This window comes from Streptomyces sp. NPDC058697, from assembly GCF_042715345.1.
GTDB lineage: Bacteria > Actinomycetota > Actinomycetes > Streptomycetales > Streptomycetaceae > Streptomyces > Streptomyces liliifuscus.
On sequence record NZ_JBHXSU010000005.1, the window covers coordinates 335,459 to 561,761 of the forward strand.

General features: G+C 69.0%; 183 protein-coding genes, 2 pseudogenes and 1 riboswitch. Of the genes and pseudogenes, 118 read left to right on the forward strand and 67 right to left on the reverse strand.

Annotated elements, in window-relative coordinates; translation table 11 throughout:
• Positions 1-2 precede the first annotated feature (2 nt).
• The 13 genes from ACFWXQ_RS15145 to ACFWXQ_RS15205 all read left to right on the forward strand — a co-directional run bounded on the left by ACFWXQ_RS15145 (position 3) and on the right by ACFWXQ_RS15205 (position 16,297).
• Entirely contained in the window at positions 3-980 is a 978-nt protein-coding gene (locus ACFWXQ_RS15145) for an aspartate carbamoyltransferase catalytic subunit (RefSeq protein WP_361058219.1), read from the forward strand.
• 5 nt (positions 981-985) lie between these two features.
• Entirely contained in the window at positions 986-2,272 is a 1,287-nt protein-coding gene (locus tag ACFWXQ_RS15150; protein ID WP_383936915.1) for a dihydroorotase, read from the forward strand.
• Positions 2,269-2,862 (forward strand): hypothetical protein, encoded by a 594-nt coding sequence (locus ACFWXQ_RS15155; protein WP_383936913.1) that lies wholly within the window; start codon positions 2,269-2,271, stop codon positions 2,860-2,862. The genes ACFWXQ_RS15150 and ACFWXQ_RS15155 overlap by 4 nt, the downstream gene beginning before the upstream one ends.
• Positions 2,859-4,043, forward strand: a complete 1,185-nt coding sequence (gene carA, locus ACFWXQ_RS15160; RefSeq protein WP_383936911.1) for a glutamine-hydrolyzing carbamoyl-phosphate synthase small subunit — start codon at positions 2,859-2,861, stop codon at positions 4,041-4,043. Before ACFWXQ_RS15155 ends, carA begins: the two co-directional genes overlap by 4 nt.
• Positions 4,036-7,344 (forward strand): carbamoyl-phosphate synthase large subunit, encoded by a 3,309-nt coding sequence (carB, locus tag ACFWXQ_RS15165; RefSeq protein ID WP_383936910.1) that lies wholly within the window; start codon positions 4,036-4,038, stop codon positions 7,342-7,344. Before carA ends, carB begins: the two co-directional genes overlap by 8 nt.
• A 117-nt stretch (positions 7,345-7,461) precedes the next feature.
• On the forward strand, positions 7,462-8,571 hold the full coding sequence (locus ACFWXQ_RS15170; protein ID WP_383936908.1) for a quinone-dependent dihydroorotate dehydrogenase: 1,110 nt from the start codon (positions 7,462-7,464) through the stop codon (positions 8,569-8,571).
• Positions 8,568-9,416, forward strand: a complete 849-nt coding sequence (pyrF, locus tag ACFWXQ_RS15175) for an orotidine-5'-phosphate decarboxylase (RefSeq protein WP_383936905.1) — start codon at positions 8,568-8,570, stop codon at positions 9,414-9,416. The genes ACFWXQ_RS15170 and pyrF overlap by 4 nt, the downstream gene beginning before the upstream one ends.
• A gap of 256 nt (positions 9,417-9,672) precedes the next feature.
• A complete protein-coding gene (locus ACFWXQ_RS15180) occupies positions 9,673-9,996 on the forward strand; it encodes an integration host factor (RefSeq protein ID WP_005319887.1) in 324 nt (107 codons plus the stop codon).
• A gap of 38 nt (positions 9,997-10,034) precedes the next feature.
• A complete protein-coding gene (gmk, locus tag ACFWXQ_RS15185; RefSeq protein ID WP_383936904.1) occupies positions 10,035-10,628 on the forward strand; it encodes a guanylate kinase in 594 nt (197 codons plus the stop codon).
• 38 nt (positions 10,629-10,666) lie between these two features.
• A complete protein-coding gene (rpoZ, locus tag ACFWXQ_RS15190; RefSeq protein ID WP_006382157.1) occupies positions 10,667-10,939 on the forward strand; it encodes a DNA-directed RNA polymerase subunit omega in 273 nt (90 codons plus the stop codon).
• A 102-nt stretch (positions 10,940-11,041) separates the two neighbouring features.
• A complete protein-coding gene (gene coaBC / locus ACFWXQ_RS15195) occupies positions 11,042-12,244 on the forward strand; it encodes a bifunctional phosphopantothenoylcysteine decarboxylase/phosphopantothenate--cysteine ligase CoaBC (RefSeq protein WP_384082653.1) in 1,203 nt (400 codons plus the stop codon).
• Positions 12,245-12,481: 237 nt separating this feature from the next.
• Positions 12,482-13,690, forward strand: coding sequence for a methionine adenosyltransferase (gene metK, locus ACFWXQ_RS15200; RefSeq protein WP_307526658.1), 1,209 nt, complete (start codon positions 12,482-12,484; stop codon positions 13,688-13,690).
• Positions 13,691-14,137: 447 nt separating this feature from the next.
• A complete protein-coding gene (locus ACFWXQ_RS15205) occupies positions 14,138-16,297 on the forward strand; it encodes a primosomal protein N' (protein WP_383936899.1) in 2,160 nt (719 codons plus the stop codon).
• Positions 16,298-16,459: 162 nt separating this feature from the next.
• Here the strand turns inward: ACFWXQ_RS15205 and ACFWXQ_RS15210 are convergent, their stop codons facing one another.
• Entirely contained in the window at positions 16,460-17,011 is a 552-nt protein-coding gene (locus ACFWXQ_RS15210) for a hypothetical protein (RefSeq protein ID WP_200399535.1), read from the reverse strand.
• 300 nt (positions 17,012-17,311) lie between these two features.
• Between ACFWXQ_RS15210 and fmt the strand changes: the two genes are divergently transcribed.
• From fmt to ACFWXQ_RS15235, 5 genes are all read left to right on the forward strand, one after another.
• Complete coding sequence (gene fmt, locus ACFWXQ_RS15215) at positions 17,312-18,244, forward strand: methionyl-tRNA formyltransferase (protein ID WP_383936897.1); 933 nt, start codon at positions 17,312-17,314, stop codon at positions 18,242-18,244.
• A gap of 338 nt (positions 18,245-18,582) precedes the next feature.
• On the forward strand, positions 18,583-20,013 hold the full coding sequence (locus ACFWXQ_RS15220; protein WP_383936895.1) for an RsmB/NOP family class I SAM-dependent RNA methyltransferase: 1,431 nt from the start codon (positions 18,583-18,585) through the stop codon (positions 20,011-20,013).
• Between the two features lie 230 nt (positions 20,014-20,243).
• Complete coding sequence (locus ACFWXQ_RS15225; protein ID WP_383936893.1) at positions 20,244-23,318, forward strand: TnsA-like heteromeric transposase endonuclease subunit; 3,075 nt, start codon at positions 20,244-20,246, stop codon at positions 23,316-23,318.
• On the forward strand, positions 23,315-24,463 hold the full coding sequence (locus ACFWXQ_RS15230) for a TniB family NTP-binding protein (RefSeq protein WP_383936892.1): 1,149 nt from the start codon (positions 23,315-23,317) through the stop codon (positions 24,461-24,463). The genes ACFWXQ_RS15225 and ACFWXQ_RS15230 overlap by 4 nt, the downstream gene beginning before the upstream one ends.
• On the forward strand, positions 24,460-26,778 hold the full coding sequence (locus tag ACFWXQ_RS15235; RefSeq protein WP_383936890.1) for a TniQ family protein: 2,319 nt from the start codon (positions 24,460-24,462) through the stop codon (positions 26,776-26,778). The genes ACFWXQ_RS15230 and ACFWXQ_RS15235 overlap by 4 nt, the downstream gene beginning before the upstream one ends.
• A 190-nt stretch (positions 26,779-26,968) precedes the next feature.
• Here the strand turns inward: ACFWXQ_RS15235 and ACFWXQ_RS15240 are convergent, their stop codons facing one another.
• The 10 genes and pseudogenes from ACFWXQ_RS15240 to ACFWXQ_RS15285 all read right to left on the reverse strand — a co-directional run bounded on the left by ACFWXQ_RS15240 (position 26,969) and on the right by ACFWXQ_RS15285 (position 35,616).
• Positions 26,969-28,438, reverse strand: coding sequence for a UvrD-helicase domain-containing protein (locus ACFWXQ_RS15240; RefSeq protein WP_383936922.1), 1,470 nt, complete (start codon positions 28,436-28,438; stop codon positions 26,969-26,971).
• 73 nt (positions 28,439-28,511) lie between these two features.
• Positions 28,512-29,000: a hypothetical protein gene (locus ACFWXQ_RS15245; protein ID WP_383936888.1), complete on the reverse strand. Its 489-nt coding sequence runs from the start codon at positions 28,998-29,000 to the stop codon at positions 28,512-28,514.
• Positions 28,997-29,884 carry a DUF6083 domain-containing protein gene (locus ACFWXQ_RS15250; RefSeq protein ID WP_383936886.1) on the reverse strand — a complete coding sequence of 296 codons (888 nt, stop codon included), beginning with the start codon at positions 29,882-29,884 and terminating at the stop codon, positions 28,997-28,999. The genes ACFWXQ_RS15245 and ACFWXQ_RS15250 overlap by 4 nt, the downstream gene beginning before the upstream one ends.
• Before the next feature lie 160 nt (positions 29,885-30,044).
• A complete protein-coding gene (locus tag ACFWXQ_RS15255) occupies positions 30,045-30,308 on the reverse strand; it encodes a helix-turn-helix transcriptional regulator (protein ID WP_383936885.1) in 264 nt (87 codons plus the stop codon).
• Positions 30,309-31,545: 1,237 nt separating this feature from the next.
• Positions 31,546-31,899, reverse strand: coding sequence for a hypothetical protein (locus ACFWXQ_RS15260; RefSeq protein ID WP_383936883.1), 354 nt, complete (start codon positions 31,897-31,899; stop codon positions 31,546-31,548).
• A gap of 516 nt (positions 31,900-32,415) precedes the next feature.
• Positions 32,416-32,757, reverse strand: coding sequence for a hypothetical protein (locus tag ACFWXQ_RS15265; RefSeq protein ID WP_383936881.1), 342 nt, complete (start codon positions 32,755-32,757; stop codon positions 32,416-32,418).
• 399 nt (positions 32,758-33,156) lie between these two features.
• Positions 33,157-33,309, reverse strand: a pseudogene (locus ACFWXQ_RS15270) (XdhC family protein); the annotation flags it as partial.
• An 18-nt stretch (positions 33,310-33,327) separates the two neighbouring features.
• Positions 33,328-33,711 carry a nuclear transport factor 2 family protein gene (locus ACFWXQ_RS15275; RefSeq protein ID WP_383936879.1) on the reverse strand — a complete coding sequence of 128 codons (384 nt, stop codon included), beginning with the start codon at positions 33,709-33,711 and terminating at the stop codon, positions 33,328-33,330.
• Between the two features lie 38 nt (positions 33,712-33,749).
• The gene (locus ACFWXQ_RS15280; protein ID WP_383936877.1) at positions 33,750-34,694 is read right to left on the reverse strand and encodes a helix-turn-helix domain-containing protein; all 945 of its coding nucleotides are present in this window, start codon (positions 34,692-34,694) and stop codon (positions 33,750-33,752) included.
• 4 nt (positions 34,695-34,698) lie between these two features.
• Positions 34,699-35,616, reverse strand: coding sequence for a helix-turn-helix transcriptional regulator (locus ACFWXQ_RS15285; protein WP_386268309.1), 918 nt, complete (start codon positions 35,614-35,616; stop codon positions 34,699-34,701).
• Positions 35,617-35,848: 232 nt separating this feature from the next.
• On the opposite strand from ACFWXQ_RS15285, the gene ACFWXQ_RS15290 reads away from it, so the two are divergent.
• The 5 genes from ACFWXQ_RS15290 (at position 35,849) to ACFWXQ_RS15310 (ending at position 41,511) form a co-directional block, all read left to right on the forward strand.
• A complete protein-coding gene (locus ACFWXQ_RS15290; protein ID WP_383936875.1) occupies positions 35,849-37,363 on the forward strand; it encodes an MFS transporter in 1,515 nt (504 codons plus the stop codon).
• 126 nt (positions 37,364-37,489) lie between these two features.
• The gene (locus ACFWXQ_RS15295; protein WP_383936873.1) at positions 37,490-38,533 is read left to right on the forward strand and encodes an aldo/keto reductase; all 1,044 of its coding nucleotides are present in this window, start codon (positions 37,490-37,492) and stop codon (positions 38,531-38,533) included.
• Positions 38,534-38,678: 145 nt separating this feature from the next.
• Positions 38,679-39,623, forward strand: coding sequence for an FAD:protein FMN transferase (locus ACFWXQ_RS15300; protein WP_383936871.1), 945 nt, complete (start codon positions 38,679-38,681; stop codon positions 39,621-39,623).
• Positions 39,624-39,667: 44 nt separating this feature from the next.
• Entirely contained in the window at positions 39,668-40,096 is a 429-nt protein-coding gene (locus ACFWXQ_RS15305) for a hypothetical protein (RefSeq protein ID WP_383936869.1), read from the forward strand.
• A 47-nt stretch (positions 40,097-40,143) separates the two neighbouring features.
• Positions 40,144-41,511 carry a metallophosphoesterase gene (locus tag ACFWXQ_RS15310; protein WP_383936867.1) on the forward strand — a complete coding sequence of 456 codons (1,368 nt, stop codon included), beginning with the start codon at positions 40,144-40,146 and terminating at the stop codon, positions 41,509-41,511.
• A gap of 103 nt (positions 41,512-41,614) precedes the next feature.
• Here the strand turns inward: ACFWXQ_RS15310 and ACFWXQ_RS15315 are convergent, their stop codons facing one another.
• The 3 genes from ACFWXQ_RS15315 to ACFWXQ_RS15325 form a co-directional block, all read right to left on the reverse strand.
• Positions 41,615-42,679, reverse strand: coding sequence for a dihydrodipicolinate reductase (locus ACFWXQ_RS15315; protein ID WP_383936865.1), 1,065 nt, complete (start codon positions 42,677-42,679; stop codon positions 41,615-41,617).
• A 187-nt stretch (positions 42,680-42,866) separates the two neighbouring features.
• Complete coding sequence (locus tag ACFWXQ_RS15320) at positions 42,867-43,622, reverse strand: NADPH-dependent F420 reductase (protein WP_383936863.1); 756 nt, start codon at positions 43,620-43,622, stop codon at positions 42,867-42,869.
• 56 nt (positions 43,623-43,678) lie between these two features.
• Positions 43,679-44,449: an SDR family NAD(P)-dependent oxidoreductase gene (locus tag ACFWXQ_RS15325; protein WP_383936861.1), complete on the reverse strand. Its 771-nt coding sequence runs from the start codon at positions 44,447-44,449 to the stop codon at positions 43,679-43,681.
• A gap of 130 nt (positions 44,450-44,579) precedes the next feature.
• On the opposite strand from ACFWXQ_RS15325, the gene ACFWXQ_RS15330 reads away from it, so the two are divergent.
• Complete coding sequence (locus ACFWXQ_RS15330) at positions 44,580-45,173, forward strand: TetR/AcrR family transcriptional regulator (protein ID WP_383936859.1); 594 nt, start codon at positions 44,580-44,582, stop codon at positions 45,171-45,173.
• A gap of 159 nt (positions 45,174-45,332) precedes the next feature.
• Here ACFWXQ_RS15330 and ACFWXQ_RS15335 read toward each other — a convergent pair whose 3' ends face one another.
• From ACFWXQ_RS15335 to ACFWXQ_RS15345, 3 genes are all read right to left on the reverse strand, one after another.
• Positions 45,333-46,370 carry a hypothetical protein gene (locus ACFWXQ_RS15335; RefSeq protein WP_383936857.1) on the reverse strand — a complete coding sequence of 346 codons (1,038 nt, stop codon included), beginning with the start codon at positions 46,368-46,370 and terminating at the stop codon, positions 45,333-45,335.
• An 82-nt stretch (positions 46,371-46,452) separates the two neighbouring features.
• Positions 46,453-48,033: a Na+/H+ antiporter gene (locus ACFWXQ_RS15340; protein WP_383936855.1), complete on the reverse strand. Its 1,581-nt coding sequence runs from the start codon at positions 48,031-48,033 to the stop codon at positions 46,453-46,455.
• Positions 48,034-48,150: 117 nt separating this feature from the next.
• Complete coding sequence (locus ACFWXQ_RS15345; RefSeq protein ID WP_383936853.1) at positions 48,151-48,528, reverse strand: DUF2255 family protein; 378 nt, start codon at positions 48,526-48,528, stop codon at positions 48,151-48,153.
• A gap of 318 nt (positions 48,529-48,846) precedes the next feature.
• Here ACFWXQ_RS15345 and ACFWXQ_RS15350 point away from each other — a divergent pair, with 318 nt between their 5' ends.
• From ACFWXQ_RS15350 to ACFWXQ_RS15380, 7 genes are all read left to right on the forward strand, one after another.
• On the forward strand, positions 48,847-49,743 hold the full coding sequence (locus tag ACFWXQ_RS15350; RefSeq protein WP_383936851.1) for a helix-turn-helix transcriptional regulator: 897 nt from the start codon (positions 48,847-48,849) through the stop codon (positions 49,741-49,743).
• Between the two features lie 378 nt (positions 49,744-50,121).
• Complete coding sequence (locus ACFWXQ_RS15355) at positions 50,122-50,757, forward strand: (2Fe-2S)-binding protein (RefSeq protein WP_383936850.1); 636 nt, start codon at positions 50,122-50,124, stop codon at positions 50,755-50,757.
• A 12-nt stretch (positions 50,758-50,769) separates the two neighbouring features.
• Entirely contained in the window at positions 50,770-51,753 is a 984-nt protein-coding gene (locus tag ACFWXQ_RS15360) for an FAD binding domain-containing protein (RefSeq protein ID WP_383936848.1), read from the forward strand.
• Complete coding sequence (locus ACFWXQ_RS15365; RefSeq protein ID WP_383936846.1) at positions 51,750-53,948, forward strand: xanthine dehydrogenase family protein molybdopterin-binding subunit; 2,199 nt, start codon at positions 51,750-51,752, stop codon at positions 53,946-53,948. The genes ACFWXQ_RS15360 and ACFWXQ_RS15365 overlap by 4 nt, the downstream gene beginning before the upstream one ends.
• A gap of 189 nt (positions 53,949-54,137) precedes the next feature.
• Positions 54,138-55,277 carry an XdhC family protein gene (locus tag ACFWXQ_RS15370; RefSeq protein WP_383936844.1) on the forward strand — a complete coding sequence of 380 codons (1,140 nt, stop codon included), beginning with the start codon at positions 54,138-54,140 and terminating at the stop codon, positions 55,275-55,277.
• Between the two features lie 122 nt (positions 55,278-55,399).
• A complete protein-coding gene (locus tag ACFWXQ_RS15375; protein ID WP_383936921.1) occupies positions 55,400-56,245 on the forward strand; it encodes an SDR family oxidoreductase in 846 nt (281 codons plus the stop codon).
• 136 nt (positions 56,246-56,381) lie between these two features.
• Positions 56,382-57,509: a PQQ-dependent sugar dehydrogenase gene (locus tag ACFWXQ_RS15380; protein ID WP_383936842.1), complete on the forward strand. Its 1,128-nt coding sequence runs from the start codon at positions 56,382-56,384 to the stop codon at positions 57,507-57,509.
• A gap of 583 nt (positions 57,510-58,092) precedes the next feature.
• Here the strand turns inward: ACFWXQ_RS15380 and ACFWXQ_RS15385 are convergent.
• Positions 58,093-59,022 carry an enoyl-CoA hydratase/isomerase family protein gene (locus ACFWXQ_RS15385; RefSeq protein WP_383936919.1) on the reverse strand — a complete coding sequence of 310 codons (930 nt, stop codon included), beginning with the start codon at positions 59,020-59,022 and terminating at the stop codon, positions 58,093-58,095.
• Between the two features lie 87 nt (positions 59,023-59,109).
• Entirely contained in the window at positions 59,110-59,475 is a 366-nt protein-coding gene (locus tag ACFWXQ_RS15390) for a MerR family transcriptional regulator (protein ID WP_383936840.1), read from the reverse strand.
• 163 nt (positions 59,476-59,638) lie between these two features.
• Here ACFWXQ_RS15390 and ACFWXQ_RS15395 point away from each other — a divergent pair, with 163 nt between their 5' ends.
• Together ACFWXQ_RS15395 and ACFWXQ_RS15400 are read left to right on the forward strand one after the other, a co-directional pair.
• On the forward strand, positions 59,639-61,816 hold the full coding sequence (locus ACFWXQ_RS15395) for a glycoside hydrolase family 3 C-terminal domain-containing protein (RefSeq protein WP_383936839.1): 2,178 nt from the start codon (positions 59,639-59,641) through the stop codon (positions 61,814-61,816).
• Between the two features lie 75 nt (positions 61,817-61,891).
• On the forward strand, positions 61,892-62,767 hold the full coding sequence (locus ACFWXQ_RS15400) for an aldo/keto reductase (protein ID WP_383936837.1): 876 nt from the start codon (positions 61,892-61,894) through the stop codon (positions 62,765-62,767).
• A 330-nt stretch (positions 62,768-63,097) separates the two neighbouring features.
• Here the strand turns inward: ACFWXQ_RS15400 and ACFWXQ_RS15405 are convergent, their stop codons facing one another.
• From ACFWXQ_RS15405 to ACFWXQ_RS15440, 8 genes are all read right to left on the reverse strand, one after another.
• Positions 63,098-64,300 carry an aldo/keto reductase gene (locus ACFWXQ_RS15405; protein ID WP_383936835.1) on the reverse strand — a complete coding sequence of 401 codons (1,203 nt, stop codon included), beginning with the start codon at positions 64,298-64,300 and terminating at the stop codon, positions 63,098-63,100.
• 216 nt (positions 64,301-64,516) lie between these two features.
• Positions 64,517-65,233 carry a flavodoxin gene (locus tag ACFWXQ_RS15410; RefSeq protein ID WP_383936833.1) on the reverse strand — a complete coding sequence of 239 codons (717 nt, stop codon included), beginning with the start codon at positions 65,231-65,233 and terminating at the stop codon, positions 64,517-64,519.
• Between the two features lie 68 nt (positions 65,234-65,301).
• Complete coding sequence (locus ACFWXQ_RS15415; protein WP_383936831.1) at positions 65,302-66,576, reverse strand: FAD-binding oxidoreductase; 1,275 nt, start codon at positions 66,574-66,576, stop codon at positions 65,302-65,304.
• 2 nt (positions 66,577-66,578) lie between these two features.
• Positions 66,579-66,788 (reverse strand): hypothetical protein, encoded by a 210-nt coding sequence (locus ACFWXQ_RS15420; RefSeq protein ID WP_383936830.1) that lies wholly within the window; start codon positions 66,786-66,788, stop codon positions 66,579-66,581.
• Between the two features lie 100 nt (positions 66,789-66,888).
• Positions 66,889-67,284 carry a hypothetical protein gene (locus ACFWXQ_RS15425; RefSeq protein WP_383936829.1) on the reverse strand — a complete coding sequence of 132 codons (396 nt, stop codon included), beginning with the start codon at positions 67,282-67,284 and terminating at the stop codon, positions 66,889-66,891.
• Positions 67,285-67,688: 404 nt separating this feature from the next.
• Positions 67,689-68,672 carry an aldo/keto reductase gene (locus ACFWXQ_RS15430; protein ID WP_383936827.1) on the reverse strand — a complete coding sequence of 328 codons (984 nt, stop codon included), beginning with the start codon at positions 68,670-68,672 and terminating at the stop codon, positions 67,689-67,691.
• A gap of 62 nt (positions 68,673-68,734) precedes the next feature.
• On the reverse strand, positions 68,735-69,694 hold the full coding sequence (locus ACFWXQ_RS15435) for an aldo/keto reductase (RefSeq protein ID WP_383936825.1): 960 nt from the start codon (positions 69,692-69,694) through the stop codon (positions 68,735-68,737).
• 79 nt (positions 69,695-69,773) lie between these two features.
• Positions 69,774-70,715, reverse strand: coding sequence for a helix-turn-helix transcriptional regulator (locus ACFWXQ_RS15440; RefSeq protein WP_383936822.1), 942 nt, complete (start codon positions 70,713-70,715; stop codon positions 69,774-69,776).
• A 258-nt stretch (positions 70,716-70,973) separates the two neighbouring features.
• On the opposite strand from ACFWXQ_RS15440, the gene ACFWXQ_RS15445 reads away from it, so the two are divergent.
• Positions 70,974-72,017, forward strand: coding sequence for an NAD(P)-dependent alcohol dehydrogenase (locus ACFWXQ_RS15445; RefSeq protein ID WP_383936821.1), 1,044 nt, complete (start codon positions 70,974-70,976; stop codon positions 72,015-72,017).
• A gap of 6 nt (positions 72,018-72,023) precedes the next feature.
• Here the strand turns inward: ACFWXQ_RS15445 and ACFWXQ_RS15450 are convergent, their stop codons facing one another.
• Positions 72,024-72,887 (reverse strand): helix-turn-helix domain-containing protein, encoded by an 864-nt coding sequence (locus ACFWXQ_RS15450; protein WP_383936819.1) that lies wholly within the window; start codon positions 72,885-72,887, stop codon positions 72,024-72,026.
• A gap of 204 nt (positions 72,888-73,091) precedes the next feature.
• Between ACFWXQ_RS15450 and ACFWXQ_RS15455 the strand changes: the two genes are divergently transcribed.
• The 6 genes from ACFWXQ_RS15455 to ACFWXQ_RS15480 all read left to right on the forward strand — a co-directional run bounded on the left by ACFWXQ_RS15455 (position 73,092) and on the right by ACFWXQ_RS15480 (position 77,257).
• Positions 73,092-73,415 (forward strand): carboxymuconolactone decarboxylase family protein, encoded by a 324-nt coding sequence (locus ACFWXQ_RS15455; protein WP_383936817.1) that lies wholly within the window; start codon positions 73,092-73,094, stop codon positions 73,413-73,415.
• Positions 73,416-73,472: 57 nt separating this feature from the next.
• A complete protein-coding gene (locus ACFWXQ_RS15460) occupies positions 73,473-74,315 on the forward strand; it encodes an SDR family oxidoreductase (RefSeq protein WP_383936815.1) in 843 nt (280 codons plus the stop codon).
• Between the two features lie 34 nt (positions 74,316-74,349).
• Positions 74,350-74,763, forward strand: coding sequence for a cupin domain-containing protein (locus ACFWXQ_RS15465; RefSeq protein ID WP_383936813.1), 414 nt, complete (start codon positions 74,350-74,352; stop codon positions 74,761-74,763).
• 44 nt (positions 74,764-74,807) lie between these two features.
• Entirely contained in the window at positions 74,808-75,650 is an 843-nt protein-coding gene (locus ACFWXQ_RS15470; RefSeq protein WP_383936811.1) for a helix-turn-helix transcriptional regulator, read from the forward strand.
• Between the two features lie 124 nt (positions 75,651-75,774).
• Positions 75,775-76,239 (forward strand): YybH family protein, encoded by a 465-nt coding sequence (locus ACFWXQ_RS15475; protein ID WP_383936809.1) that lies wholly within the window; start codon positions 75,775-75,777, stop codon positions 76,237-76,239.
• 67 nt (positions 76,240-76,306) lie between these two features.
• The gene (locus ACFWXQ_RS15480; protein WP_383936807.1) at positions 76,307-77,257 is read left to right on the forward strand and encodes an alpha/beta hydrolase family protein; all 951 of its coding nucleotides are present in this window, start codon (positions 76,307-76,309) and stop codon (positions 77,255-77,257) included.
• Positions 77,258-77,272: 15 nt separating this feature from the next.
• Here the strand turns inward: ACFWXQ_RS15480 and ACFWXQ_RS15485 are convergent, their stop codons facing one another.
• Positions 77,273-77,863: a TetR family transcriptional regulator gene (locus ACFWXQ_RS15485; RefSeq protein WP_383936806.1), complete on the reverse strand. Its 591-nt coding sequence runs from the start codon at positions 77,861-77,863 to the stop codon at positions 77,273-77,275.
• Positions 77,864-77,937: 74 nt separating this feature from the next.
• Between ACFWXQ_RS15485 and ACFWXQ_RS15490 the strand changes: the two genes are divergently transcribed.
• The 3 genes from ACFWXQ_RS15490 to ACFWXQ_RS15500 all read left to right on the forward strand — a co-directional run bounded on the left by ACFWXQ_RS15490 (position 77,938) and on the right by ACFWXQ_RS15500 (position 81,014).
• Positions 77,938-78,849 carry an SDR family oxidoreductase gene (locus ACFWXQ_RS15490; protein ID WP_383936804.1) on the forward strand — a complete coding sequence of 304 codons (912 nt, stop codon included), beginning with the start codon at positions 77,938-77,940 and terminating at the stop codon, positions 78,847-78,849.
• Positions 78,850-79,036: 187 nt separating this feature from the next.
• On the forward strand, positions 79,037-80,011 hold the full coding sequence (locus ACFWXQ_RS15495; RefSeq protein WP_383936802.1) for an aldo/keto reductase: 975 nt from the start codon (positions 79,037-79,039) through the stop codon (positions 80,009-80,011).
• 34 nt (positions 80,012-80,045) lie between these two features.
• The gene (locus tag ACFWXQ_RS15500; protein ID WP_383936800.1) at positions 80,046-81,014 is read left to right on the forward strand and encodes an aldo/keto reductase; all 969 of its coding nucleotides are present in this window, start codon (positions 80,046-80,048) and stop codon (positions 81,012-81,014) included.
• Positions 81,015-81,139: 125 nt separating this feature from the next.
• On the opposite strand, the gene ACFWXQ_RS15505 is transcribed toward ACFWXQ_RS15500, so the two are convergent.
• Both ACFWXQ_RS15505 and ACFWXQ_RS15510 read right to left on the reverse strand, forming a co-directional pair.
• Positions 81,140-83,950: a GH116 family glycosyl-hydrolase gene (locus ACFWXQ_RS15505; RefSeq protein ID WP_383936797.1), complete on the reverse strand. Its 2,811-nt coding sequence runs from the start codon at positions 83,948-83,950 to the stop codon at positions 81,140-81,142.
• 127 nt (positions 83,951-84,077) lie between these two features.
• Positions 84,078-86,921 (reverse strand): family 78 glycoside hydrolase catalytic domain, encoded by a 2,844-nt coding sequence (locus ACFWXQ_RS15510; protein ID WP_386268364.1) that lies wholly within the window; start codon positions 86,919-86,921, stop codon positions 84,078-84,080.
• A gap of 345 nt (positions 86,922-87,266) precedes the next feature.
• On the opposite strand from ACFWXQ_RS15510, the gene ACFWXQ_RS15515 reads away from it, so the two are divergent.
• The 17 genes from ACFWXQ_RS15515 (at position 87,267) to ACFWXQ_RS15595 (ending at position 111,420) form a co-directional block, all read left to right on the forward strand.
• Complete coding sequence (locus ACFWXQ_RS15515; RefSeq protein ID WP_383938879.1) at positions 87,267-88,283, forward strand: LacI family DNA-binding transcriptional regulator; 1,017 nt, start codon at positions 87,267-87,269, stop codon at positions 88,281-88,283.
• A gap of 394 nt (positions 88,284-88,677) precedes the next feature.
• On the forward strand, positions 88,678-90,210 hold the full coding sequence (locus tag ACFWXQ_RS15520; RefSeq protein WP_383938788.1) for an ABC transporter substrate-binding protein: 1,533 nt from the start codon (positions 88,678-88,680) through the stop codon (positions 90,208-90,210).
• A gap of 29 nt (positions 90,211-90,239) precedes the next feature.
• Complete coding sequence (locus ACFWXQ_RS15525) at positions 90,240-91,181, forward strand: ABC transporter permease (RefSeq protein WP_383938791.1); 942 nt, start codon at positions 90,240-90,242, stop codon at positions 91,179-91,181.
• Positions 91,182-91,183: 2 nt separating this feature from the next.
• Positions 91,184-92,956, forward strand: coding sequence for a dipeptide/oligopeptide/nickel ABC transporter permease/ATP-binding protein (locus tag ACFWXQ_RS15530; RefSeq protein WP_383938794.1), 1,773 nt, complete (start codon positions 91,184-91,186; stop codon positions 92,954-92,956).
• A 5-nt stretch (positions 92,957-92,961) separates the two neighbouring features.
• Positions 92,962-93,810, forward strand: coding sequence for an ATP-binding cassette domain-containing protein (locus tag ACFWXQ_RS15535; RefSeq protein WP_383938797.1), 849 nt, complete (start codon positions 92,962-92,964; stop codon positions 93,808-93,810).
• A gap of 231 nt (positions 93,811-94,041) precedes the next feature.
• The gene (locus tag ACFWXQ_RS15540; protein ID WP_383938800.1) at positions 94,042-95,778 is read left to right on the forward strand and encodes a hypothetical protein; all 1,737 of its coding nucleotides are present in this window, start codon (positions 94,042-94,044) and stop codon (positions 95,776-95,778) included.
• Between the two features lie 130 nt (positions 95,779-95,908).
• Entirely contained in the window at positions 95,909-97,639 is a 1,731-nt protein-coding gene (locus tag ACFWXQ_RS15545; protein WP_383938803.1) for a hypothetical protein, read from the forward strand.
• 115 nt (positions 97,640-97,754) lie between these two features.
• Positions 97,755-98,675, forward strand: a complete 921-nt coding sequence (locus ACFWXQ_RS15550) for a TolB family protein (RefSeq protein WP_383938805.1) — start codon at positions 97,755-97,757, stop codon at positions 98,673-98,675.
• 27 nt (positions 98,676-98,702) lie between these two features.
• Entirely contained in the window at positions 98,703-99,656 is a 954-nt protein-coding gene (locus tag ACFWXQ_RS15555) for a carbohydrate ABC transporter permease (protein ID WP_383938808.1), read from the forward strand.
• Positions 99,653-100,480 carry a carbohydrate ABC transporter permease gene (locus ACFWXQ_RS15560; RefSeq protein WP_383938811.1) on the forward strand — a complete coding sequence of 276 codons (828 nt, stop codon included), beginning with the start codon at positions 99,653-99,655 and terminating at the stop codon, positions 100,478-100,480. Before ACFWXQ_RS15555 ends, ACFWXQ_RS15560 begins: the two co-directional genes overlap by 4 nt.
• An 81-nt stretch (positions 100,481-100,561) precedes the next feature.
• Entirely contained in the window at positions 100,562-101,794 is a 1,233-nt protein-coding gene (locus tag ACFWXQ_RS15565) for an ABC transporter substrate-binding protein (RefSeq protein ID WP_383938814.1), read from the forward strand.
• Positions 101,795-101,840: 46 nt separating this feature from the next.
• Positions 101,841-103,316, forward strand: a complete 1,476-nt coding sequence (locus ACFWXQ_RS15570; RefSeq protein ID WP_383938817.1) for a GH1 family beta-glucosidase — start codon at positions 101,841-101,843, stop codon at positions 103,314-103,316.
• Positions 103,309-105,918: a family 78 glycoside hydrolase catalytic domain gene (locus tag ACFWXQ_RS15575; protein ID WP_383938820.1), complete on the forward strand. Its 2,610-nt coding sequence runs from the start codon at positions 103,309-103,311 to the stop codon at positions 105,916-105,918. Before ACFWXQ_RS15570 ends, ACFWXQ_RS15575 begins: the two co-directional genes overlap by 8 nt.
• A 39-nt stretch (positions 105,919-105,957) precedes the next feature.
• Positions 105,958-106,881 (forward strand): aldo/keto reductase, encoded by a 924-nt coding sequence (locus tag ACFWXQ_RS15580; protein ID WP_383938823.1) that lies wholly within the window; start codon positions 105,958-105,960, stop codon positions 106,879-106,881.
• Between the two features lie 53 nt (positions 106,882-106,934).
• A complete protein-coding gene (locus ACFWXQ_RS15585; protein ID WP_383938825.1) occupies positions 106,935-107,975 on the forward strand; it encodes a family 43 glycosylhydrolase in 1,041 nt (346 codons plus the stop codon).
• 62 nt (positions 107,976-108,037) lie between these two features.
• Positions 108,038-110,146, forward strand: coding sequence for a GMC family oxidoreductase N-terminal domain-containing protein (locus ACFWXQ_RS15590; protein WP_383938827.1), 2,109 nt, complete (start codon positions 108,038-108,040; stop codon positions 110,144-110,146).
• Positions 110,147-110,280: 134 nt separating this feature from the next.
• Positions 110,281-111,420 (forward strand): Gfo/Idh/MocA family protein, encoded by a 1,140-nt coding sequence (locus ACFWXQ_RS15595; RefSeq protein ID WP_383938830.1) that lies wholly within the window; start codon positions 110,281-110,283, stop codon positions 111,418-111,420.
• Between the two features lie 120 nt (positions 111,421-111,540).
• Here ACFWXQ_RS15595 and ACFWXQ_RS15600 read toward each other — a convergent pair whose 3' ends face one another.
• Complete coding sequence (locus tag ACFWXQ_RS15600; RefSeq protein ID WP_383938833.1) at positions 111,541-112,167, reverse strand: NAD(P)-dependent oxidoreductase; 627 nt, start codon at positions 112,165-112,167, stop codon at positions 111,541-111,543.
• A 290-nt stretch (positions 112,168-112,457) separates the two neighbouring features.
• Here ACFWXQ_RS15600 and ACFWXQ_RS15605 point away from each other — a divergent pair, with 290 nt between their 5' ends.
• The 3 genes from ACFWXQ_RS15605 (at position 112,458) to ACFWXQ_RS15615 (ending at position 117,045) form a co-directional block, all read left to right on the forward strand.
• Positions 112,458-112,922, forward strand: coding sequence for a TetR family transcriptional regulator (locus ACFWXQ_RS15605; protein ID WP_383938836.1), 465 nt, complete (start codon positions 112,458-112,460; stop codon positions 112,920-112,922).
• A 433-nt stretch (positions 112,923-113,355) separates the two neighbouring features.
• The gene (locus ACFWXQ_RS15610; RefSeq protein WP_383938837.1) at positions 113,356-115,263 is read left to right on the forward strand and encodes a hypothetical protein; all 1,908 of its coding nucleotides are present in this window, start codon (positions 113,356-113,358) and stop codon (positions 115,261-115,263) included.
• Positions 115,264-115,368: 105 nt separating this feature from the next.
• Complete coding sequence (locus ACFWXQ_RS15615; protein WP_383938840.1) at positions 115,369-117,045, forward strand: hypothetical protein; 1,677 nt, start codon at positions 115,369-115,371, stop codon at positions 117,043-117,045.
• A gap of 156 nt (positions 117,046-117,201) precedes the next feature.
• Here the strand turns inward: ACFWXQ_RS15615 and ACFWXQ_RS15620 are convergent, their stop codons facing one another.
• The 3 genes from ACFWXQ_RS15620 to ACFWXQ_RS15630 all read right to left on the reverse strand — a co-directional run bounded on the left by ACFWXQ_RS15620 (position 117,202) and on the right by ACFWXQ_RS15630 (position 124,294).
• Complete coding sequence (locus tag ACFWXQ_RS15620) at positions 117,202-119,769, reverse strand: RNaseH domain-containing protein (RefSeq protein ID WP_383938843.1); 2,568 nt, start codon at positions 119,767-119,769, stop codon at positions 117,202-117,204.
• The gene (locus ACFWXQ_RS15625; RefSeq protein ID WP_383938846.1) at positions 119,766-123,023 is read right to left on the reverse strand and encodes a hypothetical protein; all 3,258 of its coding nucleotides are present in this window, start codon (positions 123,021-123,023) and stop codon (positions 119,766-119,768) included. The genes ACFWXQ_RS15620 and ACFWXQ_RS15625 overlap by 4 nt, the downstream gene beginning before the upstream one ends.
• 101 nt (positions 123,024-123,124) lie before the next feature.
• Positions 123,125-124,294 (reverse strand): hypothetical protein, encoded by a 1,170-nt coding sequence (locus tag ACFWXQ_RS15630; RefSeq protein ID WP_383938849.1) that lies wholly within the window; start codon positions 124,292-124,294, stop codon positions 123,125-123,127.
• A 664-nt stretch (positions 124,295-124,958) separates the two neighbouring features.
• On the opposite strand from ACFWXQ_RS15630, the gene ACFWXQ_RS15635 reads away from it, so the two are divergent.
• From ACFWXQ_RS15635 to ACFWXQ_RS15645, 3 genes and pseudogenes are all read left to right on the forward strand, one after another.
• Positions 124,959-126,122 (forward strand): AAA family ATPase, encoded by a 1,164-nt coding sequence (locus tag ACFWXQ_RS15635; protein WP_383938852.1) that lies wholly within the window; start codon positions 124,959-124,961, stop codon positions 126,120-126,122.
• Positions 126,119-126,541: pseudogene (locus ACFWXQ_RS15640) on the forward strand (TniQ family protein); the annotation flags it as partial. The gene ACFWXQ_RS15635 and the pseudogene ACFWXQ_RS15640, both read left to right, overlap by 4 nt.
• Positions 126,542-126,757: 216 nt before the next feature.
• Positions 126,758-128,728 carry a LysR family transcriptional regulator gene (locus ACFWXQ_RS15645; RefSeq protein ID WP_383938882.1) on the forward strand — a complete coding sequence of 657 codons (1,971 nt, stop codon included), beginning with the start codon at positions 126,758-126,760 and terminating at the stop codon, positions 128,726-128,728.
• Positions 128,729-128,895: 167 nt separating this feature from the next.
• On the opposite strand, the gene ACFWXQ_RS15650 is transcribed toward ACFWXQ_RS15645, so the two are convergent.
• Positions 128,896-130,014 carry a HigA family addiction module antitoxin gene (locus tag ACFWXQ_RS15650; RefSeq protein WP_383938855.1) on the reverse strand — a complete coding sequence of 373 codons (1,119 nt, stop codon included), beginning with the start codon at positions 130,012-130,014 and terminating at the stop codon, positions 128,896-128,898.
• A 57-nt stretch (positions 130,015-130,071) separates the two neighbouring features.
• The gene (locus ACFWXQ_RS15655) at positions 130,072-130,443 is read right to left on the reverse strand and encodes a hypothetical protein (RefSeq protein ID WP_383938858.1); all 372 of its coding nucleotides are present in this window, start codon (positions 130,441-130,443) and stop codon (positions 130,072-130,074) included.
• Positions 130,444-130,549: 106 nt separating this feature from the next.
• On the opposite strand from ACFWXQ_RS15655, the gene ACFWXQ_RS15660 reads away from it, so the two are divergent.
• The 4 genes from ACFWXQ_RS15660 to ACFWXQ_RS15675 all read left to right on the forward strand — a co-directional run bounded on the left by ACFWXQ_RS15660 (position 130,550) and on the right by ACFWXQ_RS15675 (position 134,487).
• Positions 130,550-131,548: a CBASS oligonucleotide cyclase gene (locus ACFWXQ_RS15660; RefSeq protein WP_383938861.1), complete on the forward strand. Its 999-nt coding sequence runs from the start codon at positions 130,550-130,552 to the stop codon at positions 131,546-131,548.
• A gap of 4 nt (positions 131,549-131,552) precedes the next feature.
• Positions 131,553-132,062, forward strand: a complete 510-nt coding sequence (locus ACFWXQ_RS15665) for a hypothetical protein (RefSeq protein WP_383938864.1) — start codon at positions 131,553-131,555, stop codon at positions 132,060-132,062.
• 32 nt (positions 132,063-132,094) lie between these two features.
• Positions 132,095-133,018 (forward strand): AAA family ATPase, encoded by a 924-nt coding sequence (locus ACFWXQ_RS15670; protein WP_383938867.1) that lies wholly within the window; start codon positions 132,095-132,097, stop codon positions 133,016-133,018.
• A gap of 83 nt (positions 133,019-133,101) precedes the next feature.
• Entirely contained in the window at positions 133,102-134,487 is a 1,386-nt protein-coding gene (locus tag ACFWXQ_RS15675) for an SAVED domain-containing protein (protein WP_383938870.1), read from the forward strand.
• A gap of 47 nt (positions 134,488-134,534) precedes the next feature.
• Here ACFWXQ_RS15675 and ACFWXQ_RS15680 read toward each other — a convergent pair whose 3' ends face one another.
• Together ACFWXQ_RS15680 and ACFWXQ_RS15685 are read right to left on the reverse strand one after the other, a co-directional pair.
• Entirely contained in the window at positions 134,535-135,722 is a 1,188-nt protein-coding gene (locus ACFWXQ_RS15680) for a hypothetical protein (protein WP_383938873.1), read from the reverse strand.
• 372 nt (positions 135,723-136,094) lie between these two features.
• Positions 136,095-138,287: an MMPL family transporter gene (locus ACFWXQ_RS15685; protein ID WP_383938876.1), complete on the reverse strand. Its 2,193-nt coding sequence runs from the start codon at positions 138,285-138,287 to the stop codon at positions 136,095-136,097.
• A 173-nt stretch (positions 138,288-138,460) separates the two neighbouring features.
• On the opposite strand from ACFWXQ_RS15685, the gene rpe reads away from it, so the two are divergent.
• From rpe to ACFWXQ_RS15730, 9 genes are all read left to right on the forward strand, one after another.
• A complete protein-coding gene (gene rpe, locus ACFWXQ_RS15690; protein WP_143635342.1) occupies positions 138,461-139,147 on the forward strand; it encodes a ribulose-phosphate 3-epimerase in 687 nt (228 codons plus the stop codon).
• Between the two features lie 78 nt (positions 139,148-139,225).
• Positions 139,226-140,269, forward strand: a complete 1,044-nt coding sequence (locus ACFWXQ_RS15695) for a sugar-binding transcriptional regulator (protein ID WP_383946647.1) — start codon at positions 139,226-139,228, stop codon at positions 140,267-140,269.
• A 67-nt stretch (positions 140,270-140,336) separates the two neighbouring features.
• A complete protein-coding gene (locus tag ACFWXQ_RS15700; protein ID WP_383946650.1) occupies positions 140,337-140,780 on the forward strand; it encodes a ribonuclease domain-containing protein in 444 nt (147 codons plus the stop codon).
• The gene (locus tag ACFWXQ_RS15705; RefSeq protein WP_383946653.1) at positions 140,777-141,109 is read left to right on the forward strand and encodes a barstar family protein; all 333 of its coding nucleotides are present in this window, start codon (positions 140,777-140,779) and stop codon (positions 141,107-141,109) included. The genes ACFWXQ_RS15700 and ACFWXQ_RS15705 overlap by 4 nt, the downstream gene beginning before the upstream one ends.
• A gap of 128 nt (positions 141,110-141,237) precedes the next feature.
• Positions 141,238-142,680 carry a GuaB1 family IMP dehydrogenase-related protein gene (locus tag ACFWXQ_RS15710; RefSeq protein WP_383946709.1) on the forward strand — a complete coding sequence of 481 codons (1,443 nt, stop codon included), beginning with the start codon at positions 141,238-141,240 and terminating at the stop codon, positions 142,678-142,680.
• An 88-nt stretch (positions 142,681-142,768) separates the two neighbouring features.
• On the forward strand, positions 142,769-143,293 hold the full coding sequence (locus ACFWXQ_RS15715) for a GNAT family N-acetyltransferase (RefSeq protein WP_383946656.1): 525 nt from the start codon (positions 142,769-142,771) through the stop codon (positions 143,291-143,293).
• Between the two features lie 16 nt (positions 143,294-143,309).
• Positions 143,310-143,711, forward strand: coding sequence for a hypothetical protein (locus ACFWXQ_RS15720; protein ID WP_383946659.1), 402 nt, complete (start codon positions 143,310-143,312; stop codon positions 143,709-143,711).
• Positions 143,712-144,161: 450 nt separating this feature from the next.
• Positions 144,162-145,628, forward strand: a complete 1,467-nt coding sequence (locus ACFWXQ_RS15725) for an amino acid permease (RefSeq protein WP_189839855.1) — start codon at positions 144,162-144,164, stop codon at positions 145,626-145,628.
• 10 nt (positions 145,629-145,638) lie between these two features.
• A complete protein-coding gene (locus ACFWXQ_RS15730; RefSeq protein ID WP_055618648.1) occupies positions 145,639-146,091 on the forward strand; it encodes an Lrp/AsnC family transcriptional regulator in 453 nt (150 codons plus the stop codon).
• Positions 146,092-146,300: 209 nt separating this feature from the next.
• Here ACFWXQ_RS15730 and ACFWXQ_RS15735 read toward each other — a convergent pair whose 3' ends face one another.
• The gene (locus ACFWXQ_RS15735; protein ID WP_200399545.1) at positions 146,301-147,050 is read right to left on the reverse strand and encodes a GntR family transcriptional regulator; all 750 of its coding nucleotides are present in this window, start codon (positions 147,048-147,050) and stop codon (positions 146,301-146,303) included.
• 223 nt (positions 147,051-147,273) lie between these two features.
• On the opposite strand from ACFWXQ_RS15735, the gene ACFWXQ_RS15740 reads away from it, so the two are divergent.
• The 6 genes from ACFWXQ_RS15740 (at position 147,274) to ACFWXQ_RS15765 (ending at position 154,338) form a co-directional block, all read left to right on the forward strand.
• Positions 147,274-148,422, forward strand: coding sequence for an ABC transporter substrate-binding protein (locus ACFWXQ_RS15740; RefSeq protein WP_383946664.1), 1,149 nt, complete (start codon positions 147,274-147,276; stop codon positions 148,420-148,422).
• Positions 148,419-149,318, forward strand: coding sequence for an ABC transporter permease (locus tag ACFWXQ_RS15745; RefSeq protein WP_383946667.1), 900 nt, complete (start codon positions 148,419-148,421; stop codon positions 149,316-149,318). The genes ACFWXQ_RS15740 and ACFWXQ_RS15745 overlap by 4 nt, the downstream gene beginning before the upstream one ends.
• Entirely contained in the window at positions 149,303-150,130 is an 828-nt protein-coding gene (locus ACFWXQ_RS15750) for an ABC transporter permease (RefSeq protein ID WP_383946670.1), read from the forward strand. The genes ACFWXQ_RS15745 and ACFWXQ_RS15750 overlap by 16 nt, the downstream gene beginning before the upstream one ends.
• A gap of 3 nt (positions 150,131-150,133) precedes the next feature.
• Positions 150,134-151,204: an ABC transporter ATP-binding protein gene (locus ACFWXQ_RS15755; protein WP_383946673.1), complete on the forward strand. Its 1,071-nt coding sequence runs from the start codon at positions 150,134-150,136 to the stop codon at positions 151,202-151,204.
• Positions 151,205-151,299: 95 nt separating this feature from the next.
• Entirely contained in the window at positions 151,300-152,838 is a 1,539-nt protein-coding gene (locus ACFWXQ_RS15760) for an HAD-IA family hydrolase (protein WP_383946712.1), read from the forward strand.
• Between the two features lie 222 nt (positions 152,839-153,060).
• A complete protein-coding gene (locus tag ACFWXQ_RS15765) occupies positions 153,061-154,338 on the forward strand; it encodes an MFS transporter (RefSeq protein WP_383946676.1) in 1,278 nt (425 codons plus the stop codon).
• Here ACFWXQ_RS15765 and ACFWXQ_RS15770 read toward each other — a convergent pair.
• A complete protein-coding gene (locus ACFWXQ_RS15770) occupies positions 154,307-154,894 on the reverse strand; it encodes a Repetin (RefSeq protein WP_383946679.1) in 588 nt (195 codons plus the stop codon). The two genes, ACFWXQ_RS15765 and ACFWXQ_RS15770, sit on opposite strands and share 32 nt — an antisense overlap.
• A gap of 358 nt (positions 154,895-155,252) precedes the next feature.
• Between ACFWXQ_RS15770 and ACFWXQ_RS15775 the strand changes: the two genes are divergently transcribed.
• On the forward strand, positions 155,253-156,041 hold the full coding sequence (locus ACFWXQ_RS15775) for a carbon-nitrogen hydrolase family protein (RefSeq protein ID WP_383946682.1): 789 nt from the start codon (positions 155,253-155,255) through the stop codon (positions 156,039-156,041).
• Between the two features lie 60 nt (positions 156,042-156,101).
• Positions 156,102-157,808, forward strand: a complete 1,707-nt coding sequence (locus ACFWXQ_RS15780) for a flavin monoamine oxidase family protein (RefSeq protein WP_383946685.1) — start codon at positions 156,102-156,104, stop codon at positions 157,806-157,808.
• A gap of 58 nt (positions 157,809-157,866) precedes the next feature.
• Here ACFWXQ_RS15780 and ACFWXQ_RS15785 read toward each other — a convergent pair whose 3' ends face one another.
• Positions 157,867-158,565, reverse strand: a complete 699-nt coding sequence (locus tag ACFWXQ_RS15785; protein ID WP_383946688.1) for a DUF5995 family protein — start codon at positions 158,563-158,565, stop codon at positions 157,867-157,869.
• A 173-nt stretch (positions 158,566-158,738) separates the two neighbouring features.
• On the opposite strand from ACFWXQ_RS15785, the gene ACFWXQ_RS15790 reads away from it, so the two are divergent.
• The gene (locus ACFWXQ_RS15790; protein ID WP_383946715.1) at positions 158,739-159,860 is read left to right on the forward strand and encodes a glycoside hydrolase family 6 protein; all 1,122 of its coding nucleotides are present in this window, start codon (positions 158,739-158,741) and stop codon (positions 159,858-159,860) included.
• Here the strand turns inward: ACFWXQ_RS15790 and ACFWXQ_RS15795 are convergent.
• Both ACFWXQ_RS15795 and ACFWXQ_RS15800 read right to left on the reverse strand, forming a co-directional pair.
• Complete coding sequence (locus ACFWXQ_RS15795) at positions 159,842-161,284, reverse strand: uracil-xanthine permease family protein (RefSeq protein ID WP_383946691.1); 1,443 nt, start codon at positions 161,282-161,284, stop codon at positions 159,842-159,844. The two genes, ACFWXQ_RS15790 and ACFWXQ_RS15795, sit on opposite strands and share 19 nt — an antisense overlap.
• A 112-nt stretch (positions 161,285-161,396) precedes the next feature.
• Positions 161,397-162,611 carry an MFS transporter gene (locus ACFWXQ_RS15800; RefSeq protein WP_383946693.1) on the reverse strand — a complete coding sequence of 405 codons (1,215 nt, stop codon included), beginning with the start codon at positions 162,609-162,611 and terminating at the stop codon, positions 161,397-161,399.
• Between the two features lie 122 nt (positions 162,612-162,733).
• Between ACFWXQ_RS15800 and ACFWXQ_RS15805 the strand changes: the two genes are divergently transcribed.
• From ACFWXQ_RS15805 to ACFWXQ_RS15850, 10 genes are all read left to right on the forward strand, one after another.
• Positions 162,734-163,936 (forward strand): ROK family transcriptional regulator, encoded by a 1,203-nt coding sequence (locus ACFWXQ_RS15805; protein WP_383946696.1) that lies wholly within the window; start codon positions 162,734-162,736, stop codon positions 163,934-163,936.
• Positions 163,937-164,243: 307 nt separating this feature from the next.
• A riboswitch (FMN riboswitch) is annotated at positions 164,244-164,374 on the forward strand.
• A 153-nt stretch (positions 164,375-164,527) separates the two neighbouring features.
• On the forward strand, positions 164,528-165,163 hold the full coding sequence (locus ACFWXQ_RS15810) for a riboflavin synthase (protein ID WP_383946699.1): 636 nt from the start codon (positions 164,528-164,530) through the stop codon (positions 165,161-165,163).
• A complete protein-coding gene (locus tag ACFWXQ_RS15815; protein ID WP_383946701.1) occupies positions 165,160-165,804 on the forward strand; it encodes a nicotinamide riboside transporter PnuC in 645 nt (214 codons plus the stop codon). Before ACFWXQ_RS15810 ends, ACFWXQ_RS15815 begins: the two co-directional genes overlap by 4 nt.
• Positions 165,801-167,099 (forward strand): bifunctional 3,4-dihydroxy-2-butanone-4-phosphate synthase/GTP cyclohydrolase II, encoded by a 1,299-nt coding sequence (locus ACFWXQ_RS15820; RefSeq protein WP_383946704.1) that lies wholly within the window; start codon positions 165,801-165,803, stop codon positions 167,097-167,099. Before ACFWXQ_RS15815 ends, ACFWXQ_RS15820 begins: the two co-directional genes overlap by 4 nt.
• A gap of 28 nt (positions 167,100-167,127) precedes the next feature.
• Positions 167,128-167,613 carry a 6,7-dimethyl-8-ribityllumazine synthase gene (gene ribH, locus ACFWXQ_RS15825; protein ID WP_055615729.1) on the forward strand — a complete coding sequence of 162 codons (486 nt, stop codon included), beginning with the start codon at positions 167,128-167,130 and terminating at the stop codon, positions 167,611-167,613.
• A 34-nt stretch (positions 167,614-167,647) separates the two neighbouring features.
• Positions 167,648-167,920, forward strand: coding sequence for a phosphoribosyl-ATP diphosphatase (locus tag ACFWXQ_RS15830; RefSeq protein WP_026249121.1), 273 nt, complete (start codon positions 167,648-167,650; stop codon positions 167,918-167,920).
• A gap of 50 nt (positions 167,921-167,970) precedes the next feature.
• Positions 167,971-168,828, forward strand: coding sequence for an ATP phosphoribosyltransferase (gene hisG, locus ACFWXQ_RS15835; RefSeq protein ID WP_200399562.1), 858 nt, complete (start codon positions 167,971-167,973; stop codon positions 168,826-168,828).
• Positions 168,829-168,839: 11 nt separating this feature from the next.
• Positions 168,840-169,328, forward strand: coding sequence for a PH domain-containing protein (locus ACFWXQ_RS15840; protein WP_383955017.1), 489 nt, complete (start codon positions 168,840-168,842; stop codon positions 169,326-169,328).
• A 200-nt stretch (positions 169,329-169,528) separates the two neighbouring features.
• Entirely contained in the window at positions 169,529-170,905 is a 1,377-nt protein-coding gene (locus ACFWXQ_RS15845) for a hemolysin family protein (protein WP_383955019.1), read from the forward strand.
• The gene (locus tag ACFWXQ_RS15850; protein ID WP_383955021.1) at positions 170,902-172,002 is read left to right on the forward strand and encodes a hemolysin family protein; all 1,101 of its coding nucleotides are present in this window, start codon (positions 170,902-170,904) and stop codon (positions 172,000-172,002) included. The genes ACFWXQ_RS15845 and ACFWXQ_RS15850 overlap by 4 nt, the downstream gene beginning before the upstream one ends.
• A gap of 111 nt (positions 172,003-172,113) precedes the next feature.
• On the opposite strand, the gene ACFWXQ_RS15855 is transcribed toward ACFWXQ_RS15850, so the two are convergent.
• Positions 172,114-173,982, reverse strand: coding sequence for an AAA family ATPase (locus ACFWXQ_RS15855; protein ID WP_307526716.1), 1,869 nt, complete (start codon positions 173,980-173,982; stop codon positions 172,114-172,116).
• A gap of 434 nt (positions 173,983-174,416) precedes the next feature.
• Positions 174,417-175,043: a uridine kinase gene (locus ACFWXQ_RS15860; RefSeq protein WP_383955026.1), complete on the reverse strand. Its 627-nt coding sequence runs from the start codon at positions 175,041-175,043 to the stop codon at positions 174,417-174,419.
• Positions 175,044-175,278: 235 nt separating this feature from the next.
• On the opposite strand from ACFWXQ_RS15860, the gene ACFWXQ_RS15865 reads away from it, so the two are divergent.
• From ACFWXQ_RS15865 to ACFWXQ_RS15875, 3 genes are all read left to right on the forward strand, one after another.
• Positions 175,279-176,661 carry a peptidase C39 family protein gene (locus ACFWXQ_RS15865; protein ID WP_386268337.1) on the forward strand — a complete coding sequence of 461 codons (1,383 nt, stop codon included), beginning with the start codon at positions 175,279-175,281 and terminating at the stop codon, positions 176,659-176,661.
• 148 nt (positions 176,662-176,809) lie between these two features.
• The gene (locus tag ACFWXQ_RS15870) at positions 176,810-176,956 is read left to right on the forward strand and encodes an SCO1431 family membrane protein (RefSeq protein ID WP_359716843.1); all 147 of its coding nucleotides are present in this window, start codon (positions 176,810-176,812) and stop codon (positions 176,954-176,956) included.
• A gap of 87 nt (positions 176,957-177,043) precedes the next feature.
• A complete protein-coding gene (locus tag ACFWXQ_RS15875; protein ID WP_383954095.1) occupies positions 177,044-177,703 on the forward strand; it encodes a TetR/AcrR family transcriptional regulator in 660 nt (219 codons plus the stop codon).
• A 57-nt stretch (positions 177,704-177,760) separates the two neighbouring features.
• Here ACFWXQ_RS15875 and ACFWXQ_RS15880 read toward each other — a convergent pair whose 3' ends face one another.
• Positions 177,761-179,008, reverse strand: a complete 1,248-nt coding sequence (locus ACFWXQ_RS15880; RefSeq protein WP_383954093.1) for a glycoside hydrolase family 18 protein — start codon at positions 179,006-179,008, stop codon at positions 177,761-177,763.
• 322 nt (positions 179,009-179,330) lie between these two features.
• On the opposite strand from ACFWXQ_RS15880, the gene ACFWXQ_RS15885 reads away from it, so the two are divergent.
• From ACFWXQ_RS15885 to ACFWXQ_RS15895, 3 genes are all read left to right on the forward strand, one after another.
• A complete protein-coding gene (locus ACFWXQ_RS15885) occupies positions 179,331-180,503 on the forward strand; it encodes an acyl-CoA dehydrogenase family protein (RefSeq protein WP_383954091.1) in 1,173 nt (390 codons plus the stop codon).
• Positions 180,504-181,062: 559 nt separating this feature from the next.
• Positions 181,063-182,187 carry a hypothetical protein gene (locus ACFWXQ_RS15890; RefSeq protein ID WP_383954089.1) on the forward strand — a complete coding sequence of 375 codons (1,125 nt, stop codon included), beginning with the start codon at positions 181,063-181,065 and terminating at the stop codon, positions 182,185-182,187.
• Positions 182,188-182,217: 30 nt separating this feature from the next.
• The gene (locus ACFWXQ_RS15895; protein WP_383954087.1) at positions 182,218-183,312 is read left to right on the forward strand and encodes a phosphotransferase family protein; all 1,095 of its coding nucleotides are present in this window, start codon (positions 182,218-182,220) and stop codon (positions 183,310-183,312) included.
• 33 nt (positions 183,313-183,345) lie between these two features.
• Here the strand turns inward: ACFWXQ_RS15895 and ACFWXQ_RS15900 are convergent, their stop codons facing one another.
• On the reverse strand, positions 183,346-183,774 hold the full coding sequence (locus ACFWXQ_RS15900; RefSeq protein WP_189839826.1) for a hypothetical protein: 429 nt from the start codon (positions 183,772-183,774) through the stop codon (positions 183,346-183,348).
• A gap of 264 nt (positions 183,775-184,038) precedes the next feature.
• On the opposite strand from ACFWXQ_RS15900, the gene ACFWXQ_RS15905 reads away from it, so the two are divergent.
• The 4 genes from ACFWXQ_RS15905 to fxsA all read left to right on the forward strand — a co-directional run bounded on the left by ACFWXQ_RS15905 (position 184,039) and on the right by fxsA (position 188,213).
• Positions 184,039-184,479 carry an Lrp/AsnC family transcriptional regulator gene (locus tag ACFWXQ_RS15905; RefSeq protein ID WP_055615743.1) on the forward strand — a complete coding sequence of 147 codons (441 nt, stop codon included), beginning with the start codon at positions 184,039-184,041 and terminating at the stop codon, positions 184,477-184,479.
• Positions 184,480-184,554: 75 nt separating this feature from the next.
• Complete coding sequence (locus tag ACFWXQ_RS15910) at positions 184,555-186,180, forward strand: amidohydrolase (protein WP_383954084.1); 1,626 nt, start codon at positions 184,555-184,557, stop codon at positions 186,178-186,180.
• 512 nt (positions 186,181-186,692) lie between these two features.
• Positions 186,693-187,460 carry a polyprenol monophosphomannose synthase gene (locus tag ACFWXQ_RS15915; protein ID WP_383954082.1) on the forward strand — a complete coding sequence of 256 codons (768 nt, stop codon included), beginning with the start codon at positions 186,693-186,695 and terminating at the stop codon, positions 187,458-187,460.
• Between the two features lie 168 nt (positions 187,461-187,628).
• Positions 187,629-188,213: an FxsA family membrane protein gene (fxsA, locus tag ACFWXQ_RS15920; protein WP_383954080.1), complete on the forward strand. Its 585-nt coding sequence runs from the start codon at positions 187,629-187,631 to the stop codon at positions 188,211-188,213.
• Between the two features lie 269 nt (positions 188,214-188,482).
• Here the strand turns inward: fxsA and ACFWXQ_RS15925 are convergent, their stop codons facing one another.
• From ACFWXQ_RS15925 to ACFWXQ_RS15940, 4 genes are all read right to left on the reverse strand, one after another.
• Positions 188,483-188,857, reverse strand: a complete 375-nt coding sequence (locus ACFWXQ_RS15925; RefSeq protein ID WP_003977404.1) for an RNA polymerase-binding protein RbpA — start codon at positions 188,855-188,857, stop codon at positions 188,483-188,485.
• A gap of 255 nt (positions 188,858-189,112) precedes the next feature.
• Positions 189,113-190,462 carry an MFS transporter gene (locus ACFWXQ_RS15930; protein ID WP_383943278.1) on the reverse strand — a complete coding sequence of 450 codons (1,350 nt, stop codon included), beginning with the start codon at positions 190,460-190,462 and terminating at the stop codon, positions 189,113-189,115.
• Positions 190,463-190,523: 61 nt separating this feature from the next.
• Entirely contained in the window at positions 190,524-191,291 is a 768-nt protein-coding gene (locus ACFWXQ_RS15935; protein WP_383943281.1) for a glycerophosphodiester phosphodiesterase, read from the reverse strand.
• The gene (locus ACFWXQ_RS15940) at positions 191,288-192,034 is read right to left on the reverse strand and encodes a YitT family protein (RefSeq protein ID WP_383943284.1); all 747 of its coding nucleotides are present in this window, start codon (positions 192,032-192,034) and stop codon (positions 191,288-191,290) included. Before ACFWXQ_RS15940 ends, ACFWXQ_RS15935 begins: the two co-directional genes overlap by 4 nt.
• 100 nt (positions 192,035-192,134) lie before the next feature.
• Between ACFWXQ_RS15940 and ACFWXQ_RS15945 the strand changes: the two genes are divergently transcribed.
• The gene (locus ACFWXQ_RS15945; protein ID WP_383943287.1) at positions 192,135-193,634 is read left to right on the forward strand and encodes a PLP-dependent aminotransferase family protein; all 1,500 of its coding nucleotides are present in this window, start codon (positions 192,135-192,137) and stop codon (positions 193,632-193,634) included.
• 228 nt (positions 193,635-193,862) lie between these two features.
• Here the strand turns inward: ACFWXQ_RS15945 and ACFWXQ_RS15950 are convergent, their stop codons facing one another.
• Both ACFWXQ_RS15950 and ACFWXQ_RS15955 read right to left on the reverse strand, forming a co-directional pair.
• Positions 193,863-195,485 carry a hypothetical protein gene (locus tag ACFWXQ_RS15950; RefSeq protein ID WP_383943290.1) on the reverse strand — a complete coding sequence of 541 codons (1,623 nt, stop codon included), beginning with the start codon at positions 195,483-195,485 and terminating at the stop codon, positions 193,863-193,865.
• Positions 195,486-195,522: 37 nt separating this feature from the next.
• Positions 195,523-195,717: a hypothetical protein gene (locus ACFWXQ_RS15955; protein WP_055611072.1), complete on the reverse strand. Its 195-nt coding sequence runs from the start codon at positions 195,715-195,717 to the stop codon at positions 195,523-195,525.
• 316 nt (positions 195,718-196,033) lie between these two features.
• Between ACFWXQ_RS15955 and ACFWXQ_RS15960 the strand changes: the two genes are divergently transcribed.
• The 5 genes from ACFWXQ_RS15960 to ACFWXQ_RS15980 all read left to right on the forward strand — a co-directional run bounded on the left by ACFWXQ_RS15960 (position 196,034) and on the right by ACFWXQ_RS15980 (position 201,515).
• The gene (locus ACFWXQ_RS15960; RefSeq protein ID WP_143635256.1) at positions 196,034-196,426 is read left to right on the forward strand and encodes an ankyrin repeat domain-containing protein; all 393 of its coding nucleotides are present in this window, start codon (positions 196,034-196,036) and stop codon (positions 196,424-196,426) included.
• A 301-nt stretch (positions 196,427-196,727) separates the two neighbouring features.
• Positions 196,728-198,146: a HEAT repeat domain-containing protein gene (locus ACFWXQ_RS15965; RefSeq protein WP_383943294.1), complete on the forward strand. Its 1,419-nt coding sequence runs from the start codon at positions 196,728-196,730 to the stop codon at positions 198,144-198,146.
• Positions 198,147-198,346: 200 nt separating this feature from the next.
• Positions 198,347-199,471 carry a glycosyltransferase family 4 protein gene (locus ACFWXQ_RS15970; protein ID WP_383943296.1) on the forward strand — a complete coding sequence of 375 codons (1,125 nt, stop codon included), beginning with the start codon at positions 198,347-198,349 and terminating at the stop codon, positions 199,469-199,471.
• Positions 199,468-200,661, forward strand: coding sequence for a glycosyltransferase (locus tag ACFWXQ_RS15975; RefSeq protein ID WP_383943299.1), 1,194 nt, complete (start codon positions 199,468-199,470; stop codon positions 200,659-200,661). The genes ACFWXQ_RS15970 and ACFWXQ_RS15975 overlap by 4 nt, the downstream gene beginning before the upstream one ends.
• Positions 200,658-201,515, forward strand: coding sequence for an SGNH/GDSL hydrolase family protein (locus tag ACFWXQ_RS15980; protein WP_383943302.1), 858 nt, complete (start codon positions 200,658-200,660; stop codon positions 201,513-201,515). The genes ACFWXQ_RS15975 and ACFWXQ_RS15980 overlap by 4 nt, the downstream gene beginning before the upstream one ends.
• Positions 201,516-201,597: 82 nt before the next feature.
• On the opposite strand, the gene ACFWXQ_RS15985 is transcribed toward ACFWXQ_RS15980, so the two are convergent.
• From ACFWXQ_RS15985 to ACFWXQ_RS16005, 5 genes are read right to left on the reverse strand one after another with little or no spacing between them, the layout of a single operon-like run.
• On the reverse strand, positions 201,598-202,473 hold the full coding sequence (locus tag ACFWXQ_RS15985) for a biotin-dependent carboxyltransferase family protein (protein WP_383943305.1): 876 nt from the start codon (positions 202,471-202,473) through the stop codon (positions 201,598-201,600).
• Positions 202,473-203,087 carry a 5-oxoprolinase subunit PxpB gene (pxpB, locus tag ACFWXQ_RS15990; RefSeq protein ID WP_383943307.1) on the reverse strand — a complete coding sequence of 205 codons (615 nt, stop codon included), beginning with the start codon at positions 203,085-203,087 and terminating at the stop codon, positions 202,473-202,475. Before pxpB ends, ACFWXQ_RS15985 begins: the two co-directional genes overlap by 1 nt.
• Positions 203,084-203,842: a LamB/YcsF family protein gene (locus ACFWXQ_RS15995; protein WP_383943309.1), complete on the reverse strand. Its 759-nt coding sequence runs from the start codon at positions 203,840-203,842 to the stop codon at positions 203,084-203,086. Before ACFWXQ_RS15995 ends, pxpB begins: the two co-directional genes overlap by 4 nt.
• Before the next feature lie 19 nt (positions 203,843-203,861).
• Positions 203,862-204,683, reverse strand: coding sequence for a putative hydro-lyase (locus ACFWXQ_RS16000; RefSeq protein ID WP_383943312.1), 822 nt, complete (start codon positions 204,681-204,683; stop codon positions 203,862-203,864).
• Positions 204,680-205,999 (reverse strand): MFS transporter, encoded by a 1,320-nt coding sequence (locus ACFWXQ_RS16005; RefSeq protein ID WP_360064794.1) that lies wholly within the window; start codon positions 205,997-205,999, stop codon positions 204,680-204,682. The genes ACFWXQ_RS16000 and ACFWXQ_RS16005 overlap by 4 nt, the downstream gene beginning before the upstream one ends.
• A gap of 197 nt (positions 206,000-206,196) precedes the next feature.
• On the opposite strand from ACFWXQ_RS16005, the gene ACFWXQ_RS16010 reads away from it, so the two are divergent.
• The 4 genes from ACFWXQ_RS16010 to ACFWXQ_RS16025 all read left to right on the forward strand — a co-directional run bounded on the left by ACFWXQ_RS16010 (position 206,197) and on the right by ACFWXQ_RS16025 (position 214,502).
• Positions 206,197-206,892 (forward strand): GntR family transcriptional regulator, encoded by a 696-nt coding sequence (locus ACFWXQ_RS16010; protein WP_383943316.1) that lies wholly within the window; start codon positions 206,197-206,199, stop codon positions 206,890-206,892.
• A gap of 122 nt (positions 206,893-207,014) precedes the next feature.
• The gene (locus ACFWXQ_RS16015) at positions 207,015-208,541 is read left to right on the forward strand and encodes a hypothetical protein (protein WP_383943319.1); all 1,527 of its coding nucleotides are present in this window, start codon (positions 207,015-207,017) and stop codon (positions 208,539-208,541) included.
• Between the two features lie 154 nt (positions 208,542-208,695).
• Entirely contained in the window at positions 208,696-209,577 is an 882-nt protein-coding gene (locus tag ACFWXQ_RS16020; RefSeq protein WP_383943321.1) for a hypothetical protein, read from the forward strand.
• A 134-nt stretch (positions 209,578-209,711) separates the two neighbouring features.
• Positions 209,712-214,502, forward strand: a complete 4,791-nt coding sequence (locus tag ACFWXQ_RS16025) for a hypothetical protein (protein WP_386268355.1) — start codon at positions 209,712-209,714, stop codon at positions 214,500-214,502.
• Positions 214,503-214,574: 72 nt separating this feature from the next.
• Here the strand turns inward: ACFWXQ_RS16025 and ACFWXQ_RS16030 are convergent, their stop codons facing one another.
• From ACFWXQ_RS16030 to ACFWXQ_RS16065, 8 genes are all read right to left on the reverse strand, one after another.
• Complete coding sequence (locus ACFWXQ_RS16030; protein ID WP_383943327.1) at positions 214,575-216,125, reverse strand: GMC family oxidoreductase; 1,551 nt, start codon at positions 216,123-216,125, stop codon at positions 214,575-214,577.
• A gap of 52 nt (positions 216,126-216,177) precedes the next feature.
• On the reverse strand, positions 216,178-217,755 hold the full coding sequence (locus ACFWXQ_RS16035; protein WP_383943330.1) for an APC family permease: 1,578 nt from the start codon (positions 217,753-217,755) through the stop codon (positions 216,178-216,180).
• A 190-nt stretch (positions 217,756-217,945) separates the two neighbouring features.
• Positions 217,946-219,412 (reverse strand): aldehyde dehydrogenase family protein, encoded by a 1,467-nt coding sequence (locus tag ACFWXQ_RS16040; protein ID WP_359729759.1) that lies wholly within the window; start codon positions 219,410-219,412, stop codon positions 217,946-217,948.
• Positions 219,405-220,568, reverse strand: a complete 1,164-nt coding sequence (locus tag ACFWXQ_RS16045; RefSeq protein WP_383943333.1) for an aromatic ring-hydroxylating dioxygenase subunit alpha — start codon at positions 220,566-220,568, stop codon at positions 219,405-219,407. Before ACFWXQ_RS16045 ends, ACFWXQ_RS16040 begins: the two co-directional genes overlap by 8 nt.
• An 11-nt stretch (positions 220,569-220,579) precedes the next feature.
• Positions 220,580-221,734 (reverse strand): N-methyl-L-tryptophan oxidase, encoded by a 1,155-nt coding sequence (solA, locus tag ACFWXQ_RS16050; RefSeq protein ID WP_383943336.1) that lies wholly within the window; start codon positions 221,732-221,734, stop codon positions 220,580-220,582.
• Between the two features lie 121 nt (positions 221,735-221,855).
• Entirely contained in the window at positions 221,856-224,306 is a 2,451-nt protein-coding gene (locus ACFWXQ_RS16055; RefSeq protein ID WP_383943339.1) for an FAD-dependent oxidoreductase, read from the reverse strand.
• Positions 224,307-224,353: 47 nt separating this feature from the next.
• Positions 224,354-224,980 carry an MBL fold metallo-hydrolase gene (locus ACFWXQ_RS16060; protein WP_383943342.1) on the reverse strand — a complete coding sequence of 209 codons (627 nt, stop codon included), beginning with the start codon at positions 224,978-224,980 and terminating at the stop codon, positions 224,354-224,356.
• The gene (locus tag ACFWXQ_RS16065; protein ID WP_383943345.1) at positions 224,977-226,062 is read right to left on the reverse strand and encodes an S-(hydroxymethyl)mycothiol dehydrogenase; all 1,086 of its coding nucleotides are present in this window, start codon (positions 226,060-226,062) and stop codon (positions 224,977-224,979) included. The genes ACFWXQ_RS16060 and ACFWXQ_RS16065 overlap by 4 nt, the downstream gene beginning before the upstream one ends.
• Positions 226,063-226,303 lie beyond the last annotated feature (241 nt).

Genomic DNA, 226,303 nt, shown 5'->3' on the forward strand with positions numbered 1-226,303 from the left:
AGATGCAGCGTCATCTCATCTCGGCCGCCGACCTCACCCGCGACGACGCCGTCCTGATCCTCGACACCGCCGAGGAGATGGCCCGGGTCGCCGACCGGCCGATCAAGAAACTGCCGACCCTGCGCGGCCGCACCGTCGTCAACCTCTTCTTCGAGGACTCCACCCGGACGAGGATCTCGTTCGAGGCCGCGGAGAAGCGTCTCTCCGCGGACGTCATCAACTTCACCGCCAAGGGATCCAGCGTCTCCAAGGGCGAGTCACTGAAGGACACCGCGCAGACCCTCGAAGCCATGGGCGTCGACGCCGTCGTCATCCGGCACGGCGCCTCCGGAGCCCCGTACCGGCTCGCGACCTCCGGCTGGATCGACGCCGCCGTCATCAACGCGGGCGACGGCACCCACCAGCACCCCACGCAGGCCCTGCTCGACGCCTTCACCATGCGGCGACGGCTCGTCGGCAGGGACGCGGGCCTCGGCCAGGACCTGGCGGGCAAGCGGATCACGCTCGTCGGGGACATCCTGCACAGCCGGGTCGCCCGCTCGAACGTCGACCTGCTGCACACCCTCGGCGCCGAGGTCACCCTCGTCGCCCCGCCGACCCTGGTGCCCGTCGGTGTCGGGTCCTGGCCCTGCGAGGTCTCGTACGACTTGGACAGCACGCTCTCCAAGTCCGACGCCGTGATGCTGCTGCGTGTGCAGCGCGAGCGGATGAACGCGGCGTTCTTCCCCACCGAGCGCGAGTACTCGCGGCGCTACGGGCTCGACGGGGACCGGATGGCGAAGATGCCCGAGCACGCCATCGTGATGCACCCCGGGCCGATGGTCCGCGGCATGGAGATCACCGCCGAGGTCGCCGACTCCGAGCGCTGCACCGCCATCGAGCAGGTCACCAACGGCGTCTCGATCCGGATGGCCGTGCTCTACCTGCTTCTGGGCGGCAACGAACCCGCCGTCACCCACACCCGTACCGAGGAGAAGTAAGTCACATGAGCAAGATCCTTATCCGTGGTGCGAAGGTGCTCGGCGGCGAGCCGCAGGACGTCCTGATCGACGGTTCCGAGATCGCGGAGGTGGGCCCCGGCCTGTCGTCCGAGGGTGCCGAGGTCGTCGAGGCCGAAGGCAAGGTGCTCCTGCCGGGGCTCGTGGACCTGCACACCCATCTGCGCGAGCCCGGCCGCGAGGACTCCGAGACCGTCCTCACCGGTACGCGCGCGGCGGCCAGCGGCGGCTACACCGCGGTGTTCGCCATGGCCAACACCTTCCCGGTCGCGGACACCGCCGGTGTCGTCGAGCAGGTCTACCGGCTGGGCCAGGAGCACGGCTACTGCGATGTGCAGCCCATCGGCGCCGTCACGGTCGGCCTTGAGGGCAAGAAGCTCGCCGAGCTGGGCGCGATGCACGAGTCGGCCGCGGGCGTCACGGTCTTCTCCGACGACGGCAAGTGCGTCGACGACGCCGTGATCATGCGGCGGGCCCTCGAATACGTGAAGGCCTTCGGCGGCGTCGTCGCCCAGCACGCGCAGGAGCCCCGGCTCACCGAGGGCGCCCAGATGAACGAGGGCGTCGTCTCCGCCGAGCTGGGACTTGGCGGCTGGCCCGCGGTGGCCGAGGAGTCGATCATCGCCCGGGACGTCCTGCTCGCCGAGCACGTCGGATCACGCGTGCACATCTGCCACCTCTCCACCGCCGGGTCCGTCGAGATCGTGCGCTGGGCCAAGTCCCGCGGCATCGACGTCACCGCCGAGGTCACCCCGCACCACCTCCTCCTCACCGACGAGCTGGTGCGCTCGTACAACCCCGTCTACAAGGTCAACCCGCCGCTGCGCACCGAGCGCGACGTCATGGCCCTGCGCGAGGCGCTCGCCGACGGCACCATCGACATCGTCGCCACCGACCACGCCCCGCACCCGCACGAGGACAAGGACTGCGAGTGGGCCGCGGCCGCCATGGGCATGGTGGGCCTGGAGACCGCGCTGTCCGTCGTCCAGCAGACGATGGTCGAGACCGGGCTCCTCGACTGGGCCGGCGTCGCCGACCGCATGTCGTTCAGGCCCGCCGGCATCGGCCGGGCGCAGGGCCACGGCCGTCCCGTCTCGGCAGGCGAGCCCGCAAACCTCACCCTTGTCGACACGGCATACCGTGGAGCCGTGGACCCCGCGGGCTTCGCTTCGCGCAGCCGCAACACTCCGTACGAGGGTCGTGAGCTGCCGGGCCGTGTCACGCACACGTGGCTGCGGGGCAGGGCCACGCTCGTCGACGGGAAGCTCGCGTGACATCACTCACCCCCATTGCAGCGCAGATCACAGCGGACATCGCCGCGGAACAGAAGTCCGCGGAGGTGACCGACTGGGCCGCCCGGATCGGCTGGCTCGTCGGCCTGGTCCTGTTCATCGCGCTCGTCTACTGGCTGATGCGCGAGGGCTGGAAGTGGCGCGGCGCGCTCCAGGGCGACCTCCCCGAGCTGCACACCGCGCCGGAAGAGCCCGGCGAGGCGAGACTGACGATGAGCGGCCGCTACCACGGCTCCACCACCGCCGGTCAGTGGCTCGACCGCATCGTGGCGCACGGCCTGGGCACCCGCAGCCGGGCCGAGGTCACGCTGACGGACGAGGGTCTCGATGTCGTACGCCCCGGAGCGGCCGACTTCTTCGTGCCCGCCGCGCAACTGCGTGAGGCCCGGCTCGACAAGGGCATCGCGGGCAAGGTCCTCACCGAGGGCGGGCTCCTCGTCATCACCTGGGAGCACGGCGACCGACTGATCGACTCCGGCTTCCGGTCCGACCACGCGGCCGAGCACAACGAGTGGGTCGACACCCTGAACAACATGATCGACACGAGCGACAAGACGGAAGGCGCACGATGACGACCTCCATCCAGGGAACCGCCTCACAGAGGCGAAAGGCGGCTCCCGCCGTACTCGTCCTGGAGGACGGCCGGACCTTCCGCGGCCGCGCCTACGGGGCCGTGGGGGTGACCTTCGGCGAAGCGGTGTTCTCCACCGGCATGACCGGCTACCAGGAGACCCTCACCGACCCGTCGTACCACCGCCAGGTCGTCGTGATGACCGCCCCGCACGTCGGCAACACCGGCGTCAACGACGACGACCCCGAGTCGAAGCGCATCTGGGTCGCCGGTTACGTCGTACGGGACCCCGCGCGCGTGCCCTCCAACTGGCGCTCCCGGCGCTCCCTCGACGAGGAGCTCGTGCGGCAGGGCGTCGTGGGCATCAGCGGGATCGACACCCGCGCGCTCACCCGCCATCTGCGCGAGCGCGGCGCCATGCGCGTCGGCATCTTCTCCGGCAACGCGCTGCCCGACGACGGCACCATGCTCGCCGAGGTGCGCCAGGCCCCCGAGATGAAGGGCGCCAGCCTCTACGAGGAAGTGGCCACCAAGGAGACGTACGTCGTCCCGGCCATCGGCCCCGACGGCGAAGCCGTCCCGATCGGTGCCGCGAAGTACACCGTCGCCGCCGTGGACCTCGGCATCAAGGGCATGACCCCGCACCGCATGGCCGAGCGCGGCATCGAGGTGCACGTGCTGCCCGCCACCGCGACGGCCGAGGACATCTACGCGGTCGAGCCGGACGGCGTGTTCTTCTCCAACGGTCCCGGTGACCCGGAGAAGGCCGAGCACCCGGTCTCCCTGATGCGTGCCGTGCTGGAGCGGAAGACGCCCCTGTTCGGCATCTGCTTCGGCAACCAGATCCTCGGACGCGCCCTCGGCTTCGGCACGTACAAGCTGAAGTACGGCCACCGGGGCATCAACCAGCCCGTACAGGACCGTACGACCGGCAAGGTCGAGGTCACCGCGCACAACCACGGCTTCGCCGTCGACGCGCCGCTCGACAAGGTCTCCGAGACCCCCTACGGGCGTGCCGAGGTCTCGCACGTCTGCCTGAACGACCAGGTCGTCGAGGGGCTGCAGCTGCTCGACCAGCCGGCCTTCAGCGTCCAGTACCACCCCGAGGCGGCGGCGGGCCCGCACGACGCGGCCTACCTGTTCGACCGCTTCGTAGAGCTCATGGAGGGCCAGCGTGCCTAAGCGCACCGATATCCAGTCCGTCCTGGTCATCGGCTCCGGCCCGATCGTCATCGGCCAGGCCGCCGAGTTCGACTACTCCGGCACCCAGGCCTGCCGCGTCCTCAAGGCCGAGGGCCTGCGGGTCATCCTCGTCAACTCCAACCCGGCGACGATCATGACCGACCCGGAGATCGCCGACGCCACGTACGTCGAGCCGATCACCCCGGAGTTCGTCGAGAAGATCATCGCCAAGGAGCGGCCGGACACGCTGCTGCCGACGCTCGGCGGGCAGACCGCCCTCAACACCGCGATCTCCATGCACGAGCAGGGTGTGCTGGAGAAGTACGGTGTCGAGCTGATCGGCGCCAACGTCGAGGCGATCAACAAGGGTGAGGACCGCGACCTCTTCAAGGGTGTCGTCGAGGCCGTCCGCGCGAAGATCGGGCACGGCGAGTCCGCCCGGTCCGTGATCTGCCACTCCATGGACGACGTGCTCGCGGGCGTCGAGACGCTCGGCGGCTACCCCGTCGTCGTCCGGCCCTCGTTCACCATGGGCGGCGCCGGCTCCGGCTTCGCGCACGACGAGGAGGAGCTGCGCCGGATCGCCGGCCAGGGCCTCACGCTCTCGCCGACCACCGAGGTGCTCCTGGAGGAGTCCATCCTCGGCTGGAAGGAGTACGAGCTGGAGCTGATGCGCGACAAGCACGACAACGTCGTGGTCGTCTGCTCCATCGAGAACTTCGACCCGATGGGCGTCCACACCGGCGACTCGATCACCGTGGCGCCCTCGATGACGCTGACCGACCGCGAGTACCAGCGCCTGCGCGACATCGGGATCGCGATCATCCGTGAGGTCGGCGTCGACACCGGCGGCTGCAACATCCAGTTCGCGGTCAACCCGGACGACGGCCGCATCATCGTCATCGAGATGAACCCGCGGGTGTCGCGCTCCTCGGCCCTCGCGTCGAAGGCCACCGGCTTCCCGATCGCCAAGATCGCCGCCAAGCTGGCCGTCGGCTACACCCTCGACGAGATCCCGAACGACATCACGGAGAAGACCCCGGCGTCCTTCGAGCCCACACTCGACTACGTGGTCGTCAAGGCGCCGCGGTTCGCCTTCGAGAAGTTCCCGTCCGCCGACTCCACGCTGACCACGACCATGAAGTCGGTCGGCGAGGCCATGGCGATCGGCCGCAACTTCACCGAGGCGCTGCAGAAGGCGCTGCGGTCGCTGGAGCGGAAGGGCAGCCAGTTCACGTTCGTCGGCGAGCCCGGTGACAAGGCCCTTCTTCTGGAAGAGGCCGTCCGGCCGACCGACGGGCGCATCAACTCCGTCATGCAGGCCATCCGCGCGGGCGCCACGCCCGAGGAGGTCTTCGACGCCACGAAGATCGACCCGTGGTTCGTGGACCAGCTGTTCCTGATCAAGGAGATCGCGGACGAGCTGGCCGCCGCCGACAAACTGGACCCGGAGCTGCTCGCCGAGGCCAAGCGCCACGGCTTCTCCGACGTCCAGATCGGCGAGATCCGCGGCCTGCGTGAGGACGTGGTGCGCGAGGTGCGGCACGCGCTGGGCGTACGCCCGGTCTACAAGACGGTCGACACCTGCGCCGCCGAGTTCGCGGCCAAGACGCCGTACTTCTACTCCTCGTACGACGAGGAGACGGAGGTCGCTCCGCGCGAGAAGCCCGCGGTGATCATCCTCGGCTCCGGTCCGAACCGCATCGGCCAGGGCATCGAGTTCGACTACTCCTGCGTCCATGCCTCCTTCGCGCTGAGCGACGCGGGCTACGAGACCGTGATGGTCAACTGCAACCCCGAGACCGTCTCCACGGACTACGACACCTCCGACCGCCTGTACTTCGAGCCGCTCACGCTCGAAGACGTGCTGGAGATCGTCCACGCGGAGACGCTCGCCGGACCGATCGCGGGCGTCATCGTCCAGCTCGGCGGACAGACCCCGCTGGGCCTCTCGCAGGCGCTCAAGGACAACGGCGTGCCGGTCGTGGGCACCCCGCCCGAGGCGATCCACGCCGCCGAGGACCGCGGCGCCTTCGGCCAGGTCCTCGCGGAGGCCGGTCTCCCCGCGCCGAAGCACGGCACCGCCACGACCTTCGCCGGGGCCAAGGCCATCGCCGACGAGATCGGCTACCCCGTCCTCGTCCGGCCGTCGTACGTCCTCGGCGGGCGCGGCATGGAGATCGTGTACGACGAGACGCGGCTGGCCTCGTACATCGAGGAGTCGACCGAGATCAGCCCGTCACGGCCGGTCCTGGTCGACCGCTTCCTGGACGACGCGATCGAGATCGACGTGGACGCCCTGTACGACGGCCACGAGCTGTACCTCGGCGGTGTCATGGAGCACATCGAGGAGGCCGGCATCCACTCCGGCGACTCGGCGTGCGCCCTGCCGCCGATCACGCTGGGCGGCTTCGACATCAAGCGCCTCAGGACCTCGACGGAGGCCATCGCTCGCGGAGTGGGCGTGCGCGGACTGATCAACATCCAGTTCGCGATGGCGGGCGACATCCTGTACGTCCTCGAAGCCAACCCGCGTGCCTCGCGCACCGTTCCCTTCACCTCGAAGGCGACAGCGGTGCCGCTGGCGAAGGCCGCCGCCCGGATCTCGCTGGGCGCGACCGTCGCCGAACTGCGCGCCGAGGGGCTGCTGCCGGCCGTCGGTGACGGCGGTGAACTGCCGCTGGACGCGCCGATCTCCGTCAAGGAGGCCGTCATGCCGTGGTCGCGCTTCCGCGACATCCACGGCCGCGGCGTCGACACGATCCTCGGCCCGGAGATGCGCTCCACCGGCGAGGTCATGGGCATCGACTCGGTGTTCGGCACGGCGTACGCCAAGTCCCAGGCGGGCGCGTACGGTCCGCTGCCGACCAAGGGCCGCGCGTTCATCTCCGTCGCCAACCGCGACAAGCGCTCGATGATCTTCCCAGCCCGTGAACTGGTCGCCCACGGCTTCGAGCTGCTCGCCACGTCCGGCACGGCCGAGGTGCTCAAGCGCAACGGCATCAACGCCACGGTTGTGCGCAAGCAGTCCGAGGGCGAGGGGCCGAACGGCGAGAAGACGATCGTCCAGCTCATCCACGAGGGCGAGGTCGACCTCATCGTCAACACGCCGTACGGCACCGGCGGTCGCCTCGACGGCTATGACATCCGTACGGCGGCGGTGGCCCGATCGGTGCCCTGCCTGACGACCGTCCAGGCGCTCGCCGCGGCCGTCCAGGGCATCGACGCGCTCAACCGCGGTGACGTGGGCGTGCGTTCGCTCCAGGAACACGCCGAGCATCTGACTGCGGCCCGTAGCTAGGCGCTCCGCTTGCCGCAGGTGCTTCGTCCGCGGGTCCGCTGTGGCTGGTCGCGCAGTTCCCCGCGCCCCTTTGGGGCGCGGGGATGCGGGGCCAGCCTCTTCTTTAGGAAACCGACCATGTACAAGCTTTTCTTCCGGCTCGTGTTCCAGCGCATGGACCCCGAGCAGGCCCACCACCTCGCCTTCCGCTGGATCCGGCTCGCCGTCCGTGTTCCCGTTCTGCGGACCTTCGTCGCCGCCGTGCTCGCGCCCCGGTACAAGGAGCTGCGGACCGAGGCGTTCGGGCTGCGGATGCACGGGCCGTTCGGGCTCGCGGCGGGTTTCGACAAGAACGCGGTCGCCATCGACGGGATGTCGATGCTCGGCTTCGACCACGTCGAGATCGGCACGGTGACGGGGGAGGCGCAGCCGGGCAACCCCAGGAAGCGCCTGTTCCGCCTTGTGCCGGACCGCGCGCTGATCAACCGCATGGGGTTCAACAACGAGGGCTCCGAGGCCGTGGCGGGGCGCCTGGCGGCCCGTACGCCGGTCTTCAGGACCGTCGTGGGCGTCAACATCGGCAAGACGAAGGTGGTTCCGGAGGCCGAGGCCGCCGCCGACTACGTGAAGTCCACCGAACGGCTGGCCGCTTACGCCGACTACCTAGTCGTCAATGTCAGCTCGCCGAACACGCCCGGGCTGCGCAACCTCCAGGCCACGGAGTCGCTGCGGCCGCTGCTGACCGCCGTCCGTGAGGCCGCCGACCGGACGGTGACCACGCGCCGCGTGCCGCTGCTGGTGAAGATCGCGCCCGACCTGGCCGACGAGGACGTCGACGCCGTCGCGGACCTCGCCGTGGAGCTGGGCCTGGACGGGATCATCGCCACGAACACCACCATCGCGCGCGAGGGGCTCGGTTTGAAGTCCGAACCCACCCTGGTCGCGGAGACCGGCGGACTCTCGGGTGCCCCGCTCAAGGCGCGCTCCCTGGAGGTGCTGCGACGCCTCTACGCGCGCGTGGGGGACCGGATCACCCTCGTGGGCGTCGGCGGGATCGAGAACGCCGAGGACGCCTGGCAGCGGATCCTCGCCGGCGCCACGCTCGTCCAGGGCTACAGCGCCTTCGTCTACGAGGGCCCCTTCTGGGGCCGCGCCGTCCACAAGGGCCTCGCCGCCCGCCTGCGCACCAGCCCGTACGCCACCCTCGCCGACGCGGTCGGCGCCGACGTAAGGAAGACGACGGTATGACTGAGCCTTTCGGATCGCGGCTCCGCCGTGCCATGGACGAGCGCGGGCCGCTGTGCGTCGGGATCGACCCGCACGCCTCCCTGCTCGCCGACTGGGGTCTGAACGACGACATCGCGGGTCTTGAGCGCTTCAGCCGCACCGTCGTCGAGGCGCTGGCCGACCGGGTGGCCGTGCTCAAGCCCCAGAGCGCGTTCTTCGAGCGCTTCGGGTCGCGCGGCATCGCCGTCCTGGAGAAGTCGGTCGAGGAGGCGCGGGCGGCCGGTGCGCTGGTCGTCATGGACGCCAAGCGCGGCGACATCGGCTCGACCATGGCGGCGTACGCCTCCGCCTTCCTGGAGAAGGGCTCGCCGCTCTTCTCGGACGCGCTCACCGTGTCGCCGTACCTCGGCTACGGATCGCTGAAGCCGGCCGTCGACCTCGCGCGGGAGAGCGGATCGGGACTGTTCGTGCTCGCGCTGACCTCCAACCCGGAGGGCGGCGAGGTGCAGCACGCGGTACGCCCCGAGGACACGGCCCTGCGGAACGTGGGCGCGACCATGCTGGCCCATCTCGCCGAGGAGAACGCGGGGCAGACCCCGATGGGCTCTTTCGGGGCGGTCGTCGGCGCCACGCTCGGTGATCTGTCCTCGTACGACCTCGACATCAACGGCCCGCTCCTCGCGCCCGGAATCGGCGCCCAGGGGGCCACGCCGGCCGATCTGCCCGGCGTGTTCGGCGCGGCGGTGCACCGGGTGGTCCCGAACGTCAGCCGGGGTGTTCTGCGTCACGGTCCCGACATCGGCTCGCTACGCGCGTCATCGGACCTCTTCGCCGAGCAGATCAGGGCGGCCGTGGCGGCTGCCTAGCGCTTTTCGTGGGCGTCCTTGAGGCGTCCCGAGTCTGAATACATCCTCAAATCCGGGGCATTTTGTCTGGAATGTCGGACTCGATAGAGGCTGACCAGGACTTTTCCGCTGTTCTCGCTGACTCCGGCGGACTTGCCCGCTAGTCTCCGACGCAGAGTGAACGGGCAAGAGCGTTGCTCGTTGCTCCCCAGGTGTGGGGCGACTAGGTTCCTCACCGGTCCGTATCCGACAGTTCGACATCCGAGGTGACGTAGGCGTGGCTCTTCCGCCCCTTACCCCTGAACAGCGCGCAGCCGCGCTCGAAAAGGCCGCCGCGGCTCGCCGGGAGCGGGCCGAGGTCAAGAATCGACTCAAGCACTCCGGCGCCTCCCTTCACGAGGTCATCAAGCAGGGCCAGGAGAACGACGTCATCGGCAAGATGAAGGTCTCCGCCCTCCTGGAGTCCCTGCCTGGCGTGGGCAAGGTCCGCGCCAAGCAGATCATGGAGCGACTTGGCATCTCCGAGAGCCGCCGTGTGCGCGGTCTCGGCTCCAATCAGATCGCGTCTCTTGAGCGCGAGTTCGGCGGCGGTGCTGCCTGACGTTCTCGGGCACCCCTGAGAACCTGGATAATCGCCGCATGGCTGCAACACCCCGGGGGACGACCCCCGTACCCCCGGACGTACGTCCGCGGCTGACCGTGCTCTCCGGCCCCTCCGGGGTCGGCAAGAGCACGGTCGTCGCCCATATGCGCAAGGAACATCCCGAGGTCTGGCTGTCGGTGTCGGCGACGACCCGCAGGCCGCGCCCCGGGGAGAAGCACGGTGTCCACTATTTCTTCGTCAGCGACGAGGAGATGGACAAGCTGATCGCCAACGGCGAACTGCTCGAATGGGCGGAGTTCGCGGGCAACCGCTACGGGACACCGCGCAAGGCCGTGCTCGAACGGCTGGAGTCGGGCGAGCGGGTGCTCCTGGAGATCGATCTCCAGGGAGCGCGGCAGGTCCGCGAGTCCATGCCGGACGCTCTGCTGGTGTTCCTGGCTCCTCCCTCCTGGGAGGAGCTCGTGCGCAGACTCACCGGGCGGGGCACCGAGCCGCCCGAGGTGATCGAGCGCCGGCTGGAGGCCGCCAAGATCGAACTGGCTGCCGAGCCGGAGTTCGACGTCACCCTGGTCAACACCTCCGTCGAGGACGTGGCGCGCGAGCTGCTAGCCTTGATGGAAGTTGTGTGATCGTTTTCGATCCCATTCCACCTTTCGGAAGGCAGAGCGTGTCCTCTTCCATCTCCACGCCCGAGGGCATCATCAACCCTCCGATCGACGAGCTCCTCGAAGCCACCGACTCGAAGTACAGCCTGGTGATCTACGCGGCCAAGCGGGCCCGTCAGATCAACGCGTACTACTCGCAGCTCGGTGAGGGCCTTCTTGAGTACGTCGGTCCGCTCGTCGACACCCACGTCCACGAGAAGCCGCTCTCGATCGCCCTGCGCGAGATCAACGCGGGTCTCCTGACGTCGGAGGCCGTCGAGGGCCCGGCGCAGTAGTATTTTCGGCTTGCAGTTCGTTTTTCCACAGGCCCGGCAGCGCGACTGCCGGGCCTGTGGTGTGTGATGGGGGCGTACGTTTTCCGAGTTCCGGGGAGAGACGTGGACAAGCCGAAGGTCGTGCTGGGGGTTAGCGGTGGCATCGCCGCGTACAAGGCCTGTGAGCTGCTGCGGAGACTGACCGAGTCCGGGCACGACGTGCGCGTCGTACCGACGGAGTCCGCGCTGCACTTCGTCGGTGCCGCGACCTGGTCCGCGCTCTCCGGTCACCCCGTGTCCACCGAGGTCTGGTCGGACGTCCACGAGGTCCCGCACGTCCGCATCGGGCAGGGCGCCGACCTGGTCGTCGTCGCCCCGGCCACCGCGGACATGCTCGCGAAGGCCGCCCACGGTCTCGCCGACGACCTGCTGACGAACACCTTGCTCACCGCCCGGTGCCCCGTCGTCTTCGCCCCCGCCATGCACACCGAGATGTGGGAGCACCCGGCCACCCAGGAGAACGTGGCGACGCTGCGCCGCCGCGGCGCCGTCGTCATCGACCCGGCGGTGGGGCGCCTGACCGGTGTGGACACGGGCAAGGGGCGGCTGCCCGAGCCGTCGGAGATCTTCGAGGTCTGCCGCAGGGTGCTCGCGCGCGGCGTCACCGGGCCCGACCTCGCCGGCCGCCACGTCGTCGTCAGCGCCGGCGGCACACGCGAGCCGCTCGACCCCGTCCGCTTCCTCGGCAACCGCTCCTCCGGGAAGCAGGGGTACGCCCTCGCGCGCACCGCCGCCGCCCGGGGCGCCCGGGTCACGCTGATCGCCGCGAACACCGGCATGCCGGACCCGGCCGGTGTCGACGTCGTACAGGTCGGGACCGCCGTGCAGCTGCGCGAGGCCGTGCTCAAGGCGGCGCCGGACGCCGACGCCGTGGTGATGGCGGCGGCGGTCGCGGACTTCCGGCCCGCCGCATACGCGGCCGGAAAGATCAAGAAGAAGGACGGCCAGGAACCGGAGCCGATCGTTCTGGTCCGTAATCCGGACATCCTCGCGGAGATCTCGGCGGACCGCGCCCGCCCGGGCCAGGTGATCGTCGGTTTCGCCGCCGAGACGGACGACGTACTGGCCAACGGCCGGACGAAACTTCAACGCAAGGGCTGCGACCTCCTCGTGGTGAACGAGGTCGGCGAACGCAAGACCTTCGGCTCCGAGGAGAACGAGGCGGTGGTGCTCGGCGCCGACGGCAGCGAGACCCCAGTGCCGTACGGGCCCAAGGAAGCCCTGGCCGAGACCGTGTGGGATCTCGTGGTGCATCGCATCGGGTGAATGTCTCATTCGCTCCAACAGACCCGCCGAACCCGTCAGATCAGGGTGTGGGAGCCTGGCGCAGAAGGTTCGTCGTGTCGCAGAATGCCCGTGCCGCAGGTCACAGCGCTTCCGAGAGGCGAGACAGTAGCCCCGCGGCAGAGCGCGACCGATAAACTGTTCTCGGACGACGCCGGGCGCAGCCCCCGGCCGTCCGCCAATGATCAGCCAGCAGCCGCTGCAACCTCAGGGAGCGTTGTGTCCCGTCGCCTGTTCACCTCGGAGTCTGTGACCGAGGGTCACCCCGACAAGATCGCTGACCAGATCAGTGACACCATTCTCGACGCGCTTCTGCGCGAGGACCCGCATTCCCGGGTCGCCGTGGAGACGCTGATCACGACCGGCCTGGTGCACGTGGCCGGAGAGGTCACCACCAAGGCGTACGCGCCGATCGCACAGCTCGTTCGCGACAAGATCCTCGAGATCGGTTACGACTCCTCGAAGAAGGGCTTCGACGGCGCGTCCTGCGGCGTTTCGGTGTCCATCGGCTCGCAGTCGCCCGACATCGCACAGGGCGTCGACACGGCGTACGAGAAGCGTGTCGAGGGTGACGAGGACGAGCTCGACAAGCAGGGCGCGGGCGACCAGGGCCTGATGTTCGGCTACGCGACGGACGAGACGCCGGCGCTGATGCCGCTCCCGATCCACCTCGCGCACCGTCTCTCGCGCCGCCTCTCCGAGGTCCGCAAGAACGGGACCATCCCGTACCTGCGCCCGGACGGCAAGACCCAGGTCACCATCGAGTACGACGGCGACAAGGCGGTCCGTCTGGACACGGTCGTCGTCTCCTCGCAGCACGCGTCGGACATCGACCTGGACTCCCTCCTGGCCCCCGACATCCGCGAGTTCGTGGTCGAGCCGGAGCTGAAGGCCCTCCTCGACGACGGCATCAAGCTGGAGACCGAGGGCTACCGCCTGCTGGTCAACCCGACCGGCCGCTTCGAGATCGGCGGCCCGATGGGCGACGCCGGACTCACCGGCCGCAAGATCATCATCGACACCTACGGCGGCATGGCCCGCCACGGTGGCGGCGCCTTCTCGGGCAAGGACCCGTCCAAGGTCGACCGCTCCGCCGCGTACGCCATGCGCTGGGTCGCGAAGAACGTCGTCGCCGCGGGCCTCGCCACCCGCTGCGAGGTCCAGGTCGCCTACGCGATCGGCAAGGCCGAGCCCGTCGGCCTCTTCGTCGAGACCTTCGGCACCGCCAAGGTCGACGCCGAGAAGATCGAGACGGCCATCACCGAGGTCTTCGACCTCCGCCCGGCCGCGATCATCCGCGACCTGGACCTGCTCCGGCCGATCTACGCCCAGACCGCCGCCTACGGCCACTTCGGCCGTGAGCTGCCCGAGTTCACCTGGGAGAAGACGGACCGGGTGGACGCGCTGCGGAAGGCTGCGGGGCTCTAAGTCCCGTAGTTTCTCGGTCGGCTGTTCGGCGAGGCCCGGCACCCCCTCAGGGGCGCCGGGCCTCGCCGCTGTCCGGCCGTCGGATTCCGCGGGCAGACGGCCAGGCTGACAAATGACTGGCGCGGCTGTCGTGGGACTTCCTACGCTGGCGGTCCTCCCGGTGCGCAGGCCGCGGTTACTTCGGTGGAGTGCGCCCAGTGCGTGCGGTGAATCTGGTTCATGTACCGCTGCCGCTCAGAACTCGGGAGGAGCTGACGTCGCGGCGCCCGGTGCGATGGCTGCGGATACTTCCGGGTTGTCCCCTCGCAGGTTCGAATCCTGCTGCCGGTCCTGGACCGGTATGGCCGAGTGGCCCATGGCAGAAGCGCCCCACAGGCGTTCGTGATCCGTGGCCGGGCTGATCTCGGGCGGGCGGCGGTGTCAGTGGGGTCTGGTAGGAATGTTGCTGTGAGCAGCGCGGATGGGCGTGGGGAAGGTGGGGCCGAGGGTGCCCCGCCCGAGCAGCTTGCGTTGATTCGGGATGCCGTGCGGAAGGCGCCGCGGGCCAAGCCGAGGACCTGGCGGGGGGCCGCGGTCGCCAAGGAGCTGCCCGTGGCGCGGGTGCTCGTCGACAAGGGCGTGCTGCATCTCGATCGGTACTTCGACTATGCCGTGCCCGAAGAGCTCGACGCCGATGCGCAGCCCGGGGTGCGGGTGCGCGTGCGGTTCGGGGCCGGGCGGCATCGTGTGCGGGAGGGGCGGCGCGAGGGCGGGGGGCTGATCGACGGGTTCCTGATCGAGCGGCTGGCCGAGTCCGACTACTCCGGGCCGCTGGCCGCGCTCGCTCAAGTCGTCTCGCCCGAGCCCGTGTTGAGCGAGGAACTGCTGGGCCTCGCCCGGGCCGTCGCCGATCGGTACGCGGGGAGTCTGGCCGATGTGCTCCAGCTGGCCGTGCCGCCGCGCAACGCCAGAGCCGAGCAGAAGCCGTCGCCCGAGCCGTTGCCGGTTCCCGAGGCGCCGGGGGTCGGGTCCTGGGCGCGGTACTCCCGGGGGGCCGCCTTCGTCGAGTCGCTCGCGGGCGGCGGGGCGCCCCGGGCCGTGTGGAACGCGCTGCCGGGGCCCGGCTGGGCCGAGGAGTTGGCGCGGGCCGTGGGGGCGACGCTCGCCTCGGGCCGCGGCGCCCTCGTCGTCGTGCCGGACGGGCGGGCCGTCAGCCGGGTCGACGCCGCGCTGACCTCCGTGCTGGGTGAGGGGCAGCACGCCGTGCTCACCGCCGAGGCCGGCCCCGAGAAGCGGTACCGGCAGTGGCTCGCGGTGCGGCGCGGGTCCGTACGGGCCGTCGTGGGCACCCGGGCCGCCATGTTCGCGCCCGTGCAGGACCTGGGGCTTGTCGCCATGTGGGACGACGGGGACGGCAGCCACAGCGAGCTGCACGCCCCCCAGCCGCATGCGCGGGAGGTGCTGTTGCTGCGGGCCGCGCACGACAGGTGCGCCTTCCTGCTGGGGAGTTGGAGCTGCACCGTCGAGGCGGCGCAGCTCGTGGAGAGTGGCTGGGCGGCGCCGATCGTCGCCGAGCGGGAGCAGGTGCGGGGCGCGGCTCCGCTCGTACGGACCGTGGGGGACGGGGATCTCGCGCGCGATGAGGCGGCGCGGGCCGCACGGCTGCCCACCCTCGCCTGGCAGGTCGTACGGGAGGGGCTGAAGCAGGGGCCGGTGCTGGTGCAGGTGCCACGGCGTGGCTATGTGCCGCGGATGGCCTGTGCGCAGTGCCGGGCGGCTGCTCGGTGTCGCCACTGCGCCGGGCCGTTGGAAGGGCAGGACGCGGGCGGGCTGCGGTGCGGGTGGTGCGGTCGGGACGAGCCGGAGTGGCGCTGTCCCGAGTGCGGCGGGTTCCGGCTGCGGGCGCAGATCGTGGGGGCGCGGCGCACCGCCGAGGAGCTCGGGCGGGCCTTTCCGGCGGTCCCCGTACGGACGTCGGGGCGCGAGCAGATTCTGGACACGGTGCCGGGAGCGCCCGCGCTGGTCGTCAGCACGCCGGGCGCGGAACCCGTGGCCGAGGGCGGGTACGCGGCCGCGCTGCTGCTCGACGGCTGGGCGATGCTGGGGCGGCCCGATCTGCGGGCCGGCGAGGACGCGTTGCGGCGGTGGATCGGGGCGGCGGCGCTGGTCCGGGGGCAGCGGGACGGCGGGACCGTGGTGGTCGTCGCCGAGCCGACGCTGCGGCCGGTGCAGGCGCTGGTGCGGTGGGATCCGGTGGGGCACGCCGTCCGTGAGCTGGCTGAGCGTGCCGAGCTGGGCTTTCCGCCCGTGTCGCGGATGGCTGCCGTGTCCGGGACGGCGGAGGCCCTCGCCGGGTTCCTGGCCGCCGTCGAACTGCCGCGCGAGGCCGAGGTGTTGGGGCCCGTGCCGGTGGCTCCGGCGGATCCCGGGCGGCCACGGCGGACGGGGGCGCCACCGGTGGGCGAGCCGTGGGAGCGGGCGCTGATCAGGGTGCCGCCGGGGAAGGGGGCCGCGTTGGCCTCCGCGCTGAAGAACGCGCAGGCGGCTCGGATGGCGCGTGGGGGGAGCGGGGGCAGCGGGGGGAGTGACGTGGTGCGGATTCGGGTTGATCCACCGGATATCGGGTGACCGTTCGGTGCGGGTGCGGGTGCGGGTGCGGGTGCGGGTGCCGGTGCCGGTGCTGCGTACGCCGGGATCTCGGCGACCGGCTTGGGCGCCGGCGGTGGCTGTTCGTTCAGGTGAACGGGTCTGCCCCCGAGCGTTGTCGGGGGCAGACGGGTGGGTGTGGGGTCAGCCGTTGCGCGGGCCCGGGAAGGCGCTCGGCCTGATGATGTCCTCGCGGAGCGTGGGGCTGCCCGATGTCGGCTGGGTGGGCATCGGGATCGGCATGGAACGGGCCGCGGGGACCGTGGGAAGGCCGGTGTTGACGGCGACCGTGCGGGAGGAGCCCGACGGTTCCGTGGCGCGCTCGGCCTCGGCGGCGGCCTGGGCCGCGGCTCGGCGGGCGCCGTAACGGCGGTGCACCGCCTGTTTGGTGACCCCGAGTGCCGAGCCCACCGCGTCCCACGAGAAGCCCAGTGAGCGGTCGAAGTCCACGGCGGCGGTGACCAGGGTCTCGACGCTGTCCCGCAGCTCCTGGGCGAGGCGGACGGTCGGGGCGGGAGCCCGCCCGTAGACGACGAAGCCCGTGGACGGGCCGGAGCGGCGCGGGCGGTAGACGTTGCCCAGCTGGGCTGTCAGCGTGCGCAGTGCGTCCACCTGCCGGCGGACCCGCTCGATGTCCCGCACCAGCAAGTGCAGGCTGGCCCGAGCCTGGGCGTCGTGGGTTGCGTGGTCGGCCATGAACAAGCCTCTCGAACCGGCGTTGAAAAGGACCGGGCCGCGAGTGCGGCCCGTTTTGGTCAACTCTTTCTTGACCAACGCGTTTGAGGGTGAGTGGTCACGCTTATGGGGCGTGGGGGCATATGCGTACGCCCCCGGCGGCTGGGCGTGCGCTCGCCTCGGCCTTCGTGTTCGGCCTTGGCCTTCGCTCGCGACCGGTGGGTCCCGCCCGAACCGCCCGCACCGGTCGCACGGTCCACGCCGCCCCATAGACTGGTGTGCTGCCCGTCATGAACCCGCCCGAGAGGCCGACTGCCACCCATGAAGCTCGTCTTCGCCGGTACCCCCGAGGTCGCCGTTCCCGCTCTGGACGCCCTGATCGCCTCCGGGCGGCATGAGGTGGCCGCCGTCGTCACCCGGCCCGACGCGCCGGCGGGGCGGGGGCGGAGGCTTGTCGCGAGCCCCGTCGCCGAGCGGGCGGAGGAGGCCGGCATCGAGGTGCTGAAGCCGGTGAAGCCGCGGGACGAGGCGTTTCTGGCACGGCTGCGGGAGATCGCGCCTGACTGTTGCCCCGTGGTCGCCTACGGTGCGTTGCTGCCCCGGGTCGCGCTCGACATCCCCGCCCAGGGCTGGGTCAATCTGCACTTCTCGCTGCTGCCCGCCTGGCGTGGAGCGGCGCCCGTGCAGCACGCGGTCATGGCCGGGGACGAGATCACCGGGGCCTCCACGTTTCTGATCGAGGAGGGGCTCGACTCCGGGCCCGTCTACGGGACCGTCACCGAGGAGGTGCGGCCCACCGACACCAGCGGGGATCTGCTGACGCGGCTCGCCTTCGCGGGAGCGGGGCTGCTTGCCGCGACCATGGACGGGATCGAGGACGGCACGCTTAAGGCTGTGCCGCAGCCGGGGGACGGTGTCACGCTGGCTCCGAAGATCAGTGTCGAGGACGCGCACGTGGACTGGGCCGCGCCCGCGCTTCGCGTCGACCGGGTCGTACGTGGGTGCACTCCCGCGCCGGGGGCGTGGACCGTGTTCCGGGGGGAGCGGCTCAAGTTGATCCAGGTCTCGCTTGCTCCCGAGCGGACGGATCTTGCTCCGGGGGCGTTGGGTGTCGGCAAGAACAATGTGTACGTGGGGACCGGGTCGTTTGCGGTTGAGTTGCTGTGGGTGCAGGCGCAGGGGAAGAAGCCGATGCGGGCGGCGGATTGGGCGCGGGGGGTTCGGATCGGGGGTGGCGAGGTGGTTGGGGGCTGAGGGTTCTTTTCCGGCGGTCGGCTCAGTGTGGGTGGGTGTGCGGCGGGTCGGTTGTCGGGTGCGGGCCGGTGGGGGCTGGTCGCGCAGTTCCCCGCGCCCCTAAAAGATTGCGCAGTTCCCCGCGCCCCTCAGGAACGAGCCGTCCACCGTGCCTGAAAGCGTGCCGCTTCTCGCGGCCTTGAAAGGACGAGGCCCGCGCTGCGTAGAACCGCCGTTCCCCGCGCCCCTGAAGAACGAGACGTCCCCCGCGCATGCATGCGTGCCCTGAGAAGGAGCGCGATTCTCCCCGCGACGTACGCTGGACCCGTACCTCTTCCACGAACCGGAGCACCTTTTACGTGAGTGAGCAGTCCCGTCGGCCCCGGCAGCAGGGCAAGCCGTATCGTCGTCCCAAGAAGGACCCCGTGCGGATGCTTGCGTTCGATGCGTTGCGGGCGGTGGACGAGAGGGACGCGTATGCGAATCTCGTGTTGCCGCCGCTGCTGCGGAAGGCGCGGGAGAAGGGGGACTTCGACGGGCGGGACGCGGCGCTGGCCACGGAGCTGGTGTACGGGACGCTGAGGCGGCAGGGGACGTACGACGCCGTCATCTCCGCGTGTGTCGACCGGCCGCTCCGCGAGGTCGACCCGCCGGTGTTGGACGTGCTGAGCCTCGGTGCGCATCAGCTGCTCGGGACGCGGATCCCGACGCACGCCGCCGTGTCCGCGTCGGTCGAGCTGGCGAGGGTCGTGCTCGGGGACGGGCGGGCGAAGTTCGTCAACGCCGTGCTGCGGAAGATCGCGCAGCACGATCTCGACGGCTGGCTGGAGCTGGTCGCGCCGCCCTACGACGACGATCCCGAGGATCATCTCGCCGTCGTGCATTCGCATCCGCGATGGGTCGTCTCCGCTTTGTGGGACTCGCTCGGGGGTGGGCGCGCCGGGATCGAGGATCTTCTCGAAGCCGACAACGAACGGCCCGAGGTGACCCTCGTGGCCCGCCCGGGGCGCACCACGGCCGATGAGATCCTCGGCGCGCTCGGGGACGAGAACGCGCTGCCCGGGCGCTGGTCGCCGTACGCCGTGCGGCTGTCCGAGGGCGGCGAGCCGGGCGCCATCGACTCCGTACGCGAAGGGCGTGCGGGCGTGCAGGACGAGGGCAGCCAGCTCGTGGCGCTCGCCCTCGCCAACGCGCCCCTCGACGGACCGGACAAGGCATGGCTCGACGGCTGTGCCGGACCCGGCGGCAAGGCGGCCATGCTCGCCGGACTCGCCGCCGAGCGCGGGGCCCTGCTGCTCGCCTCCGAGAAGCAGCCGCACCGGGCCGGCCTCGTCGCCAAGGCGCTCGCCGGGAACCCGGGGCCCTACCAGGTCATCGCCGCCGACGGGACACGGCCGCCGTGGCGTCCGGGCACGTTCGACCGCGTACTGATGGACGTGCCCTGCACGGGTCTTGGCGCGTTGCGTCGTCGTCCCGAGGCCCGTTGGCGGCGGCGCCCCGACGACCTGGACGGGTTCGCGCCGTTGCAGCGCGGACTGCTGCGTACGGCGCTCGACTCGGTGCGGGTGGGCGGTGTCGTCGGGTACGCCACCTGCTCGCCGCACCTCGCGGAGACCCGGGTCGTGGTCGACGATGTGCTCAAGCAGTACGGCGGCTCGGCCGAACTCCTCGATGCCCGCCCGCTCTTCCCGGGCGTACCGGCGCTGGGCGACGGTCCCGACGTACAGCTGTGGCCGCATCTGCACGGGACGGACGCCATGTATCTGGCGCTGATCCGCCGGACAGGCTGAACTCGGCCGCCGCTGTAGGTTCTCAAAATGAGTGACCAATTCTCATTCTGGTTGGCCAGTGTCCGACCAATCGGTCACCGAAGTGAGACGGATAGACGTTCGAACCTTCGCTCGTGTGTGTGGAAGTTTCGGTGCCCTCTGTACGGTTCGCTGCTTCCGTGTGACCTTCAGGGTGATGGGACTTGTAGCTACTGCTTTGAGGCCATCGCTCCGCTTCCTCGGGAGGTCACATGGCGAGGTCCATCGATTCCGTCTCGGTGAAGTTGCGTAGAAGTGACGGCGAGATCGCAGTGAGGACCTGGCCGCACGCGAGTGTTGATGACCTCCTGGAGTTCTCCACCCCGTGGCGCACGTTCCGTTGGTATTACGGGCAGAAGCACTACTCGGGATTCTACTGGTCCTCGACTATGCGCTCCCATGTGATCTATGAATCACGACTGGAACTCACGCGTTTGATTTATGCTGATTTTACACGAGACGGCAGAGCGATATTTGCTCAGCCGTTTTTGATTACGGCAGAAATCGATGGGGCGTTAAGGAGGCATGTCCCCGACTTCTTGATTCTTCGTGACGGCATGGTTCCTTTGGTGGTGGATGTCAAGCCCCGCCATTTGCTGACGCGGCCGAAGATCGCTTTCTCGCTCGGCTGGGCTCGTGAAGTGATGGAGTCTTGCGGCTGGGAATTTCAGGCGTGGTGTGAACCTCCGGAGGAGGAGATGGCCAATCTCCGGTTCTTGGCTGGCTACCGGCGCGACTGGCTCTTCGAGGCGGGGATGCTGGAAGAAATGCGCGGTCGTAACCTTGATGGAGCGACTTTGGGAGAGGCTTTCCACGCCTTCCCCCGCTGGCCCGGTGAGCTCGTTCGTGCCGCTGTCCTGCATCTGCTGTGGAATCAGGATCTGTCCACCGACTTGAGCGGGATTCTGTCCGAGCAGCATGTATTGCGCCAAGAGCCGGCCACGGTCGTGGGCGCCGGGATGAATACACTGCCAGACCCAATCGAGGATTCCGAGTACGGCGACATGGAGGTTATCCCGCCGCAGTACCCCGGAAATGGGCGTAGGAGAGGACGGATGAGCGGAGACGGCGCGGTACGCGTGGGTGTGGGGACGCGGTTCCATTACGATGGTGAAGTTGTCACCGTCGAGGAAATGTTCGGATCCGCAGCGGGAAATGAAATCCTGGTGAAGGACGGACGGGGCCGCAGGCTCCGGCTGTCCTTGAGGGAAGTTCTGACCTCGGGCCGGGCCCGCGTCATTGCCGAGAGGCCCGGACCTTCGTCTGACGACCCCGGTGAGACCGCTTCAGTGGTTCTGGCTCAGCTCGACGACGATGAGCTCGAGAAGGTTCGTGAACGAGCCGCTCACCTCAATGAAGTGATCTGTGGCTTTCGGTCCGGATCACCGGAGTTGGCAGCTCCAGGGGAACCACGCCTGCAGTACGCGCCGGGAACACCGAAGATGACTCGCTACCAGGCCAAGGCGGACGAGCTGGGGGTCGGCTTGCGCACGCTCACCAGATGGGTGAGTGCTTTCCAGCTTGAGCGGGAAGCTGCGTTGACGCGTGACCGGCCGGAGCGGGCAGTCGATGCTGGGGGTGTAGGGCGGGCTGATCCGCGGTGGGTGGAGATGGCCCTGGAAATCATGGCGGAGTACGAAGAGGATTCGACGCCGAGTCAGGCGTTGGTCATCCGCAGTATGCGACCCCGCTTGGATGCCCGCTACGGCAAGGGCGAGGTGCGGGTTCCTTCGAGGCCCACGGCCTATCGGTGGCTTCGTGAGCTGGAGAAGCGTCGGCCGACGTTCAGGCTGAGCGCGAAGAGGAACCGGGACATCGCTGCTCGTCCGACCGGCGTGTACGGGAAGTTGCGGCCCACAAGGCCGGGCGAGTACCTGCTGATGGACACCAATCGGCTGGATGTCTTCGCGCTGGACCCGATGACACTGCGGTGGGTGCAGCCTGAGTTGACCGTCGCCATGGATTGGTACGACCGCTGTATCGCGGGGCTGCGGCTCACTCCGGTATCCACCAAGTCCGTCGATGTTGCGGCGACGCTGTTTCAGGCCTACCGCCCCCGCCCGGCGGGGAAGGACTGGCCGAGCCATGCGGTCTGGCCTGACCATGGCGTTCCTCGCGCGGTCTTGTTGGATCGGGACGCGATCGAGGGCCCGATGGCGGACGCTGCAGCCCGGATCACGGGCCGGGGAGCAGCGGGGCCGGCGCTTGTCCCGGAGACGCTTGTGGTCGACCACGGCAAGGTCTACGTCTCCGAGCACATCACCAGCGTGTGCCAGCGGTTAGGGCTGTCGATTCAGCCGGCCCGCCTGCGTACGGGTCGTGACAAGGGGCCCATCGAAAGATTCTTTCTTACGCTGCGCAAAGGGTTGCTGGAGACGCTCCCCGGATACAAGGGGCCGGACATCTATGCACGTGGGGTGAACCCGGAGGGTGAGGCCTACTTCTTCCTGAACGAACTTGAGGCGATCATCCGGGAATGGGTTGCCGTGGTCTACCACCACCGTCCCCACGATGGCCTGGTCGATCCGCGAGTTCCGGGACTGAGGCTGTCTCCAGCTGCCATGTTCGACCACGGCATCGCCCGCGCTGGCTACATCGAGGTCCCCCGCGATCCAGACCTGGGATTCGAGTTCCTCAAGACCGAATGGAAGCCGATCCACTCCTACGGTGTCGAGACCCGTCGATGCCGCTACAACGGACCAGGCCTGAACGGTCTGCGCAATCAGACGAGTCCCTACACCGGACCGCGCGCCAAGGGGGGTTGGCCCATCCAGGTCGATCCCGACGACATTACGCGCGTCTACTTCCGCCGCCCTGAAACCCGGAAGTGGCACACGCTGACTTGGGAGCATGCGCCAGCCATGAAGTTCCCGGTCAGTGAAGAAGCATTGGAACTGGCCCGGCAACTGGCCGCGAAAAAGTACCCCTACCCCGACGACGAGAGTGCGATGGCCGACCTGCTGGAGCGCTGGAACCTCGGTCTGGGTATGACGAGGGCCGAGCGGCGTATGGCCTTGCGGATGGCGCGCGAACAGTCGGCCATGGAGCTGCCGTCCACCGAGGCTGCCGACGAGGCTGCCGCGTTGCCGTCCGTGGCGCGGGTGCTGGCAGCTGATTCCGTGGTGCTGGCAGAGGGTGAAGAGGATCCCGAGCCTGAGCCGTACGAGGGCCAACAGCCAGGTGATGACGATGATGACGACGAACTCGGCGGCCCCGGCCACAGCCTCGAGGGTCCCGATGACGATGATGACGACGACTTCTACGCGGATGCTCTGGAGGACGCATGACCGACGGGACGCCGCAACCAGAACGCCCACCGCTCGACAATCTGACACTCTTGCGCAAGGAAGGCTTTCGCCAACTGGCCGAGACGCCAGGACGTATTCAGCCCGACAAGCTGACGGTTGAAGAACTCACCGCGCTGAGCAACCCGGCACGCGCGGTCTACGACCGGCAGCGGCGGGACTGGCACGCCAATCTCGGGCCGATCAAGACGCCGCAGCTCATCGCCCTGCAAGAAGACCTATGGGACATCGTCGACAGTAACCTTCAGGACGGCGACAAGGCCAAAGGGGCAGTCGCGGTGGATGCTTTCCCGGGCCTGGGGAAGACCACGGCAGTGCTTCACTTCGCGCAGAAGTTCCATCGCAGGGAGATCTCGGAAGAAGGCGATTTTACGCAGGCAGGCCAGGAACGGTGGCCAGTCTGCCGTGTGGGGCTCACCAGTAACATCGGCATGAAGGACTTCAATCGTGCCATCTTGGAGTTCTTCGCTCACCCGGCTCGTTTCAGGGGGACTTCCGCGGAGTTCCTGCAGCGGGCGTTGGACTGCATCCTCGACTGTGAGACGAAAATCCTGATCGTCGACGATCTGCACTTTCTGAGGTGGTCGGACCGTAACGGCAGGGAAGTCAGCAACCACTTCAAGCACATCGCTAATGAGTTTCCCGTCACCTTGATCTTCGTGGGTGTCGAGTTGGCGAGCCGCGGTCTGTACTCCGAGACGGACCAGTGTGGTGACGTCACACTCGCTCAGACCGCCCGACGCACCACGCCCCTGTCGATGGATCCGTTCCTGGTGAACGACGATAAAGGTCGGATTGAGTGGCGGAGCCTGATGCTGTGGCTGGAGAAGCGCATTGTGCTGGCTGAGAAGTTCCCTGGCATGCTGGCCAACGAGTTGTCGGACTATTTCTATGCCCGTACCACCGGACACATCGGCTCGCTCATGACACTGGTCAATCGTGGCTGCCAGCGGGCTATGCGGACGGGGATCGAACGGCTCGACCAAGAGCTCCTGGACAGCGTCAAAATCGACGCTGCCTCCGAGAAGGCACGCGTGCAGCTTGAGGCTTCCCTGCGGGCTCGGCGCTGGACCTCGAAGAGGAGCGAGGCCCACACCGTAGCCACCGGGAAAGGCGGCGGCCGATGAGCTTGGCTCGCACGCTCCCGCTGCGGATCGAACCGGTGGAAGGCGAAGGGCTGGACAGCTGGCTCGAGGCTATGGCCTGCCGCAACAGGGCTCCGCTCACTCAGGTCGCCGAAGCCTTGGGACTGAGCGGTGTAGCCCCTCAAAATCCTCTGATGAACCCGCCATGGACCATCGCCCTGACTCCTGCGGAGTGTGCGCACCTCGCTTTGGTCACTGGTACCGATTCCGGAACGTTGCGGCGCATGACGCTGGCCCGATGGCACGGAAAGGCGCTGTTTATCGACTCACACCGTCGTCGCGTCGACCGACAGCGACTGTGGGGACGGGCATGTGGTTCCCGCTTCTGCCCTGCGTGCCTGAAGGAATCTGGCGGACGTTGGCAGCTGTCGTGGCGCTTGGCCTTCACCTTTGCGTGCACACGCCATCGCATGCTCCTGGCGGATACCTGCCCCTCGTGTGGAGAGATTCCTCGCAGCCGGGGCAACTACACCGGAACCACGCCCATTTTAGGGGTCTGCCCCACAAAATCCAAGGAATTCCCCCTAGACCGTTGCCAACAAGACCTCTGTGAAGCAGCAGCTTTGCCGCTGGCTGTCGACAGCCCCATTCTGCTTGCGCAGCAACAGCTGACCGAACTAATCGAAAATGATCCTTTGACGACGACGGACTTCGAGGGCGTCTATGGCAGCACACCTGTCGCTATCTCGCAGGTTCTGGCGGACCTGAGGACTTTCGCCTCACGTGTGTTGGCGCTCGCGCACGACGGCGACCTCGCACGCTGGGGAGCCGACGACCTTGTGCACCGCTGCAACGAGTATCGCCAAGCGCCGCTCACCACCTACCGCGGACGCCGAGAAGCGCACACCCGAGGGGCGTGGGTGGCTCCGACCGACGCTGCAGCAACCGGGATCGCCTTGGCAGCGGCCTTGAACGGCCTGAGTCGTACAGACCCGGAGGATGTCGTCGACCGCATCGCGTGGCTCACCGACCGGCTGGAAGCGAAAGGAGGGGGTGTCGCGCACTGTGACATTGAGAAGTGGAGCGCGGAGGCGTCCCCCGACCTTGTCGCCATGGTTCTGAGCGCCGTACACCGCAGCCAAGGACGTCGAGCTGTGCGACTGCACTACCGCACCACCACAGGACGTCCCCAGCGCCCGGCCAAGGGGCTGCAACTGCCGCTAGCCCGGGCCCAGAAGACACCGGTGCGCTTGTGGGACACCTGGACGCTGCGGCTCATGCCAAGCACCTGCCGTGGGAATCTGCGCTGGAGCACGGTCCAACAGGCTCTCGCAGTAAGCACGCTGCAGGTCGGAGCATGGATCAACCTGCCACAAGCACAGAAACTGCTCGGCAACAACCTTCCCCCGAAGACCCTGTCCCGCACGCTGGAGACGCTGCACACACACGAGGCCGGGGTGGAAATCCTCCGTGCCCTGACTCTGTTGGCGAACCTGCTCGATCACGAAGGCTCCCCGATCAACTATGCACGACGTCGAAAAGTGTTCGGGCAGCGAGCCGAGTTCATCACCCCTGAAGACTGGCTAGAGATCGAACGGAAGTCGGGCCGCACGTACCCGGTACCACCATCGCACGTGCACCATGCCAACCGTTGGATCTACCAACGCCTCACCGGCAACCCTGTGCGTTTGATGCGAGTGGCACCTATCCCGAATCGGGACGACAAGCCTAAGAAGTACCCTCAGTTCACATTTGATTTGCACCCATTCGAGGTCGATGAACTTACCCGGCGCTGCCGACAGCTACTGTCCGAGGAATCGATTGTAGAACCTCTGTCATGGGAACCCTCCTTTCCGGTGGAGATGCCGGCCCCAGTAAATCTCCCAGGCGTCCTGCTCGAGAGCATCCACCATTCGAAGGTCCATGAGGTCATCTTGGCCGGCGGTCTCAGTGCCTCAGCAGTTGCGAACGTGCTGAACACCAGCGCGGCACACATTCGCTGCATCATAGACAGACATCCGCTCAGTCGGCGGGAGATCTTAGAAGACCGTAATGAGAAATGGCGCCAGTTGTATCTGGCCGGTCACTCGATCAGCGACATCGGTCGGATGGTCGGAGGAAGCCACCCAGCCATCGCCAAAGAGCTGCGGCAGATGGGGGTTGAGATTCGCTCAAGGGCGCCGAAACGGCAATATGAGCGCCTGACCCAGGAAGTCATCCACCGCTATACCCACCTGGAGGAGTCGCTCCAGGACATCGCGGGGGCAACAGGCATGTGCCGCGCCACGGTGCGCAACATTCTGGAACGTGAGGGCATCTCCCGGCGACCGTGCGGACGCCGTCCTCTGCAAAAGTGATTTTTCGCTCAGCCACTGCCGCCGACGCGACATGCCGCCGCGCTCAGAACAACCTTGTGGTCCATGCGTTTTTGCGCCGCGGCAACCCCGCCTTGCCGGGGCCGCGTGGACAGGGATGTGGGCGGCGCCTTTCGGCACATCTTGCGGGACTTGAGCCGTCCGAAGCAGGGTGGTCTCCAACGCATGAGGGTCATGCCATAGCCGTTATGACGGGGTACGTGTCGATCCACGACAGGCCGCCGAGGTCGAGCTGGTGACGGGCGCGGGTGACGGCGACGTAGGCCAGGCGGGCGTCGGTGTCGTTGACGGGTTCCGGGATGGGGCGGCCCTGGGCGTCCTGTTGGTCGGTGTCCTTGGGCGGGGGAAAGTCGTCGGCGATTTTGACAGCGGACCATTCGCGGCCCTTGGCCTTGTGGGCGGTGGAGACGGTGACGTCGGCGTGCTCTTCGTCGGTGAGTTCGTCGACGGCGGCGAGGATGGCGTCTGGCCCGTGTGTGTCGACGAGGTCGACGAAGGGCTGGAGGTCGCCGCCGGCGGGATCGTAAGCGGCGTAGTCCTGCAGTTCGCCCCAGGAAGCGAAGAGGACCAGTTCGGGGTGGCCGGTGCGGCGGCCTTCCTTGAGGTGGCGGGCTGCGAGCGCCAGCGCCTGCAATGTGTGTCCTCCGCGGGTCAGAGCGACGCGGTGACCCGCGGCGAGCAGGTTCATGACCTCGGTCATGGCGCCGATGTTCGTGCGGCACAGGACCGCGTCCGGGTGGGTGATGTCGCCGACCTTGGTGGGGATGCTCTGGCTGCCAGTCAGGCGGATGGGGGCATCCGCGAGTTCGAGCCAGCGGTTAGCCTGCTCGGCGAGGAGAGGGCCGAAGCGGAACGACTGGGTCAGCGTGAGGTGCGTGGCGTCGAAACCGGTCATCACGTCGCGGGCACCGCGCCAGCCGTAGATGGCCTGGGCGGAGTCACCGACCATGACGAGCTGGGCGTGGTCGCGCTGCGCGGCGAAGACCTGCTCCAGGACCGGGTTCGTGTCCTGAGCTTCGTCGAGGAAGAGGAAGTCCGCGTCGATCCTCGGTTTCGTCAGGGCCCACATCTTCAGATAGTGGTCGTGCTCGAAGCGGACGATGCCGTCATCCGGGTTGTGCAGGTCGGCCCAGGCCTTGACGGCGAACGGCAACACCTCCTCGGCGAGTTGTGCATGCTGGGCCGGTGTTCCCAGGCCGCGTAGCGGTGGTACGTGGTGTCGGGTCAGCGTGCGGTCGGCGGAGTGGCAGAAATGGGAGACCGTGCGAAGCGCCGTGTTGGACAGCGTCCTGTGCCCGACTTCGCGGTCGCCGATCTGAATGGCCCGGGTGATGCCCAGGGCTTGGCCGATTTTCCAGCCGGGTTGGCGTGGGCTGTTCAGGCGGCGAACGTAGCGGTGGCCGACAGCGGCGTATGCCGTCGCGTGGGCGGTCTTGCACAGCACGGCACGGGGGAAGCGGGTCGAGGCGTCGGAGGCGATGTCCTTGTTGAAGGCGAGGTAGCGGCCGCGTCGCTTGGTTCCTTCGGCGAGCTGGACGAGGGTCGTGGTCTTGCCGGTGCCGGCGCCAGCTTGCAGGACGAGATGGTGTCCTGCGTGGAAAACGTCGGCGGCCTCGACCTGTTCATCAGTTGGAGTGGGCAACAAGGCCTCCGCAGAAGGGGTGATGAGTGGCTTGGCGTTCACGGTGGCTCCGCGGGGGAGCCTCTTCGGAGGGCTATCGCTTCGGTGGTTCGCGGTAGTGGCGTCGGCCGAGAAGGGCGTCGGCCGCGCACGCCAGCACTTCTTCAGGAGAGTGGTGAACAAGTAGTCCTTCGAGTTGGGCCGTCAGATGTCGACAGCGTTGTTGTTCGTGACGGGCGACGGCCGCGGCCACGCTGTGGCTCACGAAGTCCTGGGGGCGTTGGCCTCGGGTGGCTGCAGCCCGGCGGATGGCGGTGCGGGCTGTGTTGCTGAGGGTGAGGTTTAGCAGGACCTGACCGTACCTGTCCGGGTAGTGGCTGGTCAGGACGTCGATGGGCAACAGCGCGTCAAGCTGGCGGCGAAGCGCCCGCAGTGCACGGCCTGGACTCTTGGCCCGCTGCAGTGCCAGCAGCCGGGTGCGGTCGGCGTTGGCGGCCAGCCGCGCGGCGTTGTGGGCACGGCGGAGTTCGTCCATGGTGGCGGGTCGCGTCAGGACGATCTCGATCGCGTGGTGCGCTGTCATCTCCAGGCCTCTTTGCGGGATCGAGCGGTAGGACCGGGGCGTCGGACGCGTGCTGGCAGCCGGGTGCGGATGTGTTCGTGGTGAACGAGCGGGTCGAAGGGTTCCCAGTCGGGGACCGCCATGTCTGCAGCCGAAGGCGTTACAGAGTGCTGCGGGCAGCGCTGGGCCCGCCAGCGCAACTGCTCCGCGTACGGCAGGCCGGAAAGGTCATACACGGCCATGACCTCAGTGGGTAGGGCGAGTTGGCCGTGTGCCCGAGTAGCGGGCACCAGGGCCCAGGCGCCGCTGGGGGCATCCGGAGGGAGCAGTGGGTTGCTGCAGCGACGGCGCCGTCGGGCCTGAGCGACGCACTGGATCTCGTCGATGGGACGGGCGGCGAGGTAGCGGATGTAGAGGAGTTGCACGATGGGGCGGGCAGGGCGGCAGACGGTCGAAGCCGCTGCCTCGGCACCGGAGGGCGCACCGGGCGGGGTGAAGGCGCCGGTGTCGAGCAGACGGCGGGTGTTGAGAGCCAGCGCGAGGCGGAGCGCGACCAGTTCGGGCATTACTGGTGAGGCGTCGCGGGCAGGGCACACCGCCCCGTGCGGCAGGCGGCACCAGCTTGTGCCGTCGCCTGCCGGATAGGCGACGCCGGAGCTGACGTGCCAGCGACAGGCGGCGGGTACGCGCGCGGTCGGCAGCTCGTGGGGGTGAAGGCGGACCGGCTGACGGTTGGTCTGGTGGTACCACTCGATCCGGTTGCCGCAGTCGCGGCATCGGCCGGTCTGGCCGCAGCGCAGCAGGCGGCTGACGCCATCGGGGGCGACGCACAGGGAGCGCCGTGGATGGACGGCGGTGAGGCTGCCGTCCCGGCGGTGTCCGGGAGGTGGGGGCGTGGAGCGCATGTGGGCGAACCTGCCAGCCAACACGCCGTACCCGGTGCGTCGCCGCCGTGATGTCCCTCGGTCGGCCGCATTGAGGGCGACTGACGTACGGACAGGCGCTCACGCGTTCGCATCGTCGTCCCCATTTCGGGTGGTCAACGAAGAGCGCTCCGGCGGGAGGTCAGTCGCCGGTCTGCCCGGGCGGCTCATGTCCGCGGCACAGGTTGGCGAAGAGCACGTCGAGTGGGGTGCCCAGCGCATGGGCGAGAGCGTGCCAGGTCTTCAGGGTGCCGACTGTGCGGCCCTGCTCGATCTCGATGAGTGTGCGTCTGGCCAGGCCGGTGCGGGCGGCGAGCTCGTCGTACGTCCACCCCCGTGCCGCCCGCAGGCGCGCGAGCTCCAGGCGCAGCGCGTCGAGGTCCGGGTCGGGCGGCAAGATCGTCACCCCACCATCCGACGGTGCAGACCCCTGCCCTGTCAGTGCAGACCTCTGCCCTATTTCTGCAGGTGGAGGTGAGAGCGGAAGGGCAGATGTCTGCACTACCGTGTGCCGTCGCCCCACCCTTTGGCGGGTGTCGGCGCGAAAACACGCGATGGGAGGAGTAAGGGCCCGATGAGGCTGCGCACAAGGTGTCCCGCGGTGCGGCGCACCTGGATCGTGGAACTGCGTCCGCATGCCGGCGGGCCGGTACTCGTATGCCGGCAGTGCCCCCAGAACGGCAGCCCCCTTGCCGCTGCGTCCGCACGCTCGGCGGCCTTGGCTCACCTTGCCCGGCACGCTCGCTGCGATGTGCTCCCGGTACACATGCGTACGTGCCAGTGCCACGAACGCGGCTGCTGCTGGCATCCCCGCCACCGTGGCTGTGCCGGCCCCATCCGGCTGCTCCTGGCCCGTGAACGAGGGGGACGGGTCTGGCGGCTTGCCGATTCCTGCACTGCCTGCGCCGCGGCCACGGATCAGTCCGCCGTCGTACCCGACACGATCCTGTCGGCGGCTTCGCCGTGGCCATCCGCAGCATCACGCCGTAGACGCGGACGGCAGCCTCGTGGGCCGGGCGAACAGCGCCGGGTTCGAGAGATGCTCAGTTATCTCGCCGCTGCCTTGCCGCCCGACACGGGAGCCGCCGCCCGGCTCCTCGCGCTGCAGTGCGCCTTGCGGATGAACGCCGCAGTGAACGTTCAACTCCCGACAGGGATCCTGCGCGGACTTCGTCTGGGCCACCGCTCAGATCCGTGGCAGGAGCTGGAACGGGCGCGGTGGCTGAGCAGAATCCCAGCAACGCCGGAGGCCGACACAGCGACAGTAGCTGCCCGGCTGTTCGACGCCACGCTGCTTACCCAGTCTCCGGCCCGCCCCGACCGCAGGCGGGCCGCCGACTGGGCCCTGCGCGCGGCTCGACCTGCCCGCGTCGCCGCAGGCGGACCGCTCCCGCAACTGGCCGCCGTATGCCTCGCGGCGTACACGCCCCCGGAGGCCGATAACGGGCTCACTGAGGTGGACCGGATGGCTCGCGACTGCGGTCTGGACCCGTTTGCGCTGCCGGATGTACTCGACCAGCTGGTGACGGTAGGCCTCCTTGCGTCCTGGAACGTATGTCCGGACTCCGGAGATCTGCGATGGACCCAGGCAACACAGTGCATTGGCGGCATTTAGCGGCGTTCGGTGACCAGAATGTGTATCCCTATACGGAGGCCCTGGTGGCCCGGAGTTCGGGGAATGCCTCCTCCCAGACCTCCCTGACGGCACGTCCGATGAGGGGGTACATGGTCGGCCACAGGTCCAGGAGTACATCGCGGTTGAGGAATCGGCACAGGTCGTCGCGCATGCCTTCGGCAAGTACGGTCCGGTACAGGCTCATCCGCTGACGAGGCCGGTCCAGGTCCAAGACGCGCAGCCCTGACCAGACCACGTGCAGGGGCAACTCGACCAGGCCGTGCTCGGGCCCGGTCAGTGCACTGAGGCTGGCGGGCAAGCGCAGGGCGAATCTCGCCCGGTACACCGCCGCTGTGTCGGAGCCGGGACCGATCTCGAACATGGCGTCAATTGTCCCTGTAGATGTCGTCCGAATGGGACGCGGCCAGGGAGTCCGCAGACTCACTCCGGCCTCAGACCCACGCTCACGGGGAAGCCCGCCCCGCTCGCACCCTGCCTCGTACGGGCTGGTCAGCCAGCGGAGTGAGGGGGCGCGAGGCAGTTGTGCCCGAACCAGGTTCGGGTGGTGAGGACCAAGGCGATCCAGCTGGGTACGAACACCGAGCTCCACGCCACCGCAGCGCCCATGGAGCTGGCATCGGCGTGTACAGCATGGCCGTACAGGACGCCGCGGGCGATATTGCCCACCATGGGAACGAGCGGGGCGAACCACAGGATGGACAGGCCCGGCACGTGTCAGGGTCCCAAGAAGAGCGAGATGACCAGGTTTACTCCAACGATCAGTGGTGGGTGCCCCAGGCGTCCGGATCGCGGTTGGCGTCGGTGAAGTAGGCGGCATAGCCCGTCAAGTACGCCACCAGGGTCATGTGGGTGAGGGCGCTGACGGCGACGAGGGATTTCAGGACAAGCCCTGTCCGGGGCCGGACCCGGAGGAGGTCTGCTGTCGGCGCGGAGCGGACGCGTTGTCGTCGGTGTCGACGTCGTCGTCCGTGCCGTCGGCGGGAGCCAGCCGCGGGAAGAGCTCGTCGAGGTCGACAGGGTCGGGCGCGTGCCGGGCCAGGGTGTCGTCGATGAATTCTGTGGCCCAGCGGTAGGCGTGGGGATCGGCACCGGGCTGTTGTGCCCCGTCGGTAACCGCCTCCTGCAGGTCGGCCAGCCACTCCTGGGCGGGTTCATGGTCGAGTTCGGAGGCGACGCTCCTGGCCGCGTCGGACAGCAGCAGTTGGGGATCGCCGGCCACGGCACGGTGAGCGGCGGCGGCGAGTTCGGGCTGTCCGGAGGCGGCGCCCGCGATGACGCTGAGGGTCTTACGGCGCTGCCGCGGGCGGCCAGGGCGGCCTCGTCGGGCGTCTCGCTGCGGTGCGGGATCAGCAGTACCGCCCGACCCGCTACCCGGGCGGGAGCCGGGGCGACGGGCGCGGCGGCTTTTGCCGCGGTCCGATACTGCTCGGCCAGCCGGTTCAGGACACACTGGACTGGGCCTATCGTGCCGGACTCCTACGCATCACAGGCGGTGCCTACCAGTTCCGCCACCGTGAACTTCAGGACTGGCTCGCTACCCATTCCACCACCTGAGGCGATGGACTTGCTGCACGGCGCTCATCCGTCGCCTGGGAGGCCGCGTTTCGTAGGTTCCCCCTGTTTCCTCGGGGGTGTAGGCGCCGAGGTCAAGCCCGATCGGGCAGTGCAGGTGTGTGAGCCGATGGTCCGGCGCGCCGACTGCGCGCAGTGCGTCGAGGCAGTAGTCGTGCGTGCGTCGGGAGTCCATTGGGCCGACGTAGCCGATGGGGAGACATCGAGCACCTGTGGCTCACCAGGTCTCGGCAGCTGAGCGGACCACAGACCACGTGTCCTCCTCGTGGGCGTAGTCCATGGTCATCTCCAGCCGCCAGTTCGCGCGGGTGCCGTACACCGTCGCGTCGGTGACGAAGCGGCCGGAGACGTGGGCTGTGGCCCCGTCGATCTCGACAGTTACGCTCTTCTCCTCGATCCCGTGGTAGAGGAACCAGCCGGCACGCATCTGCGACAACCACTCCTCCTTGGGCTGTACATAGCCGGTCATGTGGGTGAGCGTGCACCCTTCGGCGAGCAGGTTGTCCAGAGCGTGGGTATCGCCGTCGAGCATCGCTTGCAGGTATGCGAGAAAGGCCGTGGTGACTTCCTCGCGGGCGCTCTGATCAGGGGATGGATGCACTGTGGCTCCTGTTGTCTGTCCGACCGAACCCCGTTCGTTCACGCGTCCTGTTGCTGGGAGGTGAACTCGGTGCGCGGGGCCGCCAGACCCGCCAGCAGCCACAGGGCTTTCCGGGACGTCGAGCCGGGCTCGGCGTGATAGGTGACGAGGATCTGGTCGGTGTCGCCGCGCAGTCCCATGGCTTCGAAGGACAGGGTGAGTCCGCCCACCACCGGATGCCGTAGCCGCTGGACACCGTGGTCTCTGCGGCGCACGTCGTGTCTGGCCCACAATCGTCGGAAGTCACTGCTCTTCTCCGCCAACTCGCCGATCAGCGCGGCGAGTTCTGCATCCTCGGGGTGTGTGCCCGCGTCCACGCGCAGGACGCTGACGACGTCCAGCATCTTGGTTTCCAGGTCGGCGAAACGTTCACGTACCGCGGGGGAGAGGAAGACCAGCCGGGACAGGTTGCGCTCCCGGGGTGGTAGCCGGGACCAGTCGCCGAACACGGTGGTGGCGAGCCTGTTCCAGCCCAGGACGTCCAACCGTCGACCACAGACGTACGCCGGGACCCTGTCGAGCGCATCCAGGAGTTGCTGGATGCCTGGCCGCAGCCTCTGGCTCTGGGGTGCGGCATGGCGGTTCCCGTGAAGTTCCGGCCGGGCAAGGCGGAACAGATGGGCGTGCTCGTCCCGGCCCAGGCGCAGGGCGCGGGCGACGGCGTTCAGCACATCGGCTGACATCGTGTCACCGTGCCCCTGTTCCAGACGGGTGTAGTAGGCGAAGGACACCCCTGCCAGCTGCGCGAGTTCCTCGCGGCGCAGTCCCGGGACCCGGCGTCGCCCGGACGATGGCAATCCCACGTCCTCCGGTGTGAGCCGGGCCCGGCGGGACCGGAGGAACTCCCGCAGTGCGGAGCGCCGGTCCAGTCCGGGGCCGGAACCCTCGCTGACGTCGGTACGCGACGGCGGTTGTGCGCTGCTCGGCGTGACGTGAGAAGTCATGTGTTCATGGCTTTTCGATGGGTTGCCTGTTGGGCGGGAGTCTCGGTGCGTGCTCGGACTCGTCTGCGGCCAGGTCGAGCAGAGCCAACGCGTCATGTTCGGGTGTGCCGGGCTCGGCGTAGTACACGACCATGCAGTTGGCCGGGGAGCCCTGCAGCTGCAGGGTCTGGTAACCCAAGGTCAGGTCGCCGACCTCGGGATGGTGGAAGGTCTTGCGCCCGTAGGTATGGCCCTTGACGTCGTAGCGCTCCCACAGGCGCGCGAACTCCGGGCTTTTGAGCAGGAGTTCGCCCACCAGTTGTGTCAGGTCGGGTGCGTCCGGCTCCATGCCGGCCAGGGCGCGCAGTCCGTTGACACAGCTGCGGACCTGGTTGTCCCAGTCGTCGAACAGGACGCGGGCACCGGGGTGCAGGAAGACGTAGCGGGCGATGTTGCGTTGCTCTTCCGGCCAGTCGTCCAGGCCGGCGACCAGCCGCAGCCCGCCCGGGTTGTACGCCAGTACGTCGCCGGTGCGGCTGAACACGTGCGCGGGGAAGGGGCGCAGACTCTCCAGCAGTAGCTTGACGCCGGGCCGTACGGTGCGGTTCGGCGCTGAGGGCGGCTGGGGGACCGAGCGGGCGGCGAGCGCCGCAAGAGCGCGCAGGTGATCGCGCTCGTCCTCTTCCAGCTTGAGCGCGCGTGCGAGGGAGTCGATCACGGACGGGCTGGGCCTGGTCTCCGTGCCACGCTCCAGACGCGCGTAGTAGTCGATGCTGATGCCGGCGAGTGTGGCCAGCTCCTCCCTACGCAGTCCGGGAGTGCGGCGCCGCCCGCCGCCGGCCACCAGGCCGACCTCTTCGGGCGCCAGCCGGGCACGGCAGGCGCGCAGAAAGCGCCCCAGCTCCGTACCGCGGGTACCGCCGCTGTGCTGCTCACGATCCATGTTTTCCAAGTGTGGGGACGCCACGACCTGGGCGGAAGGCGCGTGGGGTGCCCTGCCACAGCACCGAACGCGGCTCCAGGGCACAGCCCGACCTGCCACATGTCGCCTTCGGCCCGCACGCTTGACGAGCGTGGAAGAGGGCCTTGCCCGCGCGGCCGACAGTGTGGTCCCCGCTCTGAGGTGTCCGGCGCTTCCCTTCGTTCCATCCGTCACAGAGAACCGAGCCATTCCCATGTCAGCAAGTCACACTCCCGCCGGTGCGCCGGTGCCCGATCCGCGGCGCTGGAAAGCGCTGACGGTCATCGCGATCGCCCAGCTGATGGTCGTGCTGGACGCGACGGTCGTGAACATCGCCCTGCCGCACGCCCAGGCGGACCTGAACATCTCCGACGGCAACCGGCAGTGGGTGATCACCGCCTACAGCCTCGCCTTCGGCGGTCTGCTGCTGTTCGGCGGTCGGATCGGCGACCTGTGGGGCCGCAAGCGCGCCTTCATCGTCGGCCTGACCGGCTTCGCCCTGGCCTCCGCGCTCGGCGGCGCCGCCGTCAACATCGGCATGCTCCTCGCCTCCCGTGCGCTCCAGGGCGTGTTCGGCGCCCTGCTCGCCCCCGCGGCGCTGTCCCTGCTCACGGTGGCGTTCACCGAGGCCAAGGAGCGGGCCAAGGCGTTCGGCATCTTCGGCGCCATCGCCGCGGCAGGCGGTGCGGTCGGCCTGCTCCTGGGCGGTGTGCTCACCGAGTACATCAACTGGCGCTGGTGCATGTACGTCAACATCGTCTTCGCGGTCGTGGCCGCGGTCGGCGCCACCGTCTACGTCAGCGACCGCGGGGAGCAGCGCAACCGCGACCGGCTCGACGTCGTGGGCACGCTGCTCGCCACCCTCGGGCTCGTCGCCCTGGTCTACGGCTTCGCCCGGGCGGAGCAGGACGGCTGGGGCGCGGGCCTCACCATCGGCACGTTCGTCGCCTCGGCCGTACTGCTCGCCGTGTTCGCCCTGGTCGAGTCCCGGGTCAAGGCACCCCTCCTGCCGCTCCGCGTGGTCACGGACCGCAACCGTGGGGGCGCCTACCTCTCCATGGGGCTGGCCTTGGTCGGCATGTTCGGTCAGTTCCTGTTCCTGACCTACTTCCTGCAGCTGAACAAGGGCTACTCGCCGGTCATGACCGGCGTCGCCTTCCTGCCCCTGGTCGTCTGCCTGGTCATCGGGTCCACCCAGATCGGCACCCGGCTGGTCAACCGCGTCCCGGCCCGCTTCCTGATGGGGCCCGGCTTCCTGCTGGCAGCCGTCGGCATGGTGTGGCTGACCCAGCTGGAGGTGGACAGTTCGTTCGTCACCCACGTCCTGCCCTCCGAGATCCTGCTCGGCCTGGGCACGGGTACGGCCACGATGCCCGGCATGATCCTGGCCACCTCCCGCATCCGGCCGCAGGACGCCGGTGTCGCCTCCGCGATGGTCAACGTCTCGCAGCAGGTCGGCGGTGCCATCGGCACCGCGCTCCTGAACACCATCGCCGCCAGCGCCACCAGTACCTGGCTCGCGGCACGCGCGTTCTCCGGTTCCGTCCCGGAGGCGGCCGCCCAGGAGGCCGCCGTACACGGCTACACCGTGGCCTTCGCCTGGGGCACCGTGATCATGGTGCTGGCCGCACTGATCGCCTTCGTCTTCATCAACGACGGCGGCCCCAGCAGTGCCGACTCCTCCGGCGAGGCCGCGCAGCAGGTCGACATCCCGGTCGTCGCGCACTGACGGCCGGAGCGCGACGGGCCGTCCCGCCACATCGGGACGGCCCGTTCGTCGGAGCCTGGACCGGCCCTCCAGTCAGTCACCTTCCCCTTTGCCCGATTGCACTTCGACTCCCAAGGGAGACGCACGATGGAATACCGCCGACTCGGCAACACCGGCACGGTCGTTTCGAACCTCGCGCTCGGCACGATGACCTTCGGGGACGAAACCTCGGAGGAGGAGGCGTTCGCCCAGATGGACGCTTTCCTGGAAGCGGGCGGAAACTTCGTGGACACCGCCGACCTCTACACCCGCGGCGTTTCGGAGGAGATCATCGGCCGGTGGCTGGCGAGTCGTCCGAGCGACGTCACCGACCGGGTCGTGCTCGCCACCAAGGGCCGGTTCCCGTTCACCGACGACGTCAACGGCATCGGCTTGTCCCGGCGGCATCTTTCCCGGGCGCTGGACGCTTCGCTTCGCCGACTGGGCGTGGACAGCGTCGACCTGTACCAAGTGCACGCCTGGGACCCGCTGACCCCGATCGAGGAGACTCTCTCGTTCTTCGACTCCGCCGTCCGGGCGGGCAAGATCCAGTACGCGGGTCTGTCGAACTTCACCGGCTGGCAGCTCCAGCTCGCGGTCTCCACTGCCCGTGCCGGGGGCTGGCCGGTCCCGGTGACCCTGCAGGAGCAGTACAACCTCGCCGTGCGCGAGGTGGAGTGGGAGGTTCTGCCGGCGGCTTTGCACAACGGACTCGGCGTGCTGCCCTGGTCGCCCCTGGCGAGCGGCTTCCTGACGGGGAAGTACGCGCGCGGCGTCCAGCCCGAGCCCGACACCCGGGCCGGATCGGCCAACCCGCTCTACCAGTACACCTCGGCCAACTACGCCAACGCGGACCGGACCTGGGACGCGGTCGAGGCGGTCTTTCGGGTGGCCGGGGAGACCGGCGCCACACCCGCCCAGGTGGCACTCAGCTGGGTCGCCCACCGTACGGGTGTCACCTCGGCCATCATCGGAGCCCGTGACATGAAGCAGCTGGCCGACAACCTCGGCGCCGCCGATCTGCACCTGGACGCGGACGCTGTCGCTCTCCTCGACAACGCCAGTGATCCGAGCCCGGCGCCCTACCCCTACGGCCCGTTCGGCCTCGCCCAGAGCGACCGGACCGTCAACGGCGGCGCTCAGTTGGACTGACACGACCCGGGGCAGACCGGGGTACCCAACAACACCTCGCCGCCTCGGCGGACCGACCCGGTGCTCACCTCGCTCGGCCGCCGAGGCCCTGCCCACCCGCAGTAAGTCGCCCACCGACCCGTACGGAGCGGCAACCATGCACCACATGACGCGATACCCGGGCGAGGTCTCCATGCCGACAACTCCCGGTGGACCGGAGCCCGAAGGCAGCCGGTTCACCTTCGACGCCATCGGCACCGGCTGGCAGATCGACACCGAAGAGCCGTTGAGCGGGAGTCTGCGCCACGGGATCCTGGACCGTATCCGGCGGTTCGACGCCACGTACTCGCGCTTCCGTCCCGACTCGCTCGTGTCCCGGATCGCGACCGCTCCCGCTGGTGGTCAATTCGAGTTCCCGGAGGACTCACTCGCCCTGTTCGACCTCTACGACCGCCTCGCCACAGCGACCGGCGGTGCCGTCGACCCGCTCGTCGGCCGTGCTCTCGAACTTCTCGGATACGACGCCTCGTACTCTCTGACACCCGCCCCGGCGACGGTTCGGGCCCAGGAGCAGGCTCTGGGCCGGGTGACCTGGGCGGCGGACGTCGTGCGGGACGGCAGGACGCTCACCACCCGCCGGCCGGTCGTGATCGACGTGGGAGCGGCGGGCAAGGGCTACCTGGTGGACATCATCTCGGCGATCCTTCGGGAAGCCGGGATCACCCGGTTCGTCGTCGACGCGAGCGGCGATCTCCGTCATGCGGGGCAACGTGCCATTCGAGTCGGCCTTGAGCATCCGTTCGAGCCGCGGCTCGTTGTCGGCGTGGCGAACCTGCGCGGGCGTGCGCTGTGTGCGTCCGGTGTCCGCGCTCGAGCCTGGGGTGACGGGATGCACCACCTGCTCGACGCGCGCACCGGTCGCCCGGCCCGGACGGTGGCCGCCACCTGGGTCGTGGCCGACGACACCGCGCAGGCCGACGGGCTGGCGACGGCGCTGTTCTTCACCGACGCACGCCGACTCGCGCAGACCTTCGACTTCGCCTACGTACGCATGTACGCGAGCGGCCACGCGGAGATCTCACGGAACTTCGACGGTCAGCTGTTCACCTGAGCGGCGCAAGCGGCTTTGTACCGACAACCACGACAAGGAGGAACATGACGGCCCTGAGCAAGAAGATGACGGCCGCGGTCGGGATCTCCCTCTCTGCGGCCATCACCGGATGCGCCTCGACGGACGCTACCGACGCAAGTTCACCGTCCGCCTCGGCCAACGGGACGGAGCGAGGTTCCTCGACCTACGCGGACGGCGAGTTCGAGGCCGAGGGCTGGTACGGGAACCTTCCCTCCAGCATCGAGGTGACCGTAACCCTCGCAGATGACAGGATCACCGCCGTCAAGGTCACACCCCGTGCCACGGACGAGACCTCGCTCGGTTTGCAGAAGCGCTTCGCCGCCGCGGTACCGGCGCTCGTGGTCGGCAGGGACATTGACAGCGTTCGCCTGGACCGCGTGGCCGGGAACAGCGGTACACCGAAGGGCTTCAACGACGCGCTCGAAAAGATCAAGGCCGAAGCCTCCCGGTGACACGGCCGTAGGACACCTCAAAGGAAGGGCTGCGCAAGGTCGTGGTCGTGATATTCGCATTCGTCAGTGCCGCGGTGCTGGCACTGTTCGGCGCACTCCACTGGTACGTGTGGCGCCGTCTCGTACGGGACACCATGCCCAAGGGGTCGCTCCTCCGGCGAGCAGGAAGTGCCCTGTTCGTGGCCGGACCGCTGCTGTCGGTGGCGGGCATGACCGCGGAGGGCGACGGCGTCCCCTTCCTGCTGCAGCGGATCCTGGCCTGGCCCGGGTACCTGTGGATGGCTCTGTTCCTGTACCTGCTTCTCGCGCTGCTGGTCGGCGAGGCCGTTCGGCCCGTGCTGCGGAGGTGGATCGCACGCCGGAGCGCCGAAGCGGACTCGCGGGAGCGGCTTGTGACGACGACACATTTTGCGCAAGCGCAACCAACTGACTCCGGTGTTGAGGAACTTGCTTCAGCCGTCGAGCCGCCGTCCGCAACAGCGCATCGCGACAGTTCCGAGGCCGCAGGAGGCGCCGCAGGGCCCGTCTCCGTACTCGATCCTCCGCAGGCACCGGAGCCCACGCGGTCGGCAAACACCGACCCCGCCGGCCCGTCACGCCGCCTGTTCGTGTCCCGTGTCGTGGGCGGGGCAGCGGCGGCCGTCGCCGTCGGTACCGTCGGTTATGGCACGTACGGTGTGCTGCGCGGGCCGAAGGTGAAGCGCGTCACTGTTCCGCTGGCCAAGCTGCCGCGCAGTGCGCACGGGTTCCGGATCGCCGTGGTCAGCGACATCCACGTCGGCCCCATCCTGGGACGCGGCTTCGCCCAGCGTGTCGTCGACACCATCAACGCGACACAGCCCGACCTGATCGCGGTCGTCGGCGACCTGGTGGACGGCAGCGTCGAGAACCTGACCCCGGCGGTCGAGCCACTCGCCCAACTCCGGGCACGACACGGCACGTACTTCGTCACCGGCAACCACGAGTACATCTCCGGCGCCGAGCCATGGGTGGAGAAGGTACGGGATCTGGGACTGCGCCCGCTGGAGAACGCCCGCACCGAGCTGCCCGGCTTCGACCTGGCCGGCGTGAACGACGTCCGGGGCGAAGAGGAGGGCCAGGGCCCCGACTTCGGTAAAGCGCTCGGCGACCGCGACCGTTCCCGTACCGCTGTCCTCCTGGCCCATCAGCCCGTAGTCATCCAGGACGCCGTCCGCCACGGCGTCGATCTCCAGCTCTCCGGCCACACCCACGGCGGCCAGCTCTGGCCCGGCAACTACCTTGCCGAGCTGGCGAACCCCACGGTCGCCGGCCTGGAGCGTTACGGCGACACCCAGCTGTACGTGAGCCGCGGCGCAGGCGCCTGGGGCCCACCCGTCCGTGTGAACGCACCGTCCGACATCACCATCGTCCAACTCGCCTCGATGCAGGCGTAGTTGTTTGCCGGGATCCGCGACAGCCACTGCTGCGGATCCCGGCTGTGGCATCCACTTGCCCCTGTCGACGGCGCCGGTTCCGTCGTTCGAGGGCAACGGGAGTTCAGCCCAGGTCCGCGACCAACCGTGGCAGGTCGAGGGTGGTCCTGATACCGGGAGGTGCTTCGCAGACCAGGGGCACGGCGTTGACGACGATGTGGGCGCTGTACCCGGGTGAGACAGCGGCGTAGTTCTCGGATGCCACGCGGATGTCGATGTCGAGCGGGGCGTCGCCCTCGACGACGACGTGCCAGCCGGTGTCGCGCACCTGTTCCCTCCAGTCCTGCTCGAGATCCTGGGTGAGGTACCAGGTGGGCCGGACCACCATGAACGGGTTCCCGTCCCGCCAGCCCGTGACCTCGAATCGCCACGCCGCGACCGTGCCGGCTTCGATGGTCGTGGTGCCGACCTGCACCGGCCTCGCCGCTGTACCTACCGTTCCGGTCGCGGTGATCTTGTCCAGAGGCGCTGAGAGGCCGTCGGCGAGTTGGCGCAGCGACGTGCCGAAGTCCTCCTCCAAGCCTGTCGCCACGCGCGTGAGGTCCATCGCCGCGGGATCGCCGCCGAACATCTGGGAAAGCAGCTCCGGTGAGTTGCGCGTCGTCATGTCCGCGAACTCCTCGATCGTCAGGCGATCGAGCCGGCGCTGGAGGGCCGTCACCGCGAGCGGGAAGACCTCGGTGATCCACCCGGGGCTCGAACCGGTGGCGTGGAGCGACGTACCACCGCGCTCGCACGCGGCCTCGATCTGCTGTCGTACGTCGGGATCGAGGCCGGCCGGGTAGTGGAAGTCGGTGACGCTCGTAACGACGTTGGCGCCCGACTCGAGGAGCCGGCAGATCTCGTCGATCCTGACCGCTTCGAGCACCGGCATGTACAACACGCAGTCGGGCTTGGCGGCGAGGATGTCGTCGATGTTCCCGGTGGCGCGGACTCCGGTCGGCTCGACACCGCACAGTTCACCGGCATCGAGACCGACCTTCGCGTCGGCGTACACGTATACGCCGACCAGGTCGTATCGGGGGTGCCCGATGACACATCGCAGGGCATGCGCCCCGGTATGGCCCGTCGCCCATTGCGCGACTCGGTAGCGCCCGCGTGGTGTCTTGTCGGACTGCTGATCAGTCACTTCTCTCCCTCGTGTACTTGGCCCAGCCGCTGCTCCGCGGGCGCGGCGACACGGCCCTCGACCCGCCGGGTGTACCGAACATCGGAGCGGCCGGTTGTCTCGCTTGTGCCAGGCCACGTTGATGCCGAGGGTTGGCTCGGGTGTCGGAGAACGTGTCGAGTGTGGTGACGACTGGTTGGCGGGCGGATCAGTCCTGGGCGAGGCTTGCGCGGGCGTCGCCCGCGGAGCGCCGGACGGCGGTGTCGGTCAGTTCCCGCACCTTGGCCGCCGGCACCGGAACGACCGGTGCCCCGAAGAACCAGCGCCCCATCTCCTCCTGGGTGGTCAGCTCCTTGGGCTGTGCCGGCAGGTACGGCTGGACGTAGACGGGCGTACCCGGCTCGCTGCGCCAGCTGTCGGCCAGTGTGCCGATGTCCACGGCGTCGTAGCCGAGGGCGTCCAGCAGCTCGACCACCTGTGCCTTGGCGTCCGTGTCGTCACCGGCGATGGGCAGGGCGCTGCGGTCGTCGGCGCCGGCGGGCCGGGCGGCGGTGAACAGACGTACGAAGTCGATGCTGTTGAACGCCTTGACGACCTGGGAGTCGGCAAGGTGCCGCTGTACCAGGGCGCTTGAGGTCTGCTCGCCGGCGTCGAGTTCGGCTATCCGGTCGTCGCGCTCGGGGTAGTAGTTCATGGTGTCGATGACGGTCTTGCCGGCCAGGGCGGCGGCGGGGAGCTGCTGGTAGGTGCTCAGCGGGACGGTCGCCACCACCAGGTCACCGGCCTGCGCGGCTTCGACGGGGGTGGCGGCGCGGGCCTGCGGGCCGAGTTCGGCGACGAGTTCGGCGAGGGTCTCGGGGCCGCGGGAGTTGCTCAGTACGACATTGAGGCCGGCGGCGACGGCGAGGCGGGCCAGCGCGCTGCCGATGTTGCCGCTGCCGATGAGTCCGAGGGTCTTGGTCATGGGGTCATGTCTCCATTCCAGTGGGTCGGTCAGTGGGAAAAACGTGATGTGGGACCTCAGCCGCGCAGGCTCATGCCACCGTCGATCGACCAGGCCTGGCCGCTGATCCAGGCTGCGTCGTCGGAGAAGAGGAAAGCGACGGCGCCGGCCAGGTCGGCGGGCTCGCCAAGGCGCGGGCTGCGGGCGTACTGCAGCGCCATGGCCTGCAGCTGCTGGTCGTCCTGCCCCTGCTGGGTCTCGCCCATGACCAGGCCGGGTGCGACCACGTTGCAGCGAATGCCCTCCTTGCCCCAGCGGGAGGCGATGTGGCGGGTCAGCGCGTTGATGCCGGCCTTGGAGGCGGCGTACGCGGGGCGGGTGGGCTCGCCGCCCCAGGCCGCGCCGGAGGAGGTGTTGACGATGACGCCGCCGCCCTGGGCGAGCAGGTGCGGGAGGACCGCCCGGCAGGTGAGGGCGTAGCCGAGGAGGTTCACGTCGTGGGTGCGGCGCCACACCGCCGGATCCATCTCCAGCAGGTCACCGTCACCGCCCAGTGTGGCCGGTGAGAGGTCGGCGCCGACGTTGAAGAGACCGTCGACCCCGCCGTACTCGGTGATGGTCCGGTCGACCAGTGCCTGGATCGAGTCCGCGCCGGCGAGGTCGAACTCGACGGCGATCGCCGTACCGCCTGCCTCGGTGATGCCCTTGGCGGTCGCCTCCGCCCCCGACAGGTTGATGTCGCCCACGATGACCGAGGCACCCTCCTCCGCGAGTCGCTCGGCGGTGGCGGCACCGATTCCGGTGGCGCCACCGGCAACGACGATCCTCTTGCCCTGCAGACCCCTCATGGCTCTCTCCCTCAGTTTGAACTCTAGGATCTAGCTGTGAATCTACAACCTAAAGGTGAAACTCAGTGTCATAGTAGCGACCATGGTCTAACGATGCGAGTCGGAATCGGGTGAGAGGTAGGATCGCGGCGTGAACGGAACAGCACGTACGAGCACGAGAGACATTGCGCGAGCGGCCATCCAGTCCGAGCTCGCCAAGGTGGCCTTCGACCTGTTCCGCCGCGAGGGCTTCGAGAAGGTCACGGTCAACGACCTGGCGGCGGCCGCCGGTGTGTCCCGCAGCACCTTCCTGCGCTATTTCGGCAGCAAGGAGGACGCGGTCCTGGGCGCCGTCGACGGGCAGGGCGAGCAGGTCGCCGATGCGGTACGCGCCCGGCCTGCGAACGAGGACGACTGGACGGCGCTGCGGCGCGCACTGGACACCGTCATCGAGGACCATCGCCAGGACCCGGACGGCGCCCTCGCGATGTCTCGCCTGATCATGGAGACTCCAGCGCTGGGCGCCCGCACACTGGAGAAGCAGAACGGCTGGCGCCCCGTCATCGCCCAGGCCCTCGCCGAGCGTGGCGATCCCTCGCGACCCACGGCCCTGGGCCCGCTGGTACGCGCCGCTGCCGCCGTGGAGTGTCTGAACGTCGCCGTCAACCACTGGACCGCCTCCGAGGGCCGCCTCGACCTCGACGACTTGCTCGACGAGGCCTTCGCCGCACTCGCACCGCGATAGGTACGACACCGGCGGGTCCTCGGCCACAGGTTCTGGGACGGTCGTGCCGCTCAGTGGGGCACCCCTGCCGTTGATCTCGCCGGTCTGACGGGAGGGTGGCTGCACCTGCTTGCCGGGATCCGCGACAGGTACTGCTGCGGATCCCGGGCTGCGGCAGTTTCAGGAGGTCGGGCGGCCGTTGAGAGCGGCGGGGTCGATCGTCCCGCGTTGTACCTTCGCGTCGTGGGGCGCGGTGAGACCGGCGTTGGTGATGTAGAGCCGGTTTCCGCGGACCGCGGTGGAGGTGGGGGAAGCGAGGCCGTTCGAGGCGGTCAGGACGGTCTCGGTGGTTCCGTCGGGGCGGACGACAGCGATCTGGTTGAGGCCGTTCTGTGCGGCGAACACCACGTCCGAGCGGTCGCTGAGGAAGTTGAAATCGTCGACGCCGGTGAGGCTGCTGGTGACGGTGCGGATCCGGCCGGGTCCGCCGGCGGCAGTGACCGGGATCCGCAGCAGGGTGCTCTTCGCGAGGTTGGAGACCCAGACGGCGCCCTTGTGGAAGCGGAGGCCGTTCGCGCCGAGGGGTACGGGTGCGGACGGGGTGGCCGCGAGGGCGGGGTCGGTCAGCCAGGCGGTCGCCCTTCCGCCGGAGGCCGGGACGGTCCAGACGGTGGCCTTGTTGCTGTCGGCCGCGTACAGGGTGCGTCCGGTCGGGTCGAGGGCCAGCCCGTTGGGGAGGCCGTCGGTGGGCAGGGCTGCGATACGGCGGGGGGTGCCGCCGGGCGGCAACTTCCAGACCCCGGCCCGAGAGGCGTTGGACGAGGACACGTTGAAGTAGATGCCGCCGTCGCGGTCGCGCGTGTTGCCGGTGAACGTGTCGCCCTGCTGCCCGGCGACGATGACCTTGCTGCGCCCGGACGGGGCGATCCGCACCAGCGCCGGACGGTTGCCCGCCACGCTGCCCAGCATGGAGACGGTCAGCGAGCCGTCCGGGTTGACGGTGATGTTCTCCGGGGAGTCGCCGGCGGTGAAGTCGAAGGTGGCGAGGGTCTTCACATCGGTGACGACCGGCTTCGGGGACGTCTTTTCCGTTGACGCGGAGGCACAGTTCGCCGAGGCGAGGACGGTCGCACTCACGACGATCGCCGTCGCGAGCCTGAACCCCTTCTTGACGGGGGCCGCTGCGGGGGCTGCTGTGGAGATTTCTATGTCGGTCATCGCACTTTTCTCGAACGGGCGCAGTTGTCGTTGCGCGTGAGGTGGGGCAGGAAGGGCTGGTGCAGGAAGGGACGGGCGCGGGTCAGTCGCTCAACTCGGCTCCGGACAGGCGTACTTCCTCGATGTCGAGGTACGCCTGCACTTGGCGCAGCACGGTGTCGTCGATGTGGTCCTCGTCGCGGAGCCTGATGACGGTGGCGCGCTTGTGGGCGAGGAGGGCGAGCCGCAGCGCGGTGTAGTCCTCTTTGTGCCGCAGAGCCACGTCGTCGGCCTGGTCGTCGGCACGTACGACGCTCAGGTGAGTCTCGTACTCGCGACGGGTCCATTCGGCGACCTTCGGGGCGGTGCCGAGATCGGCGGCCACCTCCGGCAGCGCCTTGAGTGCCTCCTCGGCGGCAGTGGTGTCGGCGAGGGAGCGCTCCTCCTCGGCGGACGTGTCGTGGGGCAGCCCGGCCCAGCGGACCACGTGCGGCAGGAGCAGGCCCTGTACCACCAGGGTCAGCATGATGACGCCGGAGGTCACGAAGACGATCACGTCACGGTCGGGGAAGGGCGCGCCCGAGTCGAGCGTCTCCGGCACCGACAGCGCCACGGCCAAAGACACCGCGCCCCGGAATCCGGTGACCCCGCCGACCACCCGGGCCCGGTGACTCATCCGGCGCAGCCGTTGCTGCGGACGCCGGTCCAGCAGGCGGATCAGGTACACCGTGCCGAACTGGAAGGCGAACCGCACGGCCACGAGCACCACGGACACCAGGCCGACGGTGATCAGGGCGTGGGTGAGGTCGTCGCTGGTCAGGTCGCGGGCGGCGGACTGTGCCTCCAGGCCGACGAGGACGAACAGGGAGGCGTTGAGCAGGAACGTGGCCAGCGACCAGAACGCCACCGCCTGCCGCCGTGTCGCCGCCCCGACCAGGCGCGGGCCGACCTGGCTCATGATGAGCCCGGCAACCACGACGGCCAGGACGCCGGAGGCCTCGATCAGCTCGGCGAGGAGGAACGCGGTGAAGGGCGTGCCGACCGTGACCACGTTGCCCAGCAGGGGGTCGTCCAGGCGGCGGCGCACTTGGATGCCGAGACAGGCGGTCACCGCTCCGGCCGCGGCGCCGCCGACATAGGCCAGGAGGAAGAGCCACCCGACGTGCGGCACGCTGAAGTGCTCCTCGCCGACGGTGATGCCGACGGCGAGTCCGTAGACGACCAGGGCCGTGCCGTCGTTGATCAGGCTCTCGGCACGCAGCAGGGTGATGCTGCGGCGGGGCAGCATGCGGGCGAGGACCGCGACCGTGGTCGCGTCGGTGGGTGCCAGCGCGGCACCGAGGATCCAGGCCGGCCCCCAGGGGAGCCCCAGGGCGTGCGCGACAGCTGCAACGGCCCAGGCGGTGAGGATGACCAGGGCGGTGCTCATCAGCATGATGCCGCGCAGGTCCCGCCGAATCCCGCGCAGCGAGGTGGTCAGGCTCTCCCAGTACAGGAGCGCCGGGAGGAACAGCAGCAGCATGGCCTCAGGCGGCAGATGCACTTCACGCAGCGCCGGGACGAATCCAAGCAGCGCCCCCGCCGCCAGCAGCAGGATGGGAGGGGCGATACGGAGGCGGTCTCCCGCGATCTGGCACACGAGCACGGTCGCGCACAGGACCACGACGAGTTCGAGACCGAGCACGTTTCATCTCCTGGACAGGTGGTGCGAGCGCGGCGGGGAGCCGAAGGAGGCCCGGCCTGGTGCGCGGGATGTTTCTCTTTCCTCGGCTCGGGGCGCGGCCGTTTCGGGATTCCAGGCTCAGCGCGCCACGAGCTGAAGCGTGGTCGAGGACGCCTCGGGGCTCGTGATGGCCTTGAGGATCTCCGTGGCGTAGTGGCCGTACTTGCTGCGGTACGCGGCGTCCACCTCGCCATTGACGTCGTCGTCGGCGTTCTGGAAGGAGACGTCCTTCTCGACGCCGCCGGCCCGGATATGACCCTCTTGACGGACCCGCGTAGTGCGGAACCAGTCGGAGGTGGGGCCGTACACCGAACGGACGTAGATCCCGTCACCCACACGCACCACCCAGACCGTGCGCGGCTTGCTCAGCGCACCGTCCCGGCGGACGGACGCGATCACCAGTTCCTCCGCCGATCCGACCCCGGCGAGCTCGTCGTTCGTCCATGCCGCCGCCATGAAGGTCTCCTTCGTACGTACCGATGTGGTTCCCGCCACAGGTGAGCGGCTGCCGAGGCCACGATGAGCAGGGCCGTCACGATCGGCAAGCTGGCGCGCGGGCCGCCCGGTGCCGTCACTCCATTCGTCGCCCACCCGCTCGTGCATCCGCCAGTACGCCGCGGACCTGGGGCATCCGTCGAGTCCTCAGCCTGACGGGTGGACTCGACGGATGGCAGGTCGGGCTGTGCCAGGCAGCAGCGTTCAGTGCTGTGACAGGGCACCCCTCGGCGTCACGCGCATCGCCACACCGGTCACGGGACTGCCACACTGGACGACATGGCACGTGAGCAGCACAGCGGCAGTGGAGGCACCGAGCTGGGACGCTTCCTGCGAGCCCGCCGCACCCGGGTGACGCCCGGCGACGTCGGTCTGCCGGCCACCTCCGGTCTGCGCAGGACGCCGGGGCTGCGCCGAGAGGAACTGGCCACTCTCGCCGGTATCAGCATCGACTACTACGCACGTCTGGAGCGCGGGACGGAGACCCGTCCCAGCCCGTCCGTGATCGACGCCATTGCCCGCGCCCTGCGTCTGGGGGAGGCCGAGCACCAGCACCTGCGCGACCTGGCCGCGTGCGCCGACGGGAACGTGGTCGCTTCGGCGACGGTGCCCAGCCGGTCCATGCCTCCGGGCACCGAGCTGATCCTGGAGAGGCTGCGGCCCAATCCCGCGTACGTGGTCGGCCGTACCTTCGAAGTGCTCGCCGCCAACTTCGGCGGGCTGCACCTGTTCGTCGGGATCGAGGACTGGCACGGCGAGCAGCGCAACCTCGCGCGCTACATCTTCCTCCACCCCGCGGCCCGCGAACTGTGGGACGACTGGGACAACGCGGTCCGCAGCTGCGTCGCATGGTTGCGCGGCCTGGCCGGTATCGAGCCGGACGCCCCCGACCTCGCTCGCATCGTCGACGAACTCCTGCTCAAGAGCCCGGAGTTCGCGCGCATGTGGGACCGCTACGACGTGCAGGGGAACACCAGGGGGCGCCTTGCCTACCATCACCCCGAGGTCGGGGACTTCGCCCTCGGCTTCCAGGGCATGACGCTGGACGGCACCAACGGCCAGCACCTGGTGGTCTTCTACGCCGAGCCCGGCACCCCCGACTACGACGCGATGGTCCTCCTGGACAGGCCGGTGCGGGGCCACGCCTCGAATCCGCCGAAGTCGGCCGCGCAGTAGCGAACACGCATCACGCACGCCATCAGGCCCAGGCCTAGGCGTCGGCTTGGCTTGTACTGGCTGCTACTGCCAGGCGTAGGCACGCGGGTAGTACGAAAAGTACGCCCTGGCGGCTCCTCGCCATCGGGCACAGGGTGGCTCGTACGCCGGGATCACACCCGCCACAGCGATTGTGTCCCGCTTCTCGGCCAACGGCCTGACCAAAGGGCTCACCCCACAACGAGCCTTCCGGAGGACCTTCGGCGTCGGCGCACCCTCCGCCTCATACCGGCGGACGGGCACCTCGACGTGCGTCCCGCACAGCGTCGCCGGACGGTGTGGCCGTACCGACCGAGACGGCCGATCCTCTGCCGCATCCCCCCAAGCGAGAGAGTGCGTATGACCACCGAACTTCCGGACTCACCCGTTGAACTGTCCGAAGGATCCGCGCCGGTGCCCTCACGGCGCACTTTCATCGCGACGACAGCCGCCGTCGGTGGTGTGGTCGCGGCGGGTGGCCTGGCCGGGGCGGTCCTGACCGATCAGGAGTCACCGGCCGCCGAGGCCCCGCCGAGTGGTCGGCTCTCGCTGACCGTCAATGGCGAGCGGCGCACGGTCACGATCGACAACCGGACCTCGCTGCTCGACCTGCTGCGTGAGCACTTCGGGCTGACCGGCAGCAAGAAGGGCTGCAACGCCGGTGCGTGCGGAGCCTGCACGGTTCTGGTGGACGACCGTCGGGTCAACTCCTGTCTGACACTGGCGGTTCGCTTGGAAGGCGCCGAGGTCACCACGATCGAGGGGCTTGCCAAAGGTGACCGACTGCACCCGCTGCAGGCGGCGTTCGTCGAGCAGGACGCCTTCCAGTGCGGCTTCTGCACTCCCGGTCAGATCATGTCCGGCGTCGGCTGCATCGAGGAGGGCCACACGGACTCCGCCGAGGAGATCCGGGAGTGGATGAGCGGCAACATCTGCCGATGCGGCTGTTACGTCAAGATCGTCAAGGCGGTCGACCAGGCCGCTCACGGGAAATGAGGCCCGGCCCCCATGCACCCCTTTTCTTTCACCAAGGTCTCCGACACCGCCGACGCGCTCACCGCGGGCCGACGCGGCGGGCGCTACATCGCCGGGGGCACCACCCTGGTCGACCTGATGCGCGAGACCGTGGAACGCCCCGACACACTCGTCGACATCAGTGATCTGCCACTGCGGGACGTGACCGTCACCGAGCGCGGCGGCCTGCGTATCGGCGCCCTCGTGCGGATGACGGAGGCCGCCGCCCACTCCAAGGTGCGCACCCTCTACCCGGTCGTCTCGCAGGCTCTGGAACTGAGCGCGTCGGCCCAACTGCGGAACATGGCGACCATCGGCGGCAACATCATGCAGCGCACCCGCTGCACGTACTTCCGTGACGTCACGGCCGCCTGCAACAAGCGTGAGCCGGGCGCGGGCTGCGCAGCCCGGGAAGGCTACAACCGCACCCACGCCATCCTCGGCACTTCCGAGTCCTGCGTGGCCACGCATCCCTCCGATGTCGCCGTGGCCTTCGCGGCACTGGAGGCGCGTGTTCATCTGCTCGGCCCGGACGGGACCGAACGCAGGGTTGCCTTCACGGACTTCCTGCTTCGGCCGGGCAGCACACCCAACCGCGAACAGGCCCTGCGAAGGGGCGAGTTGATCACCGCCGTCGAGATTCCGGCCCTTCCTCGTCCCCTCAAGTCCGGCTACCTGAAGGTGCGGGACCGGCAGTCGTACGAGTTCGCGCTGACCTCCGCGGCGGTCGCGCTGCACATCCGTGGCGGGGTCATCCGCGAGGCGAAGGTCGCCGCCGGCGGCGTGGGCACGGTGCCGTGGAAGCTGCCTGCCGTCGAGCGCCGCATCATCGGCGAGCGCCCCTCGGACGCCTTGTGGGCCGAGGTGTCCAAGGAGGCGGCGGACGGTGCCCGTCCCCTCCAACACAACCGTTTCAAGGTCGAGTTGCTCCAGCGGACCGTCGAACGCCAGCTGCGCATCGTAGGAGAGAGCAAATGAGCCCCCAGCCGCAGGCAGCCGTCGGCGCACCGCTCTCCCGCGTCGACGGACGGCTGAAGGTGACCGGGCAGGCGAAGTACGCCGCCGACCACGACCCCGAAGGGACCGTGCACGCGGTCGTCGTCGACAGCAGCGTCGCCCTCGGACGGATCACCGGCATCGACACCCGCGCCGTCCTCGCCCAGCCCGGTGTACTGACGGTGATCAGCCACCTCAACGCACCCACGCTGGCGTATCGCGACAATCCCGGGGGATACAACCCGCCGGGCAGGCGCCTGCGTGCCTTCCAGGACGATGCAATCCTCTTTCACGGTCAGCCCGTTGCTGTCGTAGTGGCCACCACGCTGGAGGTCGCGCAGCACGCCGCGGACTTGGTGGAGGTCGAGTACGACTCGCGGCGGCCGTCGACCGACATGAATGGCAGCCCGGCCGGCGGCCAGCCCCTCAACTACGCCCGGGGCGACGCTGAGGCGGCGCTGGGCTCCGCGGCCGTACGTCTGGATGCGACCTACCGGCTTGCCCGCAATCACCACAACGCGATGGAGCCGCACGCGACCGTCGCCCGCTGGGACGGCGACCGGCTCACCGTCTGGGACAAGACCCAGTGGGTGCAAGGCGCCCGGAACGAACTCGCCGCCGTGTTCGGCATCCCGCAGAACTCGGTGCGCGTCATCTCGCCGTTCGTCGGCGGTGCGTTCGGCAACGCGTCGAGGGTCTGGCCGCAGACCACGATCGCGGCCGTCGCCGCGCGTGAGACGGGCCGTCCGGTGAAGCTCGCGCTGACCCGCGAGCAGCTCTACTTCCACGTGGGCTACCGGCCCACGTACGAGTACCAGGTACGTGTGGGAAGTGACCGGCGCGGACGTGTGACCGCGATGGTCCACGACCTGAGGTCGGAGACCTCCCGCTACGAGACGCACGGTGAGCCCATCCTGAGTCTCGGGCAGATGTTCTACAACACGCCCAACGTCCGCATGACGCACCGGTCGGTGCCGCTGGACGTGAACACCCCGACGTGGATGCGCGGGCCCGGATACGCCACCGCCTCCTATGCCGTCGAGTCGGCGATGGACGAACTCGCGTACGAGGTGGGTGTGGATCCGATCGAGCTGCGCCTGCGCAACGAACCGGAGGAGGACCCGTCCGACGGGCTGCCGTTCTCCACCCGGCGACTGCGCGAGTGCTTTGCAACCGGCGCCCGCGCGTTCGGCTGGAACCGCCGCAACCCCCGGCCGCGCTCCACCCGCGACGGCGACTGGCTGATCGGTATGGGCATGGCCGCGGGTGCCTACCACACCCGGCGTGACCCGGCCGAGGCGTCGGTCCGGCTGGATGCCGACGGCACCGCACTGGTGCAGTCCGCGGCCAGTGACATGGGACCGGGAACGTACACCTCCATGACCCAGGTCGCTGCCGATGCCCTCGGCCTGAGCATGCGCGGTGTGACCTTCCGCCTCGGCGATTCGATCATGCCGCCGGCCCCGCTGCAGGGCGGTTCGAAGACCATGGCCAGTGTCGGGTCCGCCGTCCAGGACGGTTGCGACAAGCTGCGGCAGCAGGCGATCAAGCTCGCTGTGGAGGACGAGCGGTCGCCGCTGTACGGCGTCGCCCCCGCGGATGTCGTCGTACGGGCCGGTCGGCTGCATGTGGAGGACAACCCGGCGCGCGGGGAGACCTACCGGCAGCTCCTGGCTCGCAACAACCGCCCCCGTCTCGAAGCCAACGGGTCCTACACGCCGGGCGAGGAAGTGGAACGGTTCTCCACCCATGCGTACGCGGCGACGTTCGCCGAGGTCGCCGTCGACCGGCGACTGGGCCTGGTCCGGGTGCGGCGGATGCTCGGCGTGTACGACGCGGGCCGGATCATCAGCCCCAAGCTCGCCGACAGCCAGGCACTCGGCGCCATGGTGGGCGGCATCGGCACGGCCCTGCTTGAGCACACGGTCACCGACCACCGCGACGGCAGGATCGTGAACGCGAACCTGGCCGACTACCTCGTCCCGGTCAACGCCGACGTCCCCGACCTGCGGGCCATATACCTCGAAGGAGAAGACACCGAGGCTGACCCCCTGGGCGTCAAGGGCCTCGGGGAGGTCGTGCAGGTCGGCGTGGCGCCCGCCGTCGCCAACGCCGTGTTCCACGCCACCGGGCGCCGGATCCGCGAACTGCCCATCACTGCCGAGGCTCTGATCTGAGCCGAGGCCCTGAATCGAGTCCCCGGGCAGCCGGTTTCGTGGTGAGACGGCCGCCCGGGGGCTCTCCGAACCGCCCGGTGGCCGACCACGCACAGCCACCGGGCAACAGGGCCGCTGCCGCGACCCCGTTCCCCCGCGGCGCGCGGTGGCGGCCCGCCCGAACCGTCAGCCCTTCACGGAGACCCGCCCATGCTGAACGTCGCGGACACGCTGTACGACTGGTGCCGCGAGGCCCGTCCCTTCGCCCTGGCCACCGTGGTCCGGGTCAGCGGCAGCGCACCCCTGCCGCCCGGCACCGCGCTCGCAGTGGACACGGACGGCAATGCGGTCGGCAGCATCTCCGGAGGCTGCGTGGAGGGGGCCGTCTACGAACTGTGCCGTCAGGTCCTGGCGGACGGCGGTCCTCCCGCGCTGGCTGGCTTCGGCTACTCCGACGACGACGCCTTTGCCGTGGGCCTGACCTGTGGTGGCGAGATCCAGGTGCTGGTGCAGCGAGTGGACTCCGTCGACCAGCCGCACCTCGCCGTCGCCCTCGAAGAGATACGGCGAGGCCGGCCCGCCGCCGTGGCGCAGGTGGTGGACGGGCCGGACAATCTCCTCGGCCGCACCCTGTGTGTGCTCGGCGACGGCAGTGCGTACGAAGGCACCCTGAGTGGCCCGCGTGAGGACAGGGCGGTCGCGATGCAGGCCTGCGCCCTGCTCAGGGCGGGACGCACAGGACTGGTCGAGGTCGGCGGGGACGCCGACACCTGCCCCGAACGGCTGTCCCTGCTCGTCCACACCAACGCACCCCGCCCCCGGATGCTGATCTTCGGCGCAGTCGACTTCGCGGGAGCCCTCAGCCAGGCCGGACACTTCCTCGGCTACCGGGTCACCGTCTGCGACGCCCGTCCTGTCTTCGCCACTGCCGCCCGCTTCCCGCACGCCGACGAGGTGGTCGTCGACTGGCCCCACCGCTACCTGGCCGCGACCCAGGTGGACGCCCGTACAGCGGTCTGCGTGCTCACTCACGACGCCAAGTTCGACATCCCGCTCCTGCGCATGGCCCTGAGCCTGCCTGTGGGGTATGTGGGCGCGATGGGCTCACGGCGGACCCACGACCACCGCCTGGGTCTGCTGCGGGAGGCGGGCGTGCCCGAGACGCACCTGGCCCGCCTCAACTCACCGATAGGCCTGGACCTCGGCGCCCGCACACCGGAGGAGACAGCCGTCTCCATCACCGCGGAGATCATCGCCCACGCCCACCACGGCACCGGTCTGCCTCTCGCCCATGGCACCGGGCCGATCCACGAGCCCGTGGCCACAAGGGGTGCCCTGGCAGGTCACTGAACACCGCTACAGGGCACAGCCCGGTCTGCCACATCACGGCGCCGCGGAGCAGGCTGAACGCTTGTAGGAGATCTCTTCCTCGGCACAGCCCTCTTTTCGATCACAGGAGACAGACGATGACGATGGACAAGGACGTAGCGGTCATCATCGGCGCGGGCGGAATCGGCCTGGCGATCGCCCGTCGAGTGGGCATCGGCCGCGCCGTGCTGCTCGCGGACCACAGCGAGAAGGGACTGGGCGTCGCCGCCGAACAGCTTCGCGGCGCGGGCCATGACGTGACCACCCACCTCGTCGACGTGTCCCAGCACGCCGCGGTCGCCGAACTCGCCGACGCGGCCGCGGAGCTGGGCCCCGTCACGCAGGTCGTGCACAGCGCCGGGGTCTCGCCCGTACAGGGCACCACCGAGCAGGTCCTGCACGTCGACCTGGTCGGCACCGCGTTGGTCCTCGACGAGTTCGCCCGCGTCATCGCGCCCGGCGGTGCCGGTGTCGTCATCTCCAGCATGGCCGGTCACATGGCGGGCGCGTACCCGTACGACACCGAGCACGCGCTGGCGAGCACCCCCGTCTCCGAGCTGCTCGCCCTGCCGTTCCTGGCCCCCGAGAAGGTGGGCGACTCCGGTGCCGCCTACGCCCTGTCCAAGCGCGGCAACGCGCTGCGCGTGCAGGCCGCCGCCGTCGAGTGGGGCAGGCACGGCGCCCGCATCAACTGCATCAGCCCCGGCATCATCTCCACCCCCCTGGCCCAGGACGAGATGTCGGGCCCCGGCGGAGAGGGATACCGCCAGATGATCGAGACGTCTGCCGCCGGGCGCATCGGCACCCCCGACGACGTCGCCGAGGCGGCGGCCTTCCTGCTCGGCCACCAGGCCGGCTTCGTCACCGGAACTGACCTCCTGGCCGACGGCGGCGTGATCGCCGCCCTGCGGGCCGCGCAGGTGTGGCCCGTGGGCCAGGCACAGAGCTGACCCACCGCCCGACGCGGCCCGCCCGGATCAACAACCGCCTGCGGACCCGCGGGGCAGGCACGCGTCGCGCCCGCCCCGCCCCCTTCCACCGTCCCCTGAACAGCGCCACCATCCGTGTCATCGAGAGGAACCAGCCGTGCCCCGTCCTACCCCGAAAACGCCCTGGGCCGCGGCCTGCGCAGCCGCCGTACTGCTACTCGCGGGCTGCACCTCGACCGGCGAGGAGGAGTCCGCCCCGTCCGCCGGGGCAGACGACGCGGGCTCGGATTCCTCGCGTGTGCGCGTCCTTCGGACCGTGACGCAGGGGCTGAACACCCCGTGGGGCATGGCCGCGCTGCCGGACGGCGACCTGTTGGTCTCCTCCCGCGACGACGGCACGATCACCCGTGTCGACGCGGACAACGGCCGGAAGACCGAGGCCGGGACCGTGGAGGGAGCGCAGGACCTGCCCGGCGAGGGCGGCCTGCTCGGGCTCGCCGTCTCTCCGGACTTCGCCTCCGACCGCCTGGTGTACGCCTACTTCACGACGGCCTCGGACAACCGCATCGTCCGCATGCGGTACGACACCTCACGCCCCCAGGGCGAGCAACTGGGCCGTCCGGAGACGGTGTTGGAGGGAATCCCCAACGGGACGTACCACAACGGCGGCCGGATCACCTTCGGCCCGGACGGCATGCTCTACGCGAGCACCGGCGAGACGTGGGACCAGCCGATCGCCCAGGACCAGGACTCGCTCGGCGGCAAGGTACTGCGCATGACCCCCGAGGGCCGGCCCGCACGCGGCAACCCGGAGCCCGACTCGCTCGTGTACTCCTCCGGTCACCGCAACCCGCAGGGCCTGGCCTTCGACGACGACGGGCAGCTGTGGGCATCGGAGTTCGGCCAAGACACCTGGGACGAGCTGAACCTGATCCGGCCTGGCCGCAACTACGGCTGGCCGGAGGTCGAGGGCCGAAGCGACCGGGCGGGCTTCACCAATCCGGTTGCCCAGTGGCGTCCCGCCGACGCGTCCCCCAGCGGCATCGCGTACGCCGAGGGCGCGATCTGGATGGCGGGCCTGCGGGGCGAGCGGCTGTGGCGCATCCCGCTGGACGGCTCCAGGGTCGCGGGCGAGCCCTCGGCCGCGCTGGAAGGCTCGTACGGCAGGCTGCGTACGGTGGTGGCGGCGGGCGGCGACAGGCTGTGGCTGGTCACCAGCAACACCGACGGCAAGGGTTCGCCGGAGGACAGCGACGACCGGATCCTGCTGCTTCAGGTGTCCTGAAGGCACGCCACGGCGGGTACATCAGGTGTGCGGCCCCGGCTGTCGGAGTCCGCCGTCCGGACCGGTAGTCGAGTGCGGTGCAGTGCTCGCAGCCGTCTCCCCGCCGCAGGGAAGCTCGCGGATCACCCGCCGGATGGCTGAGACGACCTGGGTGACGGTGCCCCGGGTGGCTGCCGGGTCATCGAGCGCAGTGGAGGCCAAGGTGTGCCGTTGCCTGTTCGGGGTCCCAGTAGTTCTCGCGGAAAGAACAACGCCAAGCAGCTGCGGCCCAGCTCGCAGGGTGCAGTCAGGGCAGCCGCAGCGGCCTCCGGGCCTGCCTTGGTCTGTCCGGGGAAGTCGGGCACGACGGCGACGCCCCAGATGATGAGGGCCAGGGTCGCTCGGCACGAGCAGGCCAGCGAGATTACTCACGGAAGCCGTGACGCTGCGACGGCGTCGAAAAAGGGTCATCGAGCTTCGTCGTCACGGCCCCCAGGCAGGGGGCGAAGCGCACACTGTCCGGCTTATGCCGCCCCGACCCCGCAGCCAACGCACCACCGGTGGCAGGGCGGCCGCACACTGCGCCCGGCCGCCCGGATGCCGGTCATTCAGAGGGAAGACTTCCGAGACGCTCGGCCATGTTCAACTCGAACTCCTTGTCCGTACTGAAGCCTGCGGCGTTCAGCTTCGGCATCATTGCCTGCGCTTCGGGCCAGGCGTCCACCCCGGCGAGCACGTGGTTGGAGACCCAGAGATCCCCTTCCGAGGGGACGCCGGCGCGCGCGTTGACCAGCTTCTTGCCGACCTCCAGCGCGCGCTTCTCGAAACGGCTCACGCGCTCGGCGAAGGCGTCGACGAACGCGTCGAGCTCGCTGTCGGGAACGGATCGGTTGACCCAACCGTAGCGTTCGGCGATGTCCGCGTCGAAGTCGTCCGCGCCTAGGACGACCTCGAGGGTCCTGGAGCGTCCGATCAGGGCGGCGAGCCATTCGACGCCGCCGCCGCCCGGAATGGAGGAGCCGGCGACCTCGATCAAGGAGAACACCGCCCGTTCCTTCGATGCGAAGCGCATGTCCATGGCGAGGGCGAACTCGAACCCCTGCGCCCGGGCGCGGCCGCGCATCTTTGCCACGCTGATCACGGAAGACTGTGCGAGCCGGGTCACGAAGGTCGGCCAGTGGTCGAACGAGGCGCCACCTGGCTGGTCGGCCGCCCCATGGCCGCGGGCGACATCGTGGTGGTTGACGAAGAAGTCCTCGTCCCCGCTCTCGAATACGACGATCTTGAGATCGGTGTCGTGTTCGATCTCGTCCATCAGGACGTTCAGTTCCGCGAACATCTCCGGGTCGAAGAGGTTGAACGGGGGGTTGTCGATGACGATCCGCCAGTAGGAAGGCGACTGGCGGATGACATTGAGACGACTGGTGTCGGCCATGATGTGTGCTCCGTTCGGAGGACCATCGCGACTGGACACCTGTGATGCCGCCGCGAGGTCGTGTCGTTCGTGCGTCACCCCAGGGTTAAACATTGACACCAGTGTCAAGGTCAAACGGAAGGCTGCACACCCCGCAGAGAGGCTGGTACGGCACCCTGGTGCGGTACCGGTGCCGACGCTGCTGCGTTACGTGGTCGCTTCGTCGACGGCTTTCATGTAGCTGTCGATGGCGTCGCGGTTCTGGGTGAGGCACTGGATGCGGGCCGTCATCCGGTCACGCTCGTGTGCGAGGAGTACCAACAGTTCCGGGTCGGCATCATCGACAACAATCTCGCGGGGTTTGTCGAGGCACGGCAGGATCTGCTTGACGATCCGGGTGGGGATACCGCTGTCGATCAGTCCACGGATCTGGATCACCCGGTCGACCAGGTAGTCGTCGTAGTCACGGTATCCGTTGGGCAGCCGCTTCGGAAAGATCAGCCCCTGCGCCTCGTAGTACCGCAGGGACCGCGCCGGCGTGTCCGTCAGCTTCTCCAGCTCTCCGATGCGCATAGGACCATCCTCGCTTCCGCCCCCGCAGCTTCCGGGTTGACCTTGCCACTTATGTCAACCATGCATCGTAGGGCTATGGCCCAAGCACAACAGACGCCCAACCCCTCCCGGTCATCGAACGATTTTGGTTGGGGTCATCCAGCAGATACTCATTGGAGGAGCGATGCCCAGCGCGCGAGCACACCCGTGGCAGGACCGGAGTCTCACACCGGACGAACGTGCCCGGCTGGTCGTCGCGGCGATGACCGAGGACGAGAAGTTCTCCTGGCTGTCCGCACCGATTGCCCTGCCGGTCCCGGGCTATCCGCAGATCCCGGACTGGGCGCTGGGGTCGGCGGCGTACTACCCGGCCATCCCACGTCTGGGCCTTCCGGCGATCCAGCAGGCTGACGCCAGCCTCGGGGTCGTCAATCCCGGAGGCATCCGGCAGGGCGACAACGCGACCGCGCTGCCTTCGGCCCTGCTGCTCGGGGCGACCTTCGATGTCGGGACCGCGCGGGAGACCGGCGCGGTCGTCGGCCGCCAGGCCCGGGCCAAGGGGTTCGCCGTGCAGCTCGCCGGCGGCGCCAACCTCGTGCGCGAGGCCACCGGCGGCCGCAACTTCGAGTACCTCAGCGAGGACCCGCTGCTTACCGGCCGTCTGGCGGGCTCCTCCGTCGAGGCGATCCAAGCCCAGGGCGTGGTGTCCACTGTGAAGCACTTCACCCTGAATGCTCAGGAGACCGGCCGCGTCATGGCCGACTCCCGCATCGACGAGACGGCCCACCGCGAATCGGACCTCCTCGCCTTCCAGATCGCCATCGAGGACGGCCGTCCAGGCGCGGTGATGCCCGGCTACAACCTGGTCAACGGCCACTACGCGTCCGAGAACGCTCACCTGCTCACCACCGTCCTCAAGGGCGATTGGGGCTTCGACGGCTGGGTCATGGCCGACTGGGGTGCCACCCACTCCACCGAGAAGGCAGTTCTCGCCGGCCTCGACGTCCAGTCGGGGGCGAACTTCGACCCGCAACCCTACTTCGGTGCACCGCTGCGAGAGGCCGTACGCGAAGGCCGCGTTCCGCAGGAGCGCATCGACGACATGGTGCACCGCCAGCTCCGCACCCTGTTCCGCCTCGGCGTGATCGACGACCCGCCCGCGCCTGGCGGCGCGCTCGACTACAGCGCCGACGACCTCATCGCCCAGCGGGCCGCGGAGCGCGGACTCGTCCTGCTCAAGAACACCGGTGACCTGCTCCCCGCCCCGCAGGGCCTTCAGCGCATCGTGCTCATCGGACGGCACGCCGACGTCGGAGTTCTCTCCGGCGGCGGCTCCTCCACCGTCACTCCGCACGGCAGCATCGTCGAGAAGTCCGGGATCGACCGGGTCTGGGCCGACCGGGTTCACCACCCCTCCTCCCCGCTCCACGCGATCCGCGCCGAAGCACGAGCCGCCCACGTCGACTTCCACGACGGCATCGACATCGCCGCCGCCGCAGAAGCCGCCCGAGGCGCCGACCTCGTTGTCGTCATCGCCGAACAATGGCGCGCCGAGGGCCTCGACACACAGGGCCTGGGACTCCCCGACGGGCAGGAGCAGCTGATCGAAGCGGTGGCGGAAGCCAATGCCCGCACCGTCGTTGTCGTCCAGTCAGGCGGCGCCGTCAGCCTCCCCTGGGCAGCGAAGGTCCCGGCCGTCATCGCCGCGTTCTACCCTGGAGGGCGCGGTGCACAGGCCATCGCAGGAGTCCTGTTCGGACGCGTGAACCCCTCCGGCCACCTGCCGGTGACCTTCCCCGAGTCGATCGAGCAGCTCCCGCGACCCGAGCAGAGGGACCCGGCCACGACCACCTCGAACCCCAACATGGAACGCATCGGGGAGATCTTCGAGGTCTCCTACGACATCGAGGGCAGCGACGTCGGCTACCGCTGGTTCGAACGAGAGCAACTCGTGCCCGCCTACCCGTTCGGCTGGGGACTGTCCTACACCATGTTCGCCTTCAGCGGCCTGACCGTCACCGCCCACGGCCCGGACGTCCGCGTAGCGGGCATCGTCACCAACACCGGCGCCCGCGCCGGAGAGTTCCTGGCCCAGGTGTATGTCAGCCGCGGCATGCCCGTCGGCGGCGACCGGGACGATTTCGGACCTCGGCTCGCCGCCTTCGAAAAAGTCCACCTCGAACCGGGCGAGAGCCTCTCCTTGGCGCTGCACCTCGAACCGCGCTTGCTCGCCGGCTGGGACGTCGATGCCGGGGCATTCAGTGTCGCGGGCGGCAGCTACCAGGTCCGCATCGGCGCACACGCCCACGACAAGGACGGACCCGCCCAGACCATTCTCCTCCGGCCTGACCTGCTGCGCTGACACCTCTCCGTCCGGCAGAACCCGCGGCACCATCCGGTGCCGTCAGTCACCAACCACCCTGAGGGATGACACGAGATGACCACCACCGACACCGCCCGCCCCGCAGAGGCATCCGGCACCTTCCGCCTCGGCGGCGACCTGGAGATCAACCGTCTCGGCTACGGCACCATGCAGCTGACCGGCAAGGGAGTCTGGGGCGAGCCGAAGGACCGCGACGAAGCCGTCCGCGTGATCAAGCGTGCCGCCGAGCTCGGCGTGAACTTCTTCGACACCGCCGACAGCTACGGCCCCGACGTCACCGAGGGCCTCCTGCGTGAGGCCCTGCACCCCTACGGCGACGACATCGTCATCGCGACCAAGGCTGGCCTGACCCGCCAGGGGCCCGATCTCTGGGCGCCCGTCGGCCGCCCCGCCTACCTCCGCCAGCAGGCCGAGCTGAGCCTGCGCCGCCTCGACATCGAGCGCATCGACCTCTTCCAGCTCCACCGCATCGACCCCGATACCCCGCTCGAAGACCAGATCGGCGAACTCAAGAAGCTCCAGGACGAAGGCAAGATCCGTCACATCGGCCTCAGCGAGGTCACCGTGGCCGAGGTCGAGGCGGCACAGGCGATCGCGCCGATCGTCTCCGTGCAGAACCTCTACAACCTCACAGACCGCTCGTCCGAGCAGCTGCTCGACTGGGCGACCGAGAACAGGGTCGGGTTCATCCCGTGGTTCCCGCTCGCGACCGGAGCACTGAGCGGCCAGGGCAGCCCTCTGTCCGAGCTGGCGACACAGCACGAGGCTTCGCCGGCGCAGCTCGCCCTCGCATGGCTGCTCAAGCGTTCGCCCGTGATGCTCCCGATCCCGGGCACCTCACGCGTTGCGCACCTGGAGGACAACCTTGCCGGCGCAGCCATCGAGCTGACCGCCGACGAGTTCGAGGCCCTGTCGAAGGCCACCGCCTGACGGCCGGCGCCAACACGACGGCAAACACCCGACCGCTGCTCCCTCTGTCCCGAGCTGTTCCGGTGCGAAGCGAAGGGTCCGGGATGCTGTCGACGAACACCAGGGCCTGCCAGAGATGGGGAAGGTATCGGTCCCCGGGACCGTCGCCCCGAACCCGGCCGGATGCCGTCGTCGGTGACGTGGCATACGCGGGCCGGGGCGCCTGCCGTGCAACGCGGAACGAATTCTGGCAGGTACCACTCGCCCCCGGTCCGAACACCCCTTAGCTGCACGGGAGTTCGAACCGGGGGCGGGAGGGCGCTGTGCTGCGCACTTCGGTTTGTACGGCCGTCAGCGGCGGGGCGGTGCTTCGACGCCCGTCAGCGCGAGGCCCGCCGGCGAGAGCCGGGCACCGTGGATGGTGATGCTCGCGACGGCGGCGTTCAACTCCTGGAGTTCGTCCGGGCTGAACCTGACTTCCTCCGCGCCGATGTTCTCCAGGAGGTGGGAGAGCCTGGTGGTGCTGGGTATCGGCACGATCCACGGCTTCTGGGCCAGCAGCCAGGCGAGGCCGATCTGGGCGGGTGTGGCGCCCTTGCGTACGGCCCAGTCCTGGAGCAGTTGGACCAGTGGCATGTTGGCGGCCAGGTTGTCGCGGCTGTTGCGGGGGAAGGCGGTCCGGCGGTCGCCCTCCGTGAACTGGAAGTACGGGCTTATCTGGCCGGTCGCGAAGCCATTGCCCAGGGGTGAGAAGCACACGAATCCGATGCCGAGTTCCTCGCAGAGCGGCAGGACGTTCTCCTCCGGGCCGCGCCAGACGGTGGAGTACTCGTTCTGGATCGCGGTGAGCGGGAGGACCGCGTGGGCCCGGCGAATGGTCTGCAGGCCCGGCTCGGAGAGGCCCCAGTGCAGGACCTTGCCCTGGGCGACGAGGTCCTTCACCGTGTCCGCGACGTCCTCGATCGGGACGGTGGGGTCGACGCGGTGCTGGTAGAGCAGGTCGATGTGGTCGGTCCTGAGGCGCTTCAGGATGCCGTCGACGACCTGCCGGATGCGCTCCGGACGGCTGTTCAGGCCGGTGTTCGCCCCGGTGTCCGGGTCGATGTTCCAGCCGAACTTGGATGCGATCACCACGTCGTCGCGGACGGGCCGGAGGGCTTCGCCGATGATCCGTTCTGACTCGAACGGCCCGTACGCCTCGGCCGAATCGAAGAACGTCACGCCCTGGTCGGCGGCCGTCCGGACGAGGTTGACCATGTCCTTGCGGCTGGTGACGGGGCCGTAGAGGTTGCCCGGCATGGTCTGGGTACCGAGGCCGATGCTGGAGACCTTCAACCGCCCGAGCTTGCGGTGACCGGTCTGCGTGATGGCTGCCGTCACCTGATTACGACGGCCGACGGGGCCCCTGGCCCCGGTGGCGGACACTGCCGCCTGTGCCGGTGTGGCCGACGCGGCCACCACCGAGGTGGCCGCCAGACCGGCGGCGCCCATCAGGAAGCCGCGACGGCCGCGGTCGTTCGAGGGTCCGTTCGGCGTGCTGTCCTGTTCGTGCATGAGTTACATCCCTCATGGTCGTCGGTTGATAGCGCCCTTGGTGCGTCACCGCATCGCGGCCGGCGACGAAGAAGCGCCAGGCCTGTGCGGTTACGGGCGTCCTGTGGCGGCGATATTGCCGGGCGATAAGGATGATTCAATCAGCGTGGCCGCCGGGCAGGGAGGCCGTACTGTTCCACGCAATGCCAGAGCACCCCACAGCGAACTGGTGGGACATCATGAAACCCCGAGACTGTCGAGCCAACTGTCCACTTCCGACTCCGCATTGTCCATGTCGTCTCGCGAGATCGTGAAAGCATTGCTTATCACGGTGGAATCGGAAAGCGTTTCGGTGATGATTTCTACAGTTCCCGAAAGGCGGTTTCCGCCGTGGGTGCTGAACAGCATGATGTTCTTCTTGCTGAAGTCATGCTGCTCAAGGAACGTGTACATCGGCATCGGCAGGTCGTACCACCAGATCGGATAGCCGATGAAGACCGTATCATATTCTTCCAGTTTCGGGATCAGGGATTTTAGTTTCGGCCTTTCGTTTCCTTCCTGTAGTTTGAGTGCGAGATCTGTGAGGGCCTGGTGATCAAGCGGCAGCTCTTCGGCCGTCTCGATGCGGAAAACCTCGGCGCCGGTGCGCTCCTCAATGATTTGAGCGACGTACTGGGTGTTGCCGAGGACCTTTCCGTCGACGACGTGAGTGCTGTTCTCCTCGTTCTCGTTCATGTTGTCCGGGTCGTCGGTCTCCGGCACGGAGAAATAGGCGACCAGAGTGCGGGACCTGTCCAGCGGAGGGGCGGTTTCCGCGGTTCTTGTGGATTTCTCTGATTTCGGACCGGTGAGGGCCTCACTTGCCCCCTCGGCTATTGTGCAGCCTGCGGCGCTGCCTCCGGCCAATGCAACGGTGGCCATCGCAAGAAACTTCCGGCGCGTGGTGCTTGTCATCTCCGTGAACTCCGTGTCGTCGGCGATATCGATTTTCCAGGGGCCGCCTGAAACTGTTTTCGTACCGCCTACATGGTGAGGCGTTCTTGGTGTATTCGCCGTGCGGAGACTCCCATGCGCCGCAGTAGACGCTCGTTCGTCAACACGGCGGGATTTGGACCCACGATGAAGAACGCACCCTTTGCGACTGCCTCCGCGGACAGCGTGCTGGCAAGATCTTCGCGGCGGAACCGGCCGACACTGATGGTGACCTGCAAACGGTCTCCGGACGCTGCCTGGTACTCCTCGAGCACGTCCCGGTAGTAGGCGTCTTCCGGCCTGCGCACGGCCCACAGCAGGTGAATCCTTCGCGTGGTGTGGTGGGCCGCTGCCAAGCTGAGCAGCGGTGCCACGCCGGCGCCCATCCCGACGAAGACGAGCGGAGCCTCACGGTCTCGACCCTGGATGATCGATTCGAAGCGGCCGAACGGCCCCTCCAGGCGGACTCGGGTTCCCACTTCGACATCGTCGAGGCGGCGAGTGAAGTCTCCGTGCTGCCGAATGGTGAAGGTCAAGGTTTTCTGGTTGTCGTCGGTCACCGAGAAGGGATGCCATTCTCTGCTCACGGAGGAAGACCCCTCGAAGCTGAGGAAGAAGAAGTCGCCCGGCTGCAGGGTCGCCGCCTTGCTGTCGAGGCCCACTGAAACCCTGCGGGTCGCCCCACCGCGCGTGTCGTTGCTTGTGACGGTTCCCATCAGATAGGTATCGGGGGCGATCCATTTCTTCCAGACATAGATGCCAAGTGCCGTCACTGTGTACAGATCGAAAAGCACCATGAACGCAAAGTACTGGTTCACCCTCACCAGCAGATGGACGTGCAGCCAGATCATTACGACGATCACCAGGTTGAGCCGATGAATCCACACGGAAAGCTGGCGGCGGAAGAGGATCTCCAGAATTACCTTGGCCTTCAGTAGAATTCTCGATCTGTCGACGAACCATCCGCTCATGAAGAACGCCGAGAAGCACAGCACTACGAGAGCCCCGTAGAACCCCCAATCTCCCAGGGTTCGAGCCAGCCGGCTCGGCGAGTAGGAGTAGTCACTGTGGATGTATGCCGCGCCGATTGCCAGCACGCCGAGTACCCCGTGCAGGGCATAAATGGACGGCAGTCCCACAAAACGGTGAAGCCATGACGGTCTCACGCTGAGCACGATGGACAGCAGCCACCATGTATATGCGATCAGGCCGAGGAATATGTAGAAAACCAGGAGTGGCGGCTCCTCGGTCAGGGAATCGTAGGTGAGCGCCAGTGGGAGCGGAAACACCACCATGAGGCTCCAGAACAGCAGCTTGCGTAGCATCTCTAGAACCCCGCCTGGGTTGTCCGGCCAGCCTCGGCCGTGTCCCGCACATTTTGTAGGTTGACATAGATGAGCGCCGCCATGGTCAGGACAGCAACTGTGACCAGGATGATCACTTTGTATTTCTGATTCACGTGCAAGCCTTTTTCGATCCCTGCATGGGTGAGGGGAATTCGTTCGGTGCGCCGGACAGGTACGAGCACAAAGCGCACGCGGGCAGGGCGACGGTCCCATGCCGAATACTCGGTGAACGTGGTACGGGTGGGGCATGGTGTCGCCTCGGTCCGCAGGCCGACTCAGCAGCGGAACGACTCAGCAGCGGAACAACTGAAGTGAGGCGAGCGAGTGGGTGGCCGGGGATCTCGACGCGAGGTGCGATGCCGTGAGGCCGCCTGGGGGCGGTGCGCTGCATTCGTCCCCCCGGGCACCGCCGGCGGGGGGCGCCACCTCGGGTTCCACGGCGTGGCGGCGGTCACGGCCGGCCAGCCAGGAGGTCAGGTCCACGACCTGACCGACGTCTCCGCAGGGGGTGGACTCGTCGGCGGGTTCGGTGACGACGACGTCCGTCGACAGTTCCAGGGGCGCCGCGGCAGAGTCGTGGGCGGAGTGCTGTCCGGACGCGCCGGGCGCCGGCACGCCGAGGAACTGCAGGGCTATGAGGAGAGCGGCCAGAGCGAGCATGGGCCGGGGTGTCCTGTCTCGGGGCATGCTCCTCCTTTCGGCCGTTCTCGGTTCATTCGGCTCCTGCCCGGGAAGCGGGAAAGGACCGGTCTCCCTCTGCGGCGCTCCGGGAATCCCGGCGGCAGGTCCGTCACGGACAGCGCGTCAATTCCGAGCGTGCGGGAGTTCCACGCTCCTCGCCCACCCTTCCTGACGGGCTCACCCCACGCCAGGCCGTGTTGTGCCAGGGAGCGCTGATCAGGGTATTGACAGGGCACCCAACATCCTGGCCAAGCAGATCACTTGTCTGCTATGGGCGGCCTCAACAGGTGCGGACTTGCCCCACGAGCGGCAGAGCACTGCGGCCGCACCGGGCCCGCGCTCGGAGTCCCACGCTTTCGGGATTGGGCGAGCTCCGCACGAGCACCGGCACGTCGACCTCTGCCGACCGGTCAGGAGAAGAAGATGGGCATGCGTGGCACGTACGGCGACTCAAGGGCGTCGATCTCGTCGTCGGTGAGCCGGACGTCGAGCGCGGCGACGGCGTCGGCCAGGTGGTGCGGCTTGGTGGCGCCCACGATCGGGGCCGAGACCACCGGGTTCTTGAGCACCCAGGCCAGCGCGATCTGCGCCATGGACACCCCGCGCCCCTCGGCGATCTTCTGCACGGCGTCGACGATGGCCTTGTCGCTGTCGAGGAAGAGCGGCCGTCCGTTCATGTCGAACTGGCGGTCCTCCTCCGACCGCGTCGTACCCTGCTCGCCCCAGGGACGGGTCACCCTTCCCCCGGCGAGCGGACTCCACGGGATGCTGCCCACGCCCTGGTCGGCGAGCAGGCCATACATCTCCCGCTCCTCCTCGCGATGGATCACGCTGTAGTGGTCCTGCATGGACACGAACTTCGTCCATCCGTTCGCCTCCGCCGCATGCTGCAACTTGGCGAACTGCCACGCCCACATCGACGAGGCACCGATGTAGCGGACCTTGCCCGACTTGACCACGTCGTGCAGCGCCTCCATCGTCTCCTCGACCGGTGTCTCGGGGTCGAAGCGATGGATCTGGTACAGGTCGATGTAGTCGGTGTCCAGGCGCCGCAGCGAGGCGTCGATCTGCTCCATGACGGCCTTGCGCGAGAGTCCCGCGCCGCCCGGCCCCTGGTGCATGGGCTGGAACAGCTTCGTGGCGAGAACGATGTCGTCGCGCTGGGTGTACTTGCGCAGCGCGCGCCCGACGATCTCCTCCGAGGTGCCCAGGCCATAGATGTTGGCAGTGTCCCAGAACGTGATGCCGAGTTCGACGGTCTGCCGGAAGATCGGCTCGGCCGCCGTGTCGTCGAGCACCCATGGCATCCGCTTCGCGGGGTCGCCGAAGCTCATACAGCCGAGCGCGATACGGCTGACCTTCAGACCCGAGGTTCCCAGGCGCGTGTACTCCATGACCAACTTCCTCTGACTGATGTGTTGGGCTGATCTGTTGTGGTGCTTGGGTCGGCGGCGGCTCAGTAGTAGCGGCCACCCGTTGGTGCGGGCAGGGCGTCGAGTTCGGCAAGGTCTGCCGGGCTCAGCTCCAGGTCCGCAGCACCGGCGTTGTCGTGCAGGTACTTGGGCGTCTTGGTGCCAGGGATCGGGACGACGTACTCACCCTTGGCCAGCACCCACGCCAGCGCCACCTGAGCGGGGGTGGCCCGCATGCGGTCGGCGATCTCGCGGACCTTGTCCGTGATGGCGCGGTTGATCGCCAAGGCGTCCTGCTGGAAGCGGGCCAGGCCGCGCCGGAAGTCGTCCTGAGGCAGGTCGTCGCGTGAAGTGAAGCGGCCGGTGAGGAAACCCTTGCCCAGGGGCGAGTAGGGCAGAAAGGCGATGCCCTGCTCTGTGCTGTACGGCAGTACCTCGGTCATCCAGTCCCTTGTCCACAGCGACAGTTCGGACTGGACCGCAGTGACCGGATGGACGGACTGGGCCCGCTTGATCTGCTCGACACTCACCTCGGACAGACCGACTGCGCGGGCCTTCCCGGCCGCGACGGCCTCGGCCAGCGCGCCGACGCTTTCCTCGATCGGTACCTCAGGGTCCACGCGGTGCAGGTAGTAGAGGTCGACGTGGTCGGTACTGAGGCGCCCGAGGCTCTCGTCGATCGAACGACGGATGTGCTCAGGACGGCCGTCGAGGCCGGTGACCGCACCGTCCCGGGCCAGCACGCCGACCTTGGTGGCCAGCACGGCGCGCTCCCGGTGGCCGCCCGTCAGGGCTCGCCCGACCAACTCCTCGTTCGTGTACGGGCCGTACACGTCCGCCGTGTCGACCATCGTGACGCCCAGGTCGAGCGCTTGGCGGATCACCGAGATCAGCTCGGCCTCGTCCCGCGGGGCGGCTTGGTCGTAACTGAAGCTCATGCCCATGCAGCCCAGGCCGACGACACCGACCTCGGGTCCGTCGGGGCCGAGAGTGGTGGTGCGCATGCCGCTCCTCCTTTCGGTTCTCGGTGGCTCGGGCCGGCGTCCGGTGCGTCGGCGGGTGACGGCCCAGGGTGAGGCTCTGTCAGTCCGCGGACCGGGTGCGCAAGGATTCGATCCTCAAGGTGTGCGCCGAGTCGGACGCCGCCAGATCGAGCAGGACCATCGCGTCGTACTCGGCGCTGCCGGGCTCGGCGTGGTAGGCGACCATGCGGTGGCCGGGAGTGCCCTCCAGCTGCATGGACTGATAGCCGAGGGTGAGGTCGCCGACGTCGGGATGGTGGAACGTCTTACGGCCGTAGGAGTGGCCCGTGACGTCGTAGCGTTCCCACAGACGGGCGAACTCCGGGCTCTTGAGCAGGAGTTCGCCAGCGATCGTGGTGAGGTCGGGGGCATCGGGGGAGGTGCCTGCCAGGGCGCGCAGGCGGCCGACGCAGCCGCGGGCCTGGTTGCCCCAGTCCTCGAAGAGTTCGCGGGCAGCGGGGTGGAGGAAGACGTAGCGCGCGATGTTGCGTTGCCTGGCCGGCCAGTCCTCCATTCCGGTGAGCAGCCGCAGTCCGCCCGGGTTCGAGGCCAGCAGGTCGCCCGTGCGGCTGACCACGTGCGCGGGGTGGGGCCGCATGGCCTCCAGCAGCAGCTTGACTCCGGGTCGCACGGAGCGACTTGGCGCGGCCGGCCGTTCTGGAGCGACGGTGGTCCCCCCGTTCGGGCGAAGCCCCGAGTCGGGGAGTGCGGCGCGCGCGGCCAGGCTGCGCAGATGGTCGTGTTCCGCCTCCTCCAGTCGGAGGGCGCCTGCGAGGGAGTCGACCACGGACGGGCTGGGATGGGTTTCCTTGCCGCGCTCCAGCCGGGTGTAGTAGTCGATGCTGATTCCGGCGAGTGTGGCAAGTTCCTCGCGGCGCAGTCCAGGTGTGCGGCGCAGGCCAGTGCCGGGCGGCAGTCCGGCCTCCTCGGGGGTCACCTGAGCCCGGCGGGCGCGCAGGTACCGCCCCAGCTCGGTGCCACTGCTGTGCTGCTCACGATCCATGCCTTCGAGTGTGCCGGGGGTCCGACCTGCGGGAAAGGCGGGTGGGGGGCCCTGTCACGGCACTGAACAGCGCTCCGGGGCACAGCCCGACCTGCCACATGACGAGGCGGCGGCGCACGCTTGATGCTCGTAGAAGGTCTCCGCTCCCGGGCAGCCGCGCACCACGACGATCCGACTCGTGACCGCGCTCAGGAGGCTCCCGGACGGACTCCGCGGCCACCCGGCTGCCTGGCACCACCCCGTCCCATTGGAGAAACCGTGCTCACCGTCAACGCTTACGTCGCGACGTCCGCCACTGAGCCCCTTGCGCCGACCACCGTCGAGCGCCGTGACGTCGGGCCGCACGACGTCCTCATCGAGATCAAGTACTGCGGCATCTGTCACTCCGACATCAGCCACGCCCGCAGCGAGTGGGGCGAGCAGGTCTTCCCGATCGTGCCCGGCCACGAGATCGCCGGCATCGTCACCGACGTCGGCTCCGAGGTCGGTAAGTTCGCGGTCGGTGACCGGGTCGGTGTCGGCTGCCTGGTGGAGTCCTGCCGTGAATGCGACTCGTGCTTGAAGGGCGAGGAGCAGTACTGCTTGAAGGGCAACACCCTCACCTACGGCGGTATCGACAAGGACGGCACGATCACCCAGGGCGGCTACTCCACCCACGTCGTGGTCACCGAGGACTTCGTCGTGCGCATCCCCGAGGGCATTGCCCTCGACGAGGCAGCTCCGCTCCTGTGCGCGGGCATCACCACGTACTCCCCGCTGCGCCGCTGGGGCGCGGGCCCCGACAAGAAGGTCGCCGTGATCGGTCTGGGGGGCCTGGGCCACCTGGCCGTGAAACTCGCGCACGCGATGGGCGCCGAGGTCACCGTGCTGTCCCAGTCGCTGAAGAAGATGGACGACGGCCTGCGTCTGGGCGCCGACCGCTACCACGCCACCAGCGACCCGGCCACCTTCGAGGAACTGGCCGGCACCTTCGACATCATCGTCAACACGGTCAGCGCGAAACTCGACCTGGACGCCTACCTCGGTCTGCTGGCCGTGAACGGCACCCTGGTCAACGTCGGCGCCCCCGCCGAACCGCTGTCGCTCAATGTTTTCTCGCTCCTCATGCGGGGCCGGTCCTTCTCCGGTTCGCTGATCGGGGGCATCCGCGAGACCCAGGAGATGCTCGACTTCTGCGCCGAGCACGGCATCGGCTCCGAGATCGAGGTCATCCCTGCCGAAAAGATCAATGAGGCGTACGAGCGTGTCCTCGCCTCCGACGTGCGCTACCGCTTCGTGATCGACACCTCGACGCTGGCCTAACCCGGACTACTGCTGATGCTGTTCTTGCTGATGCGTCGCGGCCCAGGAGGCGAGAAGGCGCAGCCCGTCGTGGGAGGGCGTGCCGGGCTCGGCGGTCCAGACGACGAGTTGCTGGTCGGGGTCGGTACTGGCAGTCAGTGTGTCCCAGTCGAGGGTGAGTTCCCCGGCGATGGGATGGTGCAGGGTCTTGGTGCCGACGTTCAGGGCGGCGACGTGGTGACCGGCCCACCACGTGCGGAAGTCGTTGTCCTGTACGGACAGTTCGCCGACCAGAGTGGTCAGCCGCGGATCCTGGGGATACCTGGCGGCTTCCATGCGCAGTTGGGCGACGGCTGTGCGGGCTACGCGTTCCCAGTCCGGATAAAGCTGTCGCATGGCCGGGTCCGTGAAAAGGAGCCGTACGTAATTGCGCTTCTTCTCGGGAATCAGCGAGAAATCGGTGACGAGCGCCGCGCCGAGGGAATTCCAGGCGAGAATGTCCATGCGGCGGCCCAGGACGATGGCCGGCGTAGCGGTGAGATCGTCCAGCAGACGCCGCAGCTGAGGTTGCACCCTCTGTCCGGAGCGCCGAAGTGGCCGGGCACTCGCCTTGCCGGCAAGTTCGAACACGTAGTCCCTTTGGTCGTCGCTCAGATGCAGCACTTGCACGAGCGACTGCAGGACCGGGGCGGACGGCGGCATCCGGCCCTGTTCCAGGCGGATGTAGTAGTCCGTGCTGATCGCGGCGAGCTGGGCGACTTCCTCCCGGCGCAGCCCCGGCACCCTCCGGGGTGTCCCGGCGTCGGGCAGCCCCACGGTACGGGGGCTGAGCTCCGCACGCCGAGCCTTGAGGAACTCACCCAGCTCCTTGAGGTGCGCACTGGTGGTCATGTCCGCCAGTCTCGCACCGGTCGGCGGAGAGGTGGGTGGGAGAGATCTGTCCCAGGATGTTTTTCTCCCAGGAGGAAACCCTCCTCTTTGCGCGCACGGGAAAGCGTGTGAGCGTGAAGAACATGCCCGGCTGAGGGTGCCGGCGGACACGAAGGAAACCCCTCTTGTAATTCCATGCAATGCCGTACGACAGGGAGAAGGAACATGGCTGAGCAGCAGTCCGCAGCGCAGAAGGCCATCGGCGACATCGCACCCAAACTCGCCGACCTGACCGACGAAGTCCTGTTCGGCGACGTCTGGGAACGGCCGGGCCTGTCCCCGAGGGACCGCAGCCTGGTCACCGTCTCCACCCTGGTGGCGCTGTACCGCACCGATCAGCTGGGCTTTCACCTGGCCAAGGCCCTGGAGAACGGGGTCACGCGCGAAGAACTGGTCGAAGCCATCACTCACATGGCCTTCTACGCCGGATGGCCCAACGCCATGAGCGCTGTCACCCAGCTGAAGGACTTGGTCGAGAACGGCCAGTAGCCCCCGGTGACGGACCCCCTCCACCGACATCCCCCCACTCCAGGGAGCAACTTCCTCATGAGCAAGGTCTTCTTCATCACCGGCGCCGGCCGCGGCCTGGGCGTCGACATCGCCCGCGAGGCCCTGAAGGCCGGTCATCGGGTCGTGGCCACCGGCCGTCGTCCGATGCAGGTCGTCGAGGCCCTCGGCGGCGAGCAGGACAACCTGCTGGTTACCGAGTTGGACATCACCGACGTCGATAACGCCCACGCCGCGGTACGGGAGGCGGTGGACCGTTTCGGCCGTATCGATGTGCTGATCAACAACGCCGCCAATTTCTTCGCCGGCTACTTCGAGGAGATCTCCGACGCGCAGATGCGTCAGCAGATCGAGACGAACCTGTTCGGGCCGATGAACGTCACCCGCGCCGTCCTGCCCGTCATGCGCGGGCAGCGAGATGGTCACGTCATCACCATCTCGTCCATCGCCGGCCTGGTCGGCCAGGAGTTCTGTGTCGCCTACGCGGCCGCCAAGTTCGGCGTCGAGGGCTGGATGGAGTCTCTGCGCTTCGACGTGGAGCCGTTCGGCATCCGTACGACGGTCGTCGAGCCCGGCTTCTTCCGTACGGAGCTGCTGGTGGACGCCTCCACCAGCTGGGCCGAGTTGTCCGTCGACGACTACGCCGAGCGCAGCGCCGCGACGAAGGACGCCTGGCAGGGCATGAACGGCCAGCAGGCAGGGGACCCGGCCAAGCTCGCCCACGCGCTGCTGGCCGTAGCCGAACTTCCGGAACCGCCGCTGCGGTTCGTAGCGGGCGCCGACGCGATCGCGACCACGGAGGCCAAGGCAAAGGAATTGCTGGCGCAGGCGGAATCGTCCCGCGAGCTAGGCGCGCACCTGGCCCACGACGACGCCGCCTGAACCCACCCCGCATCCACACCGTCAGGAGAAACCGATGGAAATCCTCAAGAAGCAGCCCACCAGCAAGGCTCCGGCCGACTGGTTCACCGGTGACGTCTGGTGGGACGTCGTCTACGCAGGTCAGGACCCGTCCAGGGCCCGCCTCAACCTGGTGCGCTTCGCGCCCTGTGCCCGCACCGACTGGCACTCCCACACTCTCGGCCAGACCTTGCACATCGTCTCCGGCATCGCCCTGATCGGCGGCCGTGACGGCACGGTCATCGAGGCCCGCCCCGGCGACACGGTCCACACCCCGCCGGGGGAGGAGCACTGGCACGGCGCCGCCCCCGACGCTTTCATGGAGCACCTCGCCCTGTGGGAGGGTCGGGGCGACGGCAGCCCGGAGACGACCTGGCTGGAGAAGGTCACCGACGATCAGTACAACGGCCCGCGTACCACCACACGTTGAGGCTTGCTGCCCGCTGATGGGCGTCCGCGTCGGTGTGTCGAAACGTGGAAGGCATCATGGCGCAGTCTGTTGAAAACTTTCTCGGGGTCTTCCTCCGGTCGCGACGTGAGCGCCTCGACCCGGCTGACATCGGCTTGACCTCCCCAACTCGCCGCCGGACGCCCGGGTTACGTCGCGAGGAAGTCGCGCACCGAGCGGACGTGAGCGTCGAGTGGTACACACGCCTGGAGCAGGGCCGAGGTGGAGCACCGTCGACGCAGGTGCTCCACAGCGTGGCGGAAGCGTTGCTTCTGAGCCGTGCGGAACGCGAGCACATGTTCTCGCTTGCTCACGGGCAACGACCTGATGTGCCGCACAAGCCTGTGGACGGCATCAACTCGCGCCTGCGGAGCGTACTCGACGGCTTCCCCCACGCTCCGGCGTACATCAAGACCGCGGCCTGGGACATCGTGGCCTGGAATCGCGCGGCCCGGCTCGTGCTTTCCGACTACGAAGCCATGGGCACCGAGGACCGTAACGTCCTGAGGATCCTGTTCCTCGACCCTTCCTCCCGAACGTTGTTGAGGCACTGGGAACGCGAAGCCGGCCTGGCCGTATCGACGTTCCGGCTTGAGCTCACGCGCTGGGGGGCCACCGACGAGGCCGAGAGTCTCGTCCAGGAGCTGCGCGCACGCAGTGCGGACTTCGCAAGGCTGTGGGGTGCGAATGACGTCGGCACCCTGGGCGAGGGCGTCAAGCATCTCAGCCACCCGATCGCCGGTGATCTCGCCATGTGGTACTCGTCGTTCGCCATCGACGACGAGCCTGGGCTCGGCATGGTGCTCTACACGCCGAATGCCGAACGCGACGCGGAACGGATCCGGCGACTCATGGGGGACACCCACTGACCTTGCAGGGGCACTGGGGGGTACAGCCGATACCCGTATGTTCGCGGCGTGGCTGAGTCTGTGGCACCGAGGAAGCATCTGTGGCGAACCCACGTACGGCTTCCTCGGACATGGAGCAAGGACTGTGCCAACCACCACCCCGATCAACAGCCTCGACGAGCAGATCAGGCAGCGCATGGAGGACTGGAGGACGTCCTTCGAGGCGAAGGACGTCGACGGCATGATGTCCTTCTACGCCGACGGCGACGCATTCAGCGCCTTCGATCTCATGCCGCCCATCGAGTTCCGCGGCGGCGACATGTGGCGCCAGAACTGGGTCGGCTTCTTCGCCGCGTGGGAGGGCGCGCTGCACCTCGAATTCTCGAACGTCGAGGTGCACGCCTCCCACGACCTCGCGATCGTTCGCCTCCTGGTCCGACTGGTCGGCACCATGGAAGGCCAGAAATTCGACCTCTGGGTGCGAACCACCAACTGCTTCCGCCGCATCGACGGTGAATGGCTGATGATTCACGACCATGTCTCCGTTCCACTCGACTTCGCCACCGGCCAGTCACTGATGAACCTGTCGCCGGCCAAGCCGTTCGGATGAGCCGATCCCGCGCCCCCAAAGCAGCGCGTCGACCCTCCAACAAGCTTGACAGGAAAGGCACAGAACCGTGGCACACGCCCCCACAGAAGCAGAACCCCTGACCGCGCAGCAGGCAGAGTCGGTGCTCGATCGACTGTCGCACGCGTTCGTCAGTCCACCCCGATCGCCCATCCTCCACACGCCGGAGGAGGAGAACCTGGAGTACGAGGCGGTGACCTTCCCGTCGAGCGACGGAGTGCCCCTCGAAGGCTGGTTGATTCCCGCCGACTCCCGTCGCCTGGTCATCGCCAATCATCCGATGGGCTTCAACCGCTCAGGACTGCCGTCACACCTGGAACCGTGGGCGTCGATCTGGCGGCCTACCGGCAACGACTTCGAGGTGAACTTCGTCCCCGACTACCGGATCCTGCACGAGGCCGGTTATAACGTACTGGCATACGACCTGCGCAACATGGGTCTGAGCGGTGCGGCGAATGGCGGCGCCGTGACGAGCGGACTGTACGAGGCACGAGACGTTCTCGGCTCCATCCGCTACGCAGCGAACCGAGGTGAAACAAAGGACATGACAGTCGCTTTGTTCAGTCGATGTCTCGGAGCCAACTCGACTTTCGCGGCGATGCGACAAGACGAGAAGGCATTCCAAGGAATCAAGTGCCTGGTGGCCTGCCAACCCGTGTCCGACGACGTCATCATGCGTCGAATGCTGGACATCCTCGGAGTCGGAGGAGACCGAATCGACGAGCTCGACCGGCGGGTCAAGCTCAGCACCTCGATCGGGTTCCAGGAGCGACCTGACGCGGCATGGGCCAAGTACGTCCGCATCCCCACGTATCTGTACGGCGTCTACGAGGACTCTCTCACCGTTCCAAGTGACCTTGAAGAGATGTTCAAGGCGTTGGACGTCGAGGACAAGAGACTCGAGTGGGTCCGTGACACGACTGCACGCTGGGACGGCTACCTCGAGTTCCAGCGTCGGCCCGAACCGATACTGGACTGGTTGTCGCACCGCCTGGCATGACGCCCGCCGACCGGCTCAGGTTTTGTGGCGTGCCTTCGTCGGTAGGGCGGTCGCGGAAAGGGCGCGCAGATCGTCGAAGGATCGAGAGAGATGCGCGTCCAGGCTCTGTGAGGGGTCGTCGATCCAGGCCTGGGCCGCGTGGTGGAAGGTGGCCCAGCCGGTCTGAGCGGCCAGGCCGGCCAGCCGGTCGGGGACATCGCGCTGCTTCAGGGCCTCCGCCACGGCGTCGGTGAGCAACGCGGCCTTGGCCAGGTCGCGTTCGCGGAGCGCCGGTGTCGCCGCGATGATCGCCAACCGCGGTTCGGAGAACGGGCGGTTGTCCTCAAGGATCCGTCCGGCTTTCCGGAAGGCGCAGAGCAGCATCTCGAGCGGCTGCAGACCATCGGGCGCTTCGGCCACCGCCTCCATCAGCGCGGCGCGCAGGTCGGCTTCGCCGTCGAAGAGCACCTCGCGCTTGTCCGGGAAGTGCCGGAAGAACGTGCGCTCGTTGACGCCGGCCCGCGCGGCGATCTCAGCCGTGGTGGTCTGGTCGAATCCGCGCTCCTGGTACAGCTCCAGAGCCGCCCGCTGAAGGCGGCGCCGCGCTTCTACTCCGCTCCGTGGCACCTCCTGAGGGTACCGCACGTGTCAGTCACTGGCGTCAAGTAGTGCCAGTGACTGACGCTAAGTGGGAGAGTTTCATGCATGTCTTCGTCACCGGCGGTTCCGGCCTGACCGGCCCCGCCGTCGTCGCCGAGCTCGTCGCGGCCGGCCACACCGTCACCGGCCTGGCGCGCTCGGACGCCGCTGCCGCCCGACTGGAGTCGCTGGGCGCCACACCGCACCGCGGCTCCCTGGACGACCTCGACAGCCTGCGCAGCGGCGCCGAAGCCGCCGACGGCGTCCTGCACATGGCCTACGGCGGCGACTTCTCCGACCTCGACGACATGATGAGGCGAGACCGCACCGCGATCGAGGCGCTCGGCGAACCGCTGGAACACTCGGGCAAACCGTTCGTCAGCACCTCCGGCACGCTGGTCATGCCCGTCGGCCGGGAGACCACCGAGCAGGACGAGCCCGACACGGCCGGGATCGCGGCCTTCCGTATCGCGGGTGAGCGAGCGTGTCTGGCCTTCGCCGCCCGGGGAGTACGCGCGAGCGTGGTCCGGCTCGCCCCCACCGTCCACGGCCCCGGGGACCACGGCTTCATCGGCATGCTCGTCGCCACCGCACGTAGGACCGGCATTTCGGCGTACGTCGGCGACGGTACGAACCGCTGGCCAGCAGTGCATCGGCTCGACGCGGCGACCCTGTTCCGCCTGGCCTTGGAGAAGGCTCCCGCGGGAAGCGTGCTGCATGGAGTAGCCGAGAGCGGCGTCACGCTGAAGAGCATCGCGGAGACGATCGCCCGAGCCCTCGATCTGCCCGCCGTCCCGCTGACCCCGGACAAGGCTGCCGCGCACTTCCCGAGCCCGTTCATGGCCACCGTCTACGGCATCGACGCGCCCGTCTCCGGCACCCGCACGCAGGAGCTGCTCGGCTGGCTGCCCACCCACCCGACACTCCTCGACGACCTGGAGCACGGCGACTACTTCGCCACGCCGGCCTCCTGATCACCTCGCACCAGCGCCGACAGGGTACGGGGCTCTGGCTGCCCGCGGGTGGTGCCCATGGGGTGCCCTGGCGCACCACTGAACATCGCTCCGGGGCACAGCTCGCCCTGCCATCCGGCGAGCGCCGCGAGCACGCTGGGTGTGGACTGAAGATCCGTTTCGATCCGACCCGCGGAGCACTGGAGCAATGAAGCACATCAAGCTGGGCGACCTGGACGTCTCCCGAATCGGCCTGGGCACCATGACGATGTCCGGCGTCTACCTCAGCCCTGGCGAGACCCCCGACGACAGCGAGTCCGTCCGGGCGATCCACCGGGCGCTCGACCTCGGCGTCACCCTGCTCGACACCGCCGAGGCCTACGGCCCCTTCGTCAACGAGGAACTCGTCGGCCGGGCCATCAAGGGCCGCCGTGACCAGGTCGTCCTGTCGACGAAGTTCGGCATGCTCTCGCACAGCGGCGGCATGATCGACGGCACACCGGCGAACCTCCGCATCGCGATCGAGGGTTCCCTCAAGCGGCTCGGCACGGACTACATCGACCTCTACTACCAGCACCGCGTCGACCCGAACACGCCGGCCGAGGAGACCTTCGGCGCCCTCGCCGCACTGGTTGCCGAGGGTAAGGTCCGCCACCTCGGCCTGTCCGAGGCGGCGCCCGAGTCGATCCGCCGCGCCCACGCCGTCCACCCGATCGCCGCACTGCAGTCGGAGTACTCGCTGTGGACGCGGGACGTGGAGGCGGAGATCCTGCCGCTGCTGCGGGAACTGGGCATCGGCCTGGTGCCCTGGTCGCCGCTCGGCCACGGCTTCCTCACCGGCAAGATCCGCGCCACGGAGCACTTCGAGGCGAACGACTGGCGGGCGAACAACCCCCGTTTCACGGAGGAGAATCTCAAGCGCAACCTGCGCATCGTCGAGGAGGTCGAGGCCGTCGCCGCCGAGGTGGACGCCACCCCCGCGCAGGTGGCCCTGGCCTGGCTGCTGGCCCAGGGCGACGACATCGCCCCGATCCCCGGCACCAAGAGGGTCTCCCGTGTCGAGGAGAACACAGCCTCCGACGCCGTCGTGCTGACCGCCGAGCAGCTCGCCCGGCTGAACAACCTGGCACCGGCCGCCGGTGACCGACTCCACGAGGCGGGCATGCGGCTGGTCAACCGCTGACTCCGACCCACCCGACGAACTGCGGAAGGAAAGCATGCGCACCACCACACTCGGCCCCGACGGACCCGAGGTCGGCGTCATCGGCCTGGGCTGCATGGGCATGAGCTTCGGGTACGACCTGGCCACCCCGCGCGACGAGGCCGAGCTGATCTCGGTGATCCACCAGGCCCTCGACCTGGGGATGACCCTGCTGGATACCTCCGACGTGTACGGCCCGCTCACCAACGAGGAGTTGCTCGGCCGGGCTCTCTCCGGAGGCCATCGCGAGCGCGCGGTGCTGGCCACCAAGGTCGGCGCCCTCACCCGTAACGCACAGGGTAGGCCGGTCCCCGGGCTGAACAACCGACCTGAGCACATCCGCCGCTCGATCGACGAGAGCCTCGGGCGGCTGGGCACGGACTACGTGGACCTGTACTACCTGCACCGCGCGGATCCGAGTGTGCCGATCGAGGAGACTGTCGGCGCGCTGGCGGAGGCGGTGGCGGCGGGCAAGGCGCGTCACATCGGTCTGTCCGAGGTGAGCGTCGAGCAGATCAAACGCGCTCAGTCCGTCCACCCCATCACGGCGGTGCAGTCCGAACTCTCGCTGTGGACACGGGACTGGATGACCGAGGTACTGCCGTACTGCCAGGAGCAAGGCATTGCCTTCGTGCCGTACTCACCGCTCGGCAAGGGCTTCCTCACCGGCCGGTTCACCTCCTTCGACGACCTGCCGCAGGACGACTTCCGGCGCGGCCTGGCCCGTTTCCAGCAGGACGCCCTGCGTGTCAACTTCGCCCTCGCCGAGAAGGTCCGGCAGATCGCCGACCGCATCGGTGCCACCCCCGCTCAGGTGGCGCTGGCATGGGTCCTGGCCCAGGGTGAGTACGTCGTCCCGATCCCCGGCACCAAAACCCCCAAGTACCTCCACGACAACGCTGGCGCGGCCGACGTCCAACTCAGCAGCGACGACCTCGCCGAACTCGACGCCCTGCCCACCCCAACAGGCGGCCGCTACCACTGAACCGCCGGTTCAGTCACTGAACCACTGACCGAACGAACGACGGCGCGCCCCACGACATCGAGGTGCGCGCCGTCAGTCGGTCGTAGTCTTCGATCCGCCATTCGTCGACGACTAGGGGGGTGTGCTCACTTCGAAGTCCCCCGGACGGTGTCGAGTGCGTCGACGAGTTGCCAGACGGACCGGGCCCGGGCGTAGGCCGCGTACCGGGAGATGTTCGTGTTGGCCACGAACCAGGACTCCGGCGTGGCGAAGGCATGGCCCTTGGTCGTGGCGCCGTCGTCGTAGATCCGGTTCGCCACGGCTTCGCTCATCTTCAGGGCCTTGGCGATGAGTTGTGTGTCGCCGGTCGCTCGGCCTATGTGCACGGCGGCGGCCGTCGCCATCCACGTGGTGCCGGGCCACACATCGGCGATCTCCGGGACGAAACGGCCGGGAGACTGGATGTAGTCCATCGGATAGGGCTTGAGGTTCTCGTCCAGGATGATGGGCGGACCGGTGGGAACGCCGTCGGAGTCTTTGGGCGCCAGGAAGGCATCCAGGGTGTTGTGCCAGTGCCTCCGCGCGCGCCGCAGGTCGATCAGATTCGGCAGACCGAGCTGGGAAGCGACGCACTGGGCGTAGAACGCGTCCAGGAAGGCCGCGTCCGTCGGCAGCACCGGCTTCTTGCCTCCGAAGATGTCGCCGGTTCGCCCTTCGATGCCGCCGGTGCCGTCGCAGTAGCGGTAGCGCCCGGTCTCGGGGTTCCAGAAGATCCTTTCGAACTCCTCCTTGGCTGCCGACAGTTCGGTGTCGATCTCTTTCTGGACCGAGGCTGTGGCTTCGGGTATCCCGAGGGTCCTGGCCTTCGGCGTGAGCGTCGAGAGGATTTGGAGCGAGAGGACGTACAGCTGGCAGTTGTAGATTCCGTGGCCGTTGACCAGCAGCTGGTCGTAGGTGTTGGGCGGATTGTTCGACGGCGGGTCCGCCGGGAGGTGGGAGCCGGGCGGGCGGAAGAACTGGGAGTGCTTCAGCGTCCGCAGCATCTGGGGGTAGCCGTAGGTCAACAGGCTCTTGTCGCCGGTCTCCTTGTACAGCGCGTACACCCGGTAGATGAGCTTGTGGAAGCAGTCCCGGAACGCGTCGCCGCCCGCGGGATCAAAGAGCGCACCGAGGTCGTCGGTGCCGGCAGGCGGTGCGCCGAAAACGGGTTCGGAGGTTGCCGAGGGGGCGCCCTGGTTGGCCGCTGTCGCGCTGATGTACGGGCCTGTGTCGAACATGATCTGCTGGGGCACCCGCCCCCATCGGTCCTGCTTGGTCAGTTGCAGCCAGGCGCGGAGCCGGCCGAGTTCAAGGTTGGGGAACAGCTTCGTGTACAGCAGGTATCCGAAGCTGTCGACGTCCATCTCATTGGCCCCTGCGCCGCCGCTTCCGGCGTCGATGGTGTAAAAGAGGTGCGTGCCGGGGATCTCCGCACCCAGGCGAGGCCCGCCGGCGGCGGGAGTGATGGTGTTGCTGACGAGGCCCGCCTCCCAGAACGAAGCGCTGAAGACCATCCCGAAGAGCTCGTTGAGAGCTGCCTTTCGCAGCCACACCGGGTACTTCGGATTCTCGGCGATCGGTTTCCACCACGACTCGACAGCGGCGAGGGAGTCGTCGTGCCGCGCGAGCTCGCGCTTGGCGATGGTGAAGGCCTGCTTGAACGGGTACGAGTTCGGGACGTAGTCGTTGGTGTCCGTCGAGGTCGCACCGAGGAACTCGGTGTACCTGCGCATCCAGACAGCCCGGCCCTCGGGCACGCCGTCGTAGTACACCTGCGGGAAGTCCCAGGACAGGGCGTACCGGACGGTTGTCTTCTGACCCGGCCGCAGCCGCACGGACACGGCGACGGCTCCAGCCGAGTCGGAGTCGTCCAGGGCCCTGTTCGGCAGCTTGCCCGTGGCGGTGAACGGTTCGTAGATATCGCTTCCGTCGCCCGCCCCGTTCCACGAGGTGACATACGTCAGCTGCTGACCCGCGGTCGGCAGGGCGGCGATGGTCCACTGCGACTTGTAGGAGTCCGGCGTGTTCGTCGGATCGTCGGAACCCAGTGTCACGCCGGCGACACCCGACCGGGTGTCGGTGTCGAACCGGCTGGAGAGTCCGGTGCGTGTGGTGTCCGCCGCATGCGGAGTGGCGTTCGGGAACGTGAACATGACTGAGAGGTCAACGGTCTTGCGGGTGGGATTGGCCAGCTCCACGTCGAAGAAGGCCACCGGCATGGAGGTCCGCTCGTCCTCACCGGCCACGATCGGCGACCAGAAGCGCATGGACACCTGTGACTGGAACACGTTGTAAGTGGTCCAGCCGAAGGGGTACAGCGCGGCGTAGGTTCCGTCGCCGGGGTCGAGTTGGTTCCACCGGGGGAGGACCCCGTCGAAGTCCCGCTGCGGGGCGATGTGGTCGTGCCGGGTGGCGAGGGTCCTGACGGTCGGGCCGTCCCCGCCCGCCACCTCCTCACGGACGTGGAAGGCCGCCTGGGGAAGCGTGCGCATGTCCCACCAGTCGGACGACTGGGAACCGCCCATGCTCCACGGGCCGAAGGTCCCGAACAGGTTGTAGTGGAAGGATCCTGCGCCGACGCCGCCGAGCGGGATACCCAGACCTGGCACGCTCATGCCGCCGGCGCGTCCGCGCAGCCCCGTAGGCTGGCCGGTGCGGCACTCCGAGTCGGCCGCCGTCTCGCAGGGGCCGTCCGGCGCGAGGCCCCAGGTTCGGACGTACGCCGCCTGCGGCACTCTTGCCGCGTTGAGCGGTGACGCGTGGGCGGTCGGGGCCGAGTCGAAGGGCGGCACTCCGCCGAGCTCGCCCGCTGCGACGAGTGCGGCGACGGACAGAGCGCCCCCACGGATGAACGCCCTCCGCGGGAGGCCTTCGCCGTCGGGCGCTGTGACCTGGTGGGAATTGTCTGGTGAGCTCATGGTGGTCCTTGCTCCTAGATTGCTATTGGGTGTCGCCGCTCCTGGGCGGCGAACCGGTTACGTCGAAGGCGCGCGCGAGAACTGGCTGGATCAGGCGTCCGCGATCGGTTGCGGGAGGGACCTCCCGCTACAGCAGTGGCATCGCGTTCTGCTCACCGGACTCGGGCCGGGCGAGGATCGCGTCCACCTCGTGCTGGAAGGGCTCCGAAGCGGGAGAGAATTCCGCCGCCGCGAATGCGCGCGACAGGTCGGCGGCGGGCGCGTCCAGGTGTGCGCCGAGCCGTCTGGCGACCTGTGCCTCGCCCTTGGGCGCCATACCGCTGTCCACGGCGGCGGTCACGACGGCGGACCAGGTGATGGGGTCGTCGAGCACATCGCGGATGGTGGTGAATTGCCGTGGCGCGAAGAGGGGGTGGGCCGGATCGGCCGTCTTCCAGCGGTGGTCGCCGTGCCCGACCTTCTCCGGCTCGGCGGCACCGGGAAGGTGCACGTGCGCGGTGACCCCGACCGGCACGCGCACGTCCAGCCTGAACTGCCCGTCCTCACGCACCCAGGCGACGCGCGCTTCGCCGTAGGGCGTGAGATGCCGGGCCGAAGCAGAGGTGAGGGCGGCGGACGGAAGAGGGTGGACGAGGATCTCGCGATAGCCGGGTGCGGCAGGGGCGAGGCCGGCCACCCGGCGGTGAAGCCAGTCCGCGACCGCACCCAGCGCGTAGTGATTGAACGACGTCATCTCACCAGGGTTGATACTGCCGTCGGGCAGCATGCTGTCCCAGCGCTCCCAGACCGTGGTCGCCCCCATGGCCACCGGGTAGAGCCATGAGGGGCAGCCCGTCTGCAGCAACAGCCTGTAAGCGACCTCGCCGTGCCCGGTCGAGGCCAGCGCATCGGTCACCAGCGGAGTGCCCACGAAACCGGTGCTGATCCGAAAGCCGCTGGCGCGCACGAGGTCCGCCAGCCGCCGGCCGGCCTCCGCCCGCTGCTTCTCGCCGGGCAGCAGCGCCCACTCGATGGCCAGGGCGTAGACGGTCTGTGCGTCGGACAGGACACGGCCTGCGGGTGTGACGAAGGCACGGGCGAACGCCTCGCGGACCTCGGCCGCCAGAGCGGCGTAGTGGTCCGCTTCCTCGGTCCGGCCCAGCTCGCGGGCCGACTCGGCCACGATCTCGGCGGAGCGTGCCAGGTGCGCGGTGGCGACGACGTCGGGATCGGCCTTGGCACCGGCGGGATTCTCCGGCGGCGCGCTCGGGTCCAGCCAGTCGCCGAACTGGAAACCGCCCGTCCATAGCCGGTCGGGTCCGGCGAGTCCGGTCATCCGGTCCACCCAGCCGCGCATGCTCGGCAGTTGACGCTCAAGGAGGGCACGGTCCCCGGTGCGCCGGTACAGCACCCACGGCACCACCGTGGCGGCGTCGCCCCAGGCTGCCGCGGCCGGGGACGGTGTGTGCAGCACGTCCGGCACCACGAACGGCACCGATCCGTCGGGATGTTGTTCGGCCGCCAGGTCGGCCAGCCACGAGTCGAGGAAGCCCGCGGTGTCGAAAAGGAAGGCCGCCGTCGGTGCGAACACCTGCATGTCACCGGTCCAGCCGAGCCGTTCGTCCCGCTGCGGGCAGTCGGTGGGTACGTCGACGAAGTTGCCGTGCATGCTGCGGACCACGTTCTCGTGGAACCGGTTGAGCATCTCGTGCGACGAGGTGAACCAGCCCGTGCGCCGCAGGTCCGATCCGATCACCACCGCCTCGATGTCCTCACCGCGCAGTCCGCCCGGCAGGCCCGAGACCTCCGCGTAGCGGAAGCCGTGGAAGGTGAGGGACGGTTCGAGCACCTCCTCGCCCCCGCCGGCCACGAGATAGCTGTCGGTCGCCTTCGCCGTGCGCAGTGGACGCGTGCCGAGCTCCCCGTTCTCCAGGACCTCCGCGTGCCGCACCACGACTTCTCTGCCCGGCGCGAGACCGCGCACGCGCAACCGCACCCAGCCGACCGCGACCTGGCCGAAGTCGACCAGGGTCCGTCCCGACTGCGAGGTCCACACCCGCTCCGGCGCCAGGAGGCGGCCGGCGCGGACGGGAGGCCCCGTGGGGGCGACGAGGCGACTGAGGTCGCCGTCGACCACCTCGACCTCGCCCGTCGCCGGGCGCCGACCGCCGGCCCGGCGCCGCAGGTCGGTGCGCTGCCCGTCGTAGAGATCGTCGGCGAGCACCTCACTCTCGCGCGCGGTCCACGAGCCGTCCGTCGCGAGAACGTGCACCCGGCCGTCGGCGGTCGTGACCTCCAGCTGCGCCAGCAGCGCCAGCCGGTCGCCGTAGAGCGCGCGCTCGCCGTTGAAGCCGAGGCGGCCTCGATACCAGCCGTTGCCCAGCAGGAGGTCCACGACGTTGCGCCCACCGCGGACCAGGTCGGTGACGTCGTACGTCTGATAGCGCAGCCGGTGCTCATAGGCGGTCCAGCCCGGGGTCAGGACGAGGTCACCGACCCGGCGTCCGTTGAGCGTGGCGACGTACAGACCGTGGGCGGTGGCGTACAGCCGGGCCCTGACCACCTCACCGGGTACGTCCAGCGTGGAGCTCAGCACCGGTGCGGGCGCGTGCAGGTCCCCGACGCCGGTCGGGCTCACGAAGGCCGCGGCCCAGTCGGAGGGGTCGAGCAAGCCGGTCTCCACGACGGCCGGTTCGCTCCACTCGCTCCACTCCTCCTTGTGCGCCACGCGGACGCGCACCTCGGCGGACTCCCGGGACACGAGCCGCTGGGCCGGCCAGGGCACCAGCACCTGCTCGGCGCTGTCCACCCGGTACCTCTCACGGGTTCCGTCCCGCTCGACCTCGACTTCGTACGCCGTCTGTTCGTAGCCCTCGTCCGCGTGCGGAACGGCCCACGACAAGCGGGGAGCAGCTGTTCCCACGCCCAGCACAGGGGCACTGTCCGTACGGTGCTCGAACCGGGGTGCGCAGGGAGCGGCAGCCACGACCATGCAGGTCTCCAGACTTCTCGGCACATGAGGATCGGCCCCAGGACCGGTGTCCGCGTCGTTGCGCGAAAGCACCTCGCGCGCTCCCGGAACGAGCCGCGGTGGTGGGGCCAGCAGCGTTTGCATCGTTCCACAGGAGGATGGGCTTAGGAAGATGTCGGACCCAAGGACGCCCTGACTTGCGAACCAATGGTCTGTACCCGCGCCTGTAGCATGGCCTGTGTGGACAACGATGCTGCTGGACGTGATTCGCAGGACGACGTGCGTGTTTCGAACGGCGGGCGGACGAAGCCGCAGCGCGTCGGCGTCACCAGCACGTCCCAGTCCTCCAAGGGGCGCCGTGCAACGATCCAAGACGTTGCACGAGAGGCGCAGGTCTCGGTTTCCACCGTCTCCAACGTGATCCGTGAAGCCCCCAACGTCCGTCCCCAGATGAAGGCCAAGGTTGCCGCAGCGATCGAGAAGCTGGGTTACCGGCCACAGGCCGGTGCCCGGGCGATGCGGGGACGCTCCTACACCATCGGCGTCATGCTCACCGAGTTCTCGGCCCCCTTCCAGACGGAGATCGCTGAAGGGATCGCCGACGAACTGGAGCCGAGTCCGTACCAGGAGATCTTCGTCGCCGGCGGCCTCTCTGCCGAGGGCCAGCAGCGAAGCATCGAAGCACTCACCGACCGGCAGGTGGACGGACTCATCGTCATCGCGCCGGCGATGGCCACCTCGTGGCTGGAGAAACTCGGCTCGGGACTGCCCACCCTGGTGATCGCACGCCACGGCGGATCCGCCCAGTACGACACGGTGGTGGACGACGACCAGGGCGGCGCGCGTCTCATGGTCGATCACCTGGTGGCCCTGGGGCACCAGCGCATCCTGCACACGAGCCATCCGGCGGGACGTCTCAGGAGGCCCTTCGTCCTGGCCCACACCGCGCGGTGCGACGGCTATGCGAGCGCCATGAAGCGGCACGGTCTCGAACCCGATGTCATCGAGACCAGCTACTCGGAAGCAGGCGGATACCAGGCCGCCAGGCAGGCCTTTGCCAGGCCGGCGCCGCCGACGGCCGTCTTCGCCGGCGCGGACATCGCCGCGTTCGGTGTCCTGCGTGCGGCGGAGGAACGCGGGTTGAGGGTGCCGCAGGACCTCACCGTCGCCGGATACGACAACGTCTACGCCTCGACGATCGGCCGGGTCTCCCTCACCACGGTCGACCAGTCGGGCCACCTCACGGGCCAGATGAGCGCGCGGCTCCTGCTGGAACGGCTGAACGGCCGGACCCAGCCCGTGAACTACGTCGTGTCACCCCGGCTGATGCCGCGCGGCACGAGCGGGGCCCCGGCACGGAATTCCGCCCGCCGACTGCCCTGACGGCGGAGTTCCTCAGGGGCTGTTCGCGTTCATGGACGCTTTGGAACGGTCCACTGCTGGCTCATGTCGAGACGGACGGCTGGCACCTCGCGTCGGGCTGGCCCGTCACTCACCAGTGCATGGGCGCGGGCGCCCGTTGGGCGGGAAGCGCCAGATGAAAAGCGCACTTGACGTGGCGATTTGAGGCTTGCACTACAAGGGCGTTGCGTAAACGTTACCTCGCAATGACAGCGCCCTCCCTTGACGCACCCCCACTCGCTACCTAGCCTCCATTTGAAACGTTCCAGAGAGCATTTCATCTGATACGTACCCCTTTCGGCTGAGCGCGGGACGCCTCCGCTCCGGCCTGCGGTCACTCCAGACCGAGCCTCTCTTGCGTCCGAAGGAGCCAACCATGCGGCGCGCTACAAGACCTGCCTTCGCAGCACTGACGATGGCGACGACCGTGACCACCCTGGCAGCGCTGAGCGCCTGCACCAGCACAGACTCCGGATCGGGGGCCACGGGAGGGAAGAAGGACACACTCACTCTCGGAATGTCCGCCGACATCCAGGGCTGGGACCCCTCGAACCAGCCCGGCTACCAGGGTTGGACGGGCGAGGCGGTGTATCAGTCCCTGATCCAGTGCGACGCCCTGGGCAAGCCCCAACCGGACGCCGCCGAGAGCTGGACGTTCAAGAAGGACAACACAGGTGTCACGTTCCAGCTTCGGTCCGGCATGAAGTTCTCCGACGGGACACCGGTCGACTCGGCGGCCGTCAAGGCGTCCATCGCCTATATCGGGCAGCACGGCGGTCAGGCCGCCCGCTTCGCGTCGATGAGGGTCGACACTCCGGACTCCCGAACCGTGGTGATCGCCGTACCGAAGCCGAATCCGACGCTCGTCGGGCGCATGTGCGAGGCGAAGCTGGCGAGCCCGAAGTTCCTGGCATCGGGCCAGGTGAACAAGGCCCCCGTCGGCTCGGGTCCGTACACCCTGGACCAGTCGGCGACGACCAGCGGCTCCGTGTACACCTTCGCCAAGAACGACGCGTACTGGAACGCCAAGGCCTATCCGTACAAGAAACTTGTCATCAAGAAGATCACGAGTGAGACGGCCGCGCTCAACGCCCTGAAGACGGGGCAGCTCGACGGCTCCCTCATCACGCAGGCGACGTACAACGAGGCCGAGGCGTCCGGTCTCAAGGTCGTGAAACTGCGCGGCAACACCACTCGGCTGCTGTTGACGGATCACCAGGGCAAGAAGATCCCGGCACTCGGGAACGTGAACGTCCGCCGCGCCATGAACATGGTGTTCGACAAGGAGGCGATGGCGAAGGACCTGTACCGAGGTCTCGCCTCACCGGCCGTCCAGATCTTCCGCCCGGGAAGCTCGGCGTACATCAAGGACCTCAAGGACCCCTACCCCTACAACGTCGAGAAGGCCAAGGACCTGATGGCGAAGGCGGGTTACGCGAAGGGGTTCACCGTCGAGATCCCCTTCATGCAGGGCCAGAACCTCGAGGCGCTGATCCCCGTTGTCAAGCAGCAGCTGGGGCTGCTCAACATCACGGTCAAGCAGGTGACGCTGTCCGGCCCGAACGCCATCAGTGAACTGCTCAGCGGCAAGTACCCCATGCCCTTGTGGCAGCTCGGGAACTACGGCGAGTCGCTTCAGGACATCGCCGACTACGTGCTGCCCGACGGCATCTGGAACGTCATGCACCAGCCCGATCCGACGGTGGCCAAGCTCTACGACAAGGTCCTCACCAGCTCCGGCCAGGAGTCGGCCGCCGCCCAGCAGGAGATCAACCGGTACATCAGTGACCAGGCCTGGTTCGTACCGATGGCGTACCCGGACGGGTTCTACGCCCACAGCTCGAAGATCAGGGTGCCCACGATGAGCGATTCCTCGGCTCTGAATCCGCTGCTGCGCGACTTCAAGTAGCCGAACGAGACGAGGGATTGGAGCCGCAGGTGTTCGGTTCTCTGGTGAAGAAGCTCGTCCGAGCAGTGGCTGTGCTGCTCGTCGTCAGTTTCGCGACCTTTGTGCTGATGTTCGGAAACGGGCCCGGGATCGCGCGGGCGGTCCTGGGAACACAGGCGACCGACTCCGACGTCCGCGCAGAGATGGTCCGACTCGGCCTCGACCGGCCGCTGTTCGCTCAGTACGGGGACTGGCTCAAGGGGGTGGCCACCGGCAACCTCGGTGACTCGTTCTTCACTGGGCAGTCCGTGATGTCCACGCTGTCGTCGCGTGTGCCGGTGACGCTCGCCCTCATCGTGCTGGCGCTCGTCCTGACGGCTGTGGTGAGCGTGCTGGTCGGTGTCGTCGCCGCCGTCCGTGGGGGGTGGGTCGACCGGGTGGTCCAGTTCCTGGCCGTCCTCGGTGCGGCGGTTCCGGCGTTCATCGTCGCGATCGGGCTGGTTTTCGCGCTCGCAGTCTCCGTCCGGCTCTTCCCGGCGACCGGATACGTGTCGCCGGACCAGAGCCTCACGGGCTGGCTCAAGTCGATCACCCTTCCGGTGCTCGCGCTGGTCGTGGGATCGATCGCCAGCGCTGCTTCGCAGTTCCGGGGCGCCGTGATGGACACCTTGTCCCGTGACTTCGTCCGCACCCTGCGGGCACGCGGAATCAGCGAGTCCCGGATCATCTTCCGGCATGTCCTGCGCAACGCCGGCGGCCCCGGACTCACCGCCCTGAACCTGCAGACCATCGCCCTCGTCGGCGGCGCAGTCTTCATCGAGCAGGTCTTCGCCCTCCCCGGCCTGGGGGAGCTCAGCAACACCTCCGCCCAACAGGGCGACGTTCCGGTGGTCATGGGAGCGGTCCTGGTGACCATCGTCATCGTGCTCGTCGTCAACGTGCTGGCAGACCTCGCGAACGTGGCGCTCAACCCGAAAGCGAGGACGCGATGAGCGTGCCCGAGCCCCTGGAACCGGCAGGGGCGCAGACGGAGCCGACCGTGAAAGGCCGGTCCGTTCTGCGCCGGCTCCTGACCGACCCTGTGGGCGCCTGTTCTCTGGCCTTTCTGCTCTTCGTCGTGTTCCTCGGGCTGTCCAGCACCTGGCTGGCGCCGGTGGCACCCAACGTCACGGAACTCGGAGCGGTGAACGCACCGCCGTTCTCGTCAGGGCATCTGCTGGGCGGGGACGCGTCGGGCCGGGACCTCCTGTCGAGGCTGATGTGGGGCACCCGGCAGACTCTCCTGGCCTGCGTGGTCGTCCTGGTCGTCTCGCTCGTGCTCGGCGTGACGAGTGGTCTGGTCGCCGGCTTCTACCGCGGCAGGTTCGAGGCCGTCGCGAACTGGGTCTCCGACGTCGTCATGTCGATGCCCGGGATCGTGCTGCTCATCGCGCTGTACGCGCGGACGGGGCCCAACATCGTCGCCGCCATGACCGTCTTCGGTCTCATCATCGCGCCGTCGTACTTCCGGCTCGTCAGGTCGGTCGTGATCGGAGTCCGAGCTGAGCTCTATGTCGACGCGGCGAAAGTGGTCGGGCTGTCCGACCTGCGGATCGTCGGTCGGCATGTGCTCTGGGCGGTCCGCGCACCGGTCGTCATCCAGAGCTCGTTCGTCCTTGCCGCGGGCATCGGCATCGATGCAGGCGTAGGCTTCATCGGCCTCAGCGATCCCGACAAGGCGTCCTGGGGCGGTGTGCTGCAGAGCTCGTTCAGCAACCTCTACAACAACAAGGCCGGCGTCCTGTGGCCCGCCCTGCTCATCAGCCTGACGACCCTGGCGCTGGTCCTCCTCGGCAACGTCCTGCGCGATGTGCTCCAGTCGTCCCAGCAAAGCAAGAGGATGTCGTCCCGCCGACGCCGGGAAGCGATCCGGCAGGCACGGGAGCAGGGCCCGCCGGACGCCGGGAAACAACAGACACCCGTGCCGGATGCGGTGCTGTCGATCAGGGGCCTGCGCATCGGGTATCCGGACGGCGAGGACGGAGTACGGGAGGTCGTCCACGGCGTCGACCTGGACGTACGGCGCGGCGAGATCCACGGCCTGGTGGGCGAGTCCGGGTCGGGCAAGTCGCAGATCGCCTTCTCGGCGCTGGGCATCCTGCCCCGTGAGGCGGTCATCCTCGGCGGCAGCATCCTGCTGCACGGCGAGGACCTGCTGGCGGGCGAACAGCACATGCGCCAGGCGCGAGGCCGACGCATCGCGTACGTGCCGCAGGAGCCGATGTCGAACCTCGACCCCTGTTTCACGATCGGCGCGCAACTCGTCCACGGGCTGCGCGCGGTGAAGAAGACAATGACGAAGCGCGATGCCGAGCGCGAACTTCTCGCTCTGCTGTCGCGGGTCGGGATCAAGGATCCGGAGCGGGTCTTCAAGCAGTACCCGCACCAGATCTCCGGCGGCATGGCGCAGCGCGTGCTCGTCTGCGGCGCGGTCGCCGCCGGTCCGGACCTGATCGTCGCGGACGAGCCCACGACCGCCCTGGACGTGACCGTGCAGGCCGAGGTGCTGGAGCTGCTGAGGGAACTGCGCGACGAGCGCGGGCTCGCGATGGTCCTCGTGACCCACAACCTCGGCGTCGTGGCGGACCTCTGCGACACGGTCAGCGTGATGAAGGACGGACACATCGTGGAGCGCGGCGACGTGGACTCGCTCTTCGAGGCGCCCACCGAGCAGTACACGCAGGAACTGCTCTCGTCGGCACGCCGTGTCGAGATCGTGGAGGTGTGAGTCAGGTGGCAGAGCCGGTTCTGAAGGTCGAAGACCTCGTCGTCCGCTACGGCGGACGCCGGGGCACCGGCAGCACGGTGATCGACGGCGTCTCCTTCGAGCTGAGCGCGGGAGAGACGCTGAGCCTGGTCGGCGAGTCCGGATCGGGCAAGACGACGATCGGCCGTGCGATCCTCGGGCTCGCGCCGGTGACATCGGGCTCCGTCTCCTTCCGCGGGGAGACCATCAGCAGCATCCCGAGGTCGCGCCGGCGCAAGGTCGCGCGCGACATCCAGGTCGTGTTCCAGGACCCGTACTCCTCGCTGAACCCGTCGATGGCGGTCGAGGACATCCTGGTCGAACCCCTCCTCGCCACCGGCTCCGGCGACGGACGGACGCGCATACGGGAACTGCTGGACGCCGTCGGTCTTCCGGCCGACGCCGGCGGAAGGTACCCGCGGGAGTTCTCCGGCGGGCAGCGGCAACGCATCGCCATCGCACGGGCGCTCGCCCTTGACCCCGTGGTCATCGTCTGTGACGAACCCACCAGTGCCCTGGACGTCACCACGCAGGCCAGGGTCCTCACGCTCCTCAAGGACATCCAGCGCGAGACGGGCGTGGCCTACGTGTTCATCAGTCACGACCTGGGCGTCGTCAACGAGGTGAGCGACCGGATCGCCGTCCTCCACCAGGGGCGCATCGTCGAGATCGGCAAGGCGCAGGACGTCGCTACGAACCCCGAGCACTCTTACACCCGCAAGCTGCAGATGGCGGCTCCCGTCGCGGATCCGAAGAGGCAGCGCCTGCGACGGGCCGAGCGCCTGCAGTTCGCGGCCGAAGAGCTCGCTACTCCCCGGAGCGGCAGCGGACAGTGAGGAAGGGTGCGGGACCCGCCGGTGAGGTGACCGGCGGGCAAGGCGTCCGTGCCTCGTCGCGGCCACAGCGGGGCAGACCGCACCGCTCGTGACGCCAACTAACCCCCTGTCATGCCACTTCCCGTAGGAGCACTGCGGCTCGACCTCATGTTCTTCCTTCAAGCAGGCCCGCGTCGCCACGCCTGAACCGGCGCGTCGCACTGCCTGTCTCACCCAAGGTGGTAGGGAAAGATGAAGGTACTTCGAAAAGTTGTCACCTGTGCGGTGGCGATGCTCATCGTGTCGGCAGGCACGGTCGGCTCCGCCCCAGCGGCCCCGGCCGACTCCGCGGACCGGCCGGGCACGACTATCCGGGCCGACCTCGCCCGCCAGGGCGCACGGATCGATGACAAGTACACCGACCTGACCGTATGGGACTACAACGGCAGCTGGACCACTGCTGCCGACAGCATGCCCTCGGACTACTACGCCAAGCACTATCCCGAGGTGAAGCGGGTCCAGCTGATGACCGCGACCGGCGGCTGCTACGACGGCTACCCCGGCTGCGGCAGCAACCGTGACCTGTTCAAGAACCCGGCCGACCGGTCCACCACGACCGACTACGACTTCGCGCCCCTCCTGCACGCCGTCCGCAACGTCGTGCGCCAAGGCCTGCAGCCGTACGTCGTCACGGGCAACGTGCCGATCAAGTTCACTGCGCAGCCCGCGATCAGCGGCAGCTTCGGAGTGAACCTTCGCCCGCCGGACGACTACAAGGCGTACGCCGCGTACATCAAGGCCCTCGCCCGGGCGGCGATCTCCGAGTTCGGAGCGGCCGAAGTCCGTAGTTGGAAGTGGGGTGTGCTGACCGAGTACGAGAACGGCGACTGGTTCAAGGCGGCCGACGGGACGCCGCAGTCGACGGCAACCGCCTACTTCAAGCTGTACGACCACACCGCCAAGGCGCTCACCGACGCGATCGGCAAGGGCAAGGTCGACATCGGCGCGCACAGCATGACCACCCAGGACGGGCTCTGGGACGAGAGGCTCTTCATCGACCACGTCGCCAAGGGCCGCAACCACGCGACCGGCGGCATCGGAGCGCCGATCAAGTTCCTCAGCTTCTCCCACTACGACGACAATCCGGGGGAGGGCCCGCCCCCGCCCCACACCTTCGCGAGCAACCTGGCCACACTCAAGGACCGCGCCACCGCCGTCGGCCTGCACGGCATCAGGTTCGCTGTTGACGAAGGCCGCATACTCCGGGGCAGCGACGACCGTGAACTGTTGCCGCGCTCGGTCGCCTGGAGCTATCAGTCCGCCCTCGACGCGTCGCGCTACGCGACGATGGTCAACGACGACGTGTCGTGGTTCGCCCGCTGGGACGTCAACACCGAGGGTTACTTCGGGACGGGGACCGAGGTGGATCCGGTGGAGACCAACCTGGCCAAGCTGACCTCCAGACTCGGAGGCAGTCGGGTGCTCGCCACGACCACCGCGGGCTTGCCGGCCAGTGAGGAGAATCAGGTCGGCGCAGTGGCCGGCTACGACGACAAGAGCGACACCCTCAACGTGCTCGTCTACAACCGCAGCGACGACACCTCGGCGACCACCTCTGAACGGGTGACCCTGGACATCGCCAACGTCACCGCCGCCAAGCATCGCCCGCTCTCGGCCCGGCAATGGCGGATCGACGACGAGCACGCCAACTTCTGGCCGACCTGGAACGCCGACATGACCGCGCGCGGAATGACCTCGGACTCCTTCGACGCGCCGTGGTCACGCGACAGTTGGACGGTCCCCAGACTGGTGAACGAAGCCGACCGGAACTACTGGTACTCCCGCGTCCCCGCCTACCAGAAACTCGCCGCGCTGAAGGCGGAGCCCGCCGGCGCACGCATCTCCGGATCAAAGCTGGTCATATCGGCCAACCTGCCGCCGCAAGGTGTGGCCCTCTACCAGATCACCGGTGTCCGTCCCGGACGCTGAGCGCGATCGCGGGCGGCGCCCGTGAGCACCGCCCGCGGAGCCGGACGACCAAGCCACCGCAGTGATCTTCGCACGGCACGAATCGACGCGCCGGGCGGCCCGTTTCCCTCTCAAGGAGAAGAAGTTGAAGGTGTTCCGAAGAGCAGCCACCTGCGTGGTGGCGATGCTCACCTTGTCGGCCGGCGCGGTCGGCACGGCCCCCGCGGCTCCCGCACCCCCGCCGGGCACGACCATCTCCGCCGACCTCGTCCACCAGGGCAAGCGGATCGACGAGAAGTACACCGACCTCACCGTCTACAACTACAACAAGGACTGGACCACGGCTGCCGACAGCCTGCCCTCGGACTACTACGCCAAGCACTATCCCGAGGTGAAGCGGGTCCAGTTGATGACCGCGACCGGCGGCTGCTACGTCGGCTACCCGGGCTGCGGCGCGACCCGTGACCTGTTCAAGAACCCCGCCGACCGGTCCACCACGACCGACTACGACTTCGCGCCGCTCCTGCACGCCGTCCGCAACATCGCTCGTCAGGGCCTGCAGCCGTACATCGTCACGGGCAATGTGCCGATCAAGTTCACCGCGCAGCCCGCGATCGGCGGCGCCGGGGTGAACGCTCGGCCGCCGGACGACTACAACGCCTATGCCAAGTACATCAAGGCGCTCGCCCAGGCAGCGATCTCCGAGTTCGGGCTCTCCGAGGTCCGTGGTTGGCAGTGGGGGGTGCTGACCGAGTACGACAACGGCGACTGGTTCAAGGCGGCCGACGGGACCTCGCAGAGCACGAAGACCGCCTACTTCAAGCTGTACGACTACACAGCCAAGGCGCTCACTGACGCGATCGGCAAGGGCAAGGTCAACATCGGTGCCCACAGCATGTTCGGCATGGCCACGCCCGAGAGCGTCTTCGACCCACACCTGTTCGTCGACCATGTCGCCAAGGGCCGCAACTACGCGACCGGCGGCATCGGCGCGCCGATCAAGTTCCTCAGCATGTCCTACTACGACAGCACGCCGGGGGTGGCTCCGCCACTGCCCTTCACCTTCGAGAACGACCTGACAGAGATCAGGGACCGCGCGATCGCCAACGGCCTCACCGGCCTCAAGTACGGCATCGACGAAGGCCGGACGATCGGGACGACCGACGGCCGCGCGCTGGTGACGCGTTCGGTCGGCTGGAGCTTCCAGTCCGCCCAGGACGCCTCACGCTTCGCGACGATGGTCGACAACGGTATGACGTGGTTCGCCCGCTGGGAGCCCAACACCGAGGGCTACCACGGCTCGGGCGCCGAGGTGAACCCGGTGGAGACCAACCTCGTCAAGCTCACCGCCAAGCTCAAGGGGAGCCGGGTGCTCGCCACCACGACCGCGGGCACCCCGGCCGGTACGGAAAACGAAGTGGGCGCAGTGGCCGGCTACGACGACAAGAGCGACACCCTCAACGTGCTCGTCTACAACCACAGTGACGACACCGCGGCGACCACCTCTGAACCGGTGACCCTCGATGTCGCCAACGTCGTCGCCGCCAGGAACCGCCCGGTCACCGCCCGCCAGTGGCGGATCGACGACCAGCACGCCAACTTCTGGCCCACCTGGGAAGCCGACATGGACGCACGCGGGATGACCTCGGACTCCTTCTCGCCAGGGTGGTCACGCGACAGCCTGCTGACGCCCCAGATGCTGGTGAACGACGCCGACCGGGACTACTGGTACTCCCGCGTACCCGTCTACCAGAAACTCGCCGCGCTGAAGGCGGAGCCACTCAGCGCACGGATCTCCCGATCGAAGCTGGTCATCTCCGCCAACCTGCCGCCGCAGGGTGTGGCCCTCTACCAGATCACCGGCGTCCGTCCCGGACGCTGAGCGCCACCGACGGGCGGTGCCTGTGCGCACCGCCCGCCGGCCCCGCACCGCGAGGCTTACCGCAGCCGCTTCCCAACGTCCGCCGGAGACGAGTCCTCCCGGAACGGAGTCCAACGTGATTTTCTCGCGCACACTCGCACCGGGCCAGTCCTGCCACGTCATGACGGCCGACATCGACACAGGCGACGTTCGCCTCGTCCACACGTCGACCGACGTGCTGCTTGAGGCCCCGAACTGGGCGGTGGACGACCGCCTGATCCTCAACGGCGATGGGGTGTTGTGGCAGCTGGACAGCACGGGCGGATCCGAGCCGACGCCCATCCCGATCGACGGGGTCCCCGAACTCAACAACGACCATGTCCTGGCGCCCGACGGCACGACCGTCTACCTGTCGGCCAACGACGGACACCTCTACGCGGCTCCGCTTGTCGGCGGCACCGCTCGCCGGGTCACGCCGGACCACGGACGACGCCCCCACTTCCTGCACGGCGTCAGCCCGGACGGTCGCCGACTCGCGTACATCGGCTGGGACCCGGACGGCGACGCCGGACGGCAGACCCCCGGCGTCTACACGACGGCGGTCGACGGTACCGACGACCGGCGCCTCACCCACGACCTTGCCCCGGCAGACGGATCTGAGTACTCGCCCGACGGGGAGTGGATCTATTTCAACACCGAGCGATTCAGTACGGAACCTGGTCACGCCCAGATCGCACGCATGCGCGTCGACGGCACCGAGGTCGAGCAGCTCACCTTCGACCAGCGCGTGAACTGGTTTCCCCACCTGGCGCCCGACGGCGGCTCAGCCGTCTATCTGAGCTTCCCGCCCGGAACCGTCGGTCATCCGGCCGATCTCGTCGTCGAGTTGCGGGTGGTCCGCGACGGGGACTGGGCCGCCGCCCGGAGCATCCGTGAACTGTCGGGCGGCCAGGGCACCATCAACGTCAACAGCTGGGCTCCGGACGGGCGGAGATTCGCTTTCGTCGAGTATCCGTTCTGCCCGTTCGTCGATGACACACAGCGTATGAGCGCGTGAATCGGCCGCGTCTTCAAAGGAGAAGATATGGATGGCAAGGTAGAGCCTTCCGTGCTGGAGAGTCCGTATCCGATGCGGACGAGTTCGTCGACCACGGCAGTTCCTGGGCGTCGGCGTGCGGCCATTACCGCACCGTGGTGGTTCGTCGTCCCCGCCGCAGCCGCGTTTGTCTTCGTGGTCGTCGTACCCAGTGCTCAAGCCATCTTCTACTCCTTCACGAACTGGGACGGCTTCACCTCGGTCTTCGAGATGGTCGGCCTCGAGAACTACCGGTCGGCGTTGGAAAATCCCAACGCTCTGCGCGCTCTGCGCAACACGATTGCCTTGACCGTGCTCGTCACAGCCCTCCAGATGGTGCTCGCGCTCGCCCTCGCGCTCGCCCTGAACTCGCAGGTTAAGAGCCGCAATGCGCTGCGTGTGCTCTTCTTCTCGCCCGTCGTGCTGACGTCGGTCGCGGTCGGCTACATCTGGCAGTTCATGCTGAAGCCGACGGGCGTGCTGAATCAGCTGCTTTCGTTCGTCGGACTCGGTTCCCTGAGGCACGACTGGCTCGGTGACCCCTCGGTCAATCTCTGGGCGATCGGCGGAATCACCGTTTGGCAGTCGGTTGGATTCACCATGGTGATCTACCTCGCCGGGCTCCAGTCGGTGCCGGCCGAGATCATTGAGGCCGCGTATCTCGACGGCGCCGGACCTTGGCAGAGGTTCTGGTATGTCATTCGACCCTCGATCGCGCCGGCGACACTCATCAACTCGGTTCTCTGTGTGGTGGGCGGCCTGAAACTCTTCGACGTCGTCTTCATCACCACAGCGGGCGGCCCGGCCTATTCGTCGACGACTCTGGCGACGCTCACGTACACCGACGGCTTTGTCCCGGGCAACTACACCCTCGGCGTGACGCTTTCCGTCCTCCTGTCGCTGCTGGTCACTCTCGTCGCCATTGTGCAATTCCGCCTGCTGAGGAGTCGTGACGCCGCATGATCACTCGATACACCTGGCGGACCCTCGTTCTCGAAGCAGCGCTGTGGGCCATCGCGGCCATCAGCATCGCCGTTCCCCTCTGGATCCTGATCAGCGTCGCGCTGAAGCGACCCCAGGACGTGTCCACGGGCCTGACGTTCCCGAACCCCGTCAACTGGAGCAACTTCACGACGGCATGGACGCAGGGAAGCCTCGACACCGCTTTCCTGACGAGCGTCCTCATCACCGTCACCACCGTGCTGTTCAGCGTCGTGACGTCGGCACTGGCGGCCTACCCACTGGCACGGGTGACCCGCACCTGGTCGAAGCTGGTCTTCGGCTTGTTCCTCGCCGGGCTGATCATCCCGTCCGCACTCGGCGTCCTGCCCCTGTACATCACCATGGTGAAGGCAGGGTTCGTCGGCAACGTCGCCGCCGTCATTCTGATCTACGTCGGCCAGACGGTCTCGTTCAATGTCTTCCTGTATGTCGCTTTTCTCCGTGCTCTGCCGCGCGACTATGAAGAGGCCGCTGTCATCGACGGCTGCGGACCGGTCAGGACGTATTGGTCGATCGTTTTTCCGCTGCTGCGCCCGGTGACCGGGACGATCGTCGTGTTGAACGTCATCTCCGTCTACAACGACTTCTTCACGCCACTGCTCTATCTCAACGGCAGCGCGAATGCGACCTTGCCTCTGGCCCTGCGCAATTTTTCGAGTACTTATTTCACCAATTACGGCGCGATCTTCGCTGGACTGATTGTTGCGCTGGTGCCGGTACTTCTCTTCTATTTTCTGCTGCAGAAGAAAATCATCAGCGGGTTCGCGGGCGGTCTCAAGGGCTAGTCCTGTCATCCCACCCCCGTCTGTGCATCCATCGAGAATGGAGTGACAGTGAAGTCACGGAATCTCATAACAGTCGCCCTCGTGGCATCGGCCGGGCTGGTTCTGTCCGCATGCTCGTCGGGTTCCTCATCCGGAAGCAGCAATACCATCACGGTGATGTGGCAGTCGAACGGCGACAACTCCGCCATCCCAGCGATAGCGAAGGGATTCGAGGCCGCAAACCCGGGGGTGAAGGTAGAAGTCAAGCTTCTCGCCGACGCCGACGTCCATTCTCTCGTCAACGCGCAGCTGCCGGCAGGTAACGGGCCCGACGTTTTCATGACCGCCGGCAACATCGGAACCGGCAGCATCGAGGATTTCGCCAAGAAGGGGTTGATCGCTCCGCTCGATGATGCGACGTGGGTCGACAAGCTCGACGCTCCCACCCGAGCGGTCGGTACCGCCGCCGACGGCAAGCTCTACGGCCTTTCGCCGACGGTGGGGGCGGTGGGCGCCGTCTACAACACCGGCGCGCTGGCTGCGGCAGGCCTGACCATCCCGACCACCTGGGATGAGTTGCTGAAGTTCTGCAGGGATGCGAAGGCGAAGGGAAAGACGGCATTCGGGCTGGGGCTGAAGGAGGGCTGGACGACCACGCTCCTGCCCGACGCCCTGCTGGCCACAACGATCACCGACCCCGACAAGTTCAACTCACGCGTCACGTCGGGCAAGTACGACTTCACCTCTGACCCGGAGATGAAGTCGGCATTCGAAAAAGAGTCCCAAATGAAAGACGCGGGCTGCTTCAACGCCTCGCCCATGGGCACCTCGATCGACAACGACACCCTGCCGGCGACTGCGAAGGGGACGTTTCTGGGCACGGTGACGGGTGCATTCCACTTCGGGTCCCTGACTCAGGCGAACCCTGACGGGAAATTCACTCTTGTTCCGCTGCCCGCCTCGAACACGGCGGCCGACAACAAGGTCTACCTATCGTACAGCCTGTCGATGGCAGTGAACGCGCGTTCCAAGAACCTCGCGCTCTCCAAGAAGTTCGCTGACTACTTCGGCACGGCGCGCTCCCTGAACCTCCTCGCCAAGCAGTACGGTCTCGCACCGACGATTCCGAACTCCGAATTCGTGGTACCGCCCTCGCTGAGCGAGCTCGTCAAACTCCAGAAGGAAAACCGGGTGTCCAATATCACCTGGTACGTCGGTGACAACTCCTTCAAGGGAATCCAGTCGGGTGTGAGCAACCTCTTCCTCGGAAAAGATGACATCTCTGCACTTCTGAAGGAGATCCAGACCGGCTACGTCGCAGACAGCACGAAGTAGCTCCGGCCGAAATGGTGGATGACCACCGTCGTTTTGCGAAAGGGACATGATCTTGCCCATTCACTCCCAATCTCCCACCGAAGACACCGAGGCCGGCGCCGAACTCCAGAGGACCGACTTCGGCTTCACCGAGAGTTTTCTGATCGGCGCTGCCACGGCGTCGTATCAAATCGAGGGAGCGGTAAACGAAGGCGGCAGGGGCCCTTCGATCTGGGACACCTTCAGCCACACTCCCGGCAAGGTGCTGAACGGCGACTCGGGCGACGTGGCCGATGACCACTACCACCGCCTCGAAGAGGACCTCGACCTCATCGCGGGCCTGCGCATCGACGCCTACCGATTCTCGATCGCCTGGCCGCGCATCCAGCCCACCGGCCGTGGGCCGTCCAACCCGGAGGGCATCGCCTTCTACAACCGCCTCATCGACGGACTGCTCGAACGAGGCGTCAAGCCGGTGGCGACGCTCTACCACTGGGACCTCCCCCAGGCGTTGGAGGACGAAGGTGGCTGGGTCAACCGGGCGACCTCCTTCGCGTTCGCCGAATACGCGCGCATCGCCGGTGAAGCCTTCGGCGATCGCGTCGCCATCTGGAGCACGCTCAACGAGCCGTGGTGCGCGGCCTTCCTGGGGTACGGCGAGGGAACCCATGCGCCGGGACGAACCAGTCACCGGGAGGCTCTCACCGCGGCCCACCATCTCAACCTCGCGCACGGGCTCGGCCTGGTGGCCCTGCGCGAGACCGTGTCCAATCCGCTCGCGCAGTACTCGGTCACCCTCAATACGGCGTACTACGTCGGGGAGGGCGAGGGAGGCGACGAGGCGGTGAGGAGACTCGACGGCGTCGCCAACCGGATCTTCACCGGACCGATGCTGAAGGGCGCCTACCCCGAGGACCTGCTGGCGGACACCGCGGAGATCACCGACTGGTCCTTCGTGCTCGACGGCGACGAGACGCTCATCAACCAGCCGATCGACTTCCTCGGCGTCAACTACTACTTCACCCAGTACGTCACGCTAGATCCTCACGCGAACCGGGTGACGACGACGGGAGGCACCGCAACGCCCGGTGCCGACGACGTGCGGATCATCGAGAAGCCGGGTCCGCGGACGCTGTACGGCTGGAGCATCACACCGGAGGGCCTGGAGGGCCTCCTGCTCTCGCTCACGCGGCAGTTCCCCGGCCTGCCCCTGGTGATCACCGAGAACGGAGCGTCCTTCGACGACCAGGTGGTCATCAAGGGCGGCGAACGACGGGTTCACGATCCGCAGCGCATCGACTTCCTCGTCCGGCACTTCGAATCCGCCCGACGCGCCATCGACCAAGGCGTCGATATTCGCGGGTACTTCGTCTGGTCGCTGCTGGACAACTTCGAGTGGAGCCGCGGCTACAAGGAGCGGTTCGGCCTCATCCACGTCGACTACGAGACGCTGACCCGCACACCGAAGGACAGCGCGAGATGGCTCTCGACGGTTGCCGCCGGACGCAAGCCTTCGACCAGCGGAGGTACCCGCCATGAGTGAGCAAAGGGCCACCTCCCCCCACCGGCTGCGCTTCGAGCACCTCGACGACGCCGTGCTCGGATCCGACATCGTGCGTCCACGGCTGTCGTGGCAACTGCCCACCGGCGCAACGCATCAGGTGGCGTACGAGATCGCGGCGGGTGACTGGTCGAGCGGTGTGGTGCCGTCGGCCGAGCGTGTCCTCGTACCGTACGACGGCCCCGCACCCATATCCCGGCAACGGGTGGAATGGCGGGTCCGGGTGTGGACGGACCTCGGCGAGAGCCAGTGGTCCGCGTCGGCGTTCTGGGAGATGGGACTGCTGCACCGGGGCGACTGGTCGGCCTCATGGATCCGGCCGAACGAGCAGGAGGTTCCCGCCCCTGGTCACCGGCCGGTCTACGCCCTGCACTCCGCCGTCGAACTGACCGGGCCGATCGCATCGGCACGGGCTTACGTCACCGCTCATGGCGTCTACGAGCTGGTGGTGAATGGGCAGCGCATCGGAGACCAAGAACTCACGCCAGGCTTCACCGCGTACCGATCGATCCTCCAGGTTCAGACTTATGACCTGACCAGCGCCTTGCGGCAGGGAACGAATGATCTGGGCGCTCTGTTGTCCGACGGCTGGTACCGCGGCTTGTTCGGCTACAGCCGGACGTTCGACAACTTCGGCGAACGCACCGCGCTCCTCGCGCAGTTCGAGATCACCTACGCCGACGGCTCCACGGTCGTGGCCGGCACGGATCTCGGCTGGGCCAGCACCGTCTCCGAATCGACGCAGGCCGATCTCCTCGACGGACAACGGGTGTTGCAGCAGCCGGAAGGCTTCGGCTGGGGTCGCCGCGATTGGCAGCCCGTACTCGAACCGACAGATCCCTTGTGCGCGGACTGGAGCCGCCTGTGCGCGACACCGGCGCCCGCGGTTCGTCGTATCCGATCCATCGCACCCGTGTCCGTGACGACCCTCGTTGATGGCCGGCATGTCGTCGACCTGGGAGAGAACACCCACGGCTGGGTCCAACTGGGCGCCACGGGCGCCGGGTCCGAGGTCGTGCTGACACACGGCGAAGCTCTGGACCGGGACGGCGATGTCACCACCGACCATCTGCGTCCTGACATGGGATCCGGTGTCCTGCTTCCCTTCAACCAGGTCGACTCGGTGGTCACCTCCGGAGAGGACCGGGCGTTTGAGCCGCGTCACACCACCCACGGGTTCCAGTACATCGCCGTCGACGGGCTTCCGGGACCTCTGAACCCGGCAGACGTCCGCGGGATCGAGGTCCGCACCGACCTGCTCCCCACCGGTACGTTCCGCTGCAGCGACCGTCGTATCGAGCTGCTGCACGAGGCCGCGGTTCGCAGCTGGCGGAGCAACGCCTGTGATGTGCCGACCGATTGCCCCCAGCGTGAGCGTGCGGGGTGGACCGGCGACTTTCAGGTCTTCGTTTCGACGGCGGCCTTCCTCGACGACATCGCCGGGTTCTCCGACAAGTGGCTCAAGGATCTGGCCGCGGATCAGGTGCCCAGCGGTTTGGTGAGGAACTACGCCCCGTGTCCGGAGGCGGCGGTCGGAGACTGGGAGGGCTCGTCCGGGTGGGGCGACGCGGCGGTCTCCGTGCCTTGGCAGATGTGGCAGTCGTACCGGGACCGCGACCTGCTCGCGCGGCAGTACCCTTCGGCCGTCGCGTGGGTGGAGTTCGCCGAGACAACGGCACGCACCGCACGCGCGGCGGAGCGAACAGCCGCGAACGCCGAGCCCCTGGAACACGAGCAGTTCCTGTGGGACACGGGGTTCCACTGGGGGGAGTGGCTGGAGCCCGGGGTCGAGCCCGCACCGGGCGGCGAGGAAGCGATCGTCGCCACCGCCTACTTCGCGAACTCGGCCCGCCTACTCGCGCAGACCGCGCAGGTACTCGGCAAGGTAGACGACGTGGCGCGCTGGACCGAGCTTGCGGAGAACGTGGCGCGTGCCTGGGCAATCGAGTTCGTCGGAACCGACGGTCGGTTGGCCCGCGACACCCAGGCCAGCTATGTGCGAGCCCTCGGGTTCGGCCTGATTCCCCAGCACCTTGTGCGGGCGGCGGTCGACCGCCTCGTCGAATTGATCAAGGTCGATGGCACACACCTTGCGACGGGTTTCCTGTCCACCAGGATGCTGTTGCCCGTGCTGGCGGACAACGGGCGAGCCGATGTCGCTTTCGACCTGCTGTTCCAGGACACGTCCCCATCATGGCTGACGATGATCGACCGTGGCGCGACCACCATTTGGGAGCACTGGGACGGGATCGACGCGAAGGGCGTGCCGCAGGGCTCGCTCAACCACTACAGCAAGGGCGCGGTCATCGCGTTCCTGCATCGGTACGTGGCGGGGCTGCGTCCCCTGGAATCCCACCCGGGTTATGAGCGCTTCGTCGTGGAACCGGTGATCGACGAACGCCTCGACTGGGCAGAGGCGACGCTTGAGACACCCTTCGGCCTCGTGTCCTCGTCGTGGCGGCGCGGCGGCGACCGGGTCCGCGTCCGCTACGAGGTTGTCGTGCCACCGGACACGCAGTGCGAACTCCGCGTCGGTGAGCAGCCCGTCGTCCTCGGGCCGGGAACCCATGTGATCGTGCGCTGAAAACAGCGTTCCAAACGGATTTAGAGAGATGGAGTATCAATGAAGATCACGGAGATTGGTCCGAACGCATTGCAGGTTTCCACCCTCTGCGTCGGGACGAGCCCACTCGGGAGCCTGCCGGACACGTACGGCTATGCGGTCGACGAGGCTCGGGCGGTGGCGACGGTCGAGCGCATCCTGGAATCTCCCATCAACTTTCTGGACACATCGAACGAGTACTCCCAGGGCGAGAGCGAACGCCGAATCGGAATTGCTCTGAAGCGTGCGGGCGGTGCGCCCGACAATTTCGTGATCGCGACGAAGGCCGATCCGGCGGCCGGCAGCCGGACCTTCGACCGCGAGCGAGTCCTTCAGTCATTCCGGGAAAGCGCCGAACGGCTCGGGGTCGACACCTTCGGTGTGTACTACCTGCACGATCCCGAACGGTTCCCGTTCGAGTACCTGACCGGTCCTGACGGCGCCCTGAGTGGGATGCTCGAACTGAAGGAAAAGGGGCTGGTCGGCGCCATCGGCGTCGCCGGAGGAGACATCACGGAGATGCACCGTTACGTCGAGACGGGGAAGTTCGACATCCTTCTCAACCACAATCAGTACACCCTGCTCGATCGCTCGGCGGACGCGTTGATCGACCACGCGATCGCGGCCGGGATGGACTTCGTCAACGCGGCCCCGTACGCCAGCGGGATCCTCGCGAAGCCAGCGGCTGCGAAACCACGCTTCTGGTACAGCGTGCCGAGCGAAGCCGTCATCGCGCGAACCGAGCGGATCCGTGAGATCTGCGATCGCCACGGAGTCTCCCTGCCCGCCGTCGCCCTGCAGTTCTCCACGCGCGACCGACGGATCACCTCGACCGTCGTCGGCGTCTCGACCCCCGAGCGCGTCGACGAACTCGTCGAGAACGAGCAGGCCACGATCCCCTCCGAGATCTGGGCCGAGATCGACAGCGTCACCACCGAGCAATAGCGGTGCTGTTCAGCGCGATGCCATATCCAAACGAGGATTCAGACAGGACGACCATGACCAAGTACTCCACCATTCGTCCGGGCCGGGAGTGGCTCGACTCGTCGGGGGCCCGGATCCAGGCGCACGCTGGTTCGATGCACTACGAGGAAGGCGTCTTCTACTGGTACGGAGAGAACAAGGAGAAAACGGGCCCTGGAACCGGAGTGTGGCACTGGGGTGTGCGGTGCTACTCGTCGACAGACCTTTACAATTGGGAGGACCGCGGGCTCATCATCGCGCCCGACCTCGACGACTCCGAGTCGCCGCTGCACCCCGCGCAGCTCACCGACCGTCCTCATATCCTGCGTAATCCGCGCACAGGTCAGTACGTGTGCTGGCTGAAGACAATGGGTCCCGCCAATATGCAGACGTCGAGCGTGCTGGTGGCCGATGACTTCTTGGGACCGTACACACTCATTCGCCGCGGTCTCCGCCCTCTCAGCATGTCGGCGGGCGACTTCGACCTGGTCGTTGATCCGACCGACGGCAAGGGGTACTACTACTTCGAGCGGGTGCACAGCGAACTCATCTGCGCCGATCTTTCCGACGACTTCACCGACGTCACCGGCTATTACTCGACGCACTTTCCGCAACCCGGCCCGCCGGATGTTCGAGAAGCGCCCGCACACTTCGTTCGGGGTGGCCGACACTATCTGGTGACCTCGGGTACGACGGGCTACTTTCCCAATCGATCCGAATTGGCGGTAGCGCCCTCATATCACGGTCCATGGCGGGTCCTCGGCGACCCGCATCCGGCGGACAAGAGCCACACCTCGTACCGTTCGCAGATCAGCTGCGTCTTCCCGCACCCGCACAAACCAGACCTGTATATCGCCATGGCAGACCGCTGGCTGCCGTCACTTTCCGAGGCCGAGTCCGACATCAGCGCCGCCACGGGGCCGGAGTCGGTGAGCGCGAAGGTCGCCGCCCTTCTCTACGGAGACATCAGGGAAACCGACACGGCACACGCGGACTACGTCTGGCTTCCCCTTCGGTTCGACGGCGAGATGGCCTACCTCGACTGGCACGACGAGTGGCGGATCGAAGACTTCTGAAGCGAGCTTCCCGGCTTTGGCCTTGTCGGTTCAACGGCAACCTGGCTCCCTGGAGGGGATGGATGGTGGGCGCAAGACGTCACGGTCCCAAGGCGATTGAGGCTGTACCACCGCTCGGGCGTGCGGAGACTCAGACGCTCGTGGCTCTTTTTGACACAGCCGTGCCGCCTGACGACGCACCGGGCGGCTGGCACGGTGGTGGTGCGGCACTCCTACGCGAACACCTGAACGGCTTTCTCGACTGGGCCGTCCCGGTCCTCTCCGCGGCGATCGAGCGAGTGGACAAGGCCGCGCGAGACGCGTTCGGCAGTGCGTTCGCGGACCTGCCGGCGTTGGAACGGGCACAAGTCCTCGGGAACGCGCTGCAGGGTGAGGAGTTGTCCGCGGCCGACCATGCCGAGCGCGAGGACAGGCCGATCGACACGGTGATCGAGCTCGCGCTCCAGGCTTTCTACGGCGGCACCCGGGAACCGGCGGGCTGGCAGCTGACCGGCTTCAGACCGGTCCCAGAAGGGGTCGAAGAGATCGAACCCGACCCGGTTCCGCACATTCGGCCGGGCGCGCTGGAACCCGAGTACGACGTGATCGTCGTCGGTGCCGGCGCGGGCGGCGGGATGGCAGCTGCCGAACTCGCCGCCCGCGGTCGGCGCGTGTTGCTCGTCGAACGCTCACGCCCCTTTTCGAACGGCGAGCTTCGCGGCAACCACCTCCAAGGCAAGCGACAACAACTTCACGACGTCATCGCAGGACCGGGGCGCGGGAGCCCGCGTGTCCTTGAGCTGGCGGAGGGCTCCACCCGTGTGCTTCGCGGGGACGGACCGGGCGCGGACTACGGCCTGGTGGCGATGGCCCTCGGCGGCGGTACGCGCGTATGGCAGGCCATGTCATGGCGCTTCCTCCCGCAGGACTTCGCCATGGCCTCCACCTATGGTGTTCCCGAGGGAAGCACGCTGGTGGACTGGCCTTTCGGCTACGACGAGTTGGAGCCGTACTACGAGCGTGTGGAGTGGGAGCTCGGCGTCGCGGGCGATTCGACGTCGGCCGCCGCGACACGCGCCCCGCGGCGGCGAGCGCTGCCGATGCCCGCACTTCGCGACAACGGCCTGCGCGTTCCGTACACGGAGGCCGCCACCCGGCTGGGCTGGGACGCCTGCCCGATTCCCTTCGCCATCAACAGCGTTCCCCGGGCCGGTCGGGGCGCGTGCGTCGGGTGCTCGCAGTGCGTGGGCCACGCATGTCCGGTGGACGCGAAGAACGGAACGCACAACACGGCCATTCCGCGCGCGATCGCGACCGGCAACTGCGATCTGCTGATGTCCACGCAGGTCACGGAGGTCCTGCACGACCAACGCGGCCACGCGCGAGGGGTTCGAGCGTTTCACGTCACCGACGGCACGGTCAGCGAGCTGACCATCCGCGCGCGATCGATCGTGGTCGCGGCCGGTGCGATGGAAACCCCGCGGCTGTTGCTCGCCTCGGGTCTGGGCAACGACTGGGTGGGCCGCAACCACCACACCCACGCTGCCGCGGGCGCGGTCGCTGTCGACGCACCCGTCAGGAAGGAGTACGTCGGACCCGGCCACTGTGTCGCGACACTGGACTTCGTCCACGCGGGCGGGGCCCCGTGGGGAGGAGGTGTCATCTTTGACCTGCCCACCATGCTGCCGGTCGAGAAGGCGGCGATGGGCCGGACGAGCGCCGCCTCCTTCGGCGTCGAGCACAAGCGCTGGATGCGTGAGTCGCCCCTGCCGCTCGGCGCCCTGTCGATGGTGCAGGAAATCCCCCACGAACTGTCGCGCGTGAGTGTGGACCCGACTGTGAGAGATCGATTCGGGATGCCGGTGGCACGGTTGCGCGGATGCGCGCACGAGGCATCGGGAGAGGCCGCGGAGTTCATACGTGAGCGGTGCGTCGACTGGGTCAACGAACTCGGGGGACAGGGGATCTCGTCGGACTCCTATCCAGGAGGGTCGCGGGGCGGCGAGCACTCCGGCGGCACCGTGCGCATGGGCGTCGACCCTGCCCAGTCCGCCGCCGATCCTCAGGGGAGGCTGCACGGAACCGCCAACGTCTTTGTGGCCGACGCGTCCTTGCACCCGACGAATGGTGGATTCAACCCCGGTCTCACGGCTATGGCGTGCGCCCTGCGCGTCGCGGCATTGATGCCATGACGCCTCGATGCCACAGCTGAGGCTCGCGAGACGCCGGCCGGTCCGATCGGCGGCGTAGCGCAACCCGTCCGGCACCAAGGTCTCAGCGGTGTCACGCAACCGTCCAGCACCAAGGTCCAACAGGAGACGAACAGATGAGTACGACAATGGATCGACCTGCGAGCTTCGCGATCGTCGGCACCGGCTGGAGATCCGAGTTCTTCCTGCGGGTCGCCGCCGAGCTGCCCGAGCGGTTCGCCGTCACCGGCGTCCACTCGCGGTCGGCCGCGAAGTGCGAGGAACTCGCCCACCGCTTCGGAACCGTCGCGGTGGGCTCGGTCGAAGAAGCGGCCGAGCACGGCAACCCCGACTTCGTGATCGTCGCGGTGCCCTGGCCTGCCGCGCCGGAGATCACGCAGCAGATCGTCGAACTCGGCGTCGCCGTCCTTGAGGAGACCCCACCCGCCCCGGACCTCCCTGCGATGCGAGACCTCTGGTCCCGGGTCGGTGACCGGAACCTGGTGCAGATCGCTGAGCAGAACATGTACATGCCCGCGCACCGGGCTCGCCTGCGGATGGTCAAGGAAGGTTTGGTCGGTGAGCCCACCAGCGTGCAGGTCAGCTCCAACCACCTCTACCACGCGGTCTCGATCATGCGCGGTCTGCTCGAAGCCGGCCGCGGACCGACGACCGTGATCGCCCACACCGCCAGCACGCCCCTCGTCGATCCCATCACCTTCGGAGGCGCCTTCTCGGACAACCCTGATCCCGTCCCGTGTGCCGCGACGTTGGCGATCCTCGACTTCGGAGGCGGTCGTACGGGCCTGTACGACTTCACCGAGAACCAGTGGTGGAATCCCCTTCGGCGCAGGAGGCTCACCGTGCGTGGCACGGGAGGCGAGATCGTCGACGATCGGGTGGTCTTCCTCGATGATCCGCGCACGATCGTGGAGTCCGTCGTGACGCGCCGGCAGACCGGCATGGACATGAACCTGGAAGGGTTCTTCCACGACAGCATCGCGGTGAACGGCCGTGCCATGTACCGAAACCCGTACCGGCCCGCTCGTCTGTCCGACGAGGACATCGCTGCCGTGACGATCGTCGAGCGGATGTCCATGTGGGTTCGTGGCGAGGGGCCGCCTCCCTACCCGCTGGCGGACGGGCTTCAGGATCACCTGCTGGGCCTGGCGATCGAGGAGTCGGCGCGGCTCGGTCGCCCCGTGGTCACGACCACGGAGCCATGGGCGGATGCAGTTGGTCCGGACTTCGAGGCGAAGGTGTCAGGAGAGACCTGACCTGCGCAGCGGCAGCCGTTCGCTGCGGTGCTCGGTCAAGTGACCGGGCCGATGGCATTTCCTGCGAGGAACTCGCCCCCCCGAACGATCCGTGAATTGCAGAACTCTCGGAGGACGGACCTACTTGGTGAGCACCGCGGTACGCCGGGACCAGGTGCCCTCGACGGCGGCGCTGAGCAGGAACTCGGCGACATCGGCCCGGGAGATCCTCGGTATGCCGGGCAGCCGGTCGAGCTGCTTGAGATCGATGGCCTGGACGGCTGTGGCCGGCTTGTTGGTCAGGAGTACCGGGTAGACGAGCGTCCATTCCAGGGCGGAGTCGGTGAGGATGCGCTCCCCGGCGGCCTTGTCAGCGAAGGTCGCTCTGCCGCCCTTGTACAGGAACCGGAGGACGCCGGAAGCCTTGGCCAGGGACTCGCCGACGCCGAACGCCGACATGATCACCACTCGCTTGGTGCCACTGGCCTCGGCGGCCTGGACGAGTGCGCGCGTGCTGTCGGTGATCAGGTTCGCCGGGTCCTTGGACTTGCCGATCCCGAGGGTGCTGACCACCGCGTTCACCCCGCGCATGGCTTGCGCCAACGCATCGGCGTCGCGGACGTCACCGGCGGCGGCGGTCACCCGCTCCCGCGGGGCGAGCTTGGCGGGGTCCCGTACGAAGGCGACCACCTCGTGTCCAGCGGCGGTGGCGCAGTCGGTGAACACGCCGCCGGTGGCGCCGGTGGCGCCCAGGAGAAGAAATCTCATCGCAGTTGGTCCTTTCAGGAGCCTCGGCGGCTCTCGCTTACAAATATGTACAAACGGGAATTTTGCTGCGCCGGGTGGGCGCGGCCCGACGCGGGCAGGGTCCCCGCGGCTCATTGCGGGTCACGTCCGAAGGATCGGTGCGGACCCGATTCCCTCTGGTCAGCTCGCGGCATCCACGGACACCCAGTCAATCAATCGTGCTACACGGTAGTTAAAATGGAACTCAGTCGCAAGTTAGAGGCTTGGATTCGGTATCGAGGGTCAGCGTTGAATGCGGGTAGGATTGTCAGGTGGCCGAGTCGCCGCGTACCAGCACCAGGGACATCGCACGAGCCGCGATCCGGGTCGAACTTGCCTCGATCGCCCTCGGGCGGTTCTGCCGTGAAGGCTTCGACCGAGTCACCCTCAACGACCTCGCCGCCGCGGCTGGCGTGTCACGAAGTACATTCCTGCGCTACTTCGCCAGCAAGGAAGAGGCCGCCCTCGGCGCCTTCGACGACCAGGGCCAACAGGTCGCGGACGCCCTGCGTGCCCGCCCCGCGGACGAGGACGACTGGACCGCCCTGCGACGCGTTCTGGACACCCCCATCGCGATCCACCGCCAGGACCCGGCCGGCTCTCTCGCGATGGCCCGTCTCGTCCAGGACACCCCCGCTCTCTGTGCCCGAAGGCTGGAGAAGCAGTCCGGGCTGGCAACCCCTACTCGCGGCCACCCTCAGGGAACGCCGCTGCACCACCGACGATCCCCGGCCTAGGCCCCACCGTCCTCGCGGCAGTCGCCCTCGACTGCCTTAACGTCGCGGTCGGCCGGTGGACCGATAGCGACGGCGCCCTGGACCTCGAACCCCTCGTCGACGAAGCATTCGCCGTCTTCGCGCCGCGACAACCGCCACGTCAAACGATCGCGATGCCGATGTGACGGGACTCTCCGGAGGCGTCCGCAAGGGCTCGATCTTCGATTCGAGGTCGCAGACGCTGCTACTGGCGGCGCGCCGCCACACGTTTGAACTCGCAGCCTGGGCACGGCCTCTCGTTCGTCAGGAGCACCGTCTGGATCCGGGATCGGGCATGCACGCCGGGGTTATTCGCTTGGCTCCGCCGGCCTTCGGCATCGATCCTGGTAATTGCTAGATCGGGATGCCGGCAGCCGAGTCCACGGTCGGCGGTACATGCACGACAGGAGCGCCGATGGACGCCGCAGACCGCCTCGCCCAACAGATCAAGGTCATGAGGCAGCTGCTTGCCGACGCCGAACCCGCCTCCCTGCGGGCCGGCTATCTGGCCGACCCCGCGTCCGGTAACCCGGTGCTACAGGGATCGACCGCGACGGCCCTTGTCCCTCGCTGGAACGAACGCTCGAACGGGTTGTGGGTCCCCGCCTCCTCTCAGCCACCGGCGCCGATCGATCTGACCGCCGTCTTCCTAACGCCGGAAGAGATCTTCGGACTCCATCTGCCCGCCGACTACACCCTGCGCCAACTGCAGCGCCTTCCACTGGAGGGCGTTCTGCGCTTCTGCGCCCTGGCCCTCAACTCCCTGGCCGTTCCCGGAGCGTCCGCAAGAGCAGTTGATCAGCAGTTTGCCGACCTGTTGTTCAAGGAGCCGGTCCGCGAGCGGGTTCTGAACCTGCTCCGGGATGAGACCCGCAGACTCCTCGTGCCCCAGGCCTTCATGCTCTTGGCCCGTATGGCGGTGGAGGTCTCGCCGGACGTACTCCCGGAAGGCGTAGCCCAAGGTGACGTCCTGAGCGCCTTGTTCGGGCTCACGCAGACAATGGGGGTGTTTCCCGACTCGGGCCCGACCGTCATCGGAGACCGGCCGGGCGCGCTGGGCCGGGAGATCATCGCCAACCAGCACTTCAACTACGGCTTGTCCGTCGCGGGGTTCCTGGCCCGCTATGCGCGCCGCTGGCTGCAGTTGCCGGCGGAGCACCAGGGCGAGCCGGGCGTCGTCGACCTCAGCCAGGCCTACCGGGACTGCACGGGCATCCGGCTCGAGTCTCTGGCAGCTGTCGCCGGCTACCTGTGGATGGTCACCACCACCGGCCGTTTCGTCATCGAACCGGGTGAACTGGCCGGCCTGGACATACCAGCCGAGCAGGTCGAGGCGGTGCTGGCGCTGATCAGCACCGACCTGCCGGGAATGCGGGAGGCGGTGCGCAGCGAACGGCCCGAACAGCGCACTGAGTGGTCTTTCGACCCGTTCCAGCAGTGGCCGGTACTCCGGCTGCCCGAGGAGCGGCTGCTCATCCTCGACCCCCGCCGCCTGCTCGACCGCGCCTTCGGATGGCTGCCGATCTGGGACATCAAGCACCCGCCGCCGGAACATCCCAAGCCCGCCGGCCACCGCAAGCTGGCCGCCCGGGCCGAATCGACCCTGCGTCACCTCAGCGAGGTGTACGTCAGCGAAGTCCTGCACAGGATCACCGGGGACGAAGGCACCACCCGCCGGGTCTACGACGACGCTGACCTCAAAGCGGCCTACACCGCCCAGGGCCAGCGCGTCGCCGACGCCGCGATCGACTACCCCGGCACCTGGATCGTCATCGAGGTCACGACGACCCAGCTGCGCCGTGAAGCAGCCACCGCCGTACCCGGTGAATCGCAGATCGAGGACATCGACAAGCTCATCGAGGAACTCGACCAGATCAACGCGACGATCACCGCTCTGCGCCGTGATGAGTCCGCGCTCACCGGTTCGCCCGCCACCGCCGACCGCCGCTACCTGCCGCTGCTCGTGCTGCCCGAGGGCTTCCCCGTCAACCCGGTCACCCTCACCGTCATCCGTGAACGGGCCCGGGTACGCGGGCTGCTGCAGGCGCGGGACACCGATCCGGTGGAGATCGTGGACATCGAGGAACTGGAGATGATCGAAGGCATCCAGGAGGAGTCCGGCCCCAGCATGCTGGACATCCTGCGCGGCAAACAGTCCGGCAGTATGCGCAACGCCGCCGTGCGCGAGCACATCTTTCACGTCATGCGGTTGCGGCCCAGCCGCCCCGCCCGGCACTACGACCTGCTGCAGGCGGCGCTGCAGCCGCTCGCTGACGCTCTGCCACGCCCGCCGCAGGACCGGGCCCCCGGCGAGCAGGGCTGAAACCAGCGATGTCGTCTGCTCTGGGCCTGGCCGACTGCGGGGAGATGCCGGTGCTTCGTGTCAGACCCCTGTGTGAGGATGCGGGGCATACCGGAGGTGCACAGAATGGCGATCGAGTGGGACCGCATCGGGCAGGTCGCCTTCGACCGGCATGTGGAGGCATTGCTCCACCGCATGTACGACGGCAAGGCGATCGCCGTGAACGGACGTGGTGGTGACCAGGGGATCGACGTTCGCGTCAGCACCGATGCCGGGCTGCGGATCTTTCAGTTGAAATACCACCCTGACGGCTTTCCGGGCACTTACCGGGGGCGCCGCCCCGCGATCAAGAAGTCGTTCCTGCGGGCCATGCAGCATGATCCGGTGGAATGGACCCTGGTGGTCCCCTGCACGCTCACCGCGTCGGAGCGGGCTTTCGTCGACAGACTCGCCGTCGGCCGGACGGTGAAGGTGTCCGTGATGGACCGACCGGCACTCGACGACGCCTTCGCCGTGCACTCCTCCCTGGAAGCCACGTTCACTCGCGATCAGGCGCGGGAAGCGGCCAGGGACTTCGGCCGTGATCAGGCTCTTCTGGTGGACGGTGACGACCTGATCGAGCGTGTCCGGGCTCTCGGCAACCGGGTGGACAACGTCGACCCCAACTGGACCTGGGACTTTCAGCGCCGGGGTGACACCGTCATCCAGACACTGCGCGCCCAGCATGCGCTCGCTTTCGAGGTCAGCCCCGTCCGCCTGAGTCTGGAGACCCGTCCCGAGGCCATGGACGCCGGACTGACCGCAGCCTTCACCCGGGCCCTGGGGTACGGGACTGCCGAGGAAATCGAGCTGCCTCCCGAAGCGGTGGCCAGTTTGACGATCGACGGCCCGGAGTGGCTGTCGAAGACGGTCAGTGACGTCCGAGTGATCTGGCAACCGGTTCCGGATGTCGTACCGTCCGACGCCGCAGCTGAGGTCGAGTTCCTGGACTCCGAAGGCACGCCGACCGGGCGGTACGCCGGACGCCTGATCGCACACCGCTCGGGAGAACTGGGAGCGTCCGTCGAAGCCGACATCCACGCCGCCCGACTGCAGATGCTCCTCCCGTTCGACCAGCACACCGAGGGGACGGTGCGGTACTCCTTCGACCTCACCGGCCGAGAGCCCGCCGAGGCCATGAGAGTGCTGCGGCTCCATCAGCGCATCCTGCGCGGCGGTTCCCTTCGTATCAGCGTCGACGGCACCGAGGTCGGCTCCGGGCAGCTGTCCACCGGAGGCACCGAGGAGGACTACGCGGAGGTCGAGAAGCTGTTGTCGTATCTCTCGGATCTGGAGGTCGTGCAGCATCACTGCGAGTCCTACTTCCCCGCGCCGCTCGTCTACAGCGGCGCCGAGCGCATCGACCTCCGGATCGCACGTCTGCTCATCGAGGGACGCTGCGTGGCCGACCGGTCGGCGCACACGGTCACCGCCACCCTCAACGGCCTCGATTCCCCCGAACTCCGAACCGCCCTCGGCCCGCAGCCGCAATCTCTGCGCTTTGGCGGCAGAGGCTTCGAAGTCACCATCGGCGGCCGTGCCTTGGACATCGGCGCTGTCTATGTGTTCCACCCCCGAGTCATCGCGGACAACGGTGAGCAGACCATCGCAGCGCTGAGAACCGGACGAGTTGCCGGCACGAAGGTTGTCTTTCGTCCCCAGGACGGCGAGCACTTCCGCCTCTATCTCGCCGACGCCCCGGGCAACTCCCGTTCCCTGGCCCCCGTTTCGCTCGGCCTGCGCGGGTACACCGACCCCCGCTGACGCCCAGCGCTGCCGACTCCGTGCGGAGCCCTCGGCGCCGGGCGTCGGACAAGTCCACCGCTGCCCGCCTTGTATCCGTGGCCTCATTGCCCGGGTCGGATCCGGGGAACGCGCCCAGGTAGAGGCACAGTTCGGTGAGAGTCGACGGTCAGCGGGTTATCCTTCCGCGATTTCCGTGTCGGCGGTGACTGGTTCAGGGGTGTCGAGACTGGGGCCGCGGTATTCGGGGTGGGCCCGGTCCAGAGCGGCTGCGACGTGGAGGGGTACGGGGTGGCGCGTGCGTGCGTCCCAGGCCAGGGACTGGTGGCACAGTTGGGCGGCCAGGCTGGCGAGCTGTTTCGGATCGTGGCCCGCTGCTCGGGGGACGGTGATCTGGACGGCGGTGAAGCTGTGCCAGTCCTTGCGTTGGAGGCTCTGTTCTTCCACGGGAAGGGTGAAGCGGGTGTAGACGCCGCCGATGCTGCCCGCGCTGCCGAATCCCTCGTAGCTCCGTGATGCTTGGGCGGTGTACCAGCTGGTGATGCCGGTGCTTGTGGTGCGCTGGTAGAGGTAGTCCTGGGGTTTGGGCGGTCGTTTGGGGTTCTTGCGGTTGCTTGCCGCGTTCTCCACCGGAGCAGGGACTTCACCGTAGGACGTGTTGATGGCGACGACGGCGACGGGGCGGGTGTCTGTCTGCAGGTCGTCGCCGGGCAACGGGCCCGTGGCGAACTGGATGTTCTGGAGGCCGGGCCAGATGGTCCGGCATGCTTCGGTGTCGACGAAGATGATCAGTGGCCGGTCGCTGGGCAGCACTTTCAGAGCGGAGTCGATGTGCTGGCGGGCCAGAAGGGCGCCGTCTTCGTGGCGTGCGTGGCCGTCGCGGCCGATCGGGCCGCGGCCGAAGGCGGCCTCGGCTTCGGCTTGGGGGCGCCAGTCGTGTGTGTGGTGGTCGTAGGTTTTCAGGTGCCAAGGCTGTTCGGAGTCGCAGCTGGTGTGGAGGGCGGTGAGGACCTCAACCATTTGCGTGCGGTCGGCGCCTCCGGGGCGGCGGTTGCTGACGCGTTGTTGGCGCAGGTGGATGCCGACGAGGATGGGTTCGGCGGTGAGGTCCGTGACCCGGCAGAGGCGGTCGTCGACGAAGCCGAGACGGAAGAAGAGGTCGCGTAGGGCGTTGGCTGCTTTGTAGTCCTTCGGTGCCTCGACTTCTTGGGCGTCGTCGTCTTCGTTCGGTTCGGGTTCCGGCTGGCGGGCCAGGAACTGGGAGACGATGCCCCGGTCGTACAGCGCGCGGCGTAGGTCTCGTTTGTGGTCGTGGCGGTGCTGGTTGGCTTCTCGTTCCCGTTTGCTCGGCTTGGGGTTCCAGACGGTCTCGACCCAGGCGCCGTTGAGGGATCCGTCCTCCACTTCGTCGAGGGCCGACAGTTCTGTGTGCCAGTCGACGGCATCGGCCCGGTCGAGGGCCGGCAGGCGCCGGAAGTGGACGGCCAGTCGAGGGGTGAGCATGTGGTCGGTGCGGTCGCTGCAGTCGAGGGGCTGGTCTGGTGTGTCGGTGTACTGGGCGAGGGTCTCGGCCATGCGGCGTCGGGTGGTGCCGTCGTTGTAGAGGGCGATGATGCGTACCCGGTCCCAGCTGGTGGCGACAAGGGCGTGATCCAGATCTTCGCGGCTGACGGCGCCTTTGGTCGGCCGGGTCAGTTCGATGTCGGTACGTCCGAAGGCAACTTGGGTGATCCGCGGGCGCTTGACGGTCGCGCTGATGTGGTCGGCGAGGATCTTGTTGAACCGGGTGCCGACCCCCTTGCCCAGCGGGTGCGGGATGGGTCCGGGGACGAGAGCGCGTACCTGACCGCCGAGGCCGGCCAGACCTTCGTTGGTGGGCCAGTCGGTGAAGTCCATACCGCATGCCTCGATGACTTCGGAGGCGAAGTTCCGTGCGTAGGGGACCCACTCGCCGTCACTGTTCTTGGTGTGCCCGATGGGCATCCGGAGCAGGGCGCCCTTGCCGTGGTCGATGAAGACCGTGCGGGTGTTTGCCCAGTGGGTGGCCAGGCGGCTGAAGGTGGGCAGAACATGCAGGGCGAAGAGGGGTTCGCCCGGCAGGGTGATGACACGGAAGTCCAGCTTGTGGATGGCGTATCCGGTGCGTTTGGGCTTCAGGATGCTGCGCTTGGTGACGTGGTCCCAGCTGATGAGGCTGCCTTGTGTGTCCATGCGCCAGCGGACGTTGAGGTCTGTCGGGCCGTTGGGCACGGGCAGAGGGTTCCGAGCCAGTCGCTGGGCGAAGTTCCATGCCGCGACGCGGTAGAACCAGCCCGGCGCGTAGGGGCGTCCGTCGTCCGATCCACGGACATACGAGGCCAGATTGGGGTGTTGGACTTCGGCGTTCGCGAGGAGCGGGGCGAGGGTGTTGGCGTCGTCGCCTTTCCGGACACGACGCTCCCATTCCCTGACGGCCATGGCGAGGGTGTCCGGGGCGATGGGGCGGGTGGTGACGGCGACCGCGGGACTGGCGAGTTCGTCGTCAAGGCGCTCATAGCTGTGGGGCATGAGGATGACGGGCTGGCCAGAGACCGCACTGAGCGCGGCGGCCAGCCCTGAATACGGAGGGCGTCGAGGCTTGCCGTTCTTGGCATCACCTGATGTGGGGAGGTTGCTCCATGCCTCGCCGAAATCGCGTTCCAGGGGATAGAGCGTCAGCGTGCCCAGGGCAGTGTGGGGGAAGAGGAAGGCGAGGGTCGTGATCACGGTGTGTTCTTCTTCCGTGAGTGGTGGTCGGCGAAGGTGAAGAACGCGTCCAGGGTGGTGCCGTAAAGGCTGTGCATCCGCGTGAGCACCCCGGTCCCGGACCATTCGCCGCGCAGCTCACGGATGAGTTGGGGCAGGTCCGAGTTGCCGCTGGTGTCGAGGAAGGCGTAGTCGACGAGTTTGATACGGCCGGGGGTGCCGCCTCGCCGGGCGCGGCCGACGAGCTGGACGAGACTGATGATGAGTTCGGCGGCGATGGCTCTCTTGGCACGCTGGGGCAGGGAACGGAAGTAGCGTTCGCTGTTGACGAGTTGCTCGAAGTACTTGCCAGCCACGCTGCGCCGGCGGGCAAGCTCGGTCCAGGGAGCGGCGCTGGCTGCCTTCTCGTCCAAGGCCCGGGAGCCGACGTGGGCGAGCAGCTCGTCAGGTTCGTCGACGAGAGGTACGGGGCGCACGGCGACCCAGATGGAGCCGATGGCCGACTTGTTGGTCTGCGGGGCAAGGATGTTCAGGCCGCGCTCGGCCCGCCCGAGGGGCGCGATGAGAATGCGGGCCTTGGGAAGCCGGGTGAAGGATTCGAGTTGGTCCCCGGGAATTTCGTGCCAGAGCGGGTCGCCGGTCTCGTTTTCGCGGGCGATGGGTTCATCGTCCTGGCGGGGGCGGACGGCGACGGCGATCAGTCCGGGTTCGGCTCCGGCTGCCAGTAGACCGTCCCTCAGGTGCTGGCAGCTTGCGTAGGAAGTGGTGACGAGCAGGATGGAGTCCTGCACTCGCTGTTTGCTCAGCTTGCCGAGGTCTCGCAGTTCACCTCGCAGGCGCGGCCACATGCGTTGGCCGAGCAGTTTCGTCGCTTCGATTCGGTCCTTGCCCGTGATCCCTGAAACACGGAGCATGTCCGCCCCGAGTCCGGGGAAGAGCTCGGTGTCGATGCTCACCCCGTGGTCGACGTCGTCGGGCACCCACCAGGTTGGCGGGACGTGCACGTGGTGGCGGTGCGCTCCGGGTGCGAAGGACGTGGCGGACATGCCGAGCACCACGCGTTTGTGGCCGCTGTGGGCAAGGGCGGTGATCTGTCCCAGGGTGATCACATAGATGTGGGGGTCGCCGCCGAACGCCGCGACGCTCAGCCGCGTGTCTTCTGGGGTATCGGGTTTGACGTCCTCGGTGAAGGCGAACATGAGCCGCCCCTGTGGTCCGTGTGGGATGGCGCGCCAGGCGCTGAACGGCCCCAGGACGTCGGCGATGTCGCGGGCTGCGTCAACGCCGGCCAGCTTGAGCTGCTGGGCGTTGTGGACGAAGCGGTACAGGAGCTGCCGCAGAGGTTCGAGGAATGCCCGGCGGAGCATCCGGTCGAGGACATCGGCTCTGACCTGCTGGTTGGGTACCCAGTGGCTGAGAAGCTGCTCCAACTTCTTGCGGACATGGGCGAGTGAGCCGGCGTGCTCGTCGGGACTGGTCGCGTCTCGCAGCAGCTCCGCTACGGTGCGCACGTGTTCGGGCAGCGAGTCCAGGCGGAACTTGCGCTCGTAGAAGTTCGCGAGGAGCAGCCGCTCGGTGGGATCGGGAGAGTAGCCGCGTTCCTCGGTCGTGATCAGGTCCTCGTCGGCGGCGAGGAAGGCGCGCAGCTGGGTGCTGATCCAGCCGTCCCAGCGCTGCGGGATGATCCACCGCTTGTCCTGAACGGGACGAGCTGATCGCTTCTTGCCGTTGCTCTTTTTCTTCGTTTTACGCTCGCTGGGAGCGAGGGTGCCGTGGGCGAGGTGGCTGGTATAGGTCTCCGCGAGCCAGCGGGTGCGCATCAAGGTGTTGCGCATACTTTCGTCGAGCGCGGGCCGTACGCGTCCGAAAGCCTGGATGAACTGCCCGTCCAGGGTGAGCAGGGGCCGCTGGTCCTGCCTGTTGCCCCACGCCAGCGTCAGTCCTCGCCCGGCGCGCCCGAGCACGAAGGACTGGAAGGCGTCCACCTCGTCGATGGCGGTGAACTGGCAGCGGCGCATGACGAGTTCTTCCACCATCATGCGTTCGACGACTGCCCCGGACTCCAGACGGACCGGGATGTGCAGGTGCCCTTGATAGAGATTGGCGTGAGTGGTGACGATGATCTGCGCTGTGCAGGCCTGGCGGGCGAGACGGAATTTCCCGCAGGATTCCCGGAACGGGCACGCACACGGACCCTGCCGCGCAGACTTCGTCCGCTTGCCCTGCCCGGGCGGGGCCGGGGTGCCATAGGGCACCAGCGACACGCACTGCTCATGCCCCGGCACCCACGCGTCCACCTCTTCGTCGATCGTCGCCGTCGAAGGCAGAGCGCACCCGTATCCCAGCCGTTCCTCCGCCCACTCGACGAACGCGCGGTCCTTCGACTCCGCGGCCACCTGCTCCAGCGCCGCCATCATGCTGTTGGGCGACATCAGCGGTACGACCAGACGGCGGGGGTCCTCGACTCCCCGGGCTCGGAGGTCCGACTCGATGCCGTACGTCATCTTCAGGGCGGCAACCGTGGTGGGCACGGCCAGGGCCAGGGTGACCCCTTCCTGCTCGGCCCAGGAGCCCAGGCTGCGCATGAGCACGCTCTTGCCGAAGCCGGTGGGAGCCTGGAGCACCTGCAGATTCCCCGCACGCAGTCGGAGCAGTTCGCCAAGGGGCTGGTCGTCCCGGACGAGCAGCTGTTTGAACAGGGGCCCCAGCGACTGGGTGCGGAAGGTCTCGCCGAAGTGCTGGTCGAGTTCGGCGTTGAGGGCCATGAAGTCGCCGACCTTGACGGTGAGTTGGCCGGCGGACGCGGACGTGTGGACGGTGGGCGGGTCGCTGTCGGCAGCGGCGTGGTGCTCCTCAAGTCTGTAGTGGGCCTGCACGGCCCAGGTGTGTTCATGACCGGCGACCGGGACCCGCAGCGTCGTCACATAGTCGCCGGGCTCAGCGGTGGGGATGGGCTGGCTGTTCTCCGTACGGATCCGGTCGATCTCCTCAAGGAGGAGGTCGGCCAGCTCGCGAGGGGGCATTCCATGGCGGGAGGCCAGCTCACCCTCGCCCTGGAGAACGTATTCGCTGATGGCCCCCGTGGCCAGAAACCGCTCGGCGTCGACGTGTAGCGACTCCTCGTTGCTCAGCCGGTTCGGGCGCTGCCGCAGGATGCGACTGATGCGCCGCTGGTCCGACTCCGGGAGGTCCGGATACTCGGCCCAGGCGTCGTATTGGCCAGTGAGGAGATAGCAGACACGTTGCAGATCGGTGCCGCTGCCTCCACCAGCCATCGTGAGGGGGAAATGCGCTTCCGCGACCGCGCAAGCGCCGGCAATGACCTTGGGTAGGATTCGCCGATCGAGGGCACTCTCGTCATCCACCAGCTGACGCATCATCGGCGCTGGCCCTTCCTGATCTCGGACTTGGCTTGCTGGATGACCTCGCTGACGAACAAGATCTCCAGATTCGGAAGGAGCGCGACCAGTTCGTCGCGCTGGGCATCGCCTCGGTAGTCCGGGATGACGATCGTGCGCGCTGCGGGTGGTTTCTTGCGCAGCTTGTCGGCCAGCGACACCGCACACGCGTAGTCCTTCACGTCCAGCGTTTTCGCCCAGCCGGTCGCCGGCACCCCTACCGACAGGTCGATGCGGTCTTTGTCGGGCCAGAGTTGGACCTGCAGGCCGTGCCGACGCAACGCTTCCAGTCGCTCGAAAAGGTAGACCTCGGAGACGCCGGGAACGACGATGTGGCGCCACACCGCCGTCTCCACACACACGCTGCGATCCGCCCCCTCCCTCCGGAACGCCCGGGCCGCGGGCTGGCGCGGCACGTCACCGTCTCTGCGCTGGAGCAGGGGGCGTCCCTTGGAGGAGTCCCCGCGGACGAAGTACACCGCGTTGTGCAGCGGGAAACGGCACCGGACCTCATCGCCGTCGATGTGCATGGGCCAATGACACACAGGACACGGCCACCAGAACTTCCCACGGAACACCTGGTCCGCGGGAATCGGCGTGTATGCGACCGATTTGCGCATGCCGACGGCTTCACTGAACAGCTGCGCCAACTGGCGCTCCACACCAGCAGGTTGTTTGACGACGAAATATCGATGGGCGGTGTACTCCTCATCGGTGGCGCCTTCATGGATTCGCCGGAAGGCCTCGTTCTCCACCAACTCCGCGTGCATCCAGGCCCAGGTGGGAAGCCACCGGCGGGCCGGATCAACGCCACCACTGAGCAGCTCAACGATGTCCTCGCAGCCCTCGCCGTAGACGTCGTCGCTCAGAAGACCGCCGTTCAGGACCGTCAGCTCGCCCCCGGATCCATCCCGGAACAGCTCGGGCGCAATCGCCGCGATCGGCTTGTGCAGTGCTTCGACAAGCATCGTCGGGGTCGTCGGGCCGCGCCCGGGACCACAGACGGACATGACCACCCCGGTCATGCGGGCGATCTCACGCCGGGCAGTCGGCTCGTCGTACCGGCAGGTGTGGGCGTATCCAGCGCGTACCGCAGCGCTGATCAGTACTCGGCGGCGATACAGGACAGCGTCAGATGGCAGCACCATCGGACCTCCATCTCACTTCATTAAGTGACCACGACAGAGCTCTTTGCGATGCAGAATCATGCCACTCTGGACTGTCATCGACTGCCTGGCCCGGAAGGTCCTAGGCGTCTCGCGACCTGCGGAAACACTTCTATCGAAGGGTCTTCGACGCCCCGTGATTCACTACATCGAGTGAATATTGTTCAACCGTTCGATATTTGTGGGGGTGGTGCGGGCGATGGGAAAGAAAGGAACAAACTTTCTGAGTATTCGCTCAATGTGGTGGTGAGTATCGGATTCTTGTGCTGCAAGCCCATCCTCGTGTGACCCTGGTGGTGGCGCGTCTGGCGGGCAGGGTGTCGTCGGCGCGCACTTCGCTATGGGCGGGTGTGTGTCATCCGTGGTCGGGGCGGTTGCGGTTATCCTGCTCGGTCCCGGTGGGGGGTACGGGAGCAGACCACTCGGGGCGGGTAGCAAGAGTGCAATTCTTCGACGCCCTGGCGGCGGTCCGGCCGGAGGCAGTACTCGAGCTGACGCGTCTACCTCACCCCCTACGCAGCTGATTCTGCTGGGCCCCAGCGGACAGGAATGGGCGCGGTCCTGGTCCGGCTTTCCTGACTCAATGGGTTGACGAAGGCGGACTTCATCCCTGACGACACTACTGCGCCGATACTTCGGGGAACACGTGAGTTATGCCCGGGAGCACAATCCAGCCTGTGACGAGCAGCCGAAGCTGGACAACCTGACACTTTCCCGCAAGGAGGGTTTCCGCATTCTCGCCGAAGCACCCCCGCGCCCTAAGCCGGACCTCCTGACCCTTAAGCAGCTGGCCGCGCTGGGAGAGACGGCACGAGCGGCTTACGAGAAACAGCGCAGTGTGTGGCATGCCAACCTTGGTCCGATCAAGACACCCCAGCTCGAAGCTGTAAGTGAAGTCCTGTGGGACATCGCGGACAGCAATGTTCAGGGCGGTGACAAGCCAAGGAGCGTAGTCGCCGTGGATGCGTTCCCTGGACTCGGCAAGACCACCGCAGTGTTGAACTTCGCTCTCGAGTACCACCGGCAGGAGATGCAGCGAAGGGGCGCCTTCACAGACTTGGGCCACGAGCGATGGCCTGTGTGCCGCATCGGGTTGACGAGCAACGTCGGTATGAAGGATTTAAACAAAGCCATGCTGGAGTTCTATGCGCACCCCGGACGTGTCAGTGGTACTTCTGCTCACTTCGTTCAGCGGGCCTTGGAATGCGTCCTAGCGTGTGAAACCAAGATCCTAATCATCGACGACCTGCATTTCCTCAAATTGACGAACAAGAACGACCAAGAGATAAGCGATCACTTCAATCGCATTGCGAACCAGCTCCCAGTGACGCTGATCTTCATCGGCGTCGAGTTGAAGAAGCACAGCATCTTCTCTCCAATCGACGACAGCGGTGGCATCACTTTGTCGCAGACCGGACGCAGGGCAACCTTGCTGACCATGGTTCCGTTCGACGTCGACAATGACGAGCACCGCCGGCAGTGGCGGCAGCTATTGCTGGATCTAGAACAGCAGATCGTGCTGAGCCGGACGTTTGCCGGCGTGCTCACCGGACTCTCCGACTACCTATACCTCCGTACCACAGGGCATATCGGATCGCTCGTGACGCTGATCAATCGAGGGTGCCAACGTGCTGCACGCACCGGCACCGAGCTGCTCACCAAGAAGCTCCTCGACGAAGTGAAGATCGATGCTGCCTCGGAGCGAGCCAGGAAGGCTTTGGAAGCCAAGTCCAAGCACCGCAAGATAAGTAGCGCTACCACAAAAGACAGGCCTGGCGAGGCGAGCGCGGACAAGAACCCGGCTCCATGACGACGCCCCGGACCCTGCCACTGCGGGTTGCTCCGTTACCTGGTGAGGCGCTGGACTCCTGGCTGGAGGTGTTGGGCAACCGTCTTACGACTCCTTTGAACGATCTTCTGCCTCATCTTGGTCTTGCTCGCCCGCGTTTTCCGCAGAAGCCCCTCGACTGGATGATTGCGCTTCGCGCCGACGAAGCCGCTGGCATCTCAGCTGCTACCGGAACAGATCCAGAGACCTTGCACCGCATGACACTGGCCTACTACGACCAACGAGCCTTGCTGATCGACCATGCCATTCGACGGGTCAATGGGCGACATCTCTGGGGGCGAGGTAGGGGCTCCCGTTACTGCCCGGATTGCCTTTCCATGAACGAGGGACGGTGGCTCCTGTCATGGCGCCTCGGTTGGTCCTTCGCATGTCTGGATCACCAAAGAATGCTGGCCGATCTCTGCCCGGACTGCGGACGACTGCAGCGCCTTCAACCCGGCCCGGGAGGCCAGCTATCCCGACTGGGACGGTGTATGAACCCACGCGCTGCCGCTGCCTTTGGGCGCTCGGCCACGCGCTGCGGTCACCCGCTGTCGACAACTCATACGGCACTATTACCAACAGGGCACCCGGCACTCTCAACCCAGCAGATTCTCATGCAGGTGATCGAGGAAGGTTCTGCCGCTTTTGGTGTCTATGCCGATTACCCTCAAGATGCCCGTACTGCACTGGCCGACATCAAGTCCGTGGCTGCACGGATTATTAGCAGGGCTACTCGACAGCATCTCGTAAAGATTCTTCCTCATGACTTACTTGAGTTCTATGAAGAGGGGCTGGCTCAGTCACCAGGACGAGACTCGCATACGCCTGATCTTCGGCGTGAAGGGTCCATGGCCCCAACGCAAGCAACGACTGTTGCAGCCAGTCTCACCGCGGCGACCCAGATCCTGTTGCAGTCCAATGTCCGGGCGGCAGGCGAGGCTCTTCGCTGGCTCATCCAGATCCCTTCCGCAGCAACGCGGGCTCCGGCTCTCGCGCCTACTGTGATCATCTCTGACTGGGGGCGTGGCATCAGCGAGGTGCTGCGAGGGGTTCTGTTCTCCGCACTTGAGCCAACGATGGCTTCCACCAGCAGACTGCGTTACCGAACTGTCTCGCCGTTGCCCGCCACCCCAGCACCTGCCAGTCTGTCGATTGAGCGGTCTGCACGTATTCCAGCCATGTTCTGGGCTAGTTGGGCGCTGAGGATGCTTCCCCAGAAAGGTGTTTACCTCCAGACCTTGAGGACCGCACTTCCATGCATTGTCTTACAGGTCGGCAGTAACCTCACTCATGACCGGGCTATGAAGCTACTTGGGGAAGTCACCGACAGCACCAACAGTCCTCGGATTCTTCAGCAACTGCAAGATGGACCAAACTGGCGAGACATTCAGGCGGCACTTATCCGGCTTGCTGAATTCCTGGATGGAAATCCACCGCCCATCGACTATCGGCGCCGCCGTCTTCTTGACTACTCGCAACTCCTGCCGGAGCAAGAGTGGGATGAATTTTGCCGAAGGTCAGTAGCGTCCACAGGTCGGGGCCCCCGGCACCGTCTCACTCGCTGCTATCTCTTCGAACGGATCAGCGGGATTCCTGCGGAGCTTGCACCAGAGCCCTTTGCGGCGAATACCAGCTCTTGGCGAAGCCAGCTCAGAAATTTCCCGGAAACCCTCACACCAGGATTCGCTGCGGAACTTGAAAGAGTCGGCATGGAGTTTCTGGATCGGCACGGAATCCGCGAACCAATCGAATGGCAACCACCGATTGAATTGTTAGACGGCCTCACGCTACCTGGATTCGATCCATCAAGAGTCGAAGCGACTGTCGTGCATGAACTGATGCGGCGAGAAAAACTGACTCTAAAACAGGTAGCAGCTCGACTGTCAACATCAACTCATGCCATCTGTCACGTCCTCGAGCAAGAACCCGCTCCGCAAAGTCGATGGCAAGCCAGGACCGCTGGAGCGGCGAGGGAAGATCTCAAGCGCCGACTGCCGCCTTCGGAGCTGGCCCACCACTACGAGCGATATTCGGAGTCCGAAATCGCCCGTAAATTTAATACCAGCGGTGCCTTGATTCGTAGAATCGCCCGTGAATATGGGCTGCCGCGTCGCCCTCCCGGAAGTGTGCGGAAATGCCCACCTCTCGCGGGAGAATGGCTCCGAGAGCAATTCGTCATTCAAGAACGCAGGTTCGCAGAGCCGGACAGCGGGCCAAACATGAGCCTGTCGATGCGGAACGGGCGCCAGTCTCGCGGAGGTAGAAGCGGAGAGGATAAACCTGGCACCAAGTCTCTCGCGGATGGTGCCCCCGACGTGCTGAAGTCAGCGCTCACCGGAATTTATGGATGGGAGCGGCTCGCGCGATTTGCAGCCGCAGTCCCATACGGCTCCCTTTCGGAGGCGGCCAAGAACCTCGGAATCTGTAGAAGCGTGATATCGATGCAGATCAGGCAACTCGAACGAAGTCTAGGAGGTCCTCTTTACGTGCGAACTCAACGGAACCGGCCCATGCAATTGACGCCACTCGGAATTGAAGTCCTGGATGCGATCCAGAACATTGGACTGGGGCGCACCGAGCTGTGAAGTGTATGGGCGCCTTACGTTGATGAGGTGTCGCCTTCTGTCATCTGGAATTTACGGTGGAGTGACTTTGATGTCGCTGGTGCAGTCGGAGCTTAATTCGCCTGAGAAACACGGGAATAATCCGTCTCGGGTGATTCCTCTCCGTGTCGTTACGCTATGGGGCCGTCCTATTGCATAGCAGCGATGGATTCGAGATCGAAGTCGCGCTTGAGTTTATTGCCCTCTTTCCAGTCAAGTGCTTTGTCGTGTTGAAGGCGGCCCACGACGATTCCGGGTGCGACGCCGACTTGTTCTGCAAATCGGCTGATTTGAGTGAACGGTTTAGGCTGGCGTCGGAGTGCTTCGTAGGACGATTCGTATTCTGAGGGGATCAGGGTTTGGGCTGCGAAATTATTTGCCTCTTCTTCCGCTGGTCCTTTTCCTTTGAAGGGATCCTCATCGAGGAATGTCAGCCGCTTCCCGTGGAGTAGGACATGTCCAACCTCATGGAAAAAGGTGAACCAGAAGCGGTCGTCCTTCTTGTAACGGTCGGTTAGGGCGATCAATACCTTATCCGGATTGAGCCACCGCGTTGCGCCCGATAGATTGGTATTTTTGAATGCTGGAGAGAAGACAACTGCTACTCCAGCCTCCGCGCAGAGATTGGGCAACTGAGTGAGCCATGTCTCTGGGGCTTGTCTACTCAGCGCGCGGAGGTTTGGCAGGAGATCTTGCAGCGCCTCTCGTCGGAACTGCTTACACTGGCGACGTCGAGCTTCGATAACAGCCAGCCGGAGCCAGGCGTAAGTGGCATATTCGTTGGGGGTCGTTGCAGATGATCGCCGAAAAGCCACGCTGTAACCGTTCCACAGCTCTTCAGCAACCGTAGGACTGGCGACACCGAAGAAGTCTAGCAACCGTTGCACATTGGCAACTGTTTTGCCTCGGTCGGGCAGAACATTTCGAGCAACCAGCTCGGTCAATGGAAACCTGTCGAGCCACTCAATTTGGTTGGCCAGGGCGCTTTGTTCCTCTTTGCGAGCCAATTGCGTGCGCCAATCAGCTTCCAACGTATTCCATACGGTGGCAGGGACTCCAGTAGCCCGTTCAAGTAGAAGTGCGGTCTCCGGGCTAATTGACGCGATGCCCTGCACGATCTGATTGACGTGCTTGGTTGAGAGACCGGTGCGGCGGGCGAGATCAGCTTGAGAAACGCCGAGTTCCTCCAGGGTCTCCTTAAGGGTTTCCCCCGGGTGCGGCACGGTCTGCGGGGAGTACTCGAGGGGGTCAGGGGCGCCGAAGGTCATCGGAGTGTGCCTCTCTCCTGGTGAGGAAGGGGCCGTGCTGGGGGGCTAGGCGGCGGATCACAGGACGATCTCGGTTACGACGAGGGCTCGGACGGCCTGCTCATCGAGCCGTCCGTCGGGAAGTACGAGCGTCGGGGCGTCGCGCGGCCGTGCGAGGAGATCGGCGGCCGGCCCCAAGGAGATCAAGACGTAGCCGTTGCCGCGGGTCGGGTGGTGGCGGAGCCGGGCGGCGGGCAGGCGGCGGAGCTCGGCCAGATGTGCCACAGCCGATATCTCTCCAAGCCGCCGACGGATCGCTGAAGCCAGCGCAGGGCCGTACTGGCTGCGCCTGACGTCGTCGTCGTTGCAGATCCGGGCCAGCTCGCCATCGCCGAAGAGGATCTTCAACCGCCACCTCTGGAACAGGTTGTCTTTACCGGATCTGTGCATGCTACTCTCTCGGCGCAGCGAGTTTGATCTCATGCACCAATCAGGTGTACGTAACTTTGAGTAATCGTTCGTCGCGGGATGGTCCCGCGGAGGAAGGCGGGACCCGATGGCGGGAGAGAGCCACGTCAACCACAAGGTTCTGGCGAAGCACGCCGAGAACAAGGTGAACGTGCCGCGGGATGACGCCAAAGAGCGCCGGAGGCAGGTCAACCACCTGAGGGAGCGGTTGGAGTCCTACATCGACGACCACCCGGACTACGACCTGGTCAAGCTCCGGGCGTCGGGCAGCACTGCGAAGCACACCGCGATCAAGCGCCGCAAGGGCGAGGGCTCCGATGCCGACGTAGCGGCCTACGTTTGCTCCTGTGACCCCGATACACCCGAGTCCGACCTGCTGGAGTGGCTGCGGGACCGCTGCATCGAGGTGTACGGGAAGACGAAGGTCGCGGACGACTTCGTCATTTCGCAGCACGCCGTTGGCATCACCCTCCGTGGCTCCGGCCTCAAGATCGATGTCGCGCCGGTGCTGGACACCGGGGAATCCGACGACAAGGGCTACCTGATCACCCGGCAGGGAGAGCGGGTGCTGACCTCCGTCACCCAGCACCTCGAGTTCATCCGGACCCGGAAGGGGAAGGCCGGCCCCGGCTACGCGGAGCTCATCCGGCTGCTCAAGGCCTGGATCCGCGAGAGCAAGCGCCTCGACCCCGACCTGCGCTGCAAGAGCTTCCTGCTCGAACTCATCGTCGCGCACCTCTGGGACAACGGCTGGAACGGCGAGTCCCTGGAGGTCGACGACTACCCGCGCGCGATCGAGCAGGTCTTGGCCTACATCGTGCGTACCGGCCTGAAGTCCCCGATCGTCTTCGACGACTTCTACGACCCCGCTGACGTGCTGACCACCTACGAGGCCATCCAGGTCTGGGACCCGGTCAACCCGGAAAACAACGTCGCCTCCAGTTACACCGAACACGACCGTCGGCGCCTTGTGGACCAGGCAGCCACCTCGCTGGACGAGATCTCCTGGGCCGCGACCGCACCGACGAAGGGCGACGCCAACGACGCGTGGCGCACGCTGTTCGGCCCGTCCTTCGAAGGAGCCTGAAACCGTGACCACCTCCTACGCCCGCTCCGCCACCTTCACCCTCACCGACGCGCGCTACATCGGGGCGAAAGTCGGCGCCGACCTCCGCCAACTGAACAGCCTGTACGGCAAACCGGTGCACACCGACATCGACAACTACGTCGAGGAAGTCGCCATGCTCCTCAAGGACGGCTACCTCGGCACCGTCGACTTCGGCTTCCGGGACACCGGCTCCAACGCCTGGAAGCTGCGTCTGCGCTACCGCGCGACGACCGGCGGCCACCTCGTCGACACCCGGCCCGGAAGCCTGCCGCGCAGCGCTGACATCACCGGACTCGACTTCTACAGCTACCTGACCTACAGCCCGGCCTTCCACCTCCTCGGCACAGCAGACCGAGACCGAGTCAAGGTCGCCCTGCCGGTGAGACGGACGGGCGCCGACGCCCCGACCGCGAACGCCGGCACCACCCAGACCGGCCGCAGCTATGCCCGCAACGGCACCGGTGTCGACCGCGATGTCTATCAGGCCCAGTGAACCCTCCATCACCAGCACCGAGGACGACACCCGTGAGTAGCCAGGACGACCTGTTTCACCCCGTGATCGAACTGCCCGAACCCACCCGACAGGCACGGTACGACCGCCTTATCGGCCTGGACACAGTCAAGCGCCAGCTACGTAAGGAGGCCGTCCTCCTGGCGGACCCCGATCGCTTGCACGCGTGGGCGCGTCAACACCACCCGGGAACAGACCCCGCAGCGCTCCAGTTGTTCGCCGACCGCGCACCGCTGTTCGTCTTCGCCGGGGACGTCGGTTCGGGGAAGTCCGCCCTCGCGGAGTCCTTCGGATGTGACCTGGCCGAACAGCTCGACCTGCCGGTCTACCTGTACCGGCTCAAACTCGCCACGCGAGGCAGCGGCCTGGTCGGCGAGATGACCGCTCTGATCGGAGACGCCTTCTCGTATGTACACGAGCAGGGCCGCGGGGCACGCGACCCCCGCGGTGTCAACACTGTCCTCGTCCTGGTCGTCGACGAAGCCGACGCCCTCGTACAGTCCCGCGAGGCACAGCAGATGCACCACGAGGACCGTGCCGGAGTGGACGCCTTCCTTGCCGGTGTGGACAGCCTCGCCGGCGCTCGACTGCCTGTCCTGGTCGTACTGTGCACCAACCGTGTCGGCGCACTCGACCCCGCTCTCATGCGCCGCGCTGCGGCGACCTTCACGTTCGTCCGCCCCGACGACCAGCAGCGCCGTGCCGTACTCACCCAAGCTCTGCACGGCATCGCCGTCCGCCCGGACACCTTCGACAAACTCGTCCAGCTCACCGGCCCGGACGCAGACCGTCCCGGCTACACTTTCTCCGATCTCACCCAGCGCCTCATCCCGGCGGCAATCCTGCAGGCCTTCCCCGACGGGCCCCTCCGCGACGAACACCTCCTCACCGTCGCCAACGAACTCGCCCCCAGCCCCGTCTTCGCGGAAACGCCCTGATGGCCTCGCTCCCCGCGCCCAGCGCAACAGGAGTACGGATCGCAGGCGACCTGTATCAGTGGCAGCTCGCATGGCAAGGGTGCGTGACCGCCGTCCGTGACGCCTCCATCCACACGCCCAATCCGGTCGTCGCGGTCGGCGTCGAACTCGACGACGCCGGCAACCTCGACGATGTCGTCCTGCACCGCGCCACCCCGCCGCACACCTACGCTCAGGTCAAGTACGCCGTCGACAGCAGCAGCCCCGTCAACGAGGACTACCTGCTCAAGCCCAGCGACTCCGGCGGTCCGTCGATCCTGAAGAAGATCGCCCGCACCTGGCGCCGGCTCACCGCCGACGGCACCCTGGTGGACTTGGCCCTCATCAGCAATCGGGCCCCCGACGCCGGCGACCCGCTGGTCTCGCTGCGAGATGCCCGCACCCAACTGCTGATGCCCAAAGCCGGCCAACAAGGCCCCAGATCAGCAAAAGGCACTGCCCGACGACGATGGGCGGTGGGCGCCGACCTGACCGAGACTGAGCTCCGCGACCTGCTTGAGGTGCTCCGCTTCGACCTTGCCCGTGACCCGACCCACCTGCACGACCACGTTCAGTCGCTCATGCTTGCCACAGGCTTGCGCCCGGACGATGCGGCGATCCATATCGGGGCCGACTGGGTGGCCCGCCAGGTACGAGACGGTCAGCGGACCCTGACCCTCACAGCGATCACCGAAGCCATCGACTCCCTACAGCTAAGGGCCGGACCCACCCGCGCCGTGGTGTCCATCGCCACCCTCAAGCCCGACCCCGCGACAGGAGACGCCGACTACGCTCTCGACTGGGTCGACCGCTTCGACGGCGCGTCCCCCTACGTCAAGCGGCGCCCTCAAGGCCCCGCAACCTGGGCCCAACTACAGGCGGAGATTGAAGCCGCACCCCACAGAATCCCGCCGGGAAAAACAGCCGTTGCGATCACCGGCAGCCTCCGGCTCGCTCCCGCCTTCCTCGTCGGCAGCGCCTTCCGTATGGTGACCGGCGCGGACCTCGCCGTCATGCAACGCGGCCAACTTTGGTCCTCCGCCGACCCGTACGACGCCGTGCTCACTCCCGCACAAGCCGAGTACAGGATCGGCCAGGGCCCGGACCTGGCCGTGGCCATCGCCGTGGCCACGGACCTCACTGACGACGTACTGCACTTCCTGCGAGACCAGGGCCTCCCAGTATCCCAACTCCTGGTGCTCCGGCCGCCGACCGGCGCCAAGGACAACTCCATCCCGAACTCCGCGACTGCCAACGCCCTGGCCGTCGGCATCCGTGACACAGTGCGCCGCGCTAGCCGCAACGCCTCGCGCGTCCACCTCTTCCAGGCCAGCCCCATGGGCCTGGCGCTGATGCTGGGCCACCGGTGGAACCGGCTGCGCCCCACGGTGGTGTACGAAGATGTCGCAACCGAGCGGATCTACGAAGAAGCCTTCACTATCGACGCCTGACCGAGCCCATCCTGGGTGCGTACGGGCGCTCGGGCGGCACCTGGAGTCTATGAGGTAGCAGGTCGGGGGCGGTCGGCCAGTGGCACCAGGACGGTTCTGCGTCCTAGCAGAGCCCCAAGAGTGAGGACGAAGGTGGCGGGCCCGTCGGTGAACAACCAGTTGGTGGCGTCCGCACCGTGTTCCTCGACGGTACGACGCCAGTGGTGGACCACATAACGGACGAACGCCTCGTGGTGTTCGGTCGTGTCGGGGATATTTCCCGGCTGGGTACGGATGACCAGCGCCCCGATGCACCGGTTCCCTTCGGGATCGCCGCGCTGGGCCTGACCTGGAAGGACATAGACCTCGCTCGCGCCGCGCTCGGCAGCGCACAACGCGTCTCGTACCAGTCCCTCATTGTCCGAGAGCGCCACGATCAGCGCGATCCTGTTGGGTCGTAGCCCTGCCGTTGTCCCGGTGCCCGAGGAGGCTGTGAACTGATGCCACGATGGCTCCTGCCCGGGAGCGGCGAACGCATCGCGCAACCGGAGCAGGTCGCTCTCTCCTGGCGGGAGCTTCAGCGAGCTGTCAAGCCGCACGGAGGGAAAGGAGGACCGGCCTCGCTCCTCCGACTGCCCCATGACGAGTGCGATGATCCGCCGCCGGGGCGCAGGGACTCGCAGATGCCGTCGGTCGGACTCCTCTTCCCCGGGCGACTCGGCGAACACGCTGACGTTCTCGTGCAGTTGGGCACGCAGCATCCCGCCGAGACGATACGCGTCTGCATGTCGGGCGGTGACGTAGAACGAAACAGACTCTGGTGCCTCTCCTGCTCCGATCGTCTGCTCTTCGAGCCTGGCCTGCATTACCCGGTATGCAAAGGCCACCCGGTCGGACACCTCGATACCACCCAGCAGTGCGTCCGGTTCCACGACGAAACAGGCGGCATGGCGCTGCAGCGCATCATCCTGCATTTCGCGCAGTCGCGTTCGGTCCCAGTGCGAGTTGGCCCCGAGATAGATGACGATGCCGACCCCCTCCTTGCTCCGCAACACGTGCGTCGCCCAGGCAACGAGCAGCACGGCGAGCATGGCGACGGTCATCAGCCCGAACAGTGAATCGCCGACAACCGGCACGGCCTGCACCAGATTCGGCAGCAAACCCAGCGCGAGCGCGGCGGCCGTGGTGGCAAGCAGAGACCACATGCCTTCACGTGACAGCAGAAACGTCCATACCCAGGATCTCCGCTGCTGCATCCCACCCGCCCCCATCGGCTACCGCCTACCGAATGATGCCTCTGCATATCGCCGTCAACTGGTCGGTGACGTGTTCCCGCGGGCCTGGCCAGACAGGTGAGCGCTGTCACCTTGATCAACGTACTGCCCAACCGCAATCCGCCTTGAGTAAGAGGAGGTCGAACCCGTGCGCAGCACTCAATGGTCAAGATCGTGAGACAGACTCCGTGGCCACTGAGTGAGACAACCGCCAGAACCCCAGGTCATTTCAGCGGAATAAGTCATTCCGAATGAGCGCCTACAGCCGCCAGGCCAGACTCAGCCTGGGCCACCGTCTGTGGGCCAACGGCCGTTGGCCCGGGCGGCTTGCTTCGGCCGGCCGGCTTGCTTCGACTAGTCCGGCGGGACCCCCGGACTCGATGCCGGTTCCGGGGGGCCGGTCCCGGTGCCGGGTGTCGTTGGCGGGCTCGCAGTGCCCCCGTCCTCGTGGGCCAGCCGGTGTGGCCACCACACCTTTGGGCCGACGTCCAGGAACAGGGACGGCACGAGGACCGAGCGGACGATGAACGTGTCGAGCAGTACGCCCAGTGCGACCGCGAAGCCGATCTCGGCGAAGGCGACCATGGGGAGCGTGCCGAGGGCGGCGAAGGTTCCGGCGAGGACCAGGCCCGCCGAGGTGATGACCGCGCCTGTGGTGGCCAGGCCCGTCACCACGCCCTTGCGGGTGCCCTGACGGGCCGCCTCTTCGCGGATGCGGGTGGTCAGGAAGATGTTGTAGTCGATGCCCAGGGCGACCAGGAACACGAAGACGAACAGCGGGAAGTCCGTCGACTCGCCCGCGTAGTCGAAGATGTGGCGGAACGCGAGCGCACTGATCCCCAGCGCGGCGGCGAAGGACAGCACCACCGTGCCGATCAGCAGCAGCGGGGCGACCAGCGCCCGGAGCACGGCGCCCAGGATCAGCAGGACCACGACGAGCACCAACGGGATGATCAGGATGTTGTCGTGGGTCGTCGCCTTGTCCATGTCGAGCAGTGAGGCCGTGCCGCCGCCCACCTGCGCGTCGGCGTCGGGTACGTCGTGCACGGCGTCCCGTACCCGCTCCACCGTCTGTTTCGCGGCCTCGCTGTCCGCGGGGGCGGTCATGGTGGCCTCGAAGAGGACCTTGCCCTCGAACTCGGGTTTCGTGCCCGGTGGCAGGCCGAGGGATTCCGGTACGACACCGCGGGTGGCCGCGACCGCCTGGCCGACCTCCTCGGCCTGGGCGCGGTTGCTGACGATGACGAGCGGATCGCCGCTGCCCGCGGGGAAGTAGCGCGCGGACACCTCCTGGCCGACGATCGAGTCGGGTTTGCCGGTGAAGGCGTCGGCGTTGCTGATGCCCTCGGCGCGCAGCTGGATCAGGCCGAGCGAGAGCAGCGCGAGCGCCGCCGCCGTGACGCCCCAGATCAGCCGCGGGCGATGGGTGATGCGGTTGCCCATCCGCGCCCAGACACCGCTCTCGGTCGGGTCGGGGGAGCCGAAGTGCGGGATCACCGGCCAGAAGATCCAGCGGCCGAAGATCACCAGCAGGGCCGGGAAGAGGGTCATCATTGCGGCCAGTGCCACGGCGACGCCGATGGCCGCGACCGGGCCGAGGCCGCGCGTCGAGTTCATCTCGGCGGCGAGCAGCACCAGCATGCTCAGGACGACGGTCGCGCCGGACGCGAGCACAGCCGGGCCCGCCCGGTGCAGGGCGAGCGCCATCGCCTCGTGGCGGTCCTCGTGGCGGCGCAGTTCCTCCCGGTAGCGGGCCACCAAGAGCAGGGCATAGTCGGTCCCCGCGCCGAAGACGAGGACGGTGAGAATGCCCGCGCTCTGGCCGTTGACGGTCAGGCCCGCGTGCTCGGCGAGGAAGTAGATCACCGCCTGCGCGGTGAACAGCGCGGCGACCACGCCGAGCAGCGGGACCAGTAGCAGGGTCGGACTGCGGTAGGTCAGCAGCAGCATCACGATGACGACGGCCATCGCCGAGAACAGCAGCGTGGAGTCGATGCCCTCGAAGGCCTCGGAGAAGTCCGCGGACGTGCCGCCCGGGCCCGTCACATGGACGGCGAGCCCGTCGCCGCCCTTGCCGGTCACGTCACGGATCGAGTCGACGGCGGGCGAGATCTCCTCCCAGCCCTTCTCGTCCATCCTGATGGGGACGATGATCTGGGCCGCACGCGGATCGGTCTGCCGGTCGAAGACCGGGCCACGGGTCTCCGCGCCGAGGATGCCGTGGGCGCGCAGTTCCTTGATCTGGCGGGCGTCCTCGTTGATCTGCGCCCGCTCCTCGGCCGTCAGGCCGCTCTCACGGGCGTACACGACCACCGCGGGGATCTGTTCCGGCCTGAAGTCCTCGGAAATCTCAAGGACTTGGGTGGACTCGGCGGATCCGGGCAGCCAGGACGCAGCGTCGTTGTCCTGCGCGTCGGTGAGTTTCGAGGCGAAGGGCGCCGTCAGGAACAGCAGCACCAGCCACAGTCCCACCACGACCCATTTGCTGCGCCGGCCGCACACCAGCCAGCCGATGCCGCGTCCCTGCTTCCCCTGTGCGTCCGTCATGGCGACCCCCGTAGCCGCGTGTGGAGCTGGTGGGCCGACAAGGATGGCACGGGCCGCGAGGCCGGTGCAGTCCCTCGGCAGGATTGGTATATACCGACCGGTACGGGTCGAGGGCCCCGGGGACCTCGACGACCGGGGAGAACAACCGGCGCCGGGCATGGCAGGCTTAACGCATGGCCGCGCAGATCAACCCCAGCATCCTGTCCGCCGACTTCGCCCGCCTTGCCGAGGAGGCAAAGGCGGTGGAAGGGGCTGACTGGCTCCATGTCGACGTGATGGACAACCATTTCGTCCCGAACCTCACGCTAGGTGTGCCGGTCGTAGAGTCTCTGGCGCGTGCTACGGACACGCCGCTGGACTGCCATCTGATGATCGAGGACGCCGATCGGTGGGCGCCGCAGTACGTAGAAGCGGGTGCCGGTTCCGTCACCTTCCATGTCGAGGCGGCCGCCGCACCCGTGCGGCTCGCCCGCGAGATCCGGGCCAAGGGCGCCCGGGCCTCCATGGCCCTGCGGCCCGCGACTCCCATCGAGCCGTACGAGGATCTGCTCCCCGAGCTCGACATGTTGCTGATCATGACCGTCGAGCCGGGCTTCGGAGGCCAGGCCTTTCTCGACATCATGCTGCCCAAGATCCGCCGCACCCGCGAGTTGATCAACAAGCACGGCCTCGAACTGTGGCTGCAGGTCGACGGCGGGGTCTCGGCCTCCACCATCGAGCGCTGCGCCGAGGCCGGCGCCGACGTTTTCGTCGCCGGTTCGGCGGTGTACGGGGCGGCCGACCCCGCCCAGGCGGTACGTGCATTGCGCACGCAGGCGGAGGAGGCGACGGCCCAGGCAGCATGGGCATGCGACCACTGAGCCAAGGGAACGTGAACGCCGCCCCTCAGGGCTGATCAAGTACGCCGGATCTGCAAGGATGAACGGCGAATCCAGGTTGTGAACAGCAGTGAGGAGATCGCCGTGTCGGGTATGTCGGCGGGCCGGTCGGCCATGCGGATGGGACCCGCTGAGCTGGTGCAGGCGGCGGCCATGGCCCGCCGTTTCTACCTTGAGGGCAAGTCCAAGATCCAGATCGCCGAGGAGTTCGGCGTCAGCCGCTTCAAGGTGGCCCGGGTCCTGGAAACCGCCCTCGAACGGGATCTGGTGCGGATCGAGATCCGAGTCCCCGCCGAACTGGACGCCGACCGCTCGGACGCACTGCGCGCCCGCTACGGCCTGCGGCACGCCGTCGTCGTCGAGTCCCCGGCCGAGGCCGAGGAGTCGCCCGACCCGGAGAACCTCGGTGAGGTCGCCGCCGACCTGCTCGGTGAACTCGTCGCCGAGGGCGATGTGCTCGGCCTCGCCTGGGGCCGCTCCACCATCCACATGGCGGCCGCGCTCGACCGGCTGCCGCCGTGCACGGTGGTGCAGCTGACGGGTGTCTACGACGCGGGGACGGCCGAGCGCGGCTCGGTCGAGGCGGTCCGCCGGGCCGCCCAGGTCTCCGGCGGGGACGCCCATCCCATCTACGCGCCGATGCTGCTGCCGGACGTCGCCACCGCGGCCGCGCTGCGCAGCCAGACGGGCATCGCCCGCGCCTTCGAGTACTTCGACAAGGTCACCGTCGCCTGTGTGTCGATCGGCTCCTGGGAGGCGGGCATCTCGACGGTGCACGACATGCTCACCGAGGAGGAGCGCGCCCACTACGCCACCCTCGGTGTGGCCGCCGAGATGTCCGCGCACCTCTTCGACTCCGAGGGCCGTCGCGTCGGCCGGGACCTGGGCGAGCGGTGCATCACCGTCGAGGCCGACCGGCTGCGGCGGATCCCCGAGGTCGTCGCGATCGCCGGCGGGCAGCGCAAGGCCGCCGCCATCGACGCGGTACTGCGCTCCGGCCTCGTCACCAGCCTGGTGACGGACACGGCGGCCGCGGACTACCTGATGACGGCGGGCCCGACCCCGCGTCCGGCCCTGAACCGGGCGGACCCGGACGGGCCCTGAGCCCGCAACGCTCCGACGGCGGCTGGGCAACGCGCCGCGTGGGGACGGCTGTGGCAGCATCGGCAACATGCTGCTCCGGTCCGTCCCCCGCCTGTTTCCGGGGCCGCTCCTCTGTCTTGTCACGTGTCTTGTCGCGGTGCTGGTGACCGGTTGTTCGTCGGCGGACACCACGGCAGGGGCCGGCGCCGGCACCGGGGCGGCCACGAGCACTTCAGCCCCCTCCTGGGCCGCGGGGACGGTGACGGTCGAGGAGGCGCGGCTGCCCGCCGAGGCCCGTCGGACACTGGCCCTCATCGACGACGGCGGCCCCTTCCCGTACGCCAAGGACGGCTCGGTGTTCGGGAACTTCGAGCGGGAGCTGCCGCGGCAGGAGCGCGGCTACTACCGGGAGTTCACGGTGCGGACGCCCGGCGAGCGGGACCGTGGAGCCCGGCGCATTGTCACGGGGCGGGGTGGCGAGGTCTACTACACCGATGATCACTACAACTCGTTCAGGGCGGTGCTGAGATGACGCACGACGTGGCGGGCCACCACGTGGTCGCGCTCGACCTCGACGGCGTCGCGGACAAGGCGGGCCTCATGGAGCGCTGCGTCAGCGCCCTGGAGCTGCCCGACTGGTTCGGGCGCAACTGGGACGCGCTCGCCGACAGCCTCGGTGACTCCACCGTCTGGCCCGCGCCCGCCGTGGAGAAGGGGCTGCTCGTCGTCGTCACCGGCTGGCAGCCGTACGCGAAGGCGCGGCCCGACGAGTGGGAGACCGCGCGGGACGTGTTCGCCCAGGCGGCGCACGGCACCCCGGCGCTCACCATCGCGCTCGCGCTTGGAGGATCGCACCAGTAGCCCCCTGACCAGCCTGGATGATCAGCCCGGGGCGTGTTCACCCACCGACATGGGACAATGAGGTACGTGCTCTTCCCTCGGGCTGTCCTGTTCGGGGGCCACCTCTGAACGACCGGGATGTGCAGCACGTGCGTTTCCTCAACGACATCCAGCCCGCGTACGACCTGACGTACGACGACGTCTTCATGGTGCCGAGCCGCTCCGCGGTCGGTTCGCGGCAGGGCGTCGACCTGGCTTCGCCGGACGGCAGCGGGACCACGATCCCGCTGGTGGTCGCCAACATGACGGCCATCGCGGGCCGCCGGATGGCCGAGACGCTGGCCCGCCGGGGCGGCCTCGTCGTCATTCCGCAGGACATCCCCATCGAGGTCGTCACCGAGGTCGTCTCCTGGGTCAAGAGCCGTCACCTCGTCCTGGACACCCCGATCGTGCTGGTCCCGCACCAGACGGTCGCCGACGCGCTGTCCCTGCTGCAGAAGCGCGCGCACAACGCCGGTGTCGTGGTGGACGACGACGGCAGGCCGGTCGGCGTGGTCACCGACGCCGACCTGAGCGGTGTCGACCGCTTCACGCAGCTGTCCGAGGTCATGTCCCGGGACCTGCTGCTGCTCGACGCGGACATCGAGCCGGGCGAGGCGTTCAACAGGCTCGACCACGCGAACCGGCGGTACGCCCCCGCCGTGGACGCGGACGGCAGGCTCGCCGGCATCCTCACCCGCAAGGGCGCCCTGCGCGCCACGCTCTACACGCCGGCCACCGACGCGGACGGCAAGCTGCGCATCGCGGCCGCCGTCGGTATCAACGGCGATGTCGCGGGCAAGGCCAAGCAACTCCTCGCGGCCGGCGTCGACACGCTCGTCGTGGACACCGCGCACGGCCACCAGGAGTCGATGATCTCCGCGGTCAGGGCGGTCCGCGGGCTCGACCCCCAGGTGCCGATCGTCGCGGGCAACATCGTCGCCGCCGAGGGCGTACGCGACCTCATCGAGGCCGGCGCGGACATCATCAAGGTCGGTGTCGGTCCCGGCGCCATGTGCACCACGCGCATGATGACCGGTGTGGGCCGCCCGCAGTTCTCGGCCGTGCTCGAATGCGCCGCCGAGGCGAAGAAGTTCGGCAAGCACGTCTGGGCCGACGGCGGTGTCCGCCACCCGCGCGACGTCGCCATGGCGCTGGCCGCGGGCGCGTCGAACGTGATGATCGGTTCCTGGTTCGCCGGTACGTACGAGTCGCCGGGCGACCTCCAGCAGGACGCCAACGGCCGCCTCTACAAGGAGTCGTTCGGCATGGCGTCCGCGCGCGCGGTGCGCAATCGCACGTCGGAGGAGTCGGCGTACGACCGCGCCCGCAAGGCCCTGTTCGAGGAGGGCATCTCGACCTCGCGGATGTTCCTCGACCCGTCCCGGCCGGGCGTCGAGGACCTGATCGACTCGATCATCGCGGGCGTCCGCTCCTCCTGCACGTACGCCGGTGCCAACTCCCTTGAGGAGTTCGCCGAGCGGGCCGTCGTCGGCATCCAGAGCGCGGCCGGGTACGCGGAGGGCAAGCCGCTCCACGCCAGCTGGAGCTGACGCAACTCCCTTCCTTGCGGCCCCTGTTGTCCCGTCTGCCGGGAGAACAGGGGCCGTGCCGTTTCCCGAAGTCGCTAGGGTCGGGCGGATGAGGATCGACGTCTGCCGTGCCGAGGACATCGCGGTGCTGGAGCGGTTCATGCCCTCGCACAGCGTGGACGGGAGCCACGGGGCGCGGTTCGCGCGGCAGGAGGCGGGTGACAGCAGCTATCTGATCCCCTGGCTCGACGGACTGCCCGTCGGCCACGCGGAGGTCCGCTGGACCGGTTGCGAGGCTCCCGAGGTGCGGGCTGCCCAGCCGGGCTGTCCCGAGCTCAACGGGCTGTTCGTCTGGCCCGCGTCGCTCCGCTCGCGGGGTGTCGGAACGGCACTGGTGCGTGCCGCCGAGGAACAGGCCCTCGCCCGCGGCACCGGGCTCATGGGGCTCGGCGTGGGCGACGACAACCCGCTCGCCGCGCGGCTCTACGCACGGCTCGGCTACCGGCCCACGGTGTCGTACGTCGACCGCTGGGCGTATCTCGACGTGGACGGGGAGCGTCGTGAGTGCGCCGACCCGTGTGTCTTCCTGGTCAAGGAGCTGTCGTCAAGCCCCCTTGACGTCAAGCCTGCCTGACGAGACGCTGGGGGCCATGACGACACCGCAGAGCATCGAGCCCCAGTACACGCTGCTGACCGCCGTGGCCCGCCTCGACGTGCTGCGCATGCGGGAGTCGCTGGCCGGGGCGGGGAGCGACGAGGAGGCCCTCGACCGGGGCGAGCTGCTCGAACTGCTCGCGCTGAGCGAGGTGGTGGCCACCAAGGCCGCGTACGGACGGCAGTTGAGCGTGCGCGAGGCGCGTCGGGCCGGGGCGTCCTGGTCGCAGATCGGGGCGGCCCTGGGCACCAGCAAGCAGGCCGCCTGGGAGGCCCACAACCGGTGGATCGACGAGCAGGCGGCGGTCCATGCCCATGGGCGGCCCGGGCAGCTGGGTTTCGACGAGGACGACGTGGCCGAGGCACGGGCCATCGCGGGGGATCCGGACGGGGTCTGAGCGGGGGCGGCCCGGGCCGCCTGTCCTGCGACGGGGCTGAGCGGAGGGACGTTCGGCGTTCGGCGCGATTGGCTTCCGGGTCTGCCCCACGGTCGGGCGGCGGGCCGACGCGGGCGGTCTCCCGGGCCTGCGCGGCAGTGGGGTGACGGGCCGACGCGGGCGGTCTCTCGAGCCTGCGCGGCGGACGGGTGACGGGCCTCGGTGGCGGCCGGACGGCGGGTCCGCGCAACGGTCGAAAGGGCCCGCGCAACGAACACGCGCCTCCCCGCGATCAACGCAACGATCTTGCGGAGGCGCGCAAGGTTGCTGCATTACGGCTGGAAAGGCTGTCCTCGTAGAGTCATGCGCTGAACGTAGTGTGGCGGGGACCCCGTGCACGGTGGTCCCCTTCCTTCGGACTGCCGTGGGGCCGCGCCGCCCTGACCGGCAGCGATGAAGGAGCCCAGCCGCGTGCTCGACCACGGCGCACCCCCGCAGTCCCGCAGTCACCCCACCCCCGAGCCCCCGGGAGCCGGCGCGCGCCTGATGCGCCGCAAGCCCGTGGAGAGCCTGGTCGCGGAGGGTGGCCAGGGCGAGGGCGGCAGCCTGCGGCGCTCCCTCGGCCTCTGGCAGCTCACGATGATCAGCATCGGCGCCACGCTCGGCACCGGCATCTTCGTGGTGCTCGGCGAGGCCGTCCCCAAGGCGGGCCCGGCCGTCACCGTCTCCTTCGTGATCGCCGGTCTCACGGCCCTCTTCTCCGCCCTCTCGTACGCCGAGCTGGCGGGCACCATCCCGGTCGCCGGGTCCTCGTACTCGTATGCGTACGCAACCATGGGCGAGCTCATCGCCTGGATCTGCGGCTGGTGTCTGGTCCTGGAGTACGGCGTCTCCGTCGCGGCCGTCGCCGTCGGCTGGGGCGAGTACCTGAACGAGCTGCTCGACGGCACGATCGGCGTCACCATCCCGGACGCGCTCTCGGCGCCACCCGGTGACGGCGGCGTCTTCAATCTGCCCGCGCTCATCGTCGTACTGCTCGCCATGGCGTTCCTGCTCGGCGGTGCCCGCGAGTCCGCGCGCGCCAACACCGTCATGGTCGTCGTGAAGATCGCCGCGCTGCTGCTGTTCTGCGCGATCGGTATCCAGGGCTTCCGGTCCGGCAACTACGAGAACTTCATGCCGCTCGGCATGGCGGGCGTCAGCGCCGCCGGAGCGACCCTCTTCTTCTCATACATCGGGTTCGATGCAGCCTCCACTGCGGGCGAGGAGGCCAAGAACGCGCAGCGCGACCTGCCGCGCGCGATCATGCTCTCCCTGATCATCGTGACCGCGCTGTACGTGCTCGTCGCGGCCGTCGCCGTCGGCGCGAAGCCCTGGCAGGGCTTCACCGACTCGGAGGCCGCGCTCGCCGGGATCATGAAGGACGTCACCGGGGACGCCTTCTGGGGCACGCTGCTCGCGGCCGGCGCGGTCATCGCCATCGCGAGTGTCGTACTGACCGTGCTCTACGGGCAGACCCGCATCCTCTTCGCCATGTCCCGCGACGGGCTCGTACCGAAGGTCTTCTCGCGCGTCCACCCGAAGACCGGTACGCCCCGAGTCAACACGGTCATCGTGTCGCTGTTCTGCGGTGTCCTCGCCGCCGCGATTCCGCTCGGGCAGCTCGCCGACGCGACCAGCATCGGCACGCTGTTCGCCTTCGCGCTGGTCAATGTGGCCGTCGTGGTGCTGCGGCGTACGCGGCCCGAGATGCCCCGTACGTTCCGGGTGCCGCTGTCGCCGGTGATGCCCGCGCTGGGCTTCGCCTTCTGTGTGTGGATGATGGGCAGCCTCGACACCGTGACCTGGGTCGTCTTCGGGGTCTGGATGGCCGTCGGGCTCGTGTTCTACTTCAGTTACGGCTATCGCCGCTCCCGTCTCGCCACTCCAGAGAAGTGATCCACCCGCAGTGCTGAACGATCTCGACGAACGCATCGTGCACGCCCTCGCCGAGGACGCCCGCCGCTCCTATGCCGACATCGGGCAGGAGGTGGGGCTGTCCGCGCCCGCGGTGAAACGGCGGGTGGACCGGTTGCGGGCGACCGGGGCGATCACCGGGTTCACCGTTCGGGTCGACCCCGCCGCGCTCGGGTGGGAGACGGAAGGGTTCGTCGAGATCTACTGCCGGCGGAATACCTCGCCGGAGACGATTCAGCGGGGGCTTGAGCGGTATCAGGAGGTTGTTGCCGCGTCGACCGTGACGGGGGAGGCGGATGCGATGGTGCAGGTTTTCGCTTCTGATATGCGGCATTTCGAGCGGGTGCTTGAGCGGATTGCCGGGGAGCCGTTTGTGGAGCGGACGAAGTCTGTGTTGGTGCTTTCGCCTTTGTTGCGGAGGTTTTCTTCGGGGTCGCCTACGTAGGGGGTTGTGCGGGGTGGTGTTGCGGCTGCGGGTTTGTTGTGGCTGAGCGCGCAGTTCCCCGCGCCCCTAAAGACTGCGCCGTTCCCCGCGCCCCTAAAAGCAAGGGGCGTGTCCGTCCGTGGTTGCGTGCGGGTTCGTGGGGGCTGAGCGCGCAGTTCCTCGCGCCCCTAAAGGCTGCGCCGTTCCCCGCGCCCCTGAAGGGGCGGGGCTCAGAAGTCTGACTGGCCTGATTGGCGGGCCAGGGCGTTGTTCGCTATTGAGTTGTGGACGCTGAAGGTGATGGCGTCCGGGCGGTAGCGGTCGTCGGACCATTCGACCGGGCGGCCCTCGCGGGTTGTGGTGACGCGGCGGACTCGTAGGAGGGGGCTGGTGCGGCGGACGTCGAGGAGGTCGGCGTCCTGGGCGCCGGCCGCCACCGCGTCGATGACGTGCTCGCCGTAGGCGAAGACCAGGCCGGTGTCCTCGTAGAGGCGCTGGGTGACCGAGGGGCAGTCGGGTTCGACGGCCTCGACGGCGGGGGAGATCCAGGCCGCGTAGACCGTGCGCTCCAGAAGGACCGGTTCGCCGTCCAGGCCGCGTACGCGCAGGACGTGCAACACCGGTGTGCCCGTGGGCAGTTGGAGGCGGACGGAGTCCTCGGGGGTGGCCGGGCGGTACTGCGACGACACCACGTGGCCCGTCGCCTCGCGGCCCATCGCGCGGGCCCACTGGGCGAAGGAGCGCAGCTCCTCGAAGGACTGGCTGCGGCGGCTCGCGAGGACCACGCGGCGCGCGCCCTGCCGGGAGCCGATGAGGCCCTCGGCGGTCAGGGCGGCGACGGCCTGGCGGACGGTACCCCGGGAGACGCCGTAGCGGGCCGCGAGGTCGGTCTCGGCGGGCAGTCGACTGCCCACTGTGTACTCCTCGCGGTCGATCGCCCGCCTGAGTTCCTCGGCGATCTCCTCGTGTCGCGTCGCCATGCTCCCCCTCTGTGCGCAGATGTGTACCGCTTGACCAGCCTAGACGACGATCAAGGGTGACACGTGCACCCGGCGAGTGGCAGTGAAATCAAGGTCCATGGTTTCACCAGAGTTTACGAACAGGACATCAGCGCCGGGCCTACTGAGGCCAACTTGTTCAGACAAGTTGTGCTGACAAGCTCTCAGTCTCGTGTGACCCCTGCGCGCACCCCTGGAGAAGACCGTGAACGTGTCCCTGCCGAGAACAGCCGTCTTCGTCGGCGCCGCCGCACTCGCCCTGAGTGCCTGCGGAGCGGCCCCCGACGACAACGCCTCCACCACCACCGACGGCAAGAGCGCCGCCACCGCGACCTCCGCGGAGGCCTTCGGCGGCATGGACGCACTGGTGAAGGCGGCCAAGAAGGAAGGCACGCTGCAGGCGATCGCGCTGCCCCGCGACTGGGCCAACTACGGCGCCCTCATCGACGGCTTCCAGAAGAAGTACGGCATCAAGATCGAGGTCGAGAACCCCGACGGCAGCAGCCAGGACGAGATCAACGCCGTGACGTCGAGGAAGGGGCAGGACCGGGCCCCCGACGTCCTGGACCTGGGCAGTTCGTTCGCGCTCAGCGCCGCCCAGCAGGGCCTCCTCGCGCCCTACAAGGTCGCGGGCTTCGCCGACATCCCCGAGGGGCAGAAGGACGCGCAGGGCCGCTGGTTCAACGACTACGGCGGCTACATCTCCATCGGCTGCGACGCCAAGCGCGTGAAGACCTGCCCGACCACCTTCGCGGACCTGCTGAAGCCGCAGTACAAGGGGCAGGTCGCGCTCAACGGCAACCCCACCAAGTCCGGTTCGGCCTTCGGCGGCGTCTGGGCGGCCTCCCTCGCCAGCGGCGGCTCCTTCGACGACATCCAGCCCGGCCTCGACTTCTTCGCCAAGCTGAAGAAGAACGGCAACTACACGCCCGTCGAGTCGACTCCCGCCACGGTCGAGAAGGGCGAGACGCCGATCAGCATCGACTGGGACTACCTCAACGCCGGCTACGCCGACGAGTTCAAGAAGAAGGGGCTCGACTGGAAGGTCGCGGTCCCGTCCGACGGCAAGTTCTCCCAGTACTACTCGCAGGCCATCAACAAGGACGCCCCGCATCCGGCGGCCGCCCGCCTGTGGCAGGAGTACCTCTACAGCGCCGAGGGCCAGAACCTCTGGCTCGCGGGATACGCCCGCCCGGCCCTGATGACCGCCATGGAGAAGGCCGGCACGCTCGACAAGACCGCGGCCGCCAAGCTCCCCGAGGTCTCCGGAACGCCCGCCTTCCCGACCGAGGCCCAGCAGAGCAAGGCCAAGACCGTGCTCGGCCAGGGCTGGGGCAAGGCCGTCTCCGGATGACCGCGACCCTCACCCGTGTGGACGTGGCGCCCGTCGCTTCCCAGAAGCGGCGGCGCCACGCGCCCGGCTGGCTCGCCGTGGTCCCGCTGCTCGCCTTCGTGGCGCTCGCCTTCGGGATCCCCGCGCTGGCCATGCTGAACGGCGCGTTCACCGTCAAGGACCCGGCCACCGGGGCGACTTCGTACAGCACGGCGAACCTGACCGCCTCGCTGAAGGGCGCGTACCTCACCGCCCTGCTCGGCAGCGTCAAGTTGTCCGCCGTCTCGGCGGTCATCTCGACGGTGTTCGGCCTGCTGGTCGCCCAGGCCGTGGTGACCTCCCGCTTCCGCGCTCTGCGCGAGGCCGTGCTCACCGCGTCCGGCGTGCTCGCCAACTTCGGCGGTGTCCCGCTGGCCTTCGCGTTCGTCGCCACGCTCGGCAACTCCGGTGTCCTGACCCGGCATCTGGGCCTCGCCGACAAGGGCTGGGACCTCTACAGCTTCTCGGGTCTGGTGATCGTCTATCTCTACTTCCTGATCCCGCTGATGGTCCTCACCATCACCCCCGCCCTCGACGGACTGCGCGTCCAGTGGCGCGAGGCCGCGCGGAACAACGGGGCCACCGCAGTCCAGTACTGGCGGCACATCGCCCTGCCCGTCCTCGCGCCCTCCCTCCTCGGCGGATTCGTGCTGCTCTTCGGCAGCGCCTTCGCCGCGTACGCCACCGCCGCGGCCATGGTGGGCAGTTCGGTCCCGCTGGTCACCCTGCAGATCGCCGACGCCATCTCCGGCAACGTCCTGGTCGGCCAGGAGAACGTGGCGCTCGCCCTCAGCCTCGACATGGTCCTCGTCGCGGGCCTTGTGATGGCCGTGTACCTGCCCCTGCAACGACGGAGCGCGCGATGGCTCGACAACTGAACCGGTCCGTACGTCCCTGGCGCGGGGTCGTCCTCGCCGGCGCCGCGCTCTACTTCCTGGTGCCGCTGGCCGCGTCCGTCGTCTTCACCGTCGACGTGCCGGGGCAGGGCGTCACCTTCGACGCGTACACGCAGATCTTCGGCACCGAGGGGTTCGTCTCCAGCCTGCTGCTCTCGCTGGAACTGGCCGCCGCCACCATCGCGATCGTGCTGCTGCTGATGGTGCCCGCGATGGTCGCGCTGCGGCTCGGCGCGCCGAAGCTGCGGCCGGTCGTCGAGATCGTCTGCTCGCTGCCGCTCGTCGTCCCGCCCATCGCGTTCGTCGCCGGGATCGGCACGGTCCTGAAGTGGGGGCCCGAACACCTCTCCCGCACCCCGCTGTTCCAGACGTTCGTGTCGATCCAGAACCCCGACTTCCCGTTCGTCCTCGTCCTCGCGTACGTCGTGATGGCGCTGCCGTTCGTGTACCGGGCCCTGGACGCCGGGCTGCGCGCGATGGACGTACGCACGCTCGTCGAGGCGGCCCGCAGCTGTGGCGCGGGCTGGCCGCAGGCGCTCGTACGGGCCGTGCTGCCGAATCTGCGCGGGGCGCTGCTCAACGCGTCGTTCCTCACCCTGGCCCTGGTGCTCGGCGAGTTCACCGTCGCCCAGCTGCTCGGTTTCCAGCCGTTCGCCGTGTGGATCGTCAACGTCAGCGGTTCGCAGGCCCAGTTGTCCGTCGCCGTGTCCGTGCTCAGCCTGCTCGTCACGTGGGCACTCCTTCTCGCGCTCGCCGGGTTCGGCGGGCGCTCCCGTACCGCTCCCCGGGGATGAACCATGACCGCAACCACGCTTGAGAAAACGGCCACGACGGCCGCCACCGTCGAATTCCGGGGCCTGCGCCGGGAGTTCGGCAAGTCCGTCGCCCTCGACGGGCTCGACCTGACCGCGCGGCCCGGCGAACTCCTCGCCCTGCTCGGCCCGTCCGGCTGCGGCAAGACCACGGCCCTGCGAATGCTCGCCGGGTTCGAACACCCCGACTCCGGTGAGGTGTTGGTCGACGGCGAGGACGTCACACGCGTCCCGGCCCACCGGCGCGACGCCGGGATGGTCTTCCAGTCGTACAGCCTCTTCCCGCACCTCAGCGCGCTCGACAACGTCGCCTTCGGGCTGCGGATGCGCAAGGTGCGTACGGCCGAACGGCAGGCGCGCGCGGCCGAGTTGCTCGAACTCGTCGGGCTCGGCGACAAGGGCGGGAACTTCCCGCACCAGCTCTCCGGCGGTCAGCAGCAGCGCGTGGCGCTCGCCCGCGCGCTCGCGCTGCGGCCCCGCGTCCTGCTCCTCGACGAACCGCTGTCGGCGCTCGACGCCAAGGTGCGGCTCACGCTGCGCGAGGAGATCCGCCGGCTCCAGCAGGAACTCGGCATCACCACCCTGTTCGTGACACACGATCAGGAGGAGGCCCTCTCGATGGCGGACCGGGTCGCCGTGATGCGCGCCGGACGGCTCGAACAGTGCGCGGCTCCGGCCGAGTTGTACGGGCGTCCCGCGACCGCGTTCGTCGCCGAGTTCGTCGGTACGATGAGCCGCATACCGGGCCGGGTGGCCGACGGGACGGCCGAGGTGCTCGGGCAGCGGCTGCCGGTCGACGGCGAAGCACCCGCCTCGCCGGAGGTGGACGTGCTCGTACGGCCCGAGGTGGTACGGGTGACGGCCGAGGAGGCTGGCGATGCCCGGGTCGTCTCCTCCGCCTTCCTCGGCGCCGCCACCCGCGTCACCGTCCGGCTCGCCGACGGCACCGAGGTGAAGGCCGACCTGCCGACCCACGAGGCCGCCGCGCTGGGCGCGGGCACCGCCGTGACCGTGAGCCTGCCGGAGCGTCCCGTCCTGGTCGCCGACCGCCTGTGAGAGAGAGCCGCGTGACCCCCCACATCCCCCACACCACCCCTGCCGGCCGCACCCCTCGCCGTCCCCAACAGCCGCTCCAGGCCGTCCTGTTCGACATGGACGGGACCCTCGTGGACACCGAGCGGCTGTGGTGGGAGGCGGTCGAGCACGTCGCGGCGGGGCTCGGCAGGTCGCTCACGGAGGCCGACGAGGAGGACGTGCTCGGGCGGCCCGTCGAGCACACCGCCGAGATGCTGAGCCGGGCCACGGGAGCCCCGTTCGCGGAGGTCGCCGCCGATCTGCACCGGGAGTTCGCCGTCCGGGTGCGCTCCGGTGTCGCGGCCAGGCCCGGCGCGCTCCGGCTCCTCGACGCACTGGCCGCGGACGGCGTGCCCACCGCCTTGGTGACCGCGTCGCCGCGCGCCATCGCGGACCTCGTCGTCGAGGGCCTGGGTGCCGGCCGTTTCGCGGTCACCGTCACCGCCGACGACACCGCGCGCACCAAGCCCGCCCCCGACCCGTATCTCGCCGCCTGCCGCGCCCTCGGCGTCGAACCCGCCTCCTGCGTGGCCGTCGAGGACACCCGGACCGGGGTCTCCTCGGCGGAGGCGGCGGGCTGCGCGGTGCTCGCGGTGCCGTCACTCGCCCCGATCGCCGCCGCGCCCGGCCGCACGATCCGCGAGAGCCTGGAGGACGTGACCCCGGCCGGACTGCGCGACATGATCACCACCCGTGAGGCGTTTGAACCGTCCGACCGGTCTGACCGATCAGACCTGCCCGAGCCGTCCGACTCTTCCGACCTGCGTGAACTTCGTGTGATGAGCTGGAACCTCTGGTACGGCGGCACCAAGGTCCGCCATCACCGCGAGAAGCAGCTCAAGATCATCCTGGAGACCGGAGCCGACGTGGTCGGCCTGCAGGAGACGTACGGCACCGCCGCCCGCGAACTCGCCGACGCGCTGGGCTGGGAGTACCACCGGGCGGGCGAGAACCTCGGCGTCATCAGCCGGTACCCGATCACCGGCCGGCTGGGCGCGGCGGACCCCGGCTTCTACGGGGCGACCGGCGTCCGCGTCACGCTCGGCGCGGACCAGGACGTCGTGCTGTGGAGCGCCCACCTCGACTACACGCCGTACGGCCCGTACGAGGCCTCCTTCGACGGGCTGGCGGCGCCCGAGCTGGCGGCCCACGAGTCGGGACGGCTGGGGCAGATGCGGGAGATCCTGGCCGCGATGGGCCCCGACCTCGCGGCCCGCGACACCACTCCGGTCTTCCTGGTCGGCGACTTCAACGCCCCCTCCCACCTGGACCGCGACGACGCCGAGTGGCCCGTGACCAGGGCGGCGGAGGAGACCGGCCTGCGCGACTCCTTCCGGGAGGCGCACCCCGACCCGGTCGGGAGCCCCGGCCACACCTGGTCGCCGGTCCACACCGAGCACGAGGACGGCAGCGGGCGCCCGGAGCCGCAGGACCGGATCGACTACGTGCTCTACGCGGGCGCCGGGCTCCGGGTCCTCGACTCCCGCACCCTCGTCACCGGCACTCCGCGCACCTGGCCCGACGTCGAGGACAACGACTGGCCGTCGGACCACGCGGCGGTGATCACGACGTTCGCGCTGGACGGGGGAGACAGGTCCCGCCTGAGCGCCCTGTAAGGGGCGCGGGGCTGTATCGATATGCGGCTCCGCCGCGGGGCGCGACAAGCCCCCACCGGCCCGCAGAATTAATCACCGCGCCCCCAGCGGAGCGCCTAGCATTGCTGTCATGACCTGGCGACATTGATCCACCAGCCGTGCCTCCCGAGGGGCCCGAGGACCGCCTCGGACGCCGTATCTCCGGCGTCCGAACTGTCCCTGCGGTCCCTCCGGGAAGGCCTCATGACACTCTCACCTGCGCGTGCGCCCGGCTCCGGCTCCGGCCCCGCCCTCCGGCGGCTGACGACCACGCTGTACGGCTACGCGTTCCTCGACGACTTCGTCCTGCTCTACCCGGTCTACGCCCTGCTGTTCAGCGACACAGGGCTCACGGTCTGGCAGATCTCCTCGCTGTTCTGCCTGTGGTCGCTGACCGGCGTCCTGCTGGAGATCCCGTCCGGCGCCTGGGCCGACGCCGTCTCGCGGCGCCTGCTGCTGTGGTTCGGACCGCTGCTCACGGCCGCCGGATTCGCCCTGTGGGTGCTCGTCCCGTCGTACTGGGCCTTCGCCCTCGGCTTCGTCCTCTGGGGCGCCAAGGGAGCACTCGGCTCCGGCGCGCTGGAGGCGCTGGTCTACGAGGAACTGGACCGGCTCGGCGCGGCCGACCGGTACGGGGCCGTCATGGGCAGGGCCCGCGCGGCCGGACTCGTGGCCGTGATGGCGGCGATGCCGCTGGCCGGGCCGGTGTTCGCGTTCGGCGGCTACCCGGCCGTCGGGCTCGCCAGTGTGCTGGCCTGCCTGCTGGCGGCAGCCACCGCGGCACGCTTCCCGGAACACCGGGAACCGGCCGACGCGGCAACGGGCCATCGCGACGGCTGGACCCGGACGCTGCGGGCCGGGCTCGCCGAGGCCCGTGGCGACCGGTCCGTCCGTGGTGCCCTGCTGCTCGTCCCGGCCGTCACCGCCGTGTGGGGCGCACTCGACGAGTACACACCGCTGCTCGTCCGCGACACAGGCGTCGCGGAAGCCGCCGTCCCGAACTGGCTGTTGCTGATCTGGGCGGGGGCGACCGTCGGCGGGCTGCTGGCCGGTGCGGGCAGGCGGCTGGGCACGGGCGGATTCGCCGTGCTGCTCGCGGTCTCCGCGGTGGCACTGGCCGCGGGGGCCTGGGTGCGGACCCCGGCCGGCATCGGCCTGGTGGCGCTCTCCTTCTGCGGGTTCCAGCTGGCGAGCGTGCTGGCCGACGCCCGGCTCCAGGACCGTATCGGCGGAACCGGCCGGGCCACCCTGACCTCGGTGGCCGGGGTGGGCACCGACCTGACCACCATCGCCGTGTACGGCGCCTACGGGGTGATCGGGTCGGCGACCACGCACGGCACCGCCTTCGCCCTGTTCGCGGTGCCCTACCTCGTGACGGCCGCGCTGCTGGCGGCCGCCGGAAATGGGGCCTGCCGGAAGGCGGCCGCCGGGAGGAGGGCCGCCCGCGCCGCTAGAACTTCGGGTTCCAGGGCACGACCGTGAAGTCGCCCGTGCCCTTCTTGACCTTCTCGAAGGGCGCGGAGCCGACGCACTTGGGCAGGTCCTTCGTCTCGACGGGGTTCCCGGTGGAGGCCCAGCTGTACCCGAGCCGGTCCTGCCGTCCGGTGTCATGGACGGTGATGCCGACCCGCTTGCCCTTGGCGCCCGGCAGGTCCGAGTCGGTGACGACACCGGAGACGACGGCCACCTTGCCGCCGGTGACCAGGCAGTCCACCTCGGCCTTCGCCCAGGCACCGTCGCCGCCGGCGTAGTGGCTCCACTCGAAGGTGCCGGTGGCCTTCAGCGGATCGTCCGTGTCCTTCGTGGCCAGATGCGCGTCGAAGGAGAACGTGATGTCGTCCCCGGCCGACCGGTACAGCTTCGCCCTGCCGGTGAGCGCGGCGGCCTCGCGCTCCCGCTCACCGGAGGCGGAGGCGACGGAGGGCGCTGAGGTGGTGGAGTCGGTAGCGGCGGCCCCGGTGGCCCCCGTGGCCCCAGCGGTAACGAGCAGAGCGGTACCGAGCCCGAGCACGGCGGTCTTCGTACGGCGGCGGTTCATGTCGGCCCTTTCGTGGTTCGTCCGGTGATTCATTCGGCGGTTCGACGGCGGGTGCTTGACAGCACTCACTGTCCCGGCGCCGGCGCCGCCCCACATCGCGCCGCAGGCTGCACCGCGCCTCCGCCGCCCGGCGGGGGAGTACACCCCTGACCTGCGCCCCTGGAATGAAGGCCCTTCCTCCCAGGGGCGCACGTCAGGGGCGCAGGTCAGGGGCGCGCAACGAATCGCCGCCGTACCGCCGACGGACGCAACGATTCGTTCACCGGCGCGCAACGGCTCCTCCTTGTCCGCCCGAGCCCGTCGCCCGTACCGTCTATCTGGCCCCCCGAACCCCCTCCGATCCCGGTGAGGAACACGCATGCGCACCGCCCTGCTCCAGAGCTCCGGCCGTCCCGGCTCGGTCGTCGAGAACCTCAAGGTCCTCGACGAGGCCGCGGACCGTGCCGCCGCCGCGGGCGCCGGGCTCCTCGCCGCCCCGGAGATGTTCCTCACCGGCTACGCGATCGGCGCCGACGTGCACCGGCTCGCCGAGCCCGCCGACGGCGACTCCGCGGACGAGATCGCCGAGATCGCCTCCCGGCACGGCGTGGCCATCGCCTACGGCTACCCGGAGCGCGCGGCCGAGCTGGTCTTCAACGCGGCCCAGCTGATCTCCGCCGACGGCACGCGCCTCGCCAACTACCGCAAGACCCACCTCTTCGGCTGCTTCGAGCAGGAGTGGTTCACCCCCGGTGACGAACCGGTCGTCCAGGCCGAGCTGGACGGCCTCCGCGTAGGCCTGATGATCTGCTACGACGTGGAGTTCCCGGAGAACGCCCGCGCGCACGCCCTCGCCGGCACCGACTTCCTCGTCGTACCCACGGCCCAGATGCACCCGTTCCAGTTCGTCGCCGAGTCCGTCGTACCGGTGCGTGCCTTCGAGAACCAGATGTACGTGGCGTACGTCAACAGGGTCGGTACGGAAGGGGAGTTCGAGTTCGTCGGGCTCTCCACGCTGGCCGGCCCCGACGGGGGCGCCCGGGCCCGGGCAGGCCGCGGCGAGGAACTCGTCCTCGGTGACGTGGACCCCGCCCTCCTCGCCGCCTCGCGCGAGGCCAACCCGTATCTGAAGGACCGCCGCCCCGGCCTCTACGGGTCCCTCGTCTGACACACCCCCCTCAGAGCCACCCGCCTCACCCCAGCTTTCCCCGCAAGGAGTCCGTACCCCATGACGTCCACGGTGCCCCCCGCCGTCCCGCACACCGACGCGCAGCCGCCGATCACCATGTTCGGCCCGGACTTCCCGTACGCCTATGACGACTTCCTCGCGCACCCCGCGGGCCTGGGCCAGATACCGGCGACCGAGCTAGGCACCGAGGTCGCCGTCATCGGCGGCGGCCTGTCCGGCATCGTGGCCGCGTACGAGCTGATGAAGATGGGCCTCAAGCCCGTCGTGTACGAGGCCGACAGGATCGGCGGCCGGCTCCGGACGGTCGGCTTCGACGGCTGTGACCCCTCCCTCACTGCCGAGATGGGCGCGATGCGCTTCCCGCCGTCCTCCACGGCACTCCAGCACTACATCGACCTGGTGGGGCTGCGGACCGAGCCGTTCCCCAACCCCCTTGCCGAGGCGACCCCTTCGACCGTGGTCGACCTCAAGGGCGAGTCGCACTACGCGACCAGCGTCGACGACCTGCCGCAGGTCTACCGCGACGTGATGAACGCGTGGAACGCCTGCCTCGAAGAGGGCGCCGACTTCTCCGACATGAACCAGGCCATGCGTGAGCGCGATGTGCCGCGCATCCGCGAGATCTGGGCGAAGCTCGTCGAGAAGCTCGACAACCAGACCTTCTACGGCTTCCTCTGCGAGTCGGAGTCCTTCAAGTCCTTCCGGCACCGCGAGATCTTCGGCCAGGTCGGCTTCGGCACGGGCGGCTGGGACACCGACTTCCCGAACTCCATCCTGGAGATCCTGCGCGTCGTCTACAGCGAGGCCGACGACCACCACCGCGGCATCGTCGGCGGCAGCCAGCAGCTCCCGCTGCGCCTGTGGGAGCGCGAGCCGCAGAAGATCGTGCACTGGGCGTACGGAACCTCGCTCGCCACCCTGCACGACGGGGCCCCGCGGCCCGCCGTGACCCGCCTGAACCGCACGGCCGGCAACGGGATCACGGTCACCGACGCCTCCGGCGACATCCGTACGTACCGGGCGGCGATCTTCACCGCCCAGTCCTGGATGCTGCTGTCCAAGGTCGCCTGCGACGACGCGCTCTTCCCGATCGACCACTGGACGGCGATCGAGCGCACCCACTACATGGAGTCGAGCAAGCTCTTCGTGCCGGTCGACCGGCCGTTCTGGCTCGACAAGGCCGTCGACGACAGGGGAAATCCGACGGGGCGGGACGTCATGTCGATGACGCTCACCGACCGGATGACACGCGGCACCTACCTCCTCGACGACGGGCCGGACAAGCCCGCCGTCATCTGCCTCTCCTACACCTGGTGCGACGACAGCCTGAAGTGGCTGCCGCTGTCCGCGAACGAGCGGATGGAGGTCATGCTGAAGTCGCTCGGCGAGATCTACCCGAAGGTCGACATCAGGAAGCACATCATCGGCAACCCGGTCACCGTGTCCTGGGAGAACGAGCCCTACTTCATGGGCGCCTTCAAGGCCAACCTGCCCGGCCACTACCGCTACCAGCGGCGCCTGTTCACCCACTTCATGCAGGACCGGCTCCCCGAGGACAAGCGGGGCATCTTCCTCGCGGGCGACGACATCTCCTGGACGGCCGGCTGGGCCGAGGGCGCCGTACAGACCGCCCTCAACGCGGTCTGGGGCGTCATGCACCACTTCGGCGGCGGAACGGACCCGGCCAACCCCGGGCCGGGCGACGTCTACGACGAGATCGCCCCGGTAGAACTCCCCGAGGACTGAGCGCCCCATAGGGGCGCGGGGAACTGCGCGATCAGCCCCCACCGGGCCCGCAGACAGATCACCGCGTTCCCAACGGAGTAAGCAAACACCGGCCGACCAGGCCAACCCCCGTATCGAGCCGCTCGACAAACTCCCCGGCCAGATCGGGGAGTTCCCGCAACGCCCAAACGGCCCGCGCAGCGGACCACGCCGCATCCCGCGCCCGGTCCAGACTCCACGCGCCCAGCAGATGCGTCAGCGGATCGGCGATCTGGAGGAGATCGGGACCCGGCATCAGATCTTCGCGGATCCGCTCCTCCAGCGAGACGAGGACGTCACCCACGCGATCGAACTCGTCCTCCAGCTCGGCCGGTTCGCAGCCGAGCGTACGACAGGTGTCCACCACCGCGAGCGCCAGATCGTGCCCGATGTGCGCATTGATGCCCGCAAGGGCGAACTGCAGCGGACGTACTCCGGGATGGCGGCGGAGTTGGAAGAGAGGCCGCCAGCAGGCGGGCGGGCGGCGCTCGTCCGCCACCGCCTCGACGGCGTCCAGATAGCGCTCCGCGAACCGCACGTCCAGCGTGATCGCGGCGCGGACATCGGTGAAGTGCCCTGTCTCCAGGCGCCGGTCGACCTCCTCGGTGACGGCGAGGTAGACACGGTTGAAGACCGCGACACCGTCCCGCTCGGGCCAGTCCGCACCGAGCGCACGCATCCGGTGCACCACCGCGTCGACGCCGTGCACGCGAGCTGTGAACTGTTCCAACGGCACCATGGGGGCAGGGTCCCAGGCCTACGCTGTGCCGAGGGCCGCCGGGCCGAGCGCTTCCCCAGAACGGGGGAACACGCGGGACCCGACGGAGGGGGGAGCACCACGTGTCAGGGCAACGTGCCCATCGCCTGGCCGCACGCAGGGCCGAGCGCAGGCGCGCCGCCCGGCGCGGCGCCATGGTCGCCGTGGCGTCCGCGGTCGTCGCGGTCGGCACCGTGACGGGCATGATGTCCGCGCTCGACGACGGTCGGGGCAGCGACGAGGCGCGCCCCGACGTCACCAGCTCACCGCTCCTGCAGCCGCTGCCCGGCGTGCCGACGCCGTCGCCCTCGAAGACGTCCGCCTCACCGTCCCCGTCGCCCTCCCCGACGAAGGCCAAGCCGAGCCCGAAGCCCTCGAAGAGCGCGTCGACGAAACCGAGGACGGAGCCCGTGTCGGTGCAGCTGTACCGGCACCCCGAGTCCCAGGTCCTCGACTGGGTCCGCGACCACCGCGACGACCCGCGCCGCCCGCTCATCGAGTCCCGGATAGCCGACCGGCCCGCCGCCGTGTGGTTCGCGGACTACACGCCGTCGAACATCACCGCCCGCGTCAGGGCGGTCACTTCGGCCGGCTCGGCGAAGGACAGGGTCCCGGTCGTCGTCCCGTACGCGATATCGAACCGCGACTGCGGAGGGGCCTCGCAGGGCGGTGCGCCGGACCTCGGGGCGTACGACGGGTGGATCGACAAGTTCGCGGCGGGGCTGGGGTCCGAGGAGGTCATCGTGGTCCTGGAGCCGGACGCGATCGCCCAGTCGGACTGTCTGTCCGAAGGCGACCGGTCCGCCCGCTTCGCCTCGCTGGCCCGTGCGGGACGCGTCCTCAAGGCGGCGAACCCGAAGGCGCGGGTCTACTTCGACGCGGGCCACTCCGACTGGAACACCCCGGAGAAGCAGGCCGGGCTGCTGCGCCGGGCCGGTGCCGCGTCCGCCGCCTCCTCGGACGGCATCTTCAGCAACGTCTCCAACTTCAACCGGACCGGCGACGAGATCGCGTACGTCCGCCGGACCCTCGACGCCCTCGGCGGCCCCGCGAGCCTGGGTGCCGTCATCGACACCAGCCGCAACGGCAACGGCGCCCCGGCCGACGGCGAGTGGTGCGACCCCGCGGGCCGCAAGCTCGGACAGGCGCCGACCATGAGCACCGGAGAGGCACGCATCGACGCCTACCTGTGGGTGAAGCTGCCCGGCGAGTCCGACGGCTGCAAGGGCGCCCCGGGGACGTTCACCCCGGACTACGCCTACGACTTGGCCCGCTGACCGCCCGCCGAGTCGGATCCCGAGCCCGATGCCGAGTCGGAGCCGGAGCTGGAGCCGGAGCCGTAAGACGACGTGCCCTCGTCCAGCAGCGGCTCCTGCGACTTGAGGTGCGCGGGGGCCATCGCGCGCAGCGCGTGGTAGCCGATGATGACGACGAGCGTGCCGAGCGCGATGCCGCTCAGCGAGAACGTGTCGGTGAACTCCAGCGTGACGTTGCCGACGCCGATGATGATGCCCGCCGCGGCCGGCACCAGATTCAGCGGATTGCGCAGGTCCACCCGGGCGTTGAGCCAGATCTGCGCACCCAGCAGGCCGATCATGCCGTACAGGATGACCGTGATCCCGCCGAGCACACCGCCCGGGATGGCGGCCACAACGGCGCCGAACTTCGGGCAGAGGCCGAAGAGCAGCGCGAAGCCCGCGGCGGCCCAGTAGGCGGCCGTGGAGTAGACACGGGTCGCGGCCATCACGCCGATGTTCTCGGAGTACGTCGTGTTGGGCGGGCCGCCCACGGCGGTGGAGAGCATCGAGCCGACGCCGTCCGCGGAGATCGCCGTGCCCAGCTTGTCGTCCAGCGGGTCGCCGGTCATCTCGCCGACCGCCTTCACATGGCCCGCGTTCTCGGCGACCAGCGCGATGACGACGGGCAGCGCCACCAGGATCGCCGACCACTCGAAGGACGGGCCGTGGAAGTCGGGCAGTCCGATCCAGTCGGCCCGGCCCACGGCGGAGAGGTCGAGCCGCCAGTGGTCGGTGAGTTTGCCGCTCGCGTCGACCGAGTGGATCCGCCCGAAGACACGGTCGAAGACCCAGGAGATCCCGTACCCGAAGACCAGCCCGAGGAAGATCGCGATCCGTGACCAGAAACCGCGCAGGCACACCACGGCCAGAGCGGTGAACACCATCACGAGCAGTGCTGTCCACTGGTCCTGCGGCCAGTACGTGGAGGCGGTGACCGGCGCCAGGCTGAAGCCGATCAGCATGACGACCGCGCCCGTGACGATCGGAGGCATCGCGGCGTGGATGATCCGCGCCCCGAACCGCTGCACCGCCAGACCCACGAGGAACAGCGCGACCCCGACCACGAAGACGGCACCGGTCACGGTCGCGCTGCTGCCGCCCTGCGCGCGGATCACCGCCGCGACGCCCACGAAGGACAGCGAGCAGCCCAGGTAGCTGGGCACCCGGCCACGGGTGGCGAGCAGGAAGATCACCGTAGCGACGCCCGACATCATGATCGCGAGGTTCGGGTCCAGGCCCATCAGGACCGGCGCGACGAAGGACGCCCCGAACATCGCCACCACGTGCTGGGCGCCGAGCCCGGCCGTACGCGGCCACGACAGCCGTTCGTCGGGGCGGACGACCGCCCCCGGCGCGGGCGTGCGCCCGTCACCGTGCAGCTTCCAGCGCACGCCGAGGTCCATGGTGGGGTTCCGCTTTCTCTGTACGTCGAGATCCTGACGTCGATGGACCGACGTCAAGATCCGTAAGTGAAGATCAGCGCCATGGTAGGGCGGGGCGGGGAGAGCGGACGGATCAGGGGCGGCGATCCGGAACCGGCGCGTCCGCCGGGCTGACCTTCCCGGCGGCGGTGCGGCCGCTGGCGCGCAGCACGTTCGCGAACGAGGCGAGGCCGAGGGTCAGCACCGTCACCAGGACGAACGACGTCACCAGGCTCGTCGCGTCCGCCACGGCCCCGATCGCGGACGGCGCGATCAGGCCCGAGGTGTACGTGATGGTGGCGACGCCCGCGATGGCCTGGGACGGGTTGGGGCCGCTGCGACCGGCCGCCGCGAAGCAGAGCGGGACGACGACGGCGATGCCGAGGCCCAGCAGGGCGAAACCGCCCATGGCCATCGGGGCGTTCTGGGCCATCACGACGAGCAGTGCGCCGAGGGTCGCGAGGGCGCCGCTGACCCGTACCGTGCGGATCGGGCCGAAGCGGTCCACCACCGCGTCGCCGGCGAACCGCGCGATCGCCATGGTGAGCGTGAAGCTCGTGGTGGAGGCGGCCGCGACCCCGGCCGAGCTGTCCAGGACGTCCCGCAGATACACCGCGGACCAGTCCAGGCTCGCCCCCTCCGCGAACACCGCGCAGAAGCCGATCGCGCCGATGAGCAGCGCCGACTTCGGAGGCAGCGCGAAGCGCGGGGGCGGTTCCTCGTCCTCGGTGGGGCGCAGGTCCAGCACCCACCGGCAGGCGGCCACGCCGATCAGCGTGAGCGCCACGGCGGCGAGCGCGTGGTGCAGGCGTGCGTCCGAGCCCAGATGGGCGGCGACGGTACCGGCCGCCGAGCCGACCAGTGCGCCCGCGCTCCACATCCCGTGCAGCCCGGACATGATCGACTTGTCGAGCCGGGTTTCGATCTCGACACCCAGGGCGTTCATCGCCACATCGGCCATGCCCGCCGTCGCGCCGTAGACGAAGAGGGCCATGCACAGGGTGAGCAGGTTCGGCGCGAGTGCCGGGAGGGTGAGTGCGAGCGTCCACAGGGCTATCAGGCCCCGCAGGGCCGCGCGGGCGCCGAAGCGGTGGCTGACGCTGCCCGCGAGCGGCATCGCGACGGACGCGCCGATCGCCGGGAACGCGAGCGCCAGGCCGAGCTGGCCCGCGCTCACGGAGGCGTGGTCCTGGATCCACGGGACGCGGGTCGCGAACGAACCGGTGACGGCACCGTGCACGGCGAACACCACCGCCACGGCGTACCGGGAGCGCTTCACCTCGCGCTGGTCGTAGACCACTTCACCCATTTTCCCGGCCCCTCCCTGTCCTCTCCCCACTGTGCCGCCGTAAACTATCAGGAACCCTGCCTGATAGATAGGCGGTATCGGGCCCGGCCGCCCTGGCGCCCCCGATCTGGAAGGATCCCGGCATGCCCGCATCACCGAGCACCGCCCGGGCCATCAACGACCGGCTCGCCCTGCGCCTCCTCCAGCAGGAAGGCCCTTTGACGGCAGGGCAGTTGAAGCAGCTCACCGGCCTGTCCCGGCCCTCCGTCGCCGACCTGGTGGAACGCCTCGCCGAGGCCGGACTCATAGGCGTCGTGGGGGAGTCCGGCGAACAGCGACGCGGCCCGAACGCCCGCCTGTACGGGATCGTCGCCGACCGCGCACACCTGGCCGCACTGGACGTACGGACCGAGGGCGTGACCGTTCTCGTGTCGGATCTGCTGGGCTCGGTGCTGGCCGAGGCGTCGGTGCCGATCGGCGACGGTACGGACACCGGGCCCGCCGTCGAGCAGGCGGTCACCCTTGTCGAACGTACGGCCAAGGAGGCGGGCGTCGAGCGGCTGCACACCATCGCCGTCGGAGCCCCCGGGCTGATCGACCCCGCCACCGGCGAACTCCGCGACTCCTCGGGCCTGCCCGAATGGCACCGCCGCCTCGCCGCGGCGTTGCAGGAGCGACTGCCGCCGGCCCGCGTCCTCGTCGAGAACGAGACCAACCTCGCGGCGCTGGCCGAGCAGCGCGACGGGGCCGCACAGGACCGCGACACCTTCGTCCTGCTCTGGCTCGGCCACGGCATCGGCGCGGCCGTGGTCCTCGACGGCGTCCTGCGCCGGGGCGCCTCCGGCGGTACGGGCGAGATCGGCTTCCTGCCGGTGCCGGGCACGAGCGGCCCGCCGTCCGCGACGGACTGCGAGGGCGGTTTCCACTCCCTGGCGGGTGCCGCCGCGATCACCGAACTGGCGGCGCGCTACGGGATCGTGGCGCCCGCCGCGCCGCACGAACCGTATGCGGCGGCGCTGGTGCGGGAGGCCGTGGCGCGGGTCGAGGCCGATGCCGGGGACCCCTTGGCCTCGGGCTTCCTCGACCTGCTCGCCGAACGCGTCGCCCTCGGCGCCGCGTCCGTCGTCGCCGTCCTCGACCCGGGCTGCCTGGTGCTCGCGGGCGAGATCGGCGGGGCGGGCGGCGAGGTGCTGGCCGCCCGTGTCCGGGACCGGGTCGGCCGTATGTCGCCGCTGCCAACCGAGGTGCGGGCCGGCACCCTGGGCGGCGGCGCCGTGCTCCGCGGGGCGCTGCTGATGGCACGGGACGGGGCCCAGGACGAACTGTTTGCGCCTCCGGAGAGGTGACGCCCGGCCGAGTTTCGGGAAACGGAGACCCGGCGGCGGGGCAAGGGCCTCCGTCACCGCCGCCGGGTCGTTCTGGGGGCGGGCCGGCGAACGCGGAGCCCGTGGAGGCGTCGGTGAACGCAGACCCTAAAGAGGACTAGACCAAAGCGTCAATAGGTATGGACCAATCATAAGCTGCTGTGTCTGAAAGGTAGTTGGTCCGCCACGAGTGTCCAGTGAAGTCCATCGCCACACCCTGTGAGGCAGCCCACAACATTCGCCCGCATGGGCGTCGATCAGGCGTGGCACACTGAGTCTGTACCAGAAGCAGCGCACTCCGGGGTCGGTGAAAGTCCGAACCGGCGGTTACAGTCCGCGACCCGGTCGCTTCCAGCGGCCGGTTGACCAGGTGAAATTCCTGGACCGACGGTTAAAGTCCGGATGGGAGGCAGTGCGCGGCGGGCGGGCATTCGTGCGCGCCGCCGTCTGTTTCGACGTGTCCCTTGGGCACGTCCTACTCTCGGCGTCGCCCCCGGTGTCCTCGCTCGCTCATATCTGTCGTCATCGACAGGCCCCGGAGTCCGTGCCCGAAAAGGCAGGAGGACCCGGGAAGTGTTCACCGGAATCGTTGAAGAGCTGGGTGAAGTCACCGCCGTCGAGAATCTCGGCGACGCCTCACGTTTCCGACTCCGTGGCCCTGTGGTCACCGAAGGTGCACGTCACGGGGACTCCATCGCCGTCAACGGCGTCTGTCTGACGGTCGTCGAGCACGAGGACGGCGAGTTCACCGCCGACGTCATGGCGGAGACCCTGGACCGCTCCAGCCTCGGCGCCCTCACCGTCGGCTCCCGCGTCAACCTCGAACGGCCCATGGCCGTCGGCGAGCGACTCGGCGGGCACATCGTGCAGGGCCATGTGGACGGCACGGGCGAGGTCATCGAGCGCAAGCCGTCCGAGAACTGGGAGATCGTGAAGATCTCCCTCCCCGCGGACCTCACGCGCTATGTCGTCGAGAAGGGCTCCATCACCGTCGACGGCATCAGCCTGACCGTCGTCGAGGCAGGCCCCGACTTCTTCACCGTCAGCCTCATCCCGACCACCCTCGACCTGACCACGCTCGGCCGCAAGCAGCCCGGCGACCCGGTCAACCTTGAAGTCGACGTGATCGCCAAGTACGTCGAGAGGCTGCTCGGCTCGCGGGCGGAGCAGCCGGCGGGGCTGCCCGGCATCCCGGGAGCGACGCCGTGAACTGGCTCAACTCCGAGGCGTTCACGCTCTTCGGCCAGCACATCAAGTGGGCCGACATGATCGGCAACGTGATCGGTCTGATCGGCCTCGCCCTCGGCTGGCGGCGGTCCATCTGGACCTGGCCCGTCCAGTTCCTGTCCGGCGCCATCCTCCTCGCGGCCTTCGCCACCGCCCATCTCTCCGGCAGCGCAGGCAAGCAGCTGGTGGTCATGGCCGTCGCCCTGTGGGGCTGGTGGCAGTGGAACCGCGGCAAGGGCGGCGCCCAGGACGGCTCCATCGCCGTCCGCTTCGCCACCTGGCGCGAGCGCGGGTACCTCCTCGGTGCCGCGGCCGTCGGCACCCTGGCGGTCGGCAGCTTGTTCACCGCGTACCCGACGCTGTCCTGGGACCCCTGGCCGGACGCGTACATCTTCGTCGGCACGGTCGTCGCGATGTACGCCCAGGCGCGCGGCATGGTCGAGTTCTGGTTCGCCTGGCTGCTCGTCGACCTGGTGGGCGTGCCGCTGAACTTCGCCAACGGCTTCGCCTTCTCCGGTTTCGTCTACATCATCTACGGCGCGCTCGTCCTGTGGGGCATGCGCGACTGGTGGCTGCGCTCCCGCAAGGCCGGGCAGCCCTTCCTGGAAGGAGCCCCGGCATGACAACCGCGCCGGTTTGGTACAGCACGGGCCACGATCAGGACGCCTCGGACTTCGCGCTCGACCCGGTCGAGCAGGCCATCGCCGACATCGCGGCGGGCCGCCCGGTCGTGGTCGTCGACGACGAGGACCGGGAGAACGAGGGCGACCTCGTCATCGCCGCCGAGAAGGCGACCCCCGAGATCATCGCCTTCATGATGAGCGAGTGCCGCGGTCTGATCTGCGCACCCATGGAGGGCGACGAGCTCGACCGCCTCCAGCTCCCGCAGATGGTCGAGAACAACACCGAGTCGATGCGCACGGCCTTCACGGTCTCCGTCGACGCGGGCCCCGCCTACGGCGTGACCACCGGCATCTCCGCCACCGACCGCGCCACCACGCTCCGGCTGCTGGCAGGCGGCGAGGCCCGGGCGAGCGACCTCGTGCGCCCGGGCCACATCTTCCCGCTGCGCGCCAAGCCCGGCGGCGTATTGGTCCGCAACGGCCACACCGAGGCCGCCGTCGACCTCGCCCGGCTCGCGGGTCTGCGTCCGGCCGGCGCCATCGTCGAGATCGCGGGCGAGGACGGCCGGATGCTGCGGCTGCCCGAGCTGATCCCCTTCGCCCGCAAGCACGGCCTGACGATCATCTCCATCGAGGACCTGATCGCCTACCGCCGCACCGCCGAGCCCACGGTCCGCCGTGAGGCCGAAACCCAACTGCCCACCGCCTTCGGCGAGTTCACGGCCTTCGGCTACCGCTCCATCGTGGACGGCGTCGAGCACGTCGCCCTGGTCCACGGCGAGATCGGCGACGGCGAGGGCGTTCTCGTCCGCGTCCACTCCGAATGCCTCACCGGCGACATCTTCCACTCGCTGCGCTGCGACTGCGGCCCCCAGCTCGAAGCCTCCCTGGAGCGCATCCAGGCCGAGGGCCGCGGCATCGTCGTCTACCTCCGCGGCCACGAGGGGCGCGGCATCGGGCTCCTGTCCAAGCTGCGCGCGTACGAACTCCAGGAGCAGGGGCACGACACCCTCGACGCCAACCTGGAGCTGGGCCTGCCCGCCGACGCCCGGGACTACGCGGCCGGCGCGCAGATCCTGGAGGACCTCGGCGTGCGCAGCCTGCGCCTGATGACCAACAACCCCGAGAAGACCGACGCGCTCGTCCGGCACGGCCTCAAGGTCACCCACCGCGAGCCGATGCCCGTACAGGCGGGCGAGCACAACCTCCGGTATCTGCGCACCAAGCGGGACCGGATGGGACACGACCTGCCCTGGCTGGACACGACCACCGTGTCCGCCTGCGGCAACCAGTAACGAAGAAAAAGCACGAGGAGACACAGACGTGAGCGGCAAGGGTGCACCCGAACTGTCCGTACGCAACTGCAGCGACCTGCGGGTCGCCGTCATCGCGGCGCAGTGGCACGAGAAGGTGATGGACGGTCTCGTCGACGGCGCGCTGCGCGCCCTGCACGAGCTGGGAATCGACGAGCCGACCCTCCTGAGGGTCCCCGGCAGCTTCGAGCTGCCGGTCGTCGCGAAGGTCCTCGCGGGCCGCGGGTACGACGCGATCGTCGCGCTCGGCGTCGTCATCCGCGGCGGCACCCCCCACTTCGAGTACGTGTGCCAGGGCGTCACCCAGGGCCTCACCCAGGTCTCGATCGACACCGGCGTGCCCATCGGCTTCGGCGTCCTGACCTGCGACACCGAGGAACAGGCTCTGGACCGCGCGGGCATCGAGGGCTCGAACGAGGACAAGGGGCACGAGGCGGTGACGGCCGCCGTCGCGACCGCGGCCACCCTCCGCTCAGTATCCGAACCCTGGCGGTAGGGAGCCCCCTTCACCACGTAATGTGGGGGCCATCATGTCCAAGAAGACGTTCGAGGAGCTCTTCACCGAGCTCCAGCACAAGGCCGCCACCGGCGACCCCGCCACCTCCCGCACCGCAGAGCTGGTCGGCAAGGGGGTCCATGCCATCGGCAAGAAGGTCGTCGAAGAGGCCGCCGAGGTCTGGATGGCCGCCGAGTACGAGGGCAAGGAAGCGGCCGCCGAGGAGATCTCGCAGCTGCTCTACCACGTCCAGGTGATGATGGTCGCCCGCGGAATCTCGCTGGACGACGTGTACGCCCACCTGTAAGCATCCTGCATCTGTTCACCGTAAGACATCACACGAAGGAAGCCGACCTCATGCTGCGCATCGCCGTCCCCAACAAGGGTTCCCTGTCAGGCCCCGCGGGGGAGATGCTGCATGAGGCCGGCTACCAGCAGCGCCGGGAGGCCAAGGAGCTCCGGATCGTCGACCCGGAGAACGAGGTCGAGTTCTTCTACCTCCGCCCCCGCGACATCGCGATCTACGTCTCCTCCGGCAAGCTCGACATCGGCATCACCGGACGCGACCTGCTCATCGACTCCGCGGCCCACGCGGAGGAGATCCTCCCGCTCGGCTTCGCCCGCTCCACCTTCCGCTTCGCCACCAAGCCCGGCACGGCCGACGCGGTCGAGGACCTCGCCGGCAAGACCGTCGCCACCTCGTACGAGGGCATCGTCGCCAAGTACCTCGCCGACAAGGGCATCGACGCGTCCGTCGTCCACCTCGACGGCGCCGTCGAGACGGCCATCGAGCTGGGTGTCGCCGAGGTCATCGCGGACGTCGTCGAGACCGGCACCTCGCTGCGCAACGCGGGCCTTGAGGTCTTCGGCGACCCGATCATGAAGTCCGAGGCCGTCGTCATCCGCCGCACGGGCGCGGAGGCCACCGAGGACGCCGAGCCCAAGGTGCAGCAGTTCCTGCGCCGCCTCCAGGGCGTCCTCGTCGCGCGGACCTACGTGATGATGGACTACGACTGCCGCGTCGAGCAGCTGGAGAAGGCCGTCGCCCTCACCCCCGGCCTGGAGTCGCCGACCGTCTCGCCGCTGCACAACGAGGGCTGGGTCGCCGTGCGCGCGATGGTCCCGTCCAAGGAAGCCCAGCGGATCATGGACGACCTGTACGACATCGGCGCGCGGGCCATCCTGACCACGGCCATCCACGCCTGCCGCCTCTGAGGACGACCACCATGTCCGACACACCAGAGCTGCCCGCTCTTCCCGTCACGTTCCGGCCGGGACGCACCCGAGCCGTCCTGCTGACCGCGGGCACCACGATCTTTGTGGTCATCACCACGGTCGCGATGCTGCTTGAGAAACTCAGCCCGGGGGAGCGCACCAGCTTCGTCTTCACCGGGGCCCTGCTCTTCGGGGTGCTCGTGCTGCTCTCGCGGCCGAAAGTCGTCGCCGACGAGTCCGGCGTGACCGTGGTGAACATCGCCGGCCGCAGGAAGCTGGCCTGGGCGGAGATCCTGCAGGTCAACCTGCGCCCGGGCGACCCGTGGGTCTTCCTGAACCTCAGCGACGGCACCAGCCTGCCCGCGCTCGGCATCCAGCCGGGCATCGCCAAGCAGCACGCGATCCGCGACGCCCGTGCGCTGCGGGCCCTCGCCGAAGCCCACTCCTTTCACGAGCCCGACGGACCGCGGGAAGACGAGCACGACGAACATCAATCCTGACTCTCGGCCTTCCACCCTGCCGTACGGGCCCATGTCTTGATTAATCTGTTGGCGGAGGCGTTTTCGTTGCGCCTCCGCCTCTGCCTTCCCACCCGGGATCCAGAGGCCCCCTGCTATTTCGAGGAGTGACTCCCTCCAGCGATGGACGGATCGTCCTGTAGTACCTGCGCCGCCCCCTCCCGACATATCGAGGCGGCGGCATGACCATCCCCCTGCTGCTCCTCGGAGCGGCGTTCCTGTTGATTCTCGCCAACGGCTTCTTCGTGGCGGCCGAGTTCGGCCTCGTCACGGTGGAGCGCCCCGACGCCGAGAAGGCCGCCGCCGAGGGCGACCGACGGGCCCGTACGGTCGTCAACTCACTCAAGGAGCTGTCCTTCCAGCTCTCCGGCACCCAGCTCGGCATCACCATCACCTCGCTCGTCGTCGGCATGCTCGCCGAACCGGCGCTCGCCGAGCTGCTGAACGGCCCCATCACCGCGGCCGGCATCCCCGAAGGCGCCGTGTCCGGCGTCGCCGTGGTCATCGGCATGCTGCTGGCCTCGGCCGTGCAGATGGTGATCGGCGAGCTCGTGCCCAAGAACTGGGCCATCTCCAGGCCCATGCAGGTCGCGCGGTTCGTCGCGGGCCCGCAGCACGCCTTCTCGACCCTGTTCCGGCCGGTGATCTCGGGGCTCAACTCCGTGGCCAACCGGCTCGTCCGCACCCTGGGCGTCGAGCCCACCGCGGAACTGGCCTCCGCCCGCACCCCCGGTGAGCTGGTCTCGCTGGCCCGGCACTCGGCCCAGGCGGGCGCCCTGGAGCAGGACACCGCCGACCTGTTCGTCCGTACGCTCTCGCTGGCCGGCCTCACCGCGCAGCACGTCATGACCCCGCGCGTGAAGGTCAGCGCCCTCCAGTCCTCCGCGACCGCCGAGGACGTCGTGAACCTCACCCGCGCCACCGGCCTGTCCCGCTTCCCCGTCTACCGGGAGCGGATCGACGAGATCGTCGGCATGGTGCACCTCAAGGACGCCCTCGCGGTGCCCTCGCAGAACCGCCTGCGCACACCCGTCACCAGGATCGCCCAGGCCCCTCTGCTCGTCCCCGAGACGCTGCCCGTGCAGCCCCTCCTGGAGCGGCTGCGCAACGAACAGCCCATCGCCGTCGTCGTCGACGAGTACGGCGGCACGGCCGGCGTGGTCACCCTGGAGGACATCGTCGAGGAACTCGTCGGCGAGGTCCGCGACGAGCACGACGGTCACGACGTCCCGGAACTGGCCGCCGCACCGGCCGAGGACGGCCGCCCCGCCTGGGACGCCGACGGCAGCTGCCGGGTCGACATCCTCCAGCGCATAGGCCTGGACGTCCCCGAGGGCCCGTACGAGACGGTCGCCGGCCTGGTCGCCGATCTGCTCGGCCGGATCCCCGCACCCGGTGACAAGGCGGAACTGCCGGGCTGGCGCCTCTCCGTGCGCCAGGTCGGGCACTACCGGGCGGAGCGGGTCCGGCTGGTCAGGACCGCCGGTGCCGGCTCGGCATCGGCTTCTTCGGCTTCTTCGGCTTCCGTCTCCGCTTCCGCGGTGGAGGCCGTCCGATGAGCGTGCTCCAACTTCTGTTCGCCGCCCTGCTCGTGCTCGCCAACGGCTTCTTCGTCGGCGCCGAGTTCGCGCTGGTCTCCGTCCGCCGCAGCCAGATCGAACCGCTCGGCACCGCACGGGCCCGCCAGGTCATGTACGGCCTGGAGAACCTGCCGCAGATGATGGCCGCCGCGCAGTTCGGCATCACGGTCTGCTCGCTGACGCTCGGCGCGGTCGCCGAGCCCACCGTCGCGCACCTCCTGGAGCCGGTGTTCCACGCAGCGCACCTGCCCGAGGGCGTGATCCACCCGCTCGGGTACGTCATAGCCCTCGCCGCGGTCGTCTTCCTGCACCTCGTCGTCGGCGAGATGCTGCCGAAGAACCTGGCGATGTCCGCCCCCGAGAGGACCGCGTTGTGGCTCAGCCCCGGCCTGGTCGCCTTCGCGCGGCTGTGCAAGCCGGTCACCGTGGGCCTCGGCGCCTGCGCCCGCGTCATCCTCAGGCTCTTCCACGTCGAGCCCAAGGACGAGGTCGAGGCGGTCTTCACCAGTGAGCAGCTCAACCGGCTGGTCGAGGACGCGGGACAGGCGGGCCTGCTCGACCCCGAGGAGCAGGAGCGCCTTGAGGACGCCCTGGAGCTGGGCTCCCGCCCGGTCACCGACGTGCTCCTGGACAGCGAGTCCCTGGTGACCGTCGGCCCCTCGGTCACCCCGGGCCAGGTCGTCGCACTCACCGCCCGCACCGGGTACTCCCGCTTCCCGGTGGCCGCCGAGAACGGCGCCTTCATGGGCTATCTGCACGTGAAGGACGTACTCGACCTGGAGGAGTCCGAGCGGGCCGTGCCGCAGCAGGTCTGGCGCCCCATGACGACCCTCGGGGCCGAACTCCCGCTGGACGACGCCCTGACCGTGATGCGCCGCGCCGCGACGCACCTCGCCCAGGTCGCCGACGCGTCGGGGAAGGTGCTCGGCCTGGTCGCCCTGGAGGACGTACTGGAACTCCTGGTCGGCGAGGTCCGCGACCCGGCACACCGGGAGACGCAGGCGGTACGGGTCGGTGAGCCGCGCTCCGGGGTCGCTGAGCCTTCGGATACGCCGCAGCAGGCACTCGCAAGCTGACGCAGAAGACCCGCGCCCCTGTGCTTTTAGGGGCGCGGGGAACTGCGCGACAAGCCACGACGCACCCGCACTCGCGAGACGTCACCACGAAACCGCGCTCGTGGGCGAACCTCACATAGGTGAGGGATCCTGCGGCCCCCGCCCAGACAACACCTCGCCGTACGCCTGCATGAGATCGGCCAGCCGAAGCGTGGACAGATCATCGCGCGTGAGGTGCCCCGGATACACCGAGAGCCGCAAATCACGGTACGCACAGCTCTTCTCGTACAGCGTGCGCAGAAACCGCCCATTGCCGAGCTCGTCGATCCAGCCCTGATCGACAACGTGCCCGCTGATGGAGCGCAGCTCGTCGAGCGCCTCCTCGTCCCACACGTCACCGTTCTCCGCGGCCAGCACCTCACCGATCGAGGTGAGTTCGAGCGGCCGGTACGACGGGAAGTCGACGCGGGTCGTGAACCGGGACGACAGTCCGGGGTTGGCGGCCAGCAGCCGGTCCATGCCCTCCGGATAGCCGGCGAGGATCACCACCAGGTGGTCCCGGTTGTCCTCGGCCCGCTTCAGCAGCACCTGCAACGCCTCGTCGCCGTACGCGTCGCCCTTGCCGTAACCGGAGTTGGAGAGCGAGTAGGCCTCGTCGACGAAGAGGACGCCGCCGATCGCGGAGTCGATCAGTTCGTTGGCCTTCACGGCGGTCTGGCCGAGGTACTCGCCCACCAGGTCGGCGCGCTGGGCCTCGACGAGGTGGTCGCCGCCGAGCAGGCCGAGCGCGTAGAAGACCCGGCCCAGGATCCGGGCCACGGTCGTCTTGCCGGTGCCGGAGGGACCCGAGAACACGAAGTGCCGCTTCGGCGGCTGGACCGGCAGACCCTGCCCGGCCCGCAGCCGCGCCATGTTCAACTGCGCGGACAGCGCCTTCACCTGGCGCTTGACCGGTTCGAGACCGACCATGCGCTCCAGCTCCAGGAGTGCCTCTTCGAGCAGTGCCGGATCGGTGGGCCCGGTCGGCAGATGCGGTGGACGCACCGGCACGATGGCCTTCTCGCGGACCCGGTCCGCCTCGGAGGGCAGCGCGCCCGGCGGCGGCAGCTCGGGCTCCGAGAGCTTGAGATCACGGCCCTCGCCTCCGAACAGCGGGTCGACACCGTCCGGGCCGTCCAGGATGTCCTGGCCGACACCGGTGAGCGTGATCGCCGCGAGGTCGGCCGTGTCGTCGTACCCGTCGCCCTCGGAGATCGCCGCGAGCCGCGCGGAGGTGTCCATGAAGGCCGGGTCGACCCGGTGCACCGCCCGGTACAGGGGCAGCGCCGCGGCGGAGCGGCCCGTGCCCTCGTGCGCCCGCGCCAGCCAGTACCGCAGCTCCTTGCGCTGCGGCTGCTCGCTGCGACAGCGCATCAGCGCGGACGACAGCAGCGGCTCGGCCTGCCCGAACATCTCCAGGCGTACCCGTGCCATACCGCCGAAGAGACCCGCCTCGATGCCCAGCATCGGATCGTCGATCAGCGGATCCGTGTGCCGGACCAACTGCTCCCAGTCCTTGACGAGATACGCCCGGCAGGCGTGCAGGAACCGCACCTGCGGATCCGCGTCCACGGGCGGCAGGCTCGCGAGCGCCCGGTCCAGCTCCGGGACATGACGCCCGTCGAGCCAGTGCGAGGCGTGCGCGAGCAGCAGATCGCGCGGCGACTCCAACACCGGCTGCACCCACCAGCCCAGCCAGTACCAGGAGTTGAGCGTCCGCCGGTGGCGGGAGCGCTGTTCCCCGAAGCGCTCCCGGTGCCGGAACATGCGCAGCAGCGCCGTCGTCGTGTCGATGCGCAGCGCGTGCAGCCCGAGCCAGCCGTCGGCCATTCCCGGATCCATCCGGACCGCGGCGCGGAATTCCTCCTCCGCCTGCGGATAGGCCCCCATGGTGTAGGCATCCACACCTCGCAGCCAGGCGAGGTCGGCCGGGGCCTCGGGGCCCTGCGTGCCGAAGTCCATCACGTCCCCCACAAACCGTGCCCCCGTTGATCGCCGGGCGGGCCGGTGCCCGTCGGCAGTCTTCGTCGAACCGCTGTGCCGCGGACGGGAGTTGCGTTCGGTGCGGAGAGCAGCCGTCCGAATGCCGCACCGAGAGGCATCGTACCTGCGGGGCAGTACCGGGCCGAAGGGTGCCGCACGACAGGTTCTCCGAGGTGGGAGCAGATGGGGCGCACTCGGTTTGGTGACCGAGGGTGAACGAATCGCGCCTCGGAGCGTCCGAAAAACGGCTCCGGGCAGAACGAAGCCCCCGATCACGGGGGAACAACCGGGGGCTTCGCGTCTGCGGGGCGGCCTCAAATGGCCGCACATTCAGAACGTAAGTCCTGTACGGCCCCCGGGTCAAGCCGAGTTGGAGCACTCAGGCAACTTCTCAGAAGTGGGTCTTCACAAGTTCAGCACACAGACGCTGGGCCGTCACGGTCCGTGACGGAGAGGCTCTTCGCTGACGTCGCAGCAGGCCCCTGGAGCACCTCGTACCCCTCTGAACACTGCAGCACCAGAAGATCGGCGAACGGTTTTGACGGGTCCTTGGTGAAGTGCCGACGCTCGGCGCGGACCCACCCCTCCCAGAACTCGTCCTGCGCCGAACCGTCCCGCTGCCGCCCGCGCGCCCACGCGTCCTCGTCGGCCAGCTCCATCCACAGCAGCCGCGCCAGCCACGGCCTGAGCGCGCGACGGCCGGCGCCCACCCCTTCGACGACGATCACGGGCGCCGGCGGCAGGGCGCGGGCCGGTCCGAAGCCGCGGGTGTTCCAGTCGTACGGCGGATAGTGCGCCGTCGTGCCGTGCGACAGCGGCTCGACGACCTCCCGGAGCAGCCGCCCGGTCCAGGCGAAGAGCTCCTCGTGCGTGGCGATGTCGTCCAGGTGGAGCACGGGAGCCCCGCCCAGCGCCTCGGCCAGCTGCCCGGCGAACGTGGTCTTCCCCGAGCCCGCGTGCCCGTCGACGCCGACGAGCCGGACGGGTCCGCAGGAGGGCGGCAGCCGGTGCAGCCGGGCGGCGAGGGCGTCGAGGTGGATGAGGGGTCCTTGGGTGCGGTGCGGTGCTCCTGGGCTTCACTCTACCGAGGTCACCCTCGGGCGACCGGGGGAGAAGGCGCCGTCGTCCTGTCGCGGCCATGCCAGTGGTATCGACCAATATTTGTCGGCGCCGCGACCCGCGAAGTGCTGGCAGAAGCCGTGATCGCGAACCATAGTTGCCCCCACACCCACGCATTGGACCTGCCCGTTCCGGACACCTGGGGGTCACCCACCCATGACCAGAGCTGAACAGCCGTCCCGCAGAAGTCTCCTGGCCGTGGCGGTCGCCGCGGCCACCGCGGGCGCCGCGAGTCCGGCGGCGGCAGCCACCGGCTCGACGGCCGGGCCCGCGAGCACCCGGACCGCCGCCCCGTCGAAAGCCCCGTCGCGCCTTGTGGACAACCATGCCTGGACCTCGTACACCGACTGGCGCGGTGGTACCGCGGCGGGGACCCGCGCCGTGCCGGGGGTGCGGCCGGGCCTGGCGATCGGGACGCCCGAGGGCCGGACCGACTACCAGGACCCGCACACCGGCACGACCGCCACCTGGGAGTACGCGCGCTGGACCTCGCCCGTCCACCGCCTCGCCGTCCCCTCGACCGAGGTCATCCCCTCCTGGAACGCGCGGACCCCGGCGGGCACCTGGCTCCAGGTCGAGCTGTCCGGCACGTATTCCGACGGCACGGACGCGCCCTGGTACGTGATGGGCCGCTGGGCGGCCGGGGACCAGGACATCCGGCGGACCTCGGTGGACGACCAGAGCGACGGGAAGAGCAGCATCTGGACGGACACCTTCTCCATCGACGACGCGGCCTCCGGGCTGCGCCTGGTGTCGTACCGGCTGCGGCTGACGCTGTACCGCAGGCCCGGGACCACGGCCACGCCGACCGTGTGGCGGCTCGGCGCGATGGGCTCCGACGTCCCGGACCGCTTCACCGTCCCGGCCTCGACGCCTGCTCTCGTGCGGGAGCTGACGGTGCCGCGCTACTCGCAGGAGATCCACGCCGGCCAGTACCCCGAGTACGACAACGGCGGCGAGGCCTGGTGCAGCCCCACCTCCTCCCAGATGATCATCGAGTACTGGGGGCGGAAGCCCACGGCGGCGCAGTTGGCCTGGGTCAAGCCCGAGTACGCGGATCCGCAGGTGTGCCATGCCGCCCGGTTCACGTTCGACCACCAGTACAACGGCTGCGGGAACTGGCCCTTCAACGCCGCGTACGCAGCGACGTACGAGGACCTCCAGGGCGTGGTGACCCGGCTCGGCTCGCTCGCCGATCTGGAGACGCTGATCGCCGCCGGAATTCCGGCCATAACGTCCCAGTCGTTCCTCAAGACGGAACTGACCGGAGCGGGGTACGGCACCGCGGGCCATCTGATGACGGTCATAGGGTTCACCGCCGACGGCGACGTGATCGCCAACGACCCGGCCTCGCCGGACAACAACGCGGTCCGGCGCGTCTACAAGCGGCGCGAGTGGGAGAACATCTGGCTCCGTACCAAGCGGTACAACGCCGCCGGGACGGTCGTCTCCGGTACCGGCGGGGTCTGCTACGTCTACTTCCCGGCCAGTCCCACGGCCGCCCAGCGGACAGCGCTGGAGGCGGTGGGCATTCGCTGACCGACGGCTGTGCGGGGGGCTGCTGTGGCGGGTGCCACAGCAGCCCCCCGCGCGTGACCAAGCTCTCTCCCGCAAAAGCCCGATCCGGTGGCAAGGTGGACAGAACGGTGGGGGGAGTCCACTGCAAGACCGACGTGAGCGAGCTGCCATGACCACGACCTCAGCCACCGCCGGACGTGTCCGTACCCGTACCGGCGGGCCCAAGGACGACGGCCCGAAGATCCTCGAACACGTCGTGGGCTGGACGTTCGTGGTGGTGCTCGCGATGCTCGTGACGCAGCTCGGCCTCGTCTGATCGCGGTCGAAGAGAGTCGAACAGGCTGGTGGCACTGCTCTGCCATACTGCGGGGGTCCCGCTCGCAGTTGGAGACCAGGTCCGGAATTGAGTAACAGTCAGCAGCGTGGTGCCGACCGCCCCGGAGCGCGCGGCACCGACCGTTCTTTAGCGCGCCGCGCCGAACTCATCGCCATCGGGCGGAAGTTGTTCGCCGACACGTCCTACGACGCACTGTCGATGGACGACATCGCGAAACAGGCGCAGGTCGCCAAGGGACTGATCTACTACTACTTCAAGTCCAAGCGCGGCTACTACCTGGCGATCGTCCAGGACTCGGTGGCCGAGCTGATCTCCCGGGCGGCGAGCGGCCTCGAACTGCCCCCGGCGGAGCGGGTCCACCGCACCATCGACGGCTATCTGCGCTACGCCGAGAACAACCACGCCGCGTATCGCACCATCATCAGCGGGGGCGTCGGCTTCGACGCCGAGGTGCACGCCATCCGGGAGGGCGTGCGGGAGGCCATCGTCGAGACGATCGCCGAAGGGGCGTACGGGCGACGGGAGATCGCCCCGCTGCCCCGCATGGCGCTGCTCGGCTGGCTGTGCAGCGTCGAGGGGGCCACCCTCGACTGGATCCACCACTACAGCCTTCCGCGCGACCTCATGCGCGAGCTGCTGGTGAGGATGCTCGGCGGCACGATGCGCGCCATCGAGGAGCTGGACGCCTCCTACCCGGCCCCGCAGGCCGCACGCCGGGACGCGTGAAGGGCGGGAGCCTGTCGACCGGCCCCCGCCCCTCACTCAAATGCCCTACCGGCGACGCTAGTTGATCGCCTTGATCAGCTCGCCGTTCGACGTGTCACCGCTCAGCTCCCAGAAGAACGTGCCGCCCAGGCCCTGCGCGTTCTTGTAGTTCATCTTCCCGGCGATGGTCGACGGGGTGTCGTAACTCCACCAGTTGTTCCCGCACTTGGCGTACGCGGTGCCGCCGACCGTGCCGGTCGCCGGGCACTTCGTCTTGAGCACCTTGTAGTCGTCGATGCCCTGCTCGTACGTGCCCGCCGCCGGGCCGGTGGCCGTGCCGCCGGGCGCCGCCTGGGTGACACCGGTCCAGCCGCGACCGTAGAAGCCGATGCCGAGCAGCAGCTTCGAGGCCGGGACGCCCATGCCCTTGAGCTTGGCGATGGTCGCGGAGGTGTGGAACTCCGCCTTCGGGATGCCCGAGTAGGAGTTCAGGGCCGAGTGCGGAGCCGTGGGACCGGTCGCGTCCCAGGCGCCGAAGAAGTCGTACGTCATCGGGTTGTACCAGTTGACGTACTGGGCGGCGCCCGCGTAGTCCGCCGCGTCGAGCTTGCCGCCGGCCGTGGCGTCGGCCGGGATCGCCGAGGTGACCAGCGCGGAGCCGCCGAACTTGGCGCGCACCGCCGACATCAGGTTCTTGTACGCGGCCCGCCCGCTGGTGTCACAGGTGGCGCCGCAGGCGTTCGGGTACTCCCAGTCGATGTCGATCCCGTCGAAGACGTCCGCCCACTTCGAGTTCTCGACCAGGTCGTAGCAGGACTGGGCGAAGGCGGCCGGGTTCCTGGCCGCCTCGGTGAAGCCCGCCGACCAGGTCCAGCCACCGAAGGACCACAGGACCTTGAGGTTCGGGTGCTTCTTCTTCAGCTCGCGCAGCTGGTTGAAATTGCCGCGCAGCGGCTGGTCCCAGGTGTCCGCGACGCCGTCGACCGACTCGGCCGCGGTGTGCGTCCGCTCGGTCGCCGCGTAGTTGTCGCCCATCGCGCACTTGCCGCCGGTGACGTTGCCGAAGGCGTAGTTGATGTGCGTCAGTTTGGCCGCCGAGCCGGACGTCTCGACGTTCTTGACCAGGTACTTCCGGTCGTAGGTGCCCCATTCGGTGAAGTAGCCGACGACCTTGGAGCCTGCTGCCTTGGGTGCGGCGGCCGGCTCGGCAGGTACGGCCGCGGCGGCGGTACCCGCGCCGGCGAGCAGACCCGCGCCCAGAACGGCACAACACGCGGCGGATACGAGCGCCCTAAAACGGACGCGGGGGCGGAGCGAGCTGAACATCGTGTCTCCTCGTGGGGGAGAGGGGAACGCGCGCCTATTGGCATGAACGCGGTGAAGCGTTGGAGCGAAACAGTAGGAGGACTAGACCAGTACGGTCAATGGTTCGGACCATTCGCTCCAGGAATCCTTTACTCTTGAGTAAGCGGTCGTTAACTGGTGACTGGATGCCTCCGATCGGGCATACTCACAGCGCACAGCCGCTGATCAGCCGCTTCCGTGACCCGGAGACGCCGAGCATCGACAGTGCCCAGAAAGACCAGGCGGGGCAGCCCCACCCAGGTGTGCGTTCGCCGAAGTGCCCAACAGGGAGGAGAGCGTCGCCATGCCCGACCGCGCCCCGCAGCCGGTGGACCGTCAACTGCCCACGGACGAGGCCCGGGATCTGATCTCGCTCGTGCGTGACATCGCGCAGCGCGAGATCGCCCCGAAGGCGGCCGAGGAGGAGGACGCCGGGCACTTCCCGCGCGAAGTCCTCACGCTGCTCTCGGAGTCGGGGCTGCTCGGCCTCCCGTACGACTCCGAGTACGGCGGCGGAGACCAGCCGTACGAGGTCTACCTCCAGGTCCTCGAAGAGCTGGCCGCCGCCCGTCTCACCGTCGGCCTCGGCGTCAGCGTGCACACGCTCGCCTGCCACGCCCTCGCCAACTACGGCACCAAGGAACAGCAGGTCGAGCATCTCCCGGCCATGCTCGGCGGCGGCCTCCTGGGCGCCTACTGCCTCTCGGAGCCGTCCTCCGGCTCGGACGCCGCGTCACTGCGTACAAAAGCAGTGTGGGACGGCGACTACTGGGTGATCACGGGCACCAAGGCCTGGATCACGCACGGCGGAGTCGCCGACTTCTACACCGTGCTCGCGCGCACCGGCGGAGAGGGGGCGCGGGGCATCACGGCGTTCCTGGTGCCCGGCGACGCCGAGGGGCTGAGCGCCGCGGCGCCCGAGAAGAAGATGGGCATGAAGGGCTCACCCACCGCTCAGGTCCATTTCGACGGGGTGCGGATCCCGGACGACCGGCGCATCGGCGACGAGGGCCAGGGCTTCGCGATCGCCCTGTCCGCGCTCGACTCGGGGCGGCTCGGCATCGCGGCCTGCGCGATCGGTGTGGCCCAGGCCGCGCTCGACGAGGCCGTGGCGTACGCCACCGGGCGGCAGCAGTTCGGCCGCCCGATCGCGGACTTCCAGGGCCTGCGTTTCATGCTCGCGGACATGGCGACCCAGATCGAGGCGGGCCGCGCGCTGTACCTCGCCGCGGCCCGGCTGCGTGACGCGGGACGGCCGTTCGCCAAACAGGCGGCCATGGCGAAACTGCACTGCACCGACACCGCGATGAAGGTCACCACCGACGCCGTCCAGGTACTCGGCGGGTACGGCTACACCGCGGACTTCCCCGCGGAGCGCTTCATGCGCGAGGCCAAGGTGCTGCAGATCGTCGAGGGCACCAATCAGATCCAGCGGATGGTCATCGCCCGTCACCTCGCGGGTCCCGAGTCGCGCTGAACCTCCCGTACCCGTACATCGCCGAGGGCGCCGCGAGCCGGGCCCACTCCGGGTCGTGGCGGCCCGGCAGGGTCCGGCCCCGGTCGGCCCAGGTGCGGATCAGGGCCCGGTAGATGGGGGGATCCAGGGGCTGATGGTGTGCGTGGGGTCCCTGTGAACTCTGTGAGCCCTGAGTTCCCTGTGTCCAGTGAATCCCTTGGGTCCACTGAGTTCCCTGCGTCCGCTGGGTCTCCTGTGGCCCCAGAGATCCCAGGGACCCCTGGGGAACCGATTCTGCCGACGGGGGGAAGGGGATCCGGCGGCGGCGCTCCGCATCTGCGTATGTGGGGGTCATACCGAGGCCAACGGGTCCATGGCCGGACAAGTCACCGGCGCGGGGATTCGCCAGTGAGTTCGCGGCACGCCCTCGTCGGGTCGCCGCAGGTCAGCATGAGGGGCGCACCGGACCCCGGCACCGGACTCTGGCCCCCTGCCGTCTTCTGACGTACCGTCAACTCCACCGCCGGGGGCCGCACCCCTCCGGGCGACGTCATGCGCCGTACGCCCCGGGAGGCAGCCGATGCCCGACGACCGCCCCGTAGCCCTTGACGAGTACCCCGTGCACCAGGTCCCCCTCTCGATGAAGCACGTGGCGACGGGGGACCGGAACGCCTACGACCGCTGCATCTTCCAGGTCTTCGACCACCAGGGGCGGGCGCTGCTCATCCTGGGGCTCGGCGTGTACCCGAACGTCGGGGTCATCGACGCGTACGCGACCCTGCGTACCGGCGACACCCTGCACGCCGTACGCGCCTCGGACGCCCTGGACGACGACACCCGGATGACGATGGCGGTCGGTCCGCTGCGGATCCAGGTCGAGCGCCCCCTGAAGGACTTCGTCCTGAGCTGCGCGGCCGACCCCGAGGACCCGGACGGGCTGTCGTACGAGATCACCTGGTCCGCCGACTTTCCCGCGCTGTGGGAGCCGCATCACGTCCAACGCCGGGGCGCCCGCCTCACGTTGGAGGGCCGGCGCTTCGTGCAGGCGGGGCGGTGCGAGGGCTGGATCCGGGTCGCGGGGGAGGAGATCCGGCTGTCGGGCGACGGCTGGACCGGCACCCGCGACCGCAGCTGGGGCACGCGCCCGCTGCCCGGCGAGGAGGGCGGCCGGCTCGCCGAGGAGCACCGGACCGAGGGCTTCCACTGGCTCTGGTGCCCCGTCCGCTTCGAGGACCGCTTCCTGATGGTCATCACCCAGGAGGACGCCGACGGCTACCGGACCCTCAACGACGCGACACTCGTACGGAACGGTGAGCGTGACCGCCAACTCGGCTGGCCCCAGACCGAGATCACCTACCGGAGCGGAACCCGGCACCCGGAGCGCGCGATCGTCCACCTCGGCGACTTCCGCAAACCGTCGGAGCTCGGCGTCGAGATCCTCACCTCCTCGCCGCTCGCCGTCGGAGCCGGCTATCCGCCCGCCGACGACTGGCAGCACGGCACCTGGCGGGGACGCGGCTGGACCGACCGGCGTACGTACGACCTTTCGGACCCGGCCGCGCTCGGGCTCGCCGCGTACGGCGTGACCGACCACGCCGCCCGCTTCACGCTCGACGGGCAGGTGGGGCACGGGATCTTCGAGCACGGCTCGTTCGGACGGCACGACCCGAGCGGATTCACCGGCTTCGACTCGGTCGCGCCATAGCCGAGTTGACTCCAGGGAGGGAGTGGAGCGATGGCAACGGCACCCCGTCCGCGTACGACCACACGCGACCCGGAGGAACTCGCGCAGCGGCTGACCGCCTGGCTCGCCGGACGGCTGCCCGGCGCCAAGGCGGTCGACGTCCGTGTCCCCGCCTCCAACGGAATGTCCAGCGAGACCCTGCTCTTCGACATCGAACACCCCGAACCCCCGGTGCGCGCCTGCGCGTTGAGGCTCGCGGCGGACCCGGCGGCGTACACCGTCTTCCCGGTCTACGACCTGCGGCGCCAGTACCGCACCATGCGACTGGTGGCGGACCGCACGGACCTGCCCGTGCCGCGGGTGCAGTGGCTGGAGGAGGACCCGGGGCCCCTCGGGGCGCCCTTCTTCGTCATGGAGCGCGTGGCGGGCCGCGTACCGCCGGACGTCATGCCCTACACGTACGAGGGCAACTGGCTGCACGCGGCAAGTGACGCCGACCGGGAGCGACTTGAGCACGCCTCGGTAGGACTCCTCGCCCGGCTGCACGACCAAGTCCCGGTGCGTGAGGCGGACTTCCTCTCCTCGCCGGGGCACGGCAGCGCGCTACGACGTCATGTCGAAGCCCAACGCACGTACTACGAATGGGTGATTGACGGGCTGTCGCGATCGCCCCTGATCGAGGACGCCTTCGACCGGCTCGACGCGCTCTGGCCGCGCGACGAGGGCGAGACGGTCCTCAGCTGGGGTGACGCACGCATCGGAAACGTCATCTACGACGGCTTCGAACCCGCCGCGGTCCTCGACTGGGAGATGGCGGCACTGGCCCCGCGCGAGGTCGACCTCGGCTGGATGATCTACCTGCACCGCTTCTTCCAGGACCTCACCGTGAGCTTCGGCCAGCCCGGACTGCCCGGCTTCCTGCGCCGGGACCGCGTGGAGCCGCGCTACGCCCAACTCACCGGCCACACACCCCGGGACATGGACTTCCACATCCTGTACGCCGCCCTGCGGCACGCAGTCGTCATGCTGCGCGTCGCCTACCGGCAGGTGCACTTCGGTGAGACCGCAGTCCCCGCGGATCCGGACACACTGATCCTGCACCACGACAGCCTGCGAGCCATGGTGCAGGGCAGTTACGGGAACTGAGGACCGCTCAGGCGGAAACCGGCCGAGTGGCTCTCAGGCGGCCTGGTCGCGCATCACCGGCACCCGCATGGGGCGCGAGCCGGGGCCACCGACGTGCGAGAACGGCTGCGTACGCCAGTCGAGACCCTGAGGGAGTGTCAACAGCAGGGCGGTGTCCTGCTCCTGAGCCTCCATCGTCTCGTCGGCGGGCCGGGCCTCGGCCGCCGTGCGGCCCGTACCGGCGCAGACCGTGAGCCCGAACGGGTTCCACGGCGACGCGCACAGCGCGTGCTCCGGCAGGATCTCCTCGTCCGCGAGGAGCGCGATGGGCTGCGCGCAGTCCGGGCAGATCACCCGGTACATCTCGAAGGTGTCGTACGCGTCGAACTCCTCGGCGTCAGGTTCGACGCCCTCCGGCTCGGGCTCGACGACGGGCTGCTGCCGCTTGGGCGCGGTGCGACCAGGGCGCTTCAGACTCTGCATGGGCTACTCCCCCTCGGGTGGGCCGACAAGGCACTGCGACCTCGACCACAGCAAGCACTTCCCGCCCCGTCTCTGCGGTAATCACGAGAACATCACGGAACCGACCGCCGCGATGTGGCGTTCGTCACATGCCGCGTGCAGGTGCCCGACCCGGTGGTTTTGTCCCCCGGGTGTCTCGCCCGCTTCTTCAGGCCACATCACAAACAGGGTATGACCTGCGCCGCAGAGTACCCGAGCGGATCAAGGGCATGTAGGTTCTCCGCCATGGAGGAGCTGGACCGCCACATCGTGCAGCTGCTCGTCGAAGACGGGCGGATGAGCTACACCGACCTGGGCAAGGCCACGGGCCTGTCCACGTCGGCCGTGCACCAGCGGGTGCGCCGGCTTGAGCAGCGCGGCGTCATCCGCGGTTATGCCGCGGTCGTCGACCCGGAGGCCGTCGGGCTGCCGATCACCGCCTTCATCTCGGTGAAACCGTTCGACCCCAGCGCCCCCGACGACATCGCCGAACGGCTGGCCGACGTCCCGGAGCTGGAGGCCTGCCACAGCGTCGCCGGCGACGAGAACTACATCCTCAAGGTCCGCGTGTCGACACCGCACGAGCTGGAAGAGCTCCTCGCGCGCGTGCGCACGCTGGCGGGCGTTTCGACACGTACGACGGTGGTCCTCTCCACGCCGTACGAGGCCCGGCCGCCGAAGATCTGACGCCCGCGCGCGTGAGACCCCGAGGGTGGCCCCCCGTGCGCGGGGCGCGTGCGCCGAGGGGCGAGACTGTTCCCCATGAGTGAGAGCACCGCCACCCCCCGAACGATGTTGCTGCGCGGCGGGGAGGTCCACAGCCCCGCCGACCCGTTCGCCACCGCGATGGTCGTGGAACGCGGACAGGTCGCCTGGGTCGGCTCCGAGGGCGCGGCCGACGCGTTCGCGGACGGCGTCGACGAGGTGCTGGACCTCGAAGGGGCGCTCGTCACCCCGGCGTTCACCGACGCGCACGTGCACACCACGGCCACCGGCCTCGCACTCACCGGCCTCGACCTCTCCACCGCCCGCACCCTCACCGAGGCGATCACCCTCGTACGGGACTTCGCGGCCGCCCGCCCCGCCGACCGGGTGCTCCTCGGCCACGGCTGGGACGCGTCCCGCTGGCCCGAGCGTCGGCATCCGCGGCGGGACGAGCTGGACGAGGTCACCGGCGGACGCCCGCTCTACCTCAGCCGGATCGACGTCCACTCGGCCGTCGTCACCACGGCTCTCCTCGACATGGCGCCGGGCGTACGCCGGGCGGCCGGCTTCGAGGACGGTGAACCGCTCACCCGCGACGCCCATCACGCCGTACGCGCCGCCGCGTTCGCAGCGGTTACGCCGGAGCAGCGCACCGAGGCCCAGCGTGCCGCGCTGAAGCACGCGGCCTCGCTCGGCATCGGCTCCGTGCACGAGTGCGCGGGCCCGGAGATCTCCTCCGAGGACGACTTCACCGGGCTGCTGCGGCTCGCCGGGGAGGAAGCAGGGCCCCGGGTCGTCGGCTACTGGGCCGAACACGGGGAGGAGGGCGTGGCGAAGGCCCGGGCGCTGGGAGCGGCCGGCGCCGCGGGCGACCTCTTCGTGGACGGCGCCCTCGGCTCGCACACGGCCTGCCTCCACCAGCCGTACACCGACGCCGAACACACCGGCACCGCCTACCTGGACGCCGCCGCCGTCGCCGCCCACGTGGTGGCATGCACCGAGGCGGGCCTCCAGGCGGGCTTCCACGCCATCGGGGACGCCGCCGTGACCTCCGTGGTCGACGGAGTCCGCGCCGCCGCGGAGAAGGTCGGCCTGGCCCGCGTACGCGCCGCCCGGCACCGGGTCGAGCACGCCGAGATGCTCACCCCGGAGACGATCGCCGCCTTCGCCGAACTCGGCCTCACCGCCTCGGTCCAGCCGGCCTTCGACGCGCTGTGGGGCGGCGAGGACGGTATGTACGTCGAACGCCTCGGTGCCGAGCGGGCCCGGGCGCTCAACCCGTTCGCGGCCCTGCTGCGGGCCGGGGTGCCGCTCGCCTTCGGCTCCGACAGTCCCGTCACACCGCTCGACCCGTGGGGCACCGTCCGCGCCGCGGCCTTCCACCGCACTCCGGAGCACCGGGTGTCCGTGCGCGCCGCGTTCACGGCGCATACGCGGGGCGGCTGGCGGGCGGTCGGACGCGACGACGCGGGGCTCCTGGTACCCGGCGCGCCCGCGGACTACGCCGTGTGGCGCACCGACGAGCTCGTCGTCCAGGCCCCGGACGACCGGGTCGCCCGCTGGTCGACCGACCCGCGCTCCGGCACCCCCGGACTGCCCGACCTCACGCCCGGCGCGCGACTGCCCGTCTGCCTGCGCACGGTCGTGGGCGGACGGACGGTATTCGTACGGCCGGACGAGTGATGTCCCGGGGTGGCGCGGTGTCGATCATGCGTCGGCGCCCCGTCGCGCGACCTGCGTATCCTCCGCGCTGACCAGGGGTTTGAGGGAAAACCGCCAGGTCAAACGACTGTTGACAGCTAGCGGCAGGTGGCCGGTAGGTTCGGCCGGGTCCACCACCGGACGTCCGACCGGTGAACTTCCGCCAGTCGCCGCAGCGCAGTTGGGTCAGGGGTGGTGTGCCGCACCGGTACACCACCACTGGGAGCCAGGCCCAGCGCCCGCGCCACGGCGCGAGGGAACGTTCCGGCTCGGATGGTGTGACCCGGGTGGGGCCCGGACGCTCAGTAGACAACGGCTTTCGGTCGACCCGCAGCCAGCGGGTCCCAGGTCGGCCCGAAGGGCGCCGGGCCCCGATCCGCAGACTCGTCCCCTTCTGGCCCCCTTCCGGGAACTTTCACGTCGGTGCCTCACCGGCCCGAAGAGCGACGCTCGCTATGGTGGAGCCCCTCGCACGGAAGTCTTAAGGGGAAGCTGTGAACGACGGCGGTGGGCGACAGTTCGGTCCGCTCGGCACGACCTTGGTGATCATCCCGACCTTCAACGAGGCGGAGAACATCAAGGCGATCGTCGGCCGGGTGCGGGCCTCCGTGCCCGCGGCGCACGTGTTGATCGCCGACGACAACAGCCCCGACGGCACCGGCAAACTCGCCGACGAACTGACCGTCGAGGACGACCACGTCCACGTGCTGCACCGCAAGGGCAAGGAAGGCCTCGGTGCCGCCTACCTCGCGGGCTTCGGCTGGGGTCTGGAGCACGGGTACGGAGTCCTGGTCGAGATGGACGCCGACGGTTCGCACCAGCCCGAGGAACTGCCCCGGCTGCTCACCGCGCTCAAGGGGGCCGACCTCGTGCTCGGGTCCCGCTGGGTGCCGGGCGGGCGCGTCGTCAACTGGCCCAAGTCCCGTGAGTTCATCTCGCGCGGTGGCAGTCTGTACTCGCGCGTCATGCTCGACGTGCCGATCCGTGACGTCACCGGCGGCTACCGCGCCTTCCGCCGCGAGACCCTGGAGGGCCTCGGCCTCGGCGAGGTCTCCTCGCAGGGCTACTGCTTCCAGGTCGACCTGGCGCGGCGGGCCGTCAAGGCCGGCTATCACGTGGTCGAGGTGCCCATCACCTTCGTCGAGCGCGAACTGGGCGACTCCAAGATGAGCCGCGACATCCTGGTGGAGGCCCTGTGGAGGGTGACCACGTGGGGGGTCGGGGAGCGGGCGGACCGGATTCGCGGGCGTCGGAAGGTTTGAGGCGGGGCGGGGTCTGGGGCCGACGTCCGGGGCCCGGGTTTCGGTTTTGGGGCTTGGGACTGATGGCCGGTTCGTTGGTCCGGCTGTCAGGGCGTGCGGCTCCGCTTCACAGGCTGTGCTGACCACGCGTTTATCCCGTACTGAGCCGTGCCCAGGCACACTGGACGCATGACGACTGGCGCTTCGACTCCGCCCCACCCCGCACGGCCCCGGCGCTCCGGCCCCCTCAGGTACCTGCCGCTCGGCATCGCCGCATGGCTGGTCCTGGAGATCTGGCTGCTGATCGTGGTGGCGGGTGCCACGAGCGGCTTCACCGTCTTCCTGCTGCTGGTCGCCGGATTCGTCCTCGGCTCCGTGGTCATCAAGCGGGCCGGACGCCGTGCCTTTCGCGCGCTGAGCGAGACGCTGCAGCAACAGCAGAGCGGGGTGCTGCCGCAGGGCGGTACGAATTCCGAGGGCAACGGTCTGATGATGCTGGGCGGGCTGCTGCTGATGCTGCCCGGTCTCATCTCCGACGCGCTCGGGCTGCTTCTGCTGGTTCCGCCTGTGCAGAAGGGGCTGAGCCGGTATGCGGAGCGGACGTTTGAGCGGAAGATGCGGGAGGCCGGGGCTGGGACGCTCGGGGGTGCCTTTCAGCAGGCGCGTATCCATCGGCCCGATGGGAAGGTCGTTCCGGGCGAGGTCGTTCGTGACGACGAGTCGCGGGAGCGGCGTCAGGAGGACTCGGGCCCGAGGCCCCCGCTGAACGGCTGACGCCGAGGGGTTTTCTTCGCCCCCGCCGCCCCTACCCATTCCCGTCACTTGCTCAGGGGCTCCGCCCCCGAACCCCCAAAAGACTGCGCAGTTCCCCGCGCCCCTGAAAACCTAGGGGCGCGGGGAACTGCGCGATCAGCCACAGCCGGACCCGCACCCGCAAAGCCACCGCAAGCCATCCGAACGCACAAAACCGCAGGCACCGTACCCGGAGGTACGGCACCCGCGGTTGGGTGCGTGCGTTGTATGCCGCCCAACCCCCGGAGGGGCTACGCGGACTTGCGGCTGTCCCGAGGGTGGACCGCGATGTTCATGGCTCCGGAGCGAAGTACAGCCAAGCGCTCTTCGAGGACCTCTTCGAGTTCCTCTCGCGTGCGCCGCTCCATCAGCATGTCCCAATGCGTGCGCGCGGGCTTGGCCTTCTTTTCCTCAGGGCCGTCGCCGTCCACCAGGAGTGCCTGGGCCCCGCAGACCTTGCACTCCCACTCCGGCGGGATCTCCGCCTCCACCGAGAAGGGCATCTCGAATCGATGGCCCTTCTCGCATGCGTACTCCACGGCCTGGCGCGGGGCCAGGTCGATGCCGCGGTCCGTCTCGTAGCTGGTCACCACGAGGCGCGTGCCGCGAAGAGCTCGCTCACTCATGAATCGTGCCTCCCGGGCTTGTCGCCCACAGGACAGGTGTCGCTGTCGTCGTCATCCGGTCAACGTCCGGTCGGCGGTAAAGATTCCCGTTCCGGGTCATGCGTCGCCGTCGTAGCCGCCCCTTGTTGTACCCACCTGCGCCCGGTTTGTCACATCTGAGGGCAGATGTCACCCAGCGTTTCGGCATCTTTGACGCGCAGTAACGGTACGCCTGGCAGGCCAAACGCGTACACTACCGGCCTTTGGCCTCCGGCGCTAAATCCTGTCCGGAACGGGGTTGCCCGCGTCGCGCACCGCCTGGCGTACCGGAACCCTCGCGAGCAGCACGAATCCCAGCACGAAGAAGGCCACGAGCGAGATGATCGCGTCCCGATAACTTCCCGTTAGCTGGTACGTCAGACCGAACAGAAGCGGGCCGAGCCAGCTCATACCGCGGTCGCTCATCTCGTACGCCGAGAAGTACTCGGCCTCCTTGCCCGGCGGCACCAGATGCGAGAACAGGGACCGGGACAGCGCCTGGCTGCCGCCGAGGACGAGCCCGATGCCGGCGGCGAGGACGAAGAACCAGACCGGCGCGCCGGCAGGCAGGAAGTAACCCGCGCCCAGCGTCACGGTCCAGGCGACCAGCGAACCGAGGATGGTCCGTTTGGCACCGTACGTCCGGGCGAGCCGGCCCATCCCCAGCGCCCCGGCCACCGCGAGCAGCTGGACCAGCAGCACGGCGACGATCAGCGTCGACTGGTCGAGGCCCAGCTCCTCGGATCCGTACACGGATGCCTGCGAGATGACCGTCTGGATGCCGTCGTTGTAGACCAGATAGGCGAGCAGGAACGCGAGCGTCAGTGGCTGGCGGCGCATGTCCCGCACGGTGGCCGCCAGCTGCCGCCATCCGTGTGCGGACGTACCCGAGGAGGTCGCCGAGCGGCGGTCGCGCAGCCGTTTGAGCGGAATGAGGGTGAAGGCGCCCCACCAGATGCCCGCCGAGGCCAGACAGATGCGGACCGCCGTCGTCTCCGAGACGCCGAAGGTGTCATGGGCCGTGTAGAGGATCAGGTTCGCGACCAGGACCAGTGCGCCCGCCGCGTAACCGAAGGCCCAGCCCCTCGACGAGACGGCGTCGCGCTCCTCCGGCGGGGCGATCTGCGGCAGATAGGAGTTGTAGAGCACCATCGAGACGGCCAGTGAGGCGTTGGCCACAATCAGCAGGAGGCCGCCCAGCAGATAGCGGTCGCCGTCCAGGAAGAACATGCCCGCGGTGGCCGCGGCGCCCAGGTAGGCGGCGACCGCGAGGAGCGGCTTCTTGCGGCCCGTGCGGTCGGCCGCCGCGCCGGCCAGCGGCATCACGAAGATCGACAGGATGACGGACGCCGACACGCAGTACGCGAAGAAGGAGCCGGCGCGCAGCGGGATCCCCAGCGGATGTACGAATCCCTCGGCGTCCGCGGCCGCCTTGGCGACCGATGTCAGATAGGGGCCGAGGAAGACGGTGAGCACGCTCGTCGAGTAGACGGAGCAGGCCCAGTCGTAGAAGTACCAGCCGCGTTGTTCGCGCCGCCGTTCCGCGGCATCGTCGGCCGCTTGTTCCCGCACGGTGTCGGTGCCCACCCGTGCCCTCGCTTCCCCGTCGCAGTCCCCGTACGCGGACGCCACGCGGGGCGCCGGGCCGTCAGACCCAGGTGCCGCGGTCCTTCAGGACCCCGCGCAGCGTCTCGATGTGATCGGTCATGATGCCATCGACCCCCAGGTCCAGGAGCCGGTGCATCCGTGCGGGTTCGTTGACCGTCCAGACGTGAACCTGCAGCCCACGCGCGTGGGCCGTGCGCACGAAGCGGCGATCGACCACGGGGATGCCCGACTGGGACTCGGGCACCTGGGCGCAGACCGCCGAGCGGCGCAGCGGGGCCGGGATCCCCCACGACCGCAGACGCAGTCCGAGGACGCCCCGGGTGCCGTACGAGGTGGCCAGTCGCGGACCGGCCAGGCGCTGCGCGCGGGCGACCCGCGACTCGGAGAAGGAACCGACACAGACCCGGTCCCAGGAGCCGGTGCGGCGGATCAGGTCGAGCAGGGGGTGCAGAGCGGGCTCAGCCTTGATGTCGACGTTCCAGCGGACGCCGGGGAACGTCTCCAGCAGCTCCTCGAAGAGGGGGACCGGTTCCGACCCCGCCACGCGCGCGTGGCTCACGTCGTTCCAGGGGAGGTCCGCTATCCGGCCCGCCCCGTCGGTCACCCGGTCCAGCGTCGCGTCATGGAAGGCGACGAGTTTTCCGTCCGCCGTGGCGTGTACATCGGTCTCGATGTATTGGTAGCCGGCCTCGACCGCGCGCCGGAACTGGGCCGCGGTGTTCTCCAGGCCGTCCGCGGCCCCGCCCCGGTGGGCGAAGGCGATCGGGCCGGGATGGTCGAGGTAGGGGTGGCGTATACGGGTGCTCACCCGCGCAGTATCGCCTGCTCCGGTTGCCCGGCGGCAACGACCGTGCTGCCGCCCGATGATGCCGAGGGGACGGCGAACACGCGCAGGAAGAGCTGGGCCAGCGGGCCGATGGCCAACGCGTACAGCACTGTGCCCACGCCGACCGTGCCACCGAGGACGAAGCCCGTGGCCACCACGGCCACCTCGATGGCCGTACGCATCAGACGGATCGAGCGGCCGGTCCGCTCGTGGAGGCCCGTCATCAGGCCGTCGCGCGGGCCCGGACCGAAACGGGCCGCGATGTAGAGGCCGGTCGCCACGCCGTTGAGGAGGATGCCCGCCACCAGCAAGGGGACGCGGATTCCGAGGGCGTGCGCGTCCGGGACCAGGGCGAGCGTGCCGTCCATGGCGATGCCGACCACGAAGACGTTGGAGACCGTGCCCAGGCCCGGGCGCTGACGCATCGGGATCCACAGGAGCAGCACCACGGCGCCCACGATGATCGACACGACGCCGATCGTCAGCCCGGTGAGCTCGGCAAGGCCCTGGTGGAGAACACCCCACGGCTCCAGGCCGAGCCCCGCCTCCACGAGCAGGGCAGAACTCGCTCCGTACAGGGCCAGGCCCACGTACAGCTGGAGGAGCCGGCGGGTGAGGCGCCCCGACGGCGGGCTCGATGTGGGACCCGATGCCGGACCTGAAGTTGGACTCGATGTCGGGCTTGACGGCGGACCCGACGGTCGGTCCGGCGGCGGAGTGGACAAGATGTGCCCCCTGGTGGTGATAGTGGCCTGGCCCGTGACACTCTGTGGCTTGAGAAGAAACCTCTTCCATGGCCAATTCGGGGAAGGTGGACTGGAAATCATGGCGCAGTGGACCTCGGCGGTGGGAGCCGCTCAGCTCGCGCGGCTGCTCAACTCCCAGCAGGAGCGCCCGGCGGGCCCCGGCACACGCCGCCCGCCCGCCTATCGCGCCCTCGCCGACGGCGTGCGTCTGCTCGTCCTCGAAGGGCGCGTCCCCGTCGCCGCGCGGCTGCCCGCCGAGCGCGAGCTGGCCCTCTCCCTGTCCGTGAGCCGCACCACGGTGGCGGCAGCCTACGAAGCCCTTCGCGCCGAAGGGTTCCTGGAGTCCCGCAGGGGAGCGGGCAGCTGGACGGCCGTACCGGCCGGGAACCCGCTGCCTGCCCGGGGCCTCGAACCGCTGCCGCCCGAAGCCCTCGGCTCCATGATCGATCTGGGCTGCGCTGCCCTGCCCGCCCCCGAGCCGTGGCTCACGCGTGCCGTCCAGGGTGCGCTGGAGGAGCTCCCGCCGTATGCCCATACGCACGGCGACTATCCGGCGGGGCTGCCCGCGCTGCGCGAGATGCTGGCCGAGCGGTACACCGCGCGCGGCATCCCGACCATGCCCGAACAGATCATGGTGACCACCGGGGCCATGGGCGCCATCGATGCCATCTGTCACCTCTTCGCCGGACGCGGCGAACGCATCGCCGTCGAGTCCCCCTCGTACGCCAACATCCTTCAGCTGATGCGCGAGGCCGGGGCCCGGCTGGTGCCCGTCGCCATGGCCGAGGGGCTCGCGGGCTGGGACATGGACCGCTGGCGGCAGGTGCTGCGCGACGCGGCGCCCCGGCTCGCCTATGTCGTCGCCGACTTCCACAACCCGACCGGCGCGCTCGCCGACGAGGACCAGCGCAGGCGGCTCGTCGACGCGGCCCGCTCCGCCGGCACGGTGCTGATCGTGGACGAGACCATGAGCGAGCTCCATCTGGACGAGGGCGTCGAAATGCCGCGTCCCGTCTGCGGTTTCGACCCGGCCGGGTCCACCGTCATCACCGTCGGCTCGGCCAGCAAGGCGTTCTGGGCGGGCATGCGGATCGGCTGGGTCCGCGCCGCTCCCGACGTCATCCGCAGTCTGGTCGCGGCCCGCGCGTACGCCGACCTCGGCACCCCCGTCCTGGAGCAGCTCGCCGTGAACTGGCTGCTCAGCACCGGTGGCTGGGAGCAGGCCGTGGACATCCGGCGCACCCAGGCCCGCGAGAACCGCGACGCGCTCGTGACGGCCCTGCGCCGCGAACTGCCCGGCTGGGAGTACGACGTGCCGCGGGGCGGGCTCACCCTGTGGGTGCGTACCGGCGGTCTGTCCGGTTCACGGCTGGCCGAGGTCGGCGAGCGGGTGGGCGTGCGCGTGCCCTCCGGGCCCCGCTTCGGGGTCGACGGGGCCTTCGAGGGCTATGTGCGGCTGCCGTTCACGGTCGGAGGCGCAGTGGCCGACGAGGCGGCGGCGCGCCTGGCCGCGGCCGCCCGGCTGGTGGAGTCGGGGGCGAACGGCGGAACGGAGTCGCCACGCACGTTCGTGGCGTGACGCTTCCGGATGCACCTTGTGCGGTGATGTCTCCTGAGCCCTGAGCCCTGCGCCCCGGCTTAGGCGGGGCATTCCGGGCACCTGCCGCCCGGCCGGTGGTGGGGGGAGCGGGCGGAGAGAGGGCGCTGCGCGTTTCTCGTGCGCGACGCCCCCTCCATCCACTCAGCCTTCCGCCGGGACGACCCCTCCGGCTCGCTCAGCCTTCTGCGGGGAAGCTCCTCCGCCCGCTCAGCCTTCCGCGGGGACGCCCACCGCACCCGGTGCCGTGAAGCGCACGGGGCTTTCCGGCGCCGCGTCCGCGAGGTCCGCCGGTGCCGGGCCCGTCGGCTCGGCGTCAACCGGAGTCGTGCGTGCCGGGAGCAGACCGACCACCGCCTGGCGGTGGGCCTCGCTCGTCGCCTCGTCGTACGGGTCCGGGGTCGCCGGGACTTGGAGGCGGTGGACCGGGCCCGAGCCCAGCCGGGCGTAGCCGCGGCCGGGCGGCACGTCCGGTGTCGGAGTCGTGGGCGGGGGAGACCCGAGCACGGCTTCGAGCTGGCCCGTGGACGCGGGGCCGAGCACGACACGCGCGCGCGTGTGTCCGCGTACCGCCTCGCTGAGTGACTCCAGGGCGTCGAACTGCTCGGCCACCACCACCGTCACACCGGCCGCGCGGCCGTGGCGCAGCGGTACCTGGAGGAGGGACTGGGGATCCTTGCGGCCGTCGGCCGCCGCGAGATGGCCGAGGACCGTCGGACGGTCGAGGAGGAGCCAGAGGGGACGCCTGGTGTCCTCCGGCGGGGTGTGGCCCGCCTGCCGGGCGCGGTTCGCGGCGATGAGCCGGCGCTCCGTCTCGTGCGCCGCCCACTCCAGGCTCGCCAGCGCGCCCGCCAGGCCGCACTCGATGCCCAGGACGCCGTCGCGGCCGGTCAGACACGCGAACTCGCCGCTGCCGCCGCCCTCGACGATCAGTACGTCGCCGTGCTGGAGGGCCTGCAGCGCCATCGAGCGCAGCAGGGTGGTCGTGCCGCTGCCCGGCCCGCCGACCGCGAGCAGATGCGGCTCGGTCGAGCGCGCACCGGTGCGCCAGACGACCGGTGGGGTGTCCCGCCGCTCCTCGCCGAAGGTGAGCGGGAGTGTGCGCTGGACCCCGGCCGGGTCGGTGAAGCCGAGGACGGTCTCGCCCGGAGCCGTGACGAAACGCTGGGCGGCGACATCGGTGGGAAGCGGCGGCAGCACCGTGACCGTGAGCTGGTTGCCCTCCTCGTCCCACGCGAAGCGGTACTCGCGCCCGCGGCCCGACTTGGTGTGCAGCAACTGCTCGATACGGGCACGCGCGTCCGCCTCCCCGTCGGTGAAGTACGCGGGGTAGTGGAGCGAGAGATGCGAGACACGGCCGGTGTCGTCGAACTCGTACGAGGCGAAGGCCTTGTCCCACTCGCCGCCGTGGGCGTAGAGCGGGGCCGGGTCCTCGGGAACCGAGAAGTAGGGGACGAGTGCTTCGTAGAGCGATTCGAGGCGCTTGGTCTGCGCCTCGTCGGGTCCTGCCGGCCCGCGCGGCGTGCGGTCCCGGCCGTGCCACGCCGACGCCCCCATCAGGGTGACGATGGCGAGCAGCGGCCCGTACGGGACGAGGGCCACGACCAGGACGACCGAAGCCACCAGGAACAGCAGTGGACCGCGCCGGTCCTTGGGGGTGTCCGCCCACTTGCGCCGTCCGGCGGCAGCCAGCCGGCGCAGTCCACGGGTGACCGTGATCAGTGGGTGAAGGACGTCGGTGGCGCTGTCGGCGGCCGTCCGGGCCAGGTCCCGGCTGCGGGCGATCTGCGCGCTGCCGGTACTCAGAATGCGGGGAAGAGGGCGCCGGGCCACTGCTGTCTCCTGGAGGTGCGTGCGAACGGGATGGGCGTCAGAACTTGATCCCGCCGAGCAGCCCGGCCAGGCTCGCGCCGCCTGCCGTGATACTCGGAGCGATGGCCGTGCCCGCGAGGTAGAACCCGAAGAGGGCGCAGACCAGCGCGTGCGAGGCCTTGAGGCCGTCCTTGCGGAAGAAGAGGAAGACGATGATGCCGAGCAGCACCACACCTGAGATGGACAGGATCATGAGAGTTCTCCTGGTCGATGGGGACAGTCACCATGAGTACTTCCAGGCTCACAGGATGTATCCATACGATAAAAGGTGCAACAGAGTGAAATTCTGCTTATTTCACCCCGATGGCCCTGCCTGACAGGGCCTCCGGGGCGGCCGCTCGACGGTTTGCCGGATTCGTGGTGATCTTTGCCTCGGCCGGGCCCGGTCATGTGCCCGCGAAGCCAGTACGCTGGCGATTCACTCGTACGGCCGCACCGCTGACGGCCGCACGTTCCCGCAGTTCCGTTCGTTGTCGCATGTGTTGTCGCAGTGAGAGGCGGTCCCGCCGATGAGTGAAGCCCCCGACCCCGAGGTCGTGGAGCTGGCGACCAAGATCTTCGATCTGGCCCGGCAGGGGCGGACCGAGGCGCTCGTGGCGTATGTGGACGCGGGTGTTCCGGCCAATCTCACCAACGACCGCGGCGACTCGCTCGTGATGCTGGCCGCCTACCACGGCCACGCCGACGCCGTCAGCGCCCTCCTGGAGCGCGGCGCGGAGGCCGACCGCATCAACGACCGGGGCCAGACTCCGCTCGCCGGAGCCGTCTTCAAGGGCGAGGACGCCGTGATCCGGGTCCTCCTCGACGCCGGCGCCGACCCCTCCGCGGGCACGCCCTCCGCCGTCGACACGGCTCGGATGTTCGCCAAGGCCGAATTGCTCGAACTGTTCGGCGTGCACTGAACAAACCGCCTTGACCAGGCGAAACAACGATTTTGGGGGAGGCGGTACGGGGCCGCCGGAAATGCGGTCGCGGCAGCGAGAACCGCTGGGTCATCATGACGTCGTGATTCACGTACGCGATGGCTGGGCAGGTGTTGCCGCACCGCGCGGACCGTGATGCGGCCCGCACGGGCCACCGACGAGAGGCAGAGGAAGATGGTCTACAGCAAGCAGGAAACGGCGGGCGCCCCGACGTGTTGTCACGCGGCCAGGTAAAGCAGGATCCCCGGTTGCGTCGACGCTTGATGTGAGGCTGTTTCCCATGTTCGATCCGGTCATAGCGCCCAGCGGTACGCTGCTCGGCCTGCTCCAGAGGGGCCGCGGCGACGGCACGCTGCACGCGCTCACCGCCCCGCGCGCCGAGGCGCTCGCGGCACTGAACCACTGTGTGCTGCGCGACCCCCGCCACGACTGGCAGGTGGAGAACCGCTCCCTCTACTACGCCCGTCTCTTCCTCGACCTGAGCGGCGAGCTCGACGAGATCGAGGCACACCTCTTCGACGCGGACGACGTCCTCCACACGGACGAGTCACGCACGGGCCTCGCCCTGGCCGTCCTCGGCCACCTCGCCTCGTACGGCAGGCGGGACGCGCTCGAACTGCTCAGGCGGTACGCCGCCTGCGGCGCCAACTGGGCCTGGGCCCTCGACGAACTGGCGCTGCGCGACGACGACGCCGGACTGCGCGCCCTCGCCGCCCCCGTCCTCGCCCGGTTCCCCGCGGACCCCGAGGGCGAGGCCGAACTGGCGGTCGTCGTACGGGACTCCTTCGAACCGCGGCCCTGGCGCCTGTGGGCCGACGATCCCCGCGAATCCATCGGCGCACGTGTGCGCGGCGCCCAGGAATCAGGCTCCTTCGACCGATGGCAACGGCAGATGCGACCGTCCGGGCCCCGCCCGGGGTGGAGCGTGCGGGCCGTCTTCGAGTGGGCCCAGCAGGGCATCGAGCGCGGAGCGGCCCTCCATGTGCCGGCCGCGCGATGCCTCACGGCCGTCGCCGGACCCGAGGACCGCCCCGAGATTCTCGAGGCCGCCCGCTCCGGGGACGACGGCGCGCGCTGCACGGCCCTGCGCTATCTCGCCGACAGCCAGGATCCCGACGTACTCGATCTCATCGAGGCCGCCCAGGCCTCCGCCTCACGGCTCGTCGTGGAGGCCGCCGTGGACGCCTTCGAACGGATGCGGTCCATCGCCGCCGTCGAGCGGGCGCGCGGCTGGGTCCACCGGCCCGACGCCCTCGGAGAGGCCGCCGGGCGCGTTCTCGCCTGCCGGGGCGGCGCGGCGGACCGGGAGCTGGTCCTCGGTGCCCTGCGCGAGGCCGTCCGGGGCGACGGGCCCGACGCCCAGACCCTGTGGACCCTCGTCGACGGCGCAGGACGGCTGGGCATCGCCAACGCGGCCCCCGTACTGCGGCATGTCTACCGTGAGACCGCCTCGTCCCATCTGCGCGGGCGCGCGGCCCGTGCGCTGGCCGCCACCGATCCCTCGTTCCCCGCCGGATTCGCCGTCGAGTGCCTCTGGGACTGCGAGGAGACCACCCGCGAGGTGGCCGCGCGGCACGCCGAGACCGGTGACGCCCGGGTGGTCGACCAGCTCCGGCGGCTCGCCGCCGATCCGGCCGAGGAGGCCGAGGTACAGACCGCGGTACGCAGCCGCATCGGACCGGACGCGTCCGCCGTGTGAGGCACCCGAGCGGGACAGCGGTGTGAGACCGGCGTGTGAGCGTTCCGTCGTCGGCCCGTATCCCGTTGGTACGGGCCCGGACGCCGGAGCGTGACCGGCTTGTGATGCAGGGGCGTGCGGAGCGCAACGCTCACGGGACGTTCCTCATTCGGAAAGATCCACGTTGACGCGTCCACGTCCGGCCCGACGACAACACGGGTATGCGTGTCGTCATCGTGACCGAATCCTTTCCCCCCGATGTGAACGGCGTGGCCCACTGCGCGCTCCAGACCGCCCGACACCTCGTCGAGCGCGGTCACGCTCCCATCGTCGTCGCCCCGGCCACCGCTGCCGGGAACGGGCCCGACGCCCACGCGCCGTGCCCCGTCGTCCGAGTCCCCTCCCTACCGCTCCCCGGCTACCCCCAGGTTCGCGTCGCCCTCCCCAGCCGACGCGTCGCCGCCGCGATCACCGAACACCGCGCCGACATCGTCCACCTGGCCAGCCCCTTCGTCCTCGGCGTCCGTGGCATGACGGCCGCCGCCCGGCTCGGCATCCCCGCCGTGGCCGTCTACCAGACCGACCTCGCCGGCTACGCCCGTACCTACGTGCACGCGGGCGAAGCCGCCGCCTGGCGCCGTATCCGCTCGGTCCACGCCGCCGCCGACATCACCCTCGCCCCGTCCACCCCGGCTCTGCACGACCTGGAGGCACACGGTGTGCCCCGGGTACGGCTGTGGCAGCGCGGCGTGGACACCGTCCGTTTCCGGCCGGAACACCGGGACGACACACTCCGCCGTGAACTCGCCCCGAACGGCGAGCTGATCGTCGGCTACGTCGGCCGTCTCGCCCCCGAGAAGCAGGTCGAACTCCTCGCTGGAGCCTGCGGTCTGGACGGCGTACGGGTGGTCGTCGTCGGCGACGGACCCAGTCAGCCGAGCCTGACGCAGGCCCTGCCCGGCGCCGTTTTCCTGGGCCGTCGTACCGGCGACGAACTCGCCCGGATCTTCGCCTCGCTGGACGTCTTCGTGCACACCGGACCCTTCGAGACCTTCTGCCAGACCGTCCAGGAGGCGATGGCGAGCGGCGTCCCGGTCGTCGCCCCCGCCGCAGGAGGACCGCTCGACCTGGTGGCGCACGGGCGTACGGGACTGCTCGTCCCGCCGCGCGACGAGGGCGCCGTGCGTGACGCGGTGTGGTCGCTCGCCGCCGATCCCGCACTGCGGGCCGCGTACGGCGCCGAGGCGCGGCGGACCGTCGAGGGCCGCACCTGGGCGGCCGTCGGCGACCAGCTCATCGGGCACTACACCGATGTGCTCGCCGGACGGGCGGTGATCGCGGCATGAGCAGGCCCCTGCGGATCGTCCGGCTCGCCAACTTCGTCGCCCCCGCCTCGGGCGGCCTGCGGACCGCGCTGCGCGAACTGGGCACCGGATACCTGGCGGCCGGACACGAGCCCGTACTGATCGTGCCCGGCGAGCGCGCCTCGGACCGCGAGACCGAACAGGGGCGGGTGATCACGCTGCCGGGCCCGCTGCTGCCCGGCACCGGCGGCTACCGCGTCCTCACCGACAAGCGGCGTGTCGCCGGCCTCCTGGAGGCACTCGCGCCCGACCGCCTCGAGGTGTCCGACCGTACGACGCTGCGCTGGACCGGCGTCTGGGCGCGGCGCGCCCGGGTGCCCGCCGTGATGGTCTCCCACGAGACCGCCGACGGCGTACTGCGCACCTGGGGCTTCTCCGAGGGCATGGCCCGCAGGACCTCCGACGCCCTCAACATCCGCACCGCCCACCACTATTCACGGATCGTGTGCACCACGGAGTTCGCGGAGCGCGAGTTCGTCCGGATCGGAGCCCGCAATGTCGTACGCGCCCCGCTGGGCGTCGACCTGGAGGGCCGGCACCCCGCGCTGCGAGACCCGGGGCTGAGGGCACGGCACGCGCGCGAGGACCAGGTCCTGCTCGTGATGTGCTCCCGGCTGTCCGTCGAGAAGCGGCCCGGCACCGCGCTCGAAGCCCTGGAGGCGATGCTGCGTCGCGGGCGGCGCGCGGTGCTCGTCGTGGCCGGTGACGGGCCGCTGCGGGCCCGCCTCGAACAGCGGGCGCGCGAACGGCGGCTGCCGGTCACCTTCCTCGGACACGTCGGCGACCGCGCGCTCCTGAGCGCTCTCCAGGCCTCCGCGGACGTGTGCCTCGCCCCCGGGCCCGCCGAGACCTTCGGACTCGCCGCCCTGGAGGCGATGGCCTGCGGCACGCCCGTCGTCGCCAGCGCCTCCTCCGCGCTCTCGGAGGTCGTCGGCTCCGCCGGAGCCACCGCCGCGGACAACGGAGAGGCCTTCGCGGACGAGATACGGATGATCCTGGACCGCCCGGAGAGCGAGCGGCGGGAGGCCGCACGCGCGCGTGCGGCCTGTTTCGGATGGCCGGCCGCCGTCGAGGCGTTCCTCACCGCCCATGACACCGAGGTCCTCTTGGGGCGGCCCGAGGCGCCTACGGCGGCCCCCACCGTGGAACGGGCCCGGGAGGGCGTCGTATGAGACCCCTGCGGTTCGTGGCGCTCGGTGACTCCCTCACCGAAGGGGTGGGCGATCCCGTGGGCGAGGAGTGGCGCGGCTGGGCCGCGCTGCTCGCCGCCGGGCTCGCACCGGCCGACGCGCCCGTGGAGTTCGTCAACCTCGCGGTCAGCGGCGCCCAGACGCGTGACGTCCTGGAACGCCAGACCCCGGCCGCGCTGGCCGAGCGGCCGGACATCGCCTCGGTCGTCATCGGCGTCAACGACACCCTGCGGTGCACCTTCGACATCCACGCCGTGGCCGAACGGCTCGACGAGGTGTACGCCGCGTTCACCGGGCAGGGCGCGACCCTGCTCACCGCCTGTCTGCCCGACCCCGGCGCGATGTTGGGACTGCCCGGGGCGCTGGCCCGCCCGCTCGCTCGGCGTCAGCGGGCCGTGAACGCGGTCGTGCACGCGCTGTCCGAGCGGTACGGAGCGGTGCATCTGCATGCCGCGGAGGGCGACTGGGTCACCGAGCGGGCCATGTGGAGCTCGGACCGGCTGCACCCGGGGGAGCGGGGGCACCGGCAGCTCGCGCTCCACTTCCACGCGCTGCTCGCCGAGGCGGGCACCGCGACCGGGGTCGCGCCTTCCGCCGAGCCCGAGTTCCCCGAGCCCACGCGGTCGGCCAGCCTGTGGTGGCTGGCCACCGCCGGGACGGGGTGGGTGGCTCGGCGCTGCACCGATCTGTTGCCCCAACTCCTCACCCTGGCCGCGTCGGAGGTCCGTCATCGGGCGCGGGGGACCAGTGCGCGGCTCGATCTCAGTGCGTCTCATGCGGTGGCGGCGGCGTTGGCGGCGCTGTCGGTGTCGGGGGAGCAGCCGGACGCAGCGTAGGGCTCCGCGGGTTGGGCCTTCTTTTGGGTGCGGGTTCGTTGTGGCTTGTCGCGCAGTTCCCCGCGCCCCTGAGGGGCGCGGCTCAGCGCGTCCGAGTGCCTACCTGTACGAAGCGCACCGGGGTGCCCGGGGTCGCCTGGGCCGTGGCGGGGAGGTCGGTGGGGCGGACGACTGCTATCACCGGGTAGCCGCCGGTGGTCGGGTGGTCGGCGAGGAAGACCACGGGGCGGCCGTCCGGGGGGACCTGGATGGCGCCCAACACCATTCCCTCGCTGGGCAGTTCGCCCGGTAGTGCCCGCTCCAGGGCGGGGCCCTCCGTGCGCAGGCCGATGCGGTTGCTCGCCGAGGAGACCCGGTAGGTGTGCGTGGTGAGAGTGCGGATCGCGGCGGTCGTGAACCAGTCGTCGCGTGGTCCGAGTGTGACCCGCAGGACGAGTTCGGTGGGGGGCCGCGGCTGCGGGACGACGTCCACGCGCGCGTGGGGGGTCATCGGCGTCCCCAGGGGGAGCACCGTTCCGTCCGCGAGGGGCGGCGGGCCCAGGCCCGACAGCAGGTCCGTCGACCGGCTGCCGAGCACCGGTTCGACGGCCACTCCGCCCGACACGCCCACATAACTGCGTACTCCGGAGACCGCCGTTCCCACGGACAGCAGTGCCCCGGCGGGCACGCGCACCGGTGCTCCCCAGGCGGCCGGGCGCCCGTCCACGGTGACCGGGCACGGGGCACCTCCCACGGCGACGGTGACGGTCGAACGCGGGCGTACGTCGCAGCCGTTGAGCGTGGTCTCCAGGAGGGCCGCCCCGGGCGGATTGCCGACGAGCCGGTTGACCAGGGCGGCCGCGGGCGCGTCGAGCGCTCCGGAGCGCGGCACGCCCAGGTGTGCGTGGCCCGGGCGCCCCTGGTCCTGCACGGTGGTCAGCGCCCCGGCCCGTACGACGGCGAGCGCGCGGTCCGTCATCAGGACGTCACCGGGACGAAGCGGACCGGCGTGCCGGGCGACAACAGGGCGGCGGGCACGCGCGCATGGTCCCACAGGACCGCGTCCGTAGTCCCGATCAGCTGCCAGCCGCCAGGCGACGAGCGCGGGTACACGCCCGTGTACGGACCCGCGAGGCCGACGGAACCCGCCGGGACAGTCGTACGGGGTGTCGCGTGCCGGGGCACGCCGTAGCGGGCCGGGAGCCCGGTCAGATAGCCGAAGCCCGGGGCGAACCCGCAGAAGGCGACCCGGAATTCGGCCGCCGCGTGGATCCGCGCGACCTCCTGCGGGGACACGTCCCAGTGGCCGGCGACGGCCGCGAGATCCGGGCCGTCGTAGCGGACGGGTATCTCGACCGCCTCCTGTGCGCGCGCGGGCGCGGGCGGCGGCTTCGACGTGGCCAGCCGGGCGGCCAGCCCGGCGGGATCGTCGAGGCCGTCCAGAAGGACCGTACGGGCCGCGGGCACGATCTCCCGGACGGAGAGCGAACCCTCCGCGCGGCGGCGGAGCAGATCGGCGTGCAGGGCCTGTGCCTCCTCGTCCGTGGACACCTCGACGAGCAGCGCACGGTCGCCGACCGGCAGTGCCCTCATGCGAACGCCTCCACGCGGATGCCCGACTCCTCAAGACGTGCACGGACCAGGCGGGCCAGGTCCACCGCGCCGGGGGTGTCGCCGTGCAGGCACAAGGAGCGGGCGCGAACCGGGATGTCACGCCCGGAGTGGGACGTCACGACACCAGAACGGGCGAGGGTCACCGAGCGTTCCACGACGGCGCCGGGATCGGTGATCACCGCACCCTTCAAGCGGCGTGGCATGAGTGTGCCCGCATCGGTGTACGCGCGGTCTGCGAACGCCTCCGTGACGACCGGCAGGCCCACCGCGGCAGCAACGACGAGGAACCGCGAGTCGGGCAGGCCGAGCACCGGCAGCGCGGGATCGGCAAGGAGCACCCCTGCCGCGACCGCCTCGGCCTGCTCCGCGTCGTGCACGACGCGGTTGTAGAGCGCGCCGTGCGGTTTGACGTACGCCACGCGTGCGCCCGCCGCGCGTGCGAAGACCTCCAGAGCACCGATCTGGTAGGCCACTTCGGCCGTCAGCTCGTCGGACGGCACGTCCATCGCGCGTCGCCCGAAGCCCGCCAGGTCCCGGTAGGAGACCTGGGCGCCGATCCGTACGCCGCGCTCGGCCGCCAGGTCGCACACCCGACGCATGGTGGCCGCGTCCCCGGCGTGGAAGCCGCAGGCCACGTTGGCGCTGGTGACGACGGACAGCAGCTGTTCGTCGTCGGTCAGGCGCCAGCGGCCGAAGCCCTCACCGAGGTCGGCGTTCAGATCGATGGTGCTCATGGAGTGCTGTTCCTCCCGGTCAGGCGACGCGGTACTGCTCGTCGCGGGCGTCGGTGATGAACATCTGGCCCGGCGCGTGAGTGATCGCGAACGGCGGGCGCGAGGCCATCACCGCGGCCTGCGGCGTCACACCGCAGGCCCAGAACACCGGGATGTCGTCCGGCTCGGCCTCCACCGGATCGCCGAAGTCGGGGCGGGCGAGGTCCTCGATGCCGAGGCCGCCCGGATCACCGCAGTACACCGGGCTGCCGTGCACCGCGGGCAGCAGGCTGGTCTCCCGGATCGCCGCGGGCAGGTGCTCGGGCGGCACCGGACGCATCGACACCACCATGGGGCCGTGCAGCCGCCCCGCGGGACGGCACGGGCGACTGGTCACGTACATGGAGACGTTGCGCCCCTGCTCGATGTGGCGCATCGGCACCCCCGCCTCGGACAGCGCCGACTCGAAGGTGAAACTGCACCCGATCAGGAACGACACGAGGTCGTCGCGCCAGTGGGCCAGCACGTCCGTCGGCTCCTCGGTCAACTCGCCGTGCTCCCACACCCGGTAGCCCGGAAGGTCGGTCCGCAGATCGGCGTCGGAGGCCAGGACGGTCGTCCAGGAACCGGCGTCGGTGACGTCGAGCACCGGGCAGGGCTTCGGATTGCGCTGGCAGAACAGCAGCATGTCGTACGCCCAGTCGGCCGGCACCGAGATCAGGTTCGCCTGGGTGTGGCCCGCCGAGCAGCCCGCGGTGGAACCCGACACGCCCGAACGGAACCGGGAGCGTGCCTCTGCCGGGCTCCACGCGTGCGCGTGGTCGTCGAGAAGGTTCAGGGGGCGGTGCTGCGTACGGTTCACAGGAGCTCCTTCCCACGGGTCTCGGGCAGACCGATCAGGGCCAGCGCCGCGAGACCGTATCCGATCGCGCCGAAGACCAGCGCGCCCCCGACACCCCAGCTGTCGGCCAGGAAGCCGACCACCGTCGGGAAGACCGCGCCCACGGCACGGCCGGTGTTGTACGTGAAGCCCTGTCCCGTGCCGCGCACCGCGGTCGGGTACAGCTCGCTGAGGAACGAGCCGAAGCCGCTGAAGATCGCCGACATGCAGAAGCCGAGCGGGAAACCGAGCACAAGGACAAGGGTGTTGGCGCCGCTCGGGATGTTCGCGTAGGCCAGGATGCAGACCGCCGAGAGGATCGCGAAGAGCAGGATGTTGCGCTTGCGGCCCAGCTTGTCGGTGAGATAACCGCCGGTCAGATAGCCGATGAAGGCCCCGGAGATCAGGAACGTGAGGTAGCCGCCGGTGCCGACGACGGACAGTCCGCGGTCCGTCTTGAGGTAGGTCGGGACCCAGGTGGCCAGCGTGTAGTACCCGCCCTGGACGCCTGTGGAGAGCAGGACCGCGAAGATCGTCGTCTTCAGCAGTCCGGGCGCGGCGGCCGTGCCCGGCTTGAAGATCGTGGCGAACGAGCCCTTCTCGGGGCTCTCCTTGCGGCGTTGGTCCGCCTCCGGCGCGTCCTTCACATTGCGCCGTACCCAGACGACGAGCAGAGCCGGCAGCGCGCCGGTCCAGAACATCACGCGCCAGGCGAGGTCGTCGTCCAGGTACTGGAAGACCAGTGTGTAGACCAGCACGGCGAGTCCCCAGCCCACGGCCCAGGAACTCTGGATCGCGCCGAGCGTGCGCCCCCGGTGCTTGGGGCTCGCGTACTCGGCGACCAGGATCGCGCCGACCGCCCACTCACCGCCGAAACCGAGCCCCTGGAGGGCGCGGAAGACCAGCAGGGTCTCGTAGTTGGGCGCGAAGCCGCAGGCCACGGTGAAGACCGCGTACGTGATGACGGTGATCATCAGCGCCTTGACGCGCCCGATCCGGTCCGCGATCACACCCGCGGCCGCGCCGCCGATCGCGGACACGACCAGCGTGACGGTCGTGAACAGCCCGGTCTGGCCGCTGTTGAGGCCGAAGTACGCGGACAGCGCCACCATGCTCAGCGGCAGCGTGAAGTAGTCGTACGAGTCCAGCGCATAGCCGCCGAACGCGCCGCCGAAGGCGCGGCGGCCGCGCGGACCCAGGGCCCGCAGCCAGGCGAACGCGCCCTCGTCGGCGGTGGGTTCACCCGCTCCGGGGCGCGTCTCGGTGTTCAGGGCCTGCGGTGGAGGGGTCGTGCTCATGGGCACCTCGCAGATGAGGGACGGGAGGGTGCTTGAGGACTGAGCCGTACGGGAGCAGCGGTGGTGCGAGTTGTGGCGTGCGGAGGCCGTCGGCTCCGGTACGAGCGGCCGGTGCCTGACTAGCAAGGTAGAGGATCGTTGAACGATCCCTCAATACCCATGTTGTTTCGTTCTTGTATCTGCGATTGAATTCGGGCGTGGCCGAACTGAACGGACTGGCGGACGACCGCGCGCTGCTGGGTCGCACCAGCACCGCCGAGCGGGTCTCGGACATCCTCAGAAGCCGGATCGCCGAAGGGTTCTTCCCGCCCGGCACACGGCTGTCGGAGGACAGCATCGGCAACGCGCTCGGCGTCTCGCGCAACACGCTGCGCGAGGCGTTCCGGCTGCTCACGCACGAACGGCTGCTGGTCCACCAGCTCAACCGGGGTGTCTTCGTGCGGGTCCTCACCGTCGAGGACGTCGAGGACATCTACCGCACCCGCAGCCTCGTCGAATGCGCCGTCGTACGCGGACTCGGCGAACCGCCCTACGCGGTGGACGGCCTCGCCACGGCCGTCGCGGACGGGCGACGGGCGTCCCGCGAAGGTGACTGGAAAGGTCTGGGTACGGCCAACATCCACTTCCACCGGGAGCTGGTCGCGCTCGCCGGCAGCGCCCGCACCGACGAACTGATGCGCAGCGTCTTCGCCGAACTCCGCCTCGCCTTCCACCTCGTGGACGACCCCCGCCGACTGCACGAGCCGTACCTCGCCCGCAACGGCCAGATACTGGGGGCCCTCCAGGACGGCGACCGAGAGGCGGCCGAGAGCCTGCTCGGCGTATACCTGGACGATTCACGCAAAAGGGTCGTGGAGGTCTACGGCCGCCGGGTGGCGGAGGACGCCCCTTAGGGGCGCGGGGAACTGCGCGCCCAGCCGCAGTCAACCCGCGGACAACGAACCACCCGCGGTAACCCGGCGATCCCAGCGGAGCGTTTCGGTCGATGTCAGACCGAGGACCTAGTCTGTGCACCGTGACTTCGCCTGCATCGACGGACAGCGTTCCGCCCCAGCTCAGCGCGGCGCCGCGCCCCGCCCCGGGCCCGGCCGCCGACGAGGGACTGGCGCGGCGGCTGCGCGCGCTCGCCTGCACCGCGCCGCTGCACGACCTCGACGTACGCAAGGCGAACCTCGCTGGTGAGTACTCGGTGTACGGGATGGCGGAGGTGGCCCTGGCCGCCATCGATCTCGTCACACTGAACATGGACTTCGACACGGGCGCCGACCACGACCAGATAGTGGCCAGGCTCATCCCGCGCATCGCCGCCCAGGCCCCGCGCCGGCCAGTCGCCGAGCACGAGCGGGTCGCACGCTGGGTCCTGGAGAACCTCATCAACGTCGGCAGCGTCGACCGCGGCTTCCGGGCCGTATACGGCACGTTCGCGACCGACGGTTCGTACGTGCGCCGGGACTACGACTTCAAGCTCATCGAGGAGGTGCCCGGCTACGGAGGGAGCGTGTACCTCCGTACGACGGACGAGGCGGTCAACGTTCTCGTGGGCGCCCTCGACACAGACGTCACCAGTGCGCAGATCGCCGCCGAGGTCAAGCTGGAGGTGCTGATCAGCCGCGGCCGGCTCGCGGACGCGCAGCTCGCCGCCGAGCAGGCCCGCTACCGCACCGTGCAGTACTCCGAGACGCTCCGCAGGGCCCTGGACGCGACCCGGCGCAACGTACGCGCGGTGGACTGGCTGCAGGCCGTGCCCGACATGATCGCCGAGGCACTCGACCATGTCGCCGACCGCTATCGCCACGAGAACGCGATCCTCACGAACATCCGCAAGGCGCGGGACGAGTCGGAGGACGCCGAGCAGAAGCGGCGGGCCGCCGAACTGGTCGACATCGTCAAGGACTGCATCCGGCGGCACACGCAGCTCCAGTCCCGGCTCCTGGAGGCCGGGCCGCTGTTCCGTGCCGAGCAGGACCGGCAGGCCTTCGCGACGCCGATGACGACGTCGGGGATAGATCTGTACGGGCATCTCGTCGCGCCCGTACTGCCGTTGCCCGTGGAGCGGGCGCGGCGGGTGACCGACGCGTTCTTCGCCCGTGGGACGGGGCTTCGGACGCCCGCGTCCGTTCGGGTCGGGGACCTTGTCGATCTTCTGCTGACACCGCCCATGGAGCGGGAGCACCTCGGTGCCGAGATGCCCGAGCCGGATCTGATCGCCACGCCGGACGACAGCCGGTTCAGCGAGGAGCAGCTCGCCGCCGCCATGGAACTGCTCGACCTGCCGGCCGACGCGCCGCGCCGGCTGTCCGGGCTCCTCGCCGACGCGCGGCGCCGGGACCCCGAACTGCCTTATCTGCTCGCCCTGCTGGCCGTGCACGCGGCCAGTCCGCCGGTCGGTACGGCGTATCGGCAGGGTGAGGAGAAGTTGTTGTTCGCCGTGGACGACGGGACCGAGCTGGACGACCCCGAGTTCGGTGGGGCCGATCTGATCGTGGGGATGGCTCTGCTGGATGCGGTGGGGATGGCTGCGGATCGGAAGGATGCGGCGTGAGCGGTTCGCTGGGTTTTCCGGAGGACTGCGGGTTGCTTGTGACCTGCCGGCCGTCCGTGGCTTGTCGCGCAGTTCCCCGCGCCCCTGAAGGAGCGCCCGATGGCGGCCCCGCTTTTCGGAGCAGCCCCTTTTTTGAGAGCAAGGAGTCCCAGCCGTGACGGAACACGTTGAGTGGGGGGAGCCGGACGTAACGGCCGTGCCGGTGCCGACCGCCGCCGTCACTCCCGCCGACGCCGCCGATGGTGCGCGCCTCGTGGCCTTTGGGTTGCAGCCGAAGTTGCAGCCCGCGCGGGACCAGGAGTATGCCGAGCTGTTGCGGAGGTACCGCGAGGATCCGGCCTTCGCGCGGCTGGCCGATGCCGTGGCGACGGGGCTCGGGCTTGTGGTGCTCGAGGTGTCCCCGCGGGCGGGGATGGCGGTGACCGCGGCCGAGGACTCGGTGTTCGCCGTGCGGATGGGCGACTACGCGCGGCGGACGTCGGCCGACTCGGGAGACCGGTTCCTGCACGGGCTCGCACATCTCGCCGTCGCCGCCATGGCGTTCCCTCGCCCGGAGGACCTCGCCGACGACGGGTACATCGGGCGTGTGTCCGTCAACGGTGTCGACGCCTTCGTGCGGCAGGCCTGCCGACGGCTGGAGGAGCGGGCCGACGAGCAGGGGGAGAACACCGACCCGGCGACCGACGCACCGGGCCTTGAGGCGGCCTGGCGGATCTGGGCGCGGCGCAGCTCCACCGGGGCCACCAAGGACGCCCGAAGACTCGCCGGTTCGACCACCGGCATCATCGGCAAGGCCGCGGCGTTCCTCACCGACTCGGGGTTCCTGCAGCGCACCGGGGACGACGGCGGTGGGACGTACCGGACGACCGCCCGCTACCAGCTCCAGGTACGGGACATGGCGGGCAGTGCCGCGATGGCCGAGCTGCTGGAGCTCGGCATCGTGCCGGTCACCGACGGCACCGCCAGCCTGCTGCCCGCCGAGGACACCGACGATCTGGAGCTGGCCGCCGATGCCGGACTGCCGTTCCACTCATGAGCCGGTGGTCGGCCCATTGACCGAGACCCGCCGCCCCCGGCCCACCGCCCCGCCCCTCTGACCGACCGCCTCAACTTCCTTTACGCCTACTCCCTTTACGCCTACTCCCTTTACGACTACGAGAGTCCGCCGCCATGTACGAGCTGTCCCGGGTCCGCCTCTACTCCATCGGGCCTGCCGGTGCGCGCTACGCCGACACCGTGCTGGACCTGCGGGGTGTCGGCGAGCCCGTGCCCGACCCCGCGCCCACGCAGGCGGAGTTCTTCGAGGAGGAGCCCGTCGGGCCGCCGCGCCGCCCCGCGCCCGCCGGTGTGCTCTTCCTGGAGAACGGCGGCGGCAAGTCCGTACTGCTCAAGCTGATCTTCTCGGTGATGCTGCCCGGCCACCGGAACACGCTGGGCGGCGCCAGCTCCGGCGTGCTGCGGAAGTTCCTGCTCGCGGACGACTGCGGGCACGTGGCGCTGGAGTGGCAGCACACGCTCACCGGCGAGTGCGTCGTGGTCGGCAAGGTCAGCGAGTGGCGGGGGCGCCAGGTCTCCAACGATCCCCGGAAGTTCGCGGAGGCCTGGTACTCCTTCCGGCCCGGGCCCGGGCTGAGCCTGGACAATCTGCCGGTCGCCGAGGCCACTTCCGTGCGGCCGTCCGCCGAGGGAGCCTCGGGCGCGCAGGGGCGTCGGCGCACCATGAAGGGCTTCCGGGACGCGCTCACCGAGGCGGGCAAGGCGTACCCGCATCTCGAAGTGCACTGGGAGGAGATCCACGACCGCTGGATCGAACACCTCGGCGACCTGGGCCTGGACCCCGAACTCTTCCGCTACCAGCGCGAGATGAACGCCGACGAGGGTGAGGCCGCCGGTCTCTTCGCCGTCAAGAAGGACTCCGACTTCACCGATCTGCTGCTGCGCGCGGTCACCGACACCCGGGACACCGACGGGCTCGCGGACCTGGTCGGCGGGTTCGGCAACAAGCTGGGGCGGCGGGCCGAGCTGATCGCCGAGCGCGAGTTCACCGCCGGGTCCGTGGACCTGCTCGGGCGGATCGTCGAGGCGACTGCGACGCGTTCGCGCGCACGGGACATCCACGCGGGCGCCGAGCGGCGTACGAGGACGCTGGCGCGGCGGCTCTCCGTGCGAGCCGGGCAGGAGCGGGGCCGCACCGGCGACCTCGCCCAACAGGTCACCGCCGCCGCCCACCGGGTCACCGAGGCCGACGGCTCCCGCGAGCGCAGCGCGCTGATCTCCGCCCAACTCGCCTACCGGCACGCTTCGTTGGCCCTCGCCGGCGCCGAGAAGGGCGCGGCCGCGCAGAAGCGGGAGCTCGCCGACGCGCGCACGCTGCACTCCGCGTGGCAGGCCGCCGAGCTGGTGCTGCGGCACCGCGCCTCCGCCGACCGCTCCGCGCGCGTGGCCGTCGCCATCCGCGAGGCCGAGCGGGACGCCGCGCCCGCGCTCGCCGCCCGTGCCAAGGCCGCCGCCGATCTCGTACGGGCCCTGCACGCCGCGGCAGAGGGGGCCGAGACGGTCGCCAACGAGGAGGAGGAGCGGTCCGCCGCGCTCCAGGAGGTCGGCGAGGCCGCCTACCGGGACTCGACGTCCGCCGCCACCGAGGCACAGCGTGCCCGCAGTGAGATCGGCCATCTGCGGCAGCGCCTCAGCGAGGTCGAGCAGGAGACCGCCGAGGCGGTGCGCGCCGGGTGGCTCGACGACACCGCCCCCGACGCCGACCCGGCCCGTGCCGCGCTCGCCGCCAGCGATGCCGAGAAGACCGCCGTCGCCGCGTGGGACACCGCGCGCGAGGCGTCCCGCCGTACGACGGAGCACTCCCGCGAGGCGGCGTCCGCCGAGTCCCGCGCCGAGCTGACGGCGGCCCGCGCGGCCGACGCGGCGACGGCCGCCGAGCGCGCCTACGACGCCGAGAGGGGAACCGCTCGGGCGCTGGCGGGGGAGGAGCGGCTGGCCGAACTGCTGAGCCTGCCGGGCGCCTCCGGCGGTTCGGAGGGCTCCGGGCGCGGCGGGTTGCCCCAGCCGCGACAGGGCGCGGGCACGGCTTCCACCGAGGGCGCCGCGCGTGCGAGTGACGGCGCGCGAGCGGACGCAGCCGAGCACGGGAACATGTCGGGCCGTGCTTCCGGGACGGGCGCCGGCACCGACGCAGCGGGCAGCCGTCGAGGACGGGGCGGCCCGGACACCGAAGCCGACCACGACGAATCGCCCTTCTCCGCCGAGGAGTTGGACCACTACGCCGACGAGCTCCGGGAGCTCCTCGACGACGGGGTCGCCTCCGCCGAGCGGCAGCTCTTCGAATTGCGGACCGCCGCGGCCGACGACGCGCGGATCCTCGGCGCGCTCGGTGACGGCGGGCTGCTGCCGCCGGGACCCGACGTGCTGGCCACCGTGGAGTACCTGGGCGAGCACGGCATCCCCGCGCTCCCCGGCTGGCGCTATCTCGCGCAGGCCGTCGACCCCGTCGACCACGCGCGCGTGCTTGCCGCGCGGCCCGAGCTGGTCGACGGCGTGGTCATCACGGACCCCGACACCCACGCGAGGGCCCGCGAAGCCCTCGTCGACGCCGCGCTCCTCCCGCGCTCCGCCGTGGCCGTCGGCACGGCCGCCGCGCTGCTCGCCCCGACCCCGGCCCCCGACACGGGCGACGGAGACGTCTTCCTCGTACCGCCGAACCCGGCCATGCACGACGAGCACGCCGCCGACGAGGAGCGGCAGACGCTGCGGACGCGCGCGGCCGAACGGGACGAGGAGATCCGGGAGTTGGCGGCCCGGCTCGCCAAGGACCGGGAGCTGGCCGCACGGCTCGCCTCCTGGCGCACGGGGTGTCCGGCGGGGCGGCTCGCCGAGCTCGCCACGGCGGCCCACGACGCGCGCGCGTTCGCCGAGGAGTCCGAGGCCGAGCTGTCCGAGGCGCGTACGGTCCGGGCCGAGGCCGACGAATCGGCGGCCGAGGCGGCCCTCGTACGGGACGAGCGGCAGGAGGCCGCGCAGCGGGCCCGGCGTGCCGCCGACGCACTTGCCGGACTGGCCTTCCGGCTGCGCGAGCGGGCCGGCTGGCAGGTCAAGCTGCGCGAACTCGCCGACGACGCCGCCGAGTCGGAGGCCCGCGCCCAGTCCTGCCTGGAGCGCGCCCGCGCCGCCGACGAGGACCGGCGCGGCGCTCAGCGCGCCGCAGACGACGCCCGCCGCACGGCCCGCGCCCTGCGCGGCGAGCGCGCGGAGATCGCGGGCGCCCCCGACGACGTACCGGAGGCCGACCCGGCCGCCGCGAAGTCGTCGCTGCCCGCCCTGCGCGAGGCCTACCGCGCCGCCTCCCAGCTCTACGAACAGGTCGGCGTCGGCGCCGACCTGCGGGCCGAGCAGTCCCGCGCGGAGAGCGACGAGAGCGCGGCGCTCGCCGAGTTGGAGCGGCTGAGCAACAAGGTCCGTACGCGCGCCGCGCAGCTCCTGGAGTCGACCGACGGCTCCGACGGACCCTCCCGGCAGGCCGCCGCGGCCCGCGCCGAGGAACTGGTCCAGCTGCTGGAGACGCGTATGTCGACCGCGAGCGAGATGCTCGGGCGGCTGCGGGGCGAGGCCGAGCGGCACGCGCCCGAGGACGGCGAGGCACACACCGAACTGCCTGAGGACTTGGTCCCGCGCGACGCCGAGCACGCACAGAGCCTGCTGCGCACCGCCACCGGTGAACTCGCCTCCCGCACCGAGGCGTTGAGCCAGGCGCGCGCGGCCCACGCCGAACTGCTCGACGCCCACCGCGCCGCCGAGGACGCGGCGGGCGGCTTCGACGAGACGGCCGCCCTGCTCCGGGACCTCCTCAGGGAGCACGCGGACGAGGAGCACGAGGAGCCCGAGCCCTACCCGGGCACCCTCGAAGAGGCCCGGCACTCCGCCGCCGAGTCCCGCCGTTCCCTGCGCGGCTGCGCGGCCGACCTCTCCGCCGCCGAGACCTCGGTGCGCGAGGCGAGCGACGTACTTGTCCGGCACGCCAACTCGACGCGCTACGAGCAGGTGCGCACGCCCGCGCGCCAGCAGATCCGTGAGCTGCCGGCGTCCTCCCTGCCCGAGCACGCACAGAAGTGGGCGGACGCCTTCGCGCCCCGACTCCGGGTCCTCACCGACGAGTTGGAGCAGCTGGAGCGCAACCGCGACTCGATCGTCGACCGGTTGCGCGGGCTCGTGGAGTCCGCGCTCGCCACGCTGCGGTCGGCCCAGCGGCTGTCCCGCCTCCCCGAGGGGCTCGGCGAGTGGTCCGGGCAGGAGTTCCTCCGCATCCGCTTCGAGGAGCCCGACCAGGCCACGCTCGCCGAGCGGCTCGGCGAAGTCGTCGACGAGGCGACCCGCGCGGCCGTCAAGAAGAACTCCGACATGCGCCGCGACGGAATGTCCCTGCTGCTCAGAGGCGTCGGCGCGGCACTCCGGCCCAAGGGCGTCGCCGTCGAGATCCTCAAGCCCGACGCCGTCCTGCGCGCCGAGCGCGTACCGGTCGGACAGATGGGCGACGTGTTCTCCGGCGGCCAGCTGCTCACCGCCGCGATCGCGCTGTACTGCACGATGGCGGCCCTGCGCTCCAACGACCGGGGCCGCAGCGACAAGCACCGGCATGCCGGCACGCTGTTCCTCGACAACCCCATCGGGCGCGCCAACGCCACGTACCTGCTGGAGCTCCAGCGGGCCGTGTCGGACGCCCTCGGTGTCCAACTCCTCTACACCACAGGCCTGTTCGACACGACCGCGCTCGCCGAGTTCCCCCTGGTCATCCGCCTCCGCAACGACGCGGACCTCCGCGCCGGGCTGAAGTACATCAGCGTGGAGGAACACCTCCGGCCGGGCCTCCCGCGTGAGGCTCCCGCCGGGGAGGCGGTGCACACGGAGATCACGGCAACCCGCATGTACAAGCGCCCGGCGCCGAGTGTTCCGTAGGGACGGCAGTGGGGAACTGCGGGCCCGCCGTGGCTGGTCGCGCAGTTCCCCGCGCCCCTGAAGGGGCACGTCCTACGCGTCCTCCTTCAACAGGTCCGCGCATTTTTCGCCGATCATCATCGTCGTGATGCACGGATTCACCGTGACAAGATCCGGCATCACGGACCCGTCAGCGACCCGCAGCGCCTCAACCCCCTTGACCCGCAGCCGAGCGTCGAGCGGCGCCGAGGCGTCGTCATCCGCGCCCATCTTCACCGTGCAGGAAGGGTGATAGACCGTGTTGTGCGTCTTGTGGATGTAGTCGAGCAGCTCGTCGTCCGTCCGGACATCCGGCCCGGGGGCCAGCTCGGCCCCGGCCCACCCGCTCAGCGCGGGCTGCTCCGCGATACGCCGGGCCAGCTTCAGCCCGAACGTCATCACGCGCGCGTCGTGCTCGTGCGTGAAGTACCGCGGATCGACCTTGGGCTTGTCCCGGAAGTCGCGGGTCCGCAGCCGCACCGTGCCGCGCGACTTCGCGCTCGTCACGTTCGGCGTGAGACAGAACGCGTTCTCGGAGGTCGGATAGCCCCACCGGGCCGTGTTCATGTCGAACGGCACGGACCCGTAGTGGAACATCAGGTCCGGCCGGTCAAGGCCGGGCTCGGTGTCGTAGAAGATGCCCGCCTCCCACCACTGGCTGGAGGTGGTCGTCATGGGCTGCTTGGCGTCCCACATGATGACGCCCTCGGGGTGGTCCTGAAGGTTCTCGCCCACGCCGGCCGCGTCCACCACCACCTCGACACCCACCTCGCGCAGATGCCCGGCGGGCCCGATGCCCGACAGCATCAGCAGTTTCGCGCTGTCGATCGAGCCGCACGACACGATCACCTCGCGCCTGGCCCGTACCGTCCGGGTGTGGATCAGGTCCGGGTCCAGGTACTCGGCGCCCACGCAGCGCCGCCCGTCGAGCACGAGCTTCTTGGCCCGCACCCCGGTCCGTACGTCCAGGTTCGGACGCTTGCCGAGGATCGGGTGCAGATACGCGACCGACGAGGACTGGCGGATGTTGTTCTCGTCGGAGTTGATCTGGAACCAGTTGGCCCCGCGCACGACCGTCTTGCCCGTGTTGAACGGGGTCGTCGGGATGCCCGCCTGGGCGCAGGCCTCCAACAGGGCGGTGCCACAAGGGTCGTCGCTCTTCAGCTGGCGCAGCTTCACCGGGCCGGAGCGGCCGTGGTGCTCGCCCGGAGCGTCGTTGTTCTCCAGCCGCTGGTAGAGCGGGAAGAGCTCGGCCGCGCTCCAGCCCGTACAGCCCGCGGCCGCCCAGCCGTCCAGGTCCTCGGCCGGTGCCCAGAAGGCGATACAGGAGTTGTGCGAGGAACAGCCGCCGAGCACGCGGGCGCGGGCGTGGCGCATGAAGCTGTTGCCGCTGGCCTGCGGCTCGACCGGGTAGTCCCAGTCGTAGCCGGACTCAAGGAGTCCCATCCAGCGTTCCAGCTTCATGACGTCGTCGTCGCCGACGTCGCTGGGCCCCGCCTCCAGGACGCACACCGTGACGGACGGGTCCTCGGAGAGCCGGGCCGCGACCACATTGCCCGCTGTGCCTCCGCCGACCACGACGTAGTCGAACTCGTCTTCGTTCATGGGGAGTTGACCTCCTTGAGTCCTTGCGACGTTCTGCCTTCGGATCGGGCGCTCAGTCGGCCGTCGGGGTGGCCGCGGGCGAGGACGGTGGAAGAGGTGTGTCGGGGGACTTGTACTGGTGCTCGGCGAGCACTCCGGTGCGGTGCCGCTGTACGAACCAGTAGTAGGCGAAGCCGCCGCCCATCACGATGCCGACGAACAGGACGGCACCCCAGCGCAGATACCAGTGGTAGGGGGCCGCCGCGTTGTAGACGGCGGCGCGCGGCCAGATCAGGTTGATCATCATGGCCGTGCCCCACACCACGGCGACGATGTTGACGGGCAGTCCCCAGCGGCCGAGCGAGAACTTGCCGTCGCCCGCGGGCTGCCACTTGCCGCGCAGCCTGGCCACCAGCATGGGCCCGGTGACCAGCAGATACGCGAGGTAGATCAGGATGATGCCGATACTGGTGACCACGGTGAAGATCTGCGGCTGGCGGATGTTGACCACCAGGATCGCCAGCGCCAGGATGCCGATGATCACCGCGGGCAGGATCGGGGTCTGGAAGCGCGGGTGGACCTTGGCCAGCTTGGAGGAGGCGGGCAGGTTGTTGTCGCGGGACATCGCGAAGGCCAGCCGGATCGCCGCCGTGTGCACGGCCAGGGCGCACACGGTGACCGCGATGAACACGCACCACAGCATGGCCTTGCCCGCGTCCTCGCCGAGCACGTTGAGGACGACGTACTGCAGACCGTCCGTGGACAGCTTGTCGCCCTTCAGGCTGGACACGCTCATCAGCGCGAGCAGCAGGATGAGCCCGCCGAGGATGAACGAGGCGACGATGGCACGGAGGATCGCGCGCGGCGCGTTGCGCGACGGGTCGAGGGACTCCTCGCCGAGCGAGGCGGCCGTGTCGAAGCCGTACATCACGTACGCGGACGCCAGTGACGCGATCAGGAACGCGCCGAGGTAGCCGCCGGGCTGGCCCGCTCCCGTGCCGTTCGTCTCCAGCACGACCCCCGGCCCACGGGTGATGTTCACGGCGAACAGCACGATCAGTACGACGGTGGCGATCAGCTCGATGAAGACGCCCGCCGTGTTGATCCGGGCCATCAACTTCACGCCGAGGGCGTTGACCAGCGTGGTGAAGATGATGAGTACGGAGGCCAGCAGCACGGCGTTGGTGGCGACGTCGTACTTGCCGGTGCCGTCGCCCACGAACTGGAACGTGGAAGAGATCTGAGGAAGCGTCAACTGATACGCAAGGGCCACGGCCGCGATCGACACGATCGAGGCGATCAGCATCGTCCAGCCCGCCAGCCAGCCTATGTGCGGGTTGCCCACCTTCTTGGACCAGTTGTAGACGGAGCCGGCCACCGGATAGCGGGCCGCGAGCTCGGCGAAGCAGAGCGCGACCATGAACTGGCCGACGAAGACCATGGGCCAGGACCACCAGTAGGCGGGCCCGCCGCTGCCGTAACCGAAATAGAAGAGCTGGAAGGTGCCGGTGAGGATGGAGATGTAGCTGATACCGGCGGCGAAGGTGTGGAAGTTGCCGAGCGTGCGCTTCAGTTCCGGCTTGTAGCCGAACTCGTTGAGCTCGGAGTCGTCGTTACTGTGTCTCTCAGGTGGTTGAGCGGTGGTGGTCATGAGGCGCCTCCTGGGAAGGGGGAGTTCTCCCGGGCGGGAGGGGAGTGCGGCTCGTGCGGGGTCGTTGGTGCGCGGGTGCTGGATCTCAGGGTGAAGAAGGCTGGATCTTACGGTGCTCGCGACTGGTTCTGACCATGAGGAGTGCCGGATTCTTGCGAAAGATCCGCAGAACCGGCCCTCGGGACATGGATCAGGAGAACCAGCCCTGTGGACTGGGATTGGTCGTGCGCCAGATGTGTTTGGTCTCGCGGTACTCGGCGAGACCGGCAGGACCGAGCTCCCGCCCGAACCCGGACTGCTTGTAACCGCCCCACTCGGCCTGCGGGACGTACGGGTGGTAGTCGTTGATCCAGATGGTGCCGATCCGCAGCGCGGACGCGACCCGCTGGGCCTTCGCCTCGTCGGAGGTGAAGATCCCGCCGGCCAGACCGTAGATCGTGTCGTTGGCCAGCCGCACCGCCTCCGCCTCGTCGGTGAACCGCTCCACGGTCAGCACGGGCCCGAAGGACTCCTCTTGGACGACCGTCATGGGTCCGGAGCACTCGTCGAGCACGGTCGGCGGGTAGTAGAAGCCGTCCGGGTGCGGAGGATCGGCCGGGCGTTCCCCGCCGCAGCGCAGCACCGCGCCCTCCTCCAGGCCCTTGGCGACGTACGCCTCGACCTTGTCCCGGTGGGCCGCCGAGATCAGCGGACCGGTCTGGGCCTGTTCGTCGAAGGGTCCGCCCAGCCTGATCTGCCGGGCCCTGCGGACGACCTCGTCGACGAACCGGTCGTGCAGCGAGTCCTCGACCAGAAGCCGCGCCCCGGCCGAGCAGACCTGCCCGGAATGCAGGAAGACGGCCGTCAACGCCATGTCGACGGCCGTCTCGAAGTCGGCGTCGGCGAAGACGATGTTCGGGTTCTTGCCGCCCAGTTCGAGGGCGACCTTCTTCACCGTCCCGGCCGCCGCGGCCATGAGTCTGCGGCCGGTCTGCAGACCGCCGGTGAAGGACACGAGGTCCACGTCCGGATGGTCGCCCAGCGGGGCGCCGGCCTCGGGACCGGCGCCGAGGACCAGGTTCGCCACACCGGCGGGCACCCCGGCCTCCTCCAGGAGGCGCATCAGGTGGATCGCGGTGTGCGGGGTCAGCTCGCTCGGCTTGAGGATGAAGGTGTTGCCCGCGGCGAGCGCAGGGGCGACCTTCCACGCCGTCTGGAGCAGCGGATAGTTCCAGGGAGTGATCAGCGCGCAGACACCGACCGGTTCGTATACGACCCGGCTGTCGACGCCCTCCGTGCCCGTCTCCACGACCCGGCCCGACTCGCTCGCGACGAGCCGGCCGAAGTAGCGGAAGCAGTTCTCGATGTCGTCGATGTCGTACTCGCTCTCCACCAGGCGTTTGCCGGTGTCGAGAGACTCCGCGCGGGCGAGTACGTCCTTGTCGCGGGCGAGCAGGTCGGCGACCCGGAGCAGCAGGTCACCGCGCTCGTTCGGGGGCGTACGGGGCCAGGGGCCGTCGTCGAAGGCGCGGCGCGCGGCCGCGATCGCGTCGGCGGTGTCCTGGGGGCCCGCCTCGTCCACCACGGCGACGAGTGAACCGTCGGCCGGACAGCGGATCTCGCGGGTGCCCTTCTCCCGCGCGCTCGTCCACGTGCCGCCGATATAGAGATCAGCCATCCATGCCTCCCAGCATGCCAATGAGCCACTCGTGGAAAATCCCGATGTGGTGCTCGGTGGGCACCAGCACCCCGCCCCTCCGGTAGGCACGGGACGCCATCGCGGGCTGCGTACGCTCGCAGGCCTCGAAGTCCTGGGCGTTGACCCGGTGGAAGAGTTCCACGGACTTCGAGACATCGGCGCCCGACTCGACGACCTCGGGTGCGTAGAGCCAGTCGCACTCCACGATCGTCCGGTCCTCGGCGAGGGGGAACATGCGGTGCAGGATGACATGGTCGGGGACGAGATTGATGAACACGGTGGGTTTGACCGTTATCGCATAGTAACGACGGTCCTGATCCTCCGCGACTCCGGAAAGTTTCCCGAAGCCCTCGCTGCCGTCGACGGTGAAGCCCTTGACCTCCTCGCCGAACTCGGCGCCGTGCCCCACGTAGTACTGGGCCGCGTAGCCGTCGGCGAACTCCGGGAGGACGTCGGTGAGCTCGGGGTGGATCGTCGCGCAGTGGTAGCACTCCATGAAGTTCTCGACGATCAGCTTCCAGTTCGCCTTCACGTCATAGGTGATGCGTTTCCCGAGGGCGAGGTTCTCGGTGCCGTAGTGCTCGATGGCCGCCACGTTCCCGAGCCGCTCCACGGCCGCGCCCATCACCGTCTCCTCGAAGGACGGCGGCTCGTCGGCCAGACAGACCCAGGCGTAGCCGAGCCACTCCCGCAGCGCGACCTTGACCAGGCCGTACTCCGTTCGGTCGACGTCCGGCATCTTCACCAGGTTCGGCGCCGCGATCAGCTTGCCGTCGAGGTCGTACGTCCATGCGTGGTACGGGCACTGGAGATTGCGCCGGACCTCGCCGGCCTCCTCCAGACAGAGCCGGGCCCCGCGGTGGCGGCAGACGTTGAGGAAGGCGCGCAGCTCACCGGTGCGGGACCGGGTGATCAGGACGCTCTCGCGGCCCACCTGGACCGTACGGAACGCGCCCGGTTTGGCCAGGTCGGCGCTTCGGATCGCGCAGAACCACAGCGACTCGAAGAGCCGTTCCTGCTCCTGCCGGAAGATCTCCGGGTCGGTGTAGTAGTGCCCCGGAAGGGTGGCGATCAGGCTGGGCGGCAGCTGACCGGGGGCGGAGAAGGGGGCGGGGGAGACGGGGGTCGTCGTCACGTGCGTGCTCCTCAGGCGGGCGCGGCGGCGAGGCGGTGGGGGTCGAACAGGCCGATCGGGTGAGCGGTGGTGCCCGTGAGCGCCAGATCGGCGAGGATCTCGCCGACGACCGGCACGAACTTGAATCCGTGCCCGGAGAACCCGCAGGCCACGGTCACGGACTCCGGATGCGCGGGATGCCGGGCGATGACGAAGTGCTCGTCAGGGGTGTTGGAGTACATGCAGGTGGCGGCCTTGAGGAAGGTGCCGGGCAGGTCCGGGATGCAGCGGGACATGTGGTCCGCCATCGCCCCGATCTCGTCCTCGTGGACCGTGCGGTCGATGTTCTCCGGGGTGCACTCGACGCCCTTGCGGAAGAACGCGACCTTGGCGCCCAGCTCCGGCCCGTCGATGGACGGGAAGCCGTAGACCTGGACGTCGTCCGCGTCCTCCCAGATGTAGATCGGATGGTTCTCCGGCAGGAACGGCCGGACCCCGCCCCTCGGCTGGAACCAGTACATGACCTGCCGCTCGATGCTGAACGGCACCCCGAGATCGGTGAGCAGCTGCGGCGCCCACGCGCCCGGGCAGATCACCAACTGGCTCGCGGTGTACGTGTTCTCGGCCGTGTGGACGCGTACCCCGTCCCGGTACGGCTCCCAGCGGGTCATCGGCTCGTCGAAGTGCAGGTCGGCGCCCTGCCGGGTGGCGAGCTGGAGATGGGCCGCGACCATGTTCTCGGGGCGGACCAGGCCGGCCTTCTTCTCGTAGAGCGCGACCTCATGGTCCTTCGGGCTGAGAGTCGGGAAGCGGCGGCGGATCTCGGCCGCGTCCAGCATCTCGTGCGGCAGGTCCCACTGCTTGGCCGAGCGCAGCGAACCCGAGACGGTCAGCGAGTCGGGGGGCCCGACCATCACACCGCCGCACAGCGTGGCGATGTCCCGGCCGGTGGCCCGCTCCACGTCCTCGTACAGCTCGTAGGCGCGCAGCAGCAGCGGTACGTACGCCGGGTCCTCGAAGTAGGACTGCCGGGTGATCCGCGAACCACCGTGACTGGAACCGCGGTTGTGCACCGGCCCGAACTTCTCCAGCCCGAGCACCCGCACACCGCGCGAGGACAGATGGTGGGCGGCAGCACTGCCCATACCACCGAGACCGATGACGATCACGTCGTAGGTAGGGGACACGGGGGACCTCCAGGGCTCGTGATGGTGATGTGCCTGCTCATCGGCGCCCCTTCAGGGGCGCGGGGAACTGCGCGACCAGCCCCCACCGGCCCGCAGGCTGACGACGACTCCCGCGAAGCGATCAACACCGAAGGCGGGTCATCTTCGGATCGAAAAGCGGCTCATCGGCGACGGTCGCGGGCACCTTCTCGCCGAAGTACTCCACATGGACACTCGCCCCGGTGGGGAGCACGGGCAGCCAGGCGTACGCGACGCACCGCCCCAGCGTGTATCCGTACGACGCGCTGGTGACGTAACCCGCGGGGGAGCCGTCCACGTACACCGGCTCCTTGCCGAGGACGACGGACGCCGGGTCGTCGAGGAGCAGCGGCGTCAGCCGGCGTCGGGGCTCGCCCCGGGCCTCCAGCGCCGCCATCCCGGTGAAGTCCCCCTTGTCCAGGCGGACGGCGAAGCCGACCCCCGCCTCGTACGGATCGTGCTCGTCGGTCATGTCGACGCCCCAGGCGCGATAGCCCTTCTCCAGCCGCAGGCTGTTGAAGGCGGAGCGCCCGGCGGCGATCACACCGTGCTCCCGGCCCGCCTCCCAGAGGGTGTCCCAGAGGCGGAGCCCCAGGTCGGCGGAGGTGTAGAGCTCCCAGCCCAGCTCGCCGACGTAGCTCAGCCGCATGGCGGTGACCGGGACATGGCCGAGATACGTCTCCTTCGTACGGAAGTAGCCGAAGCCCTCGTGCGAGAAGTCGTCGCGGGTCAGCGGCTGGACGAGTTCGCGGGCGAGCGGCCCCCAGACGCCGATGCAGCAGGTGCCCGACGTGATGTCCCGGATGTGTACGCCCTCGGGGGCGTGCCTGGTCAACCAGTCCAGGTCCGCAGGGGAGTTGGCGCCCACCTGGAAGCGGTCGGGCCCGAGCCGCGCGACGGTGAGGTCGGAGCGTATGCCGCCCGTCTCGTCCAGGAGCAGGGTGTACGTGACCGCGCCGGGCTTCTTGCGGAGGTTGTTGCTGGTCATGCCGTGCAGGAAGTCCAGGGCTCCGGGGCCGGTGACCTCAAGGCGGCGCAGGGGGGTCATGTCGTAGAGGGCGACCCTCTCGCGGGTCGCCCTCGCCTCGGCCGCCGCGATCGGCGACCAGTGGCGCGCCGACCAGGCGTCGCGCTCGGGGAGCGGGCCCAGGGTGTCGACGAGCGGGGCGTTCGCTTCGTACCAGTGCGGGCGCTCCCAGCCGCCGCCCTCCAGGAAGTACGCGCCCAGCTCCTGCTGGCGGGCGTAGAAGGGACTGACCCGCAGTGGACGCGGCCGCTCCATCGGCTGGAGCGGATGCAGTACGTCGTACACCTCGACGAACTGCTGCGAGCCCCGGTCCCTGACGTACGAGGGGGAGCGCTGGGCATCCTCGAAACGGGTGAGGTCGCACTCGTGGGCGTCGGTCTCCGGGCGGCCGTCGATCATCCACTCGGCGACCGCCTTGGCGACTCCGGCCGAGTGGGTGACCCACACGGCCTCCGCCAGCCAGAAGCCGCGCAGCGCACGGGATTCGCCGAGCACGGGCATGCCGTCGGGGGTGAAGGAGAAGACGCCGTTGAAGCCCTCCTCGATCTCCGCCTCCCGCAGGGCCGGCATCAGTTGGCGGCAGTCGTCCCAGCTCGGCGCCCAGTCCTCCTCGGTGAAGGGGAACGAGGACGGCATCTCCATGTCGTTCGCACGCGCCTCGTCGTAGTCGAGGATCGCGAACGGGTCGACGGGGAGCGGCTTGTGCGCGTAGCTGCCGATGCCGATGCGGTCGGTGTGCTCACGGAAGTAGAGGTCGCGGTCCTGGAAGCGGAGGATGGGCTTCGAGGCCTCTTCGGTGGCTTCGGCCAGCTCGGGGAGGGGTTTGGTCCGCGCGTACTGGTGGGCGAGCGGTTGCAGGGGTACGTCGATGCCGGCCATGCGGCCGATGACCGGGCCCCAGAAACCGGCCGCCGAGACCACGTGGTCGGCGGGGAAGGTGCCCCGGTCGGTGACGACCGCGGTGACCTTGCCGCCCTCCTGCTCGATTCCGGTGACCGTGTGCCGGTCCAGGAAGCGGGCGCCGCGGCTCTCGGCCCGGGTCAGCTGGGCGCGGGACGCGAGGAGCGCGCGGGCCAGACCGTCGTCGGGGGTGTGGAAGCCGCCGAGGACCAGCGACTCGTCGATGAGTGGCCACAGCTCCTTGCACCGGGCCGCGCTCACGATCTCGCCGCGGATGCCCCAGGAAGCGGCGTATCCGGCCCTGCGGTGCAGCTCGGCCAGGCGCTCGGGAGTCGTCGCGAGCTCCAGGCCGCCGACCGGGTTGAAGCAGGAGACCCCGTCCACCTCAAGGGAGTTGAACTTCTCGACCGTGTACCGGGCGAACTCGGTGAGGGTCTTCGACGCGTTCGTCTGGAAGACCAGGCCGGGCGCGTGCGAGGTGGAGCCGCCGGGAGCGGGCAGCGGTCCCTGTTCGAGGACGGTGACGTCGGTCCAGCCGCGGGCGGTGAGCTCGTCGGCCAGGGAACAGCCGACGATGCCGGCGCCCACGATGACCACGCGGGGATTGGTTTCGGGCGTGCTGGACATGCCCCTCCTTGTCGTGGTGGGGGTTGTCGTGGCGGGGGTGAACTCGCTCAGGGAACGGGGACGTTGGGGCGTTCGGCCGCGATCGTGGTGTCCTCGCCGTGTCCGGTGTGGACGTCCGTGTCGCCGGGCAGCGTGAGCAGCCGGTTGCGGATGGAGGCCTCGATGGTCGGCCGGTCGGAGTAGGAGCGGCCGGTGGCGCCGGGACCGCCGTGGAAGAGGGTGTCCCCGGTGAAGACCGCGTCGAGGAACGTGGCGTACAGGGAGCAGCTGCCCCAGGTGTGGCCGGGGTTGTGGATCACCTGGAGCTCGATCCCGGCGACGCCGATCCGCTGTCCGTCGGAGAGCTCGCCGTCCGGCTTGCGGTCGGGGTGCGTGGCCGCCCACAGCTCGTGGTCGGCGGGGTGCAGGAGGACGGGCGCGCCGGTGAGCTCGGCCAGCTCGGCCGCCGCGTCCACGTGGTCGTCGTGCGCGTGGGTGCATACGATCGCCGTCACCCGGCGGCCCGTGGTGGCCTGGTGGATCGTACGGGCGTCATGGGCGGCGTCGACGATCAGGACCTCTTCGTCGTCGCCGACCAGCCAGACGTTGTTGTCGACGTCGAAGGTCTCGCCGTCGAGGCTGAACGTGCCGGAGGTGACCACCCGCTCGATCCGTACGGTTCCCCGGGCGCTCACAGGACCACCACCGAGCGCAGCACCTCGCCGCGGTGCATCTTGGCGAAGGCCTCCTCGACCTGGTCGAGCGCGATGGTCTCGGTGACGAAGGCGTTGAGGTCCAGCAGTCCGTACAGGTACTGGTCGATGAGGAACGGGAAGTCGCGGCTCGGCAGGCAGTCGCCGTACCAGGAGGACTTGATCGCGCCGCCGCGGGAGAAGACGTCGATCAGCGGGAGGTCGATCTTCATGTCGGGGGAGGGGACGCCGACCTGGACCAGCAGGCCGGCGTGATCGCGCATGTAGAAGGCCTGTTTGAAGGTCTCGGGGCGGCCCACCGCGTCGATCGCGATGTCGACGCCGTGTCCGTCGGTGAGTGCGCGTACGGCTTCGACCGGGTCGGTGCCACGGGAGTTGACCGTGTGGGTGGCGCCGAACCTCTCCGCCTGGTCGAGCTTCTTGTCGTCGATGTCGACGGCGATGACCTTCATGGCGCCGTTGAGGCAGGCGCCCGCGATGGCCGCGTTGCCGACGCCGCCGCAGCCGATGACGGCGACCGTGTCACCGCGGCCGACGTTGCCGGTGTTGACGGCCGCTCCGTAGCCGGCCATCACTCCGCAGCCGATCAGGCCCGCGGCCTCGGGCCGGGCCGCCGGGTCGATCTTCACCGCCTGTCCGGCCGCGACCAGGGTCTTCTCGGCGAAGGCGCCGATACCGAGGGCGTTGCTGAGCGGGGTGCCGTCCAGGAGGGTCATCGGCTGGGTGGCGTTGCGCGAGTCGAAGCAGTACCAGGGACGGCCGCGGCGACAGGAGCGACAGGAACCGCAGGGTGCGCGCCAGGCCAGGACCACGTAGTCGCCGGTCTCGAGGTCGGTCACGCCCTCGCCGATCGCCTCGATCGTGCCCGCCGCCTCATGGCCCAGCAGGAACGGGAAGTCGTCGTTGATCGCGCCCTCCCGATAGTGCAGATCCGTGTGGCAGACCCCGCAGGCCTGCACGGAGACGAGCACCTCGCCCGGACCCGGGTCGGGAACGACGATCGTCTGCACCTCGACGGGTGCGCCCTTCTTCACAGCGACTACGGCACGGACCTCGTGTGGCACGACCAAGCTCCTCTGCTGTTGCGCAATGCACTATGGGTTGCGCGATGAGGAACATAGTGAGAACGCCGCCAAGGGGCCGTCAAGAGGTGCGGGTTAATCCTTGGCAAAAGGAACGGGCGGCACGAAATCTGTCCGACACACAGAAGCGGGGGGGGGCGGGGGTGGTAGTGGGCCCCGGCGTGCCCCTGTTGCAGGCCCGCGCGCCCCCCGACGGCCGCGGGGGGGGGGAGCACGGGGGCTC

Coding starts and splice junctions, on each gene's coding strand:
- ACFWXQ_RS15145 (WP_361058219.1), top strand. CDS start 3: ATGCAGCGTCATCTCATCTCGGCCGCCGACCTCACCCGCGACGACGCC.
- ACFWXQ_RS15150 (WP_383936915.1), top strand. CDS start 986: ATGAGCAAGATCCTTATCCGTGGTGCGAAGGTGCTCGGCGGCGAGCCG.
- carA (WP_383936911.1), top strand. CDS start 2,859: ATGACGACCTCCATCCAGGGAACCGCCTCACAGAGGCGAAAGGCGGCT.
- ACFWXQ_RS15170 (WP_383936908.1), top strand. CDS start 7,462: ATGTACAAGCTTTTCTTCCGGCTCGTGTTCCAGCGCATGGACCCCGAG.
- pyrF (WP_383936905.1), top strand. CDS start 8,568: ATGACTGAGCCTTTCGGATCGCGGCTCCGCCGTGCCATGGACGAGCGC.
- gmk (WP_383936904.1), top strand. CDS start 10,035: ATGGCTGCAACACCCCGGGGGACGACCCCCGTACCCCCGGACGTACGT.
- ACFWXQ_RS15210 (WP_200399535.1), bottom strand. CDS start 17,011: ATGGCCGACCACGCAACCCACGACGCCCAGGCTCGGGCCAGCCTGCAC.
- fmt (WP_383936897.1), top strand. CDS start 17,312: ATGAAGCTCGTCTTCGCCGGTACCCCCGAGGTCGCCGTTCCCGCTCTG.
- ACFWXQ_RS15225 (WP_383936893.1), top strand. CDS start 20,244: ATGGCGAGGTCCATCGATTCCGTCTCGGTGAAGTTGCGTAGAAGTGAC.
- ACFWXQ_RS15230 (WP_383936892.1), top strand. CDS start 23,315: ATGACCGACGGGACGCCGCAACCAGAACGCCCACCGCTCGACAATCTG.
- ACFWXQ_RS15235 (WP_383936890.1), top strand. CDS start 24,460: ATGAGCTTGGCTCGCACGCTCCCGCTGCGGATCGAACCGGTGGAAGGC.
- ACFWXQ_RS15245 (WP_383936888.1), bottom strand. CDS start 29,000: ATGACAGCGCACCACGCGATCGAGATCGTCCTGACGCGACCCGCCACC.
- ACFWXQ_RS15250 (WP_383936886.1), bottom strand. CDS start 29,884: ATGCGCTCCACGCCCCCACCTCCCGGACACCGCCGGGACGGCAGCCTC.
- ACFWXQ_RS15260 (WP_383936883.1), bottom strand. CDS start 31,899: ATGTTCGAGATCGGTCCCGGCTCCGACACAGCGGCGGTGTACCGGGCG.
- ACFWXQ_RS15280 (WP_383936877.1), bottom strand. CDS start 34,694: ATGACTTCTCACGTCACGCCGAGCAGCGCACAACCGCCGTCGCGTACC.
- ACFWXQ_RS15285 (WP_386268309.1), bottom strand. CDS start 35,616: ATGGATCGTGAGCAGCACAGCGGCGGTACCCGCGGTACGGAGCTGGGG.
- ACFWXQ_RS15290 (WP_383936875.1), top strand. CDS start 35,849: ATGTCAGCAAGTCACACTCCCGCCGGTGCGCCGGTGCCCGATCCGCGG.
- ACFWXQ_RS15295 (WP_383936873.1), top strand. CDS start 37,490: ATGGAATACCGCCGACTCGGCAACACCGGCACGGTCGTTTCGAACCTC.
- ACFWXQ_RS15300 (WP_383936871.1), top strand. CDS start 38,679: ATGACGCGATACCCGGGCGAGGTCTCCATGCCGACAACTCCCGGTGGA.
- ACFWXQ_RS15305 (WP_383936869.1), top strand. CDS start 39,668: ATGACGGCCCTGAGCAAGAAGATGACGGCCGCGGTCGGGATCTCCCTC.
- ACFWXQ_RS15320 (WP_383936863.1), bottom strand. CDS start 43,622: ATGACCAAGACCCTCGGACTCATCGGCAGCGGCAACATCGGCAGCGCG.
- ACFWXQ_RS15325 (WP_383936861.1), bottom strand. CDS start 44,449: ATGAGGGGTCTGCAGGGCAAGAGGATCGTCGTTGCCGGTGGCGCCACC.
- ACFWXQ_RS15335 (WP_383936857.1), bottom strand. CDS start 46,370: ATGACCGACATAGAAATCTCCACAGCAGCCCCCGCAGCGGCCCCCGTC.
- ACFWXQ_RS15345 (WP_383936853.1), bottom strand. CDS start 48,528: ATGGCGGCGGCATGGACGAACGACGAGCTCGCCGGGGTCGGATCGGCG.
- ACFWXQ_RS15350 (WP_383936851.1), top strand. CDS start 48,847: ATGGCACGTGAGCAGCACAGCGGCAGTGGAGGCACCGAGCTGGGACGC.
- ACFWXQ_RS15355 (WP_383936850.1), top strand. CDS start 50,122: ATGACCACCGAACTTCCGGACTCACCCGTTGAACTGTCCGAAGGATCC.
- ACFWXQ_RS15360 (WP_383936848.1), top strand. CDS start 50,770: ATGCACCCCTTTTCTTTCACCAAGGTCTCCGACACCGCCGACGCGCTC.
- ACFWXQ_RS15365 (WP_383936846.1), top strand. CDS start 51,750: ATGAGCCCCCAGCCGCAGGCAGCCGTCGGCGCACCGCTCTCCCGCGTC.
- ACFWXQ_RS15370 (WP_383936844.1), top strand. CDS start 54,138: ATGCTGAACGTCGCGGACACGCTGTACGACTGGTGCCGCGAGGCCCGT.
- ACFWXQ_RS15375 (WP_383936921.1), top strand. CDS start 55,400: ATGGACAAGGACGTAGCGGTCATCATCGGCGCGGGCGGAATCGGCCTG.
- ACFWXQ_RS15390 (WP_383936840.1), bottom strand. CDS start 59,475: ATGCGCATCGGAGAGCTGGAGAAGCTGACGGACACGCCGGCGCGGTCC.
- ACFWXQ_RS15395 (WP_383936839.1), top strand. CDS start 59,639: ATGCCCAGCGCGCGAGCACACCCGTGGCAGGACCGGAGTCTCACACCG.
- ACFWXQ_RS15400 (WP_383936837.1), top strand. CDS start 61,892: ATGACCACCACCGACACCGCCCGCCCCGCAGAGGCATCCGGCACCTTC.
- ACFWXQ_RS15405 (WP_383936835.1), bottom strand. CDS start 64,300: ATGCACGAACAGGACAGCACGCCGAACGGACCCTCGAACGACCGCGGC.
- ACFWXQ_RS15410 (WP_383936833.1), bottom strand. CDS start 65,233: ATGACAAGCACCACGCGCCGGAAGTTTCTTGCGATGGCCACCGTTGCA.
- ACFWXQ_RS15415 (WP_383936831.1), bottom strand. CDS start 66,576: ATGCTACGCAAGCTGCTGTTCTGGAGCCTCATGGTGGTGTTTCCGCTC.
- ACFWXQ_RS15425 (WP_383936829.1), bottom strand. CDS start 67,284: ATGCCCCGAGACAGGACACCCCGGCCCATGCTCGCTCTGGCCGCTCTC.
- ACFWXQ_RS15430 (WP_383936827.1), bottom strand. CDS start 68,672: ATGGAGTACACGCGCCTGGGAACCTCGGGTCTGAAGGTCAGCCGTATC.
- ACFWXQ_RS15435 (WP_383936825.1), bottom strand. CDS start 69,694: ATGCGCACCACCACTCTCGGCCCCGACGGACCCGAGGTCGGTGTCGTC.
- ACFWXQ_RS15440 (WP_383936822.1), bottom strand. CDS start 70,715: ATGGATCGTGAGCAGCACAGCAGTGGCACCGAGCTGGGGCGGTACCTG.
- ACFWXQ_RS15450 (WP_383936819.1), bottom strand. CDS start 72,887: ATGACCACCAGTGCGCACCTCAAGGAGCTGGGTGAGTTCCTCAAGGCT.
- ACFWXQ_RS15455 (WP_383936817.1), top strand. CDS start 73,092: ATGGCTGAGCAGCAGTCCGCAGCGCAGAAGGCCATCGGCGACATCGCA.
- ACFWXQ_RS15460 (WP_383936815.1), top strand. CDS start 73,473: ATGAGCAAGGTCTTCTTCATCACCGGCGCCGGCCGCGGCCTGGGCGTC.
- ACFWXQ_RS15465 (WP_383936813.1), top strand. CDS start 74,350: ATGGAAATCCTCAAGAAGCAGCCCACCAGCAAGGCTCCGGCCGACTGG.
- ACFWXQ_RS15490 (WP_383936804.1), top strand. CDS start 77,938: ATGCATGTCTTCGTCACCGGCGGTTCCGGCCTGACCGGCCCCGCCGTC.
- ACFWXQ_RS15495 (WP_383936802.1), top strand. CDS start 79,037: ATGAAGCACATCAAGCTGGGCGACCTGGACGTCTCCCGAATCGGCCTG.
- ACFWXQ_RS15500 (WP_383936800.1), top strand. CDS start 80,046: ATGCGCACCACCACACTCGGCCCCGACGGACCCGAGGTCGGCGTCATC.
- ACFWXQ_RS15505 (WP_383936797.1), bottom strand. CDS start 83,950: ATGAGCTCACCAGACAATTCCCACCAGGTCACAGCGCCCGACGGCGAA.
- ACFWXQ_RS15510 (WP_386268364.1), bottom strand. CDS start 86,921: ATGGTCGTGGCTGCCGCTCCCTGCGCACCCCGGTTCGAGCACCGTACG.
- ACFWXQ_RS15520 (WP_383938788.1), top strand. CDS start 88,678: ATGCGGCGCGCTACAAGACCTGCCTTCGCAGCACTGACGATGGCGACG.
- ACFWXQ_RS15540 (WP_383938800.1), top strand. CDS start 94,042: ATGAAGGTACTTCGAAAAGTTGTCACCTGTGCGGTGGCGATGCTCATC.
- ACFWXQ_RS15555 (WP_383938808.1), top strand. CDS start 98,703: ATGGATGGCAAGGTAGAGCCTTCCGTGCTGGAGAGTCCGTATCCGATG.
- ACFWXQ_RS15560 (WP_383938811.1), top strand. CDS start 99,653: ATGATCACTCGATACACCTGGCGGACCCTCGTTCTCGAAGCAGCGCTG.
- ACFWXQ_RS15570 (WP_383938817.1), top strand. CDS start 101,841: ATGATCTTGCCCATTCACTCCCAATCTCCCACCGAAGACACCGAGGCC.
- ACFWXQ_RS15575 (WP_383938820.1), top strand. CDS start 103,309: ATGAGTGAGCAAAGGGCCACCTCCCCCCACCGGCTGCGCTTCGAGCAC.
- ACFWXQ_RS15580 (WP_383938823.1), top strand. CDS start 105,958: ATGAAGATCACGGAGATTGGTCCGAACGCATTGCAGGTTTCCACCCTC.
- ACFWXQ_RS15585 (WP_383938825.1), top strand. CDS start 106,935: ATGACCAAGTACTCCACCATTCGTCCGGGCCGGGAGTGGCTCGACTCG.
- ACFWXQ_RS15590 (WP_383938827.1), top strand. CDS start 108,038: ATGGTGGGCGCAAGACGTCACGGTCCCAAGGCGATTGAGGCTGTACCA.
- ACFWXQ_RS15595 (WP_383938830.1), top strand. CDS start 110,281: ATGAGTACGACAATGGATCGACCTGCGAGCTTCGCGATCGTCGGCACC.
- ACFWXQ_RS15600 (WP_383938833.1), bottom strand. CDS start 112,167: ATGAGATTTCTTCTCCTGGGCGCCACCGGCGCCACCGGCGGCGTGTTC.
- ACFWXQ_RS15610 (WP_383938837.1), top strand. CDS start 113,356: ATGGACGCCGCAGACCGCCTCGCCCAACAGATCAAGGTCATGAGGCAG.
- ACFWXQ_RS15615 (WP_383938840.1), top strand. CDS start 115,369: ATGGCGATCGAGTGGGACCGCATCGGGCAGGTCGCCTTCGACCGGCAT.
- ACFWXQ_RS15625 (WP_383938846.1), bottom strand. CDS start 123,023: ATGGCTGGTGGAGGCAGCGGCACCGATCTGCAACGTGTCTGCTATCTC.
- ACFWXQ_RS15630 (WP_383938849.1), bottom strand. CDS start 124,294: ATGGTGCTGCCATCTGACGCTGTCCTGTATCGCCGCCGAGTACTGATC.
- ACFWXQ_RS15645 (WP_383938882.1), top strand. CDS start 126,758: ATGCAGGTGATCGAGGAAGGTTCTGCCGCTTTTGGTGTCTATGCCGAT.
- ACFWXQ_RS15650 (WP_383938855.1), bottom strand. CDS start 130,014: ATGACCTTCGGCGCCCCTGACCCCCTCGAGTACTCCCCGCAGACCGTG.
- ACFWXQ_RS15655 (WP_383938858.1), bottom strand. CDS start 130,443: ATGCACAGATCCGGTAAAGACAACCTGTTCCAGAGGTGGCGGTTGAAG.
- ACFWXQ_RS15660 (WP_383938861.1), top strand. CDS start 130,550: ATGGCGGGAGAGAGCCACGTCAACCACAAGGTTCTGGCGAAGCACGCC.
- ACFWXQ_RS15680 (WP_383938873.1), bottom strand. CDS start 135,722: ATGCAGCAGCGGAGATCCTGGGTATGGACGTTTCTGCTGTCACGTGAA.
- ACFWXQ_RS15685 (WP_383938876.1), bottom strand. CDS start 138,287: ATGACGGACGCACAGGGGAAGCAGGGACGCGGCATCGGCTGGCTGGTG.
- rpe (WP_143635342.1), top strand. CDS start 138,461: ATGGCCGCGCAGATCAACCCCAGCATCCTGTCCGCCGACTTCGCCCGC.
- ACFWXQ_RS15700 (WP_383946650.1), top strand. CDS start 140,337: ATGCTGCTCCGGTCCGTCCCCCGCCTGTTTCCGGGGCCGCTCCTCTGT.
- ACFWXQ_RS15705 (WP_383946653.1), top strand. CDS start 140,777: ATGACGCACGACGTGGCGGGCCACCACGTGGTCGCGCTCGACCTCGAC.
- ACFWXQ_RS15715 (WP_383946656.1), top strand. CDS start 142,769: ATGAGGATCGACGTCTGCCGTGCCGAGGACATCGCGGTGCTGGAGCGG.
- ACFWXQ_RS15720 (WP_383946659.1), top strand. CDS start 143,310: ATGACGACACCGCAGAGCATCGAGCCCCAGTACACGCTGCTGACCGCC.
- ACFWXQ_RS15735 (WP_200399545.1), bottom strand. CDS start 147,050: ATGGCGACGCGACACGAGGAGATCGCCGAGGAACTCAGGCGGGCGATC.
- ACFWXQ_RS15745 (WP_383946667.1), top strand. CDS start 148,419: ATGACCGCGACCCTCACCCGTGTGGACGTGGCGCCCGTCGCTTCCCAG.
- ACFWXQ_RS15750 (WP_383946670.1), top strand. CDS start 149,303: ATGGCTCGACAACTGAACCGGTCCGTACGTCCCTGGCGCGGGGTCGTC.
- ACFWXQ_RS15755 (WP_383946673.1), top strand. CDS start 150,134: ATGACCGCAACCACGCTTGAGAAAACGGCCACGACGGCCGCCACCGTC.
- ACFWXQ_RS15760 (WP_383946712.1), top strand. CDS start 151,300: ATGGACGGGACCCTCGTGGACACCGAGCGGCTGTGGTGGGAGGCGGTC.
- ACFWXQ_RS15765 (WP_383946676.1), top strand. CDS start 153,061: ATGACACTCTCACCTGCGCGTGCGCCCGGCTCCGGCTCCGGCCCCGCC.
- ACFWXQ_RS15770 (WP_383946679.1), bottom strand. CDS start 154,894: ATGAACCGCCGCCGTACGAAGACCGCCGTGCTCGGGCTCGGTACCGCT.
- ACFWXQ_RS15775 (WP_383946682.1), top strand. CDS start 155,253: ATGCGCACCGCCCTGCTCCAGAGCTCCGGCCGTCCCGGCTCGGTCGTC.
- ACFWXQ_RS15780 (WP_383946685.1), top strand. CDS start 156,102: ATGACGTCCACGGTGCCCCCCGCCGTCCCGCACACCGACGCGCAGCCG.
- ACFWXQ_RS15785 (WP_383946688.1), bottom strand. CDS start 158,565: ATGGTGCCGTTGGAACAGTTCACAGCTCGCGTGCACGGCGTCGACGCG.
- ACFWXQ_RS15790 (WP_383946715.1), top strand. CDS start 158,739: ATGGTCGCCGTGGCGTCCGCGGTCGTCGCGGTCGGCACCGTGACGGGC.
- ACFWXQ_RS15795 (WP_383946691.1), bottom strand. CDS start 161,284: ATGGACCTCGGCGTGCGCTGGAAGCTGCACGGTGACGGGCGCACGCCC.
- ACFWXQ_RS15800 (WP_383946693.1), bottom strand. CDS start 162,611: ATGGGTGAAGTGGTCTACGACCAGCGCGAGGTGAAGCGCTCCCGGTAC.
- ACFWXQ_RS15805 (WP_383946696.1), top strand. CDS start 162,734: ATGCCCGCATCACCGAGCACCGCCCGGGCCATCAACGACCGGCTCGCC.
- ACFWXQ_RS15820 (WP_383946704.1), top strand. CDS start 165,801: ATGACAACCGCGCCGGTTTGGTACAGCACGGGCCACGATCAGGACGCC.
- ACFWXQ_RS15830 (WP_026249121.1), top strand. CDS start 167,648: ATGTCCAAGAAGACGTTCGAGGAGCTCTTCACCGAGCTCCAGCACAAG.
- hisG (WP_200399562.1), top strand. CDS start 167,971: ATGCTGCGCATCGCCGTCCCCAACAAGGGTTCCCTGTCAGGCCCCGCG.
- ACFWXQ_RS15840 (WP_383955017.1), top strand. CDS start 168,840: ATGTCCGACACACCAGAGCTGCCCGCTCTTCCCGTCACGTTCCGGCCG.
- ACFWXQ_RS15845 (WP_383955019.1), top strand. CDS start 169,529: ATGACCATCCCCCTGCTGCTCCTCGGAGCGGCGTTCCTGTTGATTCTC.
- ACFWXQ_RS15850 (WP_383955021.1), top strand. CDS start 170,902: ATGAGCGTGCTCCAACTTCTGTTCGCCGCCCTGCTCGTGCTCGCCAAC.
- ACFWXQ_RS15855 (WP_307526716.1), bottom strand. CDS start 173,982: ATGGACTTCGGCACGCAGGGCCCCGAGGCCCCGGCCGACCTCGCCTGG.
- ACFWXQ_RS15865 (WP_386268337.1), top strand. CDS start 175,279: ATGACCAGAGCTGAACAGCCGTCCCGCAGAAGTCTCCTGGCCGTGGCG.
- ACFWXQ_RS15870 (WP_359716843.1), top strand. CDS start 176,810: ATGACCACGACCTCAGCCACCGCCGGACGTGTCCGTACCCGTACCGGC.
- ACFWXQ_RS15880 (WP_383954093.1), bottom strand. CDS start 179,008: ATGTTCAGCTCGCTCCGCCCCCGCGTCCGTTTTAGGGCGCTCGTATCC.
- ACFWXQ_RS15885 (WP_383954091.1), top strand. CDS start 179,331: ATGCCCGACCGCGCCCCGCAGCCGGTGGACCGTCAACTGCCCACGGAC.
- ACFWXQ_RS15890 (WP_383954089.1), top strand. CDS start 181,063: ATGCCCGACGACCGCCCCGTAGCCCTTGACGAGTACCCCGTGCACCAG.
- ACFWXQ_RS15895 (WP_383954087.1), top strand. CDS start 182,218: ATGGCAACGGCACCCCGTCCGCGTACGACCACACGCGACCCGGAGGAA.
- ACFWXQ_RS15900 (WP_189839826.1), bottom strand. CDS start 183,774: ATGCAGAGTCTGAAGCGCCCTGGTCGCACCGCGCCCAAGCGGCAGCAG.
- ACFWXQ_RS15905 (WP_055615743.1), top strand. CDS start 184,039: ATGGAGGAGCTGGACCGCCACATCGTGCAGCTGCTCGTCGAAGACGGG.
- ACFWXQ_RS15910 (WP_383954084.1), top strand. CDS start 184,555: ATGAGTGAGAGCACCGCCACCCCCCGAACGATGTTGCTGCGCGGCGGG.
- fxsA (WP_383954080.1), top strand. CDS start 187,629: ATGACGACTGGCGCTTCGACTCCGCCCCACCCCGCACGGCCCCGGCGC.
- ACFWXQ_RS15925 (WP_003977404.1), bottom strand. CDS start 188,857: ATGAGTGAGCGAGCTCTTCGCGGCACGCGCCTCGTGGTGACCAGCTAC.
- ACFWXQ_RS15945 (WP_383943287.1), top strand. CDS start 192,135: ATGGCGCAGTGGACCTCGGCGGTGGGAGCCGCTCAGCTCGCGCGGCTG.
- ACFWXQ_RS15955 (WP_055611072.1), bottom strand. CDS start 195,717: ATGATCCTGTCCATCTCAGGTGTGGTGCTGCTCGGCATCATCGTCTTC.
- ACFWXQ_RS15960 (WP_143635256.1), top strand. CDS start 196,034: ATGAGTGAAGCCCCCGACCCCGAGGTCGTGGAGCTGGCGACCAAGATC.
- ACFWXQ_RS15965 (WP_383943294.1), top strand. CDS start 196,728: ATGTTCGATCCGGTCATAGCGCCCAGCGGTACGCTGCTCGGCCTGCTC.
- ACFWXQ_RS15970 (WP_383943296.1), top strand. CDS start 198,347: ATGCGTGTCGTCATCGTGACCGAATCCTTTCCCCCCGATGTGAACGGC.
- ACFWXQ_RS15975 (WP_383943299.1), top strand. CDS start 199,468: ATGAGCAGGCCCCTGCGGATCGTCCGGCTCGCCAACTTCGTCGCCCCC.
- ACFWXQ_RS15980 (WP_383943302.1), top strand. CDS start 200,658: ATGAGACCCCTGCGGTTCGTGGCGCTCGGTGACTCCCTCACCGAAGGG.
- ACFWXQ_RS15985 (WP_383943305.1), bottom strand. CDS start 202,473: ATGACGGACCGCGCGCTCGCCGTCGTACGGGCCGGGGCGCTGACCACC.
- pxpB (WP_383943307.1), bottom strand. CDS start 203,087: ATGAGGGCACTGCCGGTCGGCGACCGTGCGCTGCTCGTCGAGGTGTCC.
- ACFWXQ_RS15995 (WP_383943309.1), bottom strand. CDS start 203,842: ATGAGCACCATCGATCTGAACGCCGACCTCGGTGAGGGCTTCGGCCGC.
- ACFWXQ_RS16005 (WP_360064794.1), bottom strand. CDS start 205,999: ATGAGCACGACCCCTCCACCGCAGGCCCTGAACACCGAGACGCGCCCC.
- ACFWXQ_RS16025 (WP_386268355.1), top strand. CDS start 209,712: ATGTACGAGCTGTCCCGGGTCCGCCTCTACTCCATCGGGCCTGCCGGT.
- ACFWXQ_RS16030 (WP_383943327.1), bottom strand. CDS start 216,125: ATGAACGAAGACGAGTTCGACTACGTCGTGGTCGGCGGAGGCACAGCG.
- ACFWXQ_RS16035 (WP_383943330.1), bottom strand. CDS start 217,755: ATGACCACCACCGCTCAACCACCTGAGAGACACAGTAACGACGACTCC.
- ACFWXQ_RS16040 (WP_359729759.1), bottom strand. CDS start 219,412: ATGGCTGATCTCTATATCGGCGGCACGTGGACGAGCGCGCGGGAGAAG.
- ACFWXQ_RS16055 (WP_383943339.1), bottom strand. CDS start 224,306: ATGTCCAGCACGCCCGAAACCAATCCCCGCGTGGTCATCGTGGGCGCC.